Source organism: Streptomyces sp. WP-1 (genome assembly GCF_030450125.1).
Classification (GTDB): domain Bacteria; phylum Actinomycetota; class Actinomycetes; order Streptomycetales; family Streptomycetaceae; genus Streptomyces; species Streptomyces incarnatus.
Genome location: NZ_CP123923.1, coordinates 2,518,634 through 2,749,319, shown reverse-complemented (window position 1 = coordinate 2,749,319; position 230,686 = coordinate 2,518,634). Strand labels below are relative to the sequence as shown.

Annotated in this window: 195 protein-coding genes, 5 tRNA genes, 4 pseudogenes and 1 riboswitch (2 of these 205 cut by a window edge); of the genes and pseudogenes, 132 read left to right on the top strand and 72 right to left on the bottom strand. The window is 71.7% G+C overall.

The window, feature by feature from the left end; genetic code table 11:
* Positions 1-1,016: the 3' portion of a methylmalonyl-CoA mutase gene (locus tag QHG49_RS11585; protein WP_301489283.1), read on the top strand. Its footprint begins 685 nt before the window's first position; the window shows 1,016 of its 1,701 coding nt (coding positions 686-1,701); its start codon lies off the left edge, out of view; its stop codon occupies positions 1,014-1,016.
* 375 nt (positions 1,017-1,391) lie between these two features.
* Here QHG49_RS11585 and QHG49_RS11580 read toward each other — a convergent pair whose 3' ends face one another.
* The gene (locus tag QHG49_RS11580; protein WP_301489281.1) at positions 1,392-2,009 is read right to left on the bottom strand and encodes a TetR/AcrR family transcriptional regulator; all 618 of its coding nucleotides are present in this window, start codon (positions 2,007-2,009) and stop codon (positions 1,392-1,394) included.
* Between the two features lie 219 nt (positions 2,010-2,228).
* Here QHG49_RS11580 and QHG49_RS11575 point away from each other — a divergent pair, with 219 nt between their 5' ends.
* The 4 genes from QHG49_RS11575 (at position 2,229) to QHG49_RS11560 (ending at position 6,528) form a co-directional block, all read left to right on the top strand.
* On the top strand, positions 2,229-3,203 hold the full coding sequence (locus QHG49_RS11575) for a tetratricopeptide repeat protein (RefSeq protein WP_145491069.1): 975 nt from the start codon (positions 2,229-2,231) through the stop codon (positions 3,201-3,203).
* A 622-nt stretch (positions 3,204-3,825) separates the two neighbouring features.
* Positions 3,826-4,458: a DUF6230 family protein gene (locus QHG49_RS11570; RefSeq protein ID WP_159705095.1), complete on the top strand. Its 633-nt coding sequence runs from the start codon at positions 3,826-3,828 to the stop codon at positions 4,456-4,458.
* A 116-nt stretch (positions 4,459-4,574) separates the two neighbouring features.
* A complete protein-coding gene (locus QHG49_RS11565) occupies positions 4,575-5,135 on the top strand; it encodes a DUF6114 domain-containing protein (protein WP_301489277.1) in 561 nt (186 codons plus the stop codon).
* Positions 5,125-6,528, top strand: coding sequence for a hypothetical protein (locus QHG49_RS11560; RefSeq protein ID WP_301489276.1), 1,404 nt, complete (start codon positions 5,125-5,127; stop codon positions 6,526-6,528). Before QHG49_RS11565 ends, QHG49_RS11560 begins: the two co-directional genes overlap by 11 nt.
* A gap of 99 nt (positions 6,529-6,627) precedes the next feature.
* Here the strand turns inward: QHG49_RS11560 and pyk are convergent, their stop codons facing one another.
* From pyk to pta, 3 genes are all read right to left on the bottom strand, one after another.
* Complete coding sequence (gene pyk, locus QHG49_RS11555; protein ID WP_145491058.1) at positions 6,628-8,052, bottom strand: pyruvate kinase; 1,425 nt, start codon at positions 8,050-8,052, stop codon at positions 6,628-6,630.
* 84 nt (positions 8,053-8,136) lie between these two features.
* Complete coding sequence (locus QHG49_RS11550; RefSeq protein WP_301489272.1) at positions 8,137-9,345, bottom strand: acetate kinase; 1,209 nt, start codon at positions 9,343-9,345, stop codon at positions 8,137-8,139.
* Entirely contained in the window at positions 9,342-11,456 is a 2,115-nt protein-coding gene (gene pta / locus QHG49_RS11545) for a phosphate acetyltransferase (RefSeq protein ID WP_301489269.1), read from the bottom strand. The genes QHG49_RS11550 and pta overlap by 4 nt, the downstream gene beginning before the upstream one ends.
* A 194-nt stretch (positions 11,457-11,650) precedes the next feature.
* On the opposite strand from pta, the gene QHG49_RS11540 reads away from it, so the two are divergent.
* Positions 11,651-12,676, top strand: coding sequence for an ATP-dependent 6-phosphofructokinase (locus tag QHG49_RS11540; RefSeq protein WP_145491051.1), 1,026 nt, complete (start codon positions 11,651-11,653; stop codon positions 12,674-12,676).
* Positions 12,677-12,718: 42 nt separating this feature from the next.
* Here QHG49_RS11540 and QHG49_RS11535 read toward each other — a convergent pair.
* From QHG49_RS11535 to QHG49_RS11525, 3 genes and pseudogenes are all read right to left on the bottom strand, one after another.
* Positions 12,719-13,326, bottom strand: a pseudogene (locus QHG49_RS11535) (XRE family transcriptional regulator).
* Positions 13,327-13,503: 177 nt separating this feature from the next.
* Positions 13,504-14,187: a response regulator gene (locus tag QHG49_RS11530; RefSeq protein WP_145491047.1), complete on the bottom strand. Its 684-nt coding sequence runs from the start codon at positions 14,185-14,187 to the stop codon at positions 13,504-13,506.
* Positions 14,184-15,818: a sensor histidine kinase gene (locus QHG49_RS11525; protein WP_301489266.1), complete on the bottom strand. Its 1,635-nt coding sequence runs from the start codon at positions 15,816-15,818 to the stop codon at positions 14,184-14,186. The genes QHG49_RS11530 and QHG49_RS11525 overlap by 4 nt, the downstream gene beginning before the upstream one ends.
* A 166-nt stretch (positions 15,819-15,984) precedes the next feature.
* Here QHG49_RS11525 and QHG49_RS11520 point away from each other — a divergent pair, with 166 nt between their 5' ends.
* Positions 15,985-17,361 (top strand): cation:dicarboxylate symporter family transporter, encoded by a 1,377-nt coding sequence (locus tag QHG49_RS11520; protein ID WP_159705110.1) that lies wholly within the window; start codon positions 15,985-15,987, stop codon positions 17,359-17,361.
* Positions 17,362-17,477: 116 nt separating this feature from the next.
* Here the strand turns inward: QHG49_RS11520 and QHG49_RS11515 are convergent, their stop codons facing one another.
* Positions 17,478-18,101, bottom strand: a complete 624-nt coding sequence (locus QHG49_RS11515; RefSeq protein ID WP_159705113.1) for a TetR/AcrR family transcriptional regulator — start codon at positions 18,099-18,101, stop codon at positions 17,478-17,480.
* A 118-nt stretch (positions 18,102-18,219) separates the two neighbouring features.
* Between QHG49_RS11515 and QHG49_RS11510 the strand changes: the two genes are divergently transcribed.
* On the top strand, positions 18,220-19,890 hold the full coding sequence (locus QHG49_RS11510) for an MFS transporter (RefSeq protein WP_159705117.1): 1,671 nt from the start codon (positions 18,220-18,222) through the stop codon (positions 19,888-19,890).
* A 95-nt stretch (positions 19,891-19,985) separates the two neighbouring features.
* Positions 19,986-20,750, top strand: a complete 765-nt coding sequence (locus tag QHG49_RS11505) for a DUF2127 domain-containing protein (protein WP_145491038.1) — start codon at positions 19,986-19,988, stop codon at positions 20,748-20,750.
* Positions 20,751-20,990: 240 nt separating this feature from the next.
* Here the strand turns inward: QHG49_RS11505 and QHG49_RS11500 are convergent, their stop codons facing one another.
* Positions 20,991-21,446: a hypothetical protein gene (locus QHG49_RS11500; RefSeq protein ID WP_301489260.1), complete on the bottom strand. Its 456-nt coding sequence runs from the start codon at positions 21,444-21,446 to the stop codon at positions 20,991-20,993.
* 101 nt (positions 21,447-21,547) lie between these two features.
* Positions 21,548-26,023 carry an RICIN domain-containing protein gene (locus QHG49_RS11495; RefSeq protein WP_301489258.1) on the bottom strand — a complete coding sequence of 1,492 codons (4,476 nt, stop codon included), beginning with the start codon at positions 26,021-26,023 and terminating at the stop codon, positions 21,548-21,550.
* Between the two features lie 647 nt (positions 26,024-26,670).
* Between QHG49_RS11495 and QHG49_RS11490 the strand changes: the two genes are divergently transcribed.
* Positions 26,671-28,905 (top strand): AAA family ATPase, encoded by a 2,235-nt coding sequence (locus tag QHG49_RS11490; RefSeq protein ID WP_301489257.1) that lies wholly within the window; start codon positions 26,671-26,673, stop codon positions 28,903-28,905.
* Positions 28,906-28,980: 75 nt separating this feature from the next.
* Here the strand turns inward: QHG49_RS11490 and glgB are convergent, their stop codons facing one another.
* The 4 genes from glgB to QHG49_RS11470 form a co-directional block, all read right to left on the bottom strand.
* Complete coding sequence (gene glgB, locus QHG49_RS11485; protein ID WP_301489255.1) at positions 28,981-31,191, bottom strand: 1,4-alpha-glucan branching enzyme; 2,211 nt, start codon at positions 31,189-31,191, stop codon at positions 28,981-28,983.
* A gap of 28 nt (positions 31,192-31,219) precedes the next feature.
* Positions 31,220-32,590, bottom strand: coding sequence for a phosphotransferase (locus QHG49_RS11480; protein WP_301489253.1), 1,371 nt, complete (start codon positions 32,588-32,590; stop codon positions 31,220-31,222).
* Positions 32,591-32,685: 95 nt separating this feature from the next.
* The gene (treS, locus tag QHG49_RS11475; RefSeq protein ID WP_301489251.1) at positions 32,686-34,386 is read right to left on the bottom strand and encodes a maltose alpha-D-glucosyltransferase; all 1,701 of its coding nucleotides are present in this window, start codon (positions 34,384-34,386) and stop codon (positions 32,686-32,688) included.
* Positions 34,383-36,542 carry an alpha-1,4-glucan--maltose-1-phosphate maltosyltransferase gene (locus QHG49_RS11470; RefSeq protein WP_301489249.1) on the bottom strand — a complete coding sequence of 720 codons (2,160 nt, stop codon included), beginning with the start codon at positions 36,540-36,542 and terminating at the stop codon, positions 34,383-34,385. Before QHG49_RS11470 ends, treS begins: the two co-directional genes overlap by 4 nt.
* A 321-nt stretch (positions 36,543-36,863) precedes the next feature.
* On the opposite strand from QHG49_RS11470, the gene glgP reads away from it, so the two are divergent.
* Positions 36,864-39,482, top strand: a complete 2,619-nt coding sequence (glgP, locus tag QHG49_RS11465; RefSeq protein ID WP_159705129.1) for an alpha-glucan family phosphorylase — start codon at positions 36,864-36,866, stop codon at positions 39,480-39,482.
* A gap of 35 nt (positions 39,483-39,517) precedes the next feature.
* Here glgP and QHG49_RS11460 read toward each other — a convergent pair whose 3' ends face one another.
* The 7 genes and pseudogenes from QHG49_RS11460 to QHG49_RS11430 all read right to left on the bottom strand — a co-directional run bounded on the left by QHG49_RS11460 (position 39,518) and on the right by QHG49_RS11430 (position 46,613).
* Complete coding sequence (locus QHG49_RS11460) at positions 39,518-40,039, bottom strand: DUF1990 domain-containing protein (protein ID WP_159705132.1); 522 nt, start codon at positions 40,037-40,039, stop codon at positions 39,518-39,520.
* Between the two features lie 89 nt (positions 40,040-40,128).
* Positions 40,129-41,784 carry a M4 family metallopeptidase gene (locus tag QHG49_RS11455; protein WP_301489245.1) on the bottom strand — a complete coding sequence of 552 codons (1,656 nt, stop codon included), beginning with the start codon at positions 41,782-41,784 and terminating at the stop codon, positions 40,129-40,131.
* A 306-nt stretch (positions 41,785-42,090) separates the two neighbouring features.
* A pseudogene (locus tag QHG49_RS11450) lies at positions 42,091-42,378 on the bottom strand (ABC transporter ATP-binding protein); the annotation flags it as partial.
* Positions 42,379-43,054: 676 nt separating this feature from the next.
* Positions 43,055-43,708, bottom strand: a complete 654-nt coding sequence (locus QHG49_RS11445) for a response regulator transcription factor (protein ID WP_301489243.1) — start codon at positions 43,706-43,708, stop codon at positions 43,055-43,057.
* Complete coding sequence (locus tag QHG49_RS11440) at positions 43,698-44,948, bottom strand: sensor histidine kinase (RefSeq protein ID WP_301489241.1); 1,251 nt, start codon at positions 44,946-44,948, stop codon at positions 43,698-43,700. The genes QHG49_RS11445 and QHG49_RS11440 overlap by 11 nt, the downstream gene beginning before the upstream one ends.
* Positions 44,949-44,973: 25 nt before the next feature.
* Positions 44,974-45,708, bottom strand: a complete 735-nt coding sequence (locus QHG49_RS11435) for an ABC transporter permease (protein WP_301489239.1) — start codon at positions 45,706-45,708, stop codon at positions 44,974-44,976.
* Positions 45,705-46,613 carry an ABC transporter ATP-binding protein gene (locus QHG49_RS11430; RefSeq protein WP_167532246.1) on the bottom strand — a complete coding sequence of 303 codons (909 nt, stop codon included), beginning with the start codon at positions 46,611-46,613 and terminating at the stop codon, positions 45,705-45,707. The genes QHG49_RS11435 and QHG49_RS11430 overlap by 4 nt, the downstream gene beginning before the upstream one ends.
* A gap of 232 nt (positions 46,614-46,845) precedes the next feature.
* Here QHG49_RS11430 and QHG49_RS11425 point away from each other — a divergent pair, with 232 nt between their 5' ends.
* The 3 genes from QHG49_RS11425 to QHG49_RS11415 are packed head-to-tail and all read left to right on the top strand — an operon-like array spanning position 46,846 to position 51,219.
* Positions 46,846-48,822 (top strand): ABC transporter ATP-binding protein, encoded by a 1,977-nt coding sequence (locus QHG49_RS11425; RefSeq protein ID WP_301489236.1) that lies wholly within the window; start codon positions 46,846-46,848, stop codon positions 48,820-48,822.
* The gene (locus QHG49_RS11420; RefSeq protein WP_159705147.1) at positions 48,819-50,627 is read left to right on the top strand and encodes an ABC transporter ATP-binding protein; all 1,809 of its coding nucleotides are present in this window, start codon (positions 48,819-48,821) and stop codon (positions 50,625-50,627) included. Before QHG49_RS11425 ends, QHG49_RS11420 begins: the two co-directional genes overlap by 4 nt.
* Before the next feature lie 49 nt (positions 50,628-50,676).
* Positions 50,677-51,219 (top strand): GNAT family N-acetyltransferase, encoded by a 543-nt coding sequence (locus tag QHG49_RS11415; RefSeq protein WP_301492754.1) that lies wholly within the window; start codon positions 50,677-50,679, stop codon positions 51,217-51,219.
* On the opposite strand, the gene QHG49_RS11410 is transcribed toward QHG49_RS11415, so the two are convergent.
* From QHG49_RS11410 to QHG49_RS11400, 3 genes and pseudogenes are all read right to left on the bottom strand, one after another.
* Positions 51,174-51,698 (bottom strand): hypothetical protein, encoded by a 525-nt coding sequence (locus tag QHG49_RS11410; protein WP_145485713.1) that lies wholly within the window; start codon positions 51,696-51,698, stop codon positions 51,174-51,176. The two genes, QHG49_RS11415 and QHG49_RS11410, sit on opposite strands and share 46 nt — an antisense overlap.
* Before the next feature lie 88 nt (positions 51,699-51,786).
* Entirely contained in the window at positions 51,787-53,022 is a 1,236-nt protein-coding gene (locus tag QHG49_RS11405) for a hypothetical protein (protein WP_159705153.1), read from the bottom strand.
* A gap of 38 nt (positions 53,023-53,060) precedes the next feature.
* Positions 53,061-53,780 (bottom strand): annotated as a pseudogene (locus tag QHG49_RS11400) (dolichyl-phosphate beta-glucosyltransferase); the annotation flags it as partial.
* 90 nt (positions 53,781-53,870) lie between these two features.
* Here QHG49_RS11400 and QHG49_RS11395 point away from each other — a divergent pair.
* Positions 53,871-54,416, top strand: a complete 546-nt coding sequence (locus QHG49_RS11395; protein ID WP_301489233.1) for a hypothetical protein — start codon at positions 53,871-53,873, stop codon at positions 54,414-54,416.
* 17 nt (positions 54,417-54,433) lie between these two features.
* Here the strand turns inward: QHG49_RS11395 and QHG49_RS11390 are convergent, their stop codons facing one another.
* Entirely contained in the window at positions 54,434-54,940 is a 507-nt protein-coding gene (locus tag QHG49_RS11390; protein WP_037657162.1) for a SigE family RNA polymerase sigma factor, read from the bottom strand.
* Positions 54,941-55,105: 165 nt separating this feature from the next.
* A complete protein-coding gene (gene glgX / locus QHG49_RS11385) occupies positions 55,106-57,355 on the bottom strand; it encodes a glycogen debranching protein GlgX (RefSeq protein WP_159705159.1) in 2,250 nt (749 codons plus the stop codon).
* Positions 57,356-57,625: 270 nt separating this feature from the next.
* Between glgX and QHG49_RS11380 the strand changes: the two genes are divergently transcribed.
* The 6 genes from QHG49_RS11380 to QHG49_RS11355 all read left to right on the top strand — a co-directional run bounded on the left by QHG49_RS11380 (position 57,626) and on the right by QHG49_RS11355 (position 64,038).
* The gene (locus QHG49_RS11380) at positions 57,626-58,849 is read left to right on the top strand and encodes an Ig-like domain-containing protein (protein ID WP_159705162.1); all 1,224 of its coding nucleotides are present in this window, start codon (positions 57,626-57,628) and stop codon (positions 58,847-58,849) included.
* A 172-nt stretch (positions 58,850-59,021) separates the two neighbouring features.
* Positions 59,022-60,242 (top strand): Ig-like domain-containing protein, encoded by a 1,221-nt coding sequence (locus tag QHG49_RS11375; RefSeq protein WP_301489227.1) that lies wholly within the window; start codon positions 59,022-59,024, stop codon positions 60,240-60,242.
* Between the two features lie 100 nt (positions 60,243-60,342).
* On the top strand, positions 60,343-61,110 hold the full coding sequence (locus QHG49_RS11370; RefSeq protein WP_145485708.1) for an enoyl-CoA hydratase/isomerase family protein: 768 nt from the start codon (positions 60,343-60,345) through the stop codon (positions 61,108-61,110).
* Between the two features lie 325 nt (positions 61,111-61,435).
* Positions 61,436-61,939 carry an ATP-binding protein gene (locus QHG49_RS11365; RefSeq protein ID WP_167532245.1) on the top strand — a complete coding sequence of 168 codons (504 nt, stop codon included), beginning with the start codon at positions 61,436-61,438 and terminating at the stop codon, positions 61,937-61,939.
* Positions 61,940-62,008: 69 nt separating this feature from the next.
* Positions 62,009-62,851, top strand: a complete 843-nt coding sequence (locus QHG49_RS11360) for a polysaccharide deacetylase family protein (protein WP_301489222.1) — start codon at positions 62,009-62,011, stop codon at positions 62,849-62,851.
* Positions 62,851-64,038 carry a YncE family protein gene (locus QHG49_RS11355; protein WP_301489220.1) on the top strand — a complete coding sequence of 396 codons (1,188 nt, stop codon included), beginning with the start codon at positions 62,851-62,853 and terminating at the stop codon, positions 64,036-64,038. The genes QHG49_RS11360 and QHG49_RS11355 overlap by 1 nt, the downstream gene beginning before the upstream one ends.
* On the opposite strand, the gene QHG49_RS11350 is transcribed toward QHG49_RS11355, so the two are convergent.
* Positions 64,005-64,544, bottom strand: a complete 540-nt coding sequence (locus QHG49_RS11350; RefSeq protein WP_370530567.1) for a GNAT family N-acetyltransferase — start codon at positions 64,542-64,544, stop codon at positions 64,005-64,007. The two genes, QHG49_RS11355 and QHG49_RS11350, sit on opposite strands and share 34 nt — an antisense overlap.
* Before the next feature lie 59 nt (positions 64,545-64,603).
* Here QHG49_RS11350 and QHG49_RS11345 point away from each other — a divergent pair, with 59 nt between their 5' ends.
* Positions 64,604-64,816, top strand: a complete 213-nt coding sequence (locus QHG49_RS11345; RefSeq protein WP_145485704.1) for an EF-hand domain-containing protein — start codon at positions 64,604-64,606, stop codon at positions 64,814-64,816.
* A 51-nt stretch (positions 64,817-64,867) separates the two neighbouring features.
* Here QHG49_RS11345 and QHG49_RS11340 read toward each other — a convergent pair whose 3' ends face one another.
* The 6 genes from QHG49_RS11340 to gcvT all read right to left on the bottom strand — a co-directional run bounded on the left by QHG49_RS11340 (position 64,868) and on the right by gcvT (position 70,396).
* The gene (locus tag QHG49_RS11340) at positions 64,868-65,422 is read right to left on the bottom strand and encodes a glycoside hydrolase family 25 protein (protein WP_145485703.1); all 555 of its coding nucleotides are present in this window, start codon (positions 65,420-65,422) and stop codon (positions 64,868-64,870) included.
* Positions 65,401-66,006 carry a GNAT family N-acetyltransferase gene (locus QHG49_RS11335; protein WP_301489217.1) on the bottom strand — a complete coding sequence of 202 codons (606 nt, stop codon included), beginning with the start codon at positions 66,004-66,006 and terminating at the stop codon, positions 65,401-65,403. The genes QHG49_RS11340 and QHG49_RS11335 overlap by 22 nt, the downstream gene beginning before the upstream one ends.
* Positions 66,007-66,059: 53 nt before the next feature.
* Positions 66,060-67,427: an L-serine ammonia-lyase gene (locus tag QHG49_RS11330; protein WP_301489215.1), complete on the bottom strand. Its 1,368-nt coding sequence runs from the start codon at positions 67,425-67,427 to the stop codon at positions 66,060-66,062.
* Between the two features lie 62 nt (positions 67,428-67,489).
* On the bottom strand, positions 67,490-68,755 hold the full coding sequence (gene glyA / locus QHG49_RS11325; RefSeq protein ID WP_145485700.1) for a serine hydroxymethyltransferase: 1,266 nt from the start codon (positions 68,753-68,755) through the stop codon (positions 67,490-67,492).
* A gap of 14 nt (positions 68,756-68,769) precedes the next feature.
* On the bottom strand, positions 68,770-69,147 hold the full coding sequence (gcvH, locus tag QHG49_RS11320) for a glycine cleavage system protein GcvH (protein WP_145485699.1): 378 nt from the start codon (positions 69,145-69,147) through the stop codon (positions 68,770-68,772).
* Positions 69,148-69,277: 130 nt separating this feature from the next.
* The gene (gene gcvT, locus QHG49_RS11315; RefSeq protein WP_301489212.1) at positions 69,278-70,396 is read right to left on the bottom strand and encodes a glycine cleavage system aminomethyltransferase GcvT; all 1,119 of its coding nucleotides are present in this window, start codon (positions 70,394-70,396) and stop codon (positions 69,278-69,280) included.
* A gap of 157 nt (positions 70,397-70,553) precedes the next feature.
* Positions 70,554-70,651, bottom strand: a riboswitch (glycine riboswitch).
* Between the two features lie 173 nt (positions 70,652-70,824).
* Here gcvT and QHG49_RS11310 point away from each other — a divergent pair.
* The 10 genes from QHG49_RS11310 (at position 70,825) to QHG49_RS11265 (ending at position 82,323) form a co-directional block, all read left to right on the top strand.
* On the top strand, positions 70,825-71,511 hold the full coding sequence (locus tag QHG49_RS11310; RefSeq protein ID WP_301492753.1) for an AAA family ATPase: 687 nt from the start codon (positions 70,825-70,827) through the stop codon (positions 71,509-71,511).
* 42 nt (positions 71,512-71,553) lie between these two features.
* Entirely contained in the window at positions 71,554-72,339 is a 786-nt protein-coding gene (locus tag QHG49_RS11305) for an enhanced serine sensitivity protein SseB (RefSeq protein WP_145485696.1), read from the top strand.
* Positions 72,340-72,434: 95 nt separating this feature from the next.
* On the top strand, positions 72,435-73,247 hold the full coding sequence (locus QHG49_RS11300) for an enhanced serine sensitivity protein SseB C-terminal domain-containing protein (protein ID WP_159705189.1): 813 nt from the start codon (positions 72,435-72,437) through the stop codon (positions 73,245-73,247).
* Between the two features lie 297 nt (positions 73,248-73,544).
* A complete protein-coding gene (locus tag QHG49_RS11295) occupies positions 73,545-74,543 on the top strand; it encodes an ABC transporter permease (RefSeq protein WP_159705192.1) in 999 nt (332 codons plus the stop codon).
* 32 nt (positions 74,544-74,575) lie between these two features.
* Positions 74,576-76,345 (top strand): ABC transporter substrate-binding protein, encoded by a 1,770-nt coding sequence (locus QHG49_RS11290; RefSeq protein WP_159705195.1) that lies wholly within the window; start codon positions 74,576-74,578, stop codon positions 76,343-76,345.
* A 72-nt stretch (positions 76,346-76,417) separates the two neighbouring features.
* Positions 76,418-77,425 carry an ABC transporter permease gene (locus tag QHG49_RS11285; RefSeq protein ID WP_159705198.1) on the top strand — a complete coding sequence of 336 codons (1,008 nt, stop codon included), beginning with the start codon at positions 76,418-76,420 and terminating at the stop codon, positions 77,423-77,425.
* Positions 77,422-78,507, top strand: a complete 1,086-nt coding sequence (locus tag QHG49_RS11280) for an ABC transporter ATP-binding protein (protein ID WP_301489205.1) — start codon at positions 77,422-77,424, stop codon at positions 78,505-78,507. Before QHG49_RS11285 ends, QHG49_RS11280 begins: the two co-directional genes overlap by 4 nt.
* Complete coding sequence (locus tag QHG49_RS11275) at positions 78,504-80,105, top strand: dipeptide ABC transporter ATP-binding protein (RefSeq protein ID WP_301489203.1); 1,602 nt, start codon at positions 78,504-78,506, stop codon at positions 80,103-80,105. Before QHG49_RS11280 ends, QHG49_RS11275 begins: the two co-directional genes overlap by 4 nt.
* A 119-nt stretch (positions 80,106-80,224) precedes the next feature.
* A complete protein-coding gene (locus tag QHG49_RS11270) occupies positions 80,225-81,616 on the top strand; it encodes a M1 family metallopeptidase (RefSeq protein ID WP_301489201.1) in 1,392 nt (463 codons plus the stop codon).
* A 47-nt stretch (positions 81,617-81,663) separates the two neighbouring features.
* Positions 81,664-82,323, top strand: coding sequence for a trimeric intracellular cation channel family protein (locus tag QHG49_RS11265; protein WP_159705207.1), 660 nt, complete (start codon positions 81,664-81,666; stop codon positions 82,321-82,323).
* Here QHG49_RS11265 and QHG49_RS11260 read toward each other — a convergent pair.
* On the bottom strand, positions 82,232-83,533 hold the full coding sequence (locus QHG49_RS11260) for an esterase family protein (protein ID WP_159705210.1): 1,302 nt from the start codon (positions 83,531-83,533) through the stop codon (positions 82,232-82,234). The two genes, QHG49_RS11265 and QHG49_RS11260, sit on opposite strands and share 92 nt — an antisense overlap.
* 158 nt (positions 83,534-83,691) lie before the next feature.
* On the opposite strand from QHG49_RS11260, the gene QHG49_RS11255 reads away from it, so the two are divergent.
* Entirely contained in the window at positions 83,692-84,555 is an 864-nt protein-coding gene (locus QHG49_RS11255; RefSeq protein WP_159705213.1) for a thioesterase family protein, read from the top strand.
* 28 nt (positions 84,556-84,583) lie between these two features.
* On the opposite strand, the gene QHG49_RS11250 is transcribed toward QHG49_RS11255, so the two are convergent.
* Positions 84,584-84,949, bottom strand: coding sequence for a nuclear transport factor 2 family protein (locus QHG49_RS11250; protein ID WP_301489195.1), 366 nt, complete (start codon positions 84,947-84,949; stop codon positions 84,584-84,586).
* A gap of 120 nt (positions 84,950-85,069) precedes the next feature.
* Here QHG49_RS11250 and QHG49_RS11245 point away from each other — a divergent pair, with 120 nt between their 5' ends.
* The 5 genes from QHG49_RS11245 (at position 85,070) to QHG49_RS11225 (ending at position 89,420) form a co-directional block, all read left to right on the top strand.
* Positions 85,070-85,960 (top strand): LysR family transcriptional regulator, encoded by an 891-nt coding sequence (locus tag QHG49_RS11245; protein WP_301489193.1) that lies wholly within the window; start codon positions 85,070-85,072, stop codon positions 85,958-85,960.
* Positions 85,961-86,147: 187 nt separating this feature from the next.
* Positions 86,148-86,657: a toxin-antitoxin system HicB family antitoxin gene (locus QHG49_RS11240; protein WP_159705219.1), complete on the top strand. Its 510-nt coding sequence runs from the start codon at positions 86,148-86,150 to the stop codon at positions 86,655-86,657.
* Between the two features lie 78 nt (positions 86,658-86,735).
* On the top strand, positions 86,736-87,575 hold the full coding sequence (locus QHG49_RS11235; protein ID WP_159705222.1) for a DUF4097 family beta strand repeat-containing protein: 840 nt from the start codon (positions 86,736-86,738) through the stop codon (positions 87,573-87,575).
* Positions 87,576-87,648: 73 nt separating this feature from the next.
* Entirely contained in the window at positions 87,649-88,644 is a 996-nt protein-coding gene (locus QHG49_RS11230) for an ATP-binding cassette domain-containing protein (RefSeq protein WP_159705226.1), read from the top strand.
* Positions 88,641-89,420 (top strand): ABC transporter permease, encoded by a 780-nt coding sequence (locus QHG49_RS11225; protein WP_301489189.1) that lies wholly within the window; start codon positions 88,641-88,643, stop codon positions 89,418-89,420. Before QHG49_RS11230 ends, QHG49_RS11225 begins: the two co-directional genes overlap by 4 nt.
* Positions 89,421-89,432: 12 nt before the next feature.
* Here the strand turns inward: QHG49_RS11225 and QHG49_RS11220 are convergent, their stop codons facing one another.
* Positions 89,433-90,059, bottom strand: coding sequence for a TetR family transcriptional regulator (locus QHG49_RS11220; protein WP_145485680.1), 627 nt, complete (start codon positions 90,057-90,059; stop codon positions 89,433-89,435).
* Between the two features lie 144 nt (positions 90,060-90,203).
* Here QHG49_RS11220 and QHG49_RS11215 point away from each other — a divergent pair, with 144 nt between their 5' ends.
* The 4 genes from QHG49_RS11215 to mnmA all read left to right on the top strand — a co-directional run bounded on the left by QHG49_RS11215 (position 90,204) and on the right by mnmA (position 93,327).
* On the top strand, positions 90,204-90,371 hold the full coding sequence (locus tag QHG49_RS11215) for a hypothetical protein (protein WP_167532244.1): 168 nt from the start codon (positions 90,204-90,206) through the stop codon (positions 90,369-90,371).
* Positions 90,372-90,400: 29 nt separating this feature from the next.
* On the top strand, positions 90,401-90,679 hold the full coding sequence (locus QHG49_RS11210) for a DUF4190 domain-containing protein (protein ID WP_145485679.1): 279 nt from the start codon (positions 90,401-90,403) through the stop codon (positions 90,677-90,679).
* A gap of 59 nt (positions 90,680-90,738) precedes the next feature.
* A complete protein-coding gene (locus tag QHG49_RS11205; RefSeq protein WP_301489185.1) occupies positions 90,739-91,908 on the top strand; it encodes a cysteine desulfurase family protein in 1,170 nt (389 codons plus the stop codon).
* A 297-nt stretch (positions 91,909-92,205) separates the two neighbouring features.
* Positions 92,206-93,327 carry a tRNA 2-thiouridine(34) synthase MnmA gene (gene mnmA / locus QHG49_RS11200; protein WP_301489184.1) on the top strand — a complete coding sequence of 374 codons (1,122 nt, stop codon included), beginning with the start codon at positions 92,206-92,208 and terminating at the stop codon, positions 93,325-93,327.
* A gap of 25 nt (positions 93,328-93,352) precedes the next feature.
* Here mnmA and QHG49_RS11195 read toward each other — a convergent pair whose 3' ends face one another.
* Together QHG49_RS11195 and QHG49_RS11190 are read right to left on the bottom strand one after the other, a co-directional pair.
* The gene (locus QHG49_RS11195; protein WP_159705235.1) at positions 93,353-94,135 is read right to left on the bottom strand and encodes an alpha/beta fold hydrolase; all 783 of its coding nucleotides are present in this window, start codon (positions 94,133-94,135) and stop codon (positions 93,353-93,355) included.
* 37 nt (positions 94,136-94,172) lie between these two features.
* Positions 94,173-94,496 carry a DUF427 domain-containing protein gene (locus tag QHG49_RS11190; RefSeq protein WP_301489181.1) on the bottom strand — a complete coding sequence of 108 codons (324 nt, stop codon included), beginning with the start codon at positions 94,494-94,496 and terminating at the stop codon, positions 94,173-94,175.
* 74 nt (positions 94,497-94,570) lie between these two features.
* Here QHG49_RS11190 and QHG49_RS11185 point away from each other — a divergent pair, with 74 nt between their 5' ends.
* From QHG49_RS11185 to QHG49_RS11165, 5 genes are all read left to right on the top strand, one after another.
* Positions 94,571-95,110 (top strand): TIGR00730 family Rossman fold protein, encoded by a 540-nt coding sequence (locus tag QHG49_RS11185; protein WP_145485675.1) that lies wholly within the window; start codon positions 94,571-94,573, stop codon positions 95,108-95,110.
* A gap of 16 nt (positions 95,111-95,126) precedes the next feature.
* A complete protein-coding gene (locus QHG49_RS11180) occupies positions 95,127-95,816 on the top strand; it encodes an SDR family oxidoreductase (protein WP_186337793.1) in 690 nt (229 codons plus the stop codon).
* An 80-nt stretch (positions 95,817-95,896) separates the two neighbouring features.
* Positions 95,897-96,904 (top strand): methionine synthase, encoded by a 1,008-nt coding sequence (locus QHG49_RS11175; RefSeq protein WP_301489176.1) that lies wholly within the window; start codon positions 95,897-95,899, stop codon positions 96,902-96,904.
* 15 nt (positions 96,905-96,919) lie between these two features.
* Positions 96,920-99,118, top strand: a complete 2,199-nt coding sequence (gene ligA / locus QHG49_RS11170; protein ID WP_301489174.1) for an NAD-dependent DNA ligase LigA — start codon at positions 96,920-96,922, stop codon at positions 99,116-99,118.
* A 259-nt stretch (positions 99,119-99,377) separates the two neighbouring features.
* Positions 99,378-101,705, top strand: coding sequence for a bifunctional diguanylate cyclase/phosphodiesterase (locus QHG49_RS11165; RefSeq protein WP_301489171.1), 2,328 nt, complete (start codon positions 99,378-99,380; stop codon positions 101,703-101,705).
* 64 nt (positions 101,706-101,769) lie between these two features.
* Here the strand turns inward: QHG49_RS11165 and QHG49_RS11160 are convergent, their stop codons facing one another.
* The gene (locus tag QHG49_RS11160) at positions 101,770-102,357 is read right to left on the bottom strand and encodes a TetR/AcrR family transcriptional regulator (RefSeq protein ID WP_159705244.1); all 588 of its coding nucleotides are present in this window, start codon (positions 102,355-102,357) and stop codon (positions 101,770-101,772) included.
* A 109-nt stretch (positions 102,358-102,466) separates the two neighbouring features.
* Here QHG49_RS11160 and QHG49_RS11155 point away from each other — a divergent pair, with 109 nt between their 5' ends.
* From QHG49_RS11155 to QHG49_RS11110, 10 genes are all read left to right on the top strand, one after another.
* Positions 102,467-102,838: a DUF4267 domain-containing protein gene (locus QHG49_RS11155; protein ID WP_301489169.1), complete on the top strand. Its 372-nt coding sequence runs from the start codon at positions 102,467-102,469 to the stop codon at positions 102,836-102,838.
* Positions 102,839-102,864: 26 nt separating this feature from the next.
* Complete coding sequence (locus QHG49_RS11150; protein ID WP_301489167.1) at positions 102,865-103,359, top strand: cupin domain-containing protein; 495 nt, start codon at positions 102,865-102,867, stop codon at positions 103,357-103,359.
* A 95-nt stretch (positions 103,360-103,454) separates the two neighbouring features.
* Positions 103,455-103,751, top strand: coding sequence for an Asp-tRNA(Asn)/Glu-tRNA(Gln) amidotransferase subunit GatC (gene gatC, locus QHG49_RS11145; protein ID WP_006130840.1), 297 nt, complete (start codon positions 103,455-103,457; stop codon positions 103,749-103,751).
* 2 nt (positions 103,752-103,753) lie between these two features.
* On the top strand, positions 103,754-105,250 hold the full coding sequence (gatA, locus tag QHG49_RS11140) for an Asp-tRNA(Asn)/Glu-tRNA(Gln) amidotransferase subunit GatA (RefSeq protein ID WP_145485667.1): 1,497 nt from the start codon (positions 103,754-103,756) through the stop codon (positions 105,248-105,250).
* Positions 105,247-105,486: a hypothetical protein gene (locus tag QHG49_RS11135; protein ID WP_145485666.1), complete on the top strand. Its 240-nt coding sequence runs from the start codon at positions 105,247-105,249 to the stop codon at positions 105,484-105,486. Before gatA ends, QHG49_RS11135 begins: the two co-directional genes overlap by 4 nt.
* A gap of 16 nt (positions 105,487-105,502) precedes the next feature.
* On the top strand, positions 105,503-107,017 hold the full coding sequence (gene gatB, locus QHG49_RS11130) for an Asp-tRNA(Asn)/Glu-tRNA(Gln) amidotransferase subunit GatB (protein ID WP_145485665.1): 1,515 nt from the start codon (positions 105,503-105,505) through the stop codon (positions 107,015-107,017).
* A gap of 224 nt (positions 107,018-107,241) precedes the next feature.
* The gene (locus QHG49_RS11125; protein WP_301489163.1) at positions 107,242-109,497 is read left to right on the top strand and encodes an MMPL family transporter; all 2,256 of its coding nucleotides are present in this window, start codon (positions 107,242-107,244) and stop codon (positions 109,495-109,497) included.
* A complete protein-coding gene (locus tag QHG49_RS11120; protein WP_159705254.1) occupies positions 109,475-110,047 on the top strand; it encodes a GNAT family N-acetyltransferase in 573 nt (190 codons plus the stop codon). Before QHG49_RS11125 ends, QHG49_RS11120 begins: the two co-directional genes overlap by 23 nt.
* Positions 110,048-110,092: 45 nt before the next feature.
* Positions 110,093-110,743 (top strand): hypothetical protein, encoded by a 651-nt coding sequence (locus QHG49_RS11115; protein WP_301489160.1) that lies wholly within the window; start codon positions 110,093-110,095, stop codon positions 110,741-110,743.
* 133 nt (positions 110,744-110,876) lie between these two features.
* Positions 110,877-111,101, top strand: coding sequence for a DUF6191 domain-containing protein (locus tag QHG49_RS11110; RefSeq protein ID WP_301489158.1), 225 nt, complete (start codon positions 110,877-110,879; stop codon positions 111,099-111,101).
* Positions 111,102-111,107: 6 nt separating this feature from the next.
* Here the strand turns inward: QHG49_RS11110 and QHG49_RS11105 are convergent, their stop codons facing one another.
* Both QHG49_RS11105 and QHG49_RS11100 read right to left on the bottom strand, forming a co-directional pair.
* On the bottom strand, positions 111,108-112,271 hold the full coding sequence (locus QHG49_RS11105; RefSeq protein ID WP_370530453.1) for a sorbosone dehydrogenase family protein: 1,164 nt from the start codon (positions 112,269-112,271) through the stop codon (positions 111,108-111,110).
* A 52-nt stretch (positions 112,272-112,323) separates the two neighbouring features.
* On the bottom strand, positions 112,324-113,322 hold the full coding sequence (locus tag QHG49_RS11100; protein WP_159705264.1) for an aldo/keto reductase: 999 nt from the start codon (positions 113,320-113,322) through the stop codon (positions 112,324-112,326).
* Positions 113,323-113,397: 75 nt separating this feature from the next.
* Between QHG49_RS11100 and QHG49_RS11095 the strand changes: the two genes are divergently transcribed.
* From QHG49_RS11095 to serA, 6 genes are all read left to right on the top strand, one after another.
* A complete protein-coding gene (locus QHG49_RS11095; protein WP_159705267.1) occupies positions 113,398-114,438 on the top strand; it encodes a 2-hydroxyacid dehydrogenase in 1,041 nt (346 codons plus the stop codon).
* Positions 114,439-114,821: 383 nt separating this feature from the next.
* Positions 114,822-118,187 carry an EAL domain-containing protein gene (locus tag QHG49_RS11090; RefSeq protein WP_301489155.1) on the top strand — a complete coding sequence of 1,122 codons (3,366 nt, stop codon included), beginning with the start codon at positions 114,822-114,824 and terminating at the stop codon, positions 118,185-118,187.
* 243 nt (positions 118,188-118,430) lie between these two features.
* A complete protein-coding gene (locus QHG49_RS11085) occupies positions 118,431-120,296 on the top strand; it encodes an acetolactate synthase large subunit (protein ID WP_159705270.1) in 1,866 nt (621 codons plus the stop codon).
* A gap of 22 nt (positions 120,297-120,318) precedes the next feature.
* Complete coding sequence (gene ilvN / locus QHG49_RS11080; RefSeq protein WP_037657258.1) at positions 120,319-120,843, top strand: acetolactate synthase small subunit; 525 nt, start codon at positions 120,319-120,321, stop codon at positions 120,841-120,843.
* Between the two features lie 131 nt (positions 120,844-120,974).
* A complete protein-coding gene (gene ilvC, locus QHG49_RS11075; protein WP_159705273.1) occupies positions 120,975-121,973 on the top strand; it encodes a ketol-acid reductoisomerase in 999 nt (332 codons plus the stop codon).
* A gap of 249 nt (positions 121,974-122,222) precedes the next feature.
* On the top strand, positions 122,223-123,812 hold the full coding sequence (gene serA, locus QHG49_RS11070; RefSeq protein WP_145485656.1) for a phosphoglycerate dehydrogenase: 1,590 nt from the start codon (positions 122,223-122,225) through the stop codon (positions 123,810-123,812).
* 161 nt (positions 123,813-123,973) lie between these two features.
* Here the strand turns inward: serA and QHG49_RS11065 are convergent, their stop codons facing one another.
* On the bottom strand, positions 123,974-125,401 hold the full coding sequence (locus tag QHG49_RS11065; protein WP_301489152.1) for a CdaR family transcriptional regulator: 1,428 nt from the start codon (positions 125,399-125,401) through the stop codon (positions 123,974-123,976).
* A gap of 165 nt (positions 125,402-125,566) precedes the next feature.
* Here QHG49_RS11065 and QHG49_RS11060 point away from each other — a divergent pair, with 165 nt between their 5' ends.
* The 3 genes from QHG49_RS11060 (at position 125,567) to QHG49_RS11050 (ending at position 129,360) form a co-directional block, all read left to right on the top strand.
* Complete coding sequence (locus tag QHG49_RS11060; RefSeq protein ID WP_159705276.1) at positions 125,567-126,493, top strand: proline dehydrogenase family protein; 927 nt, start codon at positions 125,567-125,569, stop codon at positions 126,491-126,493.
* 38 nt (positions 126,494-126,531) lie between these two features.
* Positions 126,532-128,163: an L-glutamate gamma-semialdehyde dehydrogenase gene (gene pruA / locus QHG49_RS11055; RefSeq protein ID WP_301489149.1), complete on the top strand. Its 1,632-nt coding sequence runs from the start codon at positions 126,532-126,534 to the stop codon at positions 128,161-128,163.
* A 264-nt stretch (positions 128,164-128,427) separates the two neighbouring features.
* On the top strand, positions 128,428-129,360 hold the full coding sequence (locus QHG49_RS11050; RefSeq protein ID WP_301489147.1) for a hypothetical protein: 933 nt from the start codon (positions 128,428-128,430) through the stop codon (positions 129,358-129,360).
* A 391-nt stretch (positions 129,361-129,751) separates the two neighbouring features.
* Here QHG49_RS11050 and QHG49_RS11045 read toward each other — a convergent pair.
* Positions 129,752-129,911: pseudogene (locus QHG49_RS11045) on the bottom strand (NADP-dependent oxidoreductase); the annotation flags it as partial.
* A 348-nt stretch (positions 129,912-130,259) separates the two neighbouring features.
* Between QHG49_RS11045 and QHG49_RS11040 the strand changes: the two are divergent.
* The 10 genes from QHG49_RS11040 to cimA all read left to right on the top strand — a co-directional run bounded on the left by QHG49_RS11040 (position 130,260) and on the right by cimA (position 141,414).
* The gene (locus tag QHG49_RS11040) at positions 130,260-130,391 is read left to right on the top strand and encodes a hypothetical protein (protein WP_145485652.1); all 132 of its coding nucleotides are present in this window, start codon (positions 130,260-130,262) and stop codon (positions 130,389-130,391) included.
* A 97-nt stretch (positions 130,392-130,488) separates the two neighbouring features.
* The gene (locus tag QHG49_RS11035; protein WP_145485651.1) at positions 130,489-131,532 is read left to right on the top strand and encodes a 3-isopropylmalate dehydrogenase; all 1,044 of its coding nucleotides are present in this window, start codon (positions 130,489-130,491) and stop codon (positions 131,530-131,532) included.
* 266 nt (positions 131,533-131,798) lie between these two features.
* Positions 131,799-132,887: a branched-chain amino acid aminotransferase gene (locus QHG49_RS11030; protein WP_145485650.1), complete on the top strand. Its 1,089-nt coding sequence runs from the start codon at positions 131,799-131,801 to the stop codon at positions 132,885-132,887.
* 221 nt (positions 132,888-133,108) lie between these two features.
* Entirely contained in the window at positions 133,109-133,831 is a 723-nt protein-coding gene (ureA, locus tag QHG49_RS11025; RefSeq protein ID WP_301489142.1) for an urease subunit gamma, read from the top strand.
* Positions 133,828-135,552, top strand: a complete 1,725-nt coding sequence (locus QHG49_RS11020; RefSeq protein ID WP_301489140.1) for an urease subunit alpha — start codon at positions 133,828-133,830, stop codon at positions 135,550-135,552. The genes ureA and QHG49_RS11020 overlap by 4 nt, the downstream gene beginning before the upstream one ends.
* Positions 135,553-135,592: 40 nt before the next feature.
* Complete coding sequence (locus tag QHG49_RS11015) at positions 135,593-136,642, top strand: agmatine/peptidylarginine deiminase (protein ID WP_301489138.1); 1,050 nt, start codon at positions 135,593-135,595, stop codon at positions 136,640-136,642.
* Between the two features lie 352 nt (positions 136,643-136,994).
* A complete protein-coding gene (locus QHG49_RS11010) occupies positions 136,995-137,489 on the top strand; it encodes a hypothetical protein (RefSeq protein WP_159705296.1) in 495 nt (164 codons plus the stop codon).
* The gene (locus QHG49_RS11005; protein ID WP_159705299.1) at positions 137,486-138,103 is read left to right on the top strand and encodes a TetR/AcrR family transcriptional regulator; all 618 of its coding nucleotides are present in this window, start codon (positions 137,486-137,488) and stop codon (positions 138,101-138,103) included. Before QHG49_RS11010 ends, QHG49_RS11005 begins: the two co-directional genes overlap by 4 nt.
* 106 nt (positions 138,104-138,209) lie before the next feature.
* Entirely contained in the window at positions 138,210-139,520 is a 1,311-nt protein-coding gene (locus QHG49_RS11000; protein ID WP_301489134.1) for an MFS transporter, read from the top strand.
* Between the two features lie 286 nt (positions 139,521-139,806).
* Positions 139,807-141,414 (top strand): citramalate synthase, encoded by a 1,608-nt coding sequence (gene cimA, locus QHG49_RS10995; protein ID WP_145485639.1) that lies wholly within the window; start codon positions 139,807-139,809, stop codon positions 141,412-141,414.
* An 85-nt stretch (positions 141,415-141,499) separates the two neighbouring features.
* On the opposite strand, the gene QHG49_RS10990 is transcribed toward cimA, so the two are convergent.
* Together QHG49_RS10990 and QHG49_RS10985 are read right to left on the bottom strand one after the other, a co-directional pair.
* A complete protein-coding gene (locus tag QHG49_RS10990; RefSeq protein WP_145485638.1) occupies positions 141,500-142,102 on the bottom strand; it encodes a GPP34 family phosphoprotein in 603 nt (200 codons plus the stop codon).
* 232 nt (positions 142,103-142,334) lie between these two features.
* Positions 142,335-144,200, bottom strand: a complete 1,866-nt coding sequence (locus QHG49_RS10985; protein WP_301489130.1) for a ricin-type beta-trefoil lectin domain protein — start codon at positions 144,198-144,200, stop codon at positions 142,335-142,337.
* 147 nt (positions 144,201-144,347) lie between these two features.
* On the opposite strand from QHG49_RS10985, the gene QHG49_RS10980 reads away from it, so the two are divergent.
* A complete protein-coding gene (locus QHG49_RS10980; protein ID WP_301489128.1) occupies positions 144,348-147,368 on the top strand; it encodes a glycoside hydrolase family 3 N-terminal domain-containing protein in 3,021 nt (1,006 codons plus the stop codon).
* 56 nt (positions 147,369-147,424) lie between these two features.
* A complete protein-coding gene (locus tag QHG49_RS10975) occupies positions 147,425-148,777 on the top strand; it encodes a hypothetical protein (protein WP_301489126.1) in 1,353 nt (450 codons plus the stop codon).
* Positions 148,778-148,833: 56 nt separating this feature from the next.
* On the opposite strand, the gene QHG49_RS10970 is transcribed toward QHG49_RS10975, so the two are convergent.
* Positions 148,834-149,277 (bottom strand): MarR family winged helix-turn-helix transcriptional regulator, encoded by a 444-nt coding sequence (locus QHG49_RS10970; RefSeq protein ID WP_159705317.1) that lies wholly within the window; start codon positions 149,275-149,277, stop codon positions 148,834-148,836.
* 105 nt (positions 149,278-149,382) lie between these two features.
* Between QHG49_RS10970 and QHG49_RS10965 the strand changes: the two genes are divergently transcribed.
* Positions 149,383-150,390, top strand: coding sequence for an FUSC family protein (locus tag QHG49_RS10965; protein WP_301489123.1), 1,008 nt, complete (start codon positions 149,383-149,385; stop codon positions 150,388-150,390).
* Here QHG49_RS10965 and QHG49_RS10960 read toward each other — a convergent pair.
* Positions 150,377-150,979 (bottom strand): YceI family protein, encoded by a 603-nt coding sequence (locus QHG49_RS10960; protein ID WP_159705323.1) that lies wholly within the window; start codon positions 150,977-150,979, stop codon positions 150,377-150,379. The genes QHG49_RS10965 and QHG49_RS10960 overlap by 14 nt on opposite strands.
* 400 nt (positions 150,980-151,379) lie before the next feature.
* Between QHG49_RS10960 and QHG49_RS10955 the strand changes: the two genes are divergently transcribed.
* Both QHG49_RS10955 and QHG49_RS10950 read left to right on the top strand, forming a co-directional pair.
* Positions 151,380-152,975, top strand: coding sequence for an acyl-CoA carboxylase subunit beta (locus tag QHG49_RS10955; RefSeq protein WP_301489122.1), 1,596 nt, complete (start codon positions 151,380-151,382; stop codon positions 152,973-152,975).
* Between the two features lie 35 nt (positions 152,976-153,010).
* Positions 153,011-153,202: an acyl-CoA carboxylase subunit epsilon gene (locus QHG49_RS10950; RefSeq protein WP_145485630.1), complete on the top strand. Its 192-nt coding sequence runs from the start codon at positions 153,011-153,013 to the stop codon at positions 153,200-153,202.
* Between the two features lie 64 nt (positions 153,203-153,266).
* On the opposite strand, the gene QHG49_RS10945 is transcribed toward QHG49_RS10950, so the two are convergent.
* The 9 genes from QHG49_RS10945 to QHG49_RS10905 all read right to left on the bottom strand — a co-directional run bounded on the left by QHG49_RS10945 (position 153,267) and on the right by QHG49_RS10905 (position 164,641).
* A complete protein-coding gene (locus QHG49_RS10945) occupies positions 153,267-153,575 on the bottom strand; it encodes a hypothetical protein (protein WP_301489119.1) in 309 nt (102 codons plus the stop codon).
* 77 nt (positions 153,576-153,652) lie between these two features.
* Positions 153,653-154,243, bottom strand: coding sequence for an ATP/GTP-binding protein (locus QHG49_RS10940; RefSeq protein ID WP_085566719.1), 591 nt, complete (start codon positions 154,241-154,243; stop codon positions 153,653-153,655).
* Entirely contained in the window at positions 154,224-154,820 is a 597-nt protein-coding gene (locus QHG49_RS10935; protein WP_145485628.1) for a DUF742 domain-containing protein, read from the bottom strand. The genes QHG49_RS10940 and QHG49_RS10935 overlap by 20 nt, the downstream gene beginning before the upstream one ends.
* A 94-nt stretch (positions 154,821-154,914) precedes the next feature.
* The gene (locus QHG49_RS10930) at positions 154,915-155,328 is read right to left on the bottom strand and encodes a roadblock/LC7 domain-containing protein (RefSeq protein WP_004983065.1); all 414 of its coding nucleotides are present in this window, start codon (positions 155,326-155,328) and stop codon (positions 154,915-154,917) included.
* 10 nt (positions 155,329-155,338) lie between these two features.
* Positions 155,339-158,605 carry a nitrate- and nitrite sensing domain-containing protein gene (locus QHG49_RS10925; protein ID WP_301489091.1) on the bottom strand — a complete coding sequence of 1,089 codons (3,267 nt, stop codon included), beginning with the start codon at positions 158,603-158,605 and terminating at the stop codon, positions 155,339-155,341.
* Between the two features lie 416 nt (positions 158,606-159,021).
* On the bottom strand, positions 159,022-159,597 hold the full coding sequence (locus QHG49_RS10920) for an ATP/GTP-binding protein (RefSeq protein ID WP_145485626.1): 576 nt from the start codon (positions 159,595-159,597) through the stop codon (positions 159,022-159,024).
* Positions 159,578-159,976, bottom strand: a complete 399-nt coding sequence (locus QHG49_RS10915) for a DUF742 domain-containing protein (RefSeq protein ID WP_037654659.1) — start codon at positions 159,974-159,976, stop codon at positions 159,578-159,580. Before QHG49_RS10915 ends, QHG49_RS10920 begins: the two co-directional genes overlap by 20 nt.
* A 111-nt stretch (positions 159,977-160,087) precedes the next feature.
* On the bottom strand, positions 160,088-160,501 hold the full coding sequence (locus tag QHG49_RS10910) for a roadblock/LC7 domain-containing protein (protein WP_023546525.1): 414 nt from the start codon (positions 160,499-160,501) through the stop codon (positions 160,088-160,090).
* A 9-nt stretch (positions 160,502-160,510) separates the two neighbouring features.
* The gene (locus tag QHG49_RS10905; RefSeq protein WP_301489085.1) at positions 160,511-164,641 is read right to left on the bottom strand and encodes a nitrate- and nitrite sensing domain-containing protein; all 4,131 of its coding nucleotides are present in this window, start codon (positions 164,639-164,641) and stop codon (positions 160,511-160,513) included.
* A gap of 582 nt (positions 164,642-165,223) precedes the next feature.
* On the opposite strand from QHG49_RS10905, the gene QHG49_RS10900 reads away from it, so the two are divergent.
* From QHG49_RS10900 to QHG49_RS10865, 8 genes are all read left to right on the top strand, one after another.
* The gene (locus QHG49_RS10900) at positions 165,224-165,418 is read left to right on the top strand and encodes a hypothetical protein (RefSeq protein WP_145485625.1); all 195 of its coding nucleotides are present in this window, start codon (positions 165,224-165,226) and stop codon (positions 165,416-165,418) included.
* A gap of 408 nt (positions 165,419-165,826) precedes the next feature.
* On the top strand, positions 165,827-166,612 hold the full coding sequence (locus QHG49_RS10895; protein ID WP_301489083.1) for a fumarylacetoacetate hydrolase family protein: 786 nt from the start codon (positions 165,827-165,829) through the stop codon (positions 166,610-166,612).
* Positions 166,605-168,095: a glutamate--tRNA ligase gene (gltX, locus tag QHG49_RS10890; RefSeq protein ID WP_159705329.1), complete on the top strand. Its 1,491-nt coding sequence runs from the start codon at positions 166,605-166,607 to the stop codon at positions 168,093-168,095. Before QHG49_RS10895 ends, gltX begins: the two co-directional genes overlap by 8 nt.
* A gap of 233 nt (positions 168,096-168,328) precedes the next feature.
* A tRNA-Gln gene (locus tag QHG49_RS10885) sits at positions 168,329-168,400 on the top strand.
* Positions 168,401-168,421: 21 nt separating this feature from the next.
* Positions 168,422-168,494, top strand: a tRNA-Glu gene (locus tag QHG49_RS10880).
* Positions 168,495-168,523: 29 nt separating this feature from the next.
* Positions 168,524-168,596, top strand: a tRNA-Glu gene (locus QHG49_RS10875).
* Between the two features lie 20 nt (positions 168,597-168,616).
* Positions 168,617-168,688 (top strand) — tRNA-Gln (locus QHG49_RS10870).
* Positions 168,689-168,716: 28 nt separating this feature from the next.
* Positions 168,717-168,789 (top strand) — tRNA-Glu (locus QHG49_RS10865).
* 75 nt (positions 168,790-168,864) lie between these two features.
* Here the strand turns inward: QHG49_RS10865 and QHG49_RS10860 are convergent.
* A complete protein-coding gene (locus tag QHG49_RS10860) occupies positions 168,865-169,509 on the bottom strand; it encodes a MerR family transcriptional regulator (protein ID WP_301489080.1) in 645 nt (214 codons plus the stop codon).
* A 58-nt stretch (positions 169,510-169,567) separates the two neighbouring features.
* Between QHG49_RS10860 and QHG49_RS10855 the strand changes: the two genes are divergently transcribed.
* A complete protein-coding gene (locus QHG49_RS10855; protein WP_370530452.1) occupies positions 169,568-170,077 on the top strand; it encodes a DUF4188 domain-containing protein in 510 nt (169 codons plus the stop codon).
* 63 nt (positions 170,078-170,140) lie between these two features.
* Here the strand turns inward: QHG49_RS10855 and ndgR are convergent, their stop codons facing one another.
* Entirely contained in the window at positions 170,141-170,857 is a 717-nt protein-coding gene (gene ndgR / locus QHG49_RS10850; RefSeq protein WP_037654641.1) for an IclR family transcriptional regulator NdgR, read from the bottom strand.
* A gap of 188 nt (positions 170,858-171,045) precedes the next feature.
* On the opposite strand from ndgR, the gene leuC reads away from it, so the two are divergent.
* The 4 genes from leuC to QHG49_RS10830 all read left to right on the top strand — a co-directional run bounded on the left by leuC (position 171,046) and on the right by QHG49_RS10830 (position 174,360).
* Positions 171,046-172,470: a 3-isopropylmalate dehydratase large subunit gene (gene leuC / locus QHG49_RS10845; protein WP_145485620.1), complete on the top strand. Its 1,425-nt coding sequence runs from the start codon at positions 171,046-171,048 to the stop codon at positions 172,468-172,470.
* Positions 172,471-172,475: 5 nt separating this feature from the next.
* Positions 172,476-173,069, top strand: coding sequence for a 3-isopropylmalate dehydratase small subunit (leuD, locus tag QHG49_RS10840; protein ID WP_145485619.1), 594 nt, complete (start codon positions 172,476-172,478; stop codon positions 173,067-173,069).
* A 276-nt stretch (positions 173,070-173,345) separates the two neighbouring features.
* Positions 173,346-173,576, top strand: a complete 231-nt coding sequence (locus QHG49_RS10835; protein WP_037654633.1) for a hypothetical protein — start codon at positions 173,346-173,348, stop codon at positions 173,574-173,576.
* 136 nt (positions 173,577-173,712) lie between these two features.
* Complete coding sequence (locus QHG49_RS10830; RefSeq protein ID WP_301489071.1) at positions 173,713-174,360, top strand: HU family DNA-binding protein; 648 nt, start codon at positions 173,713-173,715, stop codon at positions 174,358-174,360.
* Between the two features lie 147 nt (positions 174,361-174,507).
* Here QHG49_RS10830 and QHG49_RS10825 read toward each other — a convergent pair whose 3' ends face one another.
* Both QHG49_RS10825 and cofC read right to left on the bottom strand, forming a co-directional pair.
* Entirely contained in the window at positions 174,508-174,711 is a 204-nt protein-coding gene (locus QHG49_RS10825; RefSeq protein WP_301489069.1) for a hypothetical protein, read from the bottom strand.
* 98 nt (positions 174,712-174,809) lie between these two features.
* The gene (gene cofC / locus QHG49_RS10820; RefSeq protein ID WP_301489058.1) at positions 174,810-175,451 is read right to left on the bottom strand and encodes a 2-phospho-L-lactate guanylyltransferase; all 642 of its coding nucleotides are present in this window, start codon (positions 175,449-175,451) and stop codon (positions 174,810-174,812) included.
* A gap of 164 nt (positions 175,452-175,615) precedes the next feature.
* On the opposite strand from cofC, the gene QHG49_RS10815 reads away from it, so the two are divergent.
* From QHG49_RS10815 to QHG49_RS10805, 3 genes are all read left to right on the top strand, one after another.
* Positions 175,616-176,386, top strand: a complete 771-nt coding sequence (locus tag QHG49_RS10815) for a 1-acyl-sn-glycerol-3-phosphate acyltransferase (RefSeq protein ID WP_145485615.1) — start codon at positions 175,616-175,618, stop codon at positions 176,384-176,386.
* Positions 176,383-177,393, top strand: a complete 1,011-nt coding sequence (locus tag QHG49_RS10810) for an NAD(P)H-dependent glycerol-3-phosphate dehydrogenase (RefSeq protein ID WP_159705341.1) — start codon at positions 176,383-176,385, stop codon at positions 177,391-177,393. The genes QHG49_RS10815 and QHG49_RS10810 overlap by 4 nt, the downstream gene beginning before the upstream one ends.
* Positions 177,394-177,517: 124 nt before the next feature.
* Positions 177,518-178,672, top strand: coding sequence for a D-alanine--D-alanine ligase family protein (locus QHG49_RS10805; protein ID WP_159705344.1), 1,155 nt, complete (start codon positions 177,518-177,520; stop codon positions 178,670-178,672).
* 12 nt (positions 178,673-178,684) lie between these two features.
* Here QHG49_RS10805 and QHG49_RS10800 read toward each other — a convergent pair whose 3' ends face one another.
* Together QHG49_RS10800 and QHG49_RS10795 are read right to left on the bottom strand one after the other, a co-directional pair.
* Positions 178,685-179,215: a DUF3515 domain-containing protein gene (locus QHG49_RS10800; protein ID WP_145485612.1), complete on the bottom strand. Its 531-nt coding sequence runs from the start codon at positions 179,213-179,215 to the stop codon at positions 178,685-178,687.
* Positions 179,216-179,235: 20 nt separating this feature from the next.
* On the bottom strand, positions 179,236-179,469 hold the full coding sequence (locus QHG49_RS10795; RefSeq protein ID WP_037654619.1) for an Lrp/AsnC family transcriptional regulator: 234 nt from the start codon (positions 179,467-179,469) through the stop codon (positions 179,236-179,238).
* Positions 179,470-179,723: 254 nt separating this feature from the next.
* On the opposite strand from QHG49_RS10795, the gene QHG49_RS10790 reads away from it, so the two are divergent.
* Together QHG49_RS10790 and thiD are read left to right on the top strand one after the other, a co-directional pair.
* Entirely contained in the window at positions 179,724-180,689 is a 966-nt protein-coding gene (locus QHG49_RS10790) for a thiamine-phosphate kinase (protein WP_159705347.1), read from the top strand.
* On the top strand, positions 180,686-181,480 hold the full coding sequence (thiD, locus tag QHG49_RS10785) for a bifunctional hydroxymethylpyrimidine kinase/phosphomethylpyrimidine kinase (RefSeq protein ID WP_301489052.1): 795 nt from the start codon (positions 180,686-180,688) through the stop codon (positions 181,478-181,480). The genes QHG49_RS10790 and thiD overlap by 4 nt, the downstream gene beginning before the upstream one ends.
* 214 nt (positions 181,481-181,694) lie before the next feature.
* Here the strand turns inward: thiD and QHG49_RS10780 are convergent, their stop codons facing one another.
* Entirely contained in the window at positions 181,695-182,600 is a 906-nt protein-coding gene (locus QHG49_RS10780; RefSeq protein ID WP_301489051.1) for an alpha/beta hydrolase, read from the bottom strand.
* Between the two features lie 42 nt (positions 182,601-182,642).
* Here QHG49_RS10780 and QHG49_RS10775 point away from each other — a divergent pair, with 42 nt between their 5' ends.
* Complete coding sequence (locus QHG49_RS10775; RefSeq protein WP_301489049.1) at positions 182,643-183,119, top strand: MarR family winged helix-turn-helix transcriptional regulator; 477 nt, start codon at positions 182,643-182,645, stop codon at positions 183,117-183,119.
* A gap of 114 nt (positions 183,120-183,233) precedes the next feature.
* On the opposite strand, the gene rpmB is transcribed toward QHG49_RS10775, so the two are convergent.
* The gene (gene rpmB / locus QHG49_RS10770; RefSeq protein ID WP_003993230.1) at positions 183,234-183,419 is read right to left on the bottom strand and encodes a 50S ribosomal protein L28; all 186 of its coding nucleotides are present in this window, start codon (positions 183,417-183,419) and stop codon (positions 183,234-183,236) included.
* Between the two features lie 289 nt (positions 183,420-183,708).
* Between rpmB and QHG49_RS10765 the strand changes: the two genes are divergently transcribed.
* Positions 183,709-185,445: a DAK2 domain-containing protein gene (locus QHG49_RS10765; protein ID WP_301489047.1), complete on the top strand. Its 1,737-nt coding sequence runs from the start codon at positions 183,709-183,711 to the stop codon at positions 185,443-185,445.
* Between the two features lie 52 nt (positions 185,446-185,497).
* Here QHG49_RS10765 and QHG49_RS10760 read toward each other — a convergent pair whose 3' ends face one another.
* Both QHG49_RS10760 and QHG49_RS10755 read right to left on the bottom strand, forming a co-directional pair.
* Positions 185,498-188,365, bottom strand: coding sequence for a tetratricopeptide repeat protein (locus tag QHG49_RS10760; protein WP_301489045.1), 2,868 nt, complete (start codon positions 188,363-188,365; stop codon positions 185,498-185,500).
* Positions 188,358-190,193, bottom strand: a complete 1,836-nt coding sequence (locus QHG49_RS10755) for an HSP90 family protein (RefSeq protein WP_301489043.1) — start codon at positions 190,191-190,193, stop codon at positions 188,358-188,360. Before QHG49_RS10755 ends, QHG49_RS10760 begins: the two co-directional genes overlap by 8 nt.
* A 201-nt stretch (positions 190,194-190,394) precedes the next feature.
* Between QHG49_RS10755 and recG the strand changes: the two genes are divergently transcribed.
* The 8 genes from recG to mutM all read left to right on the top strand — a co-directional run bounded on the left by recG (position 190,395) and on the right by mutM (position 197,870).
* Positions 190,395-192,623, top strand: coding sequence for an ATP-dependent DNA helicase RecG (gene recG / locus QHG49_RS10750; RefSeq protein ID WP_301489042.1), 2,229 nt, complete (start codon positions 190,395-190,397; stop codon positions 192,621-192,623).
* 106 nt (positions 192,624-192,729) lie between these two features.
* Entirely contained in the window at positions 192,730-193,317 is a 588-nt protein-coding gene (rsmD, locus tag QHG49_RS10745) for a 16S rRNA (guanine(966)-N(2))-methyltransferase RsmD (protein WP_159705368.1), read from the top strand.
* Positions 193,318-193,343: 26 nt separating this feature from the next.
* Complete coding sequence (coaD, locus tag QHG49_RS10740) at positions 193,344-193,823, top strand: pantetheine-phosphate adenylyltransferase (RefSeq protein WP_301492751.1); 480 nt, start codon at positions 193,344-193,346, stop codon at positions 193,821-193,823.
* Positions 193,824-193,887: 64 nt separating this feature from the next.
* Entirely contained in the window at positions 193,888-195,087 is a 1,200-nt protein-coding gene (locus tag QHG49_RS10735) for an ATP synthase F0 subunit B (protein ID WP_301489039.1), read from the top strand.
* Between the two features lie 151 nt (positions 195,088-195,238).
* A complete protein-coding gene (locus QHG49_RS10730; RefSeq protein WP_301489037.1) occupies positions 195,239-195,883 on the top strand; it encodes a DUF177 domain-containing protein in 645 nt (214 codons plus the stop codon).
* A 2-nt stretch (positions 195,884-195,885) separates the two neighbouring features.
* Complete coding sequence (gene rpmF, locus QHG49_RS10725) at positions 195,886-196,059, top strand: 50S ribosomal protein L32 (protein ID WP_003951102.1); 174 nt, start codon at positions 195,886-195,888, stop codon at positions 196,057-196,059.
* Positions 196,060-196,078: 19 nt separating this feature from the next.
* A complete protein-coding gene (rnc, locus tag QHG49_RS10720) occupies positions 196,079-196,897 on the top strand; it encodes a ribonuclease III (protein ID WP_145485600.1) in 819 nt (272 codons plus the stop codon).
* Positions 196,898-197,009: 112 nt separating this feature from the next.
* The gene (gene mutM, locus QHG49_RS10715) at positions 197,010-197,870 is read left to right on the top strand and encodes a bifunctional DNA-formamidopyrimidine glycosylase/DNA-(apurinic or apyrimidinic site) lyase (RefSeq protein WP_301488909.1); all 861 of its coding nucleotides are present in this window, start codon (positions 197,010-197,012) and stop codon (positions 197,868-197,870) included.
* On the opposite strand, the gene QHG49_RS10710 is transcribed toward mutM, so the two are convergent.
* The gene (locus QHG49_RS10710) at positions 197,843-198,238 is read right to left on the bottom strand and encodes a helix-turn-helix domain-containing protein (protein WP_159705377.1); all 396 of its coding nucleotides are present in this window, start codon (positions 198,236-198,238) and stop codon (positions 197,843-197,845) included. The two genes, mutM and QHG49_RS10710, sit on opposite strands and share 28 nt — an antisense overlap.
* A 104-nt stretch (positions 198,239-198,342) precedes the next feature.
* On the opposite strand from QHG49_RS10710, the gene QHG49_RS10705 reads away from it, so the two are divergent.
* Positions 198,343-198,927 carry a flavodoxin family protein gene (locus QHG49_RS10705; RefSeq protein ID WP_301488907.1) on the top strand — a complete coding sequence of 195 codons (585 nt, stop codon included), beginning with the start codon at positions 198,343-198,345 and terminating at the stop codon, positions 198,925-198,927.
* 49 nt (positions 198,928-198,976) lie between these two features.
* Here the strand turns inward: QHG49_RS10705 and QHG49_RS10700 are convergent, their stop codons facing one another.
* A complete protein-coding gene (locus QHG49_RS10700; protein ID WP_301488905.1) occupies positions 198,977-200,392 on the bottom strand; it encodes a CAP domain-containing protein in 1,416 nt (471 codons plus the stop codon).
* Between the two features lie 157 nt (positions 200,393-200,549).
* On the opposite strand from QHG49_RS10700, the gene QHG49_RS10695 reads away from it, so the two are divergent.
* From QHG49_RS10695 to QHG49_RS10680, 4 genes are all read left to right on the top strand, one after another.
* Positions 200,550-200,831: an acylphosphatase gene (locus QHG49_RS10695; RefSeq protein WP_301488903.1), complete on the top strand. Its 282-nt coding sequence runs from the start codon at positions 200,550-200,552 to the stop codon at positions 200,829-200,831.
* A gap of 372 nt (positions 200,832-201,203) precedes the next feature.
* A complete protein-coding gene (locus tag QHG49_RS10690; protein WP_018544743.1) occupies positions 201,204-201,407 on the top strand; it encodes a hypothetical protein in 204 nt (67 codons plus the stop codon).
* 246 nt (positions 201,408-201,653) lie between these two features.
* On the top strand, positions 201,654-205,241 hold the full coding sequence (gene smc / locus QHG49_RS10685; protein WP_301488899.1) for a chromosome segregation protein SMC: 3,588 nt from the start codon (positions 201,654-201,656) through the stop codon (positions 205,239-205,241).
* A gap of 249 nt (positions 205,242-205,490) precedes the next feature.
* Positions 205,491-206,909, top strand: coding sequence for a sugar porter family MFS transporter (locus QHG49_RS10680; RefSeq protein ID WP_301488897.1), 1,419 nt, complete (start codon positions 205,491-205,493; stop codon positions 206,907-206,909).
* 174 nt (positions 206,910-207,083) lie between these two features.
* On the opposite strand, the gene QHG49_RS10675 is transcribed toward QHG49_RS10680, so the two are convergent.
* Complete coding sequence (locus QHG49_RS10675; RefSeq protein ID WP_301488896.1) at positions 207,084-207,848, bottom strand: TetR/AcrR family transcriptional regulator; 765 nt, start codon at positions 207,846-207,848, stop codon at positions 207,084-207,086.
* Between the two features lie 118 nt (positions 207,849-207,966).
* Here QHG49_RS10675 and QHG49_RS10670 point away from each other — a divergent pair, with 118 nt between their 5' ends.
* Positions 207,967-208,353, top strand: a complete 387-nt coding sequence (locus QHG49_RS10670; RefSeq protein ID WP_301488895.1) for a VOC family protein — start codon at positions 207,967-207,969, stop codon at positions 208,351-208,353.
* A gap of 70 nt (positions 208,354-208,423) precedes the next feature.
* Here QHG49_RS10670 and QHG49_RS10665 read toward each other — a convergent pair whose 3' ends face one another.
* Entirely contained in the window at positions 208,424-209,914 is a 1,491-nt protein-coding gene (locus tag QHG49_RS10665; RefSeq protein WP_301488893.1) for a cytosine permease, read from the bottom strand.
* Positions 209,915-210,086: 172 nt separating this feature from the next.
* On the opposite strand from QHG49_RS10665, the gene ftsY reads away from it, so the two are divergent.
* Positions 210,087-211,292: a signal recognition particle-docking protein FtsY gene (ftsY, locus tag QHG49_RS10660; RefSeq protein WP_301488891.1), complete on the top strand. Its 1,206-nt coding sequence runs from the start codon at positions 210,087-210,089 to the stop codon at positions 211,290-211,292.
* Positions 211,293-211,402: 110 nt separating this feature from the next.
* Here the strand turns inward: ftsY and QHG49_RS10655 are convergent, their stop codons facing one another.
* Positions 211,403-212,065, bottom strand: coding sequence for a bifunctional DNA primase/polymerase (locus tag QHG49_RS10655; RefSeq protein ID WP_145485589.1), 663 nt, complete (start codon positions 212,063-212,065; stop codon positions 211,403-211,405).
* 502 nt (positions 212,066-212,567) lie between these two features.
* Between QHG49_RS10655 and QHG49_RS10650 the strand changes: the two genes are divergently transcribed.
* The 6 genes from QHG49_RS10650 to ftsH all read left to right on the top strand — a co-directional run bounded on the left by QHG49_RS10650 (position 212,568) and on the right by ftsH (position 222,270).
* Positions 212,568-214,043, top strand: a complete 1,476-nt coding sequence (locus QHG49_RS10650; protein WP_145485588.1) for a hypothetical protein — start codon at positions 212,568-212,570, stop codon at positions 214,041-214,043.
* Between the two features lie 270 nt (positions 214,044-214,313).
* Entirely contained in the window at positions 214,314-215,702 is a 1,389-nt protein-coding gene (locus QHG49_RS10645) for an ammonium transporter (RefSeq protein ID WP_145485587.1), read from the top strand.
* Positions 215,699-216,037: a P-II family nitrogen regulator gene (locus tag QHG49_RS10640; RefSeq protein ID WP_145485586.1), complete on the top strand. Its 339-nt coding sequence runs from the start codon at positions 215,699-215,701 to the stop codon at positions 216,035-216,037. Before QHG49_RS10645 ends, QHG49_RS10640 begins: the two co-directional genes overlap by 4 nt.
* Positions 216,038-216,077: 40 nt before the next feature.
* Positions 216,078-218,555, top strand: a complete 2,478-nt coding sequence (locus tag QHG49_RS10635) for a [protein-PII] uridylyltransferase (RefSeq protein WP_301488887.1) — start codon at positions 216,078-216,080, stop codon at positions 218,553-218,555.
* Between the two features lie 97 nt (positions 218,556-218,652).
* Positions 218,653-220,203 (top strand): signal recognition particle protein, encoded by a 1,551-nt coding sequence (gene ffh, locus QHG49_RS10630; RefSeq protein WP_145485584.1) that lies wholly within the window; start codon positions 218,653-218,655, stop codon positions 220,201-220,203.
* Positions 220,204-220,326: 123 nt separating this feature from the next.
* Positions 220,327-222,270 carry an ATP-dependent zinc metalloprotease FtsH gene (gene ftsH, locus QHG49_RS10625; protein WP_145485583.1) on the top strand — a complete coding sequence of 648 codons (1,944 nt, stop codon included), beginning with the start codon at positions 220,327-220,329 and terminating at the stop codon, positions 222,268-222,270.
* Between the two features lie 18 nt (positions 222,271-222,288).
* Here ftsH and QHG49_RS10620 read toward each other — a convergent pair whose 3' ends face one another.
* The gene (locus QHG49_RS10620; RefSeq protein WP_301488886.1) at positions 222,289-223,191 is read right to left on the bottom strand and encodes a methyltransferase domain-containing protein; all 903 of its coding nucleotides are present in this window, start codon (positions 223,189-223,191) and stop codon (positions 222,289-222,291) included.
* 526 nt (positions 223,192-223,717) lie between these two features.
* Here QHG49_RS10620 and QHG49_RS10615 point away from each other — a divergent pair.
* The 10 genes from QHG49_RS10615 to lepB (QHG49_RS10570) all read left to right on the top strand — a co-directional run.
* Positions 223,718-224,314 carry a hypothetical protein gene (locus QHG49_RS10615; RefSeq protein ID WP_145485581.1) on the top strand — a complete coding sequence of 199 codons (597 nt, stop codon included), beginning with the start codon at positions 223,718-223,720 and terminating at the stop codon, positions 224,312-224,314.
* Between the two features lie 271 nt (positions 224,315-224,585).
* A complete protein-coding gene (rpsP, locus tag QHG49_RS10610; protein WP_145485580.1) occupies positions 224,586-225,005 on the top strand; it encodes a 30S ribosomal protein S16 in 420 nt (139 codons plus the stop codon).
* 5 nt (positions 225,006-225,010) lie between these two features.
* Positions 225,011-225,250: an RNA-binding protein gene (locus QHG49_RS10605; protein WP_037654567.1), complete on the top strand. Its 240-nt coding sequence runs from the start codon at positions 225,011-225,013 to the stop codon at positions 225,248-225,250.
* A 120-nt stretch (positions 225,251-225,370) separates the two neighbouring features.
* Positions 225,371-225,994: a ribosome maturation factor RimM gene (gene rimM, locus QHG49_RS10600; RefSeq protein WP_301488881.1), complete on the top strand. Its 624-nt coding sequence runs from the start codon at positions 225,371-225,373 to the stop codon at positions 225,992-225,994.
* Positions 225,994-226,827, top strand: a complete 834-nt coding sequence (trmD, locus tag QHG49_RS10595; RefSeq protein ID WP_301488879.1) for a tRNA (guanosine(37)-N1)-methyltransferase TrmD — start codon at positions 225,994-225,996, stop codon at positions 226,825-226,827. The genes rimM and trmD overlap by 1 nt, the downstream gene beginning before the upstream one ends.
* Before the next feature lie 134 nt (positions 226,828-226,961).
* Positions 226,962-227,312 carry a 50S ribosomal protein L19 gene (gene rplS / locus QHG49_RS10590; protein ID WP_037654561.1) on the top strand — a complete coding sequence of 117 codons (351 nt, stop codon included), beginning with the start codon at positions 226,962-226,964 and terminating at the stop codon, positions 227,310-227,312.
* A gap of 45 nt (positions 227,313-227,357) precedes the next feature.
* Positions 227,358-228,056, top strand: coding sequence for a signal peptidase I (gene lepB, locus QHG49_RS10585; RefSeq protein ID WP_301488877.1), 699 nt, complete (start codon positions 227,358-227,360; stop codon positions 228,054-228,056).
* The gene (lepB, locus tag QHG49_RS10580; protein ID WP_159705413.1) at positions 228,049-229,140 is read left to right on the top strand and encodes a signal peptidase I; all 1,092 of its coding nucleotides are present in this window, start codon (positions 228,049-228,051) and stop codon (positions 229,138-229,140) included. Before lepB (QHG49_RS10585) ends, lepB (QHG49_RS10580) begins: the two co-directional genes overlap by 8 nt.
* On the top strand, positions 229,124-230,038 hold the full coding sequence (gene lepB / locus QHG49_RS10575) for a signal peptidase I (RefSeq protein ID WP_370530451.1): 915 nt from the start codon (positions 229,124-229,126) through the stop codon (positions 230,036-230,038). The genes lepB (QHG49_RS10580) and lepB (QHG49_RS10575) overlap by 17 nt, the downstream gene beginning before the upstream one ends.
* Before the next feature lie 111 nt (positions 230,039-230,149).
* On the top strand, positions 230,150-230,686 hold the 5' portion of the coding sequence (gene lepB, locus QHG49_RS10570) for a signal peptidase I (RefSeq protein ID WP_301488874.1). It continues 249 nt past the right edge of the window; the window shows 537 of its 786 coding nt (coding positions 1-537); it begins with the start codon at positions 230,150-230,152; the stop codon falls past the right edge of the window.

Sequence of the window (230,686 nt, the reverse complement as noted above, 5' to 3'; positions counted from 1 at the left end):
TGTCGGTCTCCGGGTACCACATCCGGGAGGCGGGGGCGACGGCCGCGCAGGAGCTGGCGTACACGCTCGCGGACGGGTTCGGGTACGTCGAGCTGGGGATGAGCCGGGGCCTGGACGTCGATGTGTTCGCGCCCGGCCTGTCGTTCTTCTTCGACGCCCATGTGGATTTCTTCGAGGAGATCGCCAAGTTCCGTGCGGCGCGGCGGATCTGGGCGCGGTGGCTGCGGGACGTGTACGGGGCGCGGAGCGAGAAGGCGCAGTGGCTGCGGTTCCACACACAGACCGCCGGGGTCTCGCTGACCGCGCAGCAGCCGTACAACAACGTGGTGCGCACGGCGGTGGAGGCGCTGGCCGCGGTGCTCGGCGGGACGAACTCGCTGCACACCAACGCCCTGGACGAGACGCTGGCGCTGCCCAGTGAGCGGGCGGCGGAGATCGCGCTGCGCACCCAGCAGGTGCTGATGGAGGAGACCGGAATCGCGTCGGTGGCGGATCCGCTGGGGGGCTCCTGGTACGTCGAGCAGCTGACCGACCGGATCGAGGCGGACGCGGAGAAGATCTTCGAGCGGATCAGGGAGCGGGGGCTGGCGGCCCGTCCGGACGGGCGGCATCCCATCGGGCCGATGACCTCCGGGATCCTGCGGGGGATCGAGGACGGCTGGTTCACCGGGGAGATCGCCGAGTCCGCCTTCCGCTACCAGCAGGCCCTGGAGAAGGGCGAGAAGAAGGTGGTGGGCGTCAACGCGCACACCGGTTCCGTCACCGGCGAACTGGAGATCCTGCGCGTCGGCCACGAGGTGGAACGGGCCCAGGTCCGACTCCTCGGTGAGCGCAGGGCGGCCCGCGACGAGACCGCCGTACGCGCCTCCCTCACCACCCTCCTCGCCGCCGCCCGCGACGGCTCCGACATGATCGAACCGATGCTCTCCGCGGCCCGCGCCGAGGCGACCCTGGGCGAGATCTGCGGGGTGCTGCGCGACGAATGGGGCGCGTACACGGAACCGGCGGGGTTCTGACGGGGGCCGAGCCCGGCTGGGCTTCGAGGTGGGCTCTGTGGCCGGGTCGGTCATCGGGCGGAAGCGGGGCGGGATTCGAGTGGGATCCCCGGGGGCCGGTCCCCTCCGGCCGTCGGCCCCTGGTGGGCTCGTGCGGGTGCCGCTGGCGCGGGGCTGGACTCGTTGCCACGGGGCCGGAGCGGGGACCGGAGACGGCCGTGCCCGGCGAGCCGGCAGGTATCGGCCTGGACGAGTGGGCCGGTGCGGGTGCCGTCGGGCTCCGCGACCGGTTCGGGGTCGGACATCGGGCCCCGGCGGGGCGGGATTCCCGGAGGTTCTCGGCCACGGCCGCCCCGGTGGGCCGACAGGGGGCCGGCCCGTTCGTGCCCGGTCCCCTTACGCCGGGGCCGACAGGCCCAGCAGCAGGACTCTGATGAAGCTTCGGATCCAGGGGGCGTCGGCTGGTTTGCCGCTGACCAGGGTGCGGTGGACGACGGCGCCGGCGACCATGTCGAAGGTCAGGTCGATGGTGCGGGCGGTTTCCTCGGGGTCGGATTCCGGGGGGAGTTCGCCGCGGGCCTGGGCGCGTGAGCGGCCCTCGACCACCAGGCGTTTCTGGCGTTCCACGACCGAGGCGCGGATGCGTTCGCGCAGGGGCTCGTCGCGGGTCGACTCGGCGACCACCGCCATCAGCCCGCTGCGGCACTCGGGGCGGTCCAGGAGCGCCGCGAACTGGACGACCACGCCCTCGATGTCGGCGGCCAGGCTGCCCGCGTCCGGCAGCCGCAGCTCGTCGAAGAGTTCCGCGACCGCGTCGACGACCAGCTCGTTCTTGCCGGCCCAGCGGCGGTACAGCGTGGTCTTCGCGACCCCCGCGCGCATCGCCACGTCCTGGAGCGTGAGCTTGGACCAGCCCAGCTCCACCAGCGCCTCCCGGGTCGCGGCCAGGATCGCGGCGTCCGCGGCGGCGCTGCGCGGACGCCCGGGACGGCTGGCGGGGGTGCGGCTCTGCATCCCCCGACCATAACCGGCCGGTGGCGGCCGGATTCGTGGCGTCGTGAGGGAGATCACCGGAACGCGGTGTCGCGGGACCCCTCATTGCCATTACGCTACGGGTCGTAGCGAAAGCTCGCGACGGACGTACGCGGGCAGAACGGCACGGCGCGGGTGGGGACCCGGCGCCGGACATCGACGCTTTTTTCTTCAGACGCGGGATCGGGGGAGGATAGACGCATGCAGCCACGGAACATGTCCATGAGCGGCGTGGTCGACCTCGCCGCGGTGAAGGCGGCCCAGGAGGCCAAGGCCAAGGCCGAGCAGGCGCGCGCCGAAGCGGCCCGGCAGGGCGGCACGGGTGCCGTCTCCCCGGCCGATCTCGTCATCGACGTCGATGAGGCGGGCTTCGAGCGCGAGGTTCTCCAGCGCTCCGCCGAGGTGCCCGTCGTCATCGACTTCTGGGCCGAGTGGTGTCAGCCCTGCAAGCAGCTGAGCCCGGTCCTGGAGCGACTGGCCGTCGAGTACGCCGGCCGCTTCCTCCTCGCCAAGATCGACGTCGACGCCAACCAGATGTTGATGCAGCAGTTCGGGGTGCAGGGCATCCCGGCGGTGTTCGCCGTCGTGGCGGGCCAGGCCCTGCCCCTGTTCCAGGGGACGGCCGCCGAGGAGCAGATCCGCGGGACCCTCGACCAGCTGGTGCAGGTCGCCGAGGAGCGCTTCGGTCTGACCGGCCTGACCGTCGACCCGGACGCGCAGCCGGGCGGCGCCGGCGCGGGCGCCGAGGCCCCGGTCGGCCCGTACGAGTCGCTCCTGAACGCGGCCGCCCAGGCCCTGGACGCCGGCGACCTGGACGGCGCGGTCACCGCCTACCGGAACGTGCTGGCCGACGACCCGGCCCACCCCGAGGCCAAACTCGGTCTCGCGCAGGCCGAGTTGCTGCGCCGGGTGCAGGGTATGGATCCGCAGAAGGTGCGCCGGGAGGCGGCCGAGCGGCCCCAGGACGCGGACGCGCAGATCGCCGCCGCGGACCTGGATCTGGTGGGCGGTCATGTCGAGGACGCCTTCGGGCGGTTGACCGAGACCGTGCGGCGCACGGCGGGTGACGACCGGGACGCGGTGCGACGCCGGCTCCTGGAACTGTTCGAGGTCGTGGGCTCCGAGGACCCCCGGGTGATCGGTGCTCGCAGGGCGCTCGCGCGGGCGCTTTTCTGACCGGTCGCTGAACGCCACGGCCCGTGACGCCGGGGTGAGAGGTTCGCCGACAAGGCGTTGAGGCCGCTCCGCTTTGCCAAATCTTGGCAATCGGGGCGGCTGTTACTCCGAGTAAATCAAAGCCGTTGATCTGTCTGGTTTCGTACAGAGATCAACGGCTTTGCTCTGCCCTGTGTTGCGACGGAGTGTCGCGCTCCGGGATCACGCGGTCGTTTCTCGGTTATCCGCCCGTTACTAGCCAGTAACGAACCCCCTTGTGCGGGCGGCCAATTTGCACCACGATCGGCGACGCTCGGTCCATTCCCGTACCCCGGCATCCGGTCGGGGCGAGGGAGACTCTGGGTCCCCACCGAGCAGGGCCGGCGGCAGTGGCGCCGGCTCTGGGGCAGGGGGGTCTTCGCCGGCCGGCGAAGCCTGTCCAGCAAGGTTGTGCGTGATGTGTGTCAGGCGCGACCAGTGGTTGTCGCTCGGGGGTGATCGCCGGTGATTCGGGCGCTTGTGCGCCTGCGAGTACGGGCGCTCTCCTTCCCGAGGACGTAGCACTTCTCCCATCCCTGCCCGGCTGAGCCGCCGTACGTGGGCGAGTCCGGGCCAGGAGATGTACGTCCGAGAAGGAGGAAATATGGAGTCCCAGGTGCGTGGCGGGACCAGATGGAAGCGGTTCGCTGTGGTCATGGTGCCCAGCGTCGCCGCCACGGCGTGTATAGGCGTCGCCCTCGCTCAGGGTGCGCTGGCCGCGTCGTTCAGCGTGTCGGGTCAGTCGTTCAAGGTGACCGCCGACAAGCTGGTCGGTCAGGGCTTCGAGCAGTACGGCGCGCTCGACAACGGCTACACCCTCAGTGGTGACCAGACGACCCACCCGGTCGCGGTCTCGGCCTTCAAGTCGGCCCAGATCACGAACATGTGCCAGTCGGTCGTCACGCCGAACATCCCGGTGCTCGGCTCCGTCAGCCTCGTGCTGAAGGCGGGTGCGGACAAGCCGGTCGAGGCCGACCAGCTGTACATCGACGTCGACGACCTGAACGCCGACGCCACCTTCAACAACATCGACATCGGTGTTGCCGCCAAGGACGCCGCCAAGGGTCCGGGCATGAAGGGCGGCAAGGAGCAGTCCAACCCGTTCGGCTTCGCGCAGCAGGCCGACTCGGCCACGCTGACCGGTGTGAAGCAGACGGCGTGGGCGACCACGGCCGGCACCTTCAAGCTCAGTGGTCTGCACATGTCCGTGCAGGCGGGCACGCACGAGTGCTACTAGGCACTCGTTGACGGGCGGGGGAGCCGACGGCGCCCCCGCCCGCGCCACATCCGCCGCGTCTTCACACGTGGCACACGTCATCACCACAGCAATGCCGCACCAGGGAGCTGTTTTCCATGAGCGCCGAGACCCCTGCCGCCGAATCCGGCCAGTTCGACATCCGGAGGCAGCAGTTCCGCGCCTGGCGGGGCGCGCGGCCGTTCTGGGCAGGTCTGTTCGTCTTGCTCGGCGGCTTTCCGATCATGTACTTCCCGTACGCCCACCTCCAGCTGGGACACCTGACGCTGGCGATGGCGACCACCGCGGGGGCGGGATCCCTGATCATCGGTGTGCTGCTCGTCGTGCTGGGGGTCAGCCTCTGGTTCCAGAAGCATGTGCGGACCTTCGCGGGAGTCGCCGCGATCCTGCTGGCACTGGTGTCCCTGCCCGTGTCCAACTTCGGCGGATTCGTCTTCGGCTTCCTGTTCGCCCTCATCGGCGGAGCGATGGCCGTGGCGTGGGCGCCGGGCGAGCCCGCCGTACCGGAGCCGGGGGCCGGTGAGGCCGTCCCGGGCGCGGGCGGCACACCCGGGTCCGTGCCGCTGCCCGGCCAGGGCACCGACGGTGTGTACGAGCCGAACGACCTGTCAGGAACGAGCCCGGCCAACGGGGCGAACGGGAGGCACAGTGCCGGCTGACGAGGTGAGCCGCGGGAGCGATGCGGACGAGTCCCGCGGGAGAACCGGAGCCCGCCACGCGGCCCCCAGGAAGCCGCTGTTCACCAGGTTCCACATGCCGGCCGGCAAGGCCATAGCCACCGTGGCGATGCCGACGGCCGTGCTCATGGGCATGGGCTTCACCTCCACGCTCGCCCTCGCGGCGGGCAACGGCGGCGGCCCGGCCTCCTCGCCCGCGGCCAAGAGCCTGACGGCGGACGAGTACAAGGACTGCGTCAAGGCGCTGGACGACAGCAAGAACCCCTCGTCCTCGCCGTCGCCCTCGGCCACCGGCTCCACCGGGGCGCCGACGCCGACGTCCTCGCCGAGCGGTGACGCGGGCAAGGACACGGCCGGGGACACGGCCAAGGACACCTCGAAGGACCCCTCGCCGTCGTCCAAGGACACGGGCTCGGACCCGGGTTCGGGCTCCACGGGCGGGACCGCGCCGAAGCCGACCGAGACCTCCGGCTCGGGCTCCGGCTCCGGTTCGGGCGCCGGCTCCGGTACGACGACCCCGAGCACGTCGCCGAGCCGGAGCAGCGGCGGCGGACTCCTCGGCACCATCGGCGACACGATCGGCGACATCCTCACCGGCGGCAGGCATGACACCGCCACGCCGTCCGCGAGCGCCACGCCCTCGGCGAGCCCCTCGCCGTCCGCGTCCGGCTCCACGTCGTCGTCCGGCGCGAAGCCGTCCGGCACCGTCAAGGACACGGCCTCCAAGGCCGCCAAGACGGTCGGGGACACGGTGAGGAACACCACCGGCACGGTCTCCGGGGCGGCCGACGGCGCGGGCAAGGCGGTCGACAGCGCGGGCAAGGCGGTCAAGGACGCGGCGGACTCGGCGACCCCGAGCCCGTCCACGAGCCCGTCCACCGGCGCGAGCCCCTCCGCCGAGGACTGCCCGGCGGCCACCACCGACGAGGGTGGCGTCGACAACCCGGTGCCGGTGGCGAACGACCCCTGGTACCTCCAGGCCAGCTCGCTGCTGCTCAAGGGCGCCGACTACCAGGGCGTCGTCGAGGTGCGGACGGCGGGCGGCACCACCAAGAAGGTGCTGAAGTACGTCATCTCCGACGGCACCGACATCGGCGACCTGCACCAGACCGTGCACGACTCGCTGTCCGGCAAGACCTACCACGTCCAGGCGTCCAAGGGCTCGACGTCGACCATCCGCGACGGCAAGACCGTGATGTACACCGAGTCGATCTCGGGCAACCTCTTCGGTCTGATCCCCATGACCTTCAGCCCCGACAGCCCGCCCCCGCTGAACCTCCCGCTGATCTACTTCACCAGCGTGAAGGTGACCCAGGCCGCCCAGTTCGGCGGCGATCTGCACGTGCCCGGGATGCATGTGTACACGACCGGCTGACCGGTCCCCCAGACCCGTCCGGGAGCCGCAACACCACGGAGGGCGCCCCCTGTTCGCAGGGGGCGCCCTCCGCGCCGTTCAAGGCCCGTGCGGGCCGCGTCAGTTGTCGGTGCCCAGGTGGTGCACCCGGATCATGTTGGTGGTGCCGGGGACACCGGGGGGCGAGCCGGCCGTGATGACCACGGTGGCGCCCTTCTCGAAGCGGGCCAGCTTCGCCAGCTCCTGGTCCACCTGGTCGACCATGTCGTCGGTGGTGTTCACGAACGGCACCACGTACGGCTCCACGCCCCAGCTCAGCGTGAGCTGGTTGCGGGTGGACTCCTCGGTGGTGAAGGCGAGGATCGGCTGGGCGGCGCGATAGCGCGACAGGCGGCGCGCGGTGTCACCGGACTGGGTGAACGCCACCAGGCCCCGGCCGCCGAGGAAGTCGGCGATCTCGCAGGCCGCGCGGGCCACCGAACCGCCCTGCGTGCGCGGCTTCTTGCCCGGCACCAGCGGCTGCAGGCCCTTGGAGAGCAGCTCCTGCTCGGCGGCCTGGACGATCTTCGACATGGTCTTGACCGTCTCGACCGGGTAGGCGCCCACCGAGGACTCGGCGGACAGCATCACCGCGTCGGCGCCGTCCAGGATCGCGTTGGCCACGTCGGAGGCCTCGGCGCGGGTCGGCCGGGAGTTGGTGATCATCGACTCCATCATCTGGGTCGCCACGATCACCGGCTTGGCGTTGCGCCGGCACAGCTCGATCAGGCGCTTCTGCACCATCGGGACCTTTTCGAGCGGGTACTCCACCGCGAGGTCACCGCGGGCCACCATCACCGCGTCGAACGCGTCGACGACGTCCTGCATGTTCTCCACCGCCTGCGGCTTCTCCACCTTGGCGATGACCGGGACCCGGCGGCCCTCCTCGTCCATGACGCGGTGCACGTCCTGGACGTCCTTGGCGTCCCGCACGAAGGACAGCGCGACCATGTCGCAGCCCATGCGCAGCGCGAACCGCAGGTCCTCGACGTCCTTCTCGCTCAGCGCGGGCACGTTGACGGCCGCGCCGGGCAGGTTGATGCCCTTGTGGTCGGAGACGACACCGCCCTCGATCACGATCGTCCGCACCTGGGGGCCCGCCACGTCCACGACCTTCAGCTCGACGTTGCCGTCGTTGATCAGGATCTGGTCGCCGCGCCCGACATCGCCCGGCAGCCCCTTGTACGTCGTCCCGCAGATGTGCCGGTCGCCGGGCACGTCCTCGGTGGTGATGACGAACTCGTCGCCGCGCCGCAGCTCGACCGGGCCCTCGGCGAAGGTCTCCAGGCGGATCTTCGGACCCTGGAGGTCGGCGAGGACACCGATGGGCCGGCCGGTCTCCTTGGCGGCGGCCCGGACGCGGTCGTACCGCGCCTGGTGCTCGGCGTGGGAGCCGTGGCTGAAGTTGAAGCGGGCCACGTTCATGCCCGCCTCGATCATGGCGACGAGCTTCTCGTGGGAGTCGACCGCGGGGCCGAGAGTACAGACGATTTTCGAACGGCGCATGGGGCGATCCTATCGGTTTGTTTCGCTACGGAATATTCCGTCTGGCGGAAGATACAAATGAGAGGCGGCCTGCTCAGGTGCTGCTCAATTGCTCTTTCCGACCAGTGCGTAGGTCTGCGTCGCGATCTCCAGTTCTTCATCCGTCGGCACCACGGCCACGGCCACCCGCGCGGACGCGGGCGAAATCAGCCGCGCCCCGTCGCCGCGCACGGAGTTCAGCTCCGGGTCGACCGCCGCGCCCAGCCCCTCCAGGCCCGCGATCGCCGCTTGGCGCACGGGCGCCGCGTTCTCCCCGACCCCGGCGGTGAACGCGATCGCGTCCACCTTCCCGAGCACGGCGTAATAGGCGCCGATGTACTTCTTGAGCCGGTGAATGTAAATGTCGAAGGCGAGAGCGGCTTCCTCGTCGCCCTCGTCGATCCGGCGGCGGATCTCCCGCATGTCGTTGTCCCCGCACAGACCGAACAAGCCGCTCCTCTTGTTGAGAAGAGTGTCGATCTCGTCCATGGACATTCCGCCGACCCGTGCCAAATGGAAGATGACGGCGGGATCCAGATCACCGGAGCGCGTACCCATCACCAGCCCCTCCAAAGGCGTGAGTCCCATGGAGGTGTCCACGCACCGGCCCCTCTCCACCGCGGACGCGGAGGCGCCGTTGCCGAGGTGCAGCACGATCACATTGACCTCGGCGGGGTCCTTGCCCAGCAGCCGGGCCGTCTCGCGGGACACGTAGGCGTGCGAGGTGCCGTGGAAGCCGTAGCGGCGCACCCGGTAGCGGTCCGCGATCTTCGGGTCGATCGCGTAGCGCGCCGCCGACTCCGGCATCGTGGTGTGGAACGCGGTGTCGAACACGGCGACCTGCGGCAGGTCGGGGCGCAGCGCGCGGGCGGTGCGGATGCCGGTCAGGTTGGCCGGGTTGTGCAGCGGGGCGACCGGGATCAGCCGCTCGATCTCGGTGATCACCTCGTCGTCCACGACGGTGGGCTCGGTGAAGAACATCCCGCCGTGCACCACCCGGTGCCCGATCGCCAGCAGGTCGGGCGAGTCGAGGCCGATGCCGTCGCGGGCCAGTTCCCCGGCGACCGCCTTGAGCGCGGCGTCGTGGTCGGCGATCGGGCCGTTCTGCTCACGGGTCTCACCGGTGCCGACGCAGGTGTGCTTGAGCCGGGAGGTCTGCTCGCCGATCCGCTCGACCAGGCCGAGGGCGAGCCGGCTCGCGTCCCGCATGTCGAGCAGCTGGTACTTCAGCGACGAGGAGCCGGAGTTGAGGACGAGGACACGGGTCGCGGTCACGGTGCGGGCACGCTTTCTGCTCGGTCTGCTTCCGCTCGGTCTGCGGAGGTCTGGGCCTGGATGGCGGTGATGGCGACGGTGGTCACGATGTCCGGCACCAAAGCGCCCCGGGACAGGTCGTTGACCGGCTTGTTCAGCCCCTGGAGGACCGGGCCGACGGCGATCGCGCCGGCCGAGCGCTGCACGGCCTTGTAGGTGTTGTTGCCGGTGTTGAGGTCCGGGAAGATCAGCACCGTGGCCTGCCCGGCGACCTCGGAGCCCGGCAGCTTGGTCGCGGCGACCGTGGGCTCCACGGCGGCGTCGTACTGGATCGGCCCCTCGATCTTCAGATCGGGCCTGCGGGCGCGCACCAGCTCGGTGGCCGCGCGCACCTTGTCGACGTCGGCGCCGGTGCCGGAGGTGCCGGTGGAGTACGACAGCATCGCGATCCGCGGCTCCACACCGAACCGGGCCGCCGTACCGGCCGACTGGACGGCGATGTCGGCCAGCTGCTCGGCGTCCGGGTCGGGGTTGACCGCGCAGTCGCCGTAGACCAGCACCTTGTCGGCCAGGCACATGAAGAACACCGAGGAGACGATCGCGGCCTCCGGGCGCGTCTTGATGATCTCGAAGGCCGGCCGGATGGTGGCCGCCGTGGAGTGCACCGAGCCGGAGACCATGCCGTCGGCCAGGCCCTCCTCGACCATCAGGGTGCCGAAGTAGTTCACGTCCGTGACGACGTCGTACGCCAGCTCCACCGTGACGCCCTTGTGGGCGCGCAGGGCCGCGTACTTCTCGGCGAAGCCGTCGCGCAGCTCGGAGGTGGCCGGGTCGATCAGCTGGGTGTCGCCGAGGTCGATGCCCAGGTCGGCGGCCTTCTTGCGGATCTGGTCGGCGGGCCCGAGCAGGGTCAGGTCGCACACGCCCCGGCGCATCAGCACCTCGGCCGCGTGCAGCACCCGCTCCTCGGTGCCCTCCGGGAGCACCACCCGGCGCCGGTCGGCGCGGGCCCGGTCGAGGAGCTTGTGCTCGAACATCATCGGGGTGACACGGTCGCCGCTGGGCGCCGAGATGAGGCTCGCCAGCTCTGCGGTGTCGACATGGCGTTCGAACAGGCCGAGCGCGGTCTCCGCCTTGCGCGGGGTGGCCGCCGTCATCCGGCCCTCCAGCGAGAACAGCCGCTCGGCGGTGGGGAAGCTGTTGCCGCGCACCGACAGGACCGGGGTGCCCGGGGCGAGCCGGGCGGCCAGCGTGAGGATCTCCTGGCTCGGCACCTCGTCCAGGGTGAGCAGCATGCCGGCTATCGGCGGGGTGCCGGCGCTGTGCGCGGCCAGCGCGCCGACGACCAGGTCCGCGCGGTCCCCGGGGGTGATGACCACGCAGCCCGGGGTCAGGGCGGTCAGCAGGTTCGGCAGCATGGCGCCGCCGAAGACGAAGCCGAGGACGTCCCGGGCGAGCCCGGAGTCGTCGCCGAGCAGCACCCGGGCGTCCAGGGCCTGGGCGATCTGCGCGATGGTCGGCGCGGACAGGGCCGGCTCGTCGGGCAGCACGTAGCAGGGCACCGGCAGCCGGGAGGCCAGGCGCTCGGCGAGCTCGTCGCGGTCTTCGCGGGCGACCCGGTTGGCGATCATGGCGAGGACGTCGCAGCCCAGGCCGTGGTAGGCGCGGTAGGCGTTGCGGACCTCCGCGCGCACCGACTCGGCGTTCTGGCCGCGGCCGCCGACGACCGGCAGCACGGAGGCGCCGAACTCGTTGGCCAGGCGGGCGTTGAGGGCCAGCTCGTCCGGGAGCTGGGTGGCGGCGAAGTCGGTGCCGAGGACCAGGACCACGTCGTAGTCGCGGGCCAGCGCGTGGAAGCGGTCGACGAGGGTGGAGACCAGTTCGTCGGTGCCCTGCTCGGCCTGGATCGCGGACGCCTCCCGGTAGTCCATGCCGATCACGGTCGCCGGGTCCTGGGAGAGGCGATAGCGCGCCCGCAGCAGCTCGAACAGCCGGTCGGGGCCGTCGTGCACGAGCGGGCGGAAGACGCCCACCCGGTCGACCTGCCGGGTCAGCAGTTCCATGACCCCCAGCTCCGCGACCTGGCGGCCGTCGCCGCGGTCGATGCCGGTCAGGTACACGCTGCGCGTCACGTGTCCACTCCGTTTCTGATGTCGCCGTCGATGGGTCGGCATAAAAATCGCCCACCAGGGTGAGCGGAACCCTCTTGACAGTACCCCTCTGCCGGGATAAGGCGCCCGTCAGGATCCCGGGGCTGCCCCGCGGACGTGAAAGAATCGGGGCAGGCTCACGCACGGACGAGACAGCGAGCAGGAGACACAGCACGATGCGCATCGGAGTTCTCACCGCAGGCGGCGACTGCCCCGGCCTGAACGCCGTGATCCGTTCGGTCGTGCACCGCGCGGTGACGCAGTACGACGACGAGGTCATCGGATTCGAGGACGGCTACCGGGGTCTGCTCGACCGCCACTACCGCGCCCTCGACCTGGACGCGGTCGGCGGCATCCTGGCCCTCGGCGGCACCATCCTCGGCTCCTCCCGGCTGGAGCGGGACCGGCTGCGGGAGGCGTGCGAGCGGGCCACCGACATGGTCGGGGAGTTCGGCATCGACGCGCTGATCCCGATCGGCGGCGAGGGCACCCTGACGGCGGCCCGGATGCTCTCCGACGCGGGCCTCCCGGTCGTCGGCGTGCCCAAGACGATCGACAACGACATCTCCGCCACGGACCGCACCTTCGGCTTCGACACCGCGGTGGGCGTCGCCACCGAGGCGATGGACCGCCTGAAGACCACCGCCGAGTCCCACCAGCGGGTGATGGTGGTCGAGGTCATGGGCCGGCACGCGGGCTGGATCGCGCTGGAGTCCGGCATGGCCGCCGGCGCCCACGGCATCTGCCTGCCCGAGCGGCCCTTCGACCCCGCCCATCTGGTCAAGATGGTCGAGGAGCGGTTCTCGCGCGGCAAGAAGTTCGCCGTGATCTGCGTCGCCGAGGGCGCGCACCCCGCCGAGGGCACCATGGACTACGGCAAGGGCGCGATCGACCAGTACGGCCACGAGCGGTTCCAGGGCATCGGCACCGCCCTCGCCTACGAGCTGGAGCGCCGCCTCGGCAAGGAGGCCAAGCCGGTCATCCTCGGCCATGTCCAGCGCGGCGGCGTGCCCACCGCCTACGACCGCGTCCTCGCCACCCGCTTCGGCTGGCACGCCGTGGAGGCCGCCCACCGCGGCGAGTTCGGCCGGATGACCGCCCTGCGCGGCACCGACGTCGAGATGGTCCCGCTCGCGGAGGCGGTCACCGAGCTGAAGACGGTCCCGAAGGACCGGATGGACGAGGCGGAGTCGGTCTTCTAGACCGTCCCGCTTCCCTCAAGTGGCCTTGTTCCGGCGGGAGTTCTACGGCTCCCGCCGGACGGCCGCCCAGAAGTCCGCCACGATCCGCTCCAGGAACTCCGCCCCGGCGGCCCCGGCCGTGCCCCCGCCGCCCCAGCCCAGGGTGGCGGTCATCCGGCCCTGGTAGTCCCGGTGCAGCGCGTCCTTAAGGACGGGGCGCTCCAGGGCGACCAGCTCCCCGGCCGGGCGCACATACGCCTGCCAGCGGGTGGTCACGGCCCCGCGCAGCAACGCGGCGAGCGGCTCGGTGCGACCGGTGACGGCCACGACGTCCGGCGGTTCGAGGCGCAGCACCCGCACGAGGTCCCCGACCTGCCGCTCGGAGCCGCGCCGGACGCCGTCCTCCTCCATCCGCAGATACGCGGGCAGGTCCATGCCGACGGCGTGGGCGACGTCCTGCGGTGCGACGCCGCGGGCGACGCGGTGCTCGCGCGGGGTGCGGGGGCGGTCGAGGAGTCCCCCGGATCGCACCACAACGCCCCGGCGAGCGCGGCGAGTTCGGTGTGGTCCGGGGCGGCGGTGCCGCGCTCCCAGGCGTGTACGTGCCCGGCGGTGACGCAGGGCAGTCCGTACGCGGAGCGCAGGGCGTGGGCGACATGCTCGGGACCCATGCCGAGCGCGCCGCGCAGCCGCCGGGCGGCACGGGCGTCGAACGGGGCGGGGGAGAGGAGGGTGGGCGCACCCCGCACAAGGTAGGCCCGGCCGGGCGGATACGGTCCGTTCCGGCAGGATCACGGATTGTCCGAACGCGCAGAGGGCGGTCGGCGTCCCCGGGGAACGGCCCGCCGTCAGCGTTCCCCGGAGACCCAGCGGTAGACCAGCTCCGGCCGCCCCACCTGGCCGTACAGCGGGCTGCGCGCGGCCCGGCCGGTGTCCACCAGGTGTTCCAGATAGCGGCGCCCGGTGATCCTCGATACGCCCACGGCCTCGGCGGCACCGGCCGCGGTGAGCCCGTCGGGGGCCTCGCGCAGCGCGCCGGTCACCCGCTGGAGCGTCGGCCCGCTGAGCCCCTTCGGCAGCGCGGCCGGCGCGGGCGCCCGCAGCGCCGCGAGCGCCCGGTCCACCTCGTCCTGTCCGCTCGCCTCGCCCGCGGCGCCCCGGAACTCGGCGTAGCGCACCAGCCGGTCGCGCAGCGTGGCGAAGGTGAACGGCTTGAGCACGTACTGCACGACCCCCAGCGAGACCCCCTCGCGCACCATCGCCAGATCCCGCGCCGAGGTCACCGCGATCACGTCCGCGTGATGGCCGGCGGCGCGCAGCGAGCGGGCGAACTGGAGCCCGTGCACATCGGGCAGATGCAGATCGAGGAGGAGCAGATCCACCTCCGTGCGGTCCAGGACGCGCCGCGCCTCGGCGCCCGTGCGGGCCTTGGCGACCGCGGTGAAGCCCGGCACCCGGCCGACGTACAGCTCGTGCGCGTCGGCGGCGACCGGGTCGTCCTCCACCACCAGCACTCTGATGGGGTCCGTCATACGGCACCGCCCTCGGCCGGCACCGGCGCCGGGCGCAGCGGCAGCCGCACCTCGAACACGGCGCCGCCCCCGGGCCCCGCGTCGGTGACCGTCAGCGCGCCCCCGTGCCGGTTCACCGCCTGCCGTACGAGGGCGAGCCCGAGCCCCCGGCCGGCGGGCCCGGCCGGCTTGGTCGTGAAACCGCGCCGGAACACCAGGTCGGCGTGGCCGGGGTCGACGCCGGGGCCGGTGTCCGCGACGCGCAGCACCAGCCCGGCCGCCGAGGTGTACGCCGTCACGGTCACCCGCGCCCGCGCGCTGCCCTGGGCCGCGTCCACCGCGTTGTCGATCAGGTTGCCGAGGACGGTCACCAGGTCCCGCGCGGGCGGGCCGCCGGACAGCAGACCGTCGTCGAGCCGGCTGTCGGGCGACACCACCAGCTCCACGCCCCGCTCGTTGGCCTGCGCGGTCTTGCCCAGCAGCAGCGCCGCGAGCACCGGTTCGCGGACCGCCGCCACCACCTGGTCGGTCAGGGCCTGCGCCAGCTCCAGTTCGGCCGTGGCGAACTCCACCGCCTCCTCGCAGCGGCCCAGTTCGATCAGCGAGACCACGGTGTGCAGCCGGTTCGCCGCCTCGTGCGCCTGCGAGCGCAGCGCCTGGCTGAAGCCCCGCTCGGTGTCCAACTCGCCCATCAGCGACTGGAGTTCGGTGACATCGCGCAAGGTGACGACGGTACCCCGGCGTTCCCCGCCCAGGACCGGGGAGGTGTTCACCACCAGCACCCGGGAGGCGGTCGGATGCACCTCGTCCACCCGGGGCCGCGCGGACAGCAGCGCACCCGTCAGCGGTGCCGGGAGGCCCAGTTCGGCCACCGACCGTCCCACCACCTCGTCCCCCTCGCCGACCCCGAGCAGCTCCCGGCCGCCGTCGTTGATCAGCGCCACCCTGTACTGCCCGTCCAGCATCAGCAGCCCCTCGCGGACCGCGTGCAGCGCCGCCTGATGGTAGTCGTGCATCCGGCTCAGCGCGGCGGCGTTCATGTTGTGGGTGTGCCGGCGCAGCCGGGCGTTGACGACGTACGTGCCCACCGCGCCCAGCAGCAGCGCCCCGCCGGCCACCCCGAGCAGCGCCGTGACCTGGTCCTGGAGCCGCGCGCTGATCCGGTCCACGGTGATGCCGGCGCTGACCAGGCCGACGATCCGGCCGCCGTCCGTCACCGGGGTCACCGCCCGCACCGAGGGGCCGAGGGTGCCGGTGTAGGTCTCGGTGAAGGTGCGGCCCGCGCGGGCGGGGGCGGTGGTGCCGAGGAAGCGTTTCCCGATCTGCCGGGGGTCCGGGTGCGTCCAGCGGATACCGGCCGGGTCCATGATCGTCACGAAGTCGACATTGGTGTCCCGGGTGACCTTCAGGGCGTACGGCTCCAGGCGCGCGCTCGGGTCCGGGGTGCGGATCGCGTCCCGGACCGCGGGGGAGTCGGCGATCGAGCGGGCCACCGCGGTGGTCTGCCGGGCGGCCGCGTCCTCGGCCTGCCGGCGGTCGCTGACGTAGGCGAACAGCGCGTATCCGGCCACCACCACCGCTATCAGCACCGCCTGCATGGCGAACAGCTGGCCCGCCAGGCTGCGCGGGCGGGTCAGGGACCAAAGGCGCATGCCAGCCAGTGTGCCCTCGGTTGTGGCGTGAACTAAATGAACGCAAGCGTGACCGCCCTCACAGGACGGGAGATAGTCACCGCGTTCCCCAGCAGCACCCGGACGTGAGCCGCACGCCGGTCGTGCACCGACGACGACGTCGACGAAGACGTCAAGGAGGGCAGTCGTGGCCGCCACCACCCCCGATACGGCAGCTGCCGCACCCCGCGCCCGGCGGGACCGGACCCATTACCTGTACATCGCCGTCATCGTGGCCGTCGCGCTCGGCATCGCCGTCGGACTCATCTGGCCGGATGCCGCCGTCCGACTCCAGCCGCTGGGCACCGGGTTCGTCAATCTGATCAAGATGATGATCTCGCCGATCATCTTCTGCACGATCGTGCTCGGCATCGGATCGGTGCGCAAGGCGGCCAAGGTGGGTGCCGTCGGCGGTATCGCCCTCGGCTACTTCCTGGTGATGTCACTGGTCGCGCTCGCCATCGGGCTGGTCGTCGGCAATGTGCTGCACCCCGGCGCCGGGCTCCATCTGACCGGCGCCCTCAAGCAGAGCGGACACGCGCAGGTCAGCAGCGACGCGCTGCCGCCCGTCGACTTCGTGCTGTCGATCATCCCCCAGACCTTCGTGTCCGCCTTCACCGAGGGCCAGGTGCTCCAGACCCTGCTGGTCGCCCTGCTCGCCGGGTTCGCCCTCCAGGCGATGGGCGCGGCCGGACAGCCGGTGCTGCGCGGCGTCGAGCACATCCAGCGGCTCGTCTTCCGCGTCCTGGCCATGGTCATGTGGGCCGCGCCGGCCGGCGCGTTCGGCGCGATCGCCGCGGTCACCGGCTCGGCCGGGCCGGCCGCGCTGAAGAGCCTCGCCGTGCTGATGCTCGGCTTCTACGTCACCTGCGTGCTGTTCGTCTTCGTGGTGCTCGGCGCGGTGCTGCGGATCTTCGCCGGGGTCAACGTCTTCTCCCTGTGCCGCTACCTGGCCCGCGAGTTCCTGCTGATCCTGTCCACCTCCTCCTCCGAGTCCGCGCTGCCGCGCCTGATCGCGAAGATGGAGCACCTCGGGGTCAGCAAGCCGGTCGTCGGCATCACCGTGCCGACCGGGTACTCCTTCAACCTCGACGGCACGATGATCTACATGACCATGGCGTCGCTGTACATCGCGGACGCGCTGGGCACCCCGATGTCGGTCGGCGAGCAGGTCCCGCTGCTGCTCTTCCTGCTGCTGGCGTCGAAGGGCGCGGCGGGCGTCAGCGGCGCGGGCCTCGCCACGCTGGCCGGCGGCCTCCAGTCGCACAAGCCCGCGCTGGTGGACGGCGTCGGACTCATCGTCGGCATCGACCGGTTCATGAGCGAGGCACGGGCCCTGACGAACTTCGCGGGCAACGCGATCGCCACGGTGCTGGTGGGCACCTGGACCAAGGAGATCGACACGGCGCGGGTGGCCAAGGTGCTCTCCGGTGAACTGCCGTTCGACGAGACCGTGATGGACGTGACGGCGGGTACCGTGGCCGGGGCCCCCGAGCCCCGGGAGGAGCGGCTGGCCACGGCATAGCCCCCGGTCGGCCGACTTTTCGGCCCCTCCTTCTCCGGATGTCCGGCTCCGCCTGAACCGGGGCCGGGCATCCGGCCGTTCACGGACCCGCGGGCGCGGACTCGCCCTGTCGTGGGCTACAGGTCCGCACTCACCTTGGTCACCAGGGCGGTGGCCAGCGAGGCGGGTACACCCGCCGCGGTCAGGACGGTGACCGTGGCGGCGCGGCCCGCCTGTTCCGTCGCCAGGAGGCCGTCGTTGACCGCCTCCATGACCGCGAAGAGCGTCTGCTCGTGCACATAGGCGAGCGCCGGTGCGGGCAGCGGTGAGCTGAACACGCCGTCCTCCAGGCCCTGTTGGAGCACCCGGACCTTGGCCGCGCGGACCGGGGCGAGCCGTTCGCGGATGCCCTGGACGGTGACCGTGCGCTGGGCGAGGGCGATCAGCAGCCGGTAGCGGTCGGCGGTCGCCCACAGCGCCAGCACGGAGCGGGCCAGCGCCTCCGCCGGGTCCCTGACCCCGGTGCGCCCCGCCGCGTCCGCGTCCGCGAGCGCCTGCACCGCCTCGTCGATCAGGGTGCTGATCAGCGCCTCCCGGCTGGGGAAGTGGCCGTACACGGTCCGTCGTACGACTCCGGCGGCGCGCGCGATCTGGTCCATCGACGCGTCCGGGTCGCGCAGCAGCTCGGCGAGGGCGACGTCGAGGATGCGGCGACGGTTGGCGTCGGCGCGGCTGGGGTTACCCGTGGTCATGGGGGCCATTCTGCACTTCCTCACCCGACTTGCACAGCACTGTGTAACGGCGTACATTGCACATCGTTGTGCAATTGCACGATGATGTGCAAGTCCGTCGCGAACCTGAGGAAGGCAAACCCCTGCCATGCGACTCGTCATGACCGAACCGGTCGAGAAGATGGAGCGCCCCTACGCCCGGCGCTGGTGGGCCCTGCTGGTGCTCTGCCTGAGCCTGCTGATCATCGTGATGGCCAACACCGCCCTCACGGTCGCGGCGCCCGACATGACGAAGGACCTCGGGCTCTCCAGCGCCGACCTCCAGTGGGTGATCGACGGCTACACCGTGCCCTACGCGGCGCTGATGCTGCTGCTCGGCGCGATCGGCGACAAGTACAGCCGGCGCGGGGCGCTCGTGCTCGGCCTGCTGGTCTTCGCCGGCGGCGCCGTCTTCGGCTACCTCGCGGACAGCGCGGCGACCGTGATCGCGGCGCGCGCGGTGATGGGCGTCGGCGCGGCGCTGATCATGCCGGCCACGCTGTCGCTGCTCGCGGCGACCTTCCCGCGGGCCGAGCGGGCCAAGGCGATCGTGCTGTGGACCGCGACGGCGGGCCTCGCCATCGCCGCGGGCCCGGTGGTCGCCGGCGCGCTGCTGCGCGGCCACGGCTGGTCCTCGACCTTCCTGATCAACGTGCCGATCGCGCTCGTCGCCCTCGTCGCCGCCTTCGTCCTGGTCCCGCCGTCCAAGGCCGGCCACCACGACCGCATCGACTACGTCGGCGGCCTGCTGTCCGTGATCTGGACCGGCTCGCTGGTCTACATGATCATCCAGGGCCCGCACTTCGGCTGGAGCGGCAAGGCCGTCGCCGCCGCCGTGATCGCGGGTGTCGGCCTGATCGCCTTCGTCCTGTGGGAGCTGCGCCACCCGCGCCCGATCCTGGACGTCCGCCGCTTCGCGCACCGCCGCTTCGCCGGCTCCAACCTGGCCGTCGCCCTGTTCTTCCTGGCCGTCTTCGGCGCGTTCTACTTCCTGACCCAGCACCTCCAGTTCGTCCTCGGCTACGACGCCCTGGAGACCGGCGTACGGATGCTGCCGCTGGCCGGCGCGGTGTTCGTCGGCTCGGGCCTCACCGGCTGGCTCACCCCGCGCGTCGGCATGAAGTGGACGGTCAGCGCGGGCATGGTCCTCGGCACGCTGGCGCTGGCGCTGCTCACCCAGGTGGACGCGGGCTCGACGTACGGCGACTTCCTGGCCCCGCTGATCATCCTCGGCCTCGCCATCGGCCTCGCCCTCTCGCCCTGCACCGACGCGATCATGGGCGCGTTCCCCGAGTCCGAACTGGGCGTCGGCGGCGCCGTCAACGACACCTCGCTGGAGCTGGGCGGCTCGCTCGGCATCGCCATCCTCGGCTCGCTGCTGGCCACGTCGTACGGCAACCACCTCACCGACGCCACCGCCGGCAGCAAGCTCCCGCCGAGCGCCCTGGAGACCGCCCAGGACTCGGTCGGCGCGGGCTACGCCGTCGCCCAGGGCATCGCCGACAAGGCCCACCAGGCCGCCGCCCAGGCCGCCCACGCGAGCAGCCCCCAGCAGGCCGCCGCGCTCAAGCAGCAGGCGACCGAACTCGCCGCGGGCGCCCACCGGATGGCCGACGCCGTCGGGTCCTCCTTCTCCTCCGCCGTCGCCCACACCAGCCTGGTCGGCGCGGTCATCCTCGGTGTCGGCACGGTCCTGGTGGCGTTCCTGCTGCCGCGCCGCGCGGCGACCGAAGAGGTGAAGGAAGCGGAGAAGGAACTGGCGGAGACCACCACCGGCTGACGCTTTCGCGCCGACATCCATTAGCGTGCCGTTCCGGACGACCGGAACGGCACGCTCGTGCGTGCCGTCTGTACCTGCATGGAGGCACGGGGGACATGAAGATCGACTGGGACCGGCGGACCTGCGCGCGCAAGGGGCATGTGACCTACGCGCCCGACGATCCGCGGCTGCGGGTACGGCTGCACGCGCAGACCGGGCTCGGGGACGCGTGGCGCTGCCTGCGCTGCGGGGACTTCGTGCTCGGGGAGCCGCACGGATCGGGGCCGGCGCAGGACGCGCCGCTGGTGCCGCGCGGCAAGGTGCTGCGGGACCTGTTCATCCTGCGCTTCCTCGCCATCGAGCGGGCCGTGCGCGGGGTGTTCATAGTGCTGGTCGCGGTGGCCGTGTGGAAGTTCAGCAACAGCCAGGACGCGGTGCGGCGGCTGTTCAACGAGTACCTGACCGTGCTGCGCCCGGTCTTCCGGCACTTCCACTACGACCTCGACCACTCACCCGTGGTCGGCTCCATCCAGAAGGCGTTCGGCTACCGGCACTCCACGCTTCTCCTGGTCGCGGGCCTGCTCCTCGCCTACGCCCTGATCGAACTGGTCGAGGCGGTCGGCCTGTGGCGCGCCAAGCGCTGGGCGGAGTACCTCACGGTGGTCGCCACCGCCGCGTTCCTCCCGCTGGAGATCTACGAGCTGACCGAGAAGATCAGCTACCTCAAGATCGCCACCCTCGTCCTCAACATACTCGCCGTCCTCTACATCGCCCTCGCCAAACGCCTCTTCGGCCTCCGCGGCGGCCGCCGCACATTCGACGAGGAACGCCACAGCGCGTCCCTGCTGGAGGTGGAGGAGTCGGCGGGGGTGCTGGTCTGAGACCACCGTGCGGCGTCGCCCTCCCTCCCACCGGTCGCGGGAGGGAGGGCGACGCCGTGTGCGGGTGTTCCGCGGCGGCCGGCTCAGTCGTTCCGGACCAGCTGTTCGATCCGGAACCCCAGGTCGGGATCCACCCGGGCGACGACCCGCTCCGGCGGGTCGGCTTCCCCTCGGTCGGCCTGGCAGCGGAGTCCGAACGGGGTGGGGCGGGTCGTCAGGCCCCGCCCGCCGGCGCGGTGTTCATGAAAACGATGGCCTACTGGCGTGGACGTAGACATCGCCCTTGGCGATGTCGTCGACCTCTTCGGCCGGTACGGCAAAGAAGCCGGCCAACCGCAGGATGCCGATCAATGCCGTCTGCATGAGGAGAACGACCTCGGCATGATGTTTCCATTCTGGCGCCGCCGGGTCCCGCCGTTCTGTCACTGCCTTTATGCCGGCCTCTGCCAGATTCGGTGCGCTCCAGCGAATATAGAGGCCACCGGCGTGATCATCCTGGCTGTCGTCGACTTCTACCTGGGCGCCGGGCTGTTTTGTCACTTCCGGACGCATGGTGTGTGCGGGAATACCGGCACGGTGCAGTTCCCGGCAGACTCGGTCTGCGAGTTCATGCCCGACGGCGATGTTTTCGTCCGAGGCGAACGGATGACCGTGTGCCTCAGCCTCGGATCGATTCTCGGGATCTCTGTGCTTCAACGGGGCATCTCCTGGCTTCCTCGCCGGCAGTCGTTGCGTTGCGTGTCCATACGCGTGAGGGGGAGCGCCGGGAGTTTTTCCAGCGCCTCCCTCTTTCCGTGTCACTCAGGCTGGGTCGGTTGACCGGAGCGGGCGAACTTTCCGCGCTCGAACGTGTCGAGCAAGTGCTGCAGCATATAGTACGCGCCGGGTCCATCCGGAGTCGAATAGGTTACCGGAATACCCTCCAGGAGCGGAGAGCACTTGTTCTCGCAGGGGCTGCGTTCACTGTAGAGTTCCGAGATCTGGTTCTTGTTGAATCCCTTTTCCTCCAGCTTCTGTATGATCAATTCCTCCGAGTGGAGCCCCTTGGGGATATTCGCGAAGACGACGAAGTCGTCCTTCGCGCCGGTGGTCGCGGCCCACCCCGGAACCCTCGCAGCCGCGATGTTCCGGCCGAACTTGTACCTGAGTCCGCTGGCCACCCGGAACTTGTACGCGACCACGGCCAGTTCCGAACTGGCGTACGGAATCATGCCTTCGCACGCGTTGTTCGCGGAGAGTGCGAACGCGGCCCTGCCGCGCTTCGTGCACGTCTCGTACAGTCGCTTGAGGACCTTGGCGCCGATTCCTTCTTTCGCCAGCGGCGACAGACCGTCCAGGCCGCGCAGTGCCTTGTAGGCGTCTTCGAAGTCGATGCCGGTCCTGGCGGCGGCGTCGAGTGCCTTGACCGCCTTGGTGATGTCGCTGAGGGCGCCTCCCAGAGGGAAGTAGGTGGCGTACACCCAGGCGCAGCCGCCGGCGCTGCCGTGGAGGCAGTCCATCATGTCGTCGGCGAAGAACGAGAAAAGGATCGACCCGGCCACGTCGCCGAAAAGGCTCTGCCATCCGGCGCGGACGATGTCCTTGCCGGAGAAGTGATGCTGCCAGTTCTCGATCTTGACGTTCTTCAGTGTCGACCGCTGGAGGAACTGCCACGCCGGCTTCGGGCAGCCGTCGGCCGTGGCCTGTGCCCCGTCGTCGGTGCACAGGTAGAAGTCGGCCTCGTAGGTGACGACCAGGTTGTATGCGGCGTCGCAGCCCGTTATGCCCGCTTGCGGCATCGGGGGACACTCGCCGATCTGCTCGGAACTGACGATCTCGACGGTGGACTCGTCCGGGACGGCGAACACGCCGGGAATGCCGGTACCGGATCCCTTGGACGCCTGCTTGTTGGCCTGCTCTCGTTCGGTGCGGTCGGCCGCGTCCTGGGCGTCCTTGGCGTACTTGTCGGCGTCCTTGGCGGCTTGTTCGGCCACGGTCGCGGCGGTGTCGGCGCGGTCGGCGGCCGCTCGGGCGTCCTTGGCGTCCTGTTCGGCCTGGTCGGCGGCGGAGCGGGCGGCGGAGGCGTCGAGTTCGGCGGCGTCTGCGGAGGCGCGGGCGTCCTTGGCGTAGCCCTCGGCGTTGCCGGCTGCCTTGTCTGCGGCCGCGGCGTCGGTGGCGGCCTGTTTGTCGTAGTCGACGGTGCGGGTCAAGGACGCGGCGGCGGCCGATGCGGCCGTGGCGGCCTCGGCCGCGTAACCGAGGGCCTCCTTGGCGTAGGTGCGGGCGTCGGCCGCGTACCGGGCGGCGCCCGCCGCGTGCTGGTACGCCTCCTTCGCGTCGCCCTTCGCCTGGTCGGCGAGGTTCTTGGCGGCGTCCGCCTCGGCGGCGGCGTTCTTGGCGTGGGCGTCGGCGACGGCCCGCTGCTGGTCGGCGATGGACTTGGACGCCTGCCCGGTCAGGACCACCAGGGCGGCCGCCGAGTCGGTGTCGACGTACGGGGAGCCGAGCTGGATCGCGTCGTTGGCCGGGTTCGCGACCTGCTCCGCGGCCTTCCCGGCGTCGACGGCGGCCTGCGCGGTGACATGCGCGAACCCGGCGGCCTTCGCGGCGGCCGCAACGGCCTTGCCCGCCTCGGTGTCGGCCTGGTCGGCCTGGTTCTCGGCGTCCCCGGCGTGCTGTTCGGCCTCGTCGGCGAGCTTGACCGCGGCTTTCGCCTCGGCCGCGGCGTCCTGGGAGGCCGCGATGGCGTCGGCCACCGCGCTGGTGGCGGTCCGGACCGCCGCGTCCGCCTTCAGCTTGTCCGCCTGGGCGGCGTCCGCATCCGAGCGGGCCCGCTCGGCGGCTGCCTCCGCACGGGTTGCCGCGGCGTCGGCGTCGGCCGCCGCCTGGGTGGCCGCGTCCGCGTCCGCGCGAGCTTTCGTCGCCGCCGTCTCGGCTTCGGTGGCGGCCTTGTCCGCGTCGTCGGCGGCGGAGCGGGCGGCGTCGGCCGCGGCCCCCGAGTCGAGGGAGTCGGCGTAGGCGTCCTTGGCGTCGGCCTTGGCACGAGCCGCGTCCGCCTTCTGTTCCGCGTCCCAGGCGTCGTCACGCATGGCCTTGGCGTGGTCACTGGCCTTGACGGCGTCGTCGCGCTTGCCCTGGGCGGTCTTCTCGGCCGCGTCCGCCCTGTCCTTGGCCGCCCCGGCCTTGGTCGCCTGCGCCTCGGCAGCCTGCTTGTACTGGGCGGCGTCGGCCCGTCTGGCGGCGGCCGTCTCCTTCTCCGCCTTGGCCGTCTTCTCCTCGGCCTGCGCGGCCAGCCGCTTGGCGTGGGCATCCGCGGCGGCCGCCTTCGCGTCTCCCTCGGCTTTCAGCGCGTCACCGAGTCTGGCCTCGGCGGTCTCCTTGTCCGCCTTGGCGTTGTCACGGTGCACCTTGGCCGCGTCCGCGGCCGCCCTGGCCTGTTCCTCGGCCGCCTTCGCGGCCTCCTCGCGGAACTCCGCCTTGACCTGTGCGGCCTGCGCCAGCGCACGCTGCGCGATCGTCGCGCTGTCCCCGGCCGAGGCACGGGTGGCCGCCTCCGCCGTCTCACCGGCCTTCTCCATCGCCTGGAGCGCGGCCACCGCGCCCCGGGTCACCTGTGCCTTCTGCTGCCCCACCAGCAGACCCCGGCCGCGCGGCGCGCCCTGGGCGTCGGCGATGCCGTACGCGGTCTGAAGAGCGGCATCCGAGACGCCGCCGGCATTCCTCGTGGTGGCCAACTGTGCCTTGAGCATCGCCAGTTTCGCACCGGCGCCGTTGCGGGCAGCGGTGACACCGGCCGTCGCCTTGGTGAACTGGGCCTTGTCCGGGTACGACGGTTTGCCGGTGCCGTCGTGCGACTGGGCCACCACACGGATCTTCTGCGCGTCGGTGCCGTTGCACGTGTACAGCTGGCTGTCTTTGCCGTTGTCGAACGAGTGCAGGTCCAGGCACTTGTCGGTGGCGGCGTTGCGCAGCTCGCCCGCGGCGCGGACGTCGAACTGCCACTGCTGGGCCGCGGTGCCGTTGCACGTCCACACCTGGATCTTCGTACCGTTGGCGTCGGCGGCGCCCTTCACGTCCAGGCACTTCTGCGCCTTGGTGTTGTACAGGGCGTAGCCGCCGTCGTAGGAGCCCCAGAGCTTCCATTGCTGGGCAGTGCCGCCGTTGCAGGTGTAGATCTGCACCGGGGTGCCGTCGGCCGTCCCGCCGCCCTGCACGTCCAGGCACTTCCCGTTGGCCGCCTCGACCTGCATGACCAGGGAGCCGTCACCGATCCAGCCGACGCCGCCCGGCGACCAGTAGTCCTGCCAGCGCGTGAGACGGTCCGCGACCCAGGAGTTCCCCAGCATCTCGCTCAGCGCCTTCGCGCCCTTGGACAGGGCGTCGACCGCGGACTTGTTCGCGTCCAGGATCCGGTTGCGCTGCGCGGCCTGCGAGGAGACTTCCTGCTGCCACTCGTCCGCGGCGGTGGACGTGACATCGCCCAGCACGCCGTCCGGGTCCAGTGGGTCGCGCCAACCACACGCCGCGAAGCGGGACTTCACATCCTCCACCGCGATGCGGTACTCCGGCGTCCCCGGCTGCGGAGCCTTCCGCGGGAAGCCGCCGGAGGACAGGAAGAGCCGAGCGTCGTCGGCGCCCGCGTTCGTGCCGGGGAGGCCGTGCATCCACTGGAACGCATCGTGCTCGGCCCACGCCCGGTCCCGCTCCTGCGGGGTCATCCCGGACGTGTCCGGGTCCTTGCCGTAGAGGGCGTTGCCGAGGTCGTCGACGGCCTTGAGGGTCTTGCCATCGGCCTCAGGGGTCTCGTCCCGGTAGAAGTCGTCGTCCTCCTGCCAGAACCGGTCCGCGACCCACTTGCTCAGACCGGTCTGGTTGTAGAAACTCTGGTCACCGTCCGGCGGCCAGTGGAAATCCGCATCGGTGAACCCGGCCGGGGTGGCCAGGCCGTCGAGAGGCTTCTTCCAGCCGGCCCGGAGCGCGTCGAGGGATTCCAACTGCTTGCCAGCCGCGTCCCGGTCGCTCTTGTACGCGACGGCCAGCGGCGTCTGCTCCCAGTTCTTCCGGCCGGCGAGAGCATGCAGCTTGTCCGGGCTCTGGTTGAGGCCGTCCTGCGCGGTCGCGGCCATCGACGGCCCGCCGAGGCGCAGCACGTCGGTCATCAGGCACTGGTCCTGCCGCAATTGCTCGGCAGCCGAGTCCTGGTACCAGGGATAGGAGTCGGCGGCCGGTTCGGCGCTCAGCCGGGCCAGACCCGGCTGCACCGCGAGACCGGCCACGACAGCCAGCGCGGCCACGGATGACACACCCGCGGTCAGCTTCCCTGATCTTCGTGACCCGGGCAGGCGTAACCAGGATCTGGAGCGCAAAGGAGCGTCCCCCTTCTTCACGGTCGGACGGCCGGACCGGGAGATCCGCCGTACGACGGCAGCAGAAGGCTCTGGCACGAGCAGAGCGCTCCCCGCGCACGCAGGTGTTCCCCCGGTCATCGAGCGATGTGCGCGCAACAACGGATTGGTCAAGATCCGGCAAGGCGCGGCGATACCTTACGCATACACGGAACGCGCAGTACAGAGCGTTATGTGCGGGTCGCGCAGCGTTGGCCTGAACCTTTTGCGGTGTTCCGGCACCCGGATCGACGGGCGATGTGTGGCCTCACCATGAGGAACTTGTGCGTCTCCTGTGTGTCTTCCATGGCGATGGAGGGAAGGTCCGTGGTCGGAGACGGCCGGTTTTCGACCTGGTGGGCGACGGAGCCCGGAGGTGGGCCGGGAGGGCCGCGTCCGCATACAAGTAATCCCCCGGGTAATTGCGTCCGGGGGATTTCTGCGCGTATATTTGGCGGTTCGTGACTTCAAGTGCGACCAGTCACGGAAAAGCTTTGTGGGCACAGTATATCCGGGCGGGAGCGGAATTGTCAAACACCGAATTTCCAGACGATGAATTGCGTCGCGAGCAGGAATTCATCGACGGACTGTACGCGCGCGTCGACGTGCTGCGCGGTGACGCCGAGACCTCGGTCGGGGACGCGCTCGCGCAGGGCGACAAGCCCATGCAGGCCCGGCTGGAGCGGGACATCCTGGTGGCGGAGCGGTCGGGGCTGCTCGCCGCGCTGAACGCCGTCGACGGCTCGCTCTGCTTCGGCCGGATCGATCTCGCGAGCGGTACGACGCACCACATCGGCCGGATCGGACTGCGCGCGGACGACGCCGAGCACACGCCGGTGCTGATCGACTGGCGTGCCGAGGTCGCCCGGCCCTTCTACCTGGCCACCGGGCACACCCCGATGGGGCTGCGGCGGCGCCGGCACATCGCCACCGAGGGCCGTACCGTCACCCATCTCCACGACGAGATCCTGGACCTCGGCGACGCCACCCGCACCGGGCACGAGGACCACAACGGCGACGCCGTGCTGCTCGCCGCGCTGAACTCGGCGCGCACCGGCCGGATGGGCGACATCGTGCGCACCATCCAGGCCGACCAGGACCGGATCATCCGGGCGCCGCACCGGGGCGTGCTGGTCGTGGAGGGCGGGCCCGGTACCGGCAAGACCGCCGTGGCCCTGCACCGGGCCGCGTACCTCCTGTACGAGCACCGGGAGCTGCTGGCCCGCCGCGCCGTGCTGATCGTCGGGCCCAACCCGGCCTTCCTCGGCTACATCGGCGAGGTGCTGCCCTCCCTCGGCGAGACCGGCGTCCTGCTCGCCACGGTCGGCGAGCTGTTCCCCGGGGTGAGAGCCACCGCCGCCGACACCCCCGAGGCGGCCGCCGTCAAGGGGCGCGCGGACATGGCGGACGTGCTCGCCGAGGTGGTCCGCGACCGGCAGGCGCTGCCCGACCCGGTCCTCGCGATCGAGCACGACCGCGAGGTGCTGATGCTGGACGACGGACTGGTGGGCGTCGCCCGCGAACGCACCCGCGCCGCGAAGCTGCCGCACAACGCGTCCCGCGAGTACTTCGAGGGCCACATCCTCAACACCCTCACCGAGCTGTACGCCGAGCGGGTCGGCACCGACCCCTACGACGGCAGCAGCCTGCTCGACGCCTCCGACATCACCCAGATCCGCGACGAACTGGCCGAGAACCCCGAGGTCTGGTCCGCCATCGACCGGTTGTGGCCCCGGATCACCCCGCAGCGCCTGATCGCCGACTTCCTCGCCGAGCCCGAGGGGTATCTGAGCGACGCGGACGCCGCCGCGATCCGCCGCCCGGTGACCCGCGCCTGGACCGTCGCCGACGTGCCGCTGCTGGACGAGGCCGCCGAACTCCTCGGCGAGGACGACCGGTTGGTCCGCTTCCGCGCCGATCGCGAGCGCGCGACGCAGATCGCGTACGCGCAGGGCGTGCTGGACGTGTCGTACGCGTCGCGGACGTACGAGTTCGAGGACAAGGAGGACGGCGACCCGGACGGCTCGGAGGTGCTGTCCGCGCACGACATCATCGACGCGGAGCGGTTCGCCGAGCGGCAGGAGGAGGCGGACCACCGCAGCGCGGCGGAGCGGGCGGCGGCCGACCGGACCTGGGCGTTCGGGCACATCATCGTGGACGAGGCGCAGGAGTTGTCGCCGATGGCCTGGCGGCTGCTGATGCGGCGCTGTCCTACCCGCTCGATGACCCTGGTCGGCGATCCCGCGCAGACCGCGGAGGCGGCCGGGGCCGGCTCCTGGTCGGAGATCCTCGCGCCCTACGTCGAGGACCGGTACGAGCACACCCGCCTCGGCGTCAACTACCGCACCCCGTCCGAGATCATGGACCTCGCCGCGGCCGTGGTCCGCGCCGAGCAGCCGGACTTCCGGCCGCCCAGCTCGGTGCGCTCCACCGGGGTACGGCCCTGGGTACGGCGGGAGGACGACGACCTGCCCGGCGCGGTGGCCAAGGCGGCGGCCGAACTCGCGCCGGTGGAGGGCAGGTTGGCGATCATCGCGCCGCGCCGGCTGCACCGGGCGATCGCCGCCCGCCTGGACGGCGTCACCGCCGGCGCCGAACCCGACCTCACCCGGGCGGTCGTGCTCCTCGACCCGCGCCAGTCCAAGGGCCTGGAGTTCGACTCGGTCCTGGTGGTCGAACCGGCCGAGTACGGCACCAGCGACCTCTACGTCGCCCTGACCCGCGCCACCCAGCGGCTGGGCGTCCTGCACACCGGCGACCTGCCGCGGGCGCTGGCCCAGCGGGACGGGTAGACCGGCCGGCCGAGTGACCGGCGGGCCCCGGAGAACCCCTCCGTCTCCGGGGCCCGCCCCTGTGCGGGGTGCGCCTCAGGCCGGTCGCAGCCACACGGTGGCCAGCGGAGGCAGGGTCAGGCGGATCGCGGTCGGCTGCCCGTGGGCGTGCTGGGGTTCCGGCTTCAGGGGGCCCGGGTTGGCCACCCCGCTGCCGCCGTAGCCGAGGGCGTCCGTGTTCAGGACCTCCGTCCAGGCCGGGACGGAGTCGGGGACGCCGACGAGGTAGTCCGGGCGGACGACCGGGGAGAAGTGGCAGACGGCGAGCAGCGGCGAGCCGGAGGCGTCGTGGCGCAGGAAGGCGAGGACGTTGTCGGACGCCGAGTCGCCGGCGATCCACTCGAAGCCCGAGGGGTCGGTGTCGCGCTGCCACAGCGCCGGGGTGGCCCGGTACCGGGCGTTCAGATCGCGGACCAGGTCGCGCACGCCCCGGTGGTCGGCGGCGGCGGGGTACGCCGGGTCCAGCAGCCACCAGTCGGGTCCCGCGGCCTCGGACCACTCGGCGCCCTGGGCGAACTCCTGCCCCATGAAGAGGAGCTGCTTGCCGGGATGGGCCCACATGAAGGCCAGGTAGGCGCGCAGGTCGGCGCGCCGCCGCCACCAGTCGCCCGGCATCTTGGAGACCAGGGACCCCTTGCCGTGCACCACCTCGTCGTGGGATATCGGCAGCACGTAGTTCTCGCTGTACGCGTACACCATGGAGAAGGTCAGCTCGCCGTGGTGGTAGGCGCGGTGCACGGGGTCGTGCGCCATGTACTGGAGCGAGTCGTGCATCCAGCCCATGTTCCACTTCAGGCCGAAGCCCAGCCCGCCGAACCCGCTCGGACCCTGCACATGGGTCGGCCGGGTCACCCCGTCCCAGGCCGTGGACTCCTCGGCGACGGTCACCACACCCGGGCAGCGCCGGTAGACCGTGGCGTTCATCTCCTGGAGGAAGGCCACCGCGTCCAGGTTCTCCCGGCCGCCCCGCTCGTTCGGCCGCCAGGCCCCGGGCTCGCGCGAGTAGTCCAGGTAGAGCATGGAGGCCACCGCGTCCACCCGCAGCCCGTCCACATGGAACTCCTCGCACCAGTACACGGCGTTCGCCACGAGGAAGTTGCGCACCTCGCGCCGCCCCAGGTCGAACTCCAGCGTGCCCCAGTCGGGATGCGCGGCCCGCAGCGGATCGGGGTGCTCGTACAGCGGGCGCCCGTCGAACTCGGCCAACGCCCACGCGTCGCGCGGGAAATGGGCCGGCACCCAGTCCATCAGCACCCCGATACCGGCCTGGTGCAGCCGGTCCACCAGGTACTTGAAGTCGTCCGGGGTGCCCAGCCGGGCCGTCGGCGCGTAGAAACCGGTGACCTGGTAGCCCCAGGAGCCGCCGAAGGGGTGCTCGGCGACCGGCATCAGCTCCACATGGGTGAAGCCCATCTCCGTGACGTACGAGGTGAGTTGGTCGGCGAGTTCGCGGTACGTCGAGCCGGGGCGCCAGGACGGGAGGTGGACCTCGTACACGGAGAACGGCGCCTCGTGCACCGGGGTGTCCCCGCGGTGCGCCATCCACTGCGCGTCCTCCCACACATGGTGCGAGACATCCACGACCGACGAGGTCGCGGGCGGCGCCTCGGTGCGGCGGGCCAGCGGGTCGGCGCGCTGGGTGTGCGAGCCGTCCGGGCGGGTGATCTCGAACTTGTACAGCTCGCCCTCGCCGACGCCCGGCACGAACAGCTCCCAGACGCCCGAGGAGCCGAGCGAGCGCATCGGGGACCCGGCGCCGTCCCAGAAGTTGAAGCCGCCCGCGACCCGGACGCCCCGCGCGTTCGGCGCCCACACCGTGAACCGGGTTCCGGGCACGCCCTGATGCGTCAGGACGTGCGCGCCGAGCGCCCGCCACAGCTCCTCGTGCCGGCCCTCGCCGATCAGATGCAGGTCCAGCTCGCCGAGCGTGGGCAGGAAACGGTAGGCGTCCGCCGTCTCGTGGACCGTGTCGCCGTACGCCACCCGCAGTCGGCTCGACTCCGGTACGGCGTCCAGAGGGAGCAGTCCGGAGAAGAAACCGTCCCCGTCGTCGCGCAGTTCGGTGCGCAGCGGGCCGCAGCGGACGGTGACCGAGCGGGCGTGCGGGCGCAGCGCGCGGTAGGCGACCCCGCCCGGCACCGGGTGGGCGCCCAGCACGGAGTGCGGGTCGTGGTGGGTGCCGGCCAGCAGCCTGGCGCGGTCCTCGGCGCCCACGGCCGGATCGGGTTGGTGATTCTTCGACGTCACGAGCGAGTCTCCCGGGGCGAGAGTCGGGTCAGTGAGGGTCGGACACGGCGAGCCGGCGGATCGCCGACAGCGGCACGGGCAGCCAGTCGGGGCGGTGGCGGGCCTCGTACACCACCTCGTAGACGGCCTTGTCGGTCTCGAAGGCGCGCAGCAGCACCGGATCGGTGCGCGGATCGCTGCCGGACACCTCCGCGTACCCGGAGCAGTAGGCCGCCCGGCAGTCGTGTGCCCATCGTGCCGGGGCCGAACTCGCCGAGCAGGCCGCGTAGTCGAAGGAGCGGAGCATCCCCGCGATGTCCCGCGCCGTCGGCTGCGGCAGCCGCCGCTCGGCGGGGGGACGGGCCGGTTCCCCCTCGAAGTCGATCAGCGACCACTCCCCGGACGGCGCGCGCAGGCACTGCCCGAGATGGAGGTCGCCGTGGATGCGCTGCGCGGTCCAGGTGCGGCCCCCGCCGGCCAGTTCGGCGAGCGCGGTGTACGCCGACCGCAGCCCCGGCTCGTACGGCAGCAGCGCCGGTACGGCCTGGACCGCCGCCGCCAGCCGCTCGGTCATCTGGTCGACCAGCGGCCCGAGTTGGGCGGGGCCGAGGGTGACCGTCGGCAGGGCGCGGGCCAGCGCGGTGTGCACCTCGGCCGTGGCCCGGCCCAGCGCCCGCGCCTCCATGGTGAAGTCCTCGCCCTTGGCCAGCTCGCGCAGCGCCAGCTCCCAGCCATCGGCGGCACCGCTGACGAACGGCTGCAACACCGCCAGTACGTACGGCTGTTCGTCCAGCTCGGTGTGCAGCCACGCGGTCGGCGCGGGCACCCGGGGGCAGCCCTCGCGGGCCAGTGCCAGCGGCAGTTCCAGATCGGGGTTGACGCCGGGGACGACCCGCCGGAACAGCTTGAGAATAAACGTATCTCCATAGACCACCGAGGAGTTGGACTGCTCGGCGGCCAGCATCCGGGCCACCAGATGGGGCCGGATCTCCTGCCGCGGGTCCCGCTCGAAGCGCAGCCCCCCGACGCGGGCCCCGGTGCGCAGGGCCTCCAGGAGCACCTCGGCGGGCCGGCGGTCGTACAGGGCGTCGTACACCGTGCGTCCGGCGAGCGGGCCCTGGGTCGCATGGCCGATCAGCGCGGGCGCCAGCCGGGGTGGCAGCGCCTCGCGCGCGCCTATGAGGAGCTGGTAGCAGTCGCCGGGGTGCGCGGACTCCGGTGGCTGGTGGACGCGCAGCAGGACGTGGTACAGCTCCAATCTGCTGTTGCGGGGGAGGAGTTGAGTCACGGCCACGGGCGTGAACCCGGTGACCGGGCGGCCCTTGCCCGCGAACCAGCGCTGCCGGGGCAGCCAGGCGCGCAGCAGGGGGGCCAGTGAATCGAGGGTGGTGCTCGCCGAAGGGGTGACCGCTTCCGTCACGGGCGTCACGTCCTTTCCCCGGATCTGGTCGGGGTGTCACTGATGGGTGCCCGGGACGGGGCGACGGAAACGCTCCGCCGCCCCGCGCGGCGGTACTACGCCGGGTCGCGACGCAGCCGGAACCAGTAGAAGCCGTGTCCCGCCAGGGTCAGCAGGTACGGCAGTTCGCCCACCGCGGGGAAGCGGACCCCGCCGAACAGCTCGACCGGGTGCCGTCCGCCGAAGCGGCTCAGGTCCAGTTCGGTGGGCTGGGCGAAGCGGGAGAAGTTGTGCACGCACAGCACCAGGTCGTCCTCGTACTCGCGCAGGAAGGCGAGCACCGCCGGGTTGGAGGACTGGAGTTCGTCGTACGAGCCGAGTCCGAAGGCGGGGTTCTGCTTGCGGATCTCGATCATGCGCCGGGTCCAGTGCAGCAGCGAGGACGGCGAGGACATCGACGCCTCGACGTTGGTGACCTGGTAGCCGTAGACCGGGTCCATGATCGTGGGCAGGAAGAGCCGCCCCGGATCGCTGGAGGAGAAACCGGCGTTGCGGTCCGGGGTCCACTGCATCGGCGTGCGGACGGCGTCGCGGTCGCCGAGCCAGATGTTGTCGCCCATGCCGATCTCGTCGCCGTAGTAGAGGATCGGCGAGCCGGGCAGGGACAGCAGCAGGGCGGTGAACAGCTCGATCTGGTTGCGGTCGTTGTCGAGCAGCGGCGCGAGGCGGCGGCGGATGCCGATGTTGGCGCGCATGCGGGGGTCCTTGGCGTACTCCGCCCACATGTAGTCGCGTTCCTCGTCGGTGACCATCTCCAGGGTCAGCTCGTCGTGGTTGCGCAGGAAGATGCCCCACTGGCAGCCCGAGGGAATCGCGGGCGTCTTGGCGAGGATCTCCGAGACCGGGTGGCGCGATTCCCGTCGTACCGCCATGAAGATGCGCGGCATGACCGGGAAGTGGAACGCCATGTGGCACTCGTCGCCGCCGCTCGGGAAGTCCCCGAAGTAGTCGACCACGTCCTCGGGCCACTGGTTGGCCTCGGCCAGCAGCACGGTGTCCGGGTACTGGGTGTCGATCTCCTTGCGGACCCGCTTGAGGAACTGGTGGGTCGCGGGCAGGTTCTCGCAGTTGGTGCCCTCGCGCTGGTACAGATACGGCACCGCGTCCAGCCGGAACCCGTCGATGCCGAGATCCAGCCAGAACTTCAGCGCGGAGATCATCTCGTCCTGCACCGCCGGGTTCTCGTAGTTGAGGTCCGGCTGGTGCGAGAAGAAGCGGTGCCAGTAGTACTGCTTGCGTACCGGGTCGTACGTCCAGTTGGACGCCTCGGTGTCCACGAAGATGATGCGGGCGTCCTGGTACTGCTTGTCGTCGTCGGCCCAGACGTAGTAGTCGCCGTACGGCCCGTCCGGGTCCCGCCTGGACTCCTGGAACCACGGGTGCTGGTCGCTGGTGTGGTTCATGACGAAGTCGATGATCACGCGCATGCCCCGCTGGTGGGCCGCGTCGACGAACTCCACGAAGTCGGCGAGGTCACCGAACTCCGGGAGCACGGCGGTGTAGTCCGAGACGTCGTAACCGCCGTCTCTCAGGGGTGACTTGAAGAACGGCGGCAGCCACAGGCAGTCCACGCCGAGCCACTGGAGATAGTCGAGCTTGGCGGTCAGGCCCTTCAGGTCGCCGACGCCGTCGCCGTTGCTGTCCTGGAAGGAGCGGACCAGGACCTCGTAGAAGACGGCACGCTTGAACCAGTCCGGGTCCCGGTCCCGGGCGGGAGTGTCCGCGAAGGTGTCCGGGACGGGCTCATTGACGATCATATGGTGGGTGACCCTCCGATCTGCGGGTTGGACGGTCGCAGGACGGTGAAGACGTGCGCGGGGCGCCGGCCCGGTTCGAGGCGCACATAGTTGGCCCTGCCCCAGTGGTAGGTCTCGCCGGTCAGCTCGTCGCGCACCGGCACCGACTCGTGCCATTCCAGGCCGAGTTGCGGCATGTCCAACGAGACCGTGGCCTCCTGGGTGTGGTGGGGGTCGAGGTTGGCGACGACCAGAACCGTGTTCGATCCCGCACGCTTGGAGTAGGCGATCACCGCGTCCTTGTCGGCGTGGTGGAAGTGCAGGTCACGCAGCTGTCGCAGGGCGGGGCTGCGCCTTCTGGCGGCGTTCAGGCGGGTGATGAGCGGCGCGATCGTACGGCCCTCACGTTCGGCCGACTCCCAGTCCCGGGGCCGCAGTTGGTACTTCTCGGAGTCGCGGTACTCCTCGCCGCCTTCCCGCAGGGGGGTGTTCTCGCACAGCTCGTAGCCGCTGTAGATGCCCCAGGCGGGGGAGAGGGTCGCCGCGAGCACGGCACGCACCTCGAAGGCGGGGCGACCGCCGTGCTGGAGGTAGGCGTGCAGGATGTCCGGGGTGTTGGGGAAGAAGTTGGGCCGCATGTAGGCCGCGCTCTCGCCGGACAACTCGGTGAGGTAGTCGGTGAGTTCCTGCTTCGTGTTGCGCCAGGTGAAGTAGGTGTACGACTGCTGGAAGCCGATCTGCGCGAGGGTGTGCATCATGGCGGGGCGGGTGAAGGCCTCCGCCAGGAAGATCACGTCCGGGTCCTTGCGGTTGATCTCGGCGATGACCCGTTCCCAGAACACCACCGGCTTGGTGTGGGGGTTGTCGACGCGGAAGATCCGCACCCCGTGGTCCATCCAGTGCCGCAGCACCCGGACCGTCTCCGCGATCAGCCCGTCCATGTCGGCGTCGAAGGCGATCGGGTAGATGTCCTGGTACTTCTTCGGCGGGTTCTCGGCGTAGGCGATCGTCCCGTCCGGACGGTGGTGGAACCACTCCGGGTGCTTCTGCACCCAGGGGTGGTCCGGGGAGCACTGGAGGGCGAAGTCCAGGGCGATCTCCAGGCCCGACTTCCGCGCCTCGCCCACGAAGTGGTCGAAGTCCTCGATGGTGCCGAGGTCCGGGTGGACCGCGTCGTGCCCGCCCTCGGGGGAACCGATCGCCCAGGGGACGCCGACGTCGTCCGGACCGGCGCCGAGGGTGTTGTTGGGGCCCTTGCGGAAGGTGCTGCCGATCGGGTGAACCGGCGGCAGGTAGACGATGTCGAAGCCCATCTCCGCGATCGGCTTCAGCCGCCGGGCCGCCGTACGGAACGTACCGTGCGGATGCTCGGCGGTCCCCTCGCTGCGCGGGAAGAACTCGTACCAGGAGCCGTACAGGGCCCGCTCCCGCTCGACCAGCAGCGGCATCGGGTCCGAGGCGGTGACCAACTCCCGCAGCGGGTAACGGTCCAGGACCTCCCGCACGGGGGGCCGTAGCGCCTCCGCGAGCCGCCAGGGGGCCGGGCGGTCCTCGTCCCGCAGGACGGCCGCCGCGTCCAGGACCGTGCGCCGGTGGGACTTCGGGACCCCGGCGGCGGCGCGCTCGTAGAGCCGGGCGCCCTCCTCCAGCACCAGTTCGGTGTCCAGACCGGCCGGGATCTTGATGCTCGCGTGGTGCCGCCAGGTGCCGAGCGGGTCGGCCCACGCCTCGACCGTATACGTCCAGCGGCCGGGCGACCCCGCCGTGACGGTGGCGCCCCAGCGGTCGGTGCCCGGAGCGAGTTCCCGCATCGGCGTCCAGGGGCCGCGCCGGCCCCGGGGGTCGCGCAGCACCACATTGGCCGCCACCGCGTCGTGCCCCTCGCGGAACACGGTGGCCGAGACCTCGAACGACTCCCCGGTCACCGCCTTGGCGGGCCGGCGCCCGTGCTGGACCACCGGGCGTACATCGAGGACCGGGATGCGGCCGACGGCGGTGACCTGCCTCGACGGCGCCCCGGCAGGGGACTTGGCGCGTTTCCTGGCAGCTGTCTTCTTCGCCGCCCCCGAGGGCGCGCCGCCCGGGGGCGGGTCGGTGCCCGGCGGGGACGACGACGAGGCGCGCGCGGCGGCCGACGAGGTCTGCGTGGCGGCTGACGAATGGTGCGTGGCGGGCATGACCGCTCCTGTCCGCGTCAACGTGTATGACCAGGGGAGGTGGGTCCTGCGGGCGGTGCTGGGTGATGCCTGTGGGGTGGGTACCGGAGGAGCCTTCCCATCCTTTTCGGGTGGGCAATCCGGAACTTTGTTAACTACTCGCGCGTATGTCCACCCACCAGACCGGCCCACTTGTACGGGTGCCCAGCGCCCGCCTCCCCACGCCCGACACCCTTGCCGGGACGTCCCCACCGACGCTCCGGTAACCACTACCGTCGAGAGGGACGACGAGACGTACACCGCCGTGCGTCTCACCCCGTAACGCGCCCGCCGAGGTGGCATGTGAAGGCGATCCGTCGGTTCACCGTCCGTCCCGTTCTCCCCGAACCCCTCCGGCCGCTGAGCGAACTGGCGCACAATCTGCGCTGGTCATGGCATGCGGAGACGCGCGATCTGTTCCAGTCCGTCGACCCGGAGGCGTGGGGCGCCGCCGGGTGCGACCCGGTGCGGCTGCTGGGCCGGGTGCGGCCCGCGCGGCTCACGGAACTCGCCGGGGACCGGCGCTTCCGGCGCCGGCTGAACGCGGCTGCCGACGACCTGGACGACTATCTGACCGGTGACCGCTGGTACCAGGCGCAGCCCGAGGGGCTGCCCGCAGCCGTGGCTTATTTCTCCCCCGAGTTCGGCATCACGGCCGCCCTGCCGCAGTATTCCGGGGGTCTCGGCATCCTCGCCGGCGACCATCTGAAGGCGGCCAGCGACCTCGGCGTCCCCCTCGTCGGGGTCGGACTGCTCTACCGGCACGGGTACTTCCGGCAGACCCTCTCCCGCGACGGCTGGCAGCAGGAGCACTACCCGGTGCTCGACCCCAACGAGCTGCCCCTCACCCCGTTGGCGGAGGCCGACGGGACGCCCGCGCGCATCTCCCTCGCGCTGCCCGGCGGGCGGGCCCTGCACGCCCGGATCTGGCGGGCGCGGGTCGGCCGGGTGCCGCTGCTGCTGCTCGACTCGGACGTGGAGGAGAACGACCTCGGCGCCCGCTCCGTCACCGACCGGCTCTACGGCGGCGGCAGCGAGCACCGGCTGCTCCAGGAGATGCTGCTCGGCATAGGAGGTGTCCGGGCGGTGCGCGCGTACTGCCGGCTCACCGGGCACCCGGAGCCGGAGGTGTTCCACACCAACGAGGGGCACGCGGGCTTCCTCGGCCTGGAGCGGATCGCCGAACTGTGCGCCCGGGGGCTGGAGTTCGACGCGGCCCTCGAAACGGTGCGCGGCGGCACGGTGTTCACCACCCACACCCCGGTCGCGGCCGGTATCGACCGCTTCGAACGGGACCTGGTCGCCCGGCACTTCGGCCCGGACGCCGAACTGCCCGGCATCGAGACGCCCCGGATCCTCGCCCTCGGCATGGAGACGTACCCGGGCGGCGAGCCGAACCTGTTCAACATGGCCGTGATGGGGCTCAGGCTGGCCCAGCGCGCCAACGGGGTCTCGCTGCTGCACGGACAGGTCAGCCGGGAGATGTTCGCCGGGCTGTGGCCGGGGTTCGACACCGAGGAGGTGCCGATCACCTCCGTGACCAACGGGGTGCACGCCCCCACCTGGGTGGCCCCCGAGGTGCTGGGGCTCGGCGCCCGGAAGATCGGCACCCAGCGGGCCGAGGACGCCCTCGCCGTCGGCGGCTCCGAGCGCTGGGACTCGGTGGCGGACATCCCGGACCAGGAGATCTGGGAGCTGCGCCGCACCCTGCGCGAACAGCTGGTGCTGGAGGTGCGCGAGCGGCTCGCCGCGTCCTGGCGCCAACGCGGAGCCGGAAACGCCGAGTTGGGGTGGATCGACGGGGTGCTCGACCCGGACGTCCTCACCATCGGGTTCGCGCGGCGCGTGCCGTCGTACAAGCGGCTGACCCTGATGCTCCGCGACCGGGACCGGCTGCGGGAGCTGCTGCTGCATCCCGAGCGGCCGGTGCAGCTGGTGGTGGCGGGCAAGGCGCATCCGGCCGACGACAGCGGCAAGCGGCTGGTGCAGGAGCTGGTCCGGTTCGCGGACGAGGCCCGGGTGCGGCACCGGATCGTCTTCCTGCCCGACTACGGCATGGCGATGGCGCAGAAGCTCTACCCCGGCTGCGACGTCTGGCTCAACAACCCGCTGCGCCCGCTGGAGGCGTGCGGCACCTCCGGGATGAAGGCGGCGCTCAACGGCTGCCTCAACCTCTCGGTGCGGGACGGCTGGTGGGACGAGTGGTTCCGGCCGGACTTCGGCTGGGCCATCCCGACCGCGGACGGCACCGGCACGGACGCGGAGCGCCGCGACGACATCGAGGCGGCGGCCCTGTACGAGCTGCTGGAGCAGCGGATCGCCCCGCGCTTCTACGAGCGCGGCCGGGGCGGGCTGCCCGATCGCTGGATCCAGATGGTCCGCCAGACCCTCACCCTGCTCGGCCCCAAGGTGCTGGCCGGGCGCATGGTCCGCGAGTACGTGGAGCGGCTCTACACCCCGGCCGCCCGCTCGCACCGCGCGCTGACCCCGGACACCGCGGCCGAGCTGGCCGGGTGGAAGGCGCGGGTGCGCGGCGCCTGGGAGGGGGTGAGCGTCGACCACGTGGAGACGACCGAGACGACGGCCACGGCGGAACTGGGGACGACGATCGGGCTGCGGGTGCGCGTCGGGCTCGGCGCGCTGAGCCCCGACGACGTCGAGGTCCAGGCGGTCTCCGGGCGGGTGGACGCGCAGGACCGCATCACCGACGCCACGGTCGTCCCGCTGAAACCGGCCGGCACCCCTGACCTGGAGGGCCGCCGCCTCTACGAGGGCCGGCTCTCCCTCGACCGCACCGGCCCCTACGGCTGCACGGTCCGCATCCTCCCGGTCCACCGGCTGCTCGCCTCGGCGGCGGAGGTGGGCGTGGTGGCACTGCCCGCGGAGGACGCGGGTCAGGGGGCGGGGGTGCTGCTGCGGTAGCCGGAGGGGACGCCGGGGCGGCGCCCGGCGCCGGTTCAGTCCGCGTCGTACGCCGCGCACATCCTCTTCAGGACGGCCCCGCAGCGGCGCGCGTACGCGTGCTGGAGGCCGCGGGTCGCCGGGCCGCCCGCCTTCGCGTACCACTTGGCCGGTCTGCTGAAGGCGGCGACGGTGAGCCAGACCGTGCCGTCGCCGGTGCGGTCGATCAGGAAGGCCTCCTCGCCGCATTCGGGGTGGCTCTCCAGGGTGCCGTAGGCCCAGCCCGCGCGGCGGGGTTCCTCGGCGGTCCATATGATCCGGCAGGGCGCCCTGACCACGCCGGCGAGGGTGACCGTGACGTCCACGCCGGGGGCGGCGCGGTCGGCGCCGGCGTCTATGCCCACGCCGAGCGCGCGGTGCATCTCCCAGGTGAGGACCGCCTCGGCGGCCCGGCCGAAGACCTGCTGGCCCTCGCCGAGACGCGTGCGCACCAGCATCGGGCGGAACCCGGGCGGGCAGAAGGACAGGTCGTCGCGGGTGGCTCCGACCGGTTCGTACGTGAAGGGTGCCGAGGACATGGGGCACAAGGGTAGGGCGGCACCCGGAGGAGATCCGCTCCGGGTGCCGCCCTCTTCACAACCCTGCCCTCGTCACCGCCGCGCGGGGGTCAGTTGACGTTGACCGCCGACCAGGCCGCCGCCACCGCCTTGTACTCGGCGCTGGAGGAGCCGTACAGGGCGGACGCCGCGGACAGCGTGCCCGTGCGGGCCGACTTGTAGTTGGTGGTCGACGTGAAGTACGTCGTCAGCGCCTTGTACCAGATCTGGAGCGCCTTGTCCCGGCCGATGCCGGTGACCGTGGAGCCGTTGGACGTCGGGGAGTTGTACGACACCCCGTTGATCGTCTTCGCGCCGCTGCCCTCGGACAGCAGGTAGAAGAAGTGGTTGGCGACGCCGGACGAGTAGTGGACGTCCAGGTTGCCGACGGAGGAGGACCAGTAGTCCGCCGAGCCGCCGTCCTTGCTGGGCTTGTCCATGTAGCGCAGCGGGGTGCCGTCGCCGTTGATGTCGATCTTCTCGCCGATGAGGTAGTCGCCCTTGTCGGACGCGTTGTTCGCGAAGAACTCCACACCGGTGCCGAAGATGTCCGAGGTGGCCTCGTTCAGACCGCCGGACTCGCCGCTGTAGTTGAGGCCCGCGGTGTTGGAGGTGACACCGTGGCTCATCTCGTGGCCGGCCACGTCCAGCGCGGTGAGCGGGTGGTTGTTGCCCTCGCCGTCGCCGTACGTCATGCAGAAGCAGCTGTCGTCCCAGAACGCGTTCACGTACTGGCTGCCGTAGTGCACGCGGGAGTACGCGCCGACACCGTTGTTCTTGATGCCGCTGCGCCCGAAGGTGCTCTTGTAGAAGTCCCAGGTCTCCTGGGCGCCGTAGGCGGCGTCCGCGGCGGCCGTCTGGTCCGTGGTGGAGCTGGAGGCCGCGCCGGTGCCCCAGACGTTGTCCGCGTCGGTGAACAGCGTGCCCTTGCCCGACGTCTTGTGCGCCAGGTTGTAGGTGCTGTGGCCGCCGCGGGTGGCGTCGGTGAGCTGGTACGACGAGCCCGACTGGGTGGTGGTCAGGCTCACGGAGCCCGAGTACAGGGTCTTGCCGGTGCCGGTCGCGTTCTCGATGCCCTGGTACTCGAAGAGCTTCTTGCCCGTGGCCGCGTCGGTGATGACGTGCAGCTGGTTCGGGGTGCCGTCGTCCTGGAGGCCGCCGACGATCGTCTCGTAGGCGAGCTTCGGGGTGCCGGAGCCGGCCCAGATCACCTTGCGGGCGCCGTCCGCGGTGGACTTGGCCGAGCCGAGGCTCTTGGCGGCGGACACGGCCTGCTTCTCGGCCTTGGCCGGGGTGAGCTTGGGCGTGAGCGAGGCGACCTTGATGGTGGCCTTGGTCGCCTTGGTGACGCCCTCGGTCCTGCCGGACTTCGCGGTGTGGACGACCAGGTCGCCACCGAGGACCGGCAGGCCCGCGTAGGTGCGCTCGTAGCGGGTGTGGACCGTGCCGTCGACGTCCTTCACGACGTCCTTGACGACCAGCTTCTCCTTGGCGCCGAGACCTATCTGCTGCGCGGTCTCCGGGGCGTCCGCCTGCGCCCGCTCGATCAGCGAGGTGTGGGCGGCGGCGGACAGCGCGGCGGGCGCGGCGGCCAGCGGCTTGGCGGCGGCCGGGGTCTGGGCGGCCGAGGCGCTGGTGGCCAGACCGGCGGAGATGAGCGCTCCGGCGGCGACGGCGGTGGAGATGGCCAGGGTGGTGCGCTTGTGACGCGCGTAGAGGGGGCTCACGCAAGCTCCTTCGTGGGGGAGGCCGGCCAGCGTGGGGTTACTGACCGGGTAGTGCGCTGTGAAGCTGCTGTGCTGCTTGCGGCGTGGAGAGAGAGTGACACCCAGGGCGCGTACATGTCATGACCCTGAAGTGATGTTGGCTCGAAAGTGACGGACGGGGAAATGTTGCAGTGGTGTGAACAAGTGACACCTGAGTGAGGTGCACTCTCCAACTACCTTACGTTTCATGGGGTTTGGCGGGCGGTTTACAGGAACGCCGTATTCCGTTCGTCTCTTGAGGGCGTGCCGTGTGTGGCTTGATATCGGTCACGGCCGCCCCGCGTCCTCGTGCCAGGTCCGCCACAGCGCCGCGTAGGCGCCGTCGGCCGCCACCAGCTCGTCATGGGTGCCCGGTTCGGCCGGCCGGCCGTGCTCCATCACCGCCACGCGGTCCGCGTCGTCGGCGGTGCGCAGCCGGTGGGCCACGGCGATGACGGCGCGGCCGCGCAGCACGGCGGCGAGGGCGCGTTCGGTGTGGCGGGCGGTCGTCGGATCGAGGAGGGCGGTCGCCTCGCCCGGGATCAGGGTGTGCGGGTCGGCCGGCACGACGCGGGCGGGCAGGACGAGCAGGACGACCAGGGCGAGCGGCGCGGAGACCGCGACGAGCGGCCCGGCGATCACCCCGTACGACACGATGGAGGCGACGCCCGGTCCGACCATGGAGAGCGAGTCCGAGACGGCGTCCACATCGCCGACCCCGACCGTCACCACCCCCCGGCCCCGGCCCGCCGCGACAGCGGCCCCCAGCCGCACCGCCTGCTCCACGACCGGCTTGCCCGTGCGGAAACTCGCGTCCATGCGCAGCCGGGTCATCGTCCGGTGCCGCGGACTGCTCAGCCAGGCGGTCAGCGCCCCCACCAGGAACATCGCCGCGCTCCACGCCGGCCAGTACCCCGGTGCGTCCCGGCAGCAGCCCCTGGTCCACGGCCCGCTGCATCATGTACGGCAGCGCCGCCGGCAGCACCATCCACACCGTGCCCAGCCCGCCCGCCGCCCACGGCCGCGCTCCCTGCCGGGCCACCGCCCACCACAGGTACCACCAGCCGCCCCGCGTCCGCGGTGTCCCCGGATCCTCGTACGCGTCGACCATCGAGCCCTCACCCGCCGTGCCGCCACCGGAAATCTCCGACCGTGTCGACGTCCCGGGCACGGAGCCATCGATAACGGCCGGGCGGGCGAGGGCGAGGGCGCGGGTGTGGGGGTGGGCGCGGATGTGGGCGTGGGCGGGGGCTCAGCCCAGGATCCCCCGGTCGTACGCCGCCGCCACCGCGGCCGCGCGGTCCTTGGCGCCCAGCTTGGTGTAGAGGTGGGTGAGGTGGGTCTTCACCGTGGCCTCGCTGATGAAGAGTTCGCGGGCGATCTCGCGGTTGGAGGTGCCCCTGGCCACCAGGGCGAGGACCTCGCGCTCGCGGGCGGAGAGGGGCTCGTTGCCCGGGGTGGGGGTGCGGACGGCCTGGACGAGGCGGGAGGCGACGGCGGGGGAGAGGACGGTACGGCCCTCGGACGCGGCGCGGACGGCGGTGAACAGCTCGTCGCGCGGGGCGTCCTTGAGGAGGTAGCCGGTGGCACCGGCCTCGATCGCGGGGAGGGTGTCGGAGTCGGTGTCGTACGTGGTGAGGACCAGGACCTTGGCGCGGGCGCCCCGGCGGGTCAGCTCGCGGATGGCGGCGACGCCCGAACCGCCGGGCATGCGCAGGTCCATCAGGATCACGTCGGGGTCCAGCTCGGCCGCCCGCGCGACCGCCTCGGGACCGCTCGCGGCCTCGCCGAGCACCCGGAAGCCGGGCGCGGATCCGGACGCGGACTCGAACATGCCGCGCAGACCGTCCCGGACGACCGGGTGGTCGTCGACGATCAGCAGCGTGATGAGGGGGTCAGTGGTCATCGCGGACCAACGGTACGCGAGCCGACACGGCGGTGCCGTGCCCCGGTTCCGACTCGACGGCGAGGCTGCCCGCGATCCGCTCCGCGCGCGCCCGCATCCCCGCCAGGCCGAAGCCCCCCGCGTGGGTGCGGGCCGGGACGGCGGCCGGGTCGAAGCCGGTGCCGTCGTCGCGGATGTCCAGGATCACCTCGTCGCCCAGGTAGGTCAGCGTGACGCCGAGCCGCCTCGCGCGGGCGTGCCGGGCCGCGTTGGACAGCGCCTCCTGGGCGATCCGCAGCAGCGTCGCCGAGACCTCCTCGTGCAGCGACTCGGCGGTGCCGGTGACGGTGAACTCGGCCCGCGCGCCGGTGCGTTCGCCCCAGTCGGCGACCAGCTTCTTCAGCGCCTCCGGCAGCCCGGCGGCGGCCAGTTCGACGGGGGCGAGGTTGTGCACGGAGCGGCGGGCCTCGCCGAGGCTGTGCCGGGCGAGCGAGGAGGCGCGCTCCAGATGGGTGTGGGCGGTGGCCAGGTCGGTCGCGCCGGCCACCACCTGGAGCTGGGCGATGATGCCGGTCAGGCCCTGTGCGATGGTGTCGTGGATCTCCGCGGCGAGCCTGCGCCGCTCGTCCGCGACGCCCGCCTCCCGCGCCTGCACCAGCAACTGCGCGTGCAGGGCCGCGTTCTCGTCCAGCGCCTGCTGCAACGCCGCGTTGGTGCGCTCCAGTTCGTCGATGGTGCCGGCCTGGTCCTCGATGCGCCGCTGCTCCTGGTCGGCGAACCGGAAGAACAGCCCGACCAGACCGACGTTGGTGCAGAGGACCGCCACGAAGATCACCCACATCAGCGGCCCGTGCGGCGGCATCCCGCCGACCTCGCTGCCGGCCATGGTCACCGCGGTCATGAACAGCCCGAGCGGCATCAGCCGCCGCGTCAGATGCAGGCTGGAGCTGTAGTAGCCGACGGCCGCGTAGATCCCGAAGAACGGGTTCAGCCAGGTCAGCGCGAACGCGATCGCCCAGCGCACGAAGTAGAGGACCGCGGCGACGCGGTTCGGCCCCGGTGTGTCCGACGTCACCCGCCGCCACGACAGCTGGAGCAGCAGGGCGGCGACCACCAGCGCGCCGGCCGCCTCCGTCCCGCCCCGCGACATCCCGATCGCATGGGCCGAGGCGCCCGCCGTCACCAGGCCCACGGCGAGCAGCGCGTAGGGCCCCCAGCGGTCGAAGGAGGCCCTGCGCTGGGGTCCGGTCGCGTGCGTCATGCACCCAGTGTCCGGCACGCCGCACTCACTCCCAGCGGAACCAGCGCGCCGCGCCCGCCGTGAGCAGCACCGCCCACAGCGCCAGCACCCCCAGGTGCTCCCAGCCGGGCCAGTGGCCCCCGGCCGCCTGGTTCAGGGCCTCGGCCGCCGCCCCGAAGGGGGTGAAGCCCACCACCCGGGCCAGCGTGTGCGGCATGTTCTGCACCGGCAGCCACACCCCCGCGCAGAACATCATCGGGAAGAACACCGCCGATCCGATCGCCCCCGCGATCTTCGTGGTCCGCGACAGCGCCGACAGGACGGAGCCGAGGGCGAGCGAGGCCGCCGCCGCGAGCAGCAGCGCCAGCAGATAGCCGCCCGGCTGCTCGGGCAGCCGTACGTCGAACGCCAGCCGGCCGACCAGCAGCGCGAGCAGCGCCGAGGCCAGCGCCACCCCGCCCTGCACCGTCATCTGCGCGGTCAGCAGCGCGACCGGCCGCACCGGGGTGGCCGACATCCGGCGCAGGATGCCCCGCTCCCGGTACCCGGTGAGCACCTGCGGCAGCGACTGCGCCCCGCACATCAGCAGCGAGATCAGCACGGCCACCGGCACATAGGCGTCGATCGGCCGCAGCCCGCCCATCGACGCGTCGGCCCGGCGGAACGCGGGGATCGAGCCGAGAATCGCCAGCAGCAGCGTCGGGAACAGGAACATCCAGAAGACGGCGGCCGGTTCGCGCCGGAACAGCCGGAACTCGGTGCGCAGGACGGCGGAGTTCATGCCGTGGCCTCCTTGGTGAGGTCGAGGAACGCGTCGTCCAGGGTGGCGTCCACCACCCGGAGCTGATGGGCGGTGACGCGGTGCCGGGCGAGCAGGGTGAGGACCGCGTCGACGGTCTCGTCGGTGCCGGACAGGGTGAGCCGGCCGTTCTGGTGCTCGATCGAGGCGAGCGCGGGGAGCGCGGCCAGCTCACGCTCGTCCAGCGGCGCGGACGGGGTGAAGCTGATGACGGTCGCGCCGGCCGAGCGGTGGATCAGCCCGGCCGGGGTGTCCAGGGCGGCCACCCGCCCCTTGTCGATCACCGCGATCCGGTCGCACAGCCGCTGCGCCTCCTCCATGAAGTGGGTGACGAGCAGCACGGTGACCCCGCTCGCGCGGACGTCCTCGATCAGCTGCCAGGTGTCCCGGCGGGCCCGCGGGTCGAGGCCGGTGGTCAGCTCGTCCAGGACCACGATCCGGGGGCCGCCGATCAGCGCCAGCGCGATGAACAGCCGCTGCTGCTGGCCGCCGGACAGCTTCCCGAACCGGGTGCCGAGCCGGTCGGTGAGCCCCAGCCGTTCGGCGAGCGGCCGCCAGTCGGCGGGCCGGGGGTAGAAGGCGGCGTACAGTTCCAGCGCCTCCCGTACGGTCAACTTCGGCTGGATCTCGCTCTGTTGCAGCTGGGCGCCGAGAATCCCGGCGACCTCCGCGTGGTCGGCGACCGGGTCGAGCCCGGCGACCCGGATCCGGCCGCCGTCGGGGACCCGCAGGCCCTCGACGCACTCGACGGTGGTGGTCTTGCCGGCGCCGTTCGGGCCGAGGATCCCGAAGATCTCGCCCTCCTCGACGGCGAAGGAGACGCCGTCCACGACGGGCCGGCCGCCGTACGACTTGCGCAGATCGGTGACTTCGATGACGGATGGCATGCGTCGAGAATCCCGTTCGGGCGGGGTCCGGCACATCGGCCGGCCCGCTCGAAGGCGCATCAGCCGATCGGTTGATGCGGGGGTACGACCCGACGCGTGACCGGGGGTACGGCCCGACGTGTGGCCGGGGGTACGACTTGACGCGTGACCGGGGTCGTAGGACCAGCGGCGGAGGGGGGTCCGGTCGAAACTCGGTGGGCGGCGCCGGTGCCGGTCCGTACGCTCGCCTGTGATGCCCACGACACGTGCAACCACCCAGGACAGATCCGCCGTACGCAGCCTGTCGCGGCTGTGGCCCTATGTGCGGCCGGTGCGCGCGCGGCTGCTCACCGCGGCCCTCGTCGCGATCGTCGCCTCCTGTACGGGCCTGGTGATCCCGCTCGTCCTGAAGTGGATGGTGGACGGCCCGGTGGCCGACCGGGATCCGGCGGGGGTCTGGCTCGGCGCGCTGTACCTGCTGCTGCTCGGGATCGCCGAGGCGGCGCTGTTCGGCATCCGGCGCTGGCTCGTGGCCCGGCCGCTGTCGCGCGTCGAGGCGGGGATGCGGGCCGATCTGTACCGGCATCTCCAACGGCTGCCCGTCGCCTTCCACGACCGCTGGGCATCGGGTCAGCTGCTGTCGCGGGGCACCACCGATCTGATGCTGCTGCGCATGTTCCTCGCCTTCCCGCTGACGTTCCTGCTGGTCAACGGCGTCACCATCCTCGTCGGCGTGGCCATCATGCTGGCCCAGGACTGGCTGCTCGGGCTCGTCGTGCTGGTGCCGGCGGTGCCGGTGCTGTGGACCTGCGTGGTCTTCGAGGGGCGGTACGCGCGGGTCGCGCGGCGGGCCCAGGACCAGGTGGGGGACCTGACCACACTGGTCGAGGAGAGCGTGCTCGGCATCCGCGTCGTCAAGGGCTTCGGCCGCCACCGCAGCCAGGCGCGGGCGTTCGACGCCCTCTCCGCGGACCTGCGCGGGACCGAACTGCACAAGGCGCGGCTGCTGGCCACGATCTGGGGCGTCATCGTCACCCTGCCGGAGGTCGCGATCGGGGCGGCGCTGGTGCTGGGCGTGGTCCAGGTCGCCGACGGGGACCTCTCGGCGGGGACGCTGGTGGCGTTCCTCAGTACGGCGCTCGCGCTGCGCTGGCCCGTGGAGTCGATCGGGTTCCTGCTGGCGATGAGCCAGGAGGCGGCCACGGCCACGGAGCGGTACTTCGAGGCGATGGACGAGGCGCGGGAGGGGGAGGGCGAGCCGGAACCGGCGGGCGGCTCGCGCGAACCGGCGCCCGCACCGGCCGAGGACGGTCCGCGCGACCCGGCGCCCGCGTCTGTCGTGGAGCCCGCGCCGACCGTGGCGCCCGAGCCCGCCGTGGCACGGAGGCCGGTCGAGGTGCGGGAACGCGCCGTGGCGGAGGAGCGGGCCGTGGCGCGAGGGCCGGCCGTCCTCAAGGACGCCCTCCTCAAAGACGCCGAGTTCCAGGACGCCGGACTCCGCTTCGAGAACGTCCGGTTCCGCTACCCCGACGCGCCCCCCGGCTCCCCGCCCCTCCTCCACGGCGTCGACCTCCACATCCGCCCCGGCGAATCCATGGCCCTCGTCGGCGCCACCGGCAGCGGCAAGACCACCCTCACCGCCCTCGTCCCCCGCCTCCACGAGGTCACCTCGGGCCGTATCACCCTGAACGGCGTCGACATCACCGCCATGCCCCGCGAGGAACTGCGCGCGAAGGTCGCCGTGGCCTTCGAGGAACCCACCCTCTTCTCCACCACCGTCGGCGAGAACGTCCTCATGGGCGCCCCGGACGGCACCGGCGCGGACGACCTCGACCGCGCCCTCGCCATCGCCCAGGCCGAGTTCGCGCACGCCCTCCCCGAGGGCACCGCCACCCGCGTCGGCGAGCAGGGCCTCAGCCTCTCCGGCGGCCAGCGGCAGCGGCTCGCGCTGGCCCGGGCCGTCGTCGGCCGCCCCACGTTCCTGGTCCTCGACGATCCACTGTCCGCGCTGGACGTGCACACCGAGGCCGCCGTGGAGGCCGCGCTGCGCCGGGTGCTCGCGGACACCACCGCGCTGATCGTGGCGCACCGCCCCTCCACCGTGCTGCTCGCCGACCGGGTGGCGCTGCTCTCCGGCGGCCGGATCGCGGCCGTCGGCACGCACCAGGAACTGCTGCGCGGCAACGCCGAGTACGCGCACCTCATGTCCGGCGAGGAGGACCCCCGTTGAGCACCACCAGCCCCGACAACCCGTTCGACCAGGACCTCCTGCCCTCCCCGCCCGGCGCCACCGCCGCCCTGCTGCGCTCCCTGCTCGCGCCGATGCGGGCCCGTGTCGCCCTGACCACCGCCCTGCTCCTGCTCCAGCAGGCGGCCGTCCAGGTCGGCCCGCTGCTGGTGGCGTACGCCATCGACCGCGCCGTACCCGCCTTCCGGGACCACCGGTACGGGCCGCTGATCGCGGTGGGCACCGGCTATCTGCTGTGCGCGCTGCTCTCCGGCGGGCTTCAGGTGGCGTTCGTACGGCAGTCCGCGCGGGTCAGCCAGGACGTGCTGCTCGATCTGCGCGGACGGATCTTCCGGCACGCGCAGGCGCTGAGCATCGACTTCCACGAGCGCTACACCTCCGGTCGGCTGATCTCCCGCTCCACCACCGACGTGGAGTCGCTGCGGGAGCTGATGGAGGACGGGCTCCAGGAACTGGTCACGGTCGTCCTGTCCTTCGTCTACATCTCGGCCATGCTGCTCTGGCTCGACCTCGGGCTCGGCGCGGTCGCGGTGGGCTCCTTCGTTCCGCTGTACTGCCTGATCCGGCTCTACCAGCGGCGCGCGGGACGGGTGTTCCGGGCGCGGTCCACGGCGATCGCGGCGGTGATCGTGAAGTTCGTGGAGACGATGAACGGCATCCGCCCGGTGCGCGCCTTCCGCCGGGAGGCGGCCAACGACGCCGCGTTCGCCGAGCTGAACCGCGCCCATGAACGGACGAACGGGGACTCGCTCCTTGAGATGGCCCGCTATGTGGTGGGCTCCCGGCTGGTCGCCAACACGGCGGTCGCGGGCATCGTCCTCTGGGGCGCCTCCCGGGTGGCGGACGGCTCGCTGGAACTGGGTGTGCTGGCGGCGGCGGTGCTGTATCTGCGCCGCCTGTACGACCCGATCGACCGGCTCGGGATGTTCCTGAACTCCTACCAGTCGGCCGCCGCGTCCCTGGAGAAGATCGCCGGTCTGCTCGCCCGGACGCCGTCCGTGCCCGAGCCGGTCGTGCCGGGCGAACTGCCGCCGTCCCGGAGCGGGTTCCCGGGCCGCGAGGTGAGGTTCGACAAGGTCGGCTTCGCCTACCGCACCGGCGGCGAGGTGCTGCCCCGCTTCGATCTGACCCTCGCGGCCGGGCAGACGGTGGCCGTGGTGGGCTCCACCGGCGCGGGCAAGTCCACCCTGGCCAAGCTGCTCGCCCGCTTCTACGACCCCACCGAGGGGCGGGTGCTGCTCGACGGGGTGGACCTGCGCGACCTGCCCACGGCCGAACTGCGGCGCGGGGTGGTGATGGTGACCCAGGAGGCGTTCCTGTTCTCCGGGACCGTCGCGGACAACATCGCGATCGGCCGCCCGGACGCCTCCAGGGCGGAGATCGAGCGGGCCGCGAAGGTGATCGGCGCGCACGAGTTCATCAGCACCCTGCCCGACGGCTACGACACCGACGTCCGCAAGCGCGGCGGCCGTATCTCCGCGGGCCAGCGCCAACTGGTCGCCTTCGCCCGCGCGTTGCTCGCCGACCCGGCCGTCCTCATCCTGGACGAGGCCACCAGCTCGCTGGACATCCCCGGCGAACGGGCCGTCCAGCGCGCCATGTCCACCGTCCTGCGCGGCCGCACCGCCGTGGTCATCGCCCACCGCCTGTCCACCGTCGAGATCGCCGACCGCGTCCTGGTGATGGCCGACGGCCGCGTCGTCGAGGACGGCCGGCCCGCCGAACTCATCGCCGGCACGGGCCGCTTCGCCGACCTCCACAAGGCGTGGCAGGACAGCCTGGCCTGAGAGGAACACCCGTGATCCGGCCGAGCGCCACCCCCTCGACACGCCCCGCCTGCGCCTCGAACCCCTGCGGGTCGCGCACGCGGCGGAGGCCGTCGCGGTTCTCCACGACGTACGGCCGCACACCTGGACCGGCGGCGCGCCCGCGACCCCGGCCGAGCCGGCGGCCCGGTACCGGCGCCGGTCCGCCGGGCACTCCCGGGACGGCCCGGCTGGGCTGAACCGGATGCTGCGCCGGCGTACGGACGGCCGGCCCGTCGGCACCGTGCAGGCCACCCTCTCCCGTCCGGCCGGGGGCGAAACCGAGGCCGAACTGGCCTGGGTGATCGGCACCGGCCACCAGGGCGCGGGCTACGGGCGGGAGGGCGCGCGGGCCATGACCGGCTGGCCGGGCGCCCACGGGGTGGACCGGCTCGTCGCGCACATCCACCCCGGGCACGAGGCGTCGGCGGGCATCGCGCGGGCGCTCGGGCTGCGTCCGACGGACCGGATCACCGACGGCGAGGTCCGCTGGAGCGCCCGGCCCGTCCGACCGGTCCCGGTGGCGGCTCAGCGGCCGGCGGCCGCGCCCGCCGAGAGGGAACCCACCGAGTAGGTCTCGTAGATCTCCAGCAGATCCTCGTCCTCCGGCACGTCCGTCCGGTCGTACGTCTCCCGGCAGACCAGGGCGGTCAGCCGGGCCAGTTCGCGCAGGCCCGGGAAGGAGGAGTCCGTCACGAAGCGGGGCCGGTCGTCCGCCGTGCGGCCGGGCAGACGGGACAGGAACTGCTCCGCGGTGTCGTCGGCCGCGGCCTGCCGGAAGCCGTCCGGGGCGCTGCCGGTCCGCTCCTCGCCCCGTACGCAGTGCATGCCCAGCGTCGGCACGGACCGGCACGCCCCCACCAGCCGTCGCCGGGTGTCCGCCGGCAGCTCCAGCCAGGAGGTGAGCCCGGCCGTCCCGCCCAGCGCGGCGGACGCCACCCGCTCCGCCGCCTCGGCCCGCTCCCCGCTCACGGCCAGGGTCGTCAACTGACCCGGTGCGGAAGGGGTCCAATCGGTGACGCAGATGATCTCGTCGGTTGCTGCCTGACGCACGCCTCGTCCTTGCCTCGTTGAGTTCGAGGCATAGTTGTACACCGTCGGAGTGACCCCGGCGGACCGCCGGGGCGCGCGGCGGCAGCGGTTACGGCACCCCCAGTTCGAACAGCGCGTACCCCGCGTACGAACCGGAGGCCAGCGCGGCGAGGCCGAGGACCGTGCACAGCGTCGGCAGCGACAGCCGGCGCAGGGCCGCGGCCAGCGGGAGGAACAGGGGGAAGCAGGGGAGCAGATAGCGCGAGACATTGGCGAAGATCTGCTGGCTGCCGAGGACCAGGGCCAGGGTGAGGACCGTGTACACCACCAGCACCGCCGGCGGCCGCAGCCGGATCAGCAGCGGCAGCAGCGTGAAGGCGAGCAGGACGACACCGACGCCGATCATGTCCGCGTACGGGTAGGCGAAGAGATAGTCGCCGAACCGGCCCACCGGCACCGAGCGCAGCACGTCCAGGGTCTGGCTGCCGTAGTCGAAGCGGTGCGCCCACGCGCCCGACTGGAGCTTGAAGTAGCCGCCGAGGTCGCCCATCCGGTCGCCGACCCACAGCAGATAGCCGAGCAGTCCGAGCGGGGCCAGCGCCAGCGCGCACAGCGGCCGCCCCACCCCGTCCTCGCCCCGCCGCAGCGCCAGCAGCGCCGCCACCGCGAGCGCGGCGATCAGCGCGGCGGCCGTGGGCCGGTTGAGCCCCGCCGCGAAGGTGAGCACCCCCGCGGCGAGCCAGCGCCGGGTCAGCACGGCGTGGCAGGCCCAGACGGCCAGGGCCACGTAGAGGGAGTCGGAGTAGACCGCCCACTCCACGCCGGAGCCCGGCCACACCGCCCACAGCCCGGCCGCGGCCAGCCCCGCGCGACGGCCGCCGAAGCGTTCCGCCACCGCGTGGACGCCGAGCGCGGCCGCGAAGGACGCGAGGATCGACACCAGCAGCCCGGCGCCGTACGAGCCGAGGCCCGTCACCGCGGAGGTCATCCGGATCAGTGCCGGGTACAGCGGGAAGAACGCCGCCGAGTTGCCCTCCAGCGTGATCATCCCGGTGGCGCCCGGCACGGGGACGAGCTTCGGGTCGTACCCGTGCAGCGCGATCTGCTGGTACCACCAGCCGTCCCAGGTCGCCAGCACGTCCCAGGCGTGCGCCCCGCCGCCGAAGCGCGGGTCCTTGCCCCGGTAGTCGCCGGCGGCGGACAGCAGATACATGAAGGAGCAGAAACCGGCCAGCTTCAGCGCACCGAACACGGCGAGCACCGGGCCGTGCCGGCGGGCGGCCGCGCGCAGGCGGGAACCGGGCGCGAGGGCCGGGGCGAGGGGCCGCGGCAGGGTCGCGGTCACGCGGTCGTACGGGGGCGGCGGGTACGCGGACCCGCGGCGGCCAGGGTGCGCCGCAGCCGGGCGATCCCGCGCAGGTCGGCCAGCGCGGTGGCGAGGATGTCGACGCTGCTGTCGGGGTCGTCCACCCAGTCCACCGGCACCTCGTGGATCCTGAGCCCGGCCCGCTCGGCGAGCACCAGCAGCTCGGTGTCGAAGAACCACTCCTCGTCCCGCACCAGCGGCAGCAGCCGCTCGGCCGCCTCGCGGCGCACCGCCTTGAACCCGCACTGCGCGTCCGAGAAACCCACGGCGAGCGCCCAGTGCAGCAGCGTGTTGTAGCAGCGCGAGATCACCTCGCGCTTGGGCCCGCGCACCACCCGCGAGCCGGACGCGAGCCGGGTGCCGATGGCCAGGTCGGAGTGGCCGGATATCAGCGGTGCGACGAGCGGCAGCAGCGCCGCGAGCCCGGTGGACAGGTCGACGTCCAGATAGGCCAGCACCGGCGCCCGGGACGCCGACCAGGCCGCCCGCAGCGCCCGGCCGCGGCCCTTCACCGGCAGCCGCAGCGAGTCCACCTCGGCTGTCTCCAGGGCGAGCCGGGCCGCGATGCGCGCGGTGCCGTCGGTGCTCGCGTTGTCGGCGATCGTGATCCGGAAGGGGTAGGGGAACGTGTCCCGCAGATGCGCATGCAGCAGCCGGACGTTCGGCTCCAGGTCCTTCTCCTCGTTGAACACCGGTACGACCAGGTCCAGTACGGGCTCGTCGTGGTGGGTGGGCAGCGGGGCGCGCCGGGGCCCGGGGGCCTGGGCCGGCGTGGCGGGCCGGCCCGGTCGGATGCTGATCACGTGGTTCCCCGTTCGCTGTTTTCGGTGGCGGTCGTGGTGGTCGTGGTGGGCGGCGGGTACGACGTGGTCGGTGTCGTACTGGGCGCGTCGGGCGGGTACGACGAGGTCGGTGTCGTACTCGGCGCGTCGGGCGGATACGACGAGGTCGGCGTCGTACTGGGCGCGCCGGGCGGTGCCGAACTCGACGAGCCGGGGGACGAGTCCGGGACCGACGTCGGCGGCACGGTCGCCGACGTGTCGGGTGACGTGCTCGGTGTCGCGCTCGGCGGGGCCGACGGCGAGGGCGCCGGACTCGTCGTGGGCCGGGGCCCCGGCGCGCCGGGCAGTACCTGGGTGGTGCCGTGCGGCCACAGCAGCAGCCCGAGGCCGAGCCCCGCGACCACCGCGGCGGAACCGGCCGCCCGGTACGCCGTGCGCACCCGGCGCCGGGTGCGCACCCCCGCCCGCAGCCGCTCCCGGTGCCGCGGCTCGAACGGCGCCGGCTCCAGCGTCCCGTGCATCAGCCGCGCGAGCCGCTGTTCAAAACCGTCGGTCCCCTCGGCCTCGTCGAGGCCGGTCTCGTCCACGTGATTCCCGAGCTTCATCACTCACCCCACCGGCTCGACGACGTCCGACAGCAGCTGCCGCAGCCGGGCCACCCCGCGCGCGGCATGGGACCGTGCGGTGCCGACCGGGCAGCCGAGGGTCTCGGCGACCTGCCGGTCGGGCAGGTCCTGGTAGTAGCGCAGGACCACGGCGGCCCGCTGGCGCGGTGTCAGCCGCGCGAGCGCCGCCTCCAGCCGGGAGCGTTCGGCCACGGTCGCCGACAGGTCGCCGCCGGCCGCCACCTCGGGCAGCTCCTCCACGGGCCGCTCGCCCCACCAGCGCCGCCGCGCCGACCGGGCCGCCGCCCGCGCCAGCACCGTGCGCACATACGCCTCCGGCGCCTCGTCGGCCACCTTCGGCCAGGCGAACCACAGCTTGACCAAGGACTCCTGCAACAGGTCCTCGGCCCGATGCCGATCGCCCCCGGTGAGCAGACGGGCCAGATGGACGAGGACCGACCAGCGGGCCGCCACGAACGCGTCGTACTCACCGGCCCGAGCCTGCTCCATTCCCACGGTCCCCGTTCTCGCCGGCGCTCTTCACAAGGGGAAAGGCCCTGGACCCCCTCGCGCGCTGCACCCGCGACACGTGATCCGCGTCACGCACAGCCGCCGCACAGCCGGGTACGGCGCCCGGACCCGGCCGGGAGTTCCAGGTCCGGCGGAGTCCCGGACTCAGCCCGTCCCCGGGCCCCCGAGGACCCGCAGCAGCAGCACCGAACGCCCCGGCACGGTGAGTTCCGTGCCCGCCGGGTGGGCCGTGCCGGGCGGTGCCGACTGGTCCTCGCGGGAGGTGTCCACCACGACCTCGTACCGCTCGGCCCACGGCGGGCCCGGCAGCACGAAGCCGGTCGGCTCCGCGCCCGCGTGCAGCACCGCGAGGAAGCTGTCGTCCACCACCTGCGCGCCCCGCTCGTCGCGGCCCGGGATGTCCCGCCCGGACAGATACATGCCGAGGGTGGCCGCGGGCGCGTACCAGTCGCCCTCGGTCATCTCCGCGCCCCGCGCCGTGAACCAGGCCAGGTCCCGCAGCCCGTCCGCGGCCTGCGCCCGCCCGGAGAAGAAGGCGCGCCGGCGCAGCACCGGATGCCGGTGGCGCAGCGCGATCAGCCGCGAGGTGAGCGCGAACAGCGCCCGCCAGCCCGGCTCCTCCAGGAGCGACCAGTCGAGCCAGCCGGTCGCGTTGTCCTGGCAGTACGCGTTGTTGTTGCCGCCCTGGGTGCGCCCGAACTCGTCACCGGCCACCAGCATGGGCACCCCGGTGGACAGCAGCAGCGTGGTCAGCAGATTGCGCAGCTGGCGGCGGCGCAGGGCCCGCACCTCCGGGTCCGCCGTCTCGCCCTCGGTGCCGCAGTTCCAGGACCGGTTGTCGTCGCTGCCGTCCCGGTTGTCCTCGCCGTTGGCCTCGTTGTGCTTGCGCTCGTACGACACCAGGTCGCGCAGCGTGAAACCGTCGTGCGCGGTGACGAAGTTGACCGAGGCGTACGGGCGGCGCCCGCCCCAGGCGTACAGGTCGCTGGAGCCGGACAGCCGGTAGCCCATCTCGCGCACATCGGGCAGCGCGTGCCGCCAGAAGTCCCGTACGGCGCCCCGGTAGCGGTCGTTCCACTCGGTCCACAGCGGCGGGAAGGCGCCCACCTGGTAGCCGCCGGAGCCGATGTCCCAGGGCTCGGCGATCAGCTTGACCCGGCGCAGCACCGGGTCCTGGGCGATCACCGCGAGGAAGGGCGAGAGCATGTCCACGTCGTGCATCGAGCGGGCGAGCGCCGCCGCGAGGTCGAAGCGGAAGCCGTCCACGCCCATCTCGGTCACCCAGTAGCGCAGCGAGTCGGTGATCAGCCGCAGCACCTGGGGCCGCACCACGTGCAGGGTGTTGCCGCAGCCGGTGTAGTCGGCGTAGCGGCGGGCGTCGTCCTGGAGCCGGTAGTAGCCGCGGTTGTCGATGCCCTTCAGGGACAGCGTCGGGCCCAGCTCCCCGGCCTCCGCGGTGTGGTTGTAGACCACGTCGAGGACGACCTCGATGCCGGCCGCGTGCAGCGCGCGCACCATCCGCTTGAACTCGCCGACCTGCTGCCCGGCCGTACCGGAGGCCGCGTAGCCGGCGTGCGGGGCGAAGTAGCCGACCGAGTTGTAGCCCCAGTAGTTGGACAGGCCCCGGCGCAGCAGGTGGTCCTCGTGCGCGAACTGGTGGACGGGCAGCAGCTCCACGGCCGTCACGCCCAGCCGCACCAGGTGCTCGATCGCGGCCGGGTGGGCGAGACCGGCGTACGTGCCGCGCAGCTGTTCGGGGATGCCGGGGTGCAGCTTGGTGAAGCCGCGCACGTGCAGCTCGTAGATGACCGAGTCCGCCCAGGGCGTCTTGGGACGGCGGTCGTCCGACCAGTCGTCGTCATCGTGGACGACGACACCCTTCGGGACGTACGGCGCCGAGTCCCGCTCGTCGCGCACCGTGTCGGCGACATGCTGCTCCGGCCAGTCCCGCACATGGCCGTACACCTCGGCCGGCAGGGTGAACTCGCCGTCCACCGCGCGCGCGTACGGATCGAGGAGCAGCTTCGCGGGGTTCCAGCGGGCGCCGGTCCACGGGTCCCAGCGGCCGTCCACCCGGTAGCCGTACCGCTGTCCGGGCAGCACGCCCGGCACGAAGCCGTGCCAGATCTCGTGCGTCAGCTCGGTCAGCGGGACCCGGGTCTCGCGGCCGTCCGCGTCGAACAGGCACAGCCGCACCGCGTGCGCCCCGGCCGCCCACAGCGCGAAGTTGGTGCCCGCCACTCCGTCGGGCCCGACCCGGAACCGGGCCCCCAGCGGCGTCGGCGTCCCCGGCCACACCGGCGGCCCGGGCACCGGGGCGCGCCGGGCGCCGTTCGTCGAGGGCGCCCCGGCCCGCCCTCCGGCCGGTGCCCGCTGCTCGGCTGCGCTCGTCACCTGTCGGCCCCTCTTCCAGTGGCTCGGCCCGGGAGCGGCGCAGCCCGCCGCGCCGGGCCGCCGGGCAGGCCCGAAGGCACCCGGACGGACCCGGCACGGCACAGCGCCCCGGGCCGCCGGCGGACCCGGCCGCCCGGTGCGGCCGCGCCCCTCGGCTCCGGTTGCGGGCGCGGCGATCGGCTCCCCGACGTGTCGTCCTTCCCACAGTTCTGCCCACCGCATGGCTCGCACTCACGTTTCCCCGGAGCGTGCCCGGTCGTTGAGCAGCGCGTGAGCCACGTACATGGGCGCGCACGGCGCGCGGGGGCCGCACTGGCGGCCGTACTGACATGGGCCGGACTGCTGGCCGGATGCTCCGCGGGCGGCTCGGGCCCGCTGGGCCTGGGCGGCAGACCCGGCAGGACTTCGGCACCCCGGGACGCCATCCGGGTGTCCCCGGACGACGGCAGCAGGGCCGTCCCGCAGAACCAGCGGCTGCGGGTGCGGGTGCCCGACGGCCGGCTGGAGAAGGTGAAGGTCGTCAAGGAACAGGACGCGCGGGCCACCCCGGTCCCCGGGCGTCTCAGCGCCGACGGGCTGACCTGGCGGCCGGACGACGACAAGCTGGCGCTCGCCGCCAGGTACACCGTGGACGCGGTGGCGCTGGACTCGGGCGGGCGCCGCTCGGCCCGGCACGCCTCCTTCACCACCTACGTCCCCGGCAAGCGGTTCATCGCCTACGCCACCCCGGAGAACCGCTCCCTGGTCGGCACCGGGGAGATCGTCTCCCTGGCCTTCAGCACGGACATCGTGGACAAGGCCGCCGTCGAACGCGCGGTGCGGGTCACGGCGCGGCCCGCGGTGGAGGTCCGCCCCCACTGGTTCGGCAAGAACCGGCTCGACTTCCGCCCGGAGAAGTACTGGAAGCCCGGCACCAAGGTCACCGTCGACCTCGGCCTGCGCGACGTCGAGGCCGCCAAGGGTGTCTACGGGCTTCAGGCCAAGTCGTTCTCCTTCACCGTCGGGCGCAGCCAGACCTCCCTGGTCGACGCGGCGGCGCACACCATGGAGGTGCGGCGCGACGGCCGGCTGCTGGCCACCGTCCCGATCACCGCGGGCGCCCCGGCGAACCCCACCTACAACGGCAAGATGGTGGTGATGGAGATGCTGGAGGAGACCCGGATGAACAGTCAGACGGTCGGCTTCGGCGGTGAGTACGACATCCCCGACGTCCCGCACGCCATGCGGCTCACCGACTCCGGCACCTTCCTGCACGGCAACTACTGGGACCCGACCGCCCCCGGGGTGGCCAACGTCAGCCATGGCTGTGTGGGCCTCAGGGACGTCCAGGGCGGCAGCTCGGACACCCCCGCCGGGTGGTTCTTCGACCGCAGCCTCGTCGGTGACGTGGTGGAGATCGTCAACAGCCAGGACAAGACCGTCGACCCCGGCAACGGGTTCGGCGGGTGGAACCTGACGTGGGCGGCATGGAAGGCGGGCTCCGCGGTGAGATAACCACGTGGGACGGCCACAGGGCGGCGCGCGGGGGGACGGTGCGGGTGGCAGGCGGAAGTTGCGACGGAACGGTGACATTCGCCTGACACCCCGCTCAAAACCGGGCAGTTAATATTCGCGCACCAAATGTGGTGGGGAGCGGGCCGAACAGGCCCCGCGAGGGGAGAACAACGTGAACGTGCGGCCGATATCGGGGGCGTCGGTGGCGAGGCGGCGGCGCGCGGCAGGGGGGCTCATAGCCGGCTCCCTGGTGCTGTCGCTCGCGGCGTGCGGCGGAGGCGGGGGCGGCGGCAAGGACGACGGCAAGGGCGCCGCGACCCAGCAGGGCCGGCCCTCCACGGCCGCCGTCAGCATCGCGCCGGAACAGGGGGCCACGGGCGTCGCCACCGACGGCGCCCTCAAGGTCAGCGCGGCCCGGGGCAAGTTGACCGAGGTCACCGTCACGGACGCCAAGGGCGCGAAGGTCGACGGCAGCATCACCGGCGACGGCGGCTCCTGGACGCCGTCCGCCCATCTGGCCGCCGACACCGAGTACACGGTGCACGCCGTCGCCAAGGACACCGACGGCAAGAGCACCACCAGGGACTCCAGCTTCACCACCGTCACCCCGAAGAGCACCTTCACCGGCTACTTCACGCCTGAGGACGGCTCCACCGTCGGCGTCGGGATGCCGTTCTCCGTGAACTTCTCCCGGGGCATCACCCACCCCGGCGCCGTCGAGAAGTCCATCAAGATCAAGACGGACCCGCCGGTCGACGTCGAGGGCCACTGGTTCGGCAACGACCGCCTCGACTTCCGCCCCGAGGACTACTGGAAGGCCGGCACCAAGGTCACCGTCGACCTCGACCTCGACGGCGTCGAGGGCCGCGACGGCGTCTACGGCAAGCAGCACAAGACGGTGTCGTTCACCATCGGCCGCAGCCAGGTCTCCGTCGTGGACGCGAGCAAGCACACGATGAAGGTCACCCGCGACGGCAAGGTGATCAAGACCCTCCCGGTGACCACCGGCAAGCCCGGGTACGCCACCTGGAACGGGCAGATGGTCATCAGCGAGAAGCTGTCCGTGACCCGGATGAACGGCGAGACGGTCGGCTACGGCGGCGAGTACGACATCAAGGACGTCCCGCACGCCATGCGCCTGACCACCTCCGGCACCTTCGCGCACGGCAACTACTGGGGCGGCGACGCCTTCGGCAACTACAACGCCAGCCACGGCTGCATCGGCCTGCGCGACGTGAAGGGCGGCTACGACTCCTCGACGCCGGCCGCCTGGTTCTTCGACCACTCGCTCCTGGGTGACGTGGTGGTCGTCAAGAACTCCCACGAGAAGACCGTGGACCCGGCGAACGGGCTCAACGGCTGGAACATGTCCTGGGCGGACTGGAAGAAGTAGGCCCTCTTGGGGCGAGGTGAGCCTCCTGCCTTGTGCGGGCCCGGTGCTGTGACCTACGGCACCGGGCCCGCCGCCGTTAGTCGCCGTTAACCTGAGCCGTATGACCGTCACTCTTGATGTCGCCGAAGGCGTCGGCACCCTGCGTCTCGACCGCCCCCCGATGAACGCGCTGGACGTCGCCACCCAGGACCGGCTGAGGGAACTCGCCGAGGAGGCCACGCGCCGCGACGACGTGCGCGCCGTGGTGATCTACGGCGGGGAGCGGGTGTTCGCGGCGGGCGCGGACATCAAGGAGATGCAGAACATGGACCACACCGCGATGGTCCTGCGCTCCCGCGGCCTCCAGGACGCCTTCACCGCCGTGGCCCGCATCCCCAAGCCCGTCGTCGCCGCCATCACCGGCTACGCCCTCGGCGGCGGCTGCGAACTCGCCCTGTGCGCCGACTACCGCATCGCCGCCGACAACGCCAAGCTCGGCCAGCCCGAGATCCTGCTCGGCCTGATCCCGGGCGCCGGCGGCACCCAGCGGCTGCCCCGTCTGGTCGGCCCCTCCAAGGCCAAGGACCTCATCTTCACCGGCCGCATGGTCAAGGCCGACGAGGCCCTCGCGATCGGCCTGGTGGACCGGGTCGTCCCGGCCGCCGAGGTCTACGAGCAGGCGCACACCTGGGCCGCGAAACTCGCCCAGGGCCCGGCTCTCGCGCTGCGCGCCGCCAAGGAGGCCGTCGACGTCGGCCTGGAGACCGACATCGACACCGGGCTCGCCGTCGAACGCAACTGGTTCGCGGGCCTGTTCGCCACCGAGGACCGCGAGCGCGGCATGCGCAGCTTCGTGGAGGAGGGGCCCGGAAAGGCCAAGTTCCTTTAGACCGAACGGGGTTGGCGGCAGACCTACCGGAGTTCCTTTAAAACGCAACTGAACTCCCTTGAGTGCACCACCAGTTGACGTGTCGTCTCATACGGGTCCCTCGATGGGGCGGATTATGGGAGCCTTAAAGCACCCTTAAGTCTGTCTGGTCGAGGGAGCCCCGCGATTGCCCGGAACCGAGCCGTCCCCGCAGGTCAGCCGGGCTGTACCGGCCAGTGACATGCCATCGGCATATGCCGATGGCGCAGTATGCAACGGGGGCGTACGGGGGGCGTATTCCTCCGGAACGACCCCCGACACGGTGTGCGACGGCCATCATGGGGGCATGGCGGGGCTGGAGGGCATCGAACAGCCGCGGGGACACAGCCGCGCTTCCGCGGCACGCTGGTCGCCCACGGTCGAGGACGAACAGGCGCTCAAGGCGCTCGAACTGTTCGGCAATCCGACGGAGCGCGAGGTGCAGCTGCCCTCCCGCCCGGAATCCGCCGCCACCGCCCGCCGCCTCGCCCAGGTCGTGGTCCTGCGCACCTGGCGGCTCACCCCGAAGCTGACCGAGGATACGGTCCTGCTGGTGTCCGAACTGGTCGGCAACGCGGTACGGCACACCGGCGCCCGCGTCTTCGGCCTGCGCATGCGCTGCCGCCCCGGCTGGATGCGCGTCGAGGTGCGCGACCCCTCCCGGGGGCTGCCCTGCCTGATGCCGGTCCAGGAGCTGGACATCAGCGGCCGGGGCCTGTTCCTGGTCGACAAGCTGTCCGACCGCTGGGGCGTCGATCTGCTGCCGCGCGGCAAGACGACCTGGTTCGAGATGCGGGTGAACGAGCGGTAGCGACCGCCGCGGCACGCCCTTTGATGACAAGTCGGACAAAACGCGCTTTTCTTACCTTTCATCCCTTAAATGGCGCGAGTGACCACCACCAACCGCCGTGACGCGCTGCGCGCGGGCGCCGGACTCGTCGCGGGCGGCGCGCTCGCCGCCGGCTGCGGCACGGGCCCGACCACCGCCGCCGCGCGGTCCACCGCCCCGCGGACCACCCCCGGGTCCGCCGCCCCGCAGACCACCCCCGGGTCCGCCGTGAGATCCTCCGGGAAGGCCTCGCCCACCACCCGTCCGGCCCCCGCCCCCCGCGCCTACCCGGGACAGCCCGCCCAGATCACCCACGGCCCCCGCACCCACCCCCGCGTCGCGCTCACCTTCCACGGCCAGGGCGACCCGGCCCTCGCCCACACCCTGCTCACCACCGCCGAACGGCACGGCGCCCACCTCACCGTGCTCGCCGTCGGCACCTGGCTGGACGAGCACCCCGACATCGCCCGCCGCATCCTCGACGGCGGCCACGACCTCGGCAACCACACCCAGCGGCACATCTCCGTCAACGACCTCCCCGAGGCCGACGCCCGCAAGGAGATCACCGACTGCGCCGACCGGCTCAACCGCCTCACCGGCTCCATCGGCACCTGGTTCCGCCCCTCCCGCGCCGCCACCGCCTCCGCGCTCGTCGCCGCGCTGGCCCGCCGGGCGGGCTACCCGCACGTGCTGTCGTACGACGTCGACTCGCTCGACTACACCCGCCCCGGCGCCGCCGCCGTCACCCGCAAGGTCCTCTCGGAGGTGCGCGAGGGCTCGGTGGTGAGCTTGCATTTCGGATACGAGGACACGGTCGCCGCCCTGCCCGACGTCCTCACGGAACTCGGCCGCCGCAAACTGCGCGCCGTCACCACCACGGAGCTGCTGAGCTGATGCGAACCACGAAAGCCGCCCGCCGGCCGGCCGCCGGTGCCGTCCTCGCCGCCCTGCTCCTGGTGTCCGCGTGCAGCGGCCAGGGCGCGCACCGCGCGAACGAGGCCATCGGCAGCAGACCGCCGGCCCAGCCGCAGGTGGACCAGGCGCGGGTGGACGTGCTGCCCGGCATGCCCCCGGTCCAGGACCCGGCGGACGTCTACGCGGCGGACCGGCCGGGTCTGCTCTCCCCGGTGGTCAAGGACTTCCCCTCCCGGGTGTACGTGCCCAACACCAACTCCGACACGGTCACCGTCATCGACCCGAGGACCTACAAGGTCATCGACACCATCCCGGTCGGCCGCCAGCCCCAGCACGTGGTGCCCTCCTGGGACCTGAAGACCCTGTGGGTCAACAACGACCTCGGCAACAGCCTCACCCCCCTCGACCCGCGCACCGGCAAGGCGGGCAAGCCGGTCGCCGTGCACGACCCGTACAACCTGTACTTCACGCCCGACGGCAAGTACGCGATCGTCATGGCCTCCATGGACCGCGAGCTGGTCTTCCGTGACGCCCACACGATGAAGACCGTCAAGGCGGTGCCGGTCGGCTGCTACGGCGTCAACCACGCGGACTTCTCCCGCGACGGCCGCTACTTCATCGTCTCCTGCGAGTTCAGCGGCGAGCTCCTCAAGGTCGACACCGCGCGGATGGCGGTGGTCGGCGAGCAGAAGCTGCCCGTGCACGGCTCCATGCCGCAGGACGTCAAGGTCTCCCCGGACGGCAAGCGGTTCTACATCGCCGACATGATGGCCAACGGGGTGTGGATCCTCGACGGCGACAGATTCACCAAGCCGGCCTTCCTCTACACCGGCAAGGGCGCGCACGGCCTCTACGTCAGCCGCGACTCCCGCGAGATGTACGTCTCCAACCGGGGCGAGGGCACCATCTCCGTCTTCGACTTCGCCCGCAACAAGCTCACCAAGAAGTGGGAGCTGCCCGGCGGCGGCAGCCCCGACATGGGCGGCGTCTCCGCCGACGGCAAGGTGCTGTGGCTGTCCGGCCGCTACGACGCCGAGGTGTACGCCATCGACACCCGCACCGGCAAGGAACTGGCCCGCATCCCGGTCGGCAGCGGCCCGCACGGACTCGCCGTCTATCCCCAGCCGGGCCGCTACTCACTGGGGCACACGGGCGTCTTCCGCTGAGCCGGGGGACGGAGCAGCAGCTCCGCGCCGACGGCCTGGTAGCCGGCCGCCTGAAACGCCCGCGGACTCCGGGCGTTCCTCGGCGCCACCTGCGCCACCTGCGCCACCTGCGCCACCTGCGCCACCTGCGCCCACAGCGGCTCACCGGACGGTTGCCGGGCCGCGCCCGCGAGCCGCCCCAGGCCCTTCTCCCGGGCCGGCTCGTCCACCTCCACCGAGACCTCCAGCCGCCCGGCCGCCCCACGCCCGATCACCAGCACCGCGTCCACCGTCTCCGCCCGCAGTCCGGTGCGCTCCGGCAGCGCGGCCAGGAAGCGCGGGTGCAGGGCGGCCGACAGCGGATCGCAGTCCGGACCGCGCAGCGTGTCGTACACCCGTGCGGGGTCCTCGTCCGTGACGACGGCGGAGTGCGCGGTGCACGCCGGCACACCCGCGTGCCGGGGCCCCGGCTGCGGACCGGCAGTCCTGCACGGCCTCGTCGGCGACACCCCGCACGGACAGCTAATCTGACCAGCGTCAGTACGCCTGCACGGGCACAAGAAACACGAACAAAAGGGGCGGATCGGTGGCGGACATCGAGGAAGCACGCAAGGAATTCCAGCGGATCGACGCGGACGGTGACGGTTTCATCACCGCCACCGAATTCAAGTCCGCCCTGGCCCAGGGCGGCGACTGGAACGTCACCGACACGGTCGCCGAGGCCATCATCAAGTCCCGTGACCTCAACGGCGACCAGGTCCTGTCCTTCGACGAGTTCTGGACCTACCTGAACAAGTGACACCGGCCGACAGGGGTGCCCCGTCTTCCCGATCGGGCACCCCTGTGCGCGTCACCCGCCCGCCCACTCCTTGAGCGCCGCCTTGGAGGAGAAGTCGGCCAGGTTCTTGTCGACGGGCTGGCTCGCGTACTGGTGGATGCGCCACTTGGCCTTGATGCGGGGCTTTCCGGCCGTGACGTAGTCGGCGATCCACAGGCCGTCGCCCGCGTAGGAGGTCCGGTCGATGTTCAGCCAGAAATCGCGGTTGCAGTAGAGCATCACCCGGTTGTGGGGCCGCAGTTGTTTCAGTTTACGGATGAAGCTGTCCTTTTCCGCGTTGCTGGCGTGTGTGCCGTCGCTCGTGGGTTCCCAGTCGACGGCCAGGATGTCGCCGGTGCGTTCCGGGGTGTGCTGGAGGAAGTAGTCGGCCTGTGCGGCCAGGTCGCCCGGCCACAGGAAGTGGTAGAAACCCACGACCAGTCCGGCGTCGCGGCCGGTCTTGGTCTGCGCGGTGAGGCGGGGATTCACGTACGAACGGCCCTCGGTCGCCTTCATGAAGACGAAGGAGAGCCCGTCCGTGTCATATGACGTGGACTGGAAGGAACTTACGTCGATGCCGTGGAGCATGCAGAGTTTGTGCCCCCCGCACGGCCCCCCGGAAACTTGCCCCCGGTAGCGGGGCGATTCAGACGCCAGATCACATCGATTCCGCAACCGGACGGAGCCGCCGGCGGTGGCGCCTGCTCGCGCCGGAGCTCGGTGAAGCCCAGCCGGCGCGGAACGGCGCGACTGGGGGCGTTCGCCAGGTCGTGCGCGATCTCCAGATACCCCACGTCCGCCAGCGCGAACATCTCTTCGGCCAGCGCCGCCGTCGCCCTCGTCGCGATGCCCCGCCCCACCGCCGAGGGGTGCAGCCAGTACCCCAGCCGGCACCCCCGGGGCTCGGCGCGATACGCCTGGCACATGCCGATGAGCCCGCCGTTCTCGGCGACGACGTAGTTGTAGAGCTCGCCGCTCTCCCACTTCGTCTCGGAACTCGCCAGCAGTTCCCGGGTGTTCTGCTCGTCGTGGCCGTCGGCCCACGGCATCCACGGCCGCAGATGATCCCGGGATTCCTCTATCAACGTGAACAGTTGAACGAAATCACGCTGCCCCCGTAAACGCCGGAGGATGAATTCCCCGCACTCGATGAGCTGGCTCGGTCGGTCCATGGAACCATGATTGTTCCGCGGACCGATCAAGTAAATGTGCGATCAAGTAAATATCAGCACTCGATGATGTTCACCGCGAGCCCGCCCCGCGCCGTCTCCTTGTACTTCACGGACATGTCCGCGCCGGTCTCCTTCATGGTCTTGATGACCTTGTCGAGGGAGACCATGTGCGAACCGTCGCCGCGCATCGCCATCTTGGCCGCCGTGACCGCCTTCACCGCGGCCATGCCGTTGCGCTCGATGCACGGGATCTGGACGAGGCCGCCGACCGGGTCGCAGGTCAGGCCCAGGTTGTGCTCCATGCCGATCTCGGCGGCGTTCTCGACCTGTTCGGGGGTGCCGCCCAGGACCTCGGCGAGCGCGCCCGCCGCCATGGAGCACGCGGAGCCGACCTCGCCCTGGCAGCCGACCTCGGCGCCGGAGATGGAGGCGTTCTCCTTGAAGAGCATGCCGATCGCGCCCGCGGACAGCAGGAAGCGGACCACGCCGTCCTCGTCCGCGCCCGGCACGAAGTTGATGTAGTAGTGCAGCACCGCGGGGATGATGCCGGCCGCGCCGTTCGTCGGGGCGGTCACCACCCGGCCCCCGGCCGCGTTCTCCTCGTTCACCGCCATCGCGTAGAGCGTGATCCACTCCATGGCGCGGGCCAGCGGCTCGCCCTCGGCACGCAGCTGGCGCGCGGAGACGGCGGCCCGGCGGCGGACCTTGAGCCCGCCCGGCAGGATCCCCTCACGGGTCAGGCCGCGCTGCACGCACGCCCGCATCACCCGCCAGATCTCCAGCAGGCCCTCCCGGATCTCCTCCTCGGTGCGCCAGGCCCGCTCGTTCTCCAGCATCAGGGAGGAGATCGAAAGTCCGGTCTCCTTGGTCAGGCGCAGCAGCTCGTCGCCGGTGCGGAAGGGGTACTTGAGGACCGTGTCGTCCAGCACGATCCGGTCCGCGCCGACCGCGTCCTCGTCCACGACGAAGCCGCCGCCGACCGAGTAGTACGTCTTGCTGAGCAGCTCCGCGCCCGAGGCGTCGTAGGCCCATATCGTCATGCCGTTGGCGTGGTACGGCAGGGCCTTGCGGCGGTGCAGGACCAGGTCGTCGTCGAAGGAGAAGGCGATCTCGTGCTCGCCGAGCAGCGCGAGCCGCCCCGAGCCCTTGATCGACTCCACCCGGTCGTCGGCGGATTCCACGTCGACCGTGCGCGGGGAGGCGCCCTCCAGGCCGAGCAGCACCGCCTTGGGGGTGCCGTGGCCGTGTCCGGTCGCGCCCAGCGAGCCGTACAGCTCGCAGCGCAGGGACGCGACCGAGGCCAGCAGTTCCTCGTTGCGCAGCCGGTGCGCGAACATGCGTGCCGCGCGCATCGGGCCGACCGTGTGGGAGCTGGACGGGCCGATACCGATCGAGAACAGGTCGAAGACCGAGATGGCCACGGTCACTCCTTGGGGCAGTGGTGGTGGGGCACTCGTCGAAGGGCGAGTGCCCCACCGGGGGATTACTTGCTCAGACCCGGGTACAGCGGGTGCTTCGCGGCCAGGGCCGCGACCCGGGCCTTCAGTGCCGAGGCGTCGTACGACGGCTTCAGCGCCTCGGCGATCACGTCCGCGACCTCGGCGAAGTCCTCGGCCGTGAAGCCGCGGGTCGCCAGCGCGGGAGTGCCGATCCGCAGGCCCGAGGTGACCATCGGGGGACGCGGGTCGTTCGGGACCGCGTTGCGGTTGACCGTGATGCCGACCTCGTGCAGCCGGTCCTCGGCCTGCTGGCCGTCCAGCTCGGAGGCGCGCAGGTCGACCAGGATCAGGTGCACGTCCGTACCGCCGGACAGCACGTCGACCCCGGCGTCACGGGCGTCCTCGGCCGTCAGGCGCTCGGCGAGGATGCGGGCACCCTCCACCGTACGGCGCTGGCGCTCCTTGAAGTCCTCGGAGGCCGCGACCTTGAAGGACACCGCCTTGGCCGCGATCACGTGCTCCAGGGGACCGCCCTGGAAGCCCGGGAAGACGGACGAGTTCAGCTTCTTCGCGAATTCCTTCTTCGCGAGGATGATGCCGCCGCGCGGGCCGCCCAGGGTCTTGTGCGTCGTGGAGGTGACCACGTCCGCGTGCTCGACCGGGTTCGGGTGCAGTCCGGCGGCGACCAGGCCGGCGAAGTGCGCCATGTCGACCCAGAGGTACGCCTCGACCTCGTCGGCGATCCGGCGGAACTCGGCGAAGTCCAGCCGGCGCGGGTACGCCGACCAGCCCGCGATGATGACCTTGGGGCGGTGCTCCTTGGCGAGCCGCTCGACCTCGGCCATGTCGACCAGGCCGTTCTCCTGGTCCACGTGGTAGGCGACCACGTTGAACTGCTTGCCGGAGAAGTTGAGCCGCATGCCGTGGGTCAGGTGGCCGCCGTGCGCCAGGTCCAGGCCGAGGATGGTGTCCCCGGGCTGGGCCAGCGCGAACAGGGCCGCCTGGTTGGCGGAGGCGCCGGAGTGGGGCTGGACGTTGGCGTACTCGGCGCCGAACAGCTCCTTGATCCGGTCGATGGCGATCTGCTCGGCCACGTCGACGTGCTCGCAGCCGCCGTAGTAGCGGCGGCCCGGGTAGCCCTCGGCGTACTTGTTGGTGAGGACCGAGCCCTGGGCCTCCATCACCGCGAGCGGCGCGAAGTTCTCGGACGCGATCATCTCGAGCGTGGACTGCTGGCGGAGCAGCTCGGCGTCGACCGCGGCGGCGATCTCCGGGTCCAGCTCGTGCAGGGGCGTGTTCAGGACAGTCATACGGCTACGACTCCTCAGCCTGCGATGTGGGCGTCGTACTCGGCGGCGGAGAGCAGGTCGTCCGGCTCGCCCGCGACGCGTACCTTGAACAGCCAGCCGCCCTCGAAGGGCTCGGAGTTCACCAGCGACGGGTCGTCGACGACGTTCTCGTTGATCGCGGTGACCTCGCCGGTGACCGGGGAGTACAGGTCGGAGACCGACTTGGTGGACTCCAGCTCACCACAGGTCTCGCCCGCCTCGACGGTGGAGCCGACCTCGGGGAGCTGGGCGTAGACCACATCGCCGAGCGCGTTGGCCGCGAACTCGGTGATGCCGACCGTCGAGACGCCGTCGCCGGCGGCCGACAGCCACTCGTGCTCCTTGCTGTAGCGCAGCTGCTGGGGGTTGCTCATGGCCTGAATTCTCCTGTACGCGCGGGAGTGCTGATGACGGGGGGACGCTGGTGACCGCCGGTGGGCGGGCGAATGTGCGCAGGGTCACGTGCCCGCCCGTCGGGGGCGGGGGCGCGACCGGGCTCGCTGTCTACTTCTGGCGCTTGTAGAAGGGCAGCGCGACGACCTCGTAGGGCTCGTGCGTACCGCGGATGTCCACGCCGACGCCCTCGGTGCCGGGCGCGGCGTGCGCCGCGTCGACGTAGGCCATGGCGATCGGCTTGCCCAGGGTGGGGGAGGGGGCACCCGAGGTGACCTCGCCGATCACCGTGCCACCGGCGACCACCGGGTACCCGGCGCGCGGCACCCGACGACCCTCGGCGATCAGGCCGACCAGGACCCGCGGGGGGTTCTGCGCGGCGCGCTCGGCGGCCTCGGTGAGCGCGGCGCGCCCCACGAAGTCGCCCTCCTTCTCGAACTTGACCACGCGGCCGAGCCCGGCGTCGAAGGGGGTCAGCGAGGTGTTCAGCTCGTGCCCGTACAGCGGCATGCCCGCCTCCAGGCGCAGCGTGTCGCGGCAGGACAGGCCGCAGGGCACCAGGCCGGCGCCCTCGCCGGCCTCGGTCAGCGCCTGCCACAGCTCGACGGCGTGCTCGGGCTTCACGAACAGCTCGAAGCCGTCCTCGCCGGTGTAGCCGGTGCGGGCGATCAGCGCGGGGACACCGGCGACGGTGCCGGGCAGGCCCGCGTAGTACTTCAGACCGTCCAGGTCGGCGTCGGTGAGGGACTTCAGGATGCCGGGGGAGGCCGGGCCCTGGATCGCGAGCAGGGCGTAGGCGTCCCGGTCGTCGCGCACCTCGACGTCGAGTCCGCCGGAGCGCTCGTCCAGCGCGTCCAGGACCACCTGGGCGTTGGAGGCGTTGGCGACGACCATGTACTCGGTCTCGGCGAGCCGGTAGACGATCAGGTCGTCCAGGATGCCGCCGTCGGCCCGCACGATCATCGTGTAGCGGGCGCGGCCGACGCCGACGGAGGCGATGTTGCCGACCAGCGCCAGGTTCAGGAAGTCGGCGGCCTCGGGGCCGGTGACGGTGATCTCGCCCATGTGGGAGAGGTCGAACAGGCCCGCCTTGGTCCGCACGGCCAGGTGCTCGTCGCGCTCGGAGCCGTAGCGCAGGGGCATGTCCCAGCCCGCGAAGTCGGTCATCGTCGCACCGAGCGAGCGGTGCACGGCGTCCAGCGCGGTGTGTCGGAGTTCGGTACTGCTCATCGGACGGTCGTCTCCCAGGGCAACAGGGATGGGGCGAGGAACGTTCCTCCCCATCTGTCATCGGAACCTGAGAGGTTCGCCGGGACCGCCACGGGGGCGACCACGGTTTGCACCTTGGGTGGGGCCGCCGGCAGGGCGGCCCGCTTTTCAGATGTGCCTCGCCCGCGCGGTAACGGGGCCTGAGAGATTCAAGGGAGGGACTTGCTCCTTCGGCGCCCCAGCGAAGCCTGCTGGGGACTCTCCCGCGCGGATTCAAACGGCCGGTATGCAGTTGGCGGCCACATCATTGCACGTCGCGCCCCCGCCCGTCAGGGGCCGGATCCGTAACCGACCTGTGGCGGTACGCGCACCCGCCCGCGGCACACCGGCCATTACCTTCCCTTTACTTCCACTGGACATGGAGATTACGAACGGACAAGGGGAGGACGATCACGGTGGACAGGACCCTGGCGCACGCGGCCCGCATCCCGGCGCCGAGCGGCCCCGCGGCCCGCGAGCGGACGGCCGCGCGCCCCGCGCCCCGCGTGCTGGACCTGCGCGACCGGGCCGCCCCGGGCCCCGGCACCCTCCGCTTCGGCCCCCGCGACATCGTGGTCCTCACCGGGCTGCCCGGCAGCGGCAAGTCCACGCTGATGCGCCGCGCGGCCGGCGCCCGCCGCGTCGACTCCCAGGACACCCGGGCCCGCTTCGCCGCCCGCCTGCCCCGCTTTCTGCCGTACGCCGTCTACCGCCCCCTGGTGCGCGTCGCCCACTACCGGTCGCTGCGCCGCGCCCTGCGCACGCGAGCGCCCCTGGTGGTGCACGACTGCGGCACCCAGCCCTGGGTGCGCGCCTGGCTGGCCCGCGCGGCCCGCCGCTCCGGCGCCACCCTGCATCTGCTCCTGCTGGACGTGCCCGAGGAGACGGCCCGCGCGGGCCAGCGCGAGCGCGGCCGCACCGTCTCCCGCCGCGCCTTCGGCCGCCACCGGCGTACGACGGCCCGGCTGCTCGGCGCGGTCGGGCGCGGCGAGCTGCCCGCGGGCTGCGGCTCTGCGGTGCTGCTGGACCGGGCCGCGGCGGACGCCGTACAGCGGATCGTGTTCAGGGGGTACGGCTCTGTCACCGGCACCCGTTAGCCTTCATGGTCACAGCAGTGGTTCCCAGCAGGCGGTAGGCAGATGGACTTCCCGGCGGACATTCCCGCGGACTTCCCGGCACAGGCGCACCCCCACCCGCACGGCGGTTGGCCCGGCAACGAGCTGGAGGAGGTGCTCTCGGCCTCCCTCGGCATACCCGCGGCGGGCGGCCGGATCATCGAGGTCCTCGGCCGCAGCTTCGTCTGGGTGCCGCTGCCGTCCGGCGGCGGTCCCGGCAGCGGCCCGCTGGACCTGCCCACCCTGGACATCGAGGGCCAGGTGTTCGTCCCGGTGTTCAGCTCCGAGGAGCAGTTCCGCCAGGCCGTCGGCTCCCACATGTCGTACACCATCGCCCCGGCCGTGGAGTTCGCCCGCGGGCTGCCCCCGCAGGCGGGCATCGCGGTGAACCCCGGCGGCACGGTCGGCATCCCGCTCCCGCCGGAGGCCGTCGCCGAGCTGTGCCGCGCCGGCCGCACCCCGCTGGACGGCCCCGCGACCGGCGGCCGCGTCCGCCTGTTCGAGCCCGACTGGCAGGACGACCCGGTCGACTTCCTCTCCGCCGCCTCCGCCGAGTTCGCCGCGACCGGCGTGGTCGTCACCGCCCGCCGCTGCCTGGCCGCGATCGAGAACGCCGACCCGGTCATGTTCGTCGGCGTGGAACTCTCCCAGTGGGAGGGCGACTTCCGCGCCCTGCCCCTGGAGGCCCTCGGCCGCGCCCTCGGCCGGATCCCGACCGCCTGGCCGGTCAACCTGATCCTGCTGGACGTGACGGACGACCCGGTGGCCGAATGGCTGAAGTCAACCGTCCGGCCCTTCTACATCCGCTAGCCGCGGCCCGGGCGAACGGACAACGGGCCCCGCGCCCATCGGCGCATAAGCTGTCTCCGCACGCGGGGCACGATGGAGAAGAAGGGCATGACAAGGTGAGCGCCACCCACAGCGGAAGCGTCGAACACACGCTCCGCCACGTCACGCCCGGACGCTACGACGCCTACGAGGCCCTTCTGCGCGCCCTCGCCACCCCCTCCGCCGGCCAGATCTGGATGCTGCTGTGGCACGGCCAGGCCGGCTCCCCGGACGCCCAGTACGGAGACATGGAGGTCGGCGGCTGCCACTACGCGCCCTGTGTGACCTCCGCCCAGGAGCTGTCCGCCAGCGGCTGGAACCGCTCGTACGAAGTGGTCGACGGCCTGGACGTGGCCCGCACCCTCTACCCCGACCACTACGGCCTCTGGCTCAACCCGCACGCCCCCGGCGGCGGCGTCGGCATCCCCTGGCTGGACCTGCGCCGCATCGCCACCGGCCTGGACCGGCAGCCCGCCGGCCCCCTGCGGCTGACCGAACCCGGCATCGAGATCCCGCAGTTCTACGCCCAGCTCTCCCAGCACGCCCACCGCACCCCCGCCCTGCGCTCGCTGCGCCGCGCCTGGGTGCAGCCCGCGCTCGGGGCGCCGTACCTCGCCATCGGCCTGGACCTGTACGAGACCTCGCCCGCCGCGGTCGACTCGGTGCGCGCGATGATGCAGCGCTCCGTCGGCGCCGTCCCCGAGGGCCTGCCCGTCTCCACGGTCGCGCTGACCGACGACCACGACCCGGTCGTGATGTGGATGCGCGCCCACGCCCGGCCCTTCTACGACCGCGAGGCCCACGCCGCCGCGCCCGCCGGCCGCCCGGCACCCCAACTCCAGGCCCCGGCGCCGGGCTACGGCTATCCGCCGGTGCACGGCGGTTACTGAGGTTCCGCCGCTTCCCACGCTCTTCCCGCCCTACCTCCCGAACCGCGGCATTACGGCGTTCTGTCCCAACTGACCCGTGTCCGGGGGCCGTTACCCACTATCCGGATAACGGAATCCTCCGCGATGCATCACGGTTGCGCATACTTTCACCGTCAGCTCTGGCGAGTGATCGCAAGGACGCTGAAGACTCCCCACTCAGACCACGAGCCTTCAGAACTCGTGTTCGCTTGCAAGTCGACAAAGCCGCAAACCGCGGCAGCGCAGGCCGGTCACCACCGGCGAGAGGGGTCGCACATCGTGACCGCACCGATCGAGACCACCGGGGCGGCAGCCGAAGCGCAGCCTGAGGCTGTGCTCGCGGGAGCCGACAAGGGGCGGATCGAGGGTCGTTCCCTGGGCCAGATCGCCTGGACCCGCTTCAAGCGGGACAGAGTCGCCGTGGCCGGCGGCGTCATCGTGATCCTGCTGATCCTGCTGGCCATCCTCTCGCGCCCCATCCAGGCCGTGTTCGGCCTCGACCCCAACGCCTTCCACCAGGACCTGATCGACCCCAACACCTCACTGCCCAAGAGCGGCTGGGGCGGCATGAGCCTGGACCACCCGCTCGGCGTGGACCCCAAGTTCGGCCGGGACATCGCCACCCGCGTCCTGGAGGGCTCCTGGGTCTCGCTGGTCGTCGCCTTCGGCGCCACGGTCCTGTCCAACGTGATCGGCGCCGTCATGGGCGTGATCGCGGGCTTCTACGGCGGCCGGGTCGACTCGATCATCAGCCGTCTGATGGACATCTTCCTCGCTTTCCCGTTGCTGCTGTTCGCCATCGCGATCTCCGCAACGCTCCAGGGCGGCGCCTTCGGTCTGAACGGACTTCCGCTCCACCTCGCCGTGCTCATCTTCGTGATCGGCTTCTTCAACTGGCCCTATCTGGGCCGGATCGTGCGCGGCCAGACGCTGGCCCTGCGCGAGCGGGAGTTCGTCGACGCGGCCCGCGGCATGGGTGCCAAGGGCCCGTACATCCTCTTTCGTGAGCTGATGCCGAACCTGGTCGGCCCGATCATCGTCTACTCGACGCTGCTCATCCCGACCAACATCATCTTCGAGGCCTCGCTGAGCTTCCTCGGCGTCGGTATCCAGCCCCCGCAGGCATCGTGGGGCGGCATGCTCCGCGACGCGGTCACCTACTACCAGGTCGATCCCCAGTACATGATCGTGCCCGGCCTCGCCATCTTCGTCACCGTCCTCGCGTTCAACCTGCTCGGCGACGGTCTCCGCGACGCTCTCGACCCGCGCAGCCGCTAGGCAGCCAGAGAGCTCATCAAGTTTTCCGATCAATGGAGGGGAAGCAGACCATCATGCGAAGGTCAGCGCTGGCCGCGGTCGCGGCCATCGGCTCCGCAAGCCTGCTTGTCGCAGGCTGCAGCAAGGCCGATGACAACAAGGACACACCGAAGGCGGCCGGCGCCAACGCGGCGACCACGAAGGTGGTCAACGCGTCCGACAAGAAGGGTGGCACGGTCACCTACGAACTGTCGGACGTGCCGGACTCGTTCGACCCCGGCAACCAGTACTACGCGTACATGTGGAACTTCAGCCGCCTCTACGCGCGTCCGCTGATGACGTTCGCCCCGGGCCCCGGCGGCAAGGGCAACACCCTCGTCCCGGACCTCGCCGCGGGCAAGGGCGTCTCCAGCGACGGCGGCAAGACCTGGACGTACAAGCTCCGCACGGGCGTGAAGTACCAGGACGGCACCCCGATCACCTCGAAGGACGTCAAGTACGCCGTCGAGCGGTCGAACTTCGCGCGTGACGTGCTCTCGCTCGGCCCGAACTACTTCCAGCAGTTCCTCAAGGACGGCGACAAGTACAAGGGTCCGTACAAGGACAAGAGCGCCAAGGGCCTGTCCTCGATCGAGACCCCGGACGACAGCACGATCGTCTTCCACCTGAGCAAGCCGTTCCAGGAGTTCGACTACCTGGCCGCCGAGCCGGAGACGGCCCCGGTGCCCCAGTCCAAGGACAAGGGCGTCGACTACGTCAAGAACATCGTGTCCTCGGGCTCGTACGAGATCCAGAGCTACCAGGAGGGCAAGCAGGTCGTCCTGGTCCCGAACAAGAACTGGGACGCGAAGACCGACCCGCTGCGCAAGCAGCTGGCCAGCAAGATCATCGTCAACCTGAAGGTCAACCCGGAGACGATCGACAAGGACCTCCAGTCCGGCGACGCCACCGTCGACCTCGGGGGCACCGGCGTCCAGGACTCCACCCAGGCGTCCCTGCTCAACTCCGCGGACGGCAAGGCCAACACGGACAACGCCTACGGCGGCCGTCTGGTCTACGCGGCGATCAACACCAAGCTGAAGCCGTTCGACAACGTCGCCTGCCGCAAGGCCGTCGAGTACGCCATCGACAAGGTCTCCGTGCAGACCGCCATGGGCGGCCCGATCCGCGGTGACATCGCCACCACCGTCCTGCCGCCGGACATCACCGGCTACCAGAAGGCGGACGTCTACGCGTCCAAGGGCAGCAAGGGTGACATCGCCAAGGCCAAGGACCAGCTCAAGTCCTGCGGCCAGAAGGCGATCAACACCAACATCACGGCCCGCTCCGACCGTCCGGGCGAGGTGGACGCGGCCACCGCGATCATCAACTCGCTGAAGAAGGTCGGCATCAACGCCACCCTCAAGCAGTACCCGTCGGGCAAGTACTTCACCGACTACGCGGGTGTGCCGAGCTTCGACAAGAAGCAGAACGTCGGCCTGATGATGATGCAGTGGGGTGCCGACTGGCCCTCCGGCTACGGCTTCCTCCAGCAGATCCTGAACGGCGCGGCGATCAGCCAGTCCGGCAACACCAACCTGTCGCAGTACGACAGCAAGCAGGTCAACGACCTGCTCGCCAAGGCGATCGCCGAGCCCGACCCGGCCAAGCGCAACGCCCTGTACGGACAGATCGACAAGCAGGCCATGGACGACGCCGTGCTGGTCCCGCTGACCTACTTCAAGGTTCTGCTGTACCGCTCGCCGTACGCCACCAACGTGGTCTCCACGTCCGCGTTCAGCGGTCAGTACGACTACCTCAACCTCGGCACCACGAAGAAGTAGCAGCCCCGGAAGGCAGGTGAAGGCATTGGTGCCCGCGGGCCGCGAAACCCGCGGGCACCAGCGCCGGTCCCCGTGATCTCGTACATCCTCCGCCGGACGGTCGCGGCAGTGATCCTGCTGCTGGTCGTCTCCGCGGTCACCTTCGCCATCTTCTTCCTGCTGCCGCGCATCGCCGGCCAGACAGCGGACCAGCTCGCGCAGCAGTACATCGGAAAGAGCCCGTCGAAGGCGGACATCGCCGCGGTCAAGCACAACCTCGGTCTGGACCAGCCCGTCTACGTCCAGTACTGGCACTTCATCAAGGGGATCGTGGCCGGCGCCGACTACAGCGTCGGTCCCAGCACGGTGCACTGCGGTGCGCCCTGCTTCGGCTACTCCTTCAAGACGCACGAAGCGGTCTGGCCGCAGCTCACCTCCCGCCTTCCCGTCACCCTCTCGCTGGCCGCCGGCGCGGCCGTGCTCTGGCTGATCTCCGGCATCGTGGTCGGCGTCATCTCGGCGCTCAAGCCGCGCTCGCTGTTCGACCGCACCTTCATGGGCGTCGCCCTGGCCGGTGTCTCGCTGCCCATGTTCTTCACGGGCAACCTGGCGCTCCTGCTCTTCACCTACACCTGGCCGATCTTCGGCCGCACCTACGTCCCGTTCACCCAGAACCCGGCGCAATGGGCCAACACCCTGTTCCCCGCGTGGTGTTCGCTCGCGCTGCTGTACTCCGCGATCTACGCCCGGCTCACCCGCTCGGGCATGCTGGAGACGATGAACGAGGACTTCATCCGCACGGCCCGCGCCAAGGGCCTCAGGGAACACGTCGTCGTCCGCAGACACGGTCTGCGCGCCGCCCTCACCCCGATCATCACCGTCTTCGGCATGGACCTCGGTCTGCTGCTCGGCGGCGCGGTGATCACCGAGACGGTCTTCTCGCTGCACGGGGTCGGCGAGTTCGCCGTGCAGGCCATCGGCACCAACGACCTGCCCCCCATCCTCGGCGTGACCCTGCTCGCCGCCATCTTCGTCGTCATCGCAAATCTCGTGGTGGACGTGCTCTACGCCGCCGCCGACCCGCGGGTGAGGCTCTCGTGACCGAACTCTCCAAGACCGAAACGGGCGAGGAGTCCACCGCCAAGGCGCCCTCGGCCTTTCTGGAGGTCCGCGACCTCAAGGTGCACTTCCCGACCGACGACGGCATCGTCAAGTCCGTCGACGGGCTCTCCTTCTCGGTGGAGAAGGGCAAGACCCTCGCCATCGTCGGCGAGTCCGGCTCGGGCAAGTCCGTCACCTCGCTCGCCGTCATGGGCCTGCACCGGCTCGGCGCGCGCGGCAAGAACGTGCGCATGTCCGGCGAGATCTGGCTCAACGGCAAGGAACTGGTCGGCGCCTCCCCGGACGAGGTGCGCAGGCTCCGCGGCCGCGACATGGCGATGATCTTCCAGGACCCGCTGTCCGCGATGCACCCCTACTACAAGGTCGGCGACCAGATCGTCGAGGCGTACCGGGTGCACCACAAGGCCGGCAAGAAGGAAGCCCGCAAGCGCGCCATCGAGATGCTCGACCGCGTCGGCATCCCCGAGCCGGCCAAGCGCGTCGACGGCTACCCGCACGAGTTCTCCGGCGGTATGCGCCAGCGCGCCATGATCGCCATGGCGCTGGTCAACAACCCCGAACTGCTCATCGCGGACGAGCCGACCACCGCCCTCGACGTGACCGTCCAGGCGCAGATCCTCGACCTGATCCGCGACCTCCAGAAGGAGTTCGGCTCCGCGGTCATCATGATCACGCACGACCTCGGCGTGGTCGCCGAGATCGCCGACGACGTCCTCGTGATGTACGGCGGCCGGTGCGTGGAGCGCGGCGCCGCCGCCGAGGTCTTCGAGAAGCCGCAGCACCCCTACACCTGGGGCCTGCTCGGCTCGATGCCCCGCATCGACCGCGAGACCTCGGAACGGCTCATCCCGGTCAAGGGCCAGCCGCCGAGCCTCATCAACGTCCCCTCGGGCTGTGCCTTCCACCCGCGCTGCCCGTACGCGGACCTCCCCGCGGACAACGTCAGCCGCACGGTGCGCCCCGAGCTGGAGCTGGTCGGCGCCGGACACTGGTCCGCCTGCCACCTGTCGGCCGAGGACCGCGAGCGGATCTGGACCGAAGAGATTGCGCCGAAGCTGTGAGTGAGACGAAGAAGACGGACACCGCCGCGAAGGCCGCGGTCCCCGAGCAGGCGTCGGCTCCGGACGAGCGCGAGGTGCTGCTCAAGGTCGAGAACCTGACCAAGCACTTCCCGATCAAGAAGGGCATCCTGCGCCGCCAGGTCGGCGCGGTGAAGGCCGTCGACGGCATCGACTTCGAGGTGCGCAAGGGCGAGACCCTGGGCGTCGTCGGCGAGTCGGGCTGCGGCAAGTCGACCATGGGCCGGGTCATCACCCGCCTCCAGGACCCGACCGGCGGCACGATCTCCTTCGAGGGCCAGGACATCACCCGGCTGTCCACCGGCGACATGCGTCCGCTGCGCCGCGACATCCAGATGATCTTCCAGGACCCGTACGGCTCCCTGAACCCCCGGCACACCATCGGCTCGATCGTCTCGGCGCCGTTCCGGCTCCAGGGCGTCGAGCCCGAGGGCGGGGTGAAGAAGGAGGTGCAGCGGCTGCTCGAACTGGTCGGTCTGAGCCCCGAGCACTACAACCGCTACCCGCACGAGTTCTCCGGCGGCCAGCGCCAGCGCATCGGCATCGCCCGCGCGCTCGCCCTGAAGCCGAAGCTGGTCGTGGCTGACGAGCCGGTGTCCGCGCTGGACGTGTCGATCCAGGCCCAGGTCGTCAACCTCATGGACGACCTCCAGCAGGAGCTGGGCCTGACCTACGTCATCATCGCGCACGACCTCTCCGTCGTCCGGCACGTCTCGGACCGGATCGCGGTGATGTACCTCGGCAAGATCGTCGAACTGGCCGACCGCAACGCCCTGTACGAGGCGCCGATGCACCCGTACACCAAGGCGCTGATGTCGGCGGTGCCGGTGCCGGACACCAAGCGCCGGGGCCAGAAGAGCGAACGCATCCTGCTGCGCGGCGACGTGCCCTCGCCGATCGCCCCGCCGTCGGGCTGCCGCTTCCACACCCGGTGCTGGAAGGCGACGGAGATCTGCCGGACGACCGAGCCGCAGCTCGTCGAGCTGAAGCCGGGCCAGCGGGTCGCCTGCCACCACCCGGAGAACTTCGCCGACCAGGCACCGCAGGACACGGTCCTGCTGTCGGCGGCGAAGGAGGCGTCGGAGCTGGTACCGGACGCGGTGCTGGCCGGGGGCCTGGAGGACGAGCCCAAGTCCGATGCTGTGACCGAGACTTCGTCGGAGTCGGAGCTGGAGTCGTCGTCGGAGCCGGGGTCTGAGTCTGCGGCGGAGCCCGGGGTCGTGCCCGAGGCCAAGGCCGGGACTGAGCCCGGGGCGAAGGCCGCGGCGGAGGGTTCGGCCGGGGTCAAGTCCGAGTCCGCAGGCGGGATTTCGCCAGCGCCGGACGCGAAGTCGGAGGCTGCGGCGGAGCCCGGGGTCGTGCCCGAGGCCAAGGCCGGGGCCGAGCCCGAGACCGGGGCGGAGGGTGCGGCCGAGGCCAAGCCGGCGTCCACGGCCGGGACTTCACCTGCGTCGGACGCGAAGCCGGAGTCTGTCGCCGAGGAGTCCGGGTCCGGGTCGGCTGCCGAGCCGGACCCGGAAGCCGCTGCTGAGAGCGAGCCCGCCGTCACCTCCAAGTCCCCGAACCCGAAGGGCAAGTAGCCGAAAAGGGCCCGCCGCCCGAGAACGGTTCACGCAAGGGCATGTACATGCCTGAACGGGAGAGTGCAGAGTCGCCCGTGTCCGACACCTGATCGGCACACGCTCGAAAGGGACGACTCATGGCACTCTCCCGTTCGGCCCGTGCGGGGGCCCTGGCCACCGCCGCGGCCTCCTTCCTCCTCGTCGCCGCCGCCCCCGCCCCCACCCCCGGCGCCCCCGGCATCGGCGACCCCTACTTCCCCGAGCTGGGCAACGGCGGCTTCGACGCGCTGCACTACGACCTCGACCTCGCGTACGCCCCGGGCACCGGCCGCCTGGACGGCCGTACGACCCTCACCGCCCGCGCCACCCAGAACCTCTCCTCCTTCGACCTGGACCTCCAGCAACTGGAGATCACACGGATACAAGTGAACGGAAGGAAGGCCCGGTTCACCCGCGACGGCGCCGAGGTCACCGTCACCCCGCGCGCCCCGCTCGCCAGGAACCGCCGCTTCACCGTGCGCGTCACCTACGGCGGCGTGCCCCAGCCGCTGACCGGTCCCATCGTCTTCGGCTCCAAGTACGGCTGGATGAAGACACCCGACGGCGTCTTCGTCGCCTGCGAGCCCAACGCGGCCTCCACCTGGTTCCCGTCCAGCGACCACCCCTCCGACAAGGCCACCTACGACATCCGGATCAAGGCGCCGAAGGGCCTGACCGCCGTCTCCAACGGCCGGCTGGTGTCGACGCGCGACCGCGGCGGCTCGACCTACACCCACTGGCGGGAGTCCGAGCCGATGGCGACCTACCTCGCCACCGCCACCATCGGGAAATTCGACGTCCGTACCGGCCGCACCCCCGGCGGCATCCCGATCTACGTCGCCGTCGACCCGGTGCTGAAGAACTCGAACAAGGTCGACGTGTACGCGGTCACCGCGGAGGCCACCGACTACTGGTCGAAGATCTTCGGGCCGTACCCGTTCGAGGAGACCGGCGCGATCGTGGACGACATGCCCGAGGCCGGGTTCTCGCTGGAGGTGCAGTCCAAGCCGGCGTACTCCGCCGTGCGCAGCGAGACGACCATCGTGCACGAGCTGGCCCACCAGTGGTTCGGCGACTCGGTGAGCGTGGCCCAGTGGAAGGACATCTGGCTCAACGAGGGCTTCGCCACCTACGCCCAGTGGCTGTGGGCCGAGCACCGGGGCACCCGCACCGCCCACGACTCGTTCCTGGCCGCCTACGACTCCCTCCCGGCCGACTCCTCCTTCTGGCGGACTGAGGTCGCCGACCCCCAGCGGGACACGATGTTCGCCGACGCCGTCTACGACCGCGGCGCCATGACCCTCCAGGTGCTGCGCGAGCGGATCGGCGACAAGGCGTTCTTCCGGCTGCTCCCCGCCTGGACCCGGCTGCACCGGCACGGCAACGCGGACACCACCGACTTCATCCGCCTCGCCGAGCGGATCAGCGGACAGCAGCTCGGTGATCTGTTCGACACCTGGCTGTTCACCACAGGTAAACCCGCCCTGTAAACCTGGCTTTGTAAGGTTTAGCCCGCTCGACAGGTGAGAATGTCAGGGTGCAGCTCCAACAGTTCTTCAGCCCCTCCGTCCAGCACACGCTCGACGTGATCGGCATCTTCGTCTTCGCGATCTCCGGCGCGCTGCTGGCGGTCCGGAAGAACTTCGACGTGTTCGGCATCGCCGTGCTCGCCGAGGTGACCGCGCTGGGCGGGGGGCTCTTCCGCGACGTGGTGATCGGGGCCCTGCCCCCGGCCGCCTTCACGGACCTCGGGTACTTCCTCACCCCGCTGCTCGCCACGCTCGTCGTCTTCTTCCTGCATCCGCACGTGGAGCGGATCCAGACGGCGGTGCTCGTCTTCGACGCGGCCGGCCTCGGCCTGTTCTGTGTCAGCGGTACGACGAAGGCGTACGGCTACGGCCTCGGCCTGACCGCGTCGGCGACGCTGGGGCTGGCCACCGCGGTCGGCGGCGGTGTGCTGCGCGACCTGGTGGCCAACGAGGTGCCCTCGCTGCTGCGCTGGGACCGCGATCTGTACGCGGTCCCGGCGATGGTCGGCGCGGGCATGGTGGTGCTGTGCATCCGCTACGACGCGCTGACCCCCCTCACCAGTGGGATCGCGGCCGTCACCGCTTTTGTGCTTCGTCTCCTCGCGATGCGGTTCCACTGGCGAGCTCCGCGTGCGTGGAACCGCCGTTCGACGGTGACCGAGGAGTAGTGCCGGTGGCCCCGGCGGCGGCCGTCCCGGCGGGGGCGCCGACGCCGGTCCCGGGGCCGGGCACGGAGTGGTCCCGGCCCTTGACGTGGCTCTGGCCCATCTGGACGGTGAGCCAGCGGAACACGTCCGGCACCTGCGGCCGCCACAGCGCCATGGTGTGACCGCCCGCGCTCTTCGGCAGGAACACCACGTGCACGGTGGTCGGCGCCTTGGCGACGGACTCCAGGGCCATGCCCGCCTCGTAGCCGTCACCGGACTCGCCGGAGAGGTAGAGCGCGATGGGCGGCGGCACCGCGGCCTTCTTCAGCAGCAGGTACGGGTTGTTCTCGGCGCGCAGGGTGGGGTTCTGCGCGGCCAGCGAGTTGCGCTCGCCGATCGGGTCGTTGTAGCCCGACATGCTCACCGCGGCCTTGTACCGGTCCGGGTGCGCCACGGCCAGCTTGACCGCGCACTGGGCGCCCGCCGAGTACCCGGCGACGGCCCAGCCCTGCGGGGCCGGCTGGGCACGGAAGTTGTCCATGACCATCTTGGGCACGTCGATGCTCAGCCAGGTGTCGGCGTTGACCTGCCCCGGGATGTTGGCGCAGCCGGTGTCCACACCGGCCAGCAGATTGGTGCGCGGGGCGACCATGATGAAGGGGGCGACCTGGCCGCTCTTCATCAGCGGCAGCAGCTGCTCATGGGCCTTCATCGAGCCGAACCAGGCGCGCGCCGAGCCGGGGTAGCCGGGCAGCACCTCGACCACCGGGAACTTCTTGTGCCGGTACGCCGGGTCGTCGTACTGCGGCGGCAGCCAGACGTAGACCTCGGCGTCGACGCCCGAGACCCGGCCCTTGAGCTGGGTGACACGGACGCCGCCGGCGGAGTGCATGCCGGGCCCGGTGGCCTGCGTGAAGGTCTGCTTGACCTTGGGCAGGCGCTTGACCGCTATGCCGCCGGTGCCGTCGCGGCCGAGGTCGGCGGCCTGCTCGACGTGGCTGCCGGTGCCGAAGAGGTCGGCCCAGTTGTCGTACAGGTTGTTCTGGTTGTTCACCAGCACGAAGACCAGCGTGACGGCCGTGCCCTGGGCGAACAGCAGCATCAGTACGCGGGCGACCGTGCGCAGGTGCTTGGGGCCGCGCATCTTCGACCACAGCAGAAGCGGCAGTATGAGGGCGATCACGGCCAGCACGATGGTCGTGTAGAGGAACGGAGTCCCGGTGAGGCTCATGTCCCGATAGAGGGAAAACAAGGCCCCGGGGTTACGGACGTGTCCTGACACTTACCGAGAAATTGCCGAAACCTCACCTCCCGTAATCCTACCGTGACGCCAAGGGGTGGGAACGCCAAAAGCTACCGCTTAGTAATTGCCTGTTGTACCGTTCAGCCATGGCAGAAGCAGCTTCCGCGCCCTCCCCGTCGCCGGCCCGGATCGGCGACAGCGAGTTCGACCGCGACACCGCCGTCGTCCGCCGCGAGCCCGGGGTCTACGACGTCGACCTCTCGGCCGGCTGGACCATCCTCGGCGCCGTCAACGGCGGTTATCTGCTGGCCGTGCTCGGCCGGGCCCTCGGGGACGCCCTTCCGCACCCGGACCCCTTCACCATCTCCGCCCACTACCTGACCGCGTCCCGGCCGGGCAGGGCCGTGATCCGCACGGAGACCGTCCGCACCGGCCGCACCCTCTCCACCGGCCAGGCCTCGCTCTTCCAGTACGACGACGAGGGCGACGAGGTCGAACGCATCCGCGTCCTCGCCTCCTACGGCGACCTTTCCGGCCTGCCCGACGACGTCCGTACGACCGCGAAGCCGCCCGCGATCCCGCCCTTCGAGCAGTGCTTCGGCCCGGCCGACGGCCCCGACCCGCTCAAGGGCACCTCGGCCATCACCGAGCGCCTGCTGCTCAAGCTGGACCCGGCCACCCTCGGCTGGGCGCTCGGGCAGCCCTCCGGCAAGGGCGAGATGCGCGCCTGGTTCGGCCTCGCGGACGGCCGTGACGCCGACCCGCTGTCGCTGCTGCTGGCCGTGGACGCGCTGCCGCCGACCGCCTTCGAGATGGGCCTCAAGGGCTGGGTCCCCACCGTGGAACTGACGACCCACATCCGGCACCGCCCCGCCCCGGGCCCGCTGCGCGTCGCCATCACCACCCGCAACCTCGCCGGCGGCTTCCTGGAGGAGGACGCGGAGGTCTGGGACAGCGAGGACCGGCTGGTGGCCCAGTCCCGCCAGCTGGCACGGGTCAGGCTGGCCTGACCCGGACGTTTCCAGGGGGCCGGGATCCTCAACGGGCGGGCGCCACGAACTCCGGCTGGTCGAGCAGGCGCAGCCAGCTCCCGTCGGGCTGGCGCCGGGCGACCTGGGCGCGGGCGCCGGCGCCGTCCTTCGGCGGGGTCGCGGTGAGCGCGATGCCGCCGCTGACCAGCGTGGGCAGCGGCGGCTCCGGCTCGAACCGGGGCCGGTTCGCCAGCACCTTCTCCCACAGCGCGCGGATCGCCTCCCGGCCCACGGTCCGCTCGCCCGGCGGGTACGCCAGCACCGCGTCCTGTTCGTAGAGGGCGGCGACCCCGGCCGCGTCCCCCGCGTCGGACCGCTCGACGAACAGGCGGGTGATGTCCTCGGGGCGCATGGCCTTCTCGTACTCCGGCACGGTTCCTCCTCGTCCGTGATGTCTGCCGACATCGGTGGTGTCTGCCGACGCCTCCCAGGCTGGTCGTGGGCCCATCAGAAGTCCAACAGATGGAACTTCTGAGAACTAGAATCCAGGGTCATGGAGCTGAGGCAGCTGGAGTACTTCGTCGCGGTCGCCGAGGAGCGGAACTTCACCCGGGCCGCCGAGCGGGTGCACATCAGCCAGTCCGGTGTCAGCGCCCAGATCCGCCGCCTGGAGCGGGAGCTGGGGGCCGAGCTGTTCGACCGTTCGGCGCGCACGGTCACGCTCACGGTCGCGGGCAGGGCCGCGCTCGCCCACGCCCGGACCGCGCTCGCCGCGGCCGGGGCGGTCGGGCAGGCGGTGGGTGAGGTGAGCGACCTGATCCGGGGCCGGCTCACCGTCGGGATGGTCGTCGGCTGCACCGTGACGCCGCTGTTCGACGCCCTCGCCGCGTTCCACCGGGACCACCCCGGGGTGGAGCTCGCGCTTTTGGAGGACAACTCCGACCGGCTCGTCGGGGGGGTGCGCGCGGGGGCCGTGGACCTGGCGCTGGTCGGCACCGCGGCCGCGGCCCCGGAGGGCCTGGAGGCGCTGACCCTCGTCAGCGAACGGCTCGTCGCCGCCGTACCGCACGGCCATCCGCTGGCCGCGCGGCCCCGGGTCGCCCTGTCCGAGCTGGTCGCCCACCCGATCGTGTGCATGCCGCCCGGCACCGGGCTGCGGACGGTGTTCGACCGGGCGTGCGCCGCGCGGGACCTGCGCCCCGTGATCGCCCTCCAGGCCACCGCCGCCGACGCCATCGCCGGCCTCGCCGCCCGCGATCTCGCCGTCGCCGTCCTCAGCGAGTCCATGGCCGCGCGCTACGGCGACCGGCTCACCGCTCGCCTGATCGAGGACGTCGAGACCCCCGCGCTGCTCGCGCTGGTCTGGAAGGGCGGCCAGGGCCCGGCGGTGCGCGAACTGCTCGCGTACGGCCGCCGGGCGTTCGCCGGTCCGGCGCACGCCTAGCACCATGTGGCACCACGTGGCGTCATGTGGCACCACACGGTGCCGCCCGGCGCCACTTTGGCGCATGAGGTTTCGTTCGCGCGTTTACGCAGTTCAGGGTCTTGGTATCGACGATTCTCACGGATTCCCGTGCGTGTGACGCCATTCCTCCTTGCGTGTGGCGCCATCATGGTGCCATGATGGCGTCATGGACCTGACCCCCTATGTCGACAACCTCCGTCGCGAACTCTCCGTCGCCGCCGAAGCGGGCGGCGAGGACGCCCGGGAGCTGGCCGAGCGGCTGACCGCCCCCCTGGAGTCGGCGGCCCGGCTGACGATGCTCAATGTGCTGTCCGCCGCGATGGACGAGATCACCCGGGACCTGGCGCCCGGCTCGGTCGATGTGCGGCTGCGGGGGCTGGATCCCGACTTCGTGGTGACGCTGCCGGAGACCGGCGGACCCGTCGAGGCCGCCGCCGGGCCGGCCGCGCCCTCGCAGGCGCCCGCCGACACCGACGAGGGCGGCACCGCCCGGGTCAACCTGCGGCTGCCGGCCCAGCTCAAGGCGCGGGCCGAGGAGGCCGCGAGCCGGGAGGGGCTGTCCGTCAACGCCTGGCTCGTACGGGCCGTGTCGGCCGCGGTCGACGGCGGCACCCGGCCCCGCCCCGCGGAGCCCGCCCAGACGTTCGGACAGAGCTTCACGGGCTGGGTGCGCTAGCCGCCCCGCCCGACCGCTTCACTCAGACCACGTCCCACCAGCGGGGACGCCCCACGGACTCATGAGGACGGCACAGCCATGCCTGCTTTCGACACACCCGCGCCCATTTCCGTCACCGCCCATGTCGGCGCCGGTTCCCTCCGCCTCGTCGCGAGCGACCGGCCCGACACCGTCGTGGAGGTCCTGCCCGGCGGCAAGCGGGGCAAGGACGTACGGGCCGCCGAGCAGACCGAGGTCACCTATGCGAACGGCGAGCTGAGCATCCGGACCAAGGAGCGCACCTTCATCGGACCCACCGGCACCGTCGAGGTGACGGTCGAACTGCCCACGGGCTCGCGCGTCGACGTGAGCGGCTCCTGGGTCCAGGTGTTCGGGGAGGGTGGGCTCGGCGAGGCCCGGGTCAAGACCTCGGTCGGCGACGTCCGCCTCGATACGGCCGGGCCGCTCAAGCTGACCGTCTCCCACGGCTCGATCAGCGTCGACCGGGTCGCGGGCGGCGCCGAGATCACCACCAGCTCCGGCAGCCTGCGCGTCGGCACCGTCCACGGCCCCGCCGTCCTGAAGAACTCGCACGGCAGCACGGTCGTCGGCGTGGTGACCGGGGAGCTGCGGGTGAGCGGCGCCAACGGCGACATCGACATCGAGTGCGCCGAGGGCGATGTCGTCGCCACCACCGCCCACGGCACCCTGCGCGCCGCCGAAGTCGTGCGCGGCAGCGTCCAGTTGGAGACCTCCCACGGCGCCATCGAGGTCGGGGTCCGCGAGGGCACCGCCGCCTGGCTCGACGTCAGCTCCGAACGCGGGCATGTGCGCAACGCGCTCACCGTCTCCGGGGCTCCCGGAGCGTCCGAGGAGACCGTCAAGGTCCGCGCCCGTACCCGCTACGGCAACATCGACGTGCGCCGCGCCCGGCACTGAGCGGCGACCGCGACCGGCTCACCTCCCACTCCACCTCAGCCTTCGAACGGGGGGCGTCATGCCCTTTTCTGTCATGCCCACGCCAATCAAGAGTGGCGATGCGCGGCCGCCCGCCGCCGTCTCCGCCTTCGATCTGCGCAAGTCGTACGGCGACAAGACCGTCCTCGACGGCATCGATCTGCGCATCCCGGCCGGGACCGTGTTCGCGCTGCTCGGGCCGAACGGGGCCGGCAAGACCACCACCGTGCAGATCCTGTCCACGCTCGTCGCCGCCGACGGCGGGCAGGCCCAGGTCGCCGGCCACGACATCGCCACCGCCCCGGACGGGGTGCGCTCCGCGATCGGGGTCACCGGGCAGTTCGCCGCGCTCGACGATCTGCTCACGGCCGAGGAGAACCTGCTTCTCATGGCCGACCTGCTCCGCCTCGGCAAGCGCGAAGGGCGCGCCCGTACCAGGGAGTTGCTCGAACGGTTCGGCATCGCGGACGTCGCCCGCAAGCGGGCCGCGACCTTCTCCGGCGGCATGCGGCGCCGGCTCGACCTCGCGATGACACTGGTCGGCGACCCCCAGGTGATCTTCCTGGACGAGCCGACGACCGGCCTCGACCCCCGCAGCCGCCGCACCATGTGGGACATGGTGCGCGAGCTGGTCGCGGGCGGTACGACGGTCTTCCTCACCACCCAATACCTGGAGGAGGCCGACCAGTTGGCCGACCGGATCGCCGTACTCGACGGCGGCCGGATCGTGGCCGAGGGCACCGCCGACGAACTGAAGGCGCGCATCCCCGGCAGCCATGTACGGCTGCGGTTCACCGGGTCCGCCGAGTACGAGCGCGCCGCCGCGGCCTTCCCCGGCGCCGCCCGGGACGACGACGGACTCGCCCTGCGGGTCGCGGGCGACGGGGGACTCGACGCGCTGCGGGCCCTGCTCGACCGGCTCGACGCCGCCGGCATCCGGGCCGCCGGCTTCTCCGTGCACACCCCCGACCTCGACGACGTCTTCCTCGCCCTGACCGGCCAGGGCACCGCGGGCTCCGGCGCCCCGCTGCACCTCAAGGAGAACCGATGAGCACGCTCGCCCACGCCGTGCACGACTCGCGGACCATGCTGCGCCGCAACCTCAAGCACGCGATCCGCTACCCCTCCGTGGGGCTCGGCGCCGCCATGATGCCGATCCTGATGCTGCTGCTGTTCGTGTACGCCTTCGGGGGCTCGATCGGCGCGGGCATGGGCGGCCGGGACGCGTACATCGGCTATCTCACCCCCGGGATCATCATCATGGGTGTGGCCGCCGGTTCGATGTCGACCTCGATCGCGGTCTGCGACGACATGACCGAGGGCATCATCAACCGCTTCCGCACCATGGACATCACGCGCTCGTCGTTCATGACCGGGCATGTCATCGGCAGCGTCCTCCAGACGATGCTCTGCTGCGTCCCGGTCGTGGGCGTCGCCCTCGCGGTCGGCTTCCGCTCCGGGGCGAGCCCGCTCCGGTGGCTCGCCGCGGCCGGTCTGCTCGCGGCCGTCGCGTTCGCGGTGACCTGGCTGTCGGTGGCGTTCGGCCTGGTCTCCAAGACGGTCGAGTCCGCGAGCAACAAGCCGCTGCTGATCCAGTTCCTGCCGTTCCTCGGCTCGGCGTTCGTGCCGGCCGGGTCGATGTCGCCGGGCCTGCGCTGGTTCGCGGAGAACCAGCCGTTCACGCCGATGACCGAGGCGCTGCGCGGACTGCTCTGCGGCACGGCGATCGGCGACGACGGGTGGATCGCGATGGCCTGGTGCGCCGGGATCGCGCTGGTCGGCTACCTCTGGTCACGCTCGCTGTTCAACAGCGGCACCAAGCGCTGACGGCCCCGCCGCTCAGTCCAGCCAGTGGTCGCGGCCGATGGTGATGAGCCGCAGCTGCCGGGTGGCCAGCCGGGCCACCCGGTCCCGCTCGTCCGCGGGACCCTCCAGCGCCTCCAGGAACAGGGAGGCGGTGATCAGCATCTGGTCGACGTACAGCCGCGCGAGCATCAGCACGTCGTCGTCGCTCCAGCCCGCCGCCCCGGGGTCCTGGGCGAGGGTGGCCCGCACCTCGTCGGCGAACCGGGCCAGTTGGCCGCCGATGGCCTCGCGCACCGGCTGCACCCCGCCGTGCCGCTCACGGGCGATGAAGCGGACGTGCGAGGGGTGGGCGGCGACGTAGTGGGCGATCAACTCCACGGCGCGCGCGATGCGTTCCGCACTGTCGCCGGTCGTGGACACCGCCTCGCGCACCATCGGGTGCAGGCTGCCGAGCGCCTCGTCGACCAGGGCGACACCGAGGTCGGGGATCGAGCGGAAGTGCCGGTAGAAGGCGGTGGGGGCGACACCGACGGCCCGGGTGACCTCGCGCAGGCCCAGGCTGCTCAGGCTCTGCTCCTCCAGCAGCGCGAGCGCCGCGTCGAGGAACGCCTGCCGGGTCTTCTGCTTCTGGGCCTGCCGGGCGCCGAGGGTGTGACTCATGTCATCCAGTTAACAACTGTTCTCTGGAATTGAAAAGCCGCCAAACGCGCTAGACTCAAAGTCAGTGAACAAGTGTTACTACAACTGTTCACCGAAACTTTACAGAGCTGGAACGCGAGGCATCCCGGAGGGGGATCTGATCCCATGCTGTTCCTCGTCGCCGCACTCATGCTGCTCGGTGTGGTGCTGGGCACCGTCGCCCACGCACCGCTGCCCGTCACCGGCGTACTGGCCGCCGTCATCGCCGTCTGGCTCGGCGTCTTCGCCGTCCGCGAGCGGATCGGCCGCCGCCGGCGCACCTCGGCCAACTGACCGCCACCGACCCTCGGGAGTCGAGCACCATGCAACTCACCGCACCGGCCACGGGCCGCACCGGGGCCCCCGCCCGCAACCGCGACGCCGACGGCATGGCCGTCGCGTCCTTCATCCTCGGCCTCCTCGGCCTCCTGGTCCTCAACCTCTTCCTCGGCCCGGTCGCCATCGCCCTGGCCGCGGTCTCCCTGTGGCGCGGCACCGCCCGCCGCGGCCGCGCCTGCCTGGGCCTGGCCCTGGGCGTCGCCGACCTCGCGGTCCTCCTGATCGCCGTCCAGATCTCGAACACGGTGTCCTGGAGCCTGTGAGGCCGCGTACCCGAGGGCGCACCGCCGACGTGAAGGCCGCGCCGTAGAATCACCCCACCATGGCTTACCTCGACCACGCCGCGACCACCCCCATGCTCCCGGAGGCGGCAGAGGCTCTGACCGCGCAGCTGAGCATCACGGGCAACGCCTCCTCCCTGCACGCCTCCGGCCGCCGGGCCCGCCGTACGGTCGAGGAAGCACGCGAGACGCTCGCGGACGCGCTCGGCGCACGGCCCAGCGAGGTCGTGTTCACCTCCGGCGGCACCGAGGCGGACAACCTCGCCGTGAAGGGCCTGTACTGGTCCCGCCGCGCCGCCGACCCCGCCCGCACCCGCGTCCTGTCCAGCCCCGTCGAGCACCACGCCGTCCTGGACGCCGTGCACTGGCTCGGCGAGCACGAGGGCGCCACCGTGGAGTACCTCCCCGTCGACGCCCACGGCCGCGTCCACCCGGGCGCCCTGCGCGAGGCCATCGCCCGCAATCCCGAGGACGTCGCGCTGGCCACCGTGATGTGGGCCAACAACGAGATCGGCACCATCATGCCGATCCGCGAACTCGCCGACGTCGCGGCCGAGTTCGACGTCCCGCTGCACGCCGACGCCGTCCAGGCCTTCGGTCAGGTCCCCGTCGACTTCGGTGCCAGCGGCCTCGCCGCGATGACCGTCTCGGCGCACAAGATCGGCGGCCCGTACGGCATCGGCGCCCTGCTGCTGGGCCGCGAGCACACCCCCGTGCCCGTCCTGCACGGCGGCGGCCAGGAACGCCATGTGCGCTCCGGCACCCTCGACGTCCCGGCCATCGCCTCCTTCGCCGTCGCCGGCCGCGTCGCGACCGGGCGGCGCGGCGAGTTCGAGCGTGAAGTGGGCGCCCTGCGCGACCGGTTGACCGACGCCGTGCTGGCCGCCGTACCGGACGCGATCCTCGGCGGCGACCCCGCCCCCGGCGGCCGGCTGCCCGCCAGCGCGCACTTCACCTTCCCCGGCTGCGAGGGCGACTCCCTGCTGCTCCTGCTGGACGCCCAGGGCATCGAGTGCTCCACCGGCTCCGCCTGTACCGCGGGCGTCGCCCAGCCCAGCCACGTCCTGCTCGCCGCCGGTGTCGACCCCGACCTGGCCCGCGGCACCCTGCGCTTCTCCCTCGGCCACACCTCCACCCGGGCGGACGTGGACGCCGTCGCCAAAGCCATCGGCCCCGCCGTGGAACGCGCCCGCGCGGCCGGCCTCACCTGAACCCGGCGGCCGGGAAAAGGGCACAGAAAACGACCTACGAGGCGGGTTCCCTTCGCCGGCATGGTCCGGATCAGGTGTCTGGAGGTCGCCTTCCGGTCCGTCCTGCGACCTTCCGGCCTCTCAGCCCGAGCGTCGACGTCGGCACCAGCGGATCCCTCGCGGTCTCACGCTGACGTCGGCTACTCCGCTTGGACTCCCTCACTCGTCTCGTAGGCCTGTAAACAGAGTAATCCCGCTCATACCAGACATAAAGAGCCCGGCCCATGATTTTTCCGGGGCCCGTACCCTGGAAGGGTTATGACTGAGACCCCGCAGCGCCCCCTCCGCGTCCTCGCCGCCATGTCCGGCGGGGTGGACTCCGCCGTCGCCGCCGCGCGCGCCGCGGAAGCCGGCCATGACGTCACCGGCGTCCATCTCGCGCTCTCCGCCAACCCCCAGTCCTTCCGCACCGGCGCGCGGGGCTGCTGCACCATCGAGGACTCGCGCGACGCCCGCCGCGCCGCCGACGTCATCGGCATCCCCTTCTACGTGTGGGACCTCGCCGACCGCTTCCGCGAGGACGTCGTCGAGGACTTCATCGCCGAGTACGAGGCCGGGCGCACCCCCAACCCCTGCCTGCGCTGCAACGAGAAGATCAAGTTCGCCGCGCTCCTGGACAAGGCGCTCGCCCTCGGCTTCGACGCCGTCTGCACCGGCCACTACGCCCAGGTGATCGTCCGCGCCGACGGCTCCCGCGAGCTGCACCGCGCCTCCGACATGGCCAAGGACCAGTCGTACGTGCTCGGCGTCCTGGACGAGAAGCAGCTCGCGCACGCGATGTTCCCGCTCGGCGACACGGTCACCACCAAGGAGGAGATCCGCGCCGAGGCCGAGCGCCGGGGCCTCGCGGTGGCCAAGAAGCCCGACTCGCACGACATCTGCTTCATCGCCGACGGCGACACCCAGGGCTTCCTCGCCCGGCGGCTCGGCAAGGCCGAGGGCGACATCGTGGACGAGTCCGGCACCCGCCTGGGCACGCACGAGGGGGCGTACGGCTTCACGATCGGCCAGCGCAAGGGCCTGCGCATCGGCACCCCGGCCCCCGACGGCAAGCCGCGCTACGTCCTCGACATCTCCCCGGTGGACAACACCGTCACGGTCGGCCCGGCCGCCGCCCTGGACGTCACCGCCCTCACCGCGATCAAGCCCCGCTGGTGCGGCACCGCCCCCACCGCACCCGGCACCTACACCGCCCAGCTGCGCGCCCACGGCGGCGAGACCGAGGTACGGGCCGAGCCGGTCGACGGCGAACTGCGCGTCAGCTTCACCGAACCGGTCCGCGGCGTCGCCCCCGGCCAGGCGATCGTGCTCTACGACGGCACGCGCGTCGTCGGCTCGGCCACGATCGCCTCCACCACCCGGGCGACGACGGCGGCGTGACCTCCGTTTCACGGCGTACCGGCGGCTAAGGGGCGAAGAAGTCCGCCAGCACCGGGCCCAGCACCTCCGGCTCCACCATGTGGGTCTGCCCCTGGAGGACCCGGTACGCGCCGCCGGGCACCGCGTCCGCGATGTCCCGGCCCGCCTGCCGCATCCACTCGGGGCTCGCGCCGCCCGCGACCGCCAGCAGCGGCACGGAGAGAGCCGCGAGGCGGGCGCGGGGGAGCAGTCCGTCGCCCATCACGGCGTCGTCGTACGCGAGGCTCGGCGCGGCGGCCTCCAGGCCCGGCCACATGGGGGACTGGCGGGCGCGCCCAATCATCTCCTCGCCGAGCCCGGTGAGCCGCAGGAACAGTTCCACCGCGTCCCCGCGCCGGTCGTCCGCGAGCGCCCGCCCGAGGTCCCGCTTGTACGCGGCCTCGCGCTCGGCGCCGCCCGCCAGATGGTCCGCGTACGGCACCTCGTACACCGCCGTACGGGTGACCGGCAGCCCGCTCGCCGCCGCCTCCAGTGCCAGCGCGCCGCCGGAGGAGACGCCGAACAGCGCGGCGTCCCCGCCGACCGCGTCGAGCAGCGCTGCCAGGTCCTCGACCTCGCGGTCCACCGCGTACGGCGCGGTGTCGCCGCTCGCGCCGCGGCCCCGGCGGTCGTAGACGACGGCCGTCACCCGGTCCGCGAGCCGCTCGGCGAGGGGGGCCAGAGTGCCGCCGGTGGACATCGCGCCGCTCACCAGGATCACCACGGGCCCCCGCCCGCTCACCGCGTAGGCGAGGGAGGTTCCGTCGCGTGAAGTCGTCTTCTTGTCCATGTCGGTGCAGACTGCCGCACGACGGCGGACTCGTCGGTCACGACACGTCGACGTCGTAGAAGCAGAGGTGGTCCTTGATCGGGGCGACGTCCGGCTTGGGCTCCGGGTAGGCCCAGACCAGGTCGGGCGCGTCCGGCAGCGACCAGTAGGACGCCGTGCCCTTGAACGGGCAGACGGTGTGCGTCCCGGACGGGGTCAGCAGGTCGAGGCGCACGTCCTCGGCCGGGATGTAGTAGCGATCCGGGCAGCCCGTCTCACGCAGTAGGAGGGGGCGGTCGGTCTCCGCGAGCACCTGGTCGCCGTGCACCACGCGCACGTGCCGCTCGCCGGCTTCGATGGTGATGGTGTGTCCTTCGGCCATACCTGGACAGCGCCGCCGGGCGCCCCGTTCTTCCCGCGTACGGCGCCCGATTCCTCCCGCGTACGGTGGAGGCCATGAACATCTGCGTCTTCCTCTCCGCCGCCGACCTCGACGAGCGCTACACCCGGCCCGCCCGTGAGTTCGCGAGGCTGCTCGGCAAGGGCGGCCACACCCTGGTCTGGGGCGGTTCCAACGTCGGGCTGATGAAGGTCGTCGCCGACGGGGTGGAGGAGGCGGGCGGCCGGCTGGTCGGCGTGTCCGTGGAGTTCCTGGCGAACAAGACCCGGCCCGCCGCCGACGAGATGGTGATCGCGCCCGACCTCGCCGAGCGCAAGAAGCTGCTCCTGGAGAAGGCGGACGCCGTGGTCATCATGGTCGGCGGCACCGGCACCCTGGACGAGGCCACCGAGATCCTGGAGCTGAAGAAGCACGGCCGCACCCAAAAGCCGGTGGTGCTGCTGAACACGGCCGGGTTCTACGACGGGCTGCGCGAGCAGTTCCGCCGCATGGAGGAGGAGGGCTTCCTGCCCCGCCCCCTGGCCGACCTGGTCTTCTTCGCGGAGGAGCCGGCCGGGGCGCTGGCCCACCTGGAGGAGCAGCTGGGCACCCGCTGATGCGAGCATGGCGGGTATGGCTACACATGTGATCACCGGAGCCGGTTCCGGCATCGGCGCGGCCCTCGCCCGCCGGCTGCACGCGCGCGGGGACGAACTCGTGCTGCACGCGCGGGACGCGGGCCGCGCGAAGGAACTGGCCGCCGAGTTCCCCGGGGCCCGCACCCTGGTGGGCGACCTCGCCGAACCGGACCGGCTCTCCTGGGCGTTCTCCCACCAGAGCCCGCCGGACCGGGTGGACTCCCTGCTGCACATCGCCGGAGTGGTCGACCTCGGCGAGGTCGGCGAGCTGACCCCCAGGTCCTGGCGCCAGCAGCTCGACGTCAACCTCGTCGCCCCCGCCGAGCTGACCCGCCTCCTGCTGCCCCAGCTGCGCGCCGCCCGCGGCCACGTCCTGTTCGTCAATTCCGGCGCGGGCCTCGCCGCGCACGCCGGCTGGGCCGCCTACGCCGCCTCCAAGCACGGCCTGAAGGCCCTCGCCGACGCCCTGCGCCAGGAGGAGCACGCCGCCGGTGTCCGCGTCACCTCCGTCTACCCGGGCCGCACCGCGAGCCCCATGCAGGCCAAGGTGCACCAGCAGGAGGGCAAGGAGTACGACGCCGGGAAGTGGATCGACCCCGAGTCGGTGGCCACGACGATCCTGATGGCCCTCGACCTGCCCCGGGACGCCGAGGTCAATGATCTGACGGTACGACCGGGCCGCTGACCCGAGGTACGGCCGGGCCGCCGGCCTGACCGTGCGACCGGGCCGCCGAGCGGCGCCCGCGGGTTCCGTAGGCTTCTCCGGTGAGCGAAAACAGCGTGTTCAGGTTCGCCGGGGCCACCGGGGTCGGGTCCATGCCCGGCGGGGACGCCCGGGAAGCCGTCAAGACCGTCAGCGGTTCCTTCGAGGACTTCCCGTACCTGCCCGAACTGCCCGCCCGGGGCCCCGGCGCCGACATGATCGGCCGGACCGCCGGGATGCTGGTCGAGCTGTACGCGCGGGTGGAGCCCAGCGGCTGGCGGCTCGGCGACCGGCCGGGGCGGGACACCCGGCGGGCGCGGGCCTGGCTGAGGGAGGACCTGGACGCGCTGGAGGAGTTCACCCAGGGGTACGAGGGCGACCTCAAGGTGCAGGCGGTCGGGCCCTGGACGCTCGCCGCCGCCCTGGAACTGCGCAATGGCGAGGCCGCCCTCTCCGACCCCGGCGCCTGCCGCGATCTCGCCGCCTCCCTCGCCGAGGGGCTGCGGCTCCATCTCGCCGAGGTCCGGCGCCGGATCCCCGGCGCCCGCGTCCTGCTCCAGCTCGACGAGCCCTCGCTCACCGCCGTACTGCGCGGCCAGGTCCGCACCGCCAGCGGCTACCGCACCCACCGCGCCGTCGACCGCCAACTCGTCGAGCACACCCTGCGCGACGTCGTCGACGCCCACCCGGACGGTCCCGTCGCCGTCCACTCCTGCGCCCCCGACGTCCCGTTCGCGCTGCTGCGCCGGGCCGGCGTCGACGCGGTGTCCTTCGACTTCGCGCTCCTCACCGAGCGTGACGACGATGTGATCGGTGAGGCGGTCGAGGCGGGTACCCGGCTGTTCGCCGGTGTCGTGCCCGGCACGGACGGTCCATTGTCGGACCCTGCCGGTAGCGTCATGGGTGTCAGGACGTTGTGGCGCAGGCTGGGCTTGCACCCGGGCCTGCTCGCCGAGGCGGTCACCCTCACCCCGGCGTGCGGTCTCGCGGGCGCTTCCCCCGCCTACGCGCGCCAGGCGCTCGCCCATTGCGTCCGGGCGGCGAGATCCCTCGCGGACAACCCAGAGTAACGGGAGGACAACACGGTGGCCGGCGACAAGCAGGCGGAGACCACGGCGGTGCCCGCCGAGGCCCGCGACAGGCACGCGCAGCTGGCGGAGCAGATCGAGGAGCACCGCTTCCGGTACTACGTGAAGGACGCACCCGTCGTCAGCGACGCGGAGTTCGACCAGCTCCTGAAGACCCTGGAGGCGCTGGAGGAGCAGTACCCCGAACTGCGCACCCCCGACTCGCCCACCCAGAAGGTGGCGGGGTCGTACGCGACGGAGTTCACCGCGGTCGAGCACCGCCAGCGCATGCTCTCCCTCGACAACACCTTCAACGACGAGGAACTGGCCGCCTGGGCCGACCGCATCGCCCGCGAACTCGGCGACCAGAAGTACCACTTCCTGTGCGAGCTGAAGGTCGACGGCCTCGCCGTCAACCTCACGTACGAGCACGGCCGCCTCACCCGCGCCGCCACCCGCGGCGACGGCCGCACCGGCGAGGACATCACGCCCAACGTCCGGACGATCGCGGACATCCCCGACCGGCTGCACGGCGAGAAGGTCCCCGACCTGGTCGAGATCCGCGGCGAGGTCTACTTCCCGATGGAGAAGTTCCTCGAACTCAACGAGCGCCTGGTCGCGGCCGGCGACAAGCCCTTCGCCAACCCCCGCAACGCGGCGGCCGGTTCGCTGCGCCAGAAGGACCCCCGGGTCACCGCCACCCGCCCGCTGCACATGGTGGTGCACGGCATCGGCGCGCTGGAGGGCTTCAGCGGCATGACCCGCCTGTCCCAGGCGTACGACCTGCTCAAGACCTGGGGCCTGCCCACCTCCACGCACAACCGGGTGGTCGACGACCTCGACGGCGTCCGCGAATTCATCGCGCACTACGACGGCGAGAAGCGCCACTCCGTGGAGCACGAGATCGACGGCGCCGTCATCAAGCTGGACGAGATCCGTCTCCAGGGCCGCCTCGGCTCCACCGCGCGCGCCCCCCGCTGGGCCATCGCCTACAAGTACGCGCCGGAGGAGGTCAACACCAAGCTCATCGACATCAAGGTGGGCGTCGGGCGCACCGGCCGTGTCACGCCGTACGCGCAGGTCGAGCCGGTCACCGTCGCGGGCAGCGAGGTGGAGTTCGCCACCCTGCACAACCAGGAGGTCGTCAAGGCCAAGGGCGTGCTGATCGGCGACACCGTCGTGATCCGCAAGGCCGGCGATGTCATCCCGGAGATCCTCGGCCCGGTGGTCGACCTGCGCGACGGCGGCGAGCGGGAGTTCGTGATGCCCGGCGAGTGCCCCGAGTGCGGCACCCCGCTGCGGCCCATGAAGGAGGGCGACATCGACCTCCGCTGCCCCAACGGGCGTACCTGCCCGGCCCAGTTGCGCGAGCGCGTCTCCTATCTCGCGGGCCGCGAGTGCCTGGACATCGAGCACTTCGGCGGGGTGGCCGCGGCGGCCCTCACCCGCCCGCTGGAGCCGGCCGACCCGCCGCTGGTGGACGAGGGCGACCTGTTCGACCTGACGGTGGAGAAGCTGCTGCCCATCAAGGCGTACGTCCTGGACCCGGACAGCGGGCTGCCCAAGCGCGACCCCAAGACCGGTGCGGAGAAGGTCGTCACGGTCTTCGCCAACCAGAAGGGCGAGCCGAAGAAGAACACCCTCGCGCTGCTGGAGAACATCGAGGCGGCCAAGTCCCGTCCGCTGGCCCGTTTTCTGAACGGACTGTCCATCCGGCACGTCGGCCCGGTCGCCGCCCAGGCCCTCGCCCGCGAGTTCCGCTCCGTCGACCGCATCGAACAGGCCACGGAGGAGGAGCTGGCGGCCACCGACGGCGTCGGCCCCATCATCGCGGCCGCGGTCAAGGAGTGGTTCACCGAGGAGTGGCACCGCGAGATCGTCCGCAAGTGGAAGGCCGCGGGCGTCCCGTTGGAGGACCAGGTCAGCGGGGAGGCGGAGGGTCCGCGTCCGCTGGAGGGGCTCACCGTGGTGGTCACCGGCACGCTGGAGAGGTTCACCCGGGACGGCGCCAAGGAGGCACTCCAGAGCCGGGGCGCCAAAGTGACCGGCTCGGTTTCGAAGAAGACCTCTTTCGTGGTCGTTGGTGACAATCCGGGATCGAAATACGACAAGGCCATGCAATTGAAGGTTCCGGTGCTCGATGAGGACGGATTCGGCGTCCTGTTGGAGCAGGGCCCGGACGCCGCGACGGAGGCCGCGCTTCCGACCGAGGAGTAGCGGTTGAAGGCCACCCGTTCGGCGCATACCAGTTGCATACGGGTGGCCCCGGCGCATTCGGGCAACCGCCGACGACCGGTGCCCGTGGCAGCCCCGCGCGGCCTAGTGTTGAGTTGTGCACCTGCCGATCCCGGCGGCGGACGGGGGCATTTCCCTGCCCGCCGCGGGCGCGGCAAGGGTTTCTTCAGCGCGAAGCCGCCGATGGTGTCGGACATCGGGCCGCGTGGCGTGGGCACCGCCGGCTGTGAGAGGGACGGGAATGGAACCGACCGAGAGCGTCGCCCCGGACTCACGGCTGCGCCTGCGCCGCCGCGCGCTCGCCTGGCGGGAGATCCTGCGGCCCGGCCGCGCCGGCGGCCGTACCCGCCCCCGCGTCCGTCCGGCCGCGGCCGGTCCCGTCCCCCCGCCGGGCACCCGGGTGCCGCTCGCCGTCGAACCCGCGCCCGGCCTCGCCGGCGCGGGCGTCGGCCCCGGCGGCGAGCCGGAGCCCTGCCGGCCGGGCCCCTGGCCCGCGCTGCCCGCGGCCGTCACGGCGGGCGCGGCCCTCGTCCTGGCCGCCGGTTTCCTGCGCGCCTTCGGCGGCCGGCACGCCCTCTTCCCGTGCGGCACCCCCGGCTGGTCGCTGGCCCTGCTCACCGGGATCATCGTCGGCCACCTCGTCATGCTGGGCCGCGCCCGCTGGTGGGGCGGCACCGGCTCGGGCGCCGCCCTCACCCTCGCCGTGCTGCTGCTCTACGGCTGGGTGCCCGCCGTCATGGTCAGCCTGACCGTCGTCGTCCTGGTCGGCATCGCCCGCCGGCACCGCTGGCGCCAGGGCGTGCTGCACGGCGCGACGGACATCCTCGGCATCGGCGTGGCCGCCCTGCTGCTCGGCGCGCTCGGCCGGGTGCCCAGCGTGGAGCAGCCCTGGCGGGTGCACAGTTGGAGCCTCACCACCGCCCCCGAGGTCGCGCTGGCCGCCGTCGCCTATCTCGGCGTCGGCCGCGGCCTGCTGTGGTACCTCACCGCGCCGCGCGAGCACGGACTGCCGAGCATCCCCCGGCCCGCGCTGGTCCGGCAGGGTCTGGTGGCCGTGGCGCTGCTCGGCATCGCGCCGCTGCTGTGCGTGGTCGCCGACGCCCAGCCGGTGCTGCTGCCGCTGTTCGCCATCCCGCTCATCGCCCTCGACTCCGCCCTGTGGATGGCCCGGGCCCGCGCCGAGGAGCAGCTGCGCGACCCGCTGACCGGGCTGCCCAACCGGCAGTGGCTCCAGGAGCGGATCTGGACCGCGCTGGACGACGCCGACCGCATCGGCGCCCGATCCGCGCTGATGCTGATAGACCTCGACCGCTTCCGTTCGGTCAATGACACCCTCGGTCATCTCGCCGGTGACCGGCTGCTGTTGCAGATCGCCGAGCGGCTGCGGCTCGCCCTGCCGCGCGGCGCGGAGGCGGCCCGGCTCGGCGGCGACGAGTTCGCGGTCTTACTGCCCGTCGCCGACTCCATCACGTCGGCGATGCGGGTCGCCCGCGGCCTGGTGACCGCCCTCAGCTCCCCGCTCGACCTCGACGGCCTCACCCTCGTGCTGGAGGCCAGCGCCGGGGTCGCCGTCTTCCCGGACCACGCGATGGACGCGGAGGGGCTGCTGCGCCGGGCCGACGTGGCCATGTACCAGGCGAAGCGGGACCGTACGGGCGTCGAGGTCTACGAGTCCAAGCGGGACTCCAACACCCCGGACCGGCTCGGCCTCCTCGGCGATCTGCGCCGGGCGCTGGACGCGCACGAGGTGCAGCTGCACTACCAGCCCAAGGTGCGCTTCGACGGGCAGGTGGCCGGGCTCGAAGCGCTGGTGCGGTGGGTGCATCCGGAGCGCGGGAAGGTGCCGCCGGACGAGTTCATCGCGATCGCCGAGTCATCCGGGCTGATGCCCCATCTCACCGAGTACGTCCTGGAGACCGCCCTCGAACAGGTCGCCCGCTGGCGGTCGCAGGGCATCCGGGTGCCGGTCGCGGTCAACGTCTCCCCGCGCGATGTGCACACGCCGGGCTTCGCGGGCTCGGTCGCCGCGCGGCTGGCCCGGCACGGGGTCCCGGCGGGCGCGCTCCAGCTGGAGATCACCGAGCATGTGCTGCTGGAGGACCCGCAGCGGGCCGCCGACACCCTCGCGGCACTGACCGGGCACGGCGTGAAGATGTCCCTGGACGACTTCGGCACCGGGTACTCCTCCCTGGTGCACCTGCGGCGGCTGCCGGTCAGCGAGCTGAAGATCGACCGCTCCTTCGTGGCCCGGCTCGCGGTGGACACCGAGGACGCGGAGATCGTGCGCTGCACCGTCGACCTCGCGCACTCCCTGGGGCTGCTCGTGGTCGCGGAGGGCGTGGAGGACGACGAGACCTGGGAGCGGCTGCGGGACCTGGGCTGCGACGCGGTGCAGGGATGGCTGGTGGCCGCGGCGATGCCGCCGGAGGAGGCGACGGCATGGCTGCGCTTCCGCCAGACCAGCGTCGGCTCGCCCACGCGCCGCCCGCTGCCGAAGGGCGAGGTGCCCGTCCCCAACGGAAGCGGCCCGCCCCCGGCGACGACGAGCGGCCGCAAGCCCTCCCCCTAGGCCCTTGCCCTTCTTCTCTTCCGCACCGCCCCGCCACTCTTCTGCACCGCCCCGCCAACTCCTCCTAGTCCTCGACGGAATTCCCCACGAACCGGTCCACGAGCAGCTCCAGACGCCGCTCGTGCGCCCCTTTTGGCAGGCGTCCGCTGCGCAGCAGGGTCGTCAGTCCGTGCAGGGCCGCCCAGAAGGTCTCGGTGAGCAGGCCGGCGTCCTCCTCGGTGCTGAGCGGTGCCACCGCGGCCAGCAGTTCGCCGAAGGCGTCCCGGAGCGGGGCCGGGGCCCCCGGGGTGGCGAACGGCAGGTCCACCAGGTGGGTGAACATCGCGTCGTACAGGGCGGGCCGGCGCCGGGCGAAGGCGGTGTAGGTCCGGGCGACCGCCGAGAGCGCGGCACGCACGCCGTCCGCGTCCGCGCGCGCCTGCCGTAGCTCCGTCGCCAGGTCGGCGCAGCCGTCGACCGCGACCGCCGCCATGATCGCGTCCTTGCCCTTGAAGTGGCTGTAGAGGACCGGCTGGCTGTACTCGATCTCGGCGGCCAGCCGGCGCGTGGTCACCGCGTCCCAGCCCTCCGCCTCGGCGAGCTCCCGGGCGGCCGTCACGATCAGCTGCCTGCGCTCGGCTCGTTCGCGCTCCCTGCGCTTCTGGATCGTCATACCCGGGATTCTAGCAACGCTAGGCAATCTGTCGGCGCTCTGCTAGCGTCACTCTTGTTGCTAGCGTTGCTAGAAAAAGCCGCTGGGAAACACCTCGACGGGAGACGTCATGACCATCGCCGCGTACACACCGGCCGTCCTGCTCGACCTGTTCTGCCTCTTCCTCGGCCACCGCTTCTGGTTCTGGCCCGCCCCGGCCGCCGCCGGCTACGGCGTCCCCGCCGATCCCCGGGGTGACGCCGGCGCCTATCTGGCGGTCAAGGGCGGCCGGGACGCCGCCCTCGGCCTGACCGGCCTCGCCCTGCTGGCGTTCGTGGGCGCGCGCGCCGAGGCCTGGTTCATGGTCTGCGTGGCCCTCGTCCCGCTCCTCGACACCGTGACCGTCCTGCGGCACGGCGGACGGAAGGCCGTCGCGTTCGGGATGCATTTCGCCACCGCCGTGGTCGTCCTCGTCTGCGCCGGGCTCCTGTTCGCGGTCTGATCGCACCGCACCGTGGGGAGAGGGACATGTCGCTGTTCGTGCCGAGGTTCGATGACACCGAGCTGGTGCGGGAGGCCGGGGCCGGGGTGGTCGGCGAGGACCCCGTCGCCGTACGGCTGCCGGCGGACAGCGGTGCCACCGGCGGCGCCCTGTCCACGGTGCGCGTCACGCTCGCCGCGGGCGCCGACGGCGCCCGCCCGCATGTGCACCACCGCTCGGCCGAGATGTTCCATGTGCTGGACGGCGCCGCCGAGGTGCTCTCCGGCGCGGACGTGGTCACCGCCGAGCGCGGCGATCTGATCGTCGTACCGCCGGACCGTCCGCATGCCTTCTCCGCCGTCCCTGGCGCCACCGCCGACCTCCCGGTCGTCCTCGCCCCGGGGGCCGAGCGCTTCGAGTACTTCCGCCACCTCCAGCGCGTCCGCCTCGGTGAACTCACCCCGGAGAGCCTGCTGGAGGTACAGGATCGGTACGACAATCACTTCCTGGAGAGTGCCGCCTGGGACGCCCGGCGCCGCTGAGCGCGCGGCCCCGGGGCAAACCGTTTAACGGCCGGGCCACCCCGCCCCATAGGATTGGTCCCAAAACACACGCACTCACCCCAGAGGATCGCTGCATGCCTGGCATCACGCGCGAGGAGGTCGCCCACCTCGCACGGCTGGCGCGTCTGGAGCTCAAGCCCGAAGAACTCGACCACTTCGCCGGCCAGCTCGACGACATCATCGGCGCGGTCGCCCGCGTCAGTGAGGTCGCCGACCAAGACGTACCGCCGACCTCGCACCCGCTCCCGCTGACGAACGTCATGCGGGCGGACGAGGTCCGTCCCTCGCTCACCCCCGAGCAGGCGCTCTCCGGCGCCCCCGCCCAGGAACAGCAGCGTTTCAAGGTGCCGCAGATCCTGGGGGAGGAGTGACCATGACGGACAACATCATCAAGCTCACGGCCGCGCAGATCGCCGAGAAGATCGCCTCCGGCGAGCTGACGGCGGTCGCGGTCACCGAGGCCCACCTCGCCCGCATCGAGGCCGTCGACGAGAAGGTGCACGCCTTCCTGCACGTCGACCGCGAGGGCGCCCTCGCCCAGGCCCGCGCCGTGGACGAGAAGCGGGCCCGCGGCGAGCAGCTCGGCCCGCTGGCCGGCGTCCCGCTCGCGCTCAAGGACATCTTCACCACCGAGGGCGTGCCCACGACCGTCGGCTCGAAGATCCTTCAGGGCTGGATCCCGCCGTACGACGCGACGCTCACCAAGCGCCTCAAGGCCGCCGACGTCGTCATCCTCGGCAAGACCAACATGGACGAGTTCGCCATGGGGTCCTCCACCGAGAACAGCGCCTACGGCCCGACCGGCAACCCCTGGGACCTCACCAAGATCCCCGGCGGCTCCGGCGGCGGCTCCTCCGCCGCGCTCGCCTCCTACGAGGCCCCGCTCGCCATCGGCACCGACACCGGCGGCTCCATCCGCCAGCCGGCCGCCGTCACCGGCACCGTCGGCGTGAAGCCGACGTACGGCGCGGTCTCCCGCTTCGGCATGGTCGCCTTCTCCTCCTCCCTCGACCAGGGCGGCCCCTGCGCCCGTACGGTCCTGGACGCGGCCCTGCTGCACGAGGTCATCGCGGGCCACGACCCGATGGACTCCACCTCCATCGACGCCCCGGTCCCGCCGGTGGTCGAGGCCGCCCGCAACGGCAGCGTGGCGGGCATGCGCGTCGGCGTCGTCAAGCAGTTCCGCGGCGAGGGCTACCAGGCCGGCGTCATCCAGCGCTTCGACGAGTCCGTCGAGCTGCTGAAGGAGCTGGGCGCCGAGATCGTCGAGCTGGACTGCCCGTCCTTCGACCTCGCGCTGTCGGCGTACTACCTGATCGCCCCCTCCGAGTGCTCCTCCAACCTCGCCCGCTTCGACGGCCTGCGCTACGGCCTGCGGACCGGCGACGACGGCAGCCACTCGGCCGAGGAGGTCACCTCCCTGACCCGCGAGGCCGGCTTCGGCCCCGAGGTCAAGCGCCGCATCATGCTCGGCACGTACGCGCTGTCGAGCGGCTACTACGACGCCTACTACGGTTCCGCGCAGAAGGTCCGCACCCTCATCACGCGGGACTTCGAGAAGGCGTTCGAGCAGGTCGACGTGATCGTCTCCCCGACGACCCCGACCACCGCCTTCGCGATCGGCGAGCGCGCCGACGACCCGATGGCGATGTACCTCGCGGACCTGTGCACCATCCCGACCAACCTGGCGGGCAACGCGGCCATGTCCCTGCCCTGCGGTCTCGCCCCGGAGGACAACCTCCCGGTGGGTCTTCAGATCATCGCCCCGGCGATGCGGGACGATCGCCTGTACAAGGTGGGCGCCGCCGTCGAGGCCGCCTTCGTGGAAAAGTGGGGACACCCGCTGCTTGAGGAGGCTCCGTCGCTGTGAGCAAGCTGTCCAAGGCCAAGGACTTCAAGAAGTCCAAGTCCGGCACATACCTGTCCATGGCCACCACCGCGTTCGGCGCGATCGGTGTCTCCAAGCAGATCAAGAAGGCCCGCGCCGAGCACGACACGCTGCGGCTGATCGACGCCGCGGTCTCCGCCGCCGCGATCGTGACCGGCCTCGCGATCCTCTACCGCGAGCTGAAGCGGCTGGGCGACGACGACGTCCTGCTGGGCTGAGAGGGAAGTTTTCACCGTGACCACCACGACCGACCTGGTGTCGTACGAGGACGCGCTGGCGTCGTACGACCCCGTCATGGGCCTTGAGGTCCATGTCGAACTCGGCACCAAGACCAAGATGTTCTGCGGGTGCTCCACGGAGCTGGGCGCCGAGCCCAACTCGCAGACCTGCCCCGTCTGCCTCGGCATGCCCGGCGCGCTCCCGGTCGTCAACGCGATCGGCGTCGAGTCGGCCGTCCGGATCGGCCTCGCGCTGAACTGCTCGATCGCCGAATGGTGCCGCTTCGCCCGGAAGAACTACTTCTATCCGGACATGCCGAAGAACTTCCAGACCTCCCAGTACGACGAGCCGATCGCCTTCGACGGCTACCTCGACGTGCAGCTGGAGGACGGGGAGACCTTCCGCGTGCAGATCGAGCGCGCCCACATGGAGGAGGACACCGGCAAGTCGACGCACGTCGGCGGCGCCACCGGCCGTATCCACGGCGCGTCCCACTCCCTGCTGGACTACAACCGCGCCGGCATCCCGCTCATCGAGATCGTCACCAAGCCGATCGTGGGCGCCGGCGAGCGCGCCCCCGAGGTGGCCAAGGCGTACGTGCGCGAGCTGCGCGAGGTCATCCGTGCCCTCGGCGTGTCCGAGGCCCGCATGGAGATGGGCCAGATGCGCTGTGACGTGAACCTGTCGCTGATGCCCAAGGGCGCCGAGAAGTTCGGCACCCGCTCGGAGACGAAGAACGTCAACTCCCTGCGCTCGGTGGAGCGCGCGGCCCGCTTCGAGATCATGCGGCACGCGGCCGTGCTCTCCTCCGGCGGCACCATCGTCCAGGAGACCCGCCACTTCCACGAGGACACGGGGTCCACGACCTCGGGCCGCGTGAAGGAGGAGGCCGAGGACTACCGGTACTTCCCGGAGCCCGACCTGGTCCCCGTCGCGCCCTCGCGCGAGTGGGTCGAGGAGATCCGCGCGGCGCTGCCCGAGCTGCCGCTGGTGCGCCGTACCCGGCTGCTCGCCGAGTGGGGCATCTCCGCGACCGAGATGCAGGCGATCCTGAACGCCGGCGCGCTGGACCCGATCGTAGCCACCATCGAGGCCGGGGCCGACGCGGCCTCCGCCCGCAAGTGGTGGATGGGCGAACTGGCGCGCAGCGCCAACGAGTCCGGCACCTCCCTGGACGAGCTGGCGATCACCCCGCAGCAGGTGGCCCGGGTCGCCGAGCTGGTCACGAAGGGCGATCTGAACGACAAGCTGGCCCGCCAGGTCATCGAGGGCGTCCTCGCGGGCGAGGGCACCCCGGACGAGGTCGTCGACAAGCGCGGCCTCAAGGTCGTCTCCGACGACTCGGCGCTCGGCACCGCCGTGGACGAGGCCATCGCCGGCAACCCCGGCATCGCGGACAAGATCCGCGGTGGCAAGGTGGCCGCGGCCGGCGCCCTGGTCGGCGCGGTCATGAAGGCCACCCGCGGCCAGGCCGACGCGGCCCGCGTCAAGGAGCTGATCCTGGAGCGGCTCGGCGTCAGCGAGGGCTGACCGGCGAGAGCTGAGCCACCGTCAACCCGTGGGGGGACGCGCCGCACCGGCGCGTCCCCCCACGGCGTTCTCCTCCCGCTGTGAATAAGCCCACGAACGCGGCAAAGGATCACTTTTGCCTGCGAGAGTGTCCAAAGATTGCTCATGCGTTCTTTGCGGGCTGTTCGGTTTATGGACCATCGTTCCCGGCCAAAGATCCACAAATCGTCCCTGGGAGCACGTCCGTGGCAGCCCTCGCGCGCTGGTGCGTCCGGCACCGACTGATCGCCGTCCTGCTGTGGCTGTGCGCCTTCGGCGGGGCCACCGCGGCCGCCTCCGTCGCCGGCACGTCGTACTCGAACGACTACTCGGTCCCCGGCACCGAGTCCGGCCGCGCCGCACAGCTGCTCCGGACGGGCTTCCCGGGCCTCGGCGGCGACAGCGACACCGTCGTCTGGCACACCGCCAGGGGCACCGTCCGCGCCGCCCACGTCGAACGGAACATGACCACCGCCCTCGACCGGATCGCCCGGCTGCCCGGCATCGCCTCCGTGGACGGGCCGTACGACGGCCAGGGCGGCCGGCAGATCAGCGCCGACGGGCGCACCGCCTACGCCACCGTCACCTTCGCGCGCCAGGCCGAGGACATCGGCAGGAACGAGGCCCAGGCCGTCGTGGGCGCCGCGAAGGCGGCCGAGGGCGACGGGCTCCAGGTGGAGCTGGGCGGCAGCGCCATCGGGCTCACCGAGACCCCGGACGACCGCACCGCCGAGGTGGTCGGCGTCCTCGTCGCCGCCGTCGTCCTCTTCCTCGCCTTCGGCTCCCTCGCCGCCTCCCTGCTGCCGATCGCCACCGCACTGATCGGAGTCGGCACCGCCCACGCCGGCATCGGACTGCTCGGCCACGCCATGACGGTCGCCGACTTCGCGCCCATGCTCGGCATGCTCGTCGGCCTCGGCGTCGGCATCGACTACGCGCTGTTCATCGTCACCAGGCACCGGCGCGGACTCAAACGCGGCCTGGACGTCACCGAGGCCGCCGTGAGCGCCGTGACGACCACCGGACGCGCCGTCGTCTTCGCGGGCGCCACCGTGTGCATCGCCCTGCTCGGCATGCTGATCCTGCGCCTGAGCTTCCTCAACGGCGTCGCCGTGGCCGCCGGCCTCACCGTGATCCTCACCGTCGCCGCCTCGGTCACCCTGCTGCCCGCCCTGCTGTCGTACCTCGGCCCGCGCGCCCTCGGCCGCCGCGAACGCCGCCGGCTCGCCGAGCGCGGGCCGCGCCCCGAGGTGCCCACCGGCCTCGCCGCCCGCTGGTCCGCGCTCGTGGAGCGGCGCCCCAAACTGCTCGGCTCGCTCGCCGTCGCCGTGATCGCGCTGCTCGCCCTGCCCACCCTCTCGCTCCACCTCGGCACCTCCGACCAGGGCAACGACCCCCGCACCTCCACCACCCGCAAGGCGTACGACCTGCTCGCCGACGGCTTCGGGCACGGCGTCAACGGGCCGCTGACCCTCGTCACCCGGGTGGACGGCGCCGCCGACCGGCTCGCCCTGGACAACCTCGACACCACCCTGCGCGCCACCCCCGGCGTCGCCTCCGCCACCCCGGTCGCCTACGCCACCGGCGGCGAGACCGCCTACCTGACCGTCGTCCCCGGCTCCGCGCCCCAGTCCCAGCACACCAGCGCCCTGGTGGACCGGCTGCGCGAGGCGGTGCTGCCCCGCGCCGAGCAGGGCACCTCCCTCGACATCCAGGTCGGCGGGGTGACCGCCAGCTACGACGACTTCGCCGACGTGATAGTCGGCAAACTCCCCCTGTTCGTCGGCACCGTCATCGGGCTCGGCTGCCTGCTGCTGCTCGTCGCCTTCCGCTCGCTCGGCATCCCGCTCAAGGCCGCCGTGATGAACATCGCCGCCGTGGCCGCCGCGTTCGGCGTGGTCGTCGCCATCTTCCAGTGGGGCTGGGGCAGCGAACTGCTCGGCCTCGGCCGCGCGGGCCCCATCGAACCCTTCCTGCCCGTGATCATGGTCTCGGTGCTCTTCGGACTCTCCATGGACTACCAGGTCTTCCTGGTCAGCCGGATGTACGAGGAGTGGCTGGCGACCGGCGACAACCGGCGCGCCGTCCGCGTGGGCCTCGCCGAGACCAGCCGGGTGATCAACTCCGCCGCCGTGATCATGATCTCGGTCTTCCTGGCCTTCGTGCTCAGCGGCGACCGTGTGATCGCCATGTTCGGCATCGCGCTCGCCGCCGCCGTCGCCCTCGACGCCTTCGTGCTGCGCACCCTCCTGGTGCCCGCCCTGATGCATCTGCTCGGCGCCGCCAACTGGTGGCTGCCCGGCTGGCTGGAGCGCAGGCTGCCGCGCATCAGCATCGAGCCGCCGGAGTGCCGCGCCGCGCATGAGAGGCTCGGACGGATCCCGGCCGAGCGGATCGGCGGGGACCGGATCCACGAACAGCAGAAGGAAGCACAGCGCGATGTACGCGATATCCCTGGGTGACGGCGCCGAACTGCGCCCGTTGGAGATCTGGCACGCCGAGGAGATGCTGGCCAACATCGACCGGGGCCGCGCGTTCATCGGTCGGCACATCGGACTGCCGGAGGTGGTGGCCGACCTGGAGGGCGCCCGCGCCTACCTGAGGTCGTACGGCGAGAAGCGCGCCACCGACACCGGCGCGCTGCACGGCATCTGGCAGGACGGGACACTCGTCGGCGGGCTGCTCTTCCGCACCTGGGACACGCCGGGCGGGGTGTGCGAGGCCGGCTGCTGGCTGGAGCCGGCGGCGGCCGGGCGGGGGCTCGTCACCCGGGGCATGCGGCTCCTGATCGACTGGGCGTTCGAGACGCGCGGGATGCACCGCGTGGAGTGGCGGGTGGCCACCGGCAACCAGCCCAGCATCAACGTGGCCCGGCGGCTCGGCATGACCCGTGAGGGTGTACTGCGCGAGAACTACCCGCACGACGGGGAGCGCACCAGCACCGAGATCTGGTCGGTGCTGGCCCCCGAATGGCCCACGGCAGGCGAGGGCGCCGCGCAACACGCCCATTGACGATCATTAAGCGACCTCTCAGACGGCGTCCGTACGGTTGTTGCCATGGCAACGAAGACATCGGAAGACGCCGCGGCCGGTACGACGGCGGCGCAGCACGACGACGAGACGGCACAGGGGGTCGAGACCGCGGCGCGGGACACCGCGGGGAAGACGGAGACCGAGGGCGCGGCGGCGGCCGGGAGCACCGGGGCGGCGGCCGACGGCGCGCCCGCCGGGGAGACGGCCGGGGAGCGGGCCGGGGAGACACCGGACGGGCCCGCGGACGAGTTCGAGGACGACGCGGCGGACGCCAAGGCGACCTCCGGGGTCGGCCAGGGCGCCGGTGCCGTGGTCGCCGCCGCGCTGGGCCTGGTCTCGCTCAGCGGCGGCTGGATCGGCACGGTCGCGGGCGCCCGCCAGCAGCTCATCGGCCAGCTGCGGACGTCCTCCACGGCGGGCGTCGCCACCCAGATCAAGGCGGTCTACGGCGACTCCTGGCACACCACCGCGCTGTGGGCCGGCTTCTTCGCGCTGCTCGCGCTGATCACCGGCGTGGTCGTCCTCGCCCGCCCCGCCTTCGGCACCCCCGGCCGCCCGCAGGCGCCCTGGATCAAGTCGGTGGCCTGGGCCGGCGTCTCGCTCGGCGTCATCGGGCTGCTGCTGGCGGTCCTGAAGTACTCGGACGCGCTGCTGGCGCTGCCGTCGGCGGGCTGAGCGGGCGGTAGCCCCCGAAGCACAGGGGCCTCAGGGAGTTCGTGCACATGTCACGGGTCCCCGAGGCCCCTTGTGTGTGCGGGGCGCGGGACAATGGCGGTGGTCCGGGGACAACCGGCAAGGGGGAGGAACCGTGTTCGACGCCTTCAGCGAACTGTTCACGCCCGGTCGGGGGCACACCCGCGACGAGCAGAACCGCCTCGAACTGAGCCGGGAGGAGGTCGGCGACAGCGACCCCGGCCGCGGTCCCATAGACCTCACCTCCGGCAAGGCGGTCATCCGCCTGTCCGCCCCGGAGCCGGAGGCCGAGCAGGAGCCGGAGGCCGAGCCGGAGCCGGAGGGGCCCGAGGAGTCGTAGGCGCGGCTAACTCACCTGAAGCTCCAGGATCCTGTCGTCGCCCTTCTTCGGATGCCCCCGCCCGTCCGTGTTGTTCGTGATCAGCCACAGCTTGCCGTCGCCCGCCGGGGCGACTGTGCGCAGACGGCCGTAGGCACCGGTGAGGAAGGACTGCGGGGCGGCCGCGGCCCGGGTGCCCCGCAGGGGGACGCGCCACAGGCGTTCGCCCTTGAGGGCGGCCATCCAGATGACGCCGTGGACGTAGGCGATGCCGCTGGGGGAGGCGTCGTCGGTGTGCCACTCGGCGAGGGGGTTCTGGAAGCGCGGGTCGGTGGACCTGCCCTCGGCGTCGGGCCAGCCGTAGTCGCCGCCGGGCTTGATGGCGTTCAGCTCGTCCCAGGTGTCCTGGCCGAACTCGGAGGCGAACAGGCGCTGACGGTCGTCCCAGGCGAGGCCCTGGACGTTGCGGTGGCCCAGGGAGTACACGGGGGAGCCGGGGAAGGGGTCGCCGGGTGCCGGATCGCCGTCCGGGGTCAGCCGGAGGATCTTGCCGCCCAGGGAGTCCCGGTCCTGGGCGAGACCGCGCCGGCCGCTCTCGCCGGTGCCGGCGTACAGCATGCCGTCGGGGCCGAAGGCGATCCGGCCGCCGTTGTGGACGGGGCCCTTGGGGATGCCCTTGAACAGCGTGTCGGGTGCGCCCAGTTGCTCACCGGCCGGTTTCTTGTCGTCGTAGAGCATGCGGACGACGCGGTTGTCCGAGGCGGAGGTGAAGTAGGCGTAGATCATGTGGTCCGAGGCGAAGCGCGGGGACAGCGCGATGCCCAGCAGGCCGCCCTCACCCGCCGGGGAGACCCCGGAGACCGCGCCCAGGTCGGTCTTGCGGCCCGTGTCCGGGTCGACGCGGGTGATCGTCCCCTCGTCGCGGGAGGAGACCAGCAGATCGCCGCCCGGCAGCACGGCGAGACCCCACGGCGAGTTCAGGCCCTCGGCCACCGTGCGCAGCAGCCGTACCGAGCCCTTGGCCGGTGCCGCCGACTCCGGGGCCGGGGCGGCGGGCGCGCCGCCTGGGGGCGCCGTGTGCGGGAGCCGGCCGGGGAAACCCACTCCCGGGGAGCCGGAGGAGCAGCCCGCCGCCAGCAGGAGGGCGGTCGCGGCCAGCACGGTCGGCACAGCTCGGCGTCGCACGATCACGATCCCTTCGGGACGGGGTTCCAGCGGCAGATCTTCCCCTGCCAAGGGTCCCTCAGTCCCACGACCCCCGCGCCCCCGGCAGCCGCCCGATCTCCGCCAGGTCCGCCGCCGACAGCCGCAGTCCGGCCGCCGCCGCGTTCTCCGCCGCCCAGTGCTCCCGCTTCGTGCCCGGCAGCGCGATCACATGGCGGCCCCGCGCCAGCACCCAGGCCAGCGCCACCTGCGCCGGGGTGACCTCCGGGCCGTGCCGCCGGGCGACGCGGCGCAGCCCGGCCACGATCGGCTGGTTGGCGGCCATCATCTCGGCGGTGAACCGGGGGTGCCGGGCGCGCACGTCGTCCGCTTCGAAGCCCTCGCCCGGAGTGAGCGTGCCGGTCAGGAAGCCGTTGCCCAGCGGCATCGCCGCCAGGAAGCCCACGCCGCGCGCCTCGCACCACGGCAGCAGCGTGCGCAGCGCCTCCGGGGACCACACCGACAGCTCCGCCTCGACCGCGGCCACCGGGAACACCTGCTGCACCCGCTGCAACTGGCGCAGCGTGCCGTCGTAGAGGCCCCTGCCCGAGCGGCGCCCGCCGCGCGCGCCCAGCGCGCACAGGCCCAGCGACCGCACCTTCCCGGCCCGCACCAGCTCGGCCATCGCGCCCCAGGTCTCCTCGATCGGCACCTCGGGGTCGGGGCGGTGCAGCTGGTAGAGGTCGATCACATCCGTCTGGAGCCGGCGCAGCGAGGCGTCGCAGGCCCGTCTCACATAGCCGGGGCGGCCGTTGGCCACGATGTGCTGCTCGCCCACCAGCAGCCCCACCTTCGTGGAGACGAACGCGTCCGCCCGCCGCTCCCTCAGCACCCGCCCGAGCAGCAGCTCGTTGGTGAACGGGCCGTACATGTCCGCGGTGTCCAGCAGACTCGACCCGAGGTCCAGTGCCCGGTGCACGCATCTCACCGACTCCTCGCCCCGCTGCCGCGAGGTGCTGTACGCCCAGCTCATCGGCATGCACCCGAGTCCGACGGCCCCCACCGCGAGCGCCCCCGCGCCGATCGTCCTGCGCTCCACCTGCTCCGGAACCTCCCCTAGCCTGACCCCCAACCTAACCTCTGCGCCGCGCGTACCTGACATAGCCTCCTGGCCATGAGCGCAGACGTATGGCTTCCGCTTCCGCCCGAGGAGATCGAGGGGCTGCCCGAGGGTCTCCGGTACCTGTTCTGGGACGGGGGCGAGGACGGCGACCAGGAGTTTCCGGGCGACCCCGCGCACTGCGTGATGTACGTGGTGCCGTACATGAAGCGGTGGCCGGTCAAGGTGCGCCCGCTGGAGCAGCTGACCGGCGTCCGGGTCATCCAGACGCTCACGGCCGGCGTCGACGACATCACGGCGCGGCTTTCGGCCATCGTGCCGGGCGTACGGCTGTGCAACGCGCGCGGGGTGCACGAGGCGAGCACCGCCGAGCTGGCGCTCACCCTGACCCTGGCCGCGCTGCGCGGCATCCCGGACTTCGTGCGGGACCAGCAACAGGAGCGCTGGCGGGGGGCGTTCAGGCCCGCGCTCGCCGACAGGAACGTGCTCATCGTCGGCTACGGCTCGATCGGCGCCGCCATCGAGGACCGGCTCACGCCCTTCGAGCTTGCGCGGGTGGCGCGCGTCGCGCGCTCCCGGCGCACCACGGCGCGCGGTCCCGTACATCCGATCGCCGATGTGCTCTCTCTGCTTCCGGACGCCGATGTCGTGATTCTGTCCACCCCCCTCACGGACGCCACCCATGGTCTGGTGGACGCCGAGTTCCTCTCCCGGATGAAGGACGGGGCCCTCCTGGTGAACGTCGCCCGCGGACCCGTCGTGGACACGAACGCGCTGCTCGCGGAGCTGGAGCGGGGCCGGCTCCTGGCCGCCCTGGACGTCACCGACCCCGAGCCGCTGCCGCCCGGCCACCCCCTCTGGAAGGCCCCCGGCGCACTCATCACCCCGCATGTCGGCGGACCCACGTCGGCCTTCCGCCCGCGCGCCGAGCGGCTGCTGGTCGATCAGCTGACCCGGTTCGTGCGCGACGAGCCACTGCGGAACGTGATCCTGACGACCGGAGCGGACCCGAAGGACCCGGTGGGAACGGCCCCGGAAGATCCCGCCGGGACAGATCCGGAGGGCCCGGACACCCCGGGAACGAACGGGCGTTAGGGCCTTTCCGGCACCCTCCGCGACCTCCCGGACGCGGCCCGTGCCCGCATCGCCGCTGATCGTCACGGAGCGTAGAGAAGCTATGTCCCTGAGTGACGAACCTGGTGTATCGTCCCGACAGGGGCAGCGCCGCCTACATCGGCGCCGGGGATGACATTTCAGATCTTGTGAGGGGGGCGACGGGCGATGCACGGCCTATGGACGAACGATCCGACGCGGTGGAGCCGCCGACGGCGGCCCTGGCGCACGGCCGCGGGCAGACGCGGCCATCACACCGCTCACCACAGCCACCACCCGCGTCGGCCGGCCGGCCCCCGCAGGCACGCACACCCGGTCCGCCGGGTGCGGCGGGACGCGAGCGCCTCACCCGCCGGGAGGCCCCGGTGAGCGCGCCCACGCCGACCACCACCGTCCACGCAGAGGTGCGCGCGCCGCACCCGCACCAGGACCCGCCGGCGCGCGGACGGGTCCGCGTCAGGCGCACCCGCGCCTCCGAACAGCTCGTCCTCGCCCTCGTCTGCGCGACGTACGCCGTCGGCGCCGCGTTCGACTGGGGCACGGACGAGATCGCGCTGGTCATGGGTGACTTCGGGCTCAGCGCCGCGGCCGGCGTCGCCGCCGTCTCCTGCTTCCTGTACGCCCGCGCGACCCGGGTGCGCTACCGCCCGGCCTGGCTGCTGTTCGGCCTCTCCTCGGCCATGGCCTCCCTGGGCAACGCCGTCTGGGGCTGGTACGAGGTCGTACTCGGCCGTCCCGTGCCCAGCCCGTCGTACGCCGATCTGTTCTTCCTGTGCTTCGCGCCGCCCGCGATCGTGGGCCTGCTGGTGCTCGCCAGCCGCCCGGTGACCCGGGCCGGCTGGATCTGCCTGGGCCTGGACGCCTGGCTGATCGGCGGCTCGCTGCTCACCCTGTCGTGGAGCCTCGCGCTCGCCCAGGCCGCCCGGTTCGACGGGCCGAGCGTGGCGCACACCGCGCTCTCGCTGGCGTACCCGCTGCTGGACATCGCGCTGGTCAGCATGGTGCTCGCGCTGCACTTCCGGCGCGCGCCCGGCAACCGCACCGCCGTGAACACCGCGATCGGCGCGCTCGCCCTGACCGTGATGTGCGACGCGCTGTTCACCTCACCGCTGCTGCACAACAGTTACCGCTCCGGGCAGCTGCTGGACGCGGGCTGGTTCGCCGGTTCGCTGCTGCTCGCCTACGCCCCCTGGGCCACACCCCGGCCCGGGAGCGCGCCGTCGGCGCCGGCGGCGGACGGGCGCACCCGCGCGGACCTCGGGCAGCTGCCCGCGCCGCGCGCCGCCGACCACTGGTCGCCCTCCGCGCCCGGCCCGGCCGCCGAGCACAGCCGGGACGCGGGCTCCGGGCAGGACGCCGGCTCCGGGCACGACGCGCACGCGGGTTCCGGGCGCGGCGAGTACGGCGAGTACGACGAGCGCCAAGGCGCGGGGCACGGCTCGTACCCGGACACGGAACCGGGCCACCGCGAGGACACCGGGGACGGCCCGTTCGCGGGCGCCGGGCACGGGCCGCACCCGGCGCCCGCCCCCGCCGACCCCGCTCTCCAGGGCGGCGCCGACCTCGTCCGCTACCCGGCCGGCCGCCCGATCACCGGCTCGCTCGGCGCGCTCACCCCGTACCTCGCCGCCGCGGTGTGCACCCTGGGCATCCTGTACAACGTCCTGAACGGCCGCAGGCCCGACCACGTCGTGCTGATCACCGCGGGCTGCGTGGTGCTCGCCCTCGTGATCCGCCAGGGCATCATGCTGCTGGACAACATCACCCTCACCCAGGAACTGGCGCAGAAGGAGAACCACTTCCGCTCCCTGGTGCAGGGCTCCAGCGACGTCATCATGATCGCCGCGCCCAACGGCATCCTGCGCTACGTCTCCCCGGCCGCCGCCGGGGTCTACGGCCGTCCCGCCGAGGACCTGGTGGGCACCGAGCTGGCCGCCCTGATCCACCCCGAGGACCTCGGCGGCGTGGTGCACGAGGTGCGCCGCTTCCTGGCCGCCAGCCCGCTGACGGAGCCCACCACCCGCATCGAGTGCCGCTTCCGCTCCGGCGGCGGGAGCGGCTGGCTGAACGTGGAGTCCACGGTCAACCGGCACCACGGCGGCCTGATCTTCAACAGCCGGGACGTCACCGAACGCGTGCGCCTCCAGGCGCAGTTGCAGCACAACGCGGAGCACGACCCGCTGACCGACCTGCCCAACCGCGCACTGTTCACCCGGCGCGTCCAGCAGGCCCTGTCCGGCCGCCGGGCCACCGACCGGGGCGCCGCCCTGCGCGGCACCGCGGTCCTCTTCATCGACCTCGACGGCTTCAAGGCCGTCAACGACACCATCGGGCACCAGGCCGGCGACGAACTCCTCGTCCAGGCCGCCCGAAGACTCCAGGACGCGGTCCGCCAGGGCGACACCGCCTCCCGGCTCGGCGGCGACGAGTTCGCGGCCCTGATCGTCGGGGACGGCACCCATGACCGCGCCGCCCGGGAGCGCAACATCCTGGAGCTGGCCGACCGCCTCAGGATGACCCTCTCCCAGCCCTACGCGATCGACGGCAACGATGTCCGGGTCAATGCCTCCATCGGCGTCGCCTTCGCCGAACCCGGCCTCGGCGCGGGCGAGCTGCTGCGCAACGCCGACCTCGCGATGTACCGCGCGAAGTCGGCCGGCAAGGGCCGGGTCGAGCTGTACAAGCCGCAGATGCAGCAGGACGTCGTACGCAAGGCGGAACTGGCCACCCGGCTGCGCGCCGCGCTGCACGACGGGGAGTTCGCGCTGCTGCACCAGCCCGTGGTGTGCCTGGAGGACGGCCGGATCACGGCGGTCTCGGCGCAGGCCCGCTGGCGCTCCTCGCAGGGGGTGCTGTTCACCCCGGCCGAGTTCCTGCGGGTGGCCGAGGACGGCGACAAGACGGCCGAGCTGGACCGCTGGATCCTCCAGGAGGCCGTGGCGGGGGCCGCCGAGCGGGCCGCGAGCGGACTCGTCGTACCGGTGGCGGTGCGGATGAGCGCGCGGCGGCTGCTGGACCGCTCGCTGCCGCCCGGCTCCGTGGAGGCGCTGCTGACCCGGTACGGGCTGCCGCCCGGGGCGCTGATCATCGAGCTGTCCGACACCGACCCCGGGCTCGGTCTGGACGAGCTGGAGCGGCGGCTGGCCGCGCTGAGCCGGCTCGGGGTGCGCATCGCGCTGGACGGCTTCGGCGGCGGCAGCGCGGCGATCACCGCGCTGCGGCGGCTGCCCGTGGACATCCTCAAGCTCGACCGCGCTCTGGTCGAGGGCGTGGTGGAGTCCGCGCGGCTGCACAAGATCACCAGCGGGCTGCTGCGGATCGCGGGCGATCTCGGGATCCAGTCCGTCGCCGAGGGCGTGGACCTGCCCGAGCAGGCGGTGGCGCTGCGCGCGATGGGCTGCACCCACGGCATCGGCGCCGCGTTCTCCGGTCCGCTGGACGAGTACCGGCTGCGCCGGGCGCTCGGCGCCGGGTCCTGCCCGGTGCCGCACCCCGGGACCGGAGCGCACGCGGTGGCCGGATCGCACGCCTCGGGCGCACCCCACGCCCCGGCCGGTCCGCACCTGTCGACCGGACCCCATCTGCCGGCCGAACCGGCGTTCGCGGGCCGAGTAAGGGAAACCCAGGGGCGGCGGGGTGCCGCGGGGGTGTACACCGGAGGAGTACCCGCTGTTTTCGGAGGCGGCAGTGCCCTTCGCTCACATTCTGAGACGCCCGTCCCACCCACTTGACACGTGGTGCGCCCCGGGGGGAGGGTCAGTGCCATGCGCACCCGAATTCTCGTACTTGGACAGCGCGTCGGCTGAGCTGGGACCCACCGGAATGCGATCCGGAATCCCCAGCGACCCTCACCGGCGCGCTCCCCTCGCTTGCCTCACGGCACGAGGGGTTTTTTGTTGCACGAGCGACCCTCGTACGACCGACGAACTCCGCCCGAACCTCGCAAAAACCCTCAGCATCGAGAAGAGAAGCCGATGACCGAGCAGGCCACCGGGGCCCATCATCCGCAGCCCCGGCCCCGATCCGGCGGACAGCACTCCGCCCCCGTCGAGCACGTCACGGGCGCGCAGTCCCTCATCCGCTCCCTCGAGGAGGTCGGGGCGGACACGGTGTTCGGAATTCCCGGCGGCGCGATCCTGCCGGCGTACGACCCGCTGATGGACTCCACCCGAGTGCGCCACGTCCTGGTCCGCCACGAGCAGGGCGCGGGCCACGCGGCCGAGGGATACGCGCAGGCCACCGGCAAGGTCGGCGTCTGCATGGCGACGAGCGGGCCGGGCGCCACCAACCTGGTCACCCCGATCGCCGACGCCCACATGGACTCGGTTCCGATGGTCGCCATCACCGGCCAGGTGTCGTCGAAGTCGATCGGCACGGACGCCTTCCAGGAGGCGGACATCGTCGGCATCACCATGCCGATCACCAAGCACAACTTCCTGGTGACCAAGGCCGAGGACATCCCGCAGGTCATCGCGCAGGCCTTCCACATCGCCTCCACCGGGCGCCCCGGCCCGGTGCTGGTCGACATCGCCAAGGACGCCCTCCAGGCGAGGACCACCTTCTCCTGGCCGCCGGTCATGGACCTGCCCGGCTACCGCCCGGTCACCAAACCGCACGCCAAGCAGATCCGCGAGGCCGCCAAGCTGATCACGGCCGCCAAGCGGCCGGTCCTCTATGTCGGCGGCGGCGTCCTGAAGGCCAAGGCCACCGCCGAGCTGAAGGTCCTCGCCGAACTCACCAGGGCGCCCGTCACCACCACCCTGATGGCGCTCGGCGCGTTCCCCGACAGCCACCCCCTGCACGTGGGAATGCCGGGCATGCACGGTGCGGTCACCGCCGTCACCGCGCTGCAGAAGGCCGACCTGATCGTCGCCCTCGGAGCCCGCTTCGACGACCGCGTCACCGGCAAGCTGGACAGCTTCGCGCCGTACGCCAAGATCGTGCACGCCGACATCGACCCGGCCGAGATCGGCAAGAACCGCGAGGCGGACGTGCCGATCGTGGGCGACGCCCGCGAGGTCATCGCCGACCTGGTCCAGGCCGTGCAGAAGGAGCACAGCGAGGGCAACCAGGGCGAGGCCGCCCGGACGGGATACGCGGCCTGGTGGCAGGACCTCGACCGGTGGCGCGAGACCTACCCGCTCGGCTACGACCGGCCCGAGGACGGCTCGCTGTCCCCGCAGGCCGTCATCGAGCGCGTCGGACAGCTCGCCCCCGAGGGCACCATCTTCGCGGCGGGCGTCGGCCAGCACCAGATGTGGTCCGCGCACTTCATCCAGTACGAGCAGCCCGCCACCTGGCTGAACTCCGGCGGCGCCGGCACCATGGGCTACTCGGTCCCGGCCGCCATGGGCGCCAAGGCCGGCCGGCCCGAGCGGACGGTCTGGGCGATCGACGGCGACGGCTGCTTCCAGATGACCAACCAGGAACTGACCACCTGCGCCCTGAACAACATCCCCATCAAGGTCGCCGTCATCAACAACGGCGCGCTCGGGATGGTCCGCCAGTGGCAGACCCTGTTCTACAACCAGCGCTACTCCAACACCGTCCTGCACAGCGGTCCCGACGACGTCAACCCCGAGGCCCGGGGCACGCGGGTGCCGGACTTCGTGAAGCTGGCCGAGGCGATGGGCTGCGTGGGGCTGCGCTGCGAGCGCCCCGAGGACCTGGACAAGGTCATCGAGGAGGCCAACTCCATCAACGACCGTCCGGTGGTCGTGGACTTCATCGTCCACCAGGACGCCATGGTGTGGCCGATGGTCGCCGCCGGCACCTCGAACGACGAGATCATGGCCGCCCGGGACGTCCGCCCCGACTTCGGCGACAGCGAAGACGACTGAGCGAGAGAGACGTAAAAAGACCATGTCCAAGCACACGCTCTCCGTCCTGGTGGAGAACAAGCCGGGCATCCTGGCCCGCATCGCCGCCCTGTTCTCCCGCCGCGGCTTCAACATCGACTCGCTCGCGGTGGGCGTCACCGAACACCCCGACATCTCCCGGATCACCATCGTGGTCGGTGTCGAGGAACTGCCGCTGGAGCAGGTGACCAAGCAGCTCAACAAGCTCGTCGAGGTGCTGAAGATCGTCGAGTTGGAACCCCATCAGGCGGTCCAGCGCGAACTCGTTCTGGTGAAGGTCCGCGCCGACAACGAGACCCGCTCCCAGATCGTGGAGATCGTCCAGCTGTTCCGCGCCAAGACCGTGGACGTCTCCCCGGAGGCCGTGACCATCGAGGCCACCGGCTCCGGCGAGAAGCTGTCCGCCATGCTCAAGATGCTGGAGCCGTTCGGCATCAAGGAACTGGTCCAGTCCGGCACCATCGCCATCGGCCGCGGCGCCCGTTCGATCACGGACCGCTCGCTGCGCGCCCTGGACCGCTCCGCGTAACACCCGGCACGCACGCGTACGGGCGGCCGGTCCGGCACCGCTCGCCCGTATGCCGAGACCCCCGAACCACCTCACCGCCCACCGTCATACGGTGGGACGCACCACCTGCACACATAGGGAGAGAACCCAAAGTGGCCGAGCTGTTCTACGACGCTGACGCCGACCTGTCCATCATCCAGAACCGCAAGGTCGCGGTCATCGGTTACGGCAGCCAGGGTCACGCGCACGCCCTGTCGCTGCGCGACTCCGGTGTGGACGTCCGGGTCGGCCTGCACGAGGGCTCCACGTCCAAGGTCAAGGCCGAGGAGCAGGGCCTGCGCGTGGTCACCCCGGCCGAGGCCGCGGCCGAGGCCGACGTCATCATGATCCTGGTCCCGGACCCGATCCAGGCCCAGGTCTACGAGGAGTCCATCGCGGCCAACCTGAAGGACGGCGACGCGCTGTTCTTCGGCCATGGCTTCAACATCCGCTTCGGCTTCATCAAGCCCCCGGCCGGCGTGGACGTCTGCATGGTCGCCCCCAAGGGTCCGGGCCACCTGGTCCGCCGCCAGTACGAGGAGGGCCGCGGCGTGCCCTGCATCGCCGCCGTCGAGCAGGACGCCTCCGGCAACGCCTTCGCGCTGGCCCTGTCGTACGCCAAGGGCATCGGCGGCACCCGCGCCGGCGTCATCAAGACGACCTTCACCGAGGAGACCGAGACCGACCTCTTCGGCGAGCAGGCCGTCCTGTGCGGTGGCACGGCCGCTCTGGTCAAGGCGGGCTTCGAGACCCTGACCGAGGCCGGCTACCAGCCGGAGATCGCCTACTTCGAGTGCCTGCACGAGCTGAAGCTGATCGTGGACCTCATGTACGAGGGCGGCCTGGAGAAGATGCGCTGGTCCATCTCCGAGACCGCCGAGTGGGGCGACTACGTCACCGGCCCGCGCATCATCACCGACGCCACCAAGGCGGAGATGAAGAAGGTCCTCTCCGAGATCCAGGACGGCACCTTCGCCAAGAACTGGATGGACGAGTACCACGGCGGCCTGAAGAAGTACAACGAGTACAAGAAGCAGGACTCCGAGCACCTGCTGGAGACCACCGGCAAGCAGCTGCGCCAGCTGATGAGCTGGGTGAACGAGGAGGCGTAAGCCTCACGTCAGGGGGCCGGGGCATGCTGCTCCGGCCCCCATTCGCCACGATCTCCGACAGTACTCCACAGTGGAGTTCCCCGTCCGGGTGATCCTTCCGCAGCGGCGCAAAACGAAGAGCACGGCGCCACTAGACTGCTGCACAACATACGCGTCAGGCCCACAGCGTCGTGCGTCTTCCACGCGGCTAGCACCCCTCCGCCAGCGGCCGTCGGGACGGCCGTCCGCATTGGACTTGTGAGGACCCACGTGAGCTCGAAACCCGTCGTACTCATCGCCGAAGAGCTTTCGCCCGCGACCGTCGACGCCCTGGGCCCGGACTTCGAGATCCGGCACTGCAACGGAGCCGACCGGGCCGAGCTGCTGCCCGCCATCGCCGACGTCGACGCGATCCTGATCCGTTCCGCCACCAAGGTCGACGCCGAGGCCGTGGCCGCGGCCAAGAAGCTCAAGGTCGTCGCCCGCGCGGGCGTCGGCCTGGACAACGTGGACGTGTCCGCCGCCACCAAGGCCGGCGTGATGGTCGTCAACGCCCCGACCTCCAACATCGTGACCGCGGCCGAGCTGGCCTGCGGTCTGCTGCTGTCCACCGCCCGCAACATCCCGCAGGCGAACGCGGCGCTGAAGAACGGCGAGTGGAAGCGCAGCAAGTACACGGGCGTCGAGCTGGCCGAGAAGACCCTCGGCGTCGTCGGCCTCGGCCGCATCGGCGCCCTGGTCGCGCAGCGCATGTCCGCCTTCGGCATGAAGGTCGTCGCCTACGACCCGTACGTGCAGCCGGCGCGCGCCGCCCAGATGGGCGTCAAGGTGCTGTCCCTGGACGAGCTTCTGGAGGTCTCCGACTTCATCACCGTCCACCTGCCGAAGACCCCCGAGACCCTCGGTCTCATCGGTGACGAGGCGCTGCGCAAGGTCAAGCCGAGCGTGCGCGTCGTCAACGCCGCGCGCGGCGGCATCGTGGACGAGGCGGCGCTGTACGCGGCGCTGAAGGAGGGCCGCGTCGCCGGCGCCGGCCTCGACGTGTACGCCAAGGAGCCGTGCACCGACTCCCCGCTGTTCGAGCTGGACCAGGTCGTGTGCACCCCCCACCTGGGCGCCTCCACGGACGAGGCGCAGGAGAAGGCGGGCATCGCGGTCGCCCGGTCGGTGCGCCTCGCCCTCGCCGGCGAACTGGTCCCGGACGCGGTCAATGTGCAGGGCGGGGTCATCGCCGAGGACGTCAAGCCGGGCCTGCCGCTGGCCGAGCGCCTCGGCCGCATCTTCACCGCGCTCGCCGGTGAGGTGGCCGTGCGGCTGGACGTCGAGGTCTACGGCGAGATCACCCAGCACGACGTGAAGGTGCTCGAACTCTCCGCGCTCAAGGGCGTGTTCGAGGACGTCGTGGACGAGACGGTGTCGTATGTGAACGCGCCGCTGTTCGCCCAGGAGCGCGGTGTCGAGGTCCGCCTCACCACCAGCTCCGAGGCCAGCGAGCACCGCAATGTGGTGACCGTGCGCGGCACGCTGGGCACCGGCGAGGAGGTGTCGGTCTCCGGCACCCTGGCCGGCCCCAAGCACATCCAGAAGATCGTCGCGGTCGGGGAGTACGACGTCGACCTCGCCCTCGCCGACCACATGCTGGTCCTGCGCTACGAGGACCGTCCCGGTGTCGTCGGCACCGTCGGCCGCATCCTCGGCGAGGCCGGTCTGAACATCGCCGGCATGCAGGTCGCCCGTGCCGCGGTGGGCGGCGAGGCGCTGGCCGTCCTCACGGTGGACGACACGGTGACGCCGAACGTGCTGGCCGAGGTCGCCGCCGAGATCGGCGCCGCGTCGGCCCGCTCGGTCAACCTGGTCTGACCCGGCTCGAAGAAGGCCGGGCGCACCGAGGACCTCCTCGGCGCGCCCGGCCTTCCGCCGTCCCTGGAGCCGCCCCGGCACACCGGAAGAAGAGGGAGGCATGGCGAAGGGGCTTACCCCTGGCCGCAGTTGGGGACAACCGGAACTTTTTCGCCGTGCCCCTACAGCCGCGCCCTCTTGAGTGCCATGTGCAGCAGCAGCCGGTCCTCGCCGTCGTCCAGGTCGAGGCCCGTCAGCTGTTCCACGCGGTTGAGCCGGTAGTAGAGGGTCTGGCGGTGGACGCCCAGCTCGGACGCCGTACGGCCCGCCTGGCCCGCGCAGTCGAGATAGACCTCGGCGGTGCGGGCCAGCTCGCGGTGGGCGGGGGAGAGCAGGGGGCCGGCGGCCGGGTCCTGCGCGGATTCCGGGGGGAGCGCGGTCAGCAGGCGGTAGGGCCCGATGCCCCGCCACTGCGCGACCGGCCCGAGGTGCCGTTCGGCCAGCGCGGCCTGTGCCGCGGCGCGTGCCTCCTGCCAGACCGCGCCCAGCTCGGCCAGTCCGATGCGGGGGTCCCCGATCCCGGCCGCGGGCCCGCCGTACCCGGCCGCCCCGAGGCCGCCCGGGTACCGGCCCGCCCCGGCGACCCCCGCGGCGACGGCCGCCGCCACCGCGGCCCCGGCTCCCCGTGGCACCGGCCCGCGCGTCTCCTTGCCCGACGTTCCCCCGGCCCCGTTGCCCGCGGCGCCCCGCGTCCCGGTGCCGGAACGACCCGGTGCCGGGCCCCCCTGCGCCGTTGCCCCCGAACCCCCAGGCACCCGGAGAGCCCCCCAGGCGCCCTCCGCCTCCTCCAGCACCCGGCCCGCCGCCGCCAGCGCGGGCGCGTCCACGGCCGGGGAGCGGAGCCGGACCAGCACCGCGAGGCTCTGGCCCGTGGCCCCCCAGGGGATCGTGCACAGCGCCGCCGCGTGCGGGACGGAACGGGCGGAGGGTGCGTCGCCCGGGTCGGCGGAGGGCCAGGGGGCCACACAGATCAGGGTGTGGGGGCCGTCCGCGCGGGGCCCGAGCGCGGTGCGCAGATCGGCCACCGCCATGTCCCGCTGCCAGCCGCCCTCCGCCGTGAGGACCGCCCGCAGTTCCCGGCTCAGGCCCGCCCCGGCCTCCGCCTCGTCCGCCAGCAGCGCGCCGATCCGGCCGGCCACCCGCATCGCGGCGTCGAGCTGGGCGTCGGCCGGCCCGGACTCGCCCTCCAGGAGCCAGACATAGCCGACGACGACGCCCCGGTGGCGCACCGGCAGACAGATCCGGCCGCGGTAGACACCGGCCTCGGGGCTCGGCGGGATACGGACCGGGCCGGTGGCGCGGGTGATGCCGAAGCCCTCGAACCAGGTGCGCACGCCCGCCGTGGAGCGCCGGGTCAGGATCGAGCGGGTGCGGACCGGGTCGAGGGCCGAGGCGTCCAGCTCGTCGTCGCTGTCGTACGCGCCGAAGGCGAGCAGCTCGAAGTCGCGGTTCTCCAGGGTCGCGGGCGCGCCCAGCAGCTCCGAGATCTCGTCCACCAGTTCCTGGTAATCGCCCTTGTAATCCGCCGCCACCCGGGCATTCTCCCGCATTTTCCAGCCATCTTCATACAGATGTCTGAGATCCCGGGCACGGATGCGTGACAGCTGTCCGTGGCCGACGATCAGAGGGATCCGTAGGTTTCACGGTGGTTCTCCGTGCCGTACCCGAATCGTCGGGTGATGGCCTCTTCTGGTGCTTGTCTGTGGAGGTGCCCCGTGCTGGGTCCCGTGATTCTCGCCGCGTCGCGCAGCGACCGGATGCGTCGCCTGATCTCGGCGGCCCCCGTGACCAAGCAGGTCGTCGACCGCTTCATCCCGGGTGAGACGGTGTCCGACATCGTCCCGATCATCAAGGACCTGACGGGCCAGGGTCTTCAGCTGACGATGGACGTCGTCGGCGAGGACATCACCACCGCCGAGCAGGCCGCCCACGCCCGTGACGCCTACCTCGCGTTGATCGACCACCTCAAGGAGCTGGAGCTCGGCGAGAAGGTCGAGATGTCGGTCAAGCTGTCCATGTTCGGCCAGGCGCTGGAGGGCGGCCACGAGCTGGCGCTCGCCAACGTCCGCCCCGTCGTCGAGGCCGCCGCCGCGATCGGTACGACCGTGACGCTGGACGCCGAGGACCACACCACCCTCGACTCGATGTTCGCCATCCACGAGGAGCTGCGGAAGGACCATCCGCAGACGGGCTGTGTCATCCAGGCGTACCTGTTCCGCACCGAGGCCGACGCCAAGCGGCTCGCCGACGCCGGCAGCCGGGTCCGCCTGGTCAAGGGCGCCTACAAGGAGCCCGCCGAGGTCGCCTACCAGCAGAAGCACGAGATCGACAAGGCCTACGTGCGCATCCTGAAGACGCTGATGGACGGCGAGGGCTACCCGATGATCGGGTCCCACGACCCGCGCCTGATCTCCATCGCGCAGGAGCTCGCCCACAAGGCCGGTCGTAAGCTCGACGAGTACGAGTTCCAGATGCTGTACGGCATCCGCGGCGACGAGCACCTGCGGCTGGCCGCGGAGGGCCACCGGATGCGCGTCTACACGGCGTACGGCACCGACTGGTACGGCTACTTCATGCGCCGTCTGGCGGAGAAGCCGGCGAACCTGCGCTTCTTCCTGAGGAGCATGGTCAGCAAGGGCTGAGCCCACCCACCCGCTCACGTACAAGGAGTTCGGATCTCATGGACGCTGTGACCCAGGTCCCCACCCCCGTCAACGAGCCGGTGCACGGCTATGCCCCCGGCTCGCCCGAGCGCGCCCGCCTGGAGGCCAAGCTCAAGGAGCTGGCCGAGAACCCGGTCGAGCTGCCGATGACCATCGGCGGCGAGAAGCGCCTCGGCGGCGGCGAGCCGTTCGAGGTCGTGCAGCCGCACAACCACAAGGCCGTCCTCGGCACCGGCCGCCACGCCACCCAGCAGGACGCCCAGGACGCCATCGACGCGGCCCTGGCCGCCGCCCCGGCCTGGCGTGCGATGGCCTTCGACGACCGCGCCGCGATCATCCTGCGCGCCGCCGAGCTGCTGTCCGGCCCGTGGCGCGAGACGATCGCCGCCTCCACCATGCTCGGCCAGTCCAAGACGGCCCAGCAGGCGGAGATCGACAGCCCCTGTGAGCTGGTCGACTTCTGGCGCTTCAATGTGCACTACGCCCGCGGCATCCTCGCCGAGCAGCCCCCGGCGAACTCCCCGGGCGTGTGGAACCGCATGGACCACCGCCCGCTGGAGGGCTTCGTCTACGCGATCACGCCGTTCAACTTCTCGGCGATCGCGGCGAACCTGCCCACCGCCCCGGCCCTGATGGGCAACGTGGTGGTCTGGAAGCCGTCCCCGACCCAGACGCACGCCGCCGTGCTGCTCATGCAGCTGCTGGAGGAGGCCGGTCTGCCCAAGGGCGTCATCAACCTCGTCACCGGCGACGGTATCGAGGTCTCCAAGGTCGCCCTGGAGCACCGCGACCTGGCGGGCATCCACTTCACCGGTTCGACCAGGACCTTCCAGTACCTGTGGAAGACGGTCGGCAACAACATCGAGAAGTACCGCTCGTACCCGCGTCTGGTCGGCGAGACCGGCGGCAAGGACTTCCTGGTCGCCCACCCGAGCGCCGACCGCGCGATCCTGAAGACCGCCCTGACCCGCGGTGCCTTCGAGTACCAGGGCCAGAAGTGCAGCGCCACCTCCCGCGCGTACATCCCGGCCTCCATCTGGAACGCCGGTTTCAAGGAGGAGTTCGCGGCCGAGGTCGACCACCTCACCATGGGTGATGTGACGGACCTGTCCCACTTCATGGGCGCCGTCATCGACGACCGCTCCTTCGCCAAGAACAAGGCCGCGATCGACCGCGCCGAGGCGGACCCGGCCTGCACGATCGTCGCGGGCGGCACGTACGACGACTCGGTCGGCTACTTCGTGCGCCCGACCGTCATCGAGTGCTCCGACCCGGAGAACGAGGTCTTCACGACCGAGTACTTCGGCCCGGTGCTCGCGGTGTACGTCTACGAGGACGAGAAGTACGACGAGATGCTGACCCAGATGGAGTCGGTCTCGGACTACGCCCTCACCGGCTCGGTCATCGCGGGCGACCGCGCCGCGGCCGCGTACACGATGGAGAAGCTCCGCTTCGCCGCGGGCAACTTCTACATCAACGACAAGTCGACCGGCGCCGTGGTCGGCCAGCAGCCCTTCGGCGGCGGCCGCTCCTCCGGCACCAACGACAAGGCCGGTGCCCCCCAGAACCTGATGCGCTGGACCCTGACCCGCGCCATCAAGGAGACCCTGGTCCCGCCGACCGACTACACGTACCCGCACATGGGCTGACCCCCGGCCCGACCCGAACGACGGGCCGGGAAGCCTGACCCCCAAGCAGGCTTCCCGGCCCGTTTCCCATTTCCGGCGCGTTTCGGGGCAAATGCGTGCTGCTACGCTGGCAGCGCGTCAGTAGGCAGGCGTGTTCTGTTCCCCGGGGCCCCGGCAACTCTGGGGGGAACAAAGGGCTCTCACGAACCCGCTTACAGCGAGAGCGATGGTCAGGATGTACAGGTCACCTCAGTGGCTGCGCCGGGCAGGGTCACGGGGAGACGTATGTCCGGGAAGCAGAGCAACCGTCAGCGCACCGCCCAGATCTGCCATCAGGCAACAGGGGTGGACTATGCCCGTTGCCTGCAGTGGGCCAGGGAAGGCCGGATCTCGCGCCATCAGCCTGTGCCCGACGCGGAGAGTCCAGCACAACGGCGCTTCGAAGCCCTGCTCGCCCACACATTGACCGAACTGTTCCGCGACTGTCAGCTCGACGGTGCCGTTCTAGGTCTTCAGGGGGTGGATCCTGAAGGGGATCGCCCTGCTCTCCGCCTCCATCCCGTTATGGCCGACCGCATGGTGGAGGAACTGCTTCCTCGCTTCGATGTCTCGTACGGCGGAATCCGAGGTGTGGCAGGGCTTCGGCTGCAAGGTACTGACGGCCAATGGCTGCTGGCGGATCTGTGCAGTTCGGCGGCCGTTCGACTCATGCACGACGATCCTGACTGGCAGCCGCGGCTTCCCCGGGTCGAACGCGGCTTGACGGCCATCTGGCGGGATGCGCCGGCCCGACTTTCCAGTGTCGAGGGCAAGGAACTCGCAGAGTGGGAGGACGGCCGCCGGGGCGGTCCTCGGCTTGCCGCCCGCGACCTGCTGTTCAGCCGGATTCTGCGCAGGCCGCTGGTGATCAACGAGGCGGGGCGCTCGCATGGCTGGGCCAACACCTATACCCACCACACCGAGGACATCGTCTTCGAGTGGTGCTGTGGGGCACCCGCCGTCGAAGTTGCGAAGAAGCTGCACGACAGCGGTGTCACCGCCAAGCTGGACGGGGTGGATGTCGGGCCCTCTCCTGACCGGGAACCCCATGACGAGCGGATCGACATAGGGGAGGCATCCGTTGTGCTGAGGTGCCTCAATGCCCAGTGGTGCCAAGAACCTCGAGGTCTGGCCGCAGCGCAGAGGATCGCCGCGGCGATCCGTAGGCGGTACGCATGATGTCCTTCGAGTACGCGGGCACTGCGGTCCTGGCTCTTGCTCCTCTCATGGCGCTGGGGAAGGCTTGCCGGGACGTGCTGATCGTGCGCCAGTTGAGGAGGCTTGTCGCCGATTGCCCGGCAGAGGAACGTGTTCGGGTGTGTCTTCATCTGGCTCGGGCTCTTCATGGTCCAGCCGGGGATACGTCCAGGACCTGTCACTGTTCCATCACCCCGGCAGAGCCAGCGGGTGAGGAGAGCGTGTCCGACTGAAGACGGAGAAGGTCGGGGGCGGGCTGGGATCACGGGGGGAATGCCGCCCTTGACTTGTCACCGCCCACACGACCGGCCTCGACTCCGCCGGACTCCAACCGGCTCGCGCCCGAAAAATATGACGCTCGTCGATCCCCCTTCCGCACCAGGATCTTGCCCGTGTTCCCGCCCCGCAGCATCAGCAGGAACGCGTCCACGATCCGGTCGAAGCCGTCGACCACCGTCTCGTCCGCCGTCAGCGCGCCGCTGCCGCAGATGCGGTACGGCGAAGTCGTACAACTCGTCCTGCGCGTCGAGGTGGTCCGTACCGGGGCGTCGGCCACGTCACCGCCCCGGAGCCGGCCGCCGCGGATGCCGTACGCGCCCTGATCCGGGTGCTGCGCTCACTCGAACACGCGTCACCGCAGCTCAGAGCCGTTCGAGGGGATCAGCCGTCTCAGATAGTAGGAAGTCCGAGTAACTATGCAGACAGACGCGGGCCGCTCCCTTAGCTTGGAAGGAGCCGAACGTCTCGCTCGATCCAGCGAATGGCGGTCGTGAGCCGGGCCCCGTGCAGGCAACCCCTGCGGCCAGCGCTCCCCGCCTGCTCCGGCGTCTCGAACACCCCCCTCATCACCGTGCTCCCTTCCTGCCGAGGAGTCGATTTCCATGGCCGAGACGACCGTCCGCCGCCGCGTCCGCCACGTGCCCCGCGCCGCCGAGTCCGACCGCAAGAACGCCGCCGCCGCCCTCCAGCGCGCCCTCGACCGCCGGGACAACGGCGGCCAGACCGGCCACTGAGCCGGCCGGCGAACCTTTTCGAGCCGCGCCAGGACACGGGCCGTCCGGATATTGGACGGCCCGTGTCATCACCTGGGACGAGGAGTAGGGTGCCCGCATGTCTCGCAGCATCAATCTCGCAGTGATCCCCGGTGACGGCATCGGCCAGGAGGTCGTGGCCGAGGGTCTGAAGGTCCTCTCCGCCGTCCTTCCGCAGGATGTGAAGCTGGAGACCCAGGACTACGACTTCGGCGCCAAGCGCTACCACGCCACCGGTGAGACCCTCACCGACGCGGACCTCGCGCAGCTGAAGCGGCACGACGCCATCCTGCTCGGCGCCATCGGCGACCCGTCGGTGCCCTCCGGCGTCCTGGAGCGCGGCTTCCTGCTCAAGCTCCGCTTCGCCTTCGACCACCACGTCAACCTGCGGCCGAGCAAGCTGCTCCCGGGCGTGTCCACCCCGCTCGCCGGACAGCCGGAGATCGACTTCGTCGTCGTCCGCGAGGGCACGGAAGGCCCGTACACCGGCAACGGCGGCACCATCCGCAAGGGCACCCCGCACGAGGTCGCCACCGAGGTCTCCGTCAACACGGCCTACGGCGTCGAGCGCGTCGTCCGCGACGCCTTCGCCCGCGCCCAGGCCCGCCCGCGCAAGAAGCTAACGCTGGTCCACAAGAACAACGTGCTGACCTTCGCCGGCCATCTGTGGACCGACATCTTCAACCGGGTCGCCCAGGAGTTCCCCGAGGTCAGCACCGACTATCTGCATGTCGACGCGGCCACCATCTTCCTGGTCACCCAGCCCGAGCGCTTCGATGTGATCGTCACCGACAACCTCTTCGGCGACATCATCACCGACCTCGCCGCGGCCGTCTCCGGCGGCATCGGCGTGGCCGCCTCCGGCAACATCAACCCGGGCCGCGACTTCCCGTCCATGTTCGAGCCGGTGCACGGCTCGGCACCGGACATCGCGGGCCAGGGCAAGGCCGACCCCACCGCCACGGTCCTCTCCGTCGCCCTGCTGCTGCGCCACCTCGGATACGACACCGAGGCCGACCGCATCGACGCGGCGGTCGCCGCCGACCTCACCGAGCGCGCGGACCGGCCCGCCCGGAGCACCTCCGAGATCGGCGACGCGCTCGCCTCCCGAGTAGCCGGCTGACCCGGCGCTCCCTTCGCAAGAGGCCGCCGGGTCGCACGACCGCCCGGCGGCTTCCGCATGTCCGCGCCGGGTGAAACGATCGCCCCCGGGCCGCCACCACGACCCCTGGGCCGTAGCCCACCCGATTCCATCGGCCGGAGCCTGCGCGCGATAATCGAACGCGGAGCCGCGGTATGAGGGAAAGCTCGGACGTCCGAGCACCGGTCGCCAGCCGGTGTCAGGTGTGAGCGCGGCCCGTCACGACAACCGGTGAAGGACAATCACTCATGACGACGCCCACGATCGAGCTCAAGCCCTCCGCCAGCCCCCTCGCCGCCGCCGAGCGCGAGGCGATCCTGGCCAATCCCGGGTTCGGCCGCCACTTCACCGACCACATGGTGACGATCCGGTGGACCGAGGGCCGCGGCTGGCACGACGCCCAGCTCGTGCCGTACGGCCCGATCTCCCTCGATCCCTCCACCCAGGTGCTGCACTACGGCCAGGAGATCTTCGAGGGGCTGAAGGCGTACCGCCAGCCCGACGGCTCGATCGCGCTGTTCCGTCCCGAGGCCAACGCCCGTCGTTTCCGCACCTCCGCCCGCCGTATGGCCATGGCCGAGCTGCCCGAGGACCTGTTCATCGCCGCCCTGGACGCGCTGCTCGTCCAGGACGCCGACTGGGTCCCGCCGCACGGCGGCGAGGCGGCCCTCTACCTGCGGCCCTTCATGATCGCCACCGAGGCGGCGCTCGGCGTGCACCCGGCCAACGAATACATGTTCCTGCTGATCGCCTCGCCCTCCGGCGCCTACTTCTCCGGTGGCGTCAAGCCGGTCACCATCTGGGTCGCCGAGGACCATGTCCGCGCCGTCCCCGGCGGCACCGGTGACGCCAAGACCGGCGGCAACTACGCCGCCTCCCTGCTCCCGCAGGCCGAGGCCGCGGCCCACGGCTGCGACCAGGTCGTCTACCTCGACGCGGTCACCCGCACCAAGGTGGAGGAGAGCGGCAGCATGAACGTCGCCTTCGTCTACGGCGACAAGATCCTCACGCCGAACCTGACCGGCTCCATCCTGGAGGGCATCACCCGCGACTCCCTCCTCCAGGTCGCCCGCGACCTCGGCTACCAGGCCGAGGAGGGTGTGATCACCCTGGAGCAGTGGCGCGCGGACGCGGCCTCCGGCGCACTGACCGAGGTGTTCGCCTGCGGCACCGCGGCCGTGGTCACCCCGATCGGCCATGTGAAGACCAAGTCCGACGAGTGGACCCACGGGGACGGCGCCCCCGGCGAGGTCACCATGCGCCTGCGCGAGGCCCTGCTGGGCGTCCAGCGGGGCATGACCGAGGACAAGCACGGCTGGATGCACAAGATCGGCTGACGGCCGGATCCCTTCGCGCAGGGCCGCCGCGGATCCCCTTCGGGGGGTCGCGGCGGCCCTGCGCGTTTTTGGAGCGGTGTTCGATCCATCACGTGTGCGCGTTGTCGTCCCGCCCTTCTCTTCCTCGGATCCTCCGTTTAGAGTGCTGTTCTAAAGGTTAGAGCGACGCTCTAAAGGTGGACGAGCGCTCTCCAGGGTTGACGAGAAGGAGGTCCCGCGCCGTGCGACTGACCCCCACGGAACGCGACCGGCTGCTGCTCTTCGGCGCCGCCGAGCTGGCCCGCGCCCGCCGCGCCCGCGGCCTTCGGCTGAACGTCCCGGAGGCGACCGCGCTGATCGCGGACACCGTCTGCGAGGCCGCCCGGGACGGCAGACGCCTCGCGGAGGCCGTCGAGGCGGCGCGGAGCGTGCTCGGGCCCGAGGACGTGCTGCCCGGGGTCGCCGACGTGGTGACCGAGGTGATGGTCGAGGCCGTCTTCGACGACGGCTCCCGGCTCGCGGTGGTCTCCGACCCCCTCGGCGGCGGCCTGGGCCCGGACGCCCCCGGCGCGCTGCTGCCCGGCCCCGCGCACGCCGACCCCGAACCGGTGCTCCGGCTCACCGTCACCAACACCGCGACCGTGCCGATCTCCGTCACCTCCCACTTCCACTTCTTCGAGGCCAACCCGCGCCTCGACTTCGACCGCGCGGCCGCCTACGGCATGCGGCTCGCCGTACCCGCCGGATCCTCCGTGCGCTTCGGGCCGGGCGAGAGCGAGGAGGTCGGCCTGGTGCCGATCGGCGGCGAGCGGATCGCGATCGGCTTCGCCGGGCTGGTCGACGGGCCGCTGGACGCGCCGGGCGCCCGGACCGAGGCGCTGCGCAGGGCCGCGGCCTGCGGATATCTGGGGGTCAGCAGCGACGAGGGCGACCTCAGCGACGAGGGGAAGGGGCAGCACCGATGAGCCGTTCCAAGGGGCGCGAGGTCAGCCGGGCGATCCATGTCGACCCGGGCGCGTACGCCGCCACCCATGGCCCCCGCGCGGGCGACCGCGTCCGCCTCGGCGACTCGGGCCTGACCATCCGGGTGGAGTCCGACGCGCAGCGCTACGGCGACGAGTTCCTCGCCGGGTTCGGCAAGACGGCCCGTGACGGACTGCACCTCAAGGCCGCCGCCGTGCGCGAGACCTGCGACGTCGTGATCAGCAACGTCGTGGTGATCGACGCGGTGCAGGGCATCCGCAAGGTGTCCATCGGCATCCGCGAGGGCCGCGTCAGCGCGATCGGCCGCGCGGGCAACCCGGACACCCTCGACGGCGTGGACGTGGTGGTCGGCACCGGCACCTCGATCGTCTCCGGCGAGGGCCTGATCGCCACCGCCGGCGCCGTCGACACCCATGTCCATCTGCTGTCGCCGCGCATCATGGAGGCATCCCTCGCCTCCGGCGTGACCACCGTCATCGGGCAGGAGTTCGGCCCGGTGTGGGGCGTCGGCGTCAACTCCCCCTGGGCGCTGCGCCACGCCTTCGGCGCCTTCGACGCCTGGCCGGTCAACATCGGCTTCCTGGGCCGGGGTTCGTCCTCGCACCCGGCCCCGCTGATCGAGGCGCTGGCCGAGGGCGGCGCGAGCGGCTTCAAGGTGCACGAGGACATGGGCGCCCACACCCGGGCTCTGGACACCGCGCTGCGGGTCGCCGAGGAACACGACGTGCAGGTCGCCCTGCACAGCGACGGGTTGAACGAGTGCCTCTCGGTCGAGGACACCCTCAGGGTGCTGGAGGGCCGCACCATCCACGCCTTCCACATCGAGGGCTGCGGCGGCGGACACGTCCCCAACGTGCTGAAGATGGCCGGGGTACCGAACGTCATCGGCTCCTCCACCAACCCCACCCTGCCCTTCGGCCGGGACGCGGTCGCCGAGCACTACGGCATGATCGTCTCCGTCCACGACCTCAAGCCCGAGCTGCCCGGCGACGCGGCCATGGCCCGCGACCGCATCCGGGCCGGCACCATGGGCGCCGAGGACGTGCTGCACGACCTGGGCGCGATCGGCATCACCTCCTCCGACGCCCAGGGCATGGGCCGCGCGGGCGAGACGGTACGGCGCACCTTCGCCATGGCCGGCAAGATGAAGTCCGAGCTGGGCCCGCTGGAGGGCGACGGTGAGGGCGACGACAACGCCCGGGTGCTGCGCTACATGGCCAAGCTGACCATCAACCCCGCGATCGCGCACGGCCTTTCGCACGAGGTCGGCTCCATCGAGGTCGGCAAGCTCGCGGACATCGTGCTCTGGCGCCCCGAGTACTTCGGCGCCAAGCCGCAGCTCGTCCTCAAGTCGGGCTTCCCCGCGTACGGCGTCGTCGGCGACCCCAACGCGGCCACCGACACCTGCGAACCCCTCGTCCTGGGACCGCAGTTCGGGGCGTACGGCGCGACGGCGGCCGACCTGTCGGTCGCGTTCGTCGCACAGGCGGCCGTGGACCAGGGCAACGACACCATGCCGACCCGCCGCCGCCGGGTCGCGGTGCGCGGCACCCGGGGCATCGGCCCCGCCGACCTGCGGCTGAACGCCCGTACCGGAGCCGTCGACGTCGATCAGCGCACCGGCCTGGTCACCCTCGACGGCGACCCGCTGCGCTCGGAACCGGCCGACTCGGTCTCCCTCAACCGCCTCTACTTCCTGTGAACGTGGCCCCCCTCCTGTGAACCCCGGAACGGACCCCCAGATGAGCACCCCTGCCGCCGACGGCTTCCGCATGCCCGCCGAGTGGACCCCGCACGAGCGCACCTGGATGGCGTGGCCGGGCCCCAACCCCACCTTCGACGACGCCGAGGACCTCGCCGCCTCCCGGCACGCCTGGGCCTCGGTCGCCCGTGCCGTGCGCCGCTTCGAACCGGTGACCGTGGTCTGCGGCCCCGGCGCGGCGGCCGGGGCGCGGGAGCTGCTCGGGCCGGACATCGACCTGGTGGAGCGCGAGCTGGACGACGCCTGGATGCGCGACATCGGCCCCACCTTCCTGACCGACGCCGAGGGTGAACTGGCCGCCGTGGACTGGACGTTCAACGGCTGGGGCGCCCAGGACTGGGCCCGCTGGGAGCACGACGCGAAGATCGGCGGCCACGTCGCCGACCTCGCGGGCGCGAAGACGTACACCTCGACGCTGGTCAACGAGGGCGGCGGCATCCATGTCGACGGCCAGGGCACGGTGCTGCTCACCGAGACCGTGCAGCTCGGCCCCGAGCGCAACCCGCACTGGACGCGGGAGCGGGTCGAGGCGGAGATCCACGCCCACCTCGGTACCAGCAAGGCCATCTGGCTGCCGCGCGGCCTGACCGCCGACTACCCCCCGTACGGCTACGGCACCCTCGGCCACGTCGACATCGTCGCCGCCTTCGCCCGCCCCGGCGTCGTCCTCGCCCACCACCAGCCGGACCCCGCGCACCCCGACCACGAGATCAGCAAGGAGATCATCGGCCTCCTCAGGTCCTCGACCGACGCCCATGGCCGCCCCCTGGAGGTCGTGGAGGTCCCCGCGCCGACCGTCCTGGAGGCCGACGGCCACTGGGCCGACTACTCGTACATCAACCATTACCTCTGCAACGACGGCGTCGTCCTGTGCGCCTTCGACGACCCCCGCGACGAGACGGCCGCCGCCATCTTCCGCCGCCTCTTCCCCGACCGCACCGTCACCCTGGTCGACGCCCGCCAGATCTTCGCGGCCGGGGGCGGCATCCACTGCATCACCCAGCAGCAGCCGCGCTCCCGCCGCTCTTGACGCTCAAGGCCGCTTCAGACCGGAGGCTGAGGACATGACCAAGCGGACGGACCGGACAGACCTCACCGCGCTGGCGGACCGGTCCTTCCGGGCCCTGGACCCACGGGAGTTCACGCCCGACCGGGCGGACGGCTTCCGCACCCCGGACGCCCTGATGGTCCCTGTCCATCACGACGCCACACGGTTCCAGGTGGGCGCCGTTCCCGAGGCCGGACGCACGCGGAGCGCCGACGGCCGGCGGTTCGCCCGGCCGGCCGTCCGGGCGGTCCGGACGCGGGGACGGCCGCCCGCGGGGGTGGGGGAGAGGCCCGCTTGGCAGCCGTCGGCGTCTCGGGTCGGGTAGAACATACGGGTGAACGTCCTGGTCTGTGCGGGCTGCGGCCACCGGCTCTGTGAGCCCGTGCGCCTGCTGGCCGAATTGCCCGAGCGCCCCCCGAACAGCGGGGCCGAGAACGCCGACGGGTCCCGGCAGGCACCCTCCACCGTGCCGCGCGGGACCTGCGCGGTGGACCCCGAGCCGTCGGGGGCGCCGTTCGTGCCGCACCCGGACCCCGAGTGGGCCGGGGGCGCGGTGCCCGGCGTCTGCGTCGCGGACCCGGAAGGGCCGGGCTTCCTGATGTCCGCCGGGCCCCGGGACACCCTGGTCGTCCACCCCGAGGACACCCGCGGCCACCTCCTGGGCGACGACGACTGCCTGGACTCCGGCTGCTGCGGACCCACCGGGCAGCAGGGGCCCAACTTCCTGTGCCCGGGCTGCCGGACCCCGGTGGCGACGCTGTTCGCCGAGTGCTACGGGCCGTACGAGACCCACTTCCTGCCCGCCGCCGTACGGCTGGTGTCCGCATGAGCGAGCCTTCCGCGCCGCGCCGGCGCACCCCCGCCCCGCCCCGCGAGGAACTGCTCGCCGCGGCCATGGGCATGATCGCCGAACGCGGTCTGGAGAAGCTCACCATGGCGGCGCTCGGCCGCGAGGTCGGGATGAGCAGCGGGCACCTCCTGTACTACTTCCGCTCCAAGGACGAACTGCTGCTCCAGACCCTGGAGTGGAGCGAGGGCCGTCTCGGCGCGGCGCGCGGCCGGCTGCTCGCGGGAGCGGGCTCGGCGCGGGAACGGCTGGACGCGTACGTCGACCTGTACGTCCCCGACGGCCACCGCGACCCGCACTGGACCCTGTGGCTGGAGGTCTGGAACCGCTCCCAGAACGCCGACGACGACGCACGCGCCCGCCAGTCCGCGATCGAGGGCGCATGGCACCGGGACCTCGTCGCCCTGATCGCGGAAGGCGTCTCGCGGGGGGAGTTCAGGGGAGTGGACGCCGACCGCTTCGCCACGAGGACGCGTGCGCTGCTCGACGGGTTCTCGATCCATGTCGCCATCGGGCTGCGGGGGGTTTCCCGGGAGCAAGTGCTCGCGCATGTGGGGGAGTTCATCGAGGACGGTTTGGTCGCCCCGTCGCCGTAGGTTCCCGGGTGGTGCGGCGGGTGCGGGTGCGTCGTGGTCGCTCGCGCAGTTCCCCGCGCTCCTGTGGGGCGCATCGTCTGTTCGACTCCCGGGCAGGTAAGGGCCCATGGAGATCCACCACTGGAAGAAGATCTGGGTCGGCTCGGCGGGGAACATGGTCGAGTGGTTCGACTGGTTCGTGTACGCCAGCTTCGCCACCTATTTCGCCGGGGCGTTCTTCCCGAGTGGGAACCCCACCGCGCAGCTGATGAACACCGCCGGCATCTTCGCCGTCGGGTTCTTCATGCGGCCCGTCGGCGGGTGGCTGCTGGGGCGGGTCGGTGACCGCAGGGGGCGCAAGGCGGCGCTGACGCTGACCGTCACGCTGATGTCGGCCTCGGCGGTGCTGATCGCCGTCGCGCCCACGTACGCGGTCGCCGGGTACGGCGGCGCCCTCGTGCTGCTCGTCGCCCGGCTGCTCCAGGGGCTGTCGGTGGGCGGCGAGTACGCGGCCAGCGCCACCTATCTCACCGAGGCCACCGACCCGAAGAGGCGCGGCCTCGCCTCCAGCTTCCAGTACGTGTCCATGACCATCGGCCAGATCGTCGGCCTCGGCCTCCAGATCATCCTCCAGCGCACCATGTCCGACTCCGCCCTGCACAGCTACGGCTGGCGCATCCCCTTCGTCGTCGGCGCCCTCGGCGCGGCCGTCGTCTTCTTTTTGCGCCGCACCATGCCGGAGAGCGAGGTCTACGACGAGGACGCCTCGGCCGCCGAGGAGCGCGGCACGCTGCGCGCCCTGTGGCGGCACCGGCGCGAGGCGTTCCTCGTCATCGCGCTCACCATGGGCGGCACGGTCGCGTACTACACGTACACCACCTATCTGACCAAGTACCTCTCCAACTCGGCGGGCCTGTCCAAGGACACCGCGACCCTGGTCTCCTTCACCGCGCTGATCGTCTTCGCCGGGCTCCAGCCGTTCGCCGGGGCCCTGTCCGACCGGATCGGGCGCCGGCCGCTGCTGATCACCTTCGCGGTCGGCTCCACCGTCCTGACCGTGCCGATCATGACTCTGCTCAAGCACGCCGGCGGCTACTGGCCCGCGCTCGGCCTCTCCCTGCTCGCGCTGGTGATCGTCACCGGCTACACCTCGATCAACGCCTGTGTGAAGGCCGAGCTGTTCCCGACAGGTGTCCGCTCCTTGGGCGTCGCCCTCCCGTACGCCCTCGCCAACGCCCTCTTCGGCGGCACGGCCGAATACATCGCCCTGTGGTTCAAGAAGGCCGGGATCGAGTCCGGCTTCTTCTGGTATGTGGCGGGCTGTGCGGCCGTATCGCTCATCGTGTACGTCACTATGCGGGAGACGAAGGACCAGGATCTGACCGGGACGATGGGGGCCAGTGGAGTGGAGGGGTCCCGCGTGACGACCGCATCCTGAGACGGACGGTGAGCCGGGGGCGGTGCTGTGCCAGACTTCCCCCGTGCTTACGTTCGCCACGATTATTGGCAGCAGGCGCGCCGGTCCGCAGTGACCATCTCGTACGACCAGGTACGGGTGGCCACCGTTCGTCCTCGACCCGCGCGCAGACCTCTCGCATCCGCGAGGGGTTTTTTCGTTTTACGGCCCACCTTCAGCCGTGAACCGAGCGCGGGGGAGTATTGGGGGGACGGTGGAGCCGGTCATTCCGGTAAGACCGAAGATCCACAACAGGAGCCTTGAGACCATGACCGAGACGGCAACCAGCGCGCTCGACGACTCGTTCCACGTCTTCGACACCACGCTGCGCGACGGCGCGCAGCGCGAGGGCATCAACCTCACCGTCGCGGACAAGCTCGCCATCGCCCGGCACCTGGACGACTTCGGCGTCGGCTTCATCGAGGGCGGCTGGCCCGGCGCCAACCCCCGCGACACCGAGTTCTTCGCCCGCGCCAAGGACGAGATCGAGTTCCGTACCGCCCGGCTGGTCGCCTTCGGCGCCACCCGCCGCGCCGGTGCCAAGGCGGCCGACGATCCGCAGGTCAGGGCGCTGCTGGAGTCCGGCGCCCCGGTGATCACGCTGGTCGCCAAGGCGCACGACCGGCATGTGGAGATGGCGCTGCGCACCACGCTGGACGAGAACCTGGAGATGGTCCGCGACACCGTCGCCCACCTGCGCGAGCAGGGCCGCCGGGTCTTCGTGGACTGCGAGCACTTCTTCGACGGCTACCGCGCGAACCCCGAGTACGCCAAGGCCGTCGTGCGCGCCGCCTCCGAGGCCGGGGCCGATGTGGTGGTGCTGTGTGACACGAACGGCGGCATGCTGCCCGCCCAGGTGCACGCCGTCGTCGCCACCGTGCTCGCCGACACCGGCGCCCGGCTCGGCATCCACGCCCAGGACGACACCGGCTGCGCGGTCGCCAACACGCTGGCCGCGGTCGACGGCGGTGCCACGCATGTGCAGTGCACGGCCAACGGCTACGGCGAGCGGGTCGGCAACGCGAACCTGTTCCCGGTGGTGGCCGCCCTGGAGCTGAAGTACGGCAAGCAGGTGCTGCCCGAGGGCCGGCTGCGGGAGATGACCCGGATCTCGCACGCCATCGCCGAGGTCGTCAACCTCACGCCCTCCACCCACCAGCCGTACGTGGGTGTCTCCGCGTTCGCGCACAAGGCCGGGCTGCACGCCTCCGCGATCAAGGTCGACCCGGACCTGTACCAGCACATCGATCCCGCGCGGGTCGGCAACTCCATGCGGATGCTGGTCTCCGACATGGCGGGCCGCGCCTCCGTCGAGCTCAAGGGCAAGGAGCTCGGCGTCGACCTCGGCGGCGACCGCGAGCTGATCGGGCGGGTGGTGGCCCGGGTCAAGGAGCGCGAGCTCAAGGGCTACACCTACGAAGCCGCCGACGCCTCCTTCGAGCTGCTGCTGCGCGGCGAGGTGGAGGGCAGGGCGCTCAAGTACTTCGACGTCGAGTCCTGGCGGGCGATCGCCGAGGACCGGCCCGACGGCAGCCACGCCAACGAGGCCACGGTCAAGCTGTGGGCCAAGAGCGAGCGCATCGTGGCCACCGCCGAGGGCAACGGTCCGGTCAACGCCCTCGACCGCGCCCTGCGGGTCGCCCTGGAGAAGATCTACCCCCAGCTCGCCGCCCTCGAACTGGTCGACTACCGCGTCCGCATCCTGGAAGGCCGCCACGGCACCTCCAGCACCACCCGCGTCCTCATCTCCACCTCCGACGCCACCGGCGAATGGTCCACGGTGGGCGTCGCGGAGAACGTCATCGCCGCCTCCTGGCAGGCCCTGGAGGACGCGTACACGTACGGCCTGCTGCGCGCGGGCGTCGAACCGGCGTAGCGCTCCGCGGGTACGAGGACCGGGGCGCCCCGCCTCGCGGGGTCCGGGGCGCCTCCCCTCCGGGCATCTGCGGCACGCCCCGCGCTCAGGGCGCCCGCCAGATGTTGTCGAAAGCGGCGTTCTCGATGCGGCGGCGTTCGCGGACCGCCGTCAGTTCGGTGATCGCGTCGCCGACGGTGGCGAGGATGGTGAGGACCGCGTCGTCGGCGTTCTCGTTGCCGTCCGTGCGGTCCTCGCCGATGCCCAGGGGGACGGCGAGGGCGGTCAGGACCGGCTCGTGGGACCACCAGCGGTCGGCGGCGTGGCGGCGGGCGGGGGTGTCGGGCCGCGGGGCGTCCCCGCCGAGCCGGGGCAGCAGGCGCCGGCGTTCCCCGGTGAGCTGACCGGCCCGGTCCAGGTCGTCCTGGTAGGCGGCGGCGAGCCCGCGGCCCCGGCGCCACAGCCAGTCCTCGACGCTCTCGTACGGCTCCGCGCGCACCAGCGCCGCGCCCGCCTCGTCCAGCATCCGGTCACCCGTGCTCAGCTCCGCCCCCGGCACGATGCGCTCGCCGTCCAGGGTGAGCGCCCGCGTCCCGAGCAGATCGATCAGCTCGGCCCCCGCGAGGGCCAGCGACAGATCGCCCTGCTCGACGGCGCGCGCGCCGGGGACGTCCACGCTGACGAGGAACAGGTCCTGCGGTGTGGTCATGAAGGGCTCCAGGTCGCCGGGGCGGCAGGGCGTCACACGCGGCCCGGGTCGTGCGGACGGGACTCCGGCGGGGTGACGGTGAGACCCGTCCGGGACCGCGACGGCAGCGTACCGAGCACCTTCTCACGCGGCTCCGCCTCGTCGTCGGCACGCCACACGCCGATGCCGCGCGTCTCGCCGCCCGGGGGACGACCGACTCCTCATCGTCCCCCGGCCGGCTCCGGGCCGCTCGTCACCGGAGCTGCCACTTCTGGTTGGCGGCGCCCGTGCAGGTCCAGATCTGCGCGCGGGCCCCGTTCGCCGAGGAGTTGTCGGTGACGTCCAGGCACTTGTTCGCGGCGAGGTTCACCACGTCATGGGTGGAAGCGTTGTACGACCACTGCTGGGCGCCGGTCCCGTTGCAGTCGTAGAGCTGGACCTTCGCCCCGTCGGCCGTCGAGCCCGAGGTGACGTCCAGGCACTTGCCGAGCGCCCGCACGGAGCCGTCGGGCTGCACGGTCCACTGCTGGGCGGCGCTGGCGTTGCAGTCGTAGAGCTGTACGGCCGTACCGTCGGCGCTCGACGCCCCGGCCACGTCCAGGCACTTGCCGGCCAGGCCCACGAGGGCGCCGCCCGTGGCGCCGCCGCCGGACTGGGTGCCGGACCAGGTGAAGGTCGCGGAGGTCTTGCCGGGCAGCGAGTAAGTGGCGTGCTGCGCACCCCAATCGATGGTCACCGACCGGGCGGCGGAGGAGCCGTTGTAGGCGATCAGTGCCTTGCTGCCGTCCGGGTTGCGCCAGGCCACGTTGGGCACCGTGGTGGACGCGGTGGAGGCGATCCGCTGCGCGCCGGGCCGGACGAACTTGGTCAGCTGCCCCATGTCGTAGTACTCGACGGTGTAGTCCACGCTCCCGCTCCCGCTGTCCCCGTCGTGCACGGTGACCAGGCCGGTGCAGGTGCCGCAACCGCCGTTGTGCGGGCCCATGTTCTGGTCCACGGCCAGCGACCACTTGGTCACCGACTTCGCCCAGTTGCGGGTGTAGTCGATGATGTTCGACATGTCCTCGTGCTGCTGGTCCGCGATCCAGGTGCCCCCGGAGTGCTCGGTGCCGAAGGCGTCCAGCGAGGGGTACTTGGCGTGGATCGTGCTCTGCTCGGAGACGTCACCGCCGTAGCCGTGCCAGGCGATCCCGCCGAAGTTGGGGTGGTCGCGGATCGCCGGATCGTCCACGGACTGCGCGGCGTAGGAGTCGTAGCTGTCCCAATTCCAGTCGTGCGCCAGCACCTTGGTGCTCAGGCCCGCCGACTGGAGCTGCGGCAGCAGGTCGTTCTTGAGGAAGTAGGCCAGACCGCTCGCGTTCCAGCTCATCGACGGGTAGCCGGAGCAGCAGGTCGGCTCGTTCTGCGGGGTCACGTACGAGACGTCGATGCCCTGATCCCGGTACGCCTGGAGGTACTTGACGAAGTAGGACGCGTAGGCGCCGTAGTCCTCCGCCTTCAGCCAGCCCCCGTTGAGCGAGCCGCTGTCCTTCATCCAGGCCGGGGCCGTCCACGGCGAGGCCATCACGGTCAGCGAGGGGTTCAGCTGGAGCGCCTGCCTGGTGAGCGGCGCGACGTCCGCGAGGTCGTGCGCGATCGAGAACTTGCTCAGGCCCGGGTCGGTCTGCCCGGACGGCACGTCGTCGTACGTGTAGCCGTAGCGGGCGAGGTCCGAGGCGCCCATCGGGTTGCGCAGGAAGGACAGCCCGATGCCGTCCGTCGGCGAGAACAGCTTGCGCATCGTCGCGTCCCGGGTCGCCTGGGACAGGGCGCCGCTGCTGTTGAGCAGCCAGGCCGCGGTGTCGGTGAAGGAGGCACCGGCCCCGGTGAAGGTCTGGTACCGGGTGTTCTCGTCCACGGTGATATTGGTGCCGCCCCCGCCCGGACCGGACTGGAAGGCGAACGGCGCCTGGGCCTGAAGGCCGCGTACGACATGGCGGCCGGCGGAGTCGTCGGTGGTGGTGAGCCACGCGGTGACCTGCTCACCGGCGGCATGGGCGGGGGGTACGGCCGCGGTGAATCCGGCGGCGGAGAGCAGCCCGGCCAGCAGCAGCCGGAGTGCGCGGGGGGATCTCCTCATGGTGCGTCGCCCTTCCTCTCGGGTCGACAGAGCGGGGATGAGCGGGGCGGGGCAACTGACGTGCGGTCTTGACGAGTTGGGGAGGCGTCAGTTAACTCACGCCGTGAGCTAAGCCATGAGTGAACCATGAGAGCCGAGGGAAGGTCCATGCCAAGGCCAAGAACCGCCCTGCTCGTCCCCGGGGCACTGCTCGCCGCCCTGCTGCCCCTGTCCGCCGCGGCGCAGGCCGCCGCCGATCCGCCGCCGGTGCCCGTCGACCGCTTCGAGGGCGAGGTGCCCTTCGCGTCCCAGCCCGCCGACGGCATCTTCACCTGGGGCGGCGACAGCGACGACCCGCCCACGCTGAGCCTCGCCGACCGCGCCGACGCCCCCGAGGGCGCCAAGGTGCTCACCGGCAGCTACGACATCAGCGGTTACGGCGGCTTCACCCATGACTTCGCCGCGGACCAGCCCGCCCACGACTGGTCCGCCCACCAGGGCATCCGCTTCTGGTGGGAGGGGCACGACAACGGCAAGAAGATCGCCTTCGAGATCAAGGACGGCGGCGCGAACGGCGAGGCGTCCGAGCTGTGGACGACGTCGTTCACCGACGACTTCACCGGCTGGAAGCAGATCCGGATCCCGTTCGGCGACTTCACCTACCGCACCGACTACCAGCCGGTCGGCGGCATCGACCACATCCTCGGGCTGACCCGGATGTGGGGGTACGCCGTCACACTGCCCGCCGGCACCAAGGGCGAATTCGCCATGGACGACGTGGAGTTGTACGGCAAGGCCGACCAGGCGCTGCACGCCTCCGTCGCCACCGACGCCTCCGTCTACCCGGTGACCGAGGGCGGCACCGCCAAGGTGAGGGTCACCCTCGCCACCACCGGCGCGCGGCCCGTGGACGACCCGGTGACCGTCACCTACGCCACCGGCGCCGGCACCGCCACCGCGGGCCGGGACTACACCCCGGTCTCCGGCACCCTCACCTTCCCGGCGGGCACACCGTCCGGCAGCACGCGGACCATCGAGGTGCCCACCCGCAAGGACAAGGCCGCCGAGTCCGCCGAGACCATCCCGCTGGGGCTCACCGTCGACGGCGCCAAGGCCCCCGCCGAGACCCCGCAGGTCGTCATCGACGCCCACGGACTGCCGTACCTGAACACCACGTTGCCGGTGAGGAAGCGGGTCGCCGATCTGCTGTCCCGGATGTCGCTCGCCGAGAAGGCCGGGCAGATGACCCAGGCCGAACGCGCGGGCCTGACCACCCCGGGCGACATCGCCTCGTACGGCCTCGGTTCCCTGCTGTCCGGCGGCGGCTCCACCCCCACGCCCAACACCGCCGAGGGCTGGGCGCGGATGATCGACGGCTTCCAGCTCCAGGCACAGGCGACGCGGTTCCAGATCCCGCTGATCTACGGCGTGGACGCGGTGCACGGCCACAACAACCTCTACGGCGCCACCGTCATGCCGCACAACATCGGCATCGGCGCCACCAGGGACCCCCAACTGGCCGAGCGGACCGGCGCGGTGACCGCCGCCGAGGTGCGCGCCACCGGCGTCCCCTGGGACTTCGCGCCCTGCCTGTGCGTGAGCCGCGACGAACGCTGGGGCCGCTCCTACGAGTCCTTCGGCGAGGACCCCGCGCTCGTGGAGTCCATGGAGACGATGATCCAGGGTCTCCAAGGACGGTCGGACGGCGGTGACCTGAGCCGCGACGACAAGGTCCTCGCCACCGCCAAGCACTTCGTCGGCGACGGCGGCACCGCCTACGGCTCCTCCACCACCGGCACCTACACCATCGACCAGGGCGTCACCACCGTCACCCGGCGGCAGCTGGAGGACATCCACCTCGCGCCGTACAGGACGGCGGTGCGGCGGGGGATCGGCACCGTGATGCCGTCGTACTCCTCCCTCGACATCACCGGCGACGGCAAGGGCGCGGTCAGGATGCACGCCCGCGGCGACATGATCAACGGTGAGCTGAAGGGCAGGCTGGGCTTCGACGGCTTCGTCATCAGCGACTGGAACGCCATCGACCAGCTCCCCGGCGACTACCCCGACCACGTCCGTACGGCCGTCGACGCGGGCGTCGACATGATGATGGTGCCGTACACCTACAAGGACTTCAGCGCCACGCTGACCGACGAGGTGAAGGCGGGCCGGGTCTCCGGGGCGCGGATCGACGACGCCGTCTCCCGGATCCTCACCCAGAAGTTCGAACTGGGCCTGTTCGAGCACCCGTACGCCGACACCAGCGGCGCCGCCGCCATCGGCTCCCCGGCCCACCGCGCCGTCGCCCGCGAGGCGGCCGCCGAGTCGCAGGTGCTGCTGAAGAACGACGGCGGGCTGCTGCCGCTGAAGAAGAGCGAGAAGGTGTACGTCGCCGGGTCCGACGCCGACGACATCGGCAACCAGACCGGCGGCTGGACCCTCACCTGGCAGGGCGCCTCCGGGAACACCGTCCCCGGCACCACCGTCCTCCAGGGCATGCGGCAGGCCGGCGGCGACGTCACCTACTCCAAGGACGCCTCCGCCCCGACCGCCGGGTACGACGTCGGCGTGGTCGTCGTCGGCGAGACCCCCTACGCCGAGGGCGTCGGCGACGTCGGCAACGGCCACTCGCTCTCCCTCGGCGCGGCCGACCAGGCGGCGGTGGACAAGGTGTGCGGCGCCATGAAGTGCGTGGTGCTGATCGTCTCCGGGCGGCCCCAGCTCATCGGCGACCGGCTCGGCGAGATCGACTCCCTGGTGGCCTCCTGGCTGCCCGGCACCGAGGGCGAGGGCGTCGCCGACGTCCTCTACGGCGCCCGCCCCTTCACCGGACAGCTCCCCGTCACCTGGCCGAAGTCCGAGGCCCAGCTGCCGATCAACGTGGGCGACGCCTCGTACGACCCCCAGTTCCCCTACGGGTGGGGCCTGACCACCCGTACCGCCGTCCCGCACGGCGGCGCGGGCACCCTGGCGTCGCTGGCCGCGCGGGCGGCGACGGCGGAGCGGCGCGGGGACCGGACGACCGGCCGGTACCTGGTCACCCAGGCCCGGCTGCTGGTGCAGCAGAAGGTGGGACAGCGGATGACGGCGGCCGTGGCGAAGCCCTTCGCGGACGCCGACCATCTGCTGCTGACCGGCCACTACGGGCAGGCGCTGGCGAAGCTGGCGCAGGCGTACCGGGCCGCCTGACCGGTCCGGTCCGTCTGGAACCACCCCTTGAGGGGGGCTTCGGGTAGCGTCGAGACATGAAGGCCGTCCCGCGGACCCGAAGCCTCCCCGCCCTGCTGCTCGCCGTGCTCGCCCTGGTGCTGGCGACCAGCCTCGCCCCCGGGGCGAGCGCGGACACCGGCGTCTCCACCATCGCCCGCGCCCTGCGCGCCGGCCCGGTCTACGTCGACCCGGCGGCCTCCGCCCAGCTGTCCCGCGCGGACGCCGACGCGCTGGCGAAACGGATCAAGGACGCGAACAAACCGCTGTTCATCGCCGTCCTCCCGGCCGGCTACCCCACCACGAGCCTCTTCGCCGACCTGCGCGCCGCCACCGGCGTCACCGGCCTGTACGGCATCCGGCTCGGCGACCGCTTCGACGCCCGCGCCGACGCCTCCGTGCTGTCGGCGACCGCCCGGCAGAACCTGGTGACCAGCGTCCGCGGCGAGAGCGCCAAGGCCCAGCTCACCGACTTCACCGACCGGGCCCTCGCCCACATGGGCGGCCGCGCGCCCCGCAGCTGGCACGCCGCCGGCAGCGGGAGCGGCTCCGGAGTGGGCCTGATCGCGGTCGCCGCGGTGCTGGTGGCGGGTGCCGCGGGCGCGTACACGCTGGTACGGCGGGGCCGGCGGCGGCGCGAGAAGGAGCAGCGGGCCGCCCTGGAACGGCTGCGGGTGGTGGTGGACGAGGACATCACCGCGTTCGGCGAGGAACTGGACCGCCTCGACTTCCACCCGGCCGAACCCGGCGCGGACGACGCGATGCGCGGCGACTACGAGCGCGCCCTGGACGCCTACGAGAGGGCGAAGCAGCGGATGGCCGAGGCGGGCCGGCCGGAGGACGTCCGGCCGGTCACCGAGACGCTGGAGGACGGCCGCTTCAGCCTCGCCCGGCTGGCCGCGCGCCGCGAGGGCCGCCCGCTGCCCGAGCGCCGGCCGCCCTGCTTCTTCGACCCGCGCCACGGCCCCTCCGTCGCCGACGCCGCCTGGACCCCGCCCGGCGGCGCCCCGCGCGAGGTACCGGTCTGCGCCGCCGACGCCACCCGCCTCGCCGACGGCCGCGATCCCGTGGTGCGCGAGGTGGACACGGAGTACGGCCGCCGCCCCTACTGGGACGCGGGCCCCGCCTACGGTCCCTGGGCCGGCGGCTACTTCGGCGGCGGGATCCTCCCCGGCCTCCTCTTCGGCACCCTGCTCGGCACCATGATGTCCACCCCCTCGTACGCGGCCGACTACGGCGCCGGGTACGGCGACTTCGGCGGCACCGACTTCCAGGGCGGCGATGTCTCCGGCACCGACTTCGACCCCGGCGACTTCGGGGGCGGGTTCGGCGACGGCGGGGGCTTCGGCGGGGGAGACGGGGGCGATTTCGGGGGCGGGTTCGGGAACTGAGGCGCACCCGTAAGGGGCGGCCCGGTAGGGGGCGGGTCTCCCGCAGGGGGCGGCGGTCAGACCTCCGTGCCCGGTATCTCCATCGACCCCACCCGCTCCAGCAGCGCCGCCGCCAGCGTCAGCACCCCCCGCTCCGTCTCCCCGAGCGTGCTCAGGGCCGCGGCGAGCCAGATGTCCCGCTCGGCCATGTCCCGCTCCAGCGCCCGCCGCCCCGGCTCGGTCAGGGTCAGCACGGACTGCCGGCGGTCGCCCGCGTCCGGCTCCCGGGCGATCAGCCCCTCCGCCTCCAGGTCGGCGAACACCCGCGTCAGCGACTGCGGCCGCTGCCGCTCCCGCGCCGCGATCCGCCCCGGCGTGGCCGGGCCGTGCGCGTGCAGATGTCCCAGCACCGCGAGCTGATTGGGGCTCAGGCCCCCCTCCCCGCGCTCCTGCCGCAGCCGCCGGTTGACGCGGACGACGGCACGGCGGAGAGCGGCGGCATCGGCGAGATGATCATCCATGCGCAATATCGTACGCAATCGCTTATCAAAGAACCGACTCTCAGGCTCTATTCTCGGCCAGTGCGTCGAATACTGATACGCAACGCTTATGAAGCAGTCGGGACGATGACGGCGGTCCTGCTCTCCTGGGCGGCCGCCCTGTGGCTGGAGGGCGCGGCCGGGCTGCACACGGACTCCGTGGTCCTCGCGGTCGCCCTCACCCTGACCCTGTCCCGGGGCGGATGGTCCGCCGATCGGCGCGGCCGGCTCACCGCGCTCGCCCTGCTGCCCCTCGCGGCGGCCGGGTGCGCGGGCCTGTCCCGGCTGCTCCTCGCCCACTACTGGCTCGGCGCGGCCCTCTTCACCGCCGCCCTCGCCCTCGCGATCTGGATCCGCCGCCACGGCCCCGCCGCCACCCGCGCGGGCACCCTGATCACCCTGCCGCTCATCGCCCTGCTGATCGTCCCCGGGCCCACCCTGCCCCCCGGCGCCCGGCCCGAGGCGGTGAACTGGGCCTGGTCCGCGCTGATCGGCGCCCTGGCCTGGGCGAGCGTGCTGCTGGTACGGACCCTGGCCGGCCGGTGCCTGCCGAGCCCCCAGGCCCCTGAATCCCCCCAGCCCCCAAAACCCCGCCGCGCGGCCACGTCGCGCCCGCGCCCCAGCACGCGGATGGCCGTACAGATGGCGGCCGCGATCGCCGCCGCGTTCACGCTCGGACGGCTCCTGTACGACGACCACTGGCCCTGGCTCGTGCTCACCGCGTACGTCGCGGCGAGCGGCAACCGGGGGCGGGACGACGTACTGCGCAAGGGAGTTCGCCGGTTCCTCGGCGCCTGCGCGGGCACGCTGCTGGCGACCGGCGTGGCGGCGTGCGGGCTCGGCGGGCGTCCGGCGGTGGTGGCGCTGTTCGGCGTCCTCGCCGTGGCCCTGTGGCTGCGCCCGCTCGACTACGCCTTCTGGGCGGCCGGCATGACCACCGCCCTCTCCCTGCTCCTCGGGTACTTCGGCCAGAACGCCACCGAGCTGCTGCCGACCCGGCTGTCCGCGATCGCGGCGGGAGCGGTGCTGTCGGTGGCGTCGGCGTGGTGGCTGCTGCCGGTGCGGCGCCGCCGGCCGGTGCTCACGCGTTCTTGATCGCGGAGATGTCGAAGTTGAGCTTGATCTTGTCGGAGATCAGCACCCCTCCCGTCTCCAGCGCGGCGTTCCAGGTCAGGCCCCACTCGGAGCGCAGCAGCTCGGACCTGCCCTCGAAGCCGGCCCGCTCGTTGCCGAACGGGTCCTTGGCGATGCCGTTGAACTCCAGGTCGATGGTGATCGGCCTGGTGACACCGAGCAGGGAGAGGTCACCGGTGATGCGGTAGTCCTCGCCGCCCAGGGACTCCGCCTCGGTGGAGCGGAAGGTCATGGTCGGGAACTCGTCGATCTTGAAGAAGTCGGCCGACTTCAGATGGCCGTCGCGGTCGGCGTTGCCGGTGTCGATGCTCGCCATCGTGATGTCGAGCGTGGCCGTGGACTTGGCCGGATCCTGACCGTCCAGGTGGAGGCTGCCGGTGAAGTCCTGGAAGCTGCCGCGCACATTGGTGACCATCGCGTGGCGGGCCACGAACTCGATCGTGGTGTGCGCGGGGTCGATCGTGTAGTCGCCGGTCACCGCGGCCAGATCGGGGCCGGCGCCCCGCGCGGGGGTGGCGGTCGTGCTGTCCTTGCGGCCGAAGATGCCCATGACGTCCTCCTGGAGCCATTCTGTTTAACGTTCAACGAATCCGACGACTCAGACCGTAGACCCATTCCGTTCGGTTTTCAACCTCATCCGCAGCGTGGCGCGTCAATGACTCAAAGTCACTATGCGCGTCCGTGGCGAGATGCGCATACGGTGGGGGCCGGGACGCGGCTGAGGGCCGTCCGAGGGGTGGTGTCACTCCAGGGATGGCATGCCCGTTCCCACGAATGCGGGATGGTTCCCCAGTGTCGCCCTTGTTGGGTTCCCACAACGCAAGCCGCCTCTGAGCAGTTGGAATGGCTGCACTTCGCCATGGTTCTGTTCACTCGCACCAGGAAAACGGGCGTGAGACTGTACGGAGTCGACGGCTCGCTTTCCTTGGTGTCCTTCGTAAGGTCGCTACATGACCGTTTTGGAAGAGACGACGGGTGAGCCGACCGGCGAGCCGACGGACGCGCGCGGACGGGTCGCCGAACTGCACGACATCCGTGCGCAGGCCGTGGCCGGCCCCAGCGAGAAGGCGACCAAGGCGCAGCACGCCAAGGGCAAGCTGACGGCGCGGGAGCGGATCGAGCTGCTCCTGGACCCGGGTTCCTTCCAGGAGGTCGAGCAGCTGCGCCGGCACCGCGCGACCGGCTTCGGCCTGGAGGCCAAGAAGCCGTACACCGACGGTGTCGTCACCGGCTGGGGCACGGTCGAGGGCCGTACGGTCTTCGTGTACGCGCACGACTTCCGGATCTTCGGCGGCGCGCTGGGCGAGGCCCACGCCACCAAGATCCACAAGATCATGGACATGGCCATCGCGGCCGGCGCGCCCCTGGTCTCCCTGAACGACGGCGCGGGCGCCCGCATCCAGGAGGGCGTCAGCGCGCTCGCCGGGTACGGCGGCATCTTCCAGCGCAACACGAAGGCCTCGGGCGTCATCCCGCAGATCTCCGTGATGCTCGGCCCGTGCGCGGGCGGCGCGGCGTACTCGCCGGCCCTCACGGACTTCGTCTTCATGGTCCGCGAGACCTCGCAGATGTTCATCACCGGGCCGGACGTGGTCAAGGCGGTGACGGGCGAGGAGATCACCCAGAACGGCCTGGGCGGCGCGGACGTGCACGCCGAGACCTCCGGCGTCTGTCACTTCGCGTACGACGACGAGGAGACGTGCATCGCCGAGGTGCGCTACCTCCTGTCGCTGCTGCCGCAGAACAACCGCGAGAACCCGCCGCGCACGGAGTGCTCCGACCCGGCCGACCGCCGCTCCGACGTCCTGCTCGACCTGGTCCCGGCCGACGGCAACCGGCCGTACGACATGACCAAGGTCATCGAGGAGATCGTCGACGACGGCGAGTACCTGGAGGTCCACGAGCGCTGGGCGCGCAACATCATCTGCGCCCTCGCCCGCATCGACGGCCAGGTGGTCGGCATCGTCGCCAACCAGCCGCAGGTCCTCGCGGGCGTACTGGACATCGAGGCCAGCGAAAAAGCTGCGCGCTTTGTCCAGATGTGTGACGCTTTCAATGTTCCGATCGTGACCTTCCTGGACGTTCCCGGGTTCCTGCCGGGCGTCGACCAGGAGCACGGCGGGATCATCCGGCACGGCGCGAAGCTGCTGTACGCCTACTGCAACGCCACCGTGCCGCGGATCTCGTTGATCCTGCGCAAGGCGTACGGAGGTGCCTACATCGTCATGGACTCCCAGTCGATCGGCGCCGACCTCACCTACGCCTGGCCCACCAACGAGATCGCCGTGATGGGCGCGGAGGGCGCGGCCAACGTCATCTTCCGCCGCCAGATCGCCGAGGCCGAGGACCCCGAGGCCATGCGCTCCCGCATGGTCAAGGAGTACAAGTCCGAGCTGATGCACCCCTATTACGCCGCCGAGCGCGGCCTGGTCGACGACGTCATCGACCCGGCCGAGACCCGCGAGGTGCTGGCGAAGTCGCTGGCGATGCTCCAGACCAAGCACGCCGACCTCCCGTCCCGCAAGCACGGCAACCCCCCGCAGTAACCCAGCGGACATCTCTCTTACGGAGACCGACACCCATGAGCACTGCCGACATCCGCGTCGAGAAGGGTCACGCCGACCCCGAAGAGGTCGCCGCCATCACGGCCGTCCTCCTCGCCCGCGCCGCCGCCCGCCCCGCCGAGCCGACCCACCACCGCCCGCACCCCAAGGCCGGCTGGCGCCGCCTGGAGCGCGAACCGGGCTTCCGCGCCCCGCACAGCTGGCACTGACGCTTCGGGCCCGTGAACACCGAGAGCCGCCGCCCCTGTCGGGGTCGGCGGCTCTCGTCGCATGTCAGTCCCGTACCGTCCAGAACTTCGTACCGGCGGCCGGCGGCTCCGTGGGGACCCAGCCACTGCGATCCGCCCCCGGGCGCCAGTCCGGCACATTCCTGCCGTAATACATCACGAACGACCAGAACCGTTCGTCCTCATGCAGGACGATGCAGTCCTCGTCGGACAGGTCCTGCCGGTGCCAGTGCGCGTTGATCCGGGCGACGGCCTCGGCATACGGGATGCCGATCTCCGTGACCATCTCGTCCGCGATCGAGTCGAGGAGTTCCCGCGTCTCCGGCGAGGTGGGCATGATGAACGTCGTGGTCATGGGCCCGCTTTCCCGTTCGACAGGGGCCGGCGACCCATCGGGTCGCCGGCCCCTCATGGCGTACAGATCAGCGGCCGCTATCGCAGACGCGCCATCAGCGCGTGCTCCACGAGCGTGATGAGCGTCGACTTCGCGTCCGCCCGATGACGTGCGTCCGTCGTGATGATCGGGGTGTCCGGGCCGATCTGGAGTGCCTCGCGGACCTCGTCCGGGTTGTACGGCTGGTTGCCGTCGAAGCCGTTGAGGGCGATGACGAACGGCAGGCCGCTGTTCTCGAAGTAGTCGACGGCCGGGAAGCAGTCGGCGAGCCTGCGGGTGTCGACGAGGACGACCGCGCCGATCGCGCCGCGCACCAGGTCGTCCCACATGAACCAGAAGCGGTCCTGACCCGGTGTACCGAACAGGTACAGGATGAGGTCCTGGTCGAGGGTGATACGGCCGAAGTCCATGGCCACCGTGGTGGTGGTCTTGTCCCCGGTGTGGGTGAGGTCGTCGATGCCGGCCGAAGCGGACGTCATGACGGCCTCGGTGCGCAGCGGGTTGATCTCCGAGACGGCGCCGACGAACGTGGTCTTGCCCACGCCGAAGCCGCCCGCCACCACGATCTTCGCGGAGGTGGTGGAGCGACTCTGAGAAACCGGCCCTCCGCTAGAGCTTGCGAAGTCCACTGAGCACCCTTTCGAGCAGTGTCACGTCTGGCTGGCCACCGGCGTTCTCGTCGCCGCCGGGCTGATGGATGGCGACCAGGCCCGCCTCCGCCAAGTCGGCGACGAGGATCCTGGCCACGCCGAGGGGGATCGTCAGCAGGGCCGAGACCTCGGCCACCGACTTGATCTCCCGGCAGAGATTGCAGATCCGCTGATGCTCGGGCAGTTGACCCTGCATCTGGTGCGGAGCCGCGGTGGTGTGCACCAGCGCCTCGATGGCGAGCTGGTAGCGCGGGCGGGTCCGGCCACCGGTCATGGCGTACGGACGCACCAAGGGGTTGTTCGCCGCGGGCGCCGGCTCGGCGCGGCGCTGCGGCTGGACCGGCTGGATGCGCGGGGCAGGCGGCTGGTCGTACGGCGAGGGACCGGGTCCCTGCGGCCGGTCGTACGGCGAGGGGGCGGGATGCTGCGGGGCGTAGGGCTGCCGGTGGTGCGGTGCGGAGGGGAAGTCGTACGGGTTCGCCGAGCCGTCGCCGTGGCCCTGGGCAGGGCCGTACGACCAATTGCCCGAGGGCGAACCTCCTGGGGGTGTTGCCACTTTCTCCTCCTCCGACTGCGTCGGGCACCCATCCGTGTGGAGCCGCGTCCCGAAACCTTAAGGCCCCGGGACACGAATACGCACCGTCCGATTACTAGTTGAGAAGGCTGCCCTGGAGCTCCGCGCGGAGATCCGGGGTGAGGACCGTGCCCGCGCGGTCCACCAGGAGGGCCATCTCGTACCCGATGAGACCGATGTCCGCCTCCGGGTGGGCCAGGACGGCGAGGGACGATCCGTCCGAGATGGACATGATGAAGAGGAATCCCCGCTCCATCTCCACAACCGTCTGGTTGACGCTGCCGCCCTCGAAGATGCGCGAGGCACCGGCGGTCAGCGAGGTCAGACCGGAGGCGACGGCGGCGAGCTGGTCGGCGCGGTCACGGGGGAAGCCTTCGGACATCGCCAGAAGGAGTCCGTCGGCGGAGACCACCACCGTGTGGGACACCCCCGGGGTGTTGTCCACGAAGTTGGTGATCAACCAGTTCAGGTTCTGTGCCGCCTGGCTCATCGGGCTCACACTAACGCTCCTGGTTGTAGGTGCTGTCAGGACCACTGTGCTGATTCCCAGTGGCCTGGCCGTTCGTTTCACTGCCTGCGGTGCGTCCGCGCTGGACGCCTCGGCGCAGGTTGCTCAGCCTGCCCCGGACGTCCTCCGGGGCGCGGGAGACCTGGGGGCCTCCCTGGGGGGTGGTTTCGGCGCTGCCCTCGACCAGGTTGGCCTTGGGCACCCGCCGCGGCAGCCCGGAGGCGGTGACCCCGCCGGCCTTGGGCTTGCGCAGCTGGGAGGCCTGCTGCCAGCGCTCGTCGTTCGCCGAACGCCAGTCGTCGTCTTTGTCGCCTTCGTCCGCCGAACGCCGTTCACCGTCACCGGTGTTCTCCGGTGCGGCGGCCGACGCCTCCTGCTGCGCGGGGGCCGCGCCGTCGAAGCCGTTCGGGACGGATCCCCGGCGGGGCAGCCCGGCGTCGGTCAGCTCGTGCGCGGCGGGGGCGAACGCTCCGGGACTGTCGAAGCCTACGTGGTTCTGCGCACCCGTGTCGGCCGGCGCGGATTCCGTTTCCGGAGCGTAATGGGCCGGGTAGCCGTTCTGGTAGGCGCCCTGCTGCTGCCAGTCGCCCTGGTAGACGGGCTCCGCATAGCCGTTGGCCGGGTAGCCGCCGTTCGCCGGGTAACCCTCCGCGCCCGGCAGTTCACCGTCGTGGGGGTAGTACTGCCCGTCGTACGACCGCTCGTAGGACGCGGACGGCGTCTCCGTGTACGGCTCCTGGTACGCCTGATCCGGGTACGCCTGCTCCGGGTACGCGTGCTCCTGGTACGCGGCCTCCTGGTGGGGAGTCTCCTCGTACGGCTGCTGCGGCTGCTCGGGGAAACCGGTGCCCTGGCCGTCGAACGGCGGCTGTGCGTAGGTCTCGCCGGTGTCCTGGCGCGGCTCGGCCTGCTGCGGCCGGCCGTTGCCCTGCGTGTCCAGGGCGGCGCGGCGCCCCTCGCGCAGCAGCGAGCGGCCGACCGGGTCCAGCTCCCGGATGTCGTCGGGGACCTCGGTGTACTGGCTGTCGTCGAAGCCGAGTTCGGCGGCCGTGCGCAGCGGCTGCGCCGCCGGGCGCTCCGCCTGGAACTGCTGCTCCGGGATGATCTGCGAGACCGTGAACTCCTCGCGCTCCAGCGCGGTGTCACCGCCGCCGCCGTGCGTGATCGCGTCCGGCAGCATGACCAGCGAGGTGGTGCCGGCCTGCTCGCCCGAGGGACGCAGCTGGACCCGGATGCCGTGCCGGTCGGACAGCCGGCCGACCACGAACAGGCCCATGCGCTGGGAGATCGCGGCGTCCACGGTCGGCGGGTTGGCCAGCTTGTGGTTGATGTCCGCGAAGTCCTCGGCGGTCAGGCCGATGCCCTTGTCGTGGATCTCGACCATGACCCGGCCGTCGGGCAGCCGGGTCGCGGTGACCTTGACCTTGGTCTGCGGCGAGGAGAACGTGGTGGCGTTCTCCAGCAGCTCGGCCAGCAGGTGCACGAGGTCGGTGACCGCGCGGCCGTGGATCTCGGCGTCCGGGACACCGGACAGCTCGATGCGCTCGTACTGCTCCACCTCGGAGGAGGCGGCGCGCAGCACGTCCACCAGCGGGACCGGCTGGTCCCAGCGGCGGCCGGGCTCCTCGCCGGCGAGGACCAGGAGGTTCTCGCCGTTGCGGCGCATACGGGTGGCCAGGTGGTCCAGCTTGAAGAGGTTCTCCAGCTGGTCCGGGTCGGCCTCGTTGTTCTCCAGGTCGGTGATCAGGGTCAACTGGCCCTCGATCAGCGACTGGTTGCGCTGCGACAGGTTGGTGAAGATCGCGTTGATGTTGCCCCGCAGCAGGGCCTGCTCGGAGGCGAGCCGGATCGCCTCGCGGTGCACCTGGTCGAAGGCGCGGGCGACCTCGCCGATCTCGTCCTTGGTGTGGATCGGGATCGGGGCGACCCGGGTGTCGACCCGGCCGGGGTCGGTGCGCGAGAGCTGGTCGACCAGCATCGGCAGGCGCTGCTCGGCGATGCCGAAGGCCGCGTTGCGCAACTGGCGCATCGAGCGGCTCATCTGCCGGGCGACCGCACCGGCCAGGAGGAAGGCGAGCAGCAGGGCGATGACCACGACGGTGCCGGTGATGATCGCGGAGGTGCGGGCGTCGTCGGCGATGCCGGACGCCTCGTTCACGGCCTTGTCGGCCATGTCCGACTCGATCTTGCGGTACGCCTTGTACTTGAGCGTGTTGACCGCGAACCAGTTCTGCGCGCTGACACCGTTCGCGGCGAGCGCCTCGCGGGTGGCCGGGCTGGTGTCCTTCATGGTGGCCAGCGCCGAGACCATGGTGTTCGGGTTGCTCGGCGGCGCCACGTAGTTCGGGTCGTCCAGCTTGGCCTGCGCGGCCTCGGCCCTGGCGTCCGCCGTGACCTTCTTCTGCGCGTCGGCCAGCACCTGCGAGTCCTGCGCGGTGCCGCCGCCCTGATACTCCTCGATCGCGATGCGCTCAAGGTAGGCGTACGAGGACAGGGCGACCCGCTGGGTGGACAGGTTCGGCGCGTCCGGACCCGGCTTGACCAGCAGATGCGTGCCGATGGATCGTTCCAGCGACAGCGCCGCCTTGGTCAGCGACATGGCGTAGACGGTACGGCCGTACGAGGTGATGTTGCCGGTGCCCAGACCCAGCTCGTTGGCGAACTCCATCAGGGGGTGGGCGACCTCGACGTACGCCTCCTCGGTCTGCACGCCGGTGAGCTTGGAGGTGTAGGCGGTCTTGCGCAGGACCTGGATCTCGGGCTCGGCCTGGCGGAACAGCTTCAGCCGACGCTCCAGACCGGGCGTGTGCGGCATGCTCTTCGTCGCCTCGGTGAAACCGGCGGCGGCCTCGTCGGTGGTCCTGCGCGCGTTCTCGATCGTCGCCTTGCTCTTGCTGTCCTTCTTGTTCAGAAGGAGCGGCTCGGCGGTGATGTCGCGCTCGTTCTCCACGGCGTCCGCGTAGACGAGGGCCGCGCGCACCAGCCGGGCGGTGTTCTCGGCGTCCCGGGCCTGCTGCCAGGTGTCGATGGAGCTGTTCACCTGGAAGCCGCCCATGACCAGGCCGACGGCCGCGGGTATGAGCAGGATCGCGTTCAGTCTGGTGGGCACCCGCCAGTTGCGCGGGGAGAAACGGCCACCGCTCGGCGCGGGAGTGTCCGCCGGCTCCGCGCCCGACGCCGGGGCGGGCGCCGCGGCGCGCGGCGGCGGGGTGAAGTTGCCCCGCGCCGACGGCTCGGGACCGCTCTTGCTTCGCCTCACTCGACCAACAACCTCTCGGCGGTCGGCACCTACGTCGTGCCGCAGTCTCTCAGAGCCCGCTCGGCCGACGGCGACGCAGTACGTCAGGGACCATGGGGCAGTTCAGGCATTCCAGCACGTGGACCAGCGCACTTCCAAACAGTGGAAACCTTGTGACCGTTTGGTTGTAAGCGAGAGATAAAACGGTCATAAAGAGCGAGCCCCGCCAAAAGGCGGGGCAATCGTGCGCGCAGCGGCATCGGGTGACCGCGTCGCGTGGTGGACTCGGACGATTCCTCTGCCGAACTGTTATGAACACCGCGGCCGACCGTGGCAAAGGCCACAGTCGGCTCCGCCGGGCCTCGCGCACCCCCGTACGGCAACTGCCGTACGGGGCGTCGCACTTGAGTGCTACCGCGCGCGGTGACCGCGACCGGTCACCGCAGTCGCGCCATCAGCGCGTGCTCGACCAGCGTGATCAGCGCGCTCTTCGCGTCGGCGCGGTGCCGGGCGTCGGTGGTGATGATCGGGGTGTCCGGTCCGATCTGGAGTGCCTCGCGGACCTCGTCCGGCGTGTACGGCTGGTGGCCGTCGAAGCCGTTGAGGGCGATGACGAACGGCAGGCCGCTGTTCTCGAAGTAGTCGACGGCCGGGAAGCAGTCGGCGAGCCTGCGGGTGTCGACGAGGACGACCGCGCCGATCGCGCCGCGCACCAGGTCGTCCCACATGAACCAGAAGCGGTCCTGACCCGGCGTACCGAACAGGTACAGGATGAGGTCCTGGTCCAGGGTGATACGGCCGAAGTCCATCGCCACCGTGGTGGTGGTCTTGTCCCCGGTGTGCGTGAGGTCGTCGATGCCGGCCGAGGCCGAGGTCATCACGGCCTCGGTGCGCAGCGGGTTGATCTCCGAGACGGCGCCGACGAACGTGGTCTTGCCCACGCCGAAGCCGCCCGCCACCACGATCTTCGCGGAGGTGGTGGCCCGTCCCGAGTCAGAGCTTGCGAAGTCCACTGAGCACCCTTTCGAGCAGCGTCACGTCCGGAGCGCCGCCGTTGTTCTCGTCCCCGCCCGGCTGGTGGATGGCGACCAGGCCGGCCTCGGCCAGGTCGGCGACCAGGATCCGGGCCACTCCCAGTGGCATGTTCAGCAGCGCGGAGACCTCGGCCACCGACTTGACCTCACGGCACAGGTGGCAGATCCGCTGGTGCTCGGGAAGCAGCCCCATGAGCGCGGCGGGGTCGGCCGTGGTGCTGATCAGCGCCTCGATGGCGAGCTGGTAGCGCGGCCGGGTCCGGCCGCCGGTCATGGCGTAAGGCCGCACCAGCGGCTGGTCGCCCTCGTCCCCGTACGGTTCCGCATACGGATCGTGATGGGCGGTGGGCGGGGTCATGGATCCTCCGGGCGGGACAGCAAGTCGGTCAGTCAAGCCGCCTGACGGGGCCGGTGGGGGGTTTGTGGCGGCCGGACGGTGTTTTGGTGAGCTGGGTGGTGCCGGGGCCGGTCAGTGAAGCAGACTGCCCTGTAGTTCGGCGCGCAGGTCCGGGGTGAGGACCGCCCCCGCGCGGTCGACGAGCAGCGCCATCTCGTAGCCGACCAGGCCGATGTCGCACTCCGGGTGGGCCAGTACCGCGAGGGACGACCCGTCCGAGACGGACATCAGGAAGAGGAACCCCCGCTCCATCTCCACGACCGTCTGGGCCACGGTGCCGCCCTCGAAGATGCGCGAGGCACCGGCGGTCAGCGAGGTCAGACCGGAGGCGACGGCCGCCAGCTGATCGGCGCGGTCCCGCGGGAAGCCCTCGGACATCGCCAGCAGCAGGCCGTCGGCGGAGACCACCACCGTGTGGGACACCCCGGGGGTGTTGTCCACGAAGTTGGTGATCAACCAGTTCAGGTTCTGTGCCGCCTGGCTCATCGGACTCAACTAACGCTCCTGCTGGTGAGTGGGGCTCGGGTGACTGCCCGTCTGGCCGGTACCGGCCTGACGACCCTGGGCGATGCCCCGACGGAGATTGGTCAGCCGGCCGCGTACGTCGTCGGGCGCACGGGAGACCTGCGGACCAGCTTGGTGCTGTTGCTGCTGAGCCGTGCCCGGTACGAGGTTCGCCCGGGGCACCCGGCGCGGCAGGCCGGACGTGGTGATACCGCCCGCGGCGGGCTGGCGCACCCGCTCCGCCTGCCGCACGAGTTCGTCGTTCGGCGAGGCACGCCACGAGCCGGTGGCGGCGGCCGCGTCGCGCTGCGCGGCCTGCGGCTGCTGCGGCGGCTGCTGCTGTTCGGCGGGCGCCCCCTGCGGCTGGCCCTGCTGCTGGCCGGCCGCGCCGTGGAACCAGTTGGTCTCCAGCGTGTCGAACAGCGGGGTACGGCCGTCACCGGGACCGCTGGCCGGCGGCAGCGCCTCCGGCTCGCGCACCGGGCGCTCCTGGTGGGCCGGCACCTGCTGCGGGGCCGGCGGGCGCGGGGCGCCGAAGTCGTCACGGGCGGGCGGCTGCGGGCGCTCGAACTGCCCGGTGTGCGCCGGGTCGGCGTGGCCGGGCAGCGCGTGCTGTCCGGTGCCGCTGTTGTCGTAGGCACCCGGGGCCGCGTACCGGCCGGTGTCCTGGGCGGGCTCCTCCGGGCGGGCCGGCGTCCCGAAGACGTCCGAGCGCACGAACGAGTTGTCGTCCTGCTGCCCGGCCGGGGCGTTGTACTGCCCCGGCTGCTGGAACTGGCCGGTCTGCCGGCCGGCGTCGGGATGCTGGAACTGCCCGGTCTGCTGCGGGAGTTCGGCCTGCGGGAACTGGCCCGTGTCCTGACCGGCGTACCGGCCCGGGTCTGCCTGCGGGAACTGCCCGGTGTGCTGCGGCGCCTCCGGCCGCGGGAACTGGCCGGTGTGCTGGCCCGCGTCCGGGCGCTGGTACTGGCCCGTGCTGTCGGGCCGCGCGAACTGGCCGGTGTCCTGGGGGGATTCGGGGCGCTGGAACTGGCCGGTGTGCTGGCCGGCGTCCGGACGCTGGTACTGACCCGTGGTGTCCGGCCGCTGGAACTGGCCGGTCTGCTGCGGCAGTTCCGGGCGGCCGTACTGGTCCGCGCCCTGGGAGCCGGGCAGTTCGGGACGGCCGAAGTCGCCCGTGGGGGCGGGGCCGTGCGGATCGATCCGCGGCATCTGCGCGGTCGAGCCCGGGCCCTGCCGGTCGTCGATCGCCGGCATCTGCGCGGTCCCCGAGGGGTCCTGCTCGTCGTGGCCGCGCGGGGTGTCGAGGGAGGACCGGCCGTCGTTCCAGTCCTGGCCGCGCCGGGAGTCGCCGCCGGGCAGCTCGGCCCGCGGCCCGCCGCGCGGCGGCAGCTGGGGCTGGCGGCCCTGGTCGGCGCCGCCACCGGCGCCGCGCTGCGAGCCGCGGCCGCCGAACAGGTCCTGCTGGGGACCGGCCGGGTTGGCGGCCTGGAGGCCCTGGGGCGCGGCCGGGTTCGCGGCCTGGAGGTTCTGCGGGGCGTTCGGTGCCTGGGCACCGAAGCCGGGGGCGGCGCCCCGCTGCGGACCGCGCGCGCCGCCGGGGGCACCGGCGGGAGCGCCACCGGGCGCGCCCAGACGGCCGCCCTGGCCGTTGCCGGGCAGCGCGGCCCGGGGACCCTGGCCGGCGCCGACCTGGCCGCGCGAACCGCTGCCGCCGGAACCGAGCAGACCACCGCCGCCGCCCGGGGCGCCCGCGCCACCGCGGCGGGCCGCGGCCGCACCGGCGGCGGCCTGCGCGGCGGCCGGACCGCCGACCGCGCCGGGACCGCCGGCCTTGCCGGGAGCCTTCTTGCCGCCCTGGGCGACGTCCACGGGCAGCATGACCAGCGCGGTCGTGCCACCGGAGTCGGACGGGCGCAGCTGGATGCGGATGCCGTGGCGCTGCGAGAGCCGGCCGACCACGAACAGACCCATGCGGCGGGAGACGGAGACGTCCACGGTGGGCGGCGAGGCGAGCCGCTCGTTGATCGCCGCGAGGTCCTCGGGGGAGAGGCCGATACCGGTGTCGTGGATCTCGATCAGCACCCGCCCGTCGGGCAGCGCGTGACCGGTGACCTTGACCTTGGTCTGCGGGGAGGAGAACGAGGTGGCGTTCTCCAGCAGCTCGGCGAGCAGGTGCACGAGGTCGTTGACGACCCGGCCGGCGACCTCGGTCGTCGGCACGGAGGCCAGCTCGATGCGCTCGTACTGCTCCACCTCGGAGGCGGCGGCGCGGAGCACGTCGACCAGCGGCACCGGACGGGTCCAGCGGCGGCCCGGCTCCTCACCGGCGAGGACGAGGAGGTTCTCGCCGTTACGGCGCATACGGGTGGCGAGGTGGTCCAGCTTGAACAGCGAGGACAGCTGGTCCGGGTCGGCCTCGCGGGACTCCAGTTCGGAGATGAGCGACAGCTGGCGCTGGATCAGGCCCTGGGAGCGGCGCGAGAGGTTGGTGAACATCGCGTTGACGTTGCCCCGCAGCAGGGCCTGCTCGGCGGCGAGGCGGACCGCCTCGCGGTGCACGTCGTCGAAGGCCGCGGCCACCTGGCCGATCTCGTCCCGGGAGTGCACACCGACCGACTCCACGGAGGTGTCCACGTCCTGCGGGTCGGACTCGGAGAGCTGCTTGACCAGCTCGGGCAGGCGTTCCTGGGCGACCGTGGTGGCGGTCTCCTGGAGCCGGCGCAGCGAGCGGATCATGGAGCGGGCCACGACGAACGCGCCGACCAGCGAGACACCGAGCACCAGCAGGATCAGCACACCGGAGATGATGGCGTCGCGCTGGGTGGCGCTCTTCAGCTCGCGCGCCTTCTGCTCCATGTCCTCGAGCAGCGTGTGCTCGATCTTCTTCATCTGCTCGATCTTGGTCGAGCTGTCGTCCACCCAGTCGCGGTAGGAGCGCGCGGGCAGGTCGGACAGGCCGCCGCGCTGCGCGAAGGCGCGCTTGGCGTAGGTGTCCGCGGACTCGATCGTCGGGTTGTTGCCGCCGTCGATCGGCTTGAGCAGCTCCTCCGCGTTCTGACTCGCGTAGATCTTGCGGAAGATCGCCAGCTCGGAGTTCTCGCTCTCGTACGCCGACTCGCCGTACAGGCGGTCGTTCTCCGAGAGGTCGGCCTTGCTGGTGGTGGTCGAGGGCAGCGCCGCGGCGATGGTCGCGCGCTGCACCGACGCGTACTCCTTGGCGGTGGAGAACGCCGCCAGGGCGCGGGTGCGCGAGATCATCTCGGGGTTGCTGGACGCCTCGGCCATGTCCTGGGACAGGTCGATCAGCTGGGTGATCAGCCGGTGGTACGACTCGATGGTCTGGGTCGAGTTGCCCGTGGACTCATAGGCGGACCGGCGGATCTTCGCCAGGTCGTCCAGCTGGTTGGCGAGGCCGACGAGCGCGTCGCGCACGCCCTGGAGCTGGCCGTCCTTGCTGGCCTCGTCGATCTGCTCGGAGGCGTCGAGGAAGTTGGCGCGGGCCCGGTCGGTCTTCTGCTGGTAGCCCTTGACCGTGTAGTCGCTCGCGCTGAGCCCGTGCGAGAGGGGACCGGCGGACTGGTCGCGCTCCTCCTGGAGCGCGGCGGCCAGCTCGGTGGCCTGCTTGGTCATGTCCGTCAGCAGCTTCATGTTGTCGAGCTGCTGGATGTCGTTCAGGTTCTCGTTGATGCGCAGGCCGCCCAGCGAGGTCGCCGCGACCACGGGGAGCGCGAGCAGCGAGACCAGACGGGTCGAGATGCGCCAGTTGCGCAGGGCCATGCGGGAGCCGGAACTGGCCGGCGCCGGCGCCGATTTCGCGGCCGGGGCGGGCTTCGCGGCCGACGCGCCGCCCGCGGGCTTCCCGGGGCCCTTGCCCGAGCCGGAGGCCTTGCCCGAGCCCTTGCCCGAGGCGGAGCCCTTGCCGGAGTTCTTGCCGGAGGCGGAGCCCTTGCCGGGGGAGGCCGAAGCGCCGGGGCGTGCGCGGTCGGGGCCCTCGCCGGGCGGGGTTTGGCCCGGGTTCTGGGCGTGCTGGGGAGAGGCGCTGCCCTTCATGGGGCCAGTCCCGTCGTGCGGCTCCGGCTCCGCCGAAGCGCTGCCATCCCTCTTGAAACGTCCCTGCACTAGCGTCGCAACCTCTGGACCAGGCGTCCCTCCGCGCGAGCGGTGGAACACGGTGTCGGCGTCGTGGAAGGCGCCCTGAAAACGCCCCCCGGTGGTCTTGAGTGACCGGCGCTGGTTCCCCCTTGTCTCGCCGCCACTCGGCGCTGCGTTGCGCCCCTGCGCGCCGGGTCGATCCTGCGGCGGTCCGTGGAATTCCAGCACAGTGGCGGATCTCCAACAAGGGCCGTGTGCCGAGCTGTGACAACCGTGACAGGGTGTGCATGTCGGGTCACCAGTCGTGGAAGTCGATCTCATCCATAACGGACGTATCCCTGCGAGTTGCCGCCCGGTGGCACGTGTCCCAGTCGCCATGATCGGCAGCGGAATGAGTGCTTCCAGCACTCAATGTCCGTTTCGTTAGGGCGGGTTGTAGGCCGGAATTGACCTGTTTGTCCCCGTGTTGGTGAGCAAAATCACATAACCATCAGGGCAGGTTGGCGAGTTGGTCAGGGAATCGGATGTTTAGCCTGACGCTTTACATGAGGGGCGTATCTGTCACCCCGCACTGTCACCCGCCGACACAGGACTAGGACGCGTACAACCGTGAAGACGACGATGATGTTCCGCAAGATAGCCAACCCGCGACGCACGACCCTGGCGCACCTCGACGACGCCGGCGAGCTGCAGACGCCCGCGCTGCCGGAGCAGTCCGTCGAACTCCCCGCCCAGACGGCCAACCCCCGGCGCACCATCCTGATGGACCTCCCCGAGGCCGTGGCGGCCACCGCCGGCGAGTGACGGCCGAGGCGGCCGAGGCACCCCGGGACGCGGCCCGGAAGATCACCCGACGGCGATGATCTTCCGGGCCGCGCTCGTCTTTTCGGCGGCCCCCGCGACGGGCCGCACATGTTTTCCAGCGCATTCGCGCCGTCGCGTTTATCGGGTACGGCGACGGCGGGCGCCGTAGCCGTCCCGGTCCCCGCCACCCGACCCGGGCGGACGGCGTCACCGCAGGTCAGCGGCGCGAGCAGGGTGCGACACCACTGCGTCGGCGGCCCCGAAAACACCGGAAACGGGAATTCCCCTTAAGCGCATAAGGGCCCCGGAAAAGCCCTTCGCCATGCCCTCCCGGCCGAACATCGCGCCGCCCGACCGGTTAACCTTGGGCGTCAGTACGCCGGTTCTCAGTGAGGGGCGCAAGCACCCGTGCGCATCGCCAGGTTCTCCATCGACGGGAACGTAGCCTTCGGCGCGGTCGAGGGCGACAGGGAGGACGAACTCGTCCTCGACATCATCAAGGGCATCCCCTTCGCCGACCACGAGCTGTCCGGCACCAAGGTGCCGCTGAGCAAGGTCAGGCTGCTCCCGCCGGTCCTCCCCAACAAGGTCGTGGCCTTCGGCCGCAACTACGCCGAACACGCGCGGGAGCTGGGCAACGAGGTGCCCGAGGTCCCGTTCGCCTTCTTCAAGCCGTCCACCTCGGTGATCGGCCCCGGGGACGAGATCCGCTACCCCTCGTTCACCGAGGAACTGCACCACGAGGCCGAGCTGGCCGTCGTCATCGGCCGCATGTGCCGCGAGGTGCCCCGGGAGCGCGTCAAGGACGTGATCTTCGGCTACACCTGCGCCAACGACATCACCGCGCGTGACGTCCAGCGCCGCGAGAAGCAGTGGGCCCGGGCCAAGGGCTTCGACAGCTCCTGCCCGCTCGGCCCCTGGGTGGAGACCGACCTCGACCTCGCCAGGGCCAACGACCTCACCGTGCAGCTCACCGTCAACGGCGAGCAGCGCCAGCTGGGCCGCACCAGCGAGATGATCCACCCCATCGAGGACCTGATCGTCAACATCACCGAGGCCATGACGCTGCTGCCCGGCGACGTCATCCTCACCGGCACCCCGGCAGGGGTCGGCCCCCTGAACGCCGGCGACGACGTCGCCGTCACCATCGAAGGCATCGGCACTCTCACCAACAAGGTTGTCAAGCGTGGCTAGCGCACCCTCCTCCCCGTCTCCCGTCCGCGTCCGTTTCTGCCCCTCGCCCACCGGTAACCCCCACGTGGGCCTGGTCCGCACCGCCCTGTTCAACTGGGCGTTCGCCCGGCACCACCAGGGCACCCTGGTCTTCCGTATCGAGGACACCGACGCGGCCCGCGACTCCGAGGAGTCCTACAACCAGCTGCTCGACTCGATGCGCTGGCTCGGCTTCGACTGGGACGAGGGCCCCGAGGTCGGCGGCCCGCACGCGCCGTACCGGCAGTCGCAGCGCATGGACATCTACGCCGACGTCGCGCGCAAGCTCCTGGACGGCGGGTACGCCTACCGCTGCTACTGCTCCCAGGAGGAGCTGGACTCCCGCCGCGAGGCCGCCCGCGCCGCCGGCAAGCCCTCCGGCTACGACGGCCACTGCCGCGACCTGTCCGCCGAGCAGGTCGAGCGGTACGAGGCCGAGGGCCGGCAGCCGATCGTCCGGTTCCGGATGCCCGACGAGACGATCACCTTCCACGACCTGGTGCGCGGCGAGCTGACCTTCACCCCGGAGAACGTGCCGGACTACGGCATCGTGCGCGCCAACGGCGCCCCGCTGTACACGCTGGTCAACCCCGTCGACGACGCGCTGATGGACATCACGCACGTGCTGCGCGGCGAGGACCTGCTCTCCTCCACCCCGCGCCAGATCGCGCTGTACAAGGCGCTGACCGAGCTGGGCATCGCCCAGCGCACCCCGGCCTTCGGCCATCTGCCGTACGTGATGGGCGAGGGCAACAAGAAGCTCTCCAAGCGCGACCCGCAGTCCTCGCTGAACCTCTACCGCGAGCGCGGCTTCCTGCCCGAGGGCCTGCTCAACTACCTGTCCCTGCTGGGCTGGTCGCTCTCCGCGGACAAGGACATCTTCACGATCGAGGAGATGGTCGCGGCCTTCGAGATCTCCGACGTGAACCCCAACCCGGCGCGCTTCGACCTGAAGAAGTGCGAGGCGATCAACGCCGACCACATCCGGCTGCTGGATGTGAAGGAGTTCACCGAGCGCTGCCGTACCTGGCTGAAGGCCCCGTTCGCCCCCTGGGCGCCGGAGGCGTTCGACGAGGCCAAGTGGGAGGCCATCGCCCCGCACGCCCAGACCCGGCTGAAGGTGCTCTCCGAGATCACCGAGAACGTCGACTTCCTGTTCCTGCCGGAGCCGGTCTTCGACGAGGCGTCCTGGACCAAGGCGATGAAGGAGGGCAGCGACGCCCTGCTGCGCACGGCCCGCGAGAAGCTGGAAGCCGCGGACTGGACGTCGCCCGAGTCCCTCAAGGAGGCCGTCCTGGCCGCCGGCGAGGCCCACGGCCTCAAGCTCGGCAAGGCGCAGGCCCCGGTCCGCGTCGCCGTCACCGGCCGCACCGTCGGCCTCCCGCTCTTCGAGTCCCTGGAGATCCTGGGCAAGGAGACGACCCTGGCCCGCATCGACGCGGCCCTGACGAGGCTCACCGCGTAAGGCTCCCCGCACGACGCAGGGGCGGCACCCGGAACTCCGGGTGCCGCCCCTGTCGCGTCGCGCACCCCGTCGCGGGCCTGTCCGAACTCCCCGGGCCGCTCCGCTCGGATACTCGTTTTGGAGCCCCGTCCACCTTCGGGTAATGTTCTTCCTGCGCCGAGGGGAACGGGCCGAAAGGCCGGAAACCCGAGGAGCAGACTAGAACAAGAACCCCTCAGGGGGTTGAGTTCCAGTGGCCTATGGTGTAATTGGCAGCACGACTGATTCTGGTTCAGTTAGTCTTGGTTCGAGTCCAGGTAGGCCAGCTCGCAGAGCTTATCTGCAAAGCCCCCGTTGTGTAGCGGCCTAGCACGCTGCCCTCTCAAGGCAGTAGCGCCGGTTCGAATCCGGTCGGGGGTACTGATCCTGATCTTGTCGGGATCGCTAGGGCCCCCGTTGTGTAGCGGCCTAGCACGCCGCCCTCTCAAGGCGGTAGCGCCGGTTCGAATCCGGTCGGGGGTACGACTGGTCTAAACCATCATTGGTCTATGGTGTAATTGGCAGCACGACTGATTCTGGTTCAGTTAGTCTTGGTTCGAGTCCAGGTAGACCAGCTCGGACCTGCGGAAACGCAGCGTCCAGGCCCCCGTTGTGTAGCGGCCTAGCACGCCGCCCTCTCAAGGCGGTAGCGCCGGTTCGAATCCGGTCGGGGGTACATCACAGGGAAGGCCCTCCACCTCGGTGGAGGGCCTTCGCCGTTTCCGACAACCGGTCCCGGTCCCGGCCCCGCTCACTCGAAGCCGTACCGCCGCGTCGTCTCCTCCTCCTGCGCGAGCCGGTGCAGCGCCCGCAGCACCGGCTCGTTGAGGATCGCCCCCAGGATCGCGAACTCGATCCGCTCCGCCCCCGGCGGCAGCGTCTCCATTTTGTCCAGGTCGAGCACGGCCGTGCGGTGCATCAACTCCGCGTACGGCGCGAGCTGTTCGGCCCCCCAGTCGTAACCGAGGCGGCGGAACGCGGCCACCGTCACCACCAGCGAGCGGTACGCGGGGGAGAGGGCCGCGAGGCACTGGGCGTTCTCCCAGCCGAGCCGGTCCACCAGCGCCGCGACCTCCTCGTGCGCGGCCCGCACGTACGCGTCGTCCTCGTCCGGCTCCGGCACCTGCGGCAGCGCCCACAGCGCGGCGCCCAGCCGGATCGAGCTGCCCAGGGACTCGTCGTCCACATGCCCGAGCACCTCGCGCACCTTCGCCACCGGCAGCCGCCCGACCTGGACCATCGCCCGCACCAGCCGCAGCCGGCGCAGATGCTCCTCGTCGTACTCCGCCGTGGTCGCGTTCAGCTGCCGGCCCGGCGGCAACAGGCCCTCGCGCAGGTAGTACTTGATCGTCGCGGTGGAGACCCCGCTGCGTCTGCTCAGTTCGGCCAGCCGCATGTCTTGCGCCCCTTCTTGGATAAGAGCACTATCCAAGCACGCGATGAAGGGGGAGGCCATGGTGTCCCGTACGACCGCCGACGCGAAGGGCGATGTCGTCGTCCTGCTGATCGGCATGCGCATCAACCGCTTCCGGGCGGTGCATCTGTGGGTGCCCGCGATGTACGCCATGCTCCGCATGCTGCGTGACCTGGCGCGGGACCCTGAGCGGGGGCTGCGGGAGAAGGTGCTGCTGACGGCGTCGCCGCGCACGTACTACGTCGTGCAGTACTGGGAGTCCAAGGAGAAGCTGTACGCCTATGCCACCGCGCCCGACGCCTTCCATCACAAGGTCTGGGCCCGGATCAACCGGATGGAGCGGGCCGGGAAGCCGCGCGGTCAGGTGGGGATCTGGCACGAGGCGTATGTCGTGCCCGAGGGGTCGTACGAGTCGATCTACGCGGACATGCCGGCGTTCGGGCTGGCGGCGGCGCACGGGCAGGTGCCGCTCGCCGCGCGCGGGCGTTACGCGAAGGACCGGTTCGCCCACCGGTCGGCGCCGGCGCCGGCGGGGGAGAAGAGCGCCTGAGACCGGTTGCCGAGCCCCTCGTGGGTCCGCCGCGGCGTTGAGGCGGACCCACGAGGACAACGCTCAGCCCGTGCGGCGCAGGGCCTCCGAGAGGCGGGTCGCGGCGTCGATGACGGCCTGGGCGTGCATACGGCCCGGGTGGCGCGTCAGGCGCTCGATCGGGCCGGAGACGGAGACGGCGGCCACCACGCGGTTGGAGGGGCCGCGCACCGGGGCCGAGACGGACGCGACGCCCGGCTCGCGCTCGCCGATGGACTGCGCCCAGCCGCGCCGCCGCACACCCGACAGGGCCGTCGCCGTGAAGCGGGCGCCCTGCAGGCCGCGGTGCAGCCGCTCGGGCTCCTCCCAGGCCATCAGGATCTGTGCCGAGGAACCGGCCTTCATCGTGAGCGTGGAGCCGACCGGGACGGTGTCCCGCAGACCGGACAGCCGTTCCGCCGCGGCCACGCAGATCCGCATGTCACCCTGGCGGCGATAGAGCTGCGCGCTCTCGCCGGTGACATCACGCAGGTGCGTGAGCACGGGGCCCGCCGTCGCCAGCAGACGGTCCTCGCCCGCCGCCGCGGCCAGCTCCGCGAGGCGCGGTCCGAGGATGAACCGGCCCTGCATGTCGCGTGCCACCATGCGGTGGTGTTCCAGGGCCACGGCCAGGCGGTGGGCCGTGGGTCGTGCCAGTCCGGTGGCTCCGACCAGACCCGCGAGGGTGGCCGGACCGGACTCCAGAGCGCTCAGGACGAGGGCCGCCTTGTCCAGAACGCCGACGCCGCTACTGTTGTCCATGCAACGATACTCACGTCTCACTCTGTGAAACGCAAGTTCAATTTTCCTCGGAACGCGCCACTCTGGATGAACACGGCGGCCCGTCCATCGACGGGCCCGGCGGCGGACGCCCGGGAACAGGGGTGCGGGCGCCGCCCTCAAGATCTCTAGTTGGGTCGGCGCGCACGTGCCGGCCTGGAGGGAAAGCGATGGGTAGGACACTCGCGGAAAAGGTCTGGGACGACCACGTCGTCCGGCGCGCCCAGGGCGAGCCCGACCTCCTCTACATCGATCTGCACCTGCTCCACGAGGTGACCAGCCCGCAGGCCTTCGACGGGCTGCGCCAGAACGGCCGCCAGGTGCGCCGCCTCGACCTCACCATCGCGACCGAGGACCACAACACCCCCACCCTCGACATCGACAAGCCGATCGCCGACCCGGTCTCGCGCGCCCAGCTGGAGACGCTGCGCAAGAACTGCGCCGAGTTCGGGGTGCGGCTGCACCCGCTGGGCGACGTCGAACAGGGCGTCGTGCACGTGGTCGGCCCCCAGCTGGGCCTGACCCAGCCCGGTACGACCGTGGTGTGCGGCGACTCCCACACCTCCACGCACGGCGCGTTCGGCGCGCTGGCGTTCGGCATCGGCACCTCCCAGGTCGAGCATGTGCTGGCCACCCAGACGCTGCCGATGGTCCGCCCCAGGACCATGGCGATCACCGTGGACGGCGAACTGCCCGAGGGCGTCAGCGCCAAGGACCTGATCCTGGCGATCATCGCGCGGATCGGCACCGGCGGCGGCCAGGGCTATGTCCTGGAGTACCGCGGCTCCGCCATCGAGAAGCTCTCGATGGAGGCCCGGATGACCATCTGCAACATGTCGATCGAGGCCGGCGCCCGCGCGGGCATGATCGCCCCCGACGAGACCACCTTCGAGTACCTCAAGGGCCGCCCGCACGCCCCCGAGGGCGCCGAGTGGGACGCGGCCGTCGCGTACTGGAGGACGCTGCGCACGGACGACGACGCGGAATTCGACGCCGAGGTCGTCATCGACGCCGCCGCGCTGTCCCCGTTCGTCACCTGGGGCACCAACCCCGGCCAGGGCGCGCCGCTTTCGGCACAGGTCCCCGATCCGGCTTCGTACGAAGACGCATCGGAGCGCCTGGCCGCCGAAAAGGCCCTGGAATACATGGGGTTGGAGGCCGGAGCGCCGCTGCGCTCCATCAAGGTGGACACCGTCTTCGTAGGTTCGTGCACCAACGGCCGCATCGAGGACCTGCGCAATGTCGCCGCGATCCTGAAGGACCGCAAAGTCGCCGACGGTGTACGGATGCTGGTCGTGCCGGGCTCCGCGCGGGTCGGTCTCCAGGCGGCCGCCGAGGGCCTGGACGTGGTCTTCAAGGACGCCGGCGCCGAGTGGCGGTACGCGGGCTGCTCGATGTGCCTGGGCATGAACCCGGACCAGCTGGCCCCGGGCGAGCGCTCCGCCTCCACCTCCAACCGCAACTTCGAGGGCCGGCAGGGCAAGGGCGGTCGTACCCACCTGGTGTCGCCGCAGGTCGCGGCGGCCACCGCCGTCCTGGGCCACCTGGCCGCCCCGGCCGACCTGACCGACGACCGTACGCCCGCTGGAGTCTGAGAACGATGGAAGCCTTCACCACCCACACCGGCCGGGCCGTCCCGCTGCGCCGCGGCAACGTCGACACCGACCAGATCATCCCCGCCCACTGGCTCAAGAAGGTGACCCGGGACGGGTTCGAGGACGGGCTCTTCGAGGCCTGGCGCAAGGATCCCGAGTTCGTCCTCAACCGCCCGGAGCGGCAGGGTGCCACCGTGCTGGTCGCGGGCCCCGACTTCGGCACCGGCTCCTCCCGTGAGCACGCCGTCTGGGCGCTCCAGAACTACGGCTTCAAGACCGTGATCTCCTCCCGGTTCGCGGACATCTTCCGTGGTAACTCGCTGAAGAACGGCCTGCTCACCGTGGTTCTGGAGCAGAAGATCGTGGACGCGCTGTGGGAGCTGACCGAGGCCGACCCGAGTGCCGAGATCACGGTGGACCTCGAAGCGCGCGAGGTGCGGGCCGAGGGCGTCACCGCCTCCTTCGAGCTGGACGAGAACTCCCGCTGGCGGCTGCTGAACGGCCTGGACGACATCTCCATCACCCTCCGGAACGAGGCCGACATCGCCGCGTACGAGCAGCGGCGGCCCGCCTACAAGCCGCAGACCCTCCAGGGCTGACCCGGTAGGCTGCCCCGGATCCCGCGAGGGTCGGGTTTCGGCCACCCAACAGACCCCTCTGTACCCCCGATCGCCCCGATCGGGGGTACAGGCATGTCGGGGCCCCCGCGGACCCCTCTGGCTCAGGGGATCTTCTCAACTTCCCGTGTTATGAAGGGCGTTGGGAGGGTAGGTGAGGCAGAGGTTCGCGCCGTCCGCAAGGCCCTGGAAGGCCATTTGTGGCGGGAGTTGCCCCCTGGGCAGGCGACAACTCGCCCCAGATGGCACAATCTGTGCATGGGACACGACGGCCAACTCCAGCTCTATGCGGCGGTCGCGAACCAACTCAAGGAAGCGCACGCAAGAGTGCGCGCACTGCAAGTCCCGGAGGGCGTACGGATGGCGCTGACCCGGAAGCTGCTGGTCATTACGGCCGCGGCCAAGCACGATCTCGCCGGTGCGGCAAGGCGGCTTGAGCGGTTCACCGCGGACCTCGACGAGGGACGGATCCCCGACGAGGACCGCTGAACAGCCCGAGAACGCCGAGTCCGTTGCGGCACAAGGGTGATAAGCCCGTTTCGTGTTTGATTTGCGGTATATATCTGCCTAACGTGCGAAAAAGCTTGAACACATTCGTTCTGGCGATGTCTCCGAAGGGGAAGACGTGAACAAGGCGCAGCTCGTAGAAACGATTGCCGAGAAGGTTGGCGGCCGCCAGCAGGCGGCGGAAGCCGTCGATCATGTTCTGGACGCCATCGTCCGCGCGGTCGTCGCGGGCGAGCGGGTCTCGGTCACCGGTTTCGGGTCCTTCGAGAAGGTGGACCGCCCCGCCCGGTACGCCCGTAACCCCCAGACGGGCGAGCGGGTTCGGGTCAAGAAGACCTCCGTGCCGCGCTTCCGCGCCGGTCAGGGCTTCAAGGACCTGGTGAGCGGCTCGAAGAAGCTCCCGCGCGGTGGCGAGGTCTCGGTGAAGAAGGCGCCCAAGGGCAGCCTGACCGGGGGCGCCGCGGCGACGGTGAAGAAGGCCGCCGCGAAGAAGACCGCCAAGGCGGCCGCGAAGAAGACCACCACCGCCAAGAAGACGACGGCGAAGAAGACCACGGCCGCGGCGGCGAAGAAGACCACCGCGAAGAAGACCACCGCCAAGAAGGCCACGCCGGCGGCGAAGACCGCGACGGCGAAGAAGACCGCGACGGCGAAGAAGACCACGACGGCGAAGAAGGCCCCGGCGAAGAAGGTCACCGCGAAGAAGGCGCCGGCCAGGAAGTCCACGGCCCGCAAGACCACCGCGAAGAAGGCCACCGCGCGCTAGGGCCTCTCGTTCGGATCACGCCGGGCTCGCGGGCCCTGATCCAGCCTGATCCAACCGAAAGCCCCTAGGCGCAGGCCGTCGACCAGGGCACTCACGCGCCGGGCCGGACTCCCACCGGAGTCCGGCCCGCGGCGTGTGTAAGGGGAGTTACAGGGTCTGGAGCGTTACGAGGGTGATCCGCAGGGAGTCTTCGGCTCCCTCCGTCTCGATCCGCACGCGCTGCCCGGGCCGCAGCAGCCGCAGGCCGCCACGGTCGAACGCGGCGGTGTCGAAGGGCACGGGGGTGCCGTCGTCGAGCAGCACCTGCCCGCTCCGGGTGTCGCTGTCGTACGTGTACGCGGTGGCCTGCATGGGGTTCAGGGTAGTGCGTGCGGCCGTTCGGCCGCGGGCCCGTCGTGACTGATCGCGCCCACGCGGCGGAGCCGCACACCGATACGGCCCCGCGCCCCTTACGGGGGCCACTCGGCCGGCAAATACGCGCACGCCGCGGTCGTATACGGTCCGACCCCCAGCGCGAGCGCCGCCCGCAGGTCGTCCCCCGTATCGACGTCCTGCCGTACCGAATCCACACCCCCCAGCAGAAGTTCCGCCGCGCCGGACCCCCGGTGCCGCGTCCGTGACCCGGGGCCGAACAGCGGGTCCAATTCCCGGTCCGCACCGGCCGCCAGCAATGTCGTACCGACCCCCGCCGCGTCCGCGAGAAAAGCCCTGGGGAATTCGGCGGCGGCGCCCAGCGCCTGTGCCAGCTCGCCCGCCCGCAGCGCCGGCAGATCGGCGTTCAGCGCGGCCACGGCAACCCCCGGGCGTATCCGCCGTACCGCCCGCGCCCCGTGCGCCAGCGCCGCGTTCAGGCCCCGCGCCGGGGTGTCCGGGACGATGCGCGCGCCCAGCGCGGACAACTCGCGCCCGGCGCGGGGATCGTCCGTGACGACCACCACATCCGCGACCCCCGGACACGCGAGGCCCGCGGCCACCGTGTCCTGGGCGAACGCGAGGACCAGCCCGGGGCGCACCCCGTCCGCCGCGGTGTCCGCGAGCCTGCTCTTGGCCCGGGACAGGGGCTTCAGGGGGATGACCAACGACCACTGCACCGGCGTACCGCCCCTCTCTCGTCGCGATCATTGTCACCCGCAGCCGAGGGGCCCAGGCGTGTCGGGCGTACGGTGTTCTCGACAGACCGGCGCTCCGGGGCGACACTTGTGCGGCCCCCGCCGGGGTCAGTCCCCCGTGGATCCCCCTAGAGGAAGGTGTCCTTGTGCCCCGCCGCAGAATCGGCTTCTGGTACCGCTTCGCCGCGGTGATCTGCAAACCGCCGCTGGTGGTTCTGATCAAGCGGGACTGGCGTGGAATGGAGCACATTCCGGCCGAGGGCGGATTTATCACCGTGGTGAACCACAATTCCCACGTGGACCCCTTCGCATACGCGCACTATCAGTACAACACCGGCCGGGTTCCGCGATTCCTGGCGAAGAGCGGCCTTTTCAAGAAGGGAATCGTGGGCGCCGCCATGCGCGGCACCGGACAGATTCCCGTCTACCGCGAGTCCACGGACGCGCTGAGCGCCTTCCGCGCCGCGATCGACGCCGTGGAACGCGGTGAGTGCGTCGCCTTCTACCCCGAGGGCACCCTGACCCGCGACCCCGACGGCTGGCCGATGACCGGCAAGACCGGCGCCGCCCGCGTCGCCCTCCAGACCAAGTGCCCGGTGATCCCGGTCGCCCAGTGGGGCGCCAACGAACTGCTGCCGGCATATGCGAAGAAGCCGAAGATCTTCCCGCGCAAGACCCACCATGTGCTGGCGGGCCCGCCCGTGGACCTGTCGCGCTTCTACGACAAGGAGCTGACCCCGGACCTCCAGAAGCAGGCCACCGAGGTCATCATGGCGGCGATCACCCGCCTCCTGGAGGACATCCGCGGCGAGAAGGCGCCCGAGAAGCCGTACGACCCGCGCCGCGAGCGGATCGAGCAGCGGCGCCGGACGCAGGCGCAGGACAAGGGCAGGCAGGAAAAGGAGCAGAGCAAGTGAGCACGCCAGTGCGGGTGGCCGTCATGGGCACCGGTTCCTGGGGCACCGCCTTCGGCATGGTGCTCGCCGACGCCGGCTGTGACGTGACCCTGTGGGCCCGCCGGCCCGAGCTGGCCGAGGCGGTCAACTCCACCCGGATCAACCCCGACTACCTGGCCGGTGTGGAGCTCCCGGAGAACCTGCGCGCCACCGCGGACGCCGCCGAGGCGCTGCGCGACGCGGAGTTCACCGTCCTCGCCATCCCCTCCCAGACCCTGCGCCAGAACCTCGCCGAGTGGCTTCCGCTGCTCGCCCCGGACACCGTGCTGGTCTCCCTGATGAAGGGCGTCGAACTCGGCTCCGCGATGCGGATGAGCGAGGTCGTCGAGGACGTCGCCAAGGTGGGCCCGGAGCGCGTCGCCGTCGTCACCGGGCCCAACCTGGCCCGCGAGGTCGCCGCCCGGATGCCCGCCGCCGCCGTGGTGGCCTGCGCCGACGAGGCCGTGGCCCGGCGGCTCCAGGCCGCCTGCCACACGCCGTACTTCCGGCCGTACACCGAGACCGACGTGGTCGGCTGCGAGCTGGGCGGCGCGGTGAAGAACGTCATCGGGCTCGCCGTCGGCATCGCGGACGGCATGGGGCTCGGCGACAACGCCAAGGGCTCGCTGATCACCCGGGGCCTCGCGGAGACCGCGCGGCTCGGTGTCGTACTCGGCGCCGACCCGCTGACCTTCTCCGGTCTCGCCGGTCTCGGCGACCTGGTGGCCACCTGCTCCTCGCCGCTGTCGCGCAACCACACCTTCGGCACCAACCTCGGCAAGGGCATGACCCTGGAGGAGACCGTCGCGGTCACCCGGCAGACCGCGGAGGGCGTCAAGTCCTGCGAGTCCGTGCTGGATCTGGCCCGCAGGCACGGCGTCGACATGCCGATCGCCGAGACGGTCGTCGGCATCGTGCACGAGGGCAAGCCGCCGGTCGTCGCGCTCAGGGAGCTGATGTCGCGCAGCGCGAAGCCCGAACGACGCTGAGCGAAACCACGGGGACGCTGCGCGAAAACGCATGGACACGGTGCGAAATCCGCCCGTTTTTGTGCGTTCCGGGGCGGAGCCGACGCTGTATCCGGGCTCTGCCAACGGGTACTCTCAACGCGATATGAGCACCGAGAACCTTCCCCAGAGCCCTGAGCAGCCGCGCAAGCCCCGCGTGGCCGTCGTGTTCGGTGGCCGCAGCTCCGAACACGGGATCTCCGTGGTCACCGCCGGCGCCGTCCTCAAGGCCATCGACCGGACGAAGTACGACGTCCTGCCGATCGGCATCACCCGGGACGGCCGCTGGGCGCTGACGGCCGACGAGCCGGAGCGGATGGCCATCACCGACCGCGCCCTGCCCGCCGTCGAGGACCTGGCGGAGTCGCACGAGGGCGACGTGGTGCTCCCCGTCGCCCCCGCCAACCGCGAGGTCGTCTACAGCGAGCCCGGCTCCGTGCCCAAGGCGCTCGGCGAGGTCGACGTCGTCTTCCCGGTGCTGCACGGCCCCTACGGCGAGGACGGCACCCTCCAGGGCCTGCTGGAGCTGTCCGGAGTGCCGTACGTGGGCGCGGGCGTGCTCGCCTCGGCCGTCGGCCAGGACAAGGAGTACATGAAGCGGGTCTTCACCTCCTTCGGGCTCAAGGTCGGCCCCTACGTGGTGATCCGCCCCCGCGAGTGGCAGCAGGACCAGGCCGCCGCCCGCAGGAAGATCGTGGACTTCGCCGGCGAGCACGGCTGGCCGCTGTTCGTGAAGCCCGCGCGGGCCGGCTCCTCCATCGGCATCACCAAGGTCGACGGCCTGTCCGGCCTGGACGAGGCGATCGCCGAGGCCCAGTCGCACGACCCGAAGATCCTCATCGAGGCGGCCATCACCGGCCGTGAGATCGAGTGCGGCGTCCTGGAGTTCGAGGACGGCCCGCGGGCCTCGGTCCCGGCGGAGATCCCGCCGCCGGACGCGCACGCGTACTACGACTTCGAGGCCAAGTACATCGACTCCACGCCCGGTATCGTCCCGGCGCCGCTCACCGAGGCGGAGACCGCCGAGATCCGGCGGCTCGCGGTGGACGCGTTCGAGGCGGCGTCCTGCGAGGGGCTGGTGCGCGCGGACTTCTTCCTCACCGAGGACGGGGAGTTCGTGATCAACGAGATCAACACGCTGCCCGGGTTCACCCCGATCTCGATGTACCCGCAGATGTGGCAGGCGACCGGGGTCGGCTACCCCGAGCTGATCGACCTGCTGGTGCAGGCCGCGCTGCGCAGGTCCACCGGACTGCGCTGAGCGGACGAGCGGTCAGCCGCGCATGGAGGCCATCCCCACGGGGATGGCCTTCTTCACGGCCGCGGCCAGATCCTCCAGCACCTGGGTGCTGTCGTCCGGCCCCGACAGCTTCTTCGGCAGGGTCACCTGGACATACGCCTTGCGGTTCGCCGTCGTGAAGCGCCAGGTGCCGTCGCCCTGCTTCTCCATCAGCCAGTCCACACCGTTGACCCCGCCCGCGATCGCGTCGGGGTCCTGGCCCTGGGCCACCTTGGGGTCGATCATCTTCGGCGGCCGGACGATCCCGCAGCGCAGTATGATCGCCGGGTTTCCCCAGCCCGCCGTGTAGACGGACCGGGGCTCGGGGTCGGCGCGCCGCTGCCCGTCCACCTCGGCCGGCAGCGCCGGGTGCAGACCCCGGCACAGCGGGGCGGTCTTCGCGTCGGGACGGGGAACCGCGACCGTGGCGCTGTCGTCCGCGGTGCAGCCCGCGACCGCGAGCAGCAGGACCGGCGCGGACAGGGCGGCGAGCAGGGCGGGGGGCCGGTGACGGAAGAAGTTCACCGGCCAAGCGTAGACGGGGGCTACAGATGCACGACCGGACAGGTCAGGGTGCGGGTGATGCCGTCCACTTGCTGGACCTTGGCGACCACCATGCGACCGAGTTCGTCGACGGTCTCGGACTGGGCGCGCACGATGACGTCGTACGGACCCGTGACGTCCTCGGCCTGGATCACTCCAGGGATCTTGCTGATGGTCTCGGCGACGGTCGACGCCTTGCCGACCTCCGTCTGGATCAGGATGTACGCCTGTACCACGGAACCTCCAGGGCGGCCACGAGGATCATGTGGGGAAAAGGAACGCCACGGTATCGCGTCGCCGCTCCCCGCGGGGAGACCTGCGGGAACCGGGCTTTCGCGCCAGGGTGCAGGCACGACGGAAGTTGACGGTCGTCCGGGACCGTAACGGCGGTCGTCCCCGACCGCGTCGGGGTCATCTCGACGGTATCGGGGACACTGATGAGGCGCGAGTCAGCACGGTCAGGCGAAGGCAGAGAAGGGGAGTCAGGGACATGAAGGGCACGGTTGGTGAGCTCGGGGAATTCGGGCTCATCAGGGAGCTCACCTCCCGTCTCACCACCACTCCGGCGGTCCGTATCGGCCCGGGTGACGACGCCGCGGTGGTGGCGGCGCCGGACCGGCGGGTGGTGGCGAGCACCGACGTCCTGCTGGAGGGACGGCACTTCCGCCGCGACTGGTCCACGGCCTACGACGTGGGGCGCAAGGCGGCCGCGCAGAACCTCGCGGACATCGCCGCGATGGGCGCCGTACCCACCGCCCTGCTGCTGGGCCTGGTGGTGCCGGCCGAACTCCCGGTCAGCTGGCCGACCGAGATGATGGACGGGCTGCGCGACGAGTGCCAGGTCGCGGGCGCGGCCGTGGTCGGCGGGGATGTCGTACGGGGCGACACCATCATGGTGTCGATCACCGCGCTCGGCGATCTGCGCAACCAGGAGCCGGTGACCCGGGCCGGTGCCCAGCCCGGCGACCTGGTGGCCGTCACCGGCTGGCTGGGCTGGTCGGCGGCCGGTTACGCGGTGCTCGCCCGCGGCTTCCGCTCGCCGCGTGCCTTCGTGGAGGCCCACCGGCGCCCCGAGCCGCCGTACCACGCGGGCCCGGCCGCCGCCTCGCTCGGCGCGACCGCGATGTGCGACGTGAGCGACGGGCTGATCGCCGACCTCGGCCACATCGCCGAGGCCAGCAAGGTCCGCATCGACATCCGCTCCGGCGCGATCGACGTGCCCACGCAGATGAACGACATCGGGCAGGCCGTCGGCGTGGACCCGATGCAGTGGGTGCTGACCGGGGGAGAGGACCACGCGATCGTGGCGACCTTCCCGCCGGACACCAAGCTCCCGGCCCGCTGGAAGGTCATCGGGGAGGTCCTCAACCCCTCCGCGCTGCCGCAGGTGACGGTGGACGGGGCGCCCTGGACCAGCGCGGGCGGCTGGGACCACTTCGGGGACATAGAGTCGTGACCCCGCCCCGGGTGCTCACGGTGGCCGGCTCCGACTCCGGCGGCGGCGCCGGGATCCAGGCCGACCTCAAGACGATGCTCGCGCTCGGCGTCCACGGGATGAGCGTGCTCACCGCGGTGACCGCGCAGAACTCCCTGGGCGTGCAAGGCGTTTGGGCGCTCCCGGCCGAGGCGGTGCGCGCCCAGTACCGCAGCGTCGTGGACGACATCGGCGTACAGGCCGTGAAGACCGGCATGCTGGGCTCGGCCGAACTGGTCGAGACGGTCGCCGAGTTGATCGCCGGCACGGACGCCCCCGCCGTGGTCGACCCGGTCGGCGTCTCCAAGCACGGCGACGCGCTGCTCGCCGACTCCGCGCTGGACGCCGTGCGCACCCGGCTGCTCCCGGCGGCCACCGTGGCGACCCCCAACCTGGACGAGGTGCGTCAACTCACCGGCGTCCAGGTCGAGTCGGAGGGCGATCTGCGACGGGCCGCGGACGCGGTGCTGGCCTTCGGGCCGCGCTGGGTGCTGATCAAGGGCGGGCATCTCGCCGGTGACGCGGTGGACCTCCTGACGGACGGCACCGCCGCGGGCGAGTACCGGCTGCGCGCGCCCCGCCACGACAACCGGCACACCCATGGCACCGGCTGCACCCTCGCCTCCGCCATCGCCTCCGGGCTGGCCCGGGGCCTCACCGTCCCGGAAGCGGTCGCGGCGGCCAAGGAGTACGTCACCGGGGCGATCGCGGCGGGCTTCGCGCTGGGCGCGGGCATCGGACCGGTGGATCACGGGTGGCGGTTCAGCGCGTGAGCGGCCTCGCGCGGCGGGTGGCACGGGAGAGGTGAGCGGGGCCTTCCCGGTCGGCGTCGCGCGGGCGTGATCGTGGGACTGCGTTCGCCGGACCCGCGTCCCGGATGCTGGTCCCGCCGAACCCGCCGAACCCGCCGAACCCGCCGAACCCGCCGAACCCGCCGAACCCGTCCGAGCCGGGTCCGTGCGGTGAGCCCGCGCGCGTGTGACGAACCTACGCCGTGGCCGCGCGCAGGCGCTGATCGAGGAAGAGGGCCGCGCGGTCCAGCGCCTCGTCCGCCTCGTCCAGGTCGCCGGCGAACACCTGGAACACATGCGGCACATCGGCCGTGACGTCCAGGATCACATCGACCCCGGCGGCCCTGGCGCGCGCGGCGAGGCGGGTGGAGTCGTCCAGCAGGATCTCGTCGGTGCCCACCTGGAGCAGCATCGGCGGCAGCCCGGTCAGGTCGGCGCAGACGGCCGGGCTGAGCAGCGGCTGGCGCGGATCGGCGCCCGCGAGGTACATCACCCCGGTGTGCTCGACGGACGCGCGGGTGAAGAACGGGTCGACGCCCGCCTTGGTCTCGATGCTCTCGCCGGTGCGGGTCGCGTCCAGTCCCGGGGAGAACGCCAGGAGCGCGGCGGGCAGCGGCAGGCCCGCGTCCCGGGCGGCCAGGCAGGTGGTGACGGCGAGGCCGCCGCCCGCCGAGTCCCCGGCGAACACCACGGCCGAGGGGTCGGCACCGCCGTCGAGGAGCGCGCGGTAGGCACCGAGCGTGTCCTCGATCGCGGCCGGGAACGGGTGCTCGGGGGCCAGCCGGTAGTCCACCGAGTACGCCGTGCGGCCGGTCCTCGTCACGAGGTGCCCGGTCACCGCCAGCGAGGCCTCGGGTGAGCCGCTCACCCAGCCGCCGCCGTGGAAGTACAGGATCGTCCCGGCGCGCGGACGCTCCTCGGGTGCCACACGCAGCGCCGGCCGGCCGCCGAGCGCGGTCCGTGTCGTACGGATGCCGCCGGGCACGGTCATCGTGCTCATCAGCGCCTCGAACCCGGTCCGGATCTCCGCGATCCCCCGGGGCCCCTCGGGACGCGGCTGTCGCAGCATGGCGCCGATCCGGGCGCGCTGTTCCTTGCTCATGGATGCTCCCCGTCGTCGATGAATTCCCCTACACTATATGCCATGGCATATAAAACAACCGGGGACACCGCCGGGCTCCTGGATCTCTTCTCCGACCTGGTGCGCTGCGAGACGCGGCTGTACAACGCCCTCAACGACCGGCTCCGCGAGCGGCACGGGATCGTCACCTCGCAGTTCGAGTTCCTGCGCCATCTGCGCGACCACGAGGGGGCGCGGGTGGCGGATCTCGCGGCGGAGTTCGCGATCGGCATCGGGGCGACGAGCAAGGGCGTCGACCGGCTGGAGAAGCAGGGCTGGGTGGTCCGGACGCCGAATCCGGCCGACCGCCGCTCCTCCCTGCTGGCGCTGACCGAGGACGGCGCGGAACTCGTCGGCGCGGCGGAGGGGACGTTCGGCGCGACGCTGGCCGAACTGATCGGCGGGGCGCTCGACGCCGCTTCGGCGGCGGCGCTCGGGCAGGCCCTCTCAAGGCTGCGTTCCGCCCTCGAACACCGGCAGGTCGGCATGCCGACGGGGTGATGTGGGGGCCCTGTCTCAGGGCCGGTTTCCGGGTACGGCAAAAAGCCGGTCCATCCTGAGATGGACCGGCTCAGTGCAGCGAACCAGCAAGTGGCCGCGCGCTCAGCTGTAGCGTCAGCGCGAGACCTTGCCGGCCTTGATGCACGAGGTGCAAGCGTTCACGCGCTTCGGCGTCCCGCCCACCACGGTACGCACACGCTGGATGTTCGGGTTCCAGCGGCGGGACGTACGGCGGTGCGAGTGCGAGATGTTGTTGCCGAAGCCCGGCCCCTTGCCGCAGACGTCGCAGTTGGCAGCCACGGGTCACTCCAAAGACTTCAGATGCACTTACGGATAATCCCGGCAGGCCGGGATCGAGATCGTACGACCTGAGATCTGGTTGGCGTTGCCAGGGGGAGAGCCCGATGAGATCGGGCAACCGGAGCAGCATAGCAAGCCTGCGTCGGTAGAGCGAAACTACCATGGTCGCGAGGGGTCCCGCCCCCGGCCCGCCCCCGGCCCGCCCCCGGCCCGCCCCCGGCCCGCTTCCGGTGGGCACCGCCCCGGGGTCTACGCTGCGACCACGTCAAGCAGGCTCAGGGAGGCGCAGGTGGCGCAGGTGCCGCAGACATTCCTCGATGGTCTCGCGGTGCGCACCTGGTGCGGTCTGGCCCTGCGCGCCCTGGGCCGGGCGCGCGAGGAGATCGACGCGATCAACGTCTATCCGGTGGCCGACGGCGACACCGGGACCAACCTCTATCTGACCCTGGAGTCCGCCGCGACGGCCGTGGAGGCCGTGTTCGCCGGGTACGAGACGCAGCCCGCCGGTCCCGCCCTCGCGGACGCGGTGCGCGCGATGGCCCACGGGGCGCTCATCGGCGCCCGGGGCAACTCCGGCACGATCCTCGCGCAGCTGCTGCGCGGCATGGCCCAGGTGCTCGCGGCGGACGGCGCCGGGCCGCGCTGCGACGGGCCAACGCTGCGGCGCGCCCTGCGCCGGGCCGCCGACTCCGCCCGGCAGGCGGTGGCGCATCCCGTCGAGGGCACGGTGCTGACGGTCGCCTCGGCCGCCGCCGACGCGGCCGAGCGGGCGGACGGCGACTGCGGGACGGTCGCCCGTGCCGCCCACGAGGGCGCCCGCGCGGCCCTGGCCGGGACCCCCGCCCAGCTGGGCGTCCTGGCGCGGGCCGGGGTGGTCGACGCGGGGGGCAGCGGTCTGGTGGCGGTGCTCGGCGCGCTGGTGGAGGCGTGCACGGGGGAGGCGGTGGAAGCCGTACCGGACCGGGCGGACCCGGCGCCGAAAGCCCCGTCCGAAGCCGAAGCCGAAGCCGAAGCCGAGGCCGGAGCGCGAGCCGAACCCGGAACTGGAGCCGACCCCGACCCCGACCCCGCCCCCGATGCCGGTGCCTGTGCCGCCGAGGACGGTGGACCCGCCTTCGAGGTGATCTACCTCCTGGAGGCCGACGACACCGCCGTGGCCCGGCTGCGCACCCGGCTCGACGCGCTCGGCGACTCCCTGGTCGTCGTCGGCGGCGACGGGCTGTGGAACGTCCATGTGCACGTGGACGACGCGGGTGCCGCCGTGGAGGCGGGCGTGGAGGCCGGACGCCCGTACCGGATCAGGATCACGCACTTCGGGCGCGGCGACGTGCACACCGGGGGGCCGCGTCCCCCGCGCGAGCGGGCCCAGCGGGCCGTGGTGGCCGTCGTACCGGGTCAGGGCCTCGCCGAGCTGTACGCCGAGGCGGGCGCGACCACCGTGCTCGCACGCCCCGGGGAGCCGCCCGCGAGCGGGGAACTGCTGGCGGCGGTACGACGGGCCCACGCGCGCGAGGTCGTGCTGCTGCCCAACGACGCCGAGCTGCGCGACACCGCGGCCGCGGCGGCCGAGCAGGCCCGTGCCGAGGGCGTCCGGGTGGCGCTGATCCCGACCCGCTCGGCGGTGCAGGGCATCGCGGCGCTCGCGGTGTCCGAGCCGGGCCGCCGGTTCGACGAGGACGTCGTCCAGATGACCTCGGCCGCGGGCGCCACCCGCTACGCGGAGGTCGTCGTCGCCGAGCACCGGTCCTGGACGACGGCCGGGATCTGCCAGGCCGGGGATGTGCTCGGGCTGATCGACGGCGACGTGGCGGTGATCGGGTCGGACGTCACCGCCACCGCCGGGACCGTCCTGGACCGGATGCTCCAGGCCGGCGGGGAACTGGTCACCCTCGTCGTCGGCGACGAGGCCCCCGAGGCCGTCGCCGCCCGTCTGGAGGCCCGGGTACGGGAGTCCTACCTGGCCGTCGACACGGTGGCCTACCGGGGCGGCCACCAGGGAGCGCTGCTGCTCATCGGCGTGGAGTGACCGGGCCGCCCCGGCCCGCCTCGGTGTCCCGCGAGCGCGCCGCGCCCCCGGCTCACTCCGTGCTGCCGAGCACCCGTGCGGCCTCCGCGCGCCGCGACCGGACCGTCTCGTCCGACTCGTCCGCGTTCTCGTAGGCGGCCAGTACGGCGTGGGCGCGGGCTATCGCCTCCTCGGAGCGGCCCTGTTCGGCCGCCAGGTCGGCCGCCGTGAGTTCGGCGGCGGTGCGGTCGTGCACAGCGGCCGGGCCGAGGGAGCCGAACAGGGTGATCGCCCGCTCGAAGCGGGCCGCCGCGCCCGCGCCCCCGGCTCCGGCGAGGAGGTCGCCGAACTGGCGGTGCGTCTGGGCCAGTTCATGGGTCAGGCTGCTCAGGGAACGGGAGTCGGCCGCGTTCTTCCGTGCCTGCTCGCACTCCTGCACGGCCTCGTCCATCAGCCCCTCGGCCGCCGCCGTACCGGAGTCCTCGCGCAGCGCCAGCCACGCGCGGGCCCGCAGGGAGCGGACCAGGAGACGGGTGTCGCCGAGGGAGCGCCACAGCTCGCCCGCGCGGGCGTACGCCCGGTCGGCCTCCGCCACCAGGCCCGCGGCGTCCAGGGAGTCGGCGGCGAGGTGCGCGAGCGTGGCGTGGTCGCGCTGCTCGGGCCAGTGCCGGGCGATGTCGGCGGCCAGCAGCCGCTGCTCGGCCGCCGCCCGGTGCTCGCCCAGCTCCTCCAGGCAGTCCCCGAGCCACCAGCGGGCCTGTACGACGGCCTCGTCGCCGTGCGCCCCGGTGCGCAGGTCGGCCAGCGCCGACTCCAGCACCTCGGCCGCCTCCGCGCACCGCCCCTGCCGCAGCAGATAGCCGCCCAGCCGCTGCCGCGCCCAGGCCCCCGCCGTGCCGGACTCCCCGGCCTCGTCCGCCCGGTGCGTGGCCCGGAGCGCGTGCTCCGCGGCCCCGGCGACATCACCGCGCGCGGCGGTCAACTCGGCTATTCGAAGGTGCAGTTGAACCTGTCCGGCCGGTTCCACGTACGGGCCGCCGTGTTCCAGCGCCGCCCGCAGCGCCCGCTCGGCCCCCTCCCGGTCGCCGGCCTCCTCGGCCAGTGCGGCGACCTGGACCTCGTACTCCACCGCACACCACGGCAGCCCGGCGCGCACGTACGCCGCGGACGCCCGCCGGAGCAGTTCCGCCGCCCCCGCGCCGTCCCCGGCGGCCCCCGCCAGCTCGGCGAGCATCCCCCAGGCCTCGGCGACCCGCGCCGCCAGCCGCACGTCCCCCTCGTCCCGCGTGCCGTGCCCCTCGATCAGGGCCGGCACCTCGCGCACGGCGGCCTCCGCGTCCTTCGCGGGGCCCGCGCCGGTGCGCGCCCGGTGCATCAGGATCCGGGCCCTGCTCATCAGGACCGACGCGGTCTGCCGTACCCCGGTGGCCCCGGCCGCGTACAGCGCGCGGACCTCCTCGGACAGGCCGGTCACCCGGGCCAGGGCGGTGCCCGTCTCGCCCCGCAGCGCGCGGAAGTAGGCGCCCCGGGCCCGCGCCGCCAGGGCCTCGCCGGGGTCGCCCGCCGCCGCGTACAGCTCGGCCGCCCGCTCGAACAGCTCGGCGCCCTCGGGGCCCCGGGACATCGCCTCGTGGTCGGCGGCCGACGCCCGGTCCGCCGGGGCGAGTTCACCGTCACCGGCGGCCCGCGCCACCGCGGCCCAGGCGTCCAGCGCCTCCGGGCGCAGGGTGTCCGCGAGCCGGTGCGCCTCGGCGAGGAGCGCGGGCAGGGACGTTTCGGCGGCCGGTGCCGGCGGGGGAGCGGCCACCGGGGCGGCGGGCGCCATGCGCGAGGTGCGGACACCCAGCGGCAGCCGGTCCGCCAGTGGCCGCCGGGCTATCCGCGCCCGCGTCCGGTCGCCGACGTGCGACGTGCCGTTGCGCGCGTCGAACCGCTCGGCCAGCGCCAGCGCCTCCGTGCGGGCGTGGGCCGCGAGGTCCCGTGCCGTCCAGGCGCGCCCGGCGGGGCCCGGCACCGGCTCCTCGCCGAGACCCAGCTCGGTCAGGCGCTCGGTCAGCAGCGCCACCACGGCCAGGAAGTCCAGCCGGCTGCGCGGTTGCCCGGTGTCCGTGAAGTAGGCGGGCCGCTCGGCCAGCAGTTCGAGACCGCGCGCCTCGTTGCCGGTCAGCGCGCAGAACTCCACGTGCTCGGCGTACGCGGCCCGCATGCTCTCCATGGGCCGCACCAGCCGCAGCCCCCGCAGATGGTGTGCCCGAGCCTCCTCGGCGCGGTCCAGCCGCAGCAGCGGGACCAGGGAGGCGGCGAGCACCAAGTGCGGCTCGTGCGCACAGCTGAACTCGCCCTCCAGCACCGGCCGCCACGAGGTGAGCGCCTGCGCGTCCCGGCCCCGCTCCACCTGCCACAGGCCCTGCCCGTACAGCTCGCAGGCATGGCAGTCGGCCATCTCGTCCCGGTCGGCGGCCAGCCACGCGGCGTACGCCCGCTCCGCCCGCGCCAGATCCCCGATGTGCGCCGCCACACTGAACTCCGCGCCGCGCACGGCCCGTTCGGAGTACCCGGCGAGCCGGTAGCGGTGCTCCATCTCGCCCAGCCACTTCTCGACCGAGGCGAGCGGGATGTGCGGCTGGTCCAGCATGCCCGCCGACATCCACTTGAAGACCCAGTGCAGCGAGTGCGTCTCGTACGCGTCGAAGTCCCCGGGCCGCTCGTCCCACAGGCGCAGCAGCCGCGCGAAGGGGACGAACATCTTGTCCTTCTCGGAGCTGTAGTTGTAGACGCTCAACTGGTGGCCGAGCGCCTCGATCACGGCCAGCGGGATCTCCAACCCCTCGGCCGCCGCCAGCAGTTGCTCCGCACGGGCGTTGCGCGCCGGGCCCTCGGGCTGCTCGGCGTTCTCCGCCAGCGCCCGGCGCAGCGCCGTGAGGCCGGTGATCTCAGTCATCGGCCGTCCCCCGCGTCGCCCACTCCAGCAGATCGATGAACGCCCGGTTCAGCAGCGCGGAGTCCGTGGGCCGCAGCGGGCGCTGCGCCATCAGCAGCGCCTGCCCGTACAGCGACTCGACCGCGGTGCCGATCAGTTCCGCGTCGTCCAGTGCACTCACCCTGCGGATCAGTGGGTTGAGATGGTTGAGCACCAGCCGGGCGCGGGGCGCGCCGCCGCGCAGCGAACCCAGGATGCCCGCCCACAGATCGTCCGCCTGCTCCTCGGCCGCCGCGCGGGCCTGCTCGTGCCGGGCCGACCGGTCGTCCAGGTGCAGCGCGGGCACCGACAACGGATGGAAGGCGCGCAGCACCACATCGCAGCCCAGCGGGTCCAGCTTCGCCCGCGCCGCCGCCAGGAACCCGGTGAGCAGCAGCTCCACGCCCGGGTCGACGCCGTCCAGATGCGCGGTCACGGTGTCCGCGTCCAGCTCGGCGACCACCGTCCCCGGCCGCACCGACGGCAGCGCCTCGATCAGCTCGCTGTCGTACGTGTAACCGCCGTTGACCACGCCCACGCCCTGCGCCGAGGCGATCGCCGCGACCTGCCGGTACTCCTCGACACCGCGGGTGAAGTGCACCACCGGGTGCCGGCGCGCGAACTCCGCCAGCGACACCTGCCCGTCGGTCGTCTCGAACGGCAGCCACGGCAGCATCGTGCGCAGCATCTCGTGGTCGTGCCGCGCCAGCGACTTGACCCCGAGGTGGTGCACGGCGAGGAACGCCGCGAGCCGCTCCGGGTCACCGGCCGCGAGCCCGGTCAGCCAGTCGCGGATCCGCTCGCCGAGCGCCTCCCGCACGGCGGCCAGCGTCTCGTCCTCGTAGAGCGACTCGCGGGAGGCGGTGGGCCGCAGGCTGTCGGTGTCCAGCACACAGCGCACGAAGAACGCCCAGTCGGGCAGCAGCTGTTCGGCCCGCTCGGTCAGCAGCATGCCCTTGAGGTGCACCCGGTGCGCCGCCCGCTGCGCCGGGCTCACCGCCGACGGCAGCACATGGGCCACCCCGCGGATCCCGGCCAGCGGCACGTCCAGGTCGATCGAGTCCAGCGGGGTGAACCCGAACAGCCCGTGGCAGTGCCGGGCCAGCGCCGCCCGGCGCGCGCCGGGGCTCGGATACGGCCGGTCCCAGGGCGCGGGCAGCTCGGTGATCCGCTCCTCGCCCACCCGGACGTCGTACGGCAGCAGCGCCCCGAAGTCCCGGGCCAGCGCGCGCACCCGCTCCGGCGCCAGCCACTCGGCCGCCCCGGGCCGGGGCGTCAGCTGCACCGTCGTACCGGGCTCGGGCCGCGCCGTGCCGGGCAGTGTCCGCACGGTGTACGACCCGTCGTCACGCGCCGTCCACTCCACCGGGGGCGCGTTCGGGGTGCGGGCGCTGCGGCTGACGACGCGGATCCGCTCGGCGACGACGAAGCAGGCGAGCAGGCCGATGCCGAACTGGCCGAGGAAGCCGGAGCGGGCCTCCTGGAGTCCCTCGGCCCGCTTGGAGCTGCGCCCGATGGTCGCCAGCAGTTCGTGCACGTCCGACTCGGTGAGCCCGATGCCGCTGTCCTCCACGCGCAGGCCGCCGTCCGCCGGGTGCAGCCGGACCAGCGCCGGGGCGTCGGGCGCGAGGGCCCGCCGGGCGGTGACGGCGTCCACGGCGTTCTGGAGCAGCTCGCGCAGGTAGACCTTCGGACTGGAGTAGAGGTGATGGGAGAGGAGATCTACCAGACCGCGCAGATCGACCTGGAACGTATGGGGTGGAAGAGGCGACTGGGCGGACTGGGATGACTCTGAGGTCTGGGAATCCATCGTCACTGCGCCGAAGGGGGAGGACGCGGCGCGGGGTCGGGCGGTCCCGCAGCGAAGGGCGGTGACCGCGAAGGACGGCCGGAACGCGCCATCCTAGGGCCCCGGCCACCGGGCCGACCAGGGGTTTCCGGGATCCGTACGGCATCCTGCGACGAACCCGCAGGGCAGGCGTCTGCGGCATTGTCAGTGCGGTGGTGTGCAATGGATCTCGTGCCCGCACTGGAAGAACCACTGAAACAGCCACTGAAGTCAGTGCTCGGCCCCGCCACCGCGAAGGTGATGGCCGAGCACCTCGGCCTGCACACCGTCGGCGACCTCCTGCACCACTACCCGCGCAGGTACGAGGAGCGCGGCCAGCTCACCCACCTCGCCGACCTCCCCATGGACGAGCACGTCACCGTGGTCGCCCAGGTCGCCGACGCCCGCCTGCACTCCTTCGCCTCCTCCCGGGCGCCCCGCGGCAAGGGCCAGCGCCTGGAGGTCACCATCACCGACGGCAGCGGCCGCCTCCAGCTGGTCTTCTTCGGCAACGGCGTGCACAAGCCGCACAAGGACCTGCTGCCCGGCACCCGCGCGATGTTCGCCGGCAAGGTCTCCGTCTTCAACCACCGCCTCCAGCTCGCCCACCCCGCCTACGAGTTGCTGCGCGGCGACGGCGAGGAGACCGCCGAGACCTGGGCGGGCGCCCTGATCCCGCTCTACCCGGCCACCGCCAAACTGGAGTCCTGGAAGATCGGCAAGGCGGTGCAGACGGTCCTGCCCGCCGCCCAGGAGGCCCTCGACCCGCTGCCGCCCGCCCTGCGCGAGGGCCGGGGGCTGCTCCCGCTCCCCGAGGCCCTGCTCAAGATCCACCGCCCGGCCACCAAGGCCGACATCGCGGACGCCCGCGCCCGCCTCAAATGGGACGAGGCGTTCGTCCTCCAGGTCGCCCTGGCCCGCCGCCGGTACGCGGACGCCCAGCTCCCGGCGGTCGCCCGCCGCCCGCGGGCCGACGGCCTCCTGGCCGCCTTCGACGACCGGCTGCCGTTCACCCTCACCGAGGGCCAGCGGAAGGTCTCCCGCGAGATCTTCGCCGACCTCGCCACCGAACACCCCATGCACCGGCTCCTCCAGGGCGAGGTCGGCAGCGGCAAGACGCTGGTCGCCCTGCGCGCCATGCTCGCCGTGGTCGACGCGGGCGGCCAGGCCGCCATGCTCGCGCCCACCGAGGTGCTGGCCCAGCAGCACCACCGGTCGGTCACCGAGATGATGGGCGACCTCGCCGAGGGCGGCATGCTGGGCGGCACCGAGCACGCCACCAAGGTGGTGCTGCTCACCGGCTCCATGGGCGCCGCGGCCCGCCGCAAGGCCCTGCTCGACCTGGCCACCGGCGAGGCCGGCATCGTCATCGGCACCCACGCCCTGATCGAGGACAAGGTCCAGTTCCACGACCTCGGCCTGGTCGTCGTGGACGAACAGCACCGCTTCGGCGTGGAGCAGCGCGACGCCCTGCGCGGCAAGGGCAGACAGCCCCCGCACCTCCTGGTCATGACGGCCACCCCGATCCCGCGCACGGTCGCCATGACCGTCTTCGGCGACCTGGAGACCTCCGTCCTCGACCAGCTCCCGGCGGGCCGCTCCCCGATCGCCAGCCATGTCGTCCCGGCCGCCGACAAACCCCACTTCCTGGCCCGCGCCTGGGAGCGGGTGCGGGAAGAGGTGGAGAACGGCCATCAGGCGTACGTCGTCTGCCCCCGCATCGGGGACGACATCGAGGAGGCGGCCGACCCGAAGAAGGCCGCCAAGAAGAAGTCCGCCGAGGACGAGGCCGAGAAGCGCCCCCCGCTCGCCGTCCTCGACGTGGCCGACCACCTGGCCAAGGGCCCCCTCCAGGGCCTGCGGGTCGAGGTGCTGCACGGCAGGATGCACCCCGACGACAAGGACGCCGTGATGCGCCGCTTCGCCGCGGGCGAGGCCGACGTCCTGGTCGCCACCACGGTCATCGAGGTCGGCGTGAACGTCCCGAACGCCACCGCGATGGTCATCATGGACGCCGACCGCTTCGGCGTCTCCCAGCTCCACCAGCTGCGCGGCCGCGTGGGCCGCGGCTCCGCGCCCGGCCTGTGCCTGCTGGTCTCCGAGATGCCCGAGGCGAGCGCCGCCCGCCAGCGGCTGAACGCGGTCGCCGCCACCCTCGACGGCTTCGAGCTCTCCCGCATCGACCTCGAACAGCGCCGCGAGGGCGATGTCCTCGGCCAGGCCCAGTCCGGTGCCCGCTCCAGCCTGCGCGTCCTGGAGGTCATCGAGGACGAGGAGGTCATCGGCGAGGCACGGAGCGAGGCGATGGCCCTGGTGACGGCGAACCCGGACCTGGACCATCTGCCGGGCCTGCGGACAGCGCTGGACGCGCTGCTGGACGAGGAGAGGGAGCAGTACCTGGAGAAGGGCTGAGGTGCGCCTGCCCAGGAGCGCGGGGCCGTGTCGGACGTGCGGCTGCCGCCGCACGGCGCGACCAGCCACAATGAACGCGGTAACCACCCACGACGAAGGACCACACATGACCCGCGTGATCGCCGGCGCAGCCGGCGGACGCCGCCTGGCAGTCCCGCCGGGAACCGGCACCCGGCCGACCTCCGACCGCGCACGCGAAGGTCTCTTCTCCACCTGGCAGTCCCTCCTCGGCGGCCCCCTGGCGGGCGAGCGCGTCCTCGACCTCTACGCCGGCTCCGGCGCCGTCGGCCTGGAGGCCCTCTCCCGAGGCGCGGGCCACACCCTCCTCGTGGAGGCCGACGCCCGCGCCGCCCGGACCGTCCGCGAGAACGTGAAGAACCTGGGCCTTCCCGGCGCCGAGGTCAGAGCGGGCAAAGCCGAACAAGTCATCAGGACCGCGCCCCCCGCCGCCCCCTACGACCTGGTCTTCCTGGATCCCCCCTACGCCGTCACCGACGACGATCTTCGCGAGATTCTCCTCACACTCCGCTCGGAGGGGTGGCTCGGGGAGGACGCGCTGGTCACCGTGGAGCGCAGCACCAGAGGCGGTGAATTCCGGTGGCCGGACGGCTTCGAGGCGATCCGGTCCCGTCGCTACGGCGAGGGAACGTTTTGGTACGGTCGCGCCGCCTCTACGTGCGAAGACGCACGATGACCGGACCGGAGAGCGAGGGATCACAAGTGCGCCGCGCCGTCTGTCCCGGGTCGTTCGACCCGATCACCAATGGACATCTCGACATCATCGCCCGAGCCTCCCGGCTGTACGACGAGGTCTACGTCGCGGTGATGATCAACCAGTCCAAGAAGGGCCTGTTCGAGGTCGGCGAGCGGATCGAGCTGATCCGCGCGGTCACCTCGGAGTTCGCCAACGTACGGGTCGAGACCCACCACGGCCTTCTCGTGGACTACTGCAAGCAGCGCGACATCCCCGCCATCGTCAAGGGCCTGCGCGCCGTCAGCGACTTCGACTACGAACTCCAGATGGCGCAGATGAACAACGGCCTCACCGGCGTCGAGACGCTGTTCGTGCCGACCAACCCCACCTACAGCTTCCTGTCCTCCTCGCTCGTCAGGGAGGTCGCGGCCTGGGGCGGCGACGTCTCCCACCTGGTGCCGCCGCAGGTCCTCGCCGCTCTCAACAGGCGGCTGCGCAAGGACTGATGGGACTTGGGACTACAGTCGTCCCGTCCGTCTCCGATCCGGCTGTAGGAAGTGGCGAGCACAGGTGGACGTGCAGAAGAAGCTCGACGAGATCGTCTCCGCGGTCGCCGGCGCGCGGGCCATGCCCATGTCGGCGTCCTGCGTGATCAACCGCGCCGACCTGCTCGCGATGCTGGAAGAGGTGCGCCAGGCCCTGCCCGGCTCCCTCGCGCAGGCGCAGGAGCTGATCGGCGACCGGGAGCAGATGGTCGAGCAGGCCCGCCAGGAGGCCGAGCGGATCATCGAGACCGCGCACGCCGAACGCGGCTCGCTGGTCTCCGGCACCGAGGTCGCCCGCCGCTCCCAGGCCGAGGCCGACCGGATCCTCGCCGAGGCCCGCAGCGAGGCCGAGGAGGTGCGCGCCGAGGCCGACGACTACGTCGACTCCAAGCTCGCCAACTTCGAGGTCGTCCTCACCAAGACCCTGGGCTCGGTCGGCCGCGGCCGCGAGAAGCTCCTTGGCACCGGTCCGGGCCTGGACGAGAACGGCTACGAGGACGAGGACGCCCCCGAGCGCAGTCCGGACCCCGAGACCCTGCGGCACAGCGCCGACGCGTACGTGGACACCAAGCTGGGCGCCTTCGAGGCGGTGCTCGCCAAGACCCTGGAGGCGGTCGGCCGCGGCCGGCAGAAGCTGCACGGCCGGATCGCCACCGACGACCTCGGCGCCCTCGCCGACGACACCACGACCTTCCAGCACTCCAGCGACGCCGACTACCTCGCCGACCTGGCCGCCCTCGCGGACGCCCCGGCCGCGCGCCCGGCGGCCCAGCGGGACAAACCGTCGTACGAGCCCCGCACGGAGCGGCCCGCGTACGAACCGGCGGCCGAGTCCGGGTACGACCGGCAGCCGGAGCAGCCGGGGTACGACCAGCAGCCGGAGCAGCCCGGGTACGACCGGCAGCCCGAGCAGCCGTCGTACGAGCCGCAGCCCGCCTACGGCGCCTACGACCAGCAGCAGGCCGCCTACCCCGGCTTCCCGCAGCAGGCCGCCTACGGTGGCCAGGACCCGTACGGCTATCCGCAGCAGGCCGACCCCTATACGTACCAGAGCGGCTACGTCCAGCAGGGCGGCTACGAGCCTCAGCAGCAACAGCCGCCCCAGGCGTCGCAGCAGTCCCAGCCGCAGCAGGACTACGCTCTGGACGAGACCAGTCTCTTCGACACCGGCATGATCAGCGCGGAGCAGCTGCGGGCGTACGAGCAGGGCCGCGGTTCCCGCTGACGGGGCCGGATTGGGCCCTGGGCGCAAGGTCCAGTATCCTGGCTCTTCGGTCGCGCGTGCCCTGACGCTCGCGTACGGAATTGCCCGCGACCACACTGCCCGGAAACACCGACGGGCGGTGTCCCTTCGAGTACGTAGATCGAAAGCAGGAATGGCTTCCAACGCCCGCCTCGACCACCGCAACCCCCTCGTGTTCGACACTCACGAGCTGGGTCGGCGTCCTGGTGCGCTGCAGCGCCTGACCCGTGAGATCGACGCCCCCGCGGATCTCGGCATCCCGGGAGTCATCGAGGTGCCGGAAGGCGCCCCGGTGGAACTCGGCCTCCGGCTTGAGTCGGTCATGGAAGGGGTGCTTGTCACAGGCACCGCCCGTGCCACGGCCAAGGGGGAGTGCGTAAGGTGTCTGGAGCCGGTCGAGCTGAAGCTCGAAGCGGACTTCCAGGAGATGTTCTCGTACCCTGACGCCGACGACCGGGGCCGCGTGATCGCGGAACCGGGCGACGACGCCGAGGACGACGAGGACAGGCTCTTCATCGAGGACGGTCTTTTCGACCTCGAGCCTGTGCTGCGCGATGCGGTGGTGCTCGCACTGCCGATGCAGCCGGTGTGCCAGGAAGACTGCCCGGGTCTGTGCTCCGAGTGCGGAGCCCGGCTCGCGGACGACCCGGAACACCATCATGACGCCGTCGACATCCGTTGGGCGGCTTTGCAGGGACTCGCCGGCACCACGACGGACGGCGAGAAGGACGAGATGAGCGGCGCCGAAGCGGGCGTCGACGAGAAGCAGGAGAAGTAGCCGTGGCTGTTCCGAAGCGGAAGATGTCGCGCAGCAACACGCGCCACCGCCGGTCGCAGTGGAAGGCTGCGGTCCCCACCCTGGTTGCGTGCGAGCGCTGCCACGAGCCCAAGCAGCAGCACATCGCGTGCCCGTCTTGCGGCACCTACAACAAGCGCCAGGTCCTCGAAGTCTGAGCGGTTGGTGAGAGGCCCGATGACAGACGCGAAAGCCGCTGGTCCCCGTCAGCGCGGGGGCAGCTCACTGGCCTCGTCCCACACAGTTCTGGAAGGGCGGCTCGGCTACCAGGTCGAGTCCGCCCTTCTGGTGCGTGCGCTCACCCACCGTTCCTACGCGTACGAGAACGGCGGTCTGCCGACGAACGAGCGGCTGGAGTTCCTCGGGGACTCCGTGCTCGGCCTCGTCGTGACGGACACGCTGTACCGCACCCACCCCGACCTGCCCGAGGGCCAACTGGCCAAGCTGCGGGCCGCGGTGGTCAACTCGCGTGCGCTGGCGGAGGTGGGGCGCGGCCTCGACCTCGGCGCCTTCATCCGGCTCGGCCGGGGTGAAGAGGGCACGGGTGGCCGGGACAAGGCGTCCATCCTCGCCGACACCCTTGAAGCGGTGATCGGCGCGGTCTATCTCGACCAGGGCCTCGACGCGGCCTCCGAGCTGGTGCACCGGCTCTTCGACCCGCTGATCGAGAAGTCCTCCAACCTGGGCGCGGGCCTGGACTGGAAGACGTCGCTCCAGGAGCTGACCGCGATCGAGGGACTCGGCGTGCCCGAGTACCTGGTCACGGAGACCGGCCCCGACCACGAGAAGACCTTCACTGCTGCCGCCCGCGTCGGAGGCGTCTCGTACGGCACCGGCACCGGCCGCAGCAAGAAGGAGGCGGAGCAGCAGGCCGCCGAGTCCGCCTGGCGCGCCATCAAGGCCGCCGCGGACGAGCGCGCCAAGGCGGCGGCGGAGGCCGAACAGGCCGTCGCGCAAGCCGCCAAGGACGACGACACGTCGTCCGCCACCGCCTGACCACAGCACGACAGCAGCACCGAGCGCCCGCCCCACCGATACCGGACGGGGCGGGCGCTCGCCTCATACCGCGTCCCACCGCTTCCCACAGCGCCGTTCTACGGGGGTCCCGATGCCCGAGTTGCCCGAGGTCGAGGTCGTCCGGCGGGGGCTGGCGCGGTGGGTGGCCCATCGCACCGTCGCCGAGACCGAGGTGCTGCACCCGCGCGCCGTACGCCGTCATGTGGCCGGCGGCGAGGACTTCGCGCACCGGCTCAAGGGGCATCACATCGGCGACCCCAGCCGGCGCGGCAAGTACCTGTGGCTGCCGCTGGAGGAGACGAACCAGTCGGTCCTCGCGCACCTCGGGATGAGCGGACAGCTGCTGGTGCAGCCGCGGGAGGCGCCCGACGAGAAGCATCTGCGCATCCGGATCCGGTTCGCCGACTCGCTCGGCACCGAGCTGCGGTTCGTGGACCAACGCACCTTCGGCGGGCTGTCGTTGCACGACAACACCCCGGACGGGCTGCCTGACGTCATCGCGCACATCGCCCGCGACCCGCTCGACGCGCTGTTCGACGACGACGCCTTCCACCAGGTGCTGCGCCGCAAGCGCAGCACCGTCAAACGGGCCCTGCTGGACCAGTCGTTGATCAGCGGAGTCGGCAACATCTACGCGGACGAGGCCCTTTGGCGCGCCCGCATCCACTACGAGCGTCCGACCGCCGGCCTCACCCGCCCGGTCACGGCCGAACTCCTCGGCCACATCCGGGACGTGATGAACGCGGCCCTCGCCGTCGGCGGCACCAGCTTCGACAGCCTGTACGTCAACGTCAACGGCGAGTCGGGCTACTTCGACCGCTCGCTCGACGCCTACGGCCGCGAGGGCGAGCCCTGCCGCCGCTGCGGCACGCCGATCAGGCGCCGCCCGTGGATGAACCGGTCCAGCTACTTCTGCCCGAGGTGTCAGCGGGCGCCGCGCGTCTCGTCGTAACGCTCGCGCGAGGCCAGCACCTCGTCCATGGCGCCCTCCACGCACTCGATGAGGGCGAGCAGGCGCCCGGCGACCTCGCGGCCGAGCGGGGTCAGCTCGTAGTCGACGCGGGGCGGGTTGGTCGGCTGGGCCTCGCGGTGCACCAGGCCGTCGCGCTCCAGCGCGTGCAGGGTCTGGGAGAGCATCTTCTCGCTCACGCCGTCGACGCGGCGGCGCAGCTCGTTGAAGCGCAGTGAGCCCTCGGACAGCGCGCCGAGGGTCAGTCCGCCCCAGCGGCCCGTGACGTTCTCCAGCGTGCAGCGGGAGGGGCATGCCTTGGCGAAGACGTTGTAGGCGAGCTCGTCGGGCTCCTGGGGGCGTGCGGTCATGGCACAAGAGTACGCCCCTACAGCGCTAACCGAAGGGTTGCACTAACTTTTGGTTAGTGCTTTCCTGTGCTCATCGTTATCGAGCTGCCCTTTCGAGGAGAGTCATGACCAGCCCCGTTGTTTCGATCGCCTACCACTCGGGCTACGGCCACACCGCCGTCCTCGCCGAGGCCGTCCGCGCCGGTGCCGTCGAGGCGGGCGCCGAGACGCACCTGATCACGGTGGACGAGATCACCGACGAGCAGTGGGGGATACTCGACCGCTCGGACGCGATCGTCTTCGGCTCGCCCACCTACATGGGCACCGCCTCCGGCGCCTTCCATGTCTTCGGCGAGGCGACCTCCTCACGCTGGGCCGGCCAGGGCTGGCAGGACAAGCTGGCCGCCGGGTTCACCAACTCGGGCTCCAAGAGCGGCGACAAGCTGCACACACTCCAGTTCTTCCAGACGCTCGCCGCGCAGCACGGCATGCACTGGGTGAACCTCGGGCTGCTCCCGGGCTGGAACAGCAGCACCGCCTCCGAGAACGACCTCAACCGCCTGGGCTTCTTCGCCGGCGCCGCCGCCCAGACCGACACCGACCAGGGCCCGGAGGGCGTGCACAAGGCGGACATCGCCACGGCCGAGCACCTCGGGCGCCGGGTGACCGAGACCGCGCGGACGTTCGCGCGGGGCCGGGCCGCCGCGTAACTCCACTACAGAGCAGGGGAGTTCAGCACTATCGAGCAGGGGGGCGGCGTCAGCTGCCGAACTCCTCGGTCCACCAGGGGCCGCCCGCGCCGAAGTGCACACCGACGCCGAGGGTGTGGAAGTCGCAGTTCAGGATGTTGGCGCGGTGCTCGGGGCTGGCCATCCACGCCTTCACCACGGCCGCCGGGTCCGCCGGGCCGCGCGCGATGTTCTCGGCGCCGAGCCCGGTGACACCGGCCGCCGCCGCCCGGTCCCACGGCGACTTCCCGTCCGGGTCGGTGTCGGAGAAGAAGCCCCGCGCCGCCATGTCGTCGCTGAACGACTCGGCCAGGTTCGTCAGCGCCGAGTTCGCGGACAGCGGGGTGCAGCCCGCCTTGGCCCGCTCGTCGTTGACCAGCTTCAGCACCGCGGTCTCCGCGGCGGCTTCGGCGGAGACGGTGACGGGCGGTGCGGTCGGCCTGGGCGCCGCGGTCCTCGTGGGGGCCGGGCTCGGCTTCGCCCTCGTGGGTGAGGGCTTGGGCCGGGGTGCGGCGGGTGCGGCCGGGGAGGTCCTGGAGGCGCCGGGTTTCGCGGACTTCGACGGGGTCGGCGCGGACTTCGACGGGCTCGGCGAGGCGGAGGCGGTGACCGACGGGGACTGCGCGGGCGTCGGCGACGCGGACGGCGTCGGGGTGGTGGGGGAGGGCGACCGCGTGGCGCCCTGACCGGACGCCGACCCACCGGAGCGGGAGCCGGAGCCGGTGCCGCTGGTGTTGCCCGTGCCGCCCGTGGCCGTGCCGCCGGTCTCCGCGCTGCCCGACGTGCCGCCCTGCTCGTCGGCCGTGTTGCCGGGGGAGCCCGTCACCCGGATCCGGTCGCCGCCGGTGGTGTGGGTGCCGCCGCCGAGGCGGTAGCCCTGGAAGCCCGGGACCACACCCGCGGCTACCGCCGCGGTGCCCAGGGCGACGGCCACGCACATCCCGAGCAGCGTCATGCTCACCGCCCGCCCGGCCTGCTTCTGCCGCCGCCGGCCGCGGACCGGGTCCTCACCCGGACCCTCGCCGGAACCGGAACCGGAACCGGAACCGGAACCGGAACCGGAACCAGCACCGGCACCCGTGCGCAAGTCCCCGCCGGGACCGTCGGCCGCGCTGAAACCCGTGCACAAGCCCTCGCCGGGACCGTCGGCCGCACCGGAACCCGCGCCCGGGTTCCCGCCGACCCCCTCGGCCGCACCGGAACCGCTCGCCGGACCGCCCGCCGCACCCGGCTCCGCGTCCGACGCGTTCCCCGGCCCGGCCGCGAACAGATACGCGTCCGCCTTGGCCTTTGCCGCCGCATACGCCTCGGGGTTCAGATAGGGCGCGGTGCCCATCGGTATCGGTTCCGTGGACGCGGACGCCGGATCCCCGCTCCCGGCGGCGCGGGCGCGCGGGTCGTCGCCCTCCGCGGCGCGGCCGGCGTCCGAGCGTCGGTGGCGTCCCATGACCTTGCCCTCTTCCTCGTACTTCCTTGGTGCTTCTGGCCAACCCATCCCACTCGATCGAGTGGGTTTCCCCGGGGATGCGCCCGCGTGCGGACCGTACCTCATGCCCTTCGAGGGCGATGTGTCCCGAACGACACCGGCCGGTTAGGTTGCCCCCATGAGTGAGGATGTTCGACTGGTCGCCTGGGTGCGTGGACACGTACAGGGCGTGGGATTTCGCTGGTTCACACGTGCCAAGGCGCTGGAGATCGGCGGCCTGAGTGGTTTTGCTCTCAATTTGGCGGACGGCCGGGTCCAGGTCGTCGCCGAGGGCGCGCGCGAGGGCTGCGAGGAACTGCTCGACTGGCTCCAGGGGGCCGACACGCCCGGCCGTGTGGACGGCGTCACCGAGATCTGGGACACACCCCGCGGCGGCTACGACGGCTTCGCGATCCGCTGAGCCGAAGCCCTCCCGCCCCGCCCGCCGGGCCCCCTCGGACGGCGGTCCGGAGCGGAAACGGCCTGGTGGTTGCCAAGGAGGGCGCAGCGTGGGAGGCTCCGCAGATACAGCTGATCGCTGCGCCCCCGGGGTCTGGACGACTCGCTGCGCCGCCGTGCCGATCCGGCCGCGCGCCCGGTCCGCCCGCCAATACGGGGTGTGATCGTGTTGACCGTCAAACTTTTTGGTGAGACGCTGAAAGCCCCGCGCACCTTAGCTGTTTGGCATGGAGCAACAGCAGAGCAACACTCGGATGTGCCAAGCACCGCGGGTGCGAATCCCTCACGACCCACACCGCATCGGTCGGTCACTCAGTGTGGAGGACCATCCATCATGGCAAAGGCGCTTCTCGGTTACGTCGGCGGCTCCGACCCTCGACTCCTCGCCGAGATGCGACGGCTGCAGCAGCGTGTTCAGGACCTGGAGTCCGAGCTGGTCAGGATCCAGGCGGAGAACGACGCGCTGGCGGCTGCCGCCTCTCAGGACAGGATCATGGAGAGCATCGACGCACACCAGGCGGAGCCTGCGCTCACCTGATCGCTGCATCGCTCCGCGACAGCAGCAGTGGTTGGGCAGCCCGTATCAACCGCTCAGTAGACCGGACGACCGGCATCCGAGGCCGTCCATAGAATGGCAAGGGACGCTTCGGCGTCCCTTCTTTCTTCCCCCGCGCATCCTTTCACCTTCTTCAACATCTGGTGTGCCCTGCCTGTCCTGCGGTGAAACCGTGCGGTCGCGAAGGTTCATGGAGTGAGACAGCGGCGGCCGGTAGAGTCCGGCGGCGTGCACCTCAAGGCCCTGACCCTGCGCGGCTTCAAGTCGTTCGCCTCCGCGACCACCCTCCGGTTCGAACCCGGGATCACCTGCGTCGTCGGACCGAACGGCTCGGGCAAGTCCAATGTGGTGGACGCGCTCAGCTGGGTCATGGGCGAGCAGGGCGCCAAATCGCTGCGCGGCGGCAAGATGGAGGACGTCATCTTCGCCGGCACCACCGGGCGCCCCCCGCTGGGCCGCGCCGAGGTGTCCCTGACCATCGACAACTCCGACGGGGCACTGCCCATCGAGTACGCCGAGGTCACCATCACGCGGATCATGTTCCGCAACGGCGGCAGCGAGTACCAGATCAACGGCGACACCTGCCGCCTCCTCGACATCCAGGAACTGCTCTCCGACTCCGGCATCGGCCGCGAGATGCACGTCATCGTCGGCCAGGGCCAGCTGGACTCCGTGCTGCACGCCGATCCGATGGGCCGTCGCGCCTTCATCGAGGAGGCGGCCGGCGTCCTCAAGCACCGCAGGCGCAAGGAGAAGGCGCTGCGGAAACTGGACGCGATGCAGGCCAACCTCGCCCGCGTCCAGGACCTCACCGGCGAACTGCGCCGCCAGCTCAAGCCGCTCGGCCGCCAGGCGGCGGTGGCGCGCCGGGCCGCCGTCATCCAGGCCGACCTGCGCGACGCCAGGCTGCGGCTGCTCGCCGACGACCTCGTACGACTGCGCCGGGCGCTCGACGCCGAGATCGCCGACGAGGCCGCCCTCAAGGAGCGCAGGGAGGCCGCCGAGCAGGAGCTGAAGAAGGCCCTGCACCGCGAGTCCCTCCTGGAGGACGAGGTACGGCAGCTCACGCCCCGCCTCCAGCGCGCCCAGCAGACCTGGTACGAGCTGTCGCAGCTGGCCGAGCGGGTGCGCGGCACGATCTCGCTGGCCGACGCCCGGGTCAGGAGCGCCACCTCCGCGCCGCCCGAGGAGCGCCGCGGCCGCGACCCCGAGGACCTGGAGCGCGAGGCCGCCCGGGTCCGCGAGCAGGAGGCCGAGCTGACGGCCGCCCTGGAAGCGGCCCGGCACGCCCTGGACGACACGGTCGCCCACCGCGCCGAACTGGAGCGGGAACTGGCCGTCGAGGAACGCCGGCTCAAGGACGTGGCCCGCGCCATCGCCGACCGCCGCGAGGGCCTGGCCCGGCTGAACGGCCAGGTGGGCGCGGCCCGTTCACGTGCCGCCGCCGCCCAGGCCGAGATCGACCGGCTGGCCACCGCCCGCGACGAGGCACGGGACCGCGCGGTGCGCGCCCAGGAGGAGTACGAGGCGCTCAAGGCCGAGGTCGACGGGCTCGACGCGGACGACACCGACCTCGCCGAACAGCACCGGGCGGCCCGGGAACGGCTCGCGGACGCCGAGCACGCCCTGACCGCGGCCCGCCGGGCCGCCGCCACCACCGAACGCCGCCGCGCCGCGACCCAGGCCCGCCACGAGGCACTGGCCCTGGGCCTGCGCCGCAAGGACGGCACCGGCATACTGCTGGACTCCGAGGCCCACCTCACCGGCCTCCTCGGCCCGGCGGCGGAACTGCTGACCATCACCCCGGGCTACGAGATCCCCCTGGCTGCCGCCTTCGGCGCCGCCGCCGACGCCCTCGCCGTGACGAACCCGGCCTCGGCCGCCGACGCCATCCGCCTCCTGCACAAACAGGACGGAGGCAGGGCGTCCCTGCTCATCACCGGCCCCGAAGACGCACCCCGAAGGGGCGCGGGGAACTGCGCGAGCGACCACGACGCACCCGCGCCCGACGACGGACCGATCCCGGCCGAAAGATACGTCCGCGCCCCATCGGATCTGATGCCGGCGATCCGCAGACTCCTCCACGACACCGTCGTGGTCGACACCCTGGACGCCGCCGAAGACCTCATCCGCTCCCACCCCCACCTCACCGCCGTCACCGCCGAGGGCGACCTCCTGGCCGCCCACTTCGCCCACGGCGGCTCCGCCGGCGCCTCCAGCCTGCTGGAGGTGCAGGCCTCCGTGGACGAGGCCGCCGCCGAACTGGCGGAGCTGTCGGTGCGCTGCGCCGAGCTGGCCGAGGAGGAGGACGCGGCGACGGACCGCCGTACCGAGGCCGCCGCCCTCGTGGAGGAGCTGGGCGAACGGCGCCGCGCGGCCGACCGCGAGAAGTCCGCCGTCGCCCAGCAGCTCGGCCGCCTCGCCGGTGAGGCCCGCGCCGCCGCCGGTGAGGCCGAGCGCTCCACCGCCGCCGCCGCGCGGGCGCAGGACGCGCTGGACCGGGCCGTACAGGAGGCCGAGGAACTCGCGGAGCGGCTCGCCGTCGCCGAGGAGACGCCGGTGGAGGAGGAGCCGGACACCGCGGTGCGCGACCGGCTCTCCGCCGACGGCGCCAACGCGCGGCAGACCGAGATGGAGGCCCGTCTCCAGGTCCGTACCCACGAGGAGCGGGTCAAGGGCCTGGCCGGCCGCGCCGACTCCCTCGACCGTGCCGCCCGCGCGGAGCGCGAGGCGCGGGCGCGGGCCGAGCAGCGCCGGGCCCGGCTGCGGCACGAGGCGGCCGTCGCCCGCGCGGTGGCCGACGGCGCCCGGCAGCTGCTGGCGCACGTCGAGGTGTCCCTCGTCCGCGCCGATCAGGAGCGCACCGCGGCCGAGGCCGCCAAGGCCCGGCGCGAGCGGGAACTGACCGCCGCCCGCACCACCGGACGTGAACTGAAGTCGGAACTCGACAAGTTGACGGATTCGGTCCACCGCGGTGAGGTACTCGGCGCCGAGAAGCGGCTGCGGATCGAGCAGCTGGAGACCAGGGCGCTGGAGGAGCTGGGTGTCGAACCGGCGGGGCTGGAGACGGAGTACGGGCCGCACCAGCCCGTGCCGCCCTCGCCCCCCGCCGACGGCGAGGCGCTGCCGGAGGACCCGGACGACCCCCGCAACCAGCCGCGCCCCTTCGTACGGGCCGAGCAGGAGAAGCGGCTGAAGGCGGCCGAGCGGGCGTACCAGCAGCTCGGCAAGGTCAATCCGCTGGCCCTTGAGGAGTTCGCGGCGCTGGAGGAGCGGCACAAGTTCCTCAGCGAGCAGCTGGAGGACCTGAGGAAGACCCGTGCCGATCTGCTCCAGGTGGTGAAGGAGGTCGACGAGCGGGTCGAGCAGGTCTTCACCGAGGCCTACCGGGACACCGCGCGCGAGTTCGAGGGCGTCTTCGGCCGGCTGTTCCCGGGCGGCGAGGGCCGGCTGGTGCTCACCGACCCCGGCAACATGCTCACCACGGGCGTCGATGTCGAGGCGCGGCCGCCGGGCAAGAAGGTCAAGCGGCTGTCCCTGCTCTCGGGCGGCGAGCGGTCGCTCACGGCCGTCGCGCTGCTGGTGTCGATCTTCAAGGCCCGGCCGAGTCCCTTCTATGTGATGGACGAGGTCGAGGCCGCGCTGGACGACACCAACCTCCAGCGGCTGATCCGGATCATGCAGGAGTTGCAGGAGTCCTCGCAGCTGATCGTGATCACGCACCAGAAGCGCACGATGGAGGTGGCCGACGCGTTGTACGGCGTCTCCATGCAGGGTGACGGTGTGTCGAAGGTCATCTCGCAGCGCCTGCGCTGACCCATTTCAAGATCAACACGTACCGACGATCAAGACCATCTCACTCCCTGTTCATTTCTTGAACACGGAGTGATCTGCCGTATCTCCTAACTCACAGCTTTCCCCCTATTGACTTCGGAAGTTGAAGGCATAGTCTCTGCAACGTTGCTTTTTTCCTTCAGGTGTAAGTAGCGCAAACGTATGCGCCACTGGAGACCTGGAAGGGCTCACCCCACCCCGGCAGCGTTGCCGTGGCCCGAGGAGTTTTACGTGACCAGCACAGCGCAGGCACCTCAGTCAGGAGCCGGGACGGCTCATCCCGAACATCTCGGGCATGTCATCTTCATCGCCGCGGCAGCGGCCATGGGCGGCTTCCTCTTCGGCTACGACAGTTCTGTCATCAACGGTGCCGTCGAGGCCATTCGCGACCGTTACGACATCGGCTCCGCCGCCCTCGCGCAGGTCATCGCCATCGCCCTGATCGGCTGTGCCATCGGCGCCGCCACCGCGGGCCGGATAGCCGACCGGATCGGCCGTATCCGCTGCATGCAGATCGCGGCCACGCTGTTCACGATCAGCGCCGTCGGCTCCGCGCTGCCCTTCGCGCTGTGGGACCTCGCCCTCTGGCGCATCGTCGGCGGCTTCGCCATCGGCATGGCCTCCGTGATCGGCCCCGCCTACATCGCCGAGGTCGCCCCGCCCGCCTACCGCGGCCGGCTCGGCTCCTTCCAGCAGGCCGCGATCGTCGTCGGCATCGCCATCTCCCAGCTGGTCAACTGGGGCCTGCTGAACGCCGCCGGCGGCAACCAGCGCGGCCACCTCATGGGCCTGGAGGCCTGGCAGGTCATGCTGGGCGTCATGGTGGTCCCGGCCGCCCTGTACGGCCTGCTGTCCTTCGCCATCCCCGAGTCCCCGCGCTTCCTGCTCTCCGTCGGCAAGCGTGAGCGCGCCAAGGAGATCCTGGCCGAGGTCGAGGGCACGGGCACCGACCTGGACAAGCGCGTCGCCGACATCGAGCACGCGATGAAGAGCGAGCACCGCTCCACCTTCAAGGACCTGCTGGGCGGCGGCTTCTTCTTCAAGCCGATCGTCTGGGTGGGCATCGGCCTGTCGGTCTTCCAGCAGTTCGTCGGCATCAACGTCGCGTTCTACTACTCCTCGACGCTGTGGCAGTCGGTCGGTGTCGACCCGACGGACTCGTTCTTCTACTCCTTCACCACGTCCATCATCAACATCGTCGGCACCGTGATCGCGATGATCTTCGTGGACCGGATCGGCCGCAAGCCGCTCGCGCTCATCGGCTCCGTCGGCATGGTCGTCGGCCTGGCGCTGGAGGCGTGGGCGTTCTCGTACCACCTGGTCGACGGCAAGCTGCCCGCCACCCAGGGCTGGGTCGCCCTGATCGCCGCGCACATCTTCGTCCTCTTCTTCGCCCTGTCCTGGGGTGTGGTCGTCTGGGTCATGCTCGGCGAGATGTTCCCGAACCGGCTCCGCGCCGCCGCCCTGGGCGTGGCCGCCGCCGCGCAGTGGATCGCCAACTGGGCGATCACCGCGAGCTTCCCGTCGCTGGCCGACTGGAACCTCTCCGGCACGTACGTCATCTACACGGTGTTCGCCGCCCTCTCCATCCCCTTCGTCCTGAAGTTCGTCAAGGAGACGAAGGGCAAGTCCCTGGAGGAGATGGGCTGAGCCTCGCACCCCGAGGCACCCCCGAACCCGGGGAGAAGGGCCTTCAGACCCCGCTGCCCCTCTCCTCGTTCCTCCCCTCGCCCCCGGACCGGCCACTGCCCGGCCCGGGGGCGAGGGCTTTCCGCGGGCGGACCGGGCCGGCGCCGCCCACGGTGCCGTGGGCGGGTGTCGTGCTCAGTCCGCGTCGCCGAGGCGGCCGAGACCGTCCAGGATCCGCCGCAGTCCGAAGGCGAAGGCGTGGTCGGGGTCGTACATGCCCTGGTGGGCCGCCCCGGCGGCGCGGCCGACGCGCGCGGCGAGCGGGAAGCGGGCGGGGTCGAAGACCTTGGCCAGGAGGAGCTCGTTGGCGGCCCACCACTGCTGGTCGGACAGCGCGCTGTCGCGGGCGGCCGCCTGGGCGTCGAGGGCCGCGCGGGCGACGGAGTGGACGAGGCCGAGGACAAGGGCGAGGGCCGCGTCCGTCTCCACGTCGCCGAGCCCCGAGCCCTCGAACGCGGCCAGCTCGTGCTCGTACTTGGTCATCAGGCCGGGGCCCAGCGGCGGCCGCGCCGTGGACATGGTGGCCACCCACGGGTGGCGGTCGTACAGTTCGCGGTTCTCCCGCGCCACGGCCTCGACCCGGCCGCGCCACGGGGCGTCCGGCCGGGTGCCGCGCGGCATCCGCAGGTACACGGAGTCCAGCATGAGGTCGAGCAGCTCCGCCTTGCCCGGGACGTAGGTGTAGAGCGTCATCGGTGTGACCCCCAGCCGGCGGGCGATGCCGCGCATGGTCAGGGCCTCCAGCCCCTCGGAGTCGGCGAGTTCGACGGCGACCCGGACGACGGCGTCGACCGACAGGCCCTGCCGGGGGCCGCGCCGGACCTCCTCGGCTCCGGGCTCGCGCCACAGCAGTTCCAGGATGTGCGCCGGGTCGCCCGCGCCCCCGTGTTCCTTGGCCATGGCCCCATTCTTCCTGCCGGAGTCCCCGGGCCGCCGGCTCCATCTCTGTACGCAGTACAATGTACGTCGTACAGAGATAGTAGAGACGCGTGCAGAGTCCCCTCACGAAGGACGGACCATGAACGTCACCTCCACCGCCGTCTCCCTGACCGTCGACGACGTCCCCTCCTCCGCCGCGTTCCTGGCCCGGCATCTCGGCTTCCGCGAGGCCATGGCGGCCGACGGCTTCGCCTCCCTGGTCCGCGCGGACACGCCCGGTGTGATCCTGCTGCGGCGCGGCACCGAGGTCCTGCCGGAAGGCTTCCGGGACCAGCGCGCCGCAGGGGTGATCCTCGCGTTCACCGTGGACGACCTGGACGCCGAGCACGAGCGGCTGAGGAACGAGGGCGCCCCCATCACCCTGCCGCCGCGCGAGGAACCCTGGGGCGAACGCCTCTTCCAGATCACCGACCCCAACGGCGTCGTCGTCCAGCTCGTCTCCTGGACCGCCCCCGAACACGCGTGACACAACACCGGAACCCCCTCCGGCGCGGGGCGCTGAAGGGGGTTCCGGTGTACGTCGTAGCGTCAGACGGTCAGACCGCGGCGGTCGCCTGCTCGCCGGTCGGACCGGAGACGGTCTCGGTCGATCCGTCGGCCCGCGCGGCCTCCTCGGCGCTCGCCGGGGCCTCGATCCCCGGCTTCGGCAGGACCAGGTACAGCCCGCCCGAGATCACGATCGTGGCGACCCAGCCGAGGCCGTACTCGCCGATGACGTTGTTCCTGGCCAGCGGGCCGGTGAACCAGTCCGAGGTGGTGAACATCAGGCCCGAGACCAGGCCGATCGCCCACGCGGCCACGGCGGCGGGGGAGAAGCCGCCCTTGTACCAGTAGGCGCTGGTGCGCGTCGTGTCGGCCATGGCCCGGCCGTCGTACTCCGTGCGGCGGAACATGTCCGCGCCGAACACGCCGACCCACGCGGAGAACGCGACCGCGAGCAGGGACAGGAAGGCGATGAAGGAGCCCATGAAGCTGGTCGCCACCAGCATCAGCACCCCGCCGAACACCAGCGAGATCACCGCGTTGACCGACACCGCCCAGTGCCGCGGCACCTTGAAGCCGAGGGTCTGCGCGGTGAAGCCCGCCGAGTACATCGACATCGAGTTGATCAGCAGCATGCCGACCAGCGCGATGAACAGGTAGGGCACCGCGATCCACGTCGGCAGGATCTTGCCCAGGAAGGACACCGGGTCCGCGGCCGAGGCCAGGTCCGGAGTCGCGACCGCCATCACCGCGCCCATCAGGACCATCGGCAGCACGACCACACCGGCGCCGCCGACCGCCGTACCCACGATCGCCTTCGAGGAGGCCGTGCGCGGCAGATAGCGGGTGAAGTCCGGGGCCGTCGGGATCCAGCTGACGCCGCCGGCCGCGATCATGCCGATGCCGGTGATCACCGCGGCCGTGGAACCGGCGCTGTGGTCCATCACCTTCGACCAGTCCGTCTTCACCGCCAGGTAGACGAGGACCAGCACCGAGAACGCGCCGAAGAAGTAGGTGGCGTACCTGTTGCACTTCTGGACGGCGTTGATGCCGAGCCCGGAGATCGCGAAGGTCGCCACCACGAACACCAGCAGCGTCACCATGTCCAGGACGCTGTTCGCCTTGACGCCGAACACGATCTCCAGGATGGAGAGCATGGCGTAGGCGCCGGTCACCGCGTTGATCGTCTCCCAGCCCCAGCGGGCCACCCAGATCAGCGAGCCCGGCAGCAGGTTGCCCCGCTGTCCGAACACCGCCCGGGACAGCGCCATGCCCGGCGCCCCGCCCCGCTTGCCGGCGATGCCGATCAGACCGACGAGGCCGTACGACACGGCGGGCGCCGCGACCGCGACGACCAGCGCCTGCCAGATGTTCAGGTGATACGCCACGACGAGGCTCGCGCCCATCGTCAGCAGCAGGACGCTGATGTTGGCGCCGACCCAGGTCGGGAACAGCTCACGGGTCCGGCCGGTCCGCTCGTGGTCCGGGACCTGCTCGATGCCACGCGTCTCGAGAGCGCCTTCGGTCTCGACGGTTTTGCTCATGGGGAAGGGTGCCCTAGAGGTGGAGGGAAAGGGACGGTCGGACTCTACGCGCGTCAACGCAGCCCGGACCATCGTACTTTGCTCCGACTCCTCGCCAAACGTGGCGTTTGTCTCTCGGAGGAAGCCACAAGCCCGGTCCCGGTGGACCCCATGGCCGATACTGGGGGGCGTTATGGAAACCATCATCCTTGCTGTAGTCATCGCCGTGGTCGTGCTCGGCGCGCTCGGCGGGCTGATCGTGGGCGGCCGACGCCGGAAGTCGCTGCCCCCGCCGCCCCCGAAGGCGCCCGACATCACCGCGCCCCCGGCCGAGCCGCACGTCGGCGAAGAGGCCGAGACGCCGCGCGACGAACCGCGCCGGACGATCGAGGAGGTGGATCTCCCGGGCGGCCCGCCGGTCGCCGTCGAAGAGCCTCCCGTCCCCGCCGTCGAGGCTCCCGAGATCGAGATCCCGGAGCCCACCGCGGGCCGGCTGGTCCGGCTCCGCACCCGCCTGTCCCGCTCCCAGAACGCCCTCGGCAAGGGCCTGCTCACGCTGCTCTCGCGCGAGCACCTGGACGACGACACCTGGGAGGAGATCGAGGACACCCTGCTCACCGCCGACGTCGGTGTGCAGCCCACCCAGGAACTGGTCGAGGGCCTGCGCGAGCGCGTCAAGGTGCTCGGCACCCGCACCCCCGAGGAGCTGCGCGCCCTGCTGCGCGAGGAGCTGCTCAAGCTGGTCGGCACCGATGTCGACCGCACCGTGAAGACCGAGCCCGCCGACCGCAAGCCCGGCATCGTGATGGTCGTCGGTGTCAACGGCACCGGCAAGACCACCACCACCGGCAAGCTCGCCCGCGTCCTGGTCGCCGACGGCCGCACCGTGGTGCTCGGCGCCGCCGACACCTTCCGTGCCGCCGCCGCCGACCAGCTCCAGACCTGGGGCGAGCGGGTCGGCGCCTACACCGTGCGCGGCCCCGAGGCCGGCGACCCCGCCTCCGTGGCCTTCGACGCGGTGAAGGAGGGCAAGGAGATGGGGGTCGACGTCGTCCTCATCGACACCGCGGGACGGCTGCACACCAAGACCGGTCTCATGGACGAGCTGGGCAAGGTCAAGCGCGTGGTCGAGAAGCACGCCCCGCTGGACGAGGTGCTGCTGGTCCTGGACGCCACCACCGGGCAGAACGGTCTGGTGCAGGCCCGGGTGTTCGCCGAGGTCGTGGACATCACCGGCATCGTGCTGACCAAGCTGGACGGCACCGCCAAGGGCGGCATCGTGGTCGCCGTCCAGCGCGAGCTGGGCGTGCCGGTCAAGCTGATCGGGCTCGGCGAGGGCGCGGACGACCTGGCGCCGTTCGAGCCGGAGGCGTTCGTGGACGCGCTGATCGGAGACTGACCGTCGCCGGATCACCACCCGACCTGAAGAAGTGCCCGCCCTCAAGGTGCAGTTGAGGACGGGCACTTCGCTTCTCCCGGCCGCGTTCCGGCCGTTGTTCCCCGGCGTGGCTACGACCGCCACCGCGACCGGTGCGCCACATACGCCAGCGTCCCCAGCAGCAGCCGGGCCGCCGGGGGGCGGGTCGCGGAATCCAGGGCGGGCGGGCGCAGCCAGCGCACCGGGCCCCGGCCGCCCCGGTCGCAGGGCGGCGCGGTGATGTACGTACCGGACCCGAGGCCGCGCAGATCGAGGGTGCGCGGGTCGTCCCAGCCCATCCGGTACAGCAGCCGGGGCAGCTCGGCCGCGGCGCCCGGGGCCACGAAGAAGTGCGCCCGGCCCTCGGGGGTCACGGCCACCGGACCCAGCGGCAGCCCCATCCGCTCCAGCCGGACCAGGGCGCGCCGGCCGGCCGGCTCGGAGACCTCCACGATGTCGAAGGCGCGGCCCACCGGCAGCAGCACCGAGGCCCCCGGGCACTCCGCCCATGCCTTGGCCACCTCGTCCAGCGTGGCCCCGGCCGGCACCTCGGGCGCGAAGTCGAGCGGATGCGCGCCCGGCTCCGGACAGTCCTCGAACCCGCAGGAGCAGGCGCCCGCCGCGGCCCGCGCGCCCGGCACCACGTCCCAGCCCCACAGCCCGGTGAACTCGGCGACGGTGGTGCACTCCGCGGACCGGCCACGCCGACGCGTGCCGGAGCGGATCTCGCGAATGCCGCCGATCGTGAAGCCCATGCCCCCTCCAACGGGTCCGGCGCGCCGGTGGTTACGACACGGAACGAGACGGAAGCGGAACGTAACGCTACGGCTCCGGATGCCCTCGCCGTGACGGAACCGGGGCGGCGCTTCGAAGCATGGCGGGTGGCGCACCGGGATCCACGCGCCCCTTTGTGCATCACTCCGCCCGCTTCCGTTCGTCCTGTGTCAAGTGAATCGCGTGCGACGGAGCGGGAGTTCATTCGAAGGGGTGGCGAATGGTGGCGTTTCTCTGATCCGCGTGGCTGAGCCGGTGATCACGGGGTTACTGTGAGTGTGCGAAATCCTCGGGGCACATGCGCCCGTGGGTATGCCGGGGGCAACCCGGAAGCGACTCGGCAGTAACCCGAAAAGGGCCCGAGAACGGCTCGGTATCGCGTTCGAAGGCTGAGAACCGGGGGACACCGGACCGTATTTACCGGCATTCTGATAGGGCTTGGCGCACTCGGCGGCAAGAGGTCTCAGGGATGGGGGCGTTCCAGTGGGCGGCAATGGCGGAAGCGGGACAAACGCTGACAAGCGCCCCAATGAGCTGCTCGGCTCGTGGTTCGTGCGCAGCGGCTGGTCCAAGGGCGAGCTGGCCCGCCAAGTGAACCGCAGGGCACGCCAGTTAGGTGCCAACCACATCTCCACCGACACCTCCCGGGTGCGCCGCTGGCTGGACGGCGAGAACCCGCGCGAACCGATCCCGCGCATCCTCTCCGAGCTGTTCTCCGAGCGCTTCGGCTGCGTGGTCTCCATCGAGGACCTGGGCCTGCGCGCCGCCCGCCAGTCGACCGCCGCCTCCGGTGTCGACCTGCCCTGGACCGGCCCCCAGACCGTCGCCCAGCTCGGCGAGTTCTCCCGCAGCGACCTGATGCTCGCCCGGCGCGGCTTCCTCGGCACCTCCCTCGCGCTGTCCGCGGGCCCCTCCCTGATCGAGCCCATGCAGCGCTGGCTCGTGCCCACCCCCGGCACCCCCGCCGCGCCCGCCCCCGAGTCCGCCCTCGACTCCCGCAGGCCCGGCCGCCTTTCCAAGCCGGAGCTCGAACTGCTGGAGTCCACCACCAGGATGTTCCGCCAGTGGGACGCCCAGTGCGGCGGCGGACTGCGCCGCAAGGCCGTCGTCGGCCAGCTGCACGAGGTCACCGACCTGCTCCAGGAACCCCAGCCCGAGGCCACCACCCGCAAGCTCTTCCAGGTCGCCGCCGAACTCGCCGAACTGGCCGGCTGGATGTCGTACGACGTGGGGCTCCAGCCCACCGCCCAGAAGTACTTCGTGCTCGCGCTGCACGCCGCCAAGGAGGCGGGCGACCGGCCGCTCGGCTCGTACATCCTCTCCAGCATGAGCCGCCAGATGATCCACCTCGGCCGGCCCGACGACGCCCTGGAGCTGATCCACCTCGCCCAGTACGGCAGCCGCGACTGCGCGGGACCGCGCACCCAGTCCATGCTGTATGCGATGGAGGCCCGCGCCTACGCCAACATGGGGCAGCCCGGCCGCACCAAGCGCGCGGTGCGCATGGCCGAGGACACCTTCTCCGAGGCCGACGAGTGGGACGAGCCGGACCCCGACTGGATCCGCTTCTTCTCCGAGGCCGAGCTGTACGCGGAGAACTCCCACTCCTTCCGCGACCTCGCCTACAGCGCGGGCCGCAGCCCCGCCTACGCCTCCCTCGCCGAGCCGCTGATGCGCCGGGCGGTGGACCTGTTCGCCAAGGACAGCGAGCACCAGCGGTCGTATGCGCTCAACCTGATCGGCATGGCCACCGTGCATCTGCTCCAGGACGAGCCCGAGGCCGGCACCGAGTTCGCCTCGCGGGCGATGACCGTGGCCAAGAAGGTCCGCTCCGAGCGCGTGAACACCCGTATCCGAAAGACGGTCGGCACGGCCGTGCGCGACCACGGCGATCTCGCCGCCGTGGTCGACCTCGCCGAACAGCTCGCCGTCGACCTCCCCGAGTCCGAGGCCGTCTGACCCGGACCCCGCCCCAGAACCCCGGCCGCGGCCGGACCTCCCGAACCGCCCGACTCGGCTCCCCCAACGCCAGGTCATCGAGAGGCCCGCGCCGCGGCCGGTTCATGGGCACGTAACACACAGGACGTCTTCGTCACCCCGGTGAAACAACGCGTGGCTTCCGTGGAAACGGTGCTACGTCAGTCTCTGGCGCATACCCGGCTCCCACACCACCACCGGACCGCCGAGGCACCGCCCGCACGGGGCGCCCCGATCGACGAGGAGACGCCGATGGCCCCAGCCATCATGCTTGCGGCGGACGCACCCAAGCTGTCGTCCGCCAACACAGGCTTCATGCTCATTGCTTCCGCCCTGGTGCTGCTCATGACCCCGGGCCTGGCCTTCTTCTACGGGGGCATGGTCCGCGTCAAGAGCACCCTGAACATGCTGATGATGAGCTTCATCAGCATGGGCATCGTCACCATTCTGTGGGTGCTCTACGGCTTCTCGATGAGCTTCGGCACGGACCACGGCTCCCTGATCGGCTGGACCTCCGACTTCGTCGGCTGGACGGGCATCGGCAAGATGGACCTGTGGCCCGGTTACACCATTCCGGTCTTCGTCTTCGCCGTCTTCCAGATGATGTTCGCGATCATCACACCGGCCCTCATCAGCGGCGCCCTCGCCGACCGGGTGAAATTCAGCGCCTGGGCCGTCTTCCTCGTGCTGTGGGTCACGATCGTCTACTTCCCCGTCGCCCACTGGGTCTGGGGCACCGGCGGCTGGGCGTACGAGCTGGGTGTGATCGACTTCGCCGGCGGTACGGCGGTCCACATCAACGCGGGCGCCGCCGCCCTCGGCGTCATCCTCGTCATCGGCAAGCGCGTCGGCTTCAAGAAGGACCCGATGCGCCCGCACAGCCTGCCCCTGGTCATGCTCGGCGCCGGTCTGCTGTGGTTCGGCTGGTTCGGCTTCAACGCCGGCTCCTGGCTCGGCAACGACGACGGCGTCGGCCCCCTGATGTTCGTCAACACCCAGATCGCCACCGCCGCCGCCATGCTCGCCTGGCTCGGCTACGAGAAGATCCGGCACGGCGCCTGCACCACCCTCGGCGCCGCCTCCGGCGCGGTCGCCGGCCTCGTCGCCATCACCCCCTCCGGCGGCGCGGTCACCCCGCTCGGCGCGATCGCGGTCGGCGCCATCGCCGGTGTCGCCTGCGCCGCGGCCGTCGGACTGAAGTTCCGCTTCGGCTACGACGACTCCCTGGACGTCGTCGGCGTCCACATGGTCGGCGGCATCATCGGCTCCCTGCTGATCGGCTTCTTCGCCAGCGGCAAGGGCCAGTCCACCGCCACCGGCGTCTTCTACGGCGACCACTCCTTCACCCAGCTGTGGAAGCAGTGCGCGGGCGTCGGCGGTGTCCTCGCCTACTCCCTGATCGTCTCCGCCGTCCTCGCCTTCCTCCTCGACAAGACCATCGGGATGCGGGTCAGCCAGGACGAGGAGGTCTCCGGCATCGACCGCGCCGAGCACGCCGAGAGCGCCTACGACTACAGCGGCGCCGGCGGCGGTGTCCTCGGCTCCGCCCTCTCCGCCGCGGCCGGCGCGGGCGGCGGGAAGCAGCCGGAGAATCAGGGCGACAAGAAGAGCGGGAAGCAGACCAAGAAGGTGGACGCATGAAGCTCATCACGGCGGTCGTCAAGCCGTACCGGCTCGACGAGATCAAGGAGGCCCTTCAGTCCTTCGGCGTCCACGGACTGACGGTCACCGAGGCCAGCGGCTACGGTCGGCAGCGGGGCCACACCGAGGTCTACCGCGGCGCCGAGTACACCGTCGACCTGGTCCCCAAGATCCGCATCGAGGTCCTCAGCGAGGACGACGACGCCGAGGAACTGATCGAGGCCATCGTCAAGGCCGCCCGCACCGGCAAGATCGGTGACGGCAAGGTCTGGTCGGTCCCGGTCGAGACCGCCGTACGCGTCCGCACCGGGGAACGCGGCCCGGACGCCCTCTGAGATCAGCCCTGGAACACCGGAACGGAACGGGAGTCGCTGGGTGACGGGAACGGATGAGCGGACATCGGCCGAGAGCCCCGGACCCGGCGGCTACGCGGCGGCCCGGCTGCGCCTCCTCACCGAGGGGGCGCGGACCGGGCCGCCGCGCCGCGCCGCCCTCGCCGGACTGACCGACGACTGGCTCGCCGGACTCTTCGCCGCCGGGGCGGGCAGACCGCAGGGCGTCTCGGGCATCTCCCTCGTCGCCGTCGGCGGCTACGGCCGCGGCGAGCTGTCCCCGCGCAGCGACCTGGACCTCCTGCTGCTGCACGACGGCTCCGACCCCACCGCGGTCGCCGCCCTCGCCGACCGCCTCTGGTACCCCGTCTGGGACCTCGGCCTCGACCTCGACCACTCCGTACGCACCCTCGCCGAGGCCCGCAGGACGGCCGGCGAGGACCTCAAGGTCCAGCTCGGCCTGCTGGACGCCCGGCACCTCGCCGGCGATCTCGGCCTGACCGCCGGACTGCGCACCGCCGTCCTCGCCGACTGGCGCAACCAGGCCCCCAAACGGCTGCCCGAACTGAGGGAGCTGTGCGACGAACGCGCCCAGCGGCAGGGCGAGCTGCGGTTCCTCCTGGAACCCGACCTCAAGGAGGCCCGCGGCGGTCTGCGCGACGCCACCGCACTGCGCGCCGTCGCCGCCTCCTGGCTCGCCGACGCCCCCCGCGAGGGCCTGGCCGAGGCCCGCCGCACCCTGCTCGACGTCCGCGACGCCCTCCATCTGAGCACCGGCCGCGCCACCGACCGGCTCGCCCTCCAGGAACAGGACCAGGTCGCCGCCGAACTGGGCCTGCTCGACGCCGACGTCCTGCTGCGGCAGGTCTACGAGGCGGCCCGGGTCATCTCCTACGCCGGTGACGTCACCTGGCGCGAGGTGGGGCGCGTGCTCCGCTCGCGCGCCGTCCGGCCGCGGCTGCGCGCCATGCTGGGCGGCGGCAAGCCGGTCGCCGAGCGGTCCCCGCTGGCCGAGGGCGTGGTCGAACAGGACGGCGAGGTGGTGCTCGCCCGCGCCGCACGCCCCGAACGCGACCCCGTGCTCCCGCTGCGCGCCGCGGCCACCGCCGCCCAGGCGGGTCTCCCGCTCTCCCCGTACGCGGTACGACGTCTGGCCGCGGCCGCCCGCCCGCTGCCCACGCCCTGGCCCGCCGAGGCCCGCGAGCAACTGGTCACCCTGCTCGGTTCCGGCCGCCCCACCGTCGAGGTCTGGGAGGCACTGGAGGCCGAGGGGCTGATCACCAAGCTGCTCCCGGACTGGGAACGGGTCCGCTGCCGCCCCCAGCGCAACGCCGTCCACATCTGGACCGTCGACCGCCATCTGATCGAGACCGCCGTCCGCGCCGCCGCCCTCACCCGGCATGTGCACCGCCCCGACCTCCTCCTGGTCGCGGCCCTGCTGCACGACATCGGCAAGGGCTGGCCCGGCGACCACTCGGTGGCCGGCGAGATCATCGCCAAGGACGTCGCCACCCGCATCGGCTTCGACGCCGAGGACGCCGCCGTCCTGGCGACGCTGGTCCGCCACCACCTCCTGCTGATCGACACGGCCACCCGCCGCGACCTGGACGACCCCGCCACCGTCCGCTCCGTCGCCGACGCCGTCGGCACCCAGGGCACCCTGGAACTCCTGCACGCCCTCACCGAGGCCGACGCCCTCGCCACCGGCCCCGCCGCCTGGTCCTCCTGGCGCGGCTCCCTCGTCGCCGACCTGGTCCGCCGCGTCGGGGCCCTGCTCTCCGGGGACGTCCCGGACGAGCCCGCGCCCGCCGCGCCCACCGCCGAGCAGGAACGCCTGGCCATCGAGGCGTTCCGCACCGGCGGCCCGGTCCTCGCGCTGCGCGCCCGCAGCGAGCCGGTGCCCGCCGAGGAACCGCCCGGCGCGCCCGAGCCCCTCGGCGTCGAGCTGCTGATCGCCGTACCCGACCAGAGCGCCGTGCTGCCCGCCGTCGCCGGTGTCCTCGCCGTGCACCGGCTCACCGTCCGCACCGCCGGGCTGCGCACCGTGCGGCTGCCGCAGGACGTGGATGAGGCCGGGGCCGGGGAGGGCTCGGTGCTGCTGCTCGACTGGCGGGTCGCCGCCGAGTACGGCTCCCTGCCCGAGGCCGCCCGGCTGCGCGCCGACCTGGTGCGCGCCCTGGACGGCTCGCTCGACATCGCCGGCCGCCTCGCCGAACGCGAAGCCGCCTACCCGAGGCGCCGCGGCCTGCTCGCCCCGCCGCCCCGGGTGACGGTCGCCCCCGCCGCCTCCCACCACGCCACCGTGATCGAGGTCCGCGCCCAGGACGCCCCCGGCCTGCTGCACCGTATCGGCATGGCCCTGGAGAAGGCGGGCGTGCGGGTCCGCAGCATGCACGTCTCGACCCTCGGTGCCAACGCGGTCGACGCCTTCTACGTGACGACCGGCGCGGGCGAGCCCCTGCCGGAGCAGGACGCGGGGTCGGTGGCGAGGGTGCTGGAGGAGACGCTGCGGGCGCCGTGACGGACGCCGAATGCGCCGGGCGGGGACTGATGACCTGCCGGGCCGGATACCCTGGAGGGCAGCCCAGACCCCTCCGACCCCGAGGACCGACGCCACCGTGTTCGATACCCTCTCCGACCGCCTCAGCGCGACTTTCAAAAACCTCCGCGGCAAGGGCCGGTTGTCCGAGGCGGACATCGACGCCACGGCACGCGAGATCCGCATCGCGCTCCTCGAAGCGGACGTGGCCCTGCCCGTCGTCCGCTCGTTCATCAAGAACATCAAGGAGCGGTGCCTCGGCGCCGAGGTCTCCAAGGCCCTCAACCCCGGCCAGCAGGTCCTCAAGATCGTCAACGAGGAACTGATCACCATCCTCGGTGGTGAGACCCGGCGCCTGCGCTTCGCCAAGCAGCCGCCCACCGTGATCATGCTCGCGGGTCTCCAGGGTGCCGGTAAGACCACCCTCGCGGGCAAGCTCGGCCGCTGGCTCAAGGAGCAGGGCCACTCCCCGCTGCTCGTCGCCTGTGACCTCCAGCGCCCCAACGCGGTCAACCAGCTCAGCGTCGTCGCCGAGCGCGCGGGCGTCGCCGTGTACGCGCCGGAGCCGGGCAACGGCGTCGGCGACCCGGTCAAGGTCGCCAAGGACTCCATCGAGTTCGCGAAGGCCCGGGTCCACGACATCGTGATCGTGGACACCGCCGGCCGCCTGGGCATCGACCAGGAGATGATGCAGCAGGCCGCGGACATCCGCGACGCGGTCGGCCCCGACGAGATCCTCTTCGTCGTCGACGCGATGATCGGCCAGGACGCCGTCAACACGGCCGAGGCGTTCCGCGACGGCGTCGGCTTCGACGGTGTCGTCCTCTCCAAGCTCGACGGTGACGCCCGCGGTGGTGCCGCGCTGTCCATCCGGCAGATCACCGGCAAGCCGATCATGTTCGCGTCGAACGGCGAGAAGCTGGACGACTTCGACGCGTTCCACCCGGACCGGATGGCCTCCCGCATCCTCGACATGGGTGACCTGCTCACCCTGATCGAGCAGGCGGAGAAGACCTTCAGCCAGGAAGAGGCCGCCAAGATGGCCTCCAAGCTGGCGTCCAAGAAGGGCCAGGACTTCACCCTGGACGACTTCCTGTCCCAGATGGAACAGGTCAGGAAGATGGGCTCGATCTCCAAGCTGCTCGGCATGCTGCCGGGCATGGGCCAGATCAAGGACCAGATCCAGAACATCGACGAGCGCGACGTGGACCGCACCGCCGCGATCATCAAGTCGATGACCCCGGGCGAGCGCCAGGACCCGACGATCATCAACGGCTCCCGCCGCGCCCGGATCGCCAAGGGTTCCGGCGTCGAGGTCAGCGCCGTGAAGGGCCTGGTCGAGCGGTTCTTCGAGGCCCGCAAGATGATGTCCCGGATGGCCCAGGGCGGCGGCATGCCGGGCATGCCGGGGATCCCGGGCATGGGCGGCGGCCCCGGCCGGCAGAAGAAGCAGCAGAAGAAGGCCAAGGGCAAGCAGCGCTCCGGCAACCCGATGAAGCGCAAGCAGCAGGAGCTGGAGGAGGCCCAGCGGCGCGAGGCCGCGGCCCAGAGCGGCAACGCCTTCCAGCTGCCCCAGCAGGGCGCCGAGGAGTTCGAGCTGCCGGACGAGTTCAAGAAGTTCATGGGCTGACGCTCATAGGACAGTCGTACGGTCAGCCGTAGGACGTTCTGATGGTCCGAAGGGCGCCTCCTCTTCCCGAGGGGGCGCCCTTCAGCATGTGCCGCGTCCCGGTATCTGCCTTAACGTCCCTATATGAGCAACGCGCCGCCCCCGCGCAAGGACCCGGAGCAGCCGTGGCGCGCCGAGGGCACCCCCGAAGGGCCCCGGCGGTCCGGTGGGGGAGGGCTCCGGGGCGGGAAGTGGTGGGGGCTCCTCGTCACCGCGGTGATCGTCTTCCTGCTGGCCTATCTCGGCCTGAACTACCTCGGCCGGGCGAATCAGCCGACGATCTCCTACACGGAGTTCAGCCGGCAGGTCTCCGAGGGCAATGTCGACACGATCTACTCCAAGGGCGACGCGATCCAGGGCAAGCTGAAGGCCTCCCGGAGCGATCCCGAGGGCGGTGGCCGGTACACCCGGTTCAAGACGCAGCGCCCCGCTTTCGCGGACGACCGGCTGTGGCAGAACCTGAGCAGCCATGGCGTCACGGTGACCGCGCGGCCGATGGTGCAGGAGCGCAGCTTCCTGTCGAATCTGCTGCTCTCCCTGATCCCGATCCTCGTCCTGGTCGCGGTGTGGGTGTTCTTCGCCCGGCGGCTCGGCGGCGCGCTGCCCGGCGCGGGCGGTCTGTTCGGGCGCCGGGCGCCGCCCAAGCCGGTGGGGCCCGAGCCGGACACCCGGCGTACGACGTTCGCCGATGTGGCCGGGATCGACGAGGTCAAGGGCGAACTGGACGACGTGGTCGACTTCCTGGAGCACCCCGACGCCTATCGCAGGATGGGCGCCAAGCTGCCCCGGGGCGTGCTGCTCGCGGGCCCGCCCGGCACCGGCAAGACGCTGCTCGCGCGCGCGGTCGCGGGCGAGGCCGGGGTGCCGTTCTTCTCGGCCTCGGCGTCGGAGTTCATCGAGATGATCGTCGGCGTCGGCGCCTCCCGGGTGCGCGAGCTGTTCGCGGAGGCCCGCAAGGTGGCACCGTCGATCATCTTCATCGACGAGATCGACACCATCGGCCGGGCGCGCAGCGGCAGTACGGCCATGAGCGGGCACGACGAGCGCGAGCAGACGCTCAACCAGATCCTCACCGAGATGGACGGCTTCTCGGGCTCGGAGGGCGTGATCGTCATCGCGGCGACCAACCGCGCCGACATCCTGGACCCGGCGCTGACCCGCCCCGGCCGCTTCGACCGGGTGGTCACGGTGGCCCCGCCGGACCGAGCGGGCCGTGAGGCGATCCTGCGGATCCACACCCGGGACGTGCCGCTGGAGCCGGACGTGGACCTGGCCCGGATGGCGCGCGCGACCCCCGGTATGACGGGCGCCGACCTGGCCAACCTCGCCAACGAGGCCGCGCTGCTCGCGGTCAAGCGCAAGCAGCGCCGGGTGACCGGCGCGGATCTCTCCGAGGCGCTGGAGAAGGTCCAGCTGGGCGCCGAGCGGACCCTGGTGATGCCGGAGGAGGACCGGCGGCGTACGGCGTTCCACGAGAGCGGCCACGCGCTGCTGGGCATGCTCCAGCCCGGCGCGGACCCGGTCCGCAAGATCACCATCGTGCCGCGCGGGCGGGCGCTCGGCGTGACCATGTCCACGCCCGAGGTGGAGCGGTACGCCCATTCGGAGGAGTATCTGCGCGGTCGGATCATCGGTGCGCTGGGTGGCATGGCCGCGGAGGAGGTCGTCTACGGCGTGGTCACCACGGGTGCGGAGAGCGACCTCGAACAGGTGTCGAACATCGCCCGCGCGATGGTGGCGCGCTGGGGCATGAGCGAGCGGGTCGGCCGGCTGTCCGCGCTGCCGAGCGACGCCCAGCAGGCGTACGGGCTGGCCGCCGCGCCCGGGACGCTCGATGTGATCGACACCGAGATGCGGCGGATCGTGGACGAGTGCTACGACGAGGCGCGGCGCAAACTCCGGGACCACCGGGGCCAGTTGGACGCGCTGGCGCTGGCGCTGCTGGAGCACGAGACGCTGGAGGAGGCGGACGCCTACCGGATCGCCGGGATCACCCGGCTGGCCAAGGACCCCGAGGAGCCGCGCTGAAGCCGCGCCTACCGTGCCTCACGGGACGCGGGCGATCAGGTAGCGGAAGACATTGGGCATCCAGACGGTGCCGTCGGCGCGGCGGTACGGGTGCAGGGCCTCCGTCAGTTCCTTGTCGACCTGCTCGGCGTCGGTCGCCGCGATCGCCGCGTCGAAGAGCCCGGTGGACAGCAGCCCGCGCACCGCGCTGTCCGGGTCGGCGTACCCGAACGGGCAGGAGACCCGCCCGGAGCCGTCCGGGCGCAGCCCCGCCCGCTGGGCGGCCTCCTCCAGGTCGTCCCGCCGGGGCGGACGCCAGCCGCTGTTGCCGCGCAAAGGATCAGCCAGTTTCGCCGCGACGCGCAGCACGGTGGAGGTGGCGCAACGTTCCTGCGGGCCCCAGCCGGCGAGCACCACGGCGGTGCCGGGCGCGGTGCGGGGGAGGGCCCGGGCGAGCAGGGCGGCGAGCGCCTGGGGATCGCCCGAGGGGCAGCGGATCGGGTCGAGTGCGGTGATCAGGTCGTACGACCCGATCGGCTCGGTGGTCACCGTCCCCGTCCTCGTGCCCGTCCCCGTCCGTGGCCCTGTTCCGGTTCCGGTTCCGGCGTCCGCCGGTGGGCCGAGCAGGAGTTCCGCGCGCGGGGCGCCGCCGTGCGGGGGGCGCAGCCGTTCGCGGGCGAGGGCCAGGAGGCCGGGGGAGGGGTCGGTGCCGGTGACGGCGGCGCCGCGGGCGGCCGCGAGGAGGAGGGCGAGGCCGGCGCCGCAGCGCAGGTCCAGCAGCCGGGTGTCCGGGCCCACGTCGAGCCGTTCGTACACGGCCTCGTGGAGCGGGACGAACATGCGTTCCTGTATCTCGGCCCAGTCCCGCGCGCGGGCCTCCGCGTCCGCGTGCGCCGCGGGAGCCACGTGTGGCGGTTGCCGCCGTACGAGCGAAGCTGTCATGGATAAGCGCTCCCATCCGCCGACGGTTCGCCGCTGTGTCCGGTCGTGTGTGGCCCCCGTGTCCGTCCTCGCGGACATTCCACCTATGCCAGGTAACCCCCGCCTCGCGGCCCCGTCCAGGGGTCGAGGGGGACCGCTTGGGCGCAGTGCGCCGGTGTGGCGAGAATTCACATCCCGGCAACCAGGCCGCCCTTACGGTGATCACGCCGGAGGACGGGCCGGTGCCGAGGGGGGCGGTCGCGCACGGTAACGTCGCGACCGTCACGAACGCCGACCAAGGAGCGACCCGGCATCGAGAGCGGCCGAATCGCCCCTTGCGCATCCTCGGGCCGTCGTCGTGACAGGGCGTACTGGGCGGATCGTAGTGCCGCCTACGCACCGGCTTGTTACGAGCTGTGAGGCTTCCTCCACACATCGGCGCACGCGCCCTCGTCAGGACGCATCAGTGCCAACTGACGGGTACGTGCAAATTATTTGGGATGCCCCGGAATAGGAACACAGCGTGCCCCCCGCTCGTTGTCATTACGTGAGCACGACACAGACACCACCTGTTCTCGCCGCAGAGCTGGCACAGGCGTGGGCCGACATTCAGCGGTACCACCCCGATCTGCCAGATCTCGCCGCGCCAGAGTCCTTGATCGGAGAGTCGTCGTCCGCGTGCGGACACGAGCTCTCCTTCGAACGACTGCTCCATGAGGCAGTCCACGGCATCGCCGCCGCGCGCGGGATCCGCGACACCTCCCGCGCCGGTCGCTACCACAACCGACGGTTCCTCTCGATCGCCGAGGAGCTGGGCCTGGACCACCCCGAGGAACCGCATCCCAGCAGCGGCTTCTCCCTGGTCACGCTCAACCCCGAGGCGAAGCGGCGCTACCGGCCGACCATCGAGCGTCTCCAGCGCGCCCTCAAGGCGCACTCGGCGGCCACGACGGAGGACACCTCCCGTACCTTCCGGGGTCCGGCCGCCCGCCATGGCTCCTCCGGTGGCGGCGTCCGCGTCAAGGCCGTCTGCGACTGCGGTCGCAATGTCCGCGTGGTCCCCTCCGTCCTCGCCCAGGCACCCATCGTCTGCGGCGGCTGCGGCAAACCCTTCCGCATCCCGGAGATGTCGGGCGCCGCCTGACCCTCGCCCGGCATCTCGTGGGTGCCGGACCCCACACCACGACCACACACCGCGCCCGTCGGCACCCCAGGCCGACGGGCGCGGTGCGGCGTTCCCCTCTCCCCCGGCCAAGAGGGGTCCGCCGGGTATGGCAGAATGGATGGCTGTACTCGACAGCCGCACAGGACCCCTCTCTCCTCCGGCTGACGCGTCCGTCGGGCACACGGGTACCGCAACCCCACGCGGCAACGCGCCGTGCCCCACCACGTCAAAACCAGGAGAATCCACTCCCGTGGCAGTCAAGATCAAGCTGAAGCGTCTGGGCAAGATCCGTTCGCCTCACTACCGCATCGTCGTCGCCGACTCCCGTACCCGCCGTGACGGCCGGGCCATCGAGGAGATCGGCAAGTACCACCCGACCTACAACCCGTCGGTCATCGAGGTGGACGCCGACCGCGTGGCGTACTGGCTCGGCGTCGGCGCCCAGCCGACCGAGCCCGTTCTCGCCATCCTCAAGAAGACCGGCGACTGGCAGAAGTTCAAGGGCGAGCCCGCCCCGGCGCCGCTGCTCGTCGCCGAGCCGAAGCCGGCCCGTCCGTCGTTCGACGCCCTCGGTGGCGACGACGACGCCAAGGGTGAGGCCATCACCCAGAAGAAGAAGGCTGAGAAGAAGGACGAGGCCGCGGCTGAGTCCGAGTCGACCGAGGCCTGAGCAGCATGCTCGAAGAGGCGCTTGAGCACCTCGTGAAGGGCATCGTCGACAACCCTGACGATGTGCAGGTCGCCTCGCGCGACCTGCGCCGCGGGCGCGTGCTGGAGGTCCGGGTGCACCCCGAGGACCTCGGCAAGGTGATCGGCCGCAACGGTCGTACCGCGCGCGCTCTGCGTACCGTCGTGGGCGCCATCGGCGGTCGCGGTGTCCGCGTCGACCTGGTCGACGTGGACAACGTCCGCTGACGCTTCATCGCAACCGGCTCGGGCCGGGGAGGGCCACTCGGCCGTCCCCGGCCCGTAGTCGTATGAGCCCGTAGTCGTATGAGCAGGACACGCGCAGCAGATGACAGGAGAATGGGACAGGTGCAGCTGGTAGTCGCACGGGTCGGCCGTGCCCACGGCATCAAGGGCGAGGTCACCGTCGAGGTACGTACCGACGAGCCGGAGCTGAGGCTGGCCCCCGGCGCCGTACTCGCCACGGATCCCGCCGCCACGGGACCGCTGACCATCGAGACGGGCCGCGTCCACAGCGGCCGTCTGCTCCTGCGCTTCGCGGGCGTCACCGATCGGACGGGCGCCGAGGCCCTGCGCAACACCCTCCTGATCGCCGACGTGGACCCGGAGGAGCTGCCGGAGGGCGAGGACGAGTACTACGACCATCAGCTCATGGACCTGGACGTGGTCACCGAGGACGGTGTGGAGGTCGGCCGGATCACCGAGATCTCGCACCTGCCCTCGCAGGACCTGTTCATCGTGGAGCGCCCGGACGGCACCGAGGTCATGATCCCCTTCGTGGAGGAGATCGTCGCCGAGATCGACCTGGAGGAGCAGCGGGCCGTCATCACGCCCCCGCCCGGCCTGATCGACGACCGCGCCGAGATCGCCTCCAGCCGCGAGGCGGGGGGAGCGGAGCCCGAGCGGGATGAGCCGGGGGACGAGCAGGGCAAGCCGGGGGACGAGCAGGGCAAGCCGGGGGACGACGCGTAATGCGCCTGGACGTCGTCACGATCTTCCCCGAGTACCTGGATCCCCTGAACGTCTCGCTCGTCGGCAAGGCCCGCCACCGCGGACAGCTCGCCGTCCACCTCCACGACCTGCGGGAATGGACGTACGACCGGCACAACACGGTCGACGACACGCCGTACGGCGGCGGCCCCGGCATGGTCATGAAGACCGAGCCCTGGGGCGACGCCCTGGACACCGTCCTGGCCGACGGCTACGAGAGCGGCGCCCACGCCCCCGCGCTGATCGTCCCCACCCCCAGCGGCCGGCCCTTCACCCAGGAACTCGCGGTGGAGCTGTCCGAGCGGCCCTGGCTGATCTTCACACCCGCCCGCTACGAGGGCATCGACCGGCGTGTCTTCGACGAGTACGCCACCCGGATGCCCGTCCACGAGGTGTCCATCGGGGATTACGTCCTCGCCGGCGGTGAAGCGGCCGTCCTCGTCATCACCGAGGCCGTCGCCCGGCTGCTGCCCGGCGTCCTCGGCAACGCCGAGTCCCACCGCGACGACTCCTTCGCGCCCGGCGCCATGGCAAACCTGCTGGAAGGCCCCGTCTACACCAAGCCGCCTGCCTGGCGCGGCCGGGACATCCCGGACGTGCTGCTCAGCGGTCACCACGGCAAGATCGCCCGCTGGCGCCGCGACGAGGCCCTGCGCCGTACGACCCGCAACCGGCCCGATCTGATCGAGCGCTGCGACCCGAAGGCCTTCGACAAGAAGGACCGCGAGATGCTGTCCATCCTGGGCTGGGAACCGGACCCGGACGGTCACGCGTACGGCCGATTTTGGCGCCGGGCCCCCGGCATGGAAGAATAGGCCGCTGCTGTGCGCTCGTCCGGTGTGCGCCCCTGCCACAGGGGGACAAGACGCCCGACCCGACCGCGCCGCAGCTCCCTGTACATCTTCACTCCCGTTGATGACCTGTGGCATCAGCGAAGAAAGCAGACGAAATGTCTCACCTGCTCGACACCGTCGACGCCGCGTCGCTGCGCAGCGACCTCCCGTCCTTCCGCCCGGGTGACACCGTCAACGTCCACGTGCGCGTCATCGAGGGCAACCGCTCCCGTGTGCAGCAGTTCAAGGGCGTTGTGATCCGTCGCCAGGGTTCCGGTGTCCGCGAGACCTTCACGGTCCGCAAGGTCTCGTTCTCCGTCGGCGTCGAGCGCACCTTCCCGGTGCACACCCCGATCGTCGAGAAGATCGAGCTGGTCACCCGTGGTGACGTGCGCCGCGCCAAGCTGTACTACCTCCGTGAGCTGCGCGGCAAGGCCGCGAAGATCAAGGAGAAGCGCGAGAGCTGAGCGCCTCCCCGGAGTCATAGCGGGGCCGGATAACATCTCGCCCCGATGGACACCGAAGCACAGCCGACGAAGCGCGACCGCACCTCCCGCCCGGATTTCCCGGGCCCGGAGGAGCGGTCGCGTTTCGCGTTGCTGACGCGGATCACCGAGTGGCTGCCGGGCGGCCGCGTCACCCTCACCCTCTTCGCCTGCCTGGTGTTCCTGCTCCTGCTGAGCACCTTCGTGGTGCAGCCCTTCCAGATCCCGAGCGGATCCATGGAGGAGGGCCTGCGGATCGGCGACCGCGTCCTCGTCAACAAGCTGACCTACCGCTTCGGTGCCGGTCCCGCCCGCGGAGACGTGATTGTGTTCGACGGAAGCGGGTATTTCGGGGACGGCGACTACATCAAACGGGTCGTCGGGGTGGGCGGGGACCATGTGGTCTGCTGCGACAAGCGGGGGAGGATCGAGGTGAACGGCCGCGCGGTCGACGAGTCGGCGTTCCTCTACCCCGGGGACAGTGCCTCCAGCGTGCCGTTCGACGTCTCGGTGCCCCCGGGCACGCTCTTCGTCCTCGGTGACCACCGCAGCGACTCCAGCGACTCCCGGGACCACCTCGGCTCGCCGGGCGGCGGCATGATCCCGGTCGGCCGCGTCATCGGCCGGGCCGACTGGATCGTCTGGCCGTACCCCCACTGGACCCATCTGACGCGGTCGCCCGCCTACGCGCGCGTGCCCGCCGCGACGGGCGGTGCCCATGGGTAACCGCGGCAAGCCGCGCGCGGGCTCCGGCCCGGCCGGTCCCGAGCCGTCCGGTGCCGGCTCCCGGCGCAGCTCCGCGCCCGGCGGCGGCCGTACCCGCGCGGAACGGCGGAAACTCCAGCGCAAGGTCAAGCGCAAGCGCAGACGTTCAGCCGTTCGGGAGATCCCCCTTCTGGTGGGTGTCGCGGTGCTGATCGCGCTGGTCCTGAAGACCTTCCTCGTCCAGGCGTTCGTGATCCCGTCCGGCTCCATGGAGCAGACGATCCGCATCGGCGACCGCGTCCTGGTCGACAAGCTGACGCCCTGGTTCGGCGCCGAGCCGAAGCGCGGTGACGTCGTCGTCTTCCACGACCCGGGCGGCTGGCTGGCGGGCGAACAGGCCGCCCAGAAGCCCGACCCGGTCGTGGTCAAGCAGCTCAAGGAGGGCTTCAGCTTCATCGGGCTGCTGCCGTCCGACAACGAGAAGGACCTGATCAAGCGGGTCATCGGGGTCGGCGGCGACCACGTCAAGTGCTGCGACGCGCAAGGGCGGATCACCGTCAACGGCGTGCCGCTGGCCGAGAAGGACTACCTCTATCCGGGCAACGACCCGTCCGACATGCGCTTCGACATCACCGTCCCCGAGGGCCGGCTGTGGGTGATGGGCGATCACCGGGCCGACTCGGCGGACTCCCGCTACCACCGGGACTCCCCGTACGGCGGAACGGTGTCGGTGAAATCGGTGGTCGGGCGGGCCATGTGGATCGGCTGGCCGATCGGCCACTGGACGCGCCTGGAGGAACCTAAAACCTTTGCAAGCGTTGCCCGCGCCGGGACGCGGACGGCTGCGGCTCCGCCCCTGTCGCATAGGGTTGACCATGAGAATCCGAACGGAATGACCCGGCTCCCGACCCCTGCGGAACTCCCGCTCGTTATGGGAGTGGTGGGCCTGCGCCGTCTGTGGCGCGGGCGGCGGCACGGAGTGAGGAGTTGGCGTGGGGGATGTGGCGGTTGGCGCACGGTCGGGTCACGACGGCGAGGAGCACCGCGGAAACCCCGCGGCAGCGGACGACTCAGGTTCGGACGGCGCGATGACCACCGGGAATGACGCGACGGGCGACGACGGCGCCCCCCGCGAGGGACAGGGCTTCGGCAGCGGCGGCACCGGCGATGCCGCGCCGCCGCCCAGGAAGCCGCGCTCCTTCTGGAAGGAGCTGCCGATCCTGATCGTGATCGCGCTGGTCCTCGCGCTGCTGATCAAGACCTTCCTGGTCCAGGCGTTCTCGATCCCCTCCGCCTCGATGGAGAACACCCTCCAGATCGGCGACCGCGTCCTGGTCGACAAGCTCACCCCGTGGTTCGGCTCCGAGCCCGAGCGCGGCGAGGTCGTCGTCTTCCACGACCCGGACGACTGGCTGGCGGGCGAGCCCGCGCCGAACCCGAACGCGGTGCAGAAGGTCCTCAGCTGGATCGGGCTGATGCCCTCCGCCAATGAGAAGGACCTGATCAAGCGCGTGATCGGCGTCGGCGGCGACACCGTCGAGTGCAAGGGCACCGGCCCCCTGCTGGTCAACGGCAAGGCGCTGAACGAATCGTCGTACGTCTACCCCGGCAACACCCCGTGCAGCCAGGACGACCAGGGCGGCCAGTTCAAGGTGAAGGTCCCCAAGGGCTACCTCTGGGTGATGGGTGACCACCGGCAGAACTCCCGGGACTCGCGCTACAACCAGACCGACAAGAACCACGGCTTCGTGCCCGTCGACAAGGTCGTCGGCCGCGCCATCGTCAAGGCCTGGCCCATCAGCCACTGGGGCACCCTGCCCGTCCCGGACACCTTCGACCAGCCGGGCCTCGGCAACCAGCAGTCCTCCGCGGCCGCCTCCCTGACGGTCGCCCCCGAGGGCGTCGCCGTCGCGGCCGTCGCCCCCGTCGTCGTATGGCGGCGCCGGCGCGCGGACCGACTGCGTTCGGACGCCCTGCCGACGTCGGTCGCCGGCCGGCGCTGAGCGTCGCGTCCACGCCTTCCCGTGCCGCGCGCGAAGCCCGGGGAAAGCTGTCCCCCCGGTCCTGGAAGAGGGGCTGACCTCGCTCGGTACCGACAGGTAGGGTGCGGGTCCATGGGTGGTGAGAGTACGACGCGTACGGCCCCGCGCAGCGGCGGCACCGGGACGGCGGCGAGCGGCGGCCGGCTCGGGCAGCGGCTTTCCGGGGTGGCCGTGGCCCTGGGCCTGGTGCTGTTCCTCGGCGGCTTCGGCTGGGCGGCGCTGAGCTATCGGCCGTACACCGTGCCCACCAGCTCCATGACCCCCACCATCGACGCCGGCAACCGGGTGCTCGCCCAGCGGGTGGACGACGGCGACCAGGTGCGCCGCGGCGATGTGGTCGTCTTCCGCGACAGCAGCTGGGTCACCGGCTCCGATGTCGTCAAGCGCGTGGTCGCGGTCGGCGGCGACACCGTGTCCTGCTGCACGGACGGCAGGCTGACCGTCGACGGCAAGCCGATCGAGGAGCCGTATCTGCCCAAGGGCACCCTGGCCGAGAACCAGAACTTCGCCACCGTGACCGTCCCCAAGGGCCGGCTCTTCCTGCTCGGCGACGAACGCCAGGGCTCCCTGGACTCCACCGCCCACCTCACCGACGCCGCCAAGGGCACC

Coding starts and splice junctions, on each gene's coding strand:
- QHG49_RS11580 (WP_301489281.1), bottom strand. CDS start 2,009: ATGCAGAGCCGCACCCCCGCCAGCCGTCCCGGGCGTCCGCGCAGCGCC.
- QHG49_RS11575 (WP_145491069.1), top strand. CDS start 2,229: ATGCAGCCACGGAACATGTCCATGAGCGGCGTGGTCGACCTCGCCGCG.
- QHG49_RS11570 (WP_159705095.1), top strand. CDS start 3,826: ATGGAGTCCCAGGTGCGTGGCGGGACCAGATGGAAGCGGTTCGCTGTG.
- QHG49_RS11565 (WP_301489277.1), top strand. CDS start 4,575: ATGAGCGCCGAGACCCCTGCCGCCGAATCCGGCCAGTTCGACATCCGG.
- pyk (WP_145491058.1), bottom strand. CDS start 8,052: ATGCGCCGTTCGAAAATCGTCTGTACTCTCGGCCCCGCGGTCGACTCC.
- QHG49_RS11540 (WP_145491051.1), top strand. CDS start 11,651: ATGCGCATCGGAGTTCTCACCGCAGGCGGCGACTGCCCCGGCCTGAAC.
- QHG49_RS11530 (WP_145491047.1), bottom strand. CDS start 14,187: ATGACGGACCCCATCAGAGTGCTGGTGGTGGAGGACGACCCGGTCGCC.
- QHG49_RS11525 (WP_301489266.1), bottom strand. CDS start 15,818: ATGCGCCTTTGGTCCCTGACCCGCCCGCGCAGCCTGGCGGGCCAGCTG.
- QHG49_RS11515 (WP_159705113.1), bottom strand. CDS start 18,101: ATGGCCCCCATGACCACGGGTAACCCCAGCCGCGCCGACGCCAACCGT.
- QHG49_RS11510 (WP_159705117.1), top strand. CDS start 18,220: ATGCGACTCGTCATGACCGAACCGGTCGAGAAGATGGAGCGCCCCTAC.
- QHG49_RS11505 (WP_145491038.1), top strand. CDS start 19,986: ATGAAGATCGACTGGGACCGGCGGACCTGCGCGCGCAAGGGGCATGTG.
- treS (WP_301489251.1), bottom strand. CDS start 34,386: ATGATCGTCAATGAGCCCGTCCCGGACACCTTCGCGGACACTCCCGCC.
- QHG49_RS11470 (WP_301489249.1), bottom strand. CDS start 36,542: ATGCCCGCCACGCACCATTCGTCAGCCGCCACGCAGACCTCGTCGGCC.
- QHG49_RS11460 (WP_159705132.1), bottom strand. CDS start 40,039: ATGTCCTCGGCACCCTTCACGTACGAACCGGTCGGAGCCACCCGCGAC.
- QHG49_RS11445 (WP_301489243.1), bottom strand. CDS start 43,708: ATGACCACTGACCCCCTCATCACGCTGCTGATCGTCGACGACCACCCG.
- QHG49_RS11440 (WP_301489241.1), bottom strand. CDS start 44,948: ATGACGCACGCGACCGGACCCCAGCGCAGGGCCTCCTTCGACCGCTGG.
- QHG49_RS11435 (WP_301489239.1), bottom strand. CDS start 45,708: ATGAACTCCGCCGTCCTGCGCACCGAGTTCCGGCTGTTCCGGCGCGAA.
- QHG49_RS11430 (WP_167532246.1), bottom strand. CDS start 46,613: ATGCCATCCGTCATCGAAGTCACCGATCTGCGCAAGTCGTACGGCGGC.
- QHG49_RS11425 (WP_301489236.1), top strand. CDS start 46,846: ATGCCCACGACACGTGCAACCACCCAGGACAGATCCGCCGTACGCAGC.
- QHG49_RS11390 (WP_037657162.1), bottom strand. CDS start 54,940: ATGGAGCAGGCTCGGGCCGGTGAGTACGACGCGTTCGTGGCGGCCCGC.
- QHG49_RS11370 (WP_145485708.1), top strand. CDS start 60,343: ATGACCGTCACTCTTGATGTCGCCGAAGGCGTCGGCACCCTGCGTCTC.
- QHG49_RS11365 (WP_167532245.1), top strand. CDS start 61,436: ATGGCGGGGCTGGAGGGCATCGAACAGCCGCGGGGACACAGCCGCGCT.
- QHG49_RS11360 (WP_301489222.1), top strand. CDS start 62,009: ATGGCGCGAGTGACCACCACCAACCGCCGTGACGCGCTGCGCGCGGGC.
- QHG49_RS11355 (WP_301489220.1), top strand. CDS start 62,851: ATGCGAACCACGAAAGCCGCCCGCCGGCCGGCCGCCGGTGCCGTCCTC.
- QHG49_RS11340 (WP_145485703.1), bottom strand. CDS start 65,422: ATGCTCCACGGCATCGACGTAAGTTCCTTCCAGTCCACGTCATATGAC.
- QHG49_RS11335 (WP_301489217.1), bottom strand. CDS start 66,006: ATGGACCGACCGAGCCAGCTCATCGAGTGCGGGGAATTCATCCTCCGG.
- glyA (WP_145485700.1), bottom strand. CDS start 68,755: ATGACTGTCCTGAACACGCCCCTGCACGAGCTGGACCCGGAGATCGCC.
- gcvH (WP_145485699.1), bottom strand. CDS start 69,147: ATGAGCAACCCCCAGCAGCTGCGCTACAGCAAGGAGCACGAGTGGCTG.
- gcvT (WP_301489212.1), bottom strand. CDS start 70,396: ATGAGCAGTACCGAACTCCGACACACCGCGCTGGACGCCGTGCACCGC.
- QHG49_RS11305 (WP_145485696.1), top strand. CDS start 71,554: ATGGACTTCCCGGCGGACATTCCCGCGGACTTCCCGGCACAGGCGCAC.
- QHG49_RS11290 (WP_159705195.1), top strand. CDS start 74,576: ATGGAGGGGAAGCAGACCATCATGCGAAGGTCAGCGCTGGCCGCGGTC.
- QHG49_RS11270 (WP_301489201.1), top strand. CDS start 80,225: ATGGCACTCTCCCGTTCGGCCCGTGCGGGGGCCCTGGCCACCGCCGCG.
- QHG49_RS11260 (WP_159705210.1), bottom strand. CDS start 83,533: ATGAGCCTCACCGGGACTCCGTTCCTCTACACGACCATCGTGCTGGCC.
- QHG49_RS11255 (WP_159705213.1), top strand. CDS start 83,692: ATGGCAGAAGCAGCTTCCGCGCCCTCCCCGTCGCCGGCCCGGATCGGC.
- QHG49_RS11245 (WP_301489193.1), top strand. CDS start 85,070: ATGGAGCTGAGGCAGCTGGAGTACTTCGTCGCGGTCGCCGAGGAGCGG.
- QHG49_RS11240 (WP_159705219.1), top strand. CDS start 86,148: ATGGACCTGACCCCCTATGTCGACAACCTCCGTCGCGAACTCTCCGTC.
- QHG49_RS11235 (WP_159705222.1), top strand. CDS start 86,736: ATGCCTGCTTTCGACACACCCGCGCCCATTTCCGTCACCGCCCATGTC.
- QHG49_RS11230 (WP_159705226.1), top strand. CDS start 87,649: ATGCCCACGCCAATCAAGAGTGGCGATGCGCGGCCGCCCGCCGCCGTC.
- QHG49_RS11225 (WP_301489189.1), top strand. CDS start 88,641: ATGAGCACGCTCGCCCACGCCGTGCACGACTCGCGGACCATGCTGCGC.
- QHG49_RS11220 (WP_145485680.1), bottom strand. CDS start 90,059: ATGAGTCACACCCTCGGCGCCCGGCAGGCCCAGAAGCAGAAGACCCGG.
- QHG49_RS11215 (WP_167532244.1), top strand. CDS start 90,204: ATGCTGTTCCTCGTCGCCGCACTCATGCTGCTCGGTGTGGTGCTGGGC.
- QHG49_RS11210 (WP_145485679.1), top strand. CDS start 90,401: ATGCAACTCACCGCACCGGCCACGGGCCGCACCGGGGCCCCCGCCCGC.
- QHG49_RS11205 (WP_301489185.1), top strand. CDS start 90,739: ATGGCTTACCTCGACCACGCCGCGACCACCCCCATGCTCCCGGAGGCG.
- mnmA (WP_301489184.1), top strand. CDS start 92,206: ATGACTGAGACCCCGCAGCGCCCCCTCCGCGTCCTCGCCGCCATGTCC.
- QHG49_RS11195 (WP_159705235.1), bottom strand. CDS start 94,135: ATGGACAAGAAGACGACTTCACGCGACGGAACCTCCCTCGCCTACGCG.
- QHG49_RS11190 (WP_301489181.1), bottom strand. CDS start 94,496: ATGGCCGAAGGACACACCATCACCATCGAAGCCGGCGAGCGGCACGTG.
- QHG49_RS11185 (WP_145485675.1), top strand. CDS start 94,571: ATGAACATCTGCGTCTTCCTCTCCGCCGCCGACCTCGACGAGCGCTAC.
- QHG49_RS11180 (WP_186337793.1), top strand. CDS start 95,127: ATGGCTACACATGTGATCACCGGAGCCGGTTCCGGCATCGGCGCGGCC.
- QHG49_RS11165 (WP_301489171.1), top strand. CDS start 99,378: ATGGAACCGACCGAGAGCGTCGCCCCGGACTCACGGCTGCGCCTGCGC.
- QHG49_RS11160 (WP_159705244.1), bottom strand. CDS start 102,357: ATGACGATCCAGAAGCGCAGGGAGCGCGAACGAGCCGAGCGCAGGCAG.
- QHG49_RS11155 (WP_301489169.1), top strand. CDS start 102,467: ATGACCATCGCCGCGTACACACCGGCCGTCCTGCTCGACCTGTTCTGC.
- QHG49_RS11150 (WP_301489167.1), top strand. CDS start 102,865: ATGTCGCTGTTCGTGCCGAGGTTCGATGACACCGAGCTGGTGCGGGAG.
- gatC (WP_006130840.1), top strand. CDS start 103,455: ATGCCTGGCATCACGCGCGAGGAGGTCGCCCACCTCGCACGGCTGGCG.
- gatA (WP_145485667.1), top strand. CDS start 103,754: ATGACGGACAACATCATCAAGCTCACGGCCGCGCAGATCGCCGAGAAG.
- QHG49_RS11120 (WP_159705254.1), top strand. CDS start 109,475: ATGTACGCGATATCCCTGGGTGACGGCGCCGAACTGCGCCCGTTGGAG.
- QHG49_RS11115 (WP_301489160.1), top strand. CDS start 110,093: ATGGCAACGAAGACATCGGAAGACGCCGCGGCCGGTACGACGGCGGCG.
- QHG49_RS11095 (WP_159705267.1), top strand. CDS start 113,398: ATGAGCGCAGACGTATGGCTTCCGCTTCCGCCCGAGGAGATCGAGGGG.
- QHG49_RS11085 (WP_159705270.1), top strand. CDS start 118,431: ATGACCGAGCAGGCCACCGGGGCCCATCATCCGCAGCCCCGGCCCCGA.
- ilvN (WP_037657258.1), top strand. CDS start 120,319: ATGTCCAAGCACACGCTCTCCGTCCTGGTGGAGAACAAGCCGGGCATC.
- QHG49_RS11065 (WP_301489152.1), bottom strand. CDS start 125,401: ATGCGGGAGAATGCCCGGGTGGCGGCGGATTACAAGGGCGATTACCAG.
- pruA (WP_301489149.1), top strand. CDS start 126,532: ATGGACGCTGTGACCCAGGTCCCCACCCCCGTCAACGAGCCGGTGCAC.
- QHG49_RS11050 (WP_301489147.1), top strand. CDS start 128,428: ATGTCCGGGAAGCAGAGCAACCGTCAGCGCACCGCCCAGATCTGCCAT.
- QHG49_RS11040 (WP_145485652.1), top strand. CDS start 130,260: ATGGCCGAGACGACCGTCCGCCGCCGCGTCCGCCACGTGCCCCGCGCC.
- QHG49_RS11035 (WP_145485651.1), top strand. CDS start 130,489: ATGTCTCGCAGCATCAATCTCGCAGTGATCCCCGGTGACGGCATCGGC.
- QHG49_RS11030 (WP_145485650.1), top strand. CDS start 131,799: ATGACGACGCCCACGATCGAGCTCAAGCCCTCCGCCAGCCCCCTCGCC.
- QHG49_RS11020 (WP_301489140.1), top strand. CDS start 133,828: ATGAGCCGTTCCAAGGGGCGCGAGGTCAGCCGGGCGATCCATGTCGAC.
- QHG49_RS11015 (WP_301489138.1), top strand. CDS start 135,593: ATGAGCACCCCTGCCGCCGACGGCTTCCGCATGCCCGCCGAGTGGACC.
- QHG49_RS11005 (WP_159705299.1), top strand. CDS start 137,486: ATGAGCGAGCCTTCCGCGCCGCGCCGGCGCACCCCCGCCCCGCCCCGC.
- QHG49_RS11000 (WP_301489134.1), top strand. CDS start 138,210: ATGGAGATCCACCACTGGAAGAAGATCTGGGTCGGCTCGGCGGGGAAC.
- cimA (WP_145485639.1), top strand. CDS start 139,807: ATGACCGAGACGGCAACCAGCGCGCTCGACGACTCGTTCCACGTCTTC.
- QHG49_RS10990 (WP_145485638.1), bottom strand. CDS start 142,102: ATGACCACACCGCAGGACCTGTTCCTCGTCAGCGTGGACGTCCCCGGC.
- QHG49_RS10985 (WP_301489130.1), bottom strand. CDS start 144,200: ATGAGGAGATCCCCCCGCGCACTCCGGCTGCTGCTGGCCGGGCTGCTC.
- QHG49_RS10980 (WP_301489128.1), top strand. CDS start 144,348: ATGCCAAGGCCAAGAACCGCCCTGCTCGTCCCCGGGGCACTGCTCGCC.
- QHG49_RS10975 (WP_301489126.1), top strand. CDS start 147,425: ATGAAGGCCGTCCCGCGGACCCGAAGCCTCCCCGCCCTGCTGCTCGCC.
- QHG49_RS10970 (WP_159705317.1), bottom strand. CDS start 149,277: ATGGATGATCATCTCGCCGATGCCGCCGCTCTCCGCCGTGCCGTCGTC.
- QHG49_RS10965 (WP_301489123.1), top strand. CDS start 149,383: ATGACGGCGGTCCTGCTCTCCTGGGCGGCCGCCCTGTGGCTGGAGGGC.
- QHG49_RS10960 (WP_159705323.1), bottom strand. CDS start 150,979: ATGGGCATCTTCGGCCGCAAGGACAGCACGACCGCCACCCCCGCGCGG.
- QHG49_RS10955 (WP_301489122.1), top strand. CDS start 151,380: ATGACCGTTTTGGAAGAGACGACGGGTGAGCCGACCGGCGAGCCGACG.
- QHG49_RS10950 (WP_145485630.1), top strand. CDS start 153,011: ATGAGCACTGCCGACATCCGCGTCGAGAAGGGTCACGCCGACCCCGAA.
- QHG49_RS10945 (WP_301489119.1), bottom strand. CDS start 153,575: ATGACCACGACGTTCATCATGCCCACCTCGCCGGAGACGCGGGAACTC.
- QHG49_RS10930 (WP_004983065.1), bottom strand. CDS start 155,328: ATGAGCCAGGCGGCACAGAACCTGAACTGGTTGATCACCAACTTCGTG.
- QHG49_RS10915 (WP_037654659.1), bottom strand. CDS start 159,976: ATGACCCCGCCCACCGCCCATCACGATCCGTATGCGGAACCGTACGGG.
- QHG49_RS10910 (WP_023546525.1), bottom strand. CDS start 160,501: ATGAGCCAGGCGGCACAGAACCTGAACTGGTTGATCACCAACTTCGTG.
- QHG49_RS10860 (WP_301489080.1), bottom strand. CDS start 169,509: ATGCGGCTGGCCGAACTGAGCAGACGCAGCGGGGTCTCCACCGCGACG.
- QHG49_RS10855 (WP_370530452.1), top strand. CDS start 169,568: ATGGTGTCCCGTACGACCGCCGACGCGAAGGGCGATGTCGTCGTCCTG.
- ndgR (WP_037654641.1), bottom strand. CDS start 170,857: ATGGACAACAGTAGCGGCGTCGGCGTTCTGGACAAGGCGGCCCTCGTC.
- leuC (WP_145485620.1), top strand. CDS start 171,046: ATGGGTAGGACACTCGCGGAAAAGGTCTGGGACGACCACGTCGTCCGG.
- leuD (WP_145485619.1), top strand. CDS start 172,476: ATGGAAGCCTTCACCACCCACACCGGCCGGGCCGTCCCGCTGCGCCGC.
- QHG49_RS10835 (WP_037654633.1), top strand. CDS start 173,346: ATGGGACACGACGGCCAACTCCAGCTCTATGCGGCGGTCGCGAACCAA.
- QHG49_RS10825 (WP_301489069.1), bottom strand. CDS start 174,711: ATGCAGGCCACCGCGTACACGTACGACAGCGACACCCGGAGCGGGCAG.
- QHG49_RS10805 (WP_159705344.1), top strand. CDS start 177,518: ATGAGCACCGAGAACCTTCCCCAGAGCCCTGAGCAGCCGCGCAAGCCC.
- QHG49_RS10790 (WP_159705347.1), top strand. CDS start 179,724: ATGAAGGGCACGGTTGGTGAGCTCGGGGAATTCGGGCTCATCAGGGAG.
- QHG49_RS10780 (WP_301489051.1), bottom strand. CDS start 182,600: ATGAGCAAGGAACAGCGCGCCCGGATCGGCGCCATGCTGCGACAGCCG.
- QHG49_RS10775 (WP_301489049.1), top strand. CDS start 182,643: ATGGCATATAAAACAACCGGGGACACCGCCGGGCTCCTGGATCTCTTC.
- QHG49_RS10760 (WP_301489045.1), bottom strand. CDS start 188,365: ATGACTGAGATCACCGGCCTCACGGCGCTGCGCCGGGCGCTGGCGGAG.
- QHG49_RS10755 (WP_301489043.1), bottom strand. CDS start 190,193: ATGGATTCCCAGACCTCAGAGTCATCCCAGTCCGCCCAGTCGCCTCTT.
- recG (WP_301489042.1), top strand. CDS start 190,395: ATGGATCTCGTGCCCGCACTGGAAGAACCACTGAAACAGCCACTGAAG.
- rsmD (WP_159705368.1), top strand. CDS start 192,730: ATGACCCGCGTGATCGCCGGCGCAGCCGGCGGACGCCGCCTGGCAGTC.
- QHG49_RS10730 (WP_301489037.1), top strand. CDS start 195,239: ATGGCTTCCAACGCCCGCCTCGACCACCGCAACCCCCTCGTGTTCGAC.
- rnc (WP_145485600.1), top strand. CDS start 196,079: ATGACAGACGCGAAAGCCGCTGGTCCCCGTCAGCGCGGGGGCAGCTCA.
- mutM (WP_301488909.1), top strand. CDS start 197,010: ATGCCCGAGTTGCCCGAGGTCGAGGTCGTCCGGCGGGGGCTGGCGCGG.
- QHG49_RS10710 (WP_159705377.1), bottom strand. CDS start 198,238: ATGACCGCACGCCCCCAGGAGCCCGACGAGCTCGCCTACAACGTCTTC.
- QHG49_RS10705 (WP_301488907.1), top strand. CDS start 198,343: ATGACCAGCCCCGTTGTTTCGATCGCCTACCACTCGGGCTACGGCCAC.
- QHG49_RS10700 (WP_301488905.1), bottom strand. CDS start 200,392: ATGGGACGCCACCGACGCTCGGACGCCGGCCGCGCCGCGGAGGGCGAC.
- QHG49_RS10695 (WP_301488903.1), top strand. CDS start 200,550: ATGAGTGAGGATGTTCGACTGGTCGCCTGGGTGCGTGGACACGTACAG.
- QHG49_RS10690 (WP_018544743.1), top strand. CDS start 201,204: ATGGCAAAGGCGCTTCTCGGTTACGTCGGCGGCTCCGACCCTCGACTC.
- QHG49_RS10675 (WP_301488896.1), bottom strand. CDS start 207,848: ATGGCCAAGGAACACGGGGGCGCGGGCGACCCGGCGCACATCCTGGAA.
- QHG49_RS10670 (WP_301488895.1), top strand. CDS start 207,967: ATGAACGTCACCTCCACCGCCGTCTCCCTGACCGTCGACGACGTCCCC.
- QHG49_RS10665 (WP_301488893.1), bottom strand. CDS start 209,914: ATGAGCAAAACCGTCGAGACCGAAGGCGCTCTCGAGACGCGTGGCATC.
- ftsY (WP_301488891.1), top strand. CDS start 210,087: ATGGAAACCATCATCCTTGCTGTAGTCATCGCCGTGGTCGTGCTCGGC.
- QHG49_RS10655 (WP_145485589.1), bottom strand. CDS start 212,065: ATGGGCTTCACGATCGGCGGCATTCGCGAGATCCGCTCCGGCACGCGT.
- QHG49_RS10645 (WP_145485587.1), top strand. CDS start 214,314: ATGGCCCCAGCCATCATGCTTGCGGCGGACGCACCCAAGCTGTCGTCC.
- QHG49_RS10640 (WP_145485586.1), top strand. CDS start 215,699: ATGAAGCTCATCACGGCGGTCGTCAAGCCGTACCGGCTCGACGAGATC.
- ftsH (WP_145485583.1), top strand. CDS start 220,327: ATGAGCAACGCGCCGCCCCCGCGCAAGGACCCGGAGCAGCCGTGGCGC.
- QHG49_RS10620 (WP_301488886.1), bottom strand. CDS start 223,191: ATGACAGCTTCGCTCGTACGGCGGCAACCGCCACACGTGGCTCCCGCG.
- QHG49_RS10605 (WP_037654567.1), top strand. CDS start 225,011: ATGCTCGAAGAGGCGCTTGAGCACCTCGTGAAGGGCATCGTCGACAAC.
- trmD (WP_301488879.1), top strand. CDS start 225,994: ATGCGCCTGGACGTCGTCACGATCTTCCCCGAGTACCTGGATCCCCTG.
- rplS (WP_037654561.1), top strand. CDS start 226,962: ATGTCTCACCTGCTCGACACCGTCGACGCCGCGTCGCTGCGCAGCGAC.
- lepB (WP_301488877.1), top strand. CDS start 227,358: ATGGACACCGAAGCACAGCCGACGAAGCGCGACCGCACCTCCCGCCCG.
- lepB (WP_159705413.1), top strand. CDS start 228,049: ATGGGTAACCGCGGCAAGCCGCGCGCGGGCTCCGGCCCGGCCGGTCCC.
- lepB (WP_370530451.1), top strand. CDS start 229,124: ATGACCACCGGGAATGACGCGACGGGCGACGACGGCGCCCCCCGCGAG.